Origin of the sequence: Culturomica massiliensis, from assembly GCF_900091655.1 — a bacterium.
GTDB lineage: Bacteria > Bacteroidota > Bacteroidia > Bacteroidales > Marinifilaceae > Culturomica > Culturomica massiliensis.
The window spans coordinates 3,077,247-3,307,932 of sequence record NZ_LT594621.1 but is presented as its reverse complement, the minus strand read 5'-3'; the positions used below and the strand labels follow the sequence as shown (position 1 = coordinate 3,307,932).

Genomic DNA, 230,686 nt, shown 5'->3' with positions numbered 1-230,686 from the left:
GCTTAAAAATAATATTCCGGAAGAAAATGCCCGGGCCAATCAAAATATTGCCCCCAAAAATCAGCGGTTAGCCGATCGTAAATCACAATATTATATTATCGTGGCAAGCTATCCTTTAGCCGACCGTCCCAAAGCAGAAAAACTGACAAACGGGCTGAAAGACAAAGGATACCCCGCAGAAATTATTGAAGCAAAAGGCAGATTACGGGTAAGTATCGAAAGTTTCAGTACATTGGAAGAAGCCCAGATACAAAGGGACAAATACCGGGAAATTACCGATCGTCAGGACATCTGGATTCTATATCCCGGCAACTCCGGCCAATAACGATACAATAGACAGATACCGCAAGGATATTTAAAGTTTAATAGAGGATACAAACCACAAATACCAATCCGAAGAAAAATCCGGCATAAATTTGTGCCGGATTATGTTTTTTCAAATATAGCCGGCAAGTAGCCAATGCACCTGAAACAAATAAGGTCAGCATCAATAACGGTCGTACATCCCCCAAATACTTCAATCCCAATACAGAGACAAACCCGCAAACGGCTCCGGCAGCCGTCATATGCATACTGATCTTCCAGCGCATAGTAATAATTGAAAAAGCCGAAAGCATAATAATCAACACCAGATACAACTGCTGCACGATATTCGTATAAGGCACCATTCCGATCAGATAGAACCCCAGAAAAGCCGAAAAAATCGTAACCAGCACCGGATAAATACGTTCCTGCTTCAATTCCAAATCAAAACTAGTGATTAATTTAAATTTCTTAAACACCAGCATACTTAATAAAGGCACAAGGAATAAAGTAATAAACGTCATACCGTAGCAATAAAGACGAACTTTCTCCGGTATCAAAGAAAATACAGAATTCGAATTAAAAATCAGAAACAACCCGTAAAGAGGAATCAACAAAGGATGAAAAAGATAAGAGATACCTTGTGCTATTATTTTCATAAACGGGTCACTATTAATTTATATTTCACGTCTTAAACGGGCTACCGGGATATCGAGCATCTGCCTGTATTTAGCTATTGTGCGCCGGGCTATCTGATAGCCTCTTTCGTTCATCATATCGACCAATTCGTCATCTGTCAAAGGTTTCCTTTTATCCTCCTGGTCAATAATACTTTTCAACACATTTTTCAGTTCTCCGGTACTTACTTCTTCTCCGCTCTCCATCTGCATACTCCCGGTAAAAAAATCTTTCAGGGCATATATACCGAACCACGTTTGTACATACTTCGAATTGGAAACCCGCGATATCGTAGAGACATCCAGGCCTGTCACATCAGCTATATCCCGCAGGATCATCGGCTTCAATAAACTTTCATCTCCGGTAAGAAAAAAAGGCCGCTGAAACTGAATAATTGCCGTCATTGTCAACATCAAAGTATTATTCCGCTGTTCCACAGCATCGATAAACGATTTTGCAGAGTTCAATTTATACTTTACAAAATTGACAACATCTTTCTTATCTTTAGAACTTTGCCCTTTTTGATAGTCATCCAATATATCCAAATAAGAACGATTGATCCGCAATTCGGGCAAATGGCCGGTATTCAAGCTCAGCTGCAACTCTCCATCCACTAAATCCAGTGTAAAATCAGGAATGACCTTATCTGCATTCCGCTCGAAAGAAGAATCGGCTCCGTTAGTTCCCCCGGGTTTCGGATTTAATTTGAGAATTTCTTCTATCGCTTCTTTCAATTCCGTTTCCGGAAGACGCAACCGGCGTTGTATTTTCTCATAATGTTTGCGGGAAAATTCTTCAAAACATTCCTCCAAAATTTTCTCCGCATTCTGTATAACTCTATTTTCCGGATTTTCCTGCAACTTATGACGGATTTGCAACAGCAGGCACTCCTGCAAATCCCGGGCTCCCACTCCAACAGGTTCAAACTCCTGGATTATTTTCAGCAAATTCCCGACTTCTTTTTCCGAAACTTCAATTCCGGCACCAAAAGCCAGATCATCCACAATATTCTCGACATCACGTCGCAAATAACCGTCATCGTCGATATTACCGATAATATATTCGGCGACTTTCCGCTGCAATTCAGACAGGCTCCGTACCCCTAGCTGATCGATAAGGCTTTCCCGAAAAGTTGTTCCCTGGGAAAATATGAAGTCTTTGGCATCTTCGTCTTTCGATGCGTTCGAAACATTCAGCTTATAATCCGGGGTATCGTCATCGTCCGACAAGTAATCTTCCAAAGTAAAATCATCGTCATTATCCTCCTGGCCCTCCTCCTGACTTTCAAATTCATTCTCGGTCTCGGCATATTCCAGTTCCGGCTCTTCTCCCCCTTCTTCCAGCAAAGGATTCGACTCCAATTCCTCTTTAATACGTTGTTCCAACTGAAAGGTAGGCAGTTCCAGCAGTTTTATCAACTGAATCTGAAGCGGATTTATCTTCAACCCCAGCTTTTGTTGTAAATTCTGCTTTAATGCCATAGTATTTAAAATATAAACAGAAGATAAAAGAGGTTTCTCTTTTATCTTCTCTCAATTTACATTAAAATTCAGCGTTTTTCGGAGTACGCGGAAAAGGTATCACATCCCGGATATTTCCCATTCCTGTCACAAACAGTAAAAGACGCTCAAAGCCCAATCCGAAGCCACTGTGTACGGCCGATCCGAAACGGCGGGTATCCAGATAGTAAGACATACTGTCAACCGGGATGTCCACTTCCTGCATACGGGCAACCAATTTATCGTAATTTTCTTCCCGTTGAGAACCACCGATAATCTCTCCGATTCCCGGGAACAAAACATCCATGGCAGCAACCGTCTTTCCATCCGGATTCTGTTTCATATAGAATGCTTTTATCTCTTTGGGATAACCGGTCAAAATAACCGGCTTCTTAAAATGTTTCTCCACCAGATAGCGTTCATGCTCACTCTGTAAATCAACACCCCATCCCTCAACCGGATATTGGAATTTACCATTCTTATTCGGCTTACTGTTTTTCAGAATATCAATGGCATCCGTATAGGTAACCCGTTCAAAATCATGAGTCAGAACAAAATTCAGTTTTTCAATCAATTCCATCGAACGCTCTTCTGCTTTCTTATCCTTTTCTTCATCCTGCTGACGGGCACTCAAAAATTTCAAATCGTCCATACAATGCTCGAGCGCATAACGGATCAGATATTTCAGGAAATCTTCAGCCAGATCCATATTGTCTGTCAAATCATAAAAAGCCATTTCCGGCTCAATCATCCAAAATTCAGACAAATGACGCGTCGTATTGGAATTTTCAGCCCGGAATGTCGGACCGAATGTATAAATCTTGCCCAATGCCATAGCCCCCAACTCGCCTTCCAATTGACCGCTCACAGTCAGGTTCGTTGATTTACCGAAAAAATCCTGCTTAAAATCGATTTCCCCATCTTCTCTTAAAGGCGGATTTTTCAAATCCAACGTAGTTACACGAAACATTTCTCCGGCACCCTCACAATCCGATGCCGTAATCAACGGCGTATGCAAATAATAAAAACCGTGATCATTGAAATACTGATGAATCGCAAAAGCCATGGCATGACGAATACGAAAAACGGCTCCGAAAATATTCGTGCGGAATCTCAAATGAGCAACCTCGCGCAGAAATTCCAAAGAATGTTTTTTCGGTTGTATCGGGAATTTTTCAGGATCGGCTTCCCCTAAAACCGTCAACTCTTCAGCCTGAATCTCATGAGCTTGTCCGGCCCCTGCACTCTCCACCAACAACCCTCTCACACATATAGCTGCTCCCGTAGTCACTTTTTTCATAAGTTCCTCCGGGAAACGATTCATATCAACAACAATCTGTATATTATTAATCGTGGAACCGTCATTCAACGCGATAAAATTCACCTGTTTATTACCCCGTTTAGTTCTTACCCATCCCTTAATCTCAACTTCTTTGTTGCACTCTCCGGACTGCAACAATTCTTTTACAGACGTTTTTTTTGTTTCCATTTCATTTCAAGTTACAACCATCACAACACAACTAGTCCTGACAGTCTCTGTTAAAACCCAACTATTTTATTAAGTAATTGTTCAAAATTAATTATGCATTTCAACACTTCAAGTATCTGTACACAAAGAATCTACGAAAAATCAAATAAGTCAACGGACTTATGAACTTGCAAAAGTAAAGAAAAACAGCCAAAACGACAAAAAAACAATCCATTTAAACATTAAACGACAAATAAATCGCTAAAAACAGAGTCGGACAACAACCAACCGTCTTCCGTCAGCATCAATTTTCCCCGCTCTTTCCTCATAAGTCCCTTTTGAATATAATCCTCTACCTTCCCCTGTTGCAAAGCCCAATAAATGCCATACACGTTTTCCAGCAAACAAAGGTCCGCACCCCACATTGTCCGCAAGCTGGTCATAATATATTCATTATACAAATCAACTTTATTTAATTCCTCTCGTTCAAAGTTTAAACAATTATTATTTAAACTTTCTATATAAGATTTCACATGAGCAATATTCCATTGTCGAGAAGTCAGATCGTAAGAATGAGCCGCAGGCCCGAAACCGATGTAGGGTTTTTGCTGCCAATAATTCATATTGTGCACGGCATATTTCTGCTTTCGGGCAAAATTGGATATTTCATAATGTTCAAATCCATTGTCCCTCAATATCTGGACAGCCATCCGGTAATATCCGGCTAACAGATCGTCAGAAGCTCCGGCAAATCCGCCTTTGGCCAACTGCTTTTCAAAAACGGACCCCGGGTCGACACTCAACATATAAACCGACAGATGAGTAACCGGCAGTTCAACGGCTCTCCGCAGATCACGTTCCAGGTCTTCCGGACCACAGCCCGGCAAGCCGAGAATCAGATCAATACTTACATTACTGAAACCGGCCTTCAGGGCATTTTCCACACTTTCAACCGCCATTTTTGCCGTATGTGTACGATTTATCCGTTTCAAAGCATCCTCCCGGAAAGTCTGAACACCTATACTCAACCGGTTAAAGCCGAGTTGACGCAAACCTTTCAATTTGTCGGGACCGGCATCTTCCGGATTTATTTCAATCGTCCGCTCTGCTTCCGGATGAAAAGAATAATGACCCGACAATTTTTCCACGATTTTCTCCAAATCGGCCAATGCCAGATAAGAAGGTGTCCCTCCTCCGAAATAAAGCGTACGTATCTCCTTTCGCGGTAAATAATTTGTCCTCAAGCCGATTTCCCGGCACAATGCACTTAGATAAGCTTCCTTGAAATTCAACGAAGCCACAGAGTAAAAACCACAATAAAAACATTTACTCCTGCAAAACGGGACGTGTATATAAATACTCATAACAAAACCGGAAATCAAAAAATAAAGATCAGCCTTTCGATTTTTTCAATATGTATATATTCCGGCAATACACGATCAGTCCGGTAGATTGCCCCAAAATCAACACCGGATCACGCCGGTAAAGAGCATAGGCGACAATGATTAAAGAACCGCTCAGGCTGATCAGCCAGAATCCCAACGGCAGCATCGACTCATTTTTCCGCCGGGAATACAGCCATTGATAAACAAAACGCAGTGTAAAAATAATCTGTCCCATCGAGCCGAAAATCAATACTCCCAAAGGGATATCTTCATTTCTGAAAAATTGATCGACAAAAGCCGGAATATCTTTTACCATATAAAAAAGAGCGGCAACCGGAGTAAGTAAAATAATATAACGGATTCCAAAAGGTACTTTCCGCCAGCTCTCTTTTTTATCCAGGTTCCAGATATAGATATAATAAGAGATCAACTGCCCGAGAATGATCGCAAAATCATCCCGCAGCCATCCGTAAATAAATAACAGCCAGGCTCCGATCAGGCTCAGTTTCCAAAAAATAGAAGGAGAAACGACTTTTTTAGCCCTTTCAGACATAATCCATTGCAGCAACAAACGCGCCGAAAACAGGAGTTGTGCCAAAAAACCGATGATATATATCATAAAAAGACTAATTCAGATTGGAATCGGCGACAATATAGTTAATATAACGTTTTTTCATCCAACGGTAGGCGAAACAATCTTTGAACGGACCGGCCAGACGATTCCAAAGGTGATATTTGGATTTTCCGGCAATACGCGGGAAATGTCTCACCGGTACCTGTTTAACACGCCCGTGTTGCAGTTGGATAAGGGCAGGTAAAAAACGATGCATCCCGGTAAAAAAAGGAATGCGTTTGGCATAATCCGTCTTCAGGATCTTCAAAGGGCATCCCGTATCTTCGACACCGTCATGAGTCATCGCCCTCCGGAAACCGTTGGCAATTCTGGAAGACATATTCTTTACAAAACTGTCCTTCCTGCCGGTCCGGATACCCATCACCATCTCATACGCTCCGAGATGGTCGATTAAAAGATTAAAATCCTCGGGAGAAGTTTGCAAATCGGCATCGATATAACCGACATAATCGGAATAAGTATTGTCGATTCCAGCCTTCATCGCAGCACTCAATCCTCCGTTCTTTTCAAGATTCAAAAAGAAAAAATCCTTATTTTTTGTACAAACCTGCTCCATCAAAGATTTACTTCCATCGGTTGAACCGTCGTTTACAAAAAGGACACAAGCCGGAATCTTGGAAATCTGTAAAAAATGAGTCAACTCCGCTTCCAAACGCCTTATATTTCCTTCCTCATTATAGACCGGTACAATAATGGTCAATTTATAATTTGCAGATTTATTCATATTTAAAATTTACATTCATTTCGTCAAAGAATAACACAAAATTAATTAGCTTTGCTCTGCTTTTATCCAACTCACTAAATTTTAGCGAAGATCAGGAGCAATAAAGAAGTTATTTTACAAAATAAAGTACAAAGATATGAAATATAAACGTATTTTATTAAAGCTAAGCGGTGAATCTTTAATGGGCAACCAAAAATACGGAATTGACGTAAAATGTGTTGAAAGTTATGCACGCCAGATCAAAGAAATTGCTGATATGGGCGTACAAATCGGGATCGTGATCGGAGGTGGAAATATTTTCAGGGGATTAAGCGGTTCAAAAAAAGGATTCGACCGGGTAAAAGGAGACAGCATGGGTATGTTAGCTACGGTAATCAATGCGCTGGCACTTAGCTCCGCGTTGGACAACGAAGGTTGTAAAAACCGGGTGTTGACAGCCATTCGTATGGAACCCATCGGAGAGTTTTATGCGAAAAGTAAAGCAGTGGAATACCTCGAACAGGGTTATGTCACCCTGTTCAGCGCCGGTACGGGAAATCCTTATTTTACAACAGACACCGGAAGCAGTCTGCGGGCGATCGAAATCGAAGCCGACGCCATGTTGAAAGGGACCCGTGTAGACGGTATTTATACGGCAGACCCGGAAAAAGATCCGACAGCTGTAAAATTTGACCGGATCACCTATGATGAAATATACAACAAAGGTTTAAAAGTTATGGATTTAACGGCTACGACAATGTGTAAGGAAAATCACCTTCCGATCGTCGTTTTCAATATGGATGTCGAAGGCAACCTGAAAAAACTGATGGATGGGGAAGAAATAGGCACTGTAGTATATGAAGGGTAGGACTTTCCGATTTTTTTCTTTTTGATTACGATTGTTATGCCTACTGAAGGTTATGGATATACTGGATAAAATAAACACACCCGAAGACCTGAAAAAAGTACCGGAGGATGCTCTCATTCAATTATGTAATGAAATCCGCCGGAAGATTATAGACGATTGTGCGGAAAATCCGGGACATTTAGGAGCCAGCCTTGGGGTCGTAGAACTAACAGTCGCTTTACACTACGTTTTGAATACGCCCTACGACAATCTGATCTGGGATGTCGGACATCAGTCTTACGCCCATAAAATCCTTACCGGCAGAAAAGAACAATTCAAAAACAAGCGTCAACTGGGAGGGATCAGCGGATTTCCCAAGATGTCCGAAAGCGAATACGATTCTTTTGGAACAGGGCATTCTTCAACTTCCATTTCCGCGGCTTTAGGAATGGCCATAGCGGCAGATCTCAACGGAGAAGAAGGCCGCCAATCCGTAGCTGTGATCGGAGACGGATCAATGACAGGCGGAATGGCTTTCGAAGCATTGAATAACGCAGGGGTTCACAAAAACAACCTATTGATTATCCTCAATGACAACAATATGGCCATCGACCCGAATGTCGGAGGCTTAAACGACTATCTGCTGGATGTTGCCACGTCCAAAACCTACAATAAACTCAAAAACGACGTATGGCATATACTGGGAAAATTCAACCGGATCAGTCCGGGAATGCGTCGTTTCATACAAAACATCGATAACAGTATAAAGTCCATCCTGCTGAAACAGAGTAATCTGTTTGAAGCCATGGGACTCCGGTATTTCGGTCCGGTAGACGGACACGATGTCAACCATCTGGTAAAAATATTACGGGATCTCCAAAAAATAAAAGGCCCCAAACTCTTACATTGTATCACAGTCAAAGGAAAGGGCTTTCAACAGGCAGAAGCAGACAAAACAACCTGGCACGCTCCCGGAAAATACAACAAACTGACCGGAGAACTGATACATGAGAATCCGCCTTTGACACCTAAATTTCAGGATGTTTTCGGACATACCTTACTGGAACTTGCCCGTAAAAATCCAAAAATCGTAGGAATCACCCCTGCAATGCCTACCGGTTGCTCTCTGAATATCATGATGAAAGAAATGCCGGACCGTTGCTTTGATGTCGGTATAGCGGAACAACATGCCGTGACATTTTCAGCCGGATTGGCAGCGAAGGGCTTGATTCCCTATTGTAACATTTACTCTTCTTTCATGCAAAGAGCTTACGATCAAGTTATTCATGACGTAGCTCTTCAGGGGTTGAATGTTGTCCTCTGTCTGGACCGTGGCGGACTTGTAGGCTCGGACGGAGCTACCCACCACGGCGCATTTGACCTGGCTTATTTCCGTTGTGTACCCGGAATAACGATAGCCGCACCCCGTAACGAACAGGAGTTGCGCAACATGATGTATACGGCCCAATTACCGGACAAAGGTCCTTTTGTTATCCGGTATCCAAGAGGAAACGGCTCCATGCAGCACTGGCAGACTCCCCTGGAAGAAGTGGAAATAGGTAAAGGAAGCTGCCTCATCGAAGGCAATCAAATAGCGGTTATAACCATCGGAACCGCAGCAATTGCAGCAGAAAAAGCCATCGGCAAATGTCCGGAAAACAGCATTGCTTTATACGATATCCGTTTCCTGAAACCATTGGATGAAGAATTGTTACATACGATATTCCGGAAATTTACAAAAGTAATGACTATTGAGGACGGAACCGTTACAGGCGGTCTGGGAAGTGCCGTACTCGAATTTATGGCGGACCATCATTACCATGCACAAGTAAGCAGATTGGGTATACCCGACCAATTCATCGAACACGGCAGTCAACAACAACTTCGTAAACTATGCGGTTATGACGAAGAAAGTATCTATGACAGACTTCAAAAGATGTTAAATTAAAATATCCGACAGACAACACGCACAATGAAAGATGAAATAAGATTACCGGATCAACAAGAGTGCCGCGAAAAATTCAGCCGGACATTTAGAAATCTTTCCCAAGACGAGTTGAACTTACTGTTCAGCGACGAGTTTGTGCAATTTTATAAAAAAGGAAGTATCGTTTACTCGGAAGGAGCCCGGATGAAAGGCTGTTATTTCGTCTATAACGGAATCATCAAAATTTTTCAAACCGGATATGAAGGAAAAGAACAAATCATCAAATTTGAAAAAGAAGGTGATTTTTTCGGCTTCCGCTCAGTCATCCTCAAAGAGAAAGCATGTACTTCCGTTAAAGTTCTTTCAGACGCAATTCTTTATTTTATTCCAGAAAATACACTTTTACAACTCATCAAGACCAATTCCGATTTTGCATACGAACTCATGCAAATCGCTTGTAAAGAACTCGGAGAATCCAACCGTTATATCAAAGACATTGCCCAAAAATCCGTCAAAGAACGGTTGGCAGAAATATTACTCATGATGGCAAACGACTTCGGGATAGAAGAAGACGGAACCCTCAAATTAAATATTTCCCGGGAAGACCTGGGTAATTTTGTCGGGACGGCAACCGAAACCGTCATACGACTTTTATCGGAATATAGAAACGAAGGTTTGGTCGATGCCAAAAAACGAAAAATAAAACTTCTTGATATTCCTAAACTGAAAAATAAGGCCGGCATGTAGTGCGAATAATATTTTATAATTTTAAATAATATTAACTGCGCAATTGTATTTAAAGGGATATTTAATATTTCTATCATTTTTCTTCATTTCACGAATTTTTATTATATCTTGACACCACTTTTAACGTCTAACTATAATAAACCTAACAAAATGCCACAAATTTCAGAAATGGGTAAAGTGATACCCGCTTCACCAATCCGTAAGTTGGTCCCCTATGCCGATCAGGCTAAAAACAAAGGAATCAAAGTATATCACTTGAATATCGGACAACCGGATATCGAAACCCCTCCTATCGCCTTACAAGCCGTAAGAGAAATGAAATTATCCGTTATCGAGTACACGCCTTCCGGAGGCAATCCTTCGCTTAAAGTAAAATTAGCCGGCTATTATCAGCATTTAGGGATCCACATCCATGAAGAAGATATACTGATCACGACCGGCGGATCGGAAGCCATTTTATTTGCTTTTATGAGTACCCTCAATCCCGGAGACGAAATTATCATTCCGGAACCCTTTTACGCAAACTACACGGCTTTTGCCATTATGTGCGGGGTAAAAGTGAAAACAGTGACTTCCACCATAGAAAACGGATTTGCTCTGCCTCCGATCAGTGAAATAGAAAAACAAATAACGCCTAAAACAAAAGGAATCGTTATCATTAACCCCAACAACCCAACTGGTTATTTATATACCCAGGAAGAGCTGGAAGAACTGGCGAAGATTGTTAAAAAATATGATTTATATTTGTATTCGGACGAAGTATACCGCCGGTATTGCTACGACGGATTAAAACATTTTTCAGTCATGAACTTAAAAGGGATCGAACAAAATACGATTCTTTTCGATTCCATGTCCAAGCGTTACAGCGAATGCGGTATTCGTGTCGGGGCTATCATTACCCGCAATCATGAAATTTTGTCAATCGCCCTTAAATTCGGAATGGCACGTCTATGTCCTCCCGCACTGGGGCAAATTGCTGCAGAAGCTTCATTAGATACAACCGATGAATATTTCGCAAACGTTTACAATGAGTATATTGAAAGACGAAACTTCATGGTAAACGCATTGAATAAGATACCGGGCGTTATTTGCCCGACTCCCAAAGGCGCATTCTATTCCATTGTACGTCTGCCCGTAGACGATGCAGAAAAATTTGCTCAATGGCTGTTGGAAGACTTCAGCTATAACGGGCAAACGGTTATGCTTGCGCCGGCTGACGGATTTTATCACACTCCGGGTTTAGGAAAAGATGAAGTCAGAATCGCTTATGTTTTAAAAATCAGTGATCTGAAAAAAGCGATGGAAACGCTGGCTGTCGCTTTGAAAGAATATCCGGGCGCAAAAAAAGCATAACGGATTATTTTTCTATCTTTGCAGCAAAATTAAGCTGTCATTTTTAGATAACAAAATATGATAACGGATTTGGAATTTGATACAATCAGACCTTATACAGGTAATGAGATTACAGCTGCTACTGAACGATTAAGTAATTCTGAAGAATTTCTGGCAGTATTCAGTGGATTGACAAAAATCAAGCCGGAAACAATTATTGCATTTCTCCGGAGTATACACACTCCTGAAGAATTTCAAAGCAAATTTTTTGGACCGGCTATTCAAGCCGTTATTAACAATACTTCAGACGGAGTTACAGTTACCGGGCTGGAAAACCTCCAGCCCGATACATCTTACCTGTTTATATCCAATCACCGGGATATCATCCTCGACTCAGCTATTTTAAACCTGATTCTGCGGAATAAGGGCTTAAAATACACACAAGCTGCCATCGGGAGTAATCTATTGGTAAATGAATGGGTTACAGACCTTGTCAAGCTGAATTCCTGCTTTATCATCGAAAGAGATATTCCGGTCAGAGAAATGATAGTCAGCTCTGCCCTGCGTTCCAAATATATCCGGGGTACGATTCTGGAAGGGAAAAATTCCATCTGGATTGCCCAACGGGAAGGACGCACCAAAAACGGCGACGACAAAACCCAGCCGAGCCTGCTGAAAATGTTTAAAATGAGCGGCCCGAAGGATTTTGTAGAAAATTTCAAAGAATTGAGAATCGTTCCGGTTTCCATCTCATACGAATGGGAACCTTGCGACGACTTGAAAACGAACGAATTGTATACCAAAACGGTGAGTGAGTACGTTAAAACACCGGAAGAAGATATGCGCAGTATGCAGACAGGACTCGGGGTTTATAAAGGCAGAATCAATTTTGGTATTGACAAACCGATCACGACAGAACTGGAAACAATAGCCGGTCTTCCTTCAAACGGTGAACGCTTAAACGCACTGGCCCAATTGATAAATACCAAAATCTATAAGAATTTCAAACTGTGGCCGAATAATTACATCGCTTACGATTTACTTCACTCGGTAAATAAGTACACCCGGTTTTATAACGAAAAAGAGAAAGAAAATTTCATCCGGATCATGACTCAAAAAGTCGATCGGATCGAAGGAAACCGCTCTTTGCTCAACAATATTTTTCTGGAAATATATGCCACCCCGGTCAGGAATTGCATGGAAAATACCGGAGAATAACGGCGACGAGCGTTAATTTAAATTATTTTCAAACACATTCGCCACATTTAAACACTTAAAATCATGAAAACAGTACGCTTACTCATCATATTAGCCGCCTTCCTAATTATGATTTCCAGTGCATTTACGCTACTGGCTACAACCGACCGCACTGCGGTATACATCAATATCTTTGCTATGTTAAGTCTGGCTGTAGCAGTAACGATTATGAATTTCAAAAACACCGGAAAGCGTCAGGACAAATAAATTTTCGATACGATGTACAAAGTAAAACGAACGATATATCTCGGTAAAGATTCTGTTGACATTTGGATAGGTCTGGTCAGTAAAACCAAAAACGGAAAAAACGGGAAATATACCGTCTATTTACTGACAGACGATCCCGACAAGCCATTTAACCACGCCGAACCGATTCTCAGCGGTATTCAATCCAAAGATACAGCTATCCGTAAAGCCATCGAATACGCTAAAGACCTGTTCCAAAACATTTTGAAAAATCAAAAAACAAATACACAAGATATTCCCGAAAATCCGGAAATCTGAAAACTTATATTCAAACACAAAATCATAATGGAAAGAAAAGTCAGAGTCAGATTCGCCCCCAGCCCAACCGGGGCTCTCCATCTAGGCGGAGTCAGAACAGCTCTTTTTAACTATCTGTTTGCACGTCATAACGGAGGAGATTTCTTGCTCCGTATAGAAGATACGGATCAAACCCGTTATGTTCCGGGTGCGGAAGAATACATCATAAAATCGTTGGAATGGTGCGGTCTCAAAATTGACGAAGGGGTCAGTGTAGGCGGTGAATACGGTCCGTACCGTCAAAGTGAAAGAAAGGCACTTTACAAACAGTATGCACTTCAGTTAGTCGAGTCCGGAAATGCCTATTATTCTTTCGACACACCGGAGGAACTGGAAGCCTGCCGCAAAGCCTGCGAAACAAAAGGAGAAACCTTTATTTACAACGCCCAGAGCAGAAAAAATCTCCGTAATTCTTTAAACATGGAAACCGGAGAAGTTCAAAAATTACTGGAATCCGGCATGCCTTATGTTATCCGGTTCAAAATGCCGGATCATGAAGAATTGCATTTAAAAGACATCATCCGGGGCGAAGTAAAATTCAATACCTCCCTACTCGATGACAAAGTATTGTTCAAATCGGACGGAATGCCGACTTATCATCTGGCAAACGTCGTCGACGACTATTTAATGAAAATAACCCACGTTATCCGGGGTGAAGAATGGCTTCCTTCCCTTCCCTTGCATGTACTTTTATACCGTAGTTTCGGTTGGGAAAACGTCATGCCGGAATTTGCGCATTTACCGCTGATTCTGAAACCGGTCGGAAACGGAAAACTAAGCAAAAGAGACGGAAATAAAATGGGCTTCCCCGTATTTCCGATGCAATTTACAGACCCGGAAACCGGAGAGATATGGCACGGTTACAAAGAAGACGGTTATTTCCCCGAAGCTTTTATCAACATGTTGGCCCTTCTCGGCTGGAATGACGGAACCGATCAGGAAATTTTCTCTATGGAAGAACTATGTCAGGCTTTTTCTCTGGAAAGAGTTCACAAAGCCGGTTCCCGTTTTGACCCGGAAAAAGCCAAATGGTTCAATCACAAATATCTGATCACCAAATCCGATTCCGAGTTAGCCGGAATTTTAAATGAAATCCTGCAAAACCACGGAATCCAGGCAGAACAGCCCAAAATAGAAAGAATATGCGGACTGATGAAAGAACGGGCCAATTTCGTTACAGACATATACAACGACAGCTTGTTTTTTTTCAAAGCCCCTGAGAGCTACAATGAAAAAGACGCCAAAAAATACTGGAAAGAAGAATCGGTTCCGTTAATGCAGGAATTATACGCCATTCTTGAAAAAATCGACGATTATTCTTTCTCCAATACGGAAAAAATCATTTCGGAATGGATTACCTCCCGGGAACTGGGATTCGGTAAAGTAATGAACCCGTTCCGGGTAGCAATCGTAGGTGCAGCCAAAGGTCCCCATATGTTCGACATCATCGAAGTTATCGGCAAAGAGGAGACTTTAAGACGATTGAAAAAAGCTTTGGAAACCCTATAATCATCAAAAATAATTCAAATTATGGAAATCAACACACCTACAAGCGAAGAGAGACAATATGCCATGTTTATCCATTTGTCTCAATTAGCCGGTATAATTATTCCCGGTTTGGGATGGATATTGCCTCTCGTTCTCTGGTTAACGCGCAAAGACACTTCCGCTTACATCGATGCCAATGGGAAAGTCGTAATGAATTGGATTATTTCCAGTCTGATATATTGCATCGGAGCGGGAATCCTTATTCTGCTTCTGATCGGAATTCCTTTACTATTTGCCATAGGAATCTGTAGCCTTATTTTTATCATACTCGGTGCTATCAAAGCAAACGAAGGCACAACCTGGCAATATCCCTTAAGCATCAGATTTTTTAACTGATATGCAATAAATGTATTTTGCCGCACAACCGTGCGGCAAAATATTTACATACCTCCTGTAACTTTTCCTTTATTCTCTTCGTCATTTGAGAAAATAACCTGAAATTTTATGAAAAAGATCATTATTTTCTTCGCTCTCGTATTTCCGTTCATTTCTGCGGCTCAGAGTAAAAATTACCGCCTTTACGGACATGTATATACGGTTGATAATTTAACCTATACAGGATATATTACATGGGGAAAAAGCAATATGTACTGGATCGACCTGTTCCGGGCCGACAAACCCAATAATCCTTATACCCATTACTTCAAATCGGAAGAACGATTGATATTCCGCAATAACGGCCAGGATTCTCCGATTCCGCCAACACATCTGTTTTCATGTCGGTTCGGAAATATAAAATCCATACAGCCCCTTTCCAATTCAAAAGCCGAACTGGAAATAAAAGACGGTAACACCATCCAATTGAACCGGGGCAACTATAACGACATCGGAACAGCCATCGGAATATACTCTCCGGACAATACCTATGCTACAATCAGGTGGGATAAAATCACAAAAGTTGAATTTTGTTCTCCGGACAACGACAGTATTGCCCCCGAAAAAAATCAACCCATCTGCGGTATTATAAAAACAGACCAGGGCATTTATAAAGGCTTTATAACCTGGGATAAGGATGAAAAAACGGCAGAAGCGACATTAGACGGACAATCGCAGAACGGGTACCGTAACTTACCGTTCGAAGTGATACAAAAGATCACCAAAAACGGTAACGGTTGTAAAGTCGTTCTAAAAAACGGAAAAGAATACGATATGTGGGGTACGAACGATGTAAACACCGCAAACAGAGGCATTATTGTAAATATGCCCAATATCGGACGGGTCACAATTCCGTGGAAAAATTTCGAAATATTCGAAGCTACGGATATTCAGGATATCAATATCCTTTCTTACGAAGACTTCGGGCAACCCCAGCGGATTTACGGAGAAGTAACAACCCGTAAAGGTGAAACCTACAACGGATATATGGCCTATGATTTGGACGAAGCCATGAATTTCGAAATATTAGACGGCAACAACGACAACATCATTTATGAAATACCATTCAAATTTGTCAGCTCTATCGAGCCCAAAAATTACAAATATTCATTCGTCACGTTGACCAAAGGAGGAAGTTTAAGTTTAGGCGACTCTCCCGATGTCAACAACGAAAACAGCGGTATGCTGGTCTTCCCGGACACAGGAATACCCACCTATATTCCCTGGAAAGAGATAAAATTGATTACGTTCAAAGAGAAATAAAAACCGAGGAGAGAGATCAGCTACCGTATCTCTCTCCGATTTCATCGAAAATTCTCCATAATTCTTCTATAGAGTCAGCTTTCAGCATTTCGATCCGCAAGTCCCGGAAATGAGAAAGTCCCTTAAACATAGCCGCCATATGCCGGCGCATATGTAAAATTCCACGTATCTCATCTATCCAGTCGACAGCGAGTAAAATCTGTTCCTTGATAATAGCGATCTGTTCCTGCACAGATAAGTCGGGCAATACTTCCCCGGTTTCAAAATAATGACGAATTTGTTTGAAAATCCAAGGACGGCCTATTGTCGCCCGTCCGATCATCACAGCATCGACACCATACTTATCAAATGCTTCTGCAGCCTTTTGGGGAGTCGTAATATCTCCGTTACCGATAATCGGTATCCGAATACGGGGATTATTCTTAACCCGCGCTATGGGTTCCCAATTCGCTTCTCCCGTATACATCTGAGCCCGTGTACGCCCGTGTATCGCTAAAGCCCGGATGCCGGCATCCTGCAATCGTTCCGCAATATCTTCGATGATAATATGTTCGCTGTCCCAACCCAAACGGGTTTTTGCTGTCACAGGTATCCGGACAGCCTTTACGATCTTTTCCGCCATTTCGATCATCAACGGAATATCCCGCAATAACCCGGCACCGGCACCCTTCTGGGCCACCCGTTTCACCGGACAACCGAAATTCAGATCGATAAAATCGGGATGTACTTCCTCGACAATCTTTGCCGCTTCCACCATAGAATCGACATAACGTCCATATATCTGAATCGTCACGGGACGTTCGCTTTCATCTATCGTCAGCTTTTTTATCGTCTTATGAACAGAACGCACCAAAGCATCGGCAGAAACGAATTCAGAATACAGCCAATCTGCACCGAAATTTTTACAGAACTTCCGGAAAGGAGGATTGGTAATATCTTCCATCGGAGCCAGAATCAAAGGCCTGTCACCTATTTCTTTACCTGCAATTTGCATATCATTACCCTAAATTATATCCTGGAATAAAATGTTAAAGCATCATAAAATCAACTATTTCCGGCTCTCTTCACTTTGATGCCAGACGATTATTCCATAAGTTTGCCGCAAAAATAACATTTAAACTCGTATCCAAGCTATGCTGATTATAAAATTAATGCTGCTTCTGGCAACCCTATTGCCACAAAATAACGGCTGGCAACGTATCCAGACCAAGCAACACATCTCGTTTCTTTTTCCCAACAAGGCCCAGCATATAAAGAACACGACCAAAGGAATTCCGTCCGATATCTATCAAACGAAAGACCTTGCCTGCGTATTCGGTGTCGTTTGCTCCGATTTCTCCAACCAACCCGTTGAAATGAACCAAACCAATGCCGTTGCCTTATACGAACAGCTGAGAAACGGTTCGGTAGACATGGAATCTGCCATCTTAAAAAACGAACAAACCATCCCTTATGAAAATATGCTCATCAAGGAAATTGAATATTCAATAATTAAAGATAAATATGAAATGACATATTTCAAACGTTTTATTTTTAGGGATAAAATGGTATATCAAATTACAATAGGAGGAAAAACACGCCTCCTGGATATTTTAAAAAAGGAGCGGGAAATATTTTTTAATTCAATCTACTTTCCGGAAGACAATCCCACACCAAATTAAAAATAAAAGTAACTTTTCGTTATCTTCGTTCGTCACATTAACGAGATGACACGAACAGAATACAACAATAGTGTAGACAATTTCTCAGACGACGTGTACCGCTTTATTTTTAAAGCCTGCCGTAACAAGGAATTAGCCGAAGATATCGTTCAGGACAGCTACCTGACGTTATGGGAACATGTCCGGGATATAACGTACGAAAAAGCAAAAGCGTTTCTGTTTACCACATCCTATCGCAAAATGATCGATATTTTCCGAAAAGAAAAAAAGAACGGGGACATCGAAAACATCTGTACCGGCCAATATACTTATGAAGAAGAAACACCGGATTTACAGCAGATACTGGAAAAAGCCCTGGATCGCCTGTCTCCGGTCCAAAAAACAGTTGTATTGCTGAGAGACTACGAAGATTATTCCTACAAAGAAATAGCAGAAATTACCAATTTGACCGAAAGTCAGGTAAAAGTATACATTTTCAGAGCACGCAATTTTATGAAAGAATTTATCCGTACCCCGGATTTAGTGATATAAAACCATGATTACCCGCAAAAATTACGAAATATATTTCATTGAATACCTCGACGGTACGCTCTCCGAAGCAAAAGCAGCAGAATTAAAAACATTCCTGCTGCTCAATCCGGATTTGAGTGCATTGCTGGAAGACACAGACAAGGCAAAACTGAAAGCCCCGGTTCTGATTTACCGGAAAAAAAACGTATTGAAAAAAACCGAGATACAGGAATGTCCCGATTACTACGCAATTGCAACAGCCGAAACAGTACTGACACCGGAAGAAAACCAACAACTGGGAAAAAGGAAATCCGATCAGAATTTTCAAAAGCTGGTAAATACCTATCGCCAGTTCAAAGTAAAACCGGACAAAAACATTCGCTTTGAGAAAAAGAAAGCCCTTTACCATAAACCGGCATACGGTAAACTCATCATCCGCATCTCGGCTGCCGCAGCCATTGTAATGCTTATGATTTCAATGGGACGTTTCCTGATTCATCCCCGGCCGGATCAGGAAACCGTTCTTCCCATAGCCGGCAACGCAGTGAAAATAGAGCCGGCAGAGATTATCCGGCATACCCCTGCTCCGTTACCGGTAAAAACAATTGTCTTACCGGTCAGGCTCAGGCCAATATCCCCTTCCGTTTATCAGCAAAAAGAAACCGTCAATCCCGTCTCTTTATCGCCTTCCTTACTGACAAGCGTCAATATAAACGAGCTGCAAAATGAAGAGACACAAACTCCGCAGACTCCGGTTTTAGGCTCGTCCGAAATTGTATTGAACGAATCGGCACAGGAATGGAAAGCTTCGTCTACAAATTTCGAAACAAGAAATATAATTACATCCGTAATTTCAACCGGGAGAAACCTGGCCGAAAGGACAAATAAAAACATCTTGCCTTAAAACAAGCTGTAACAAATCGTTTTGCTCATCCGTCATAGGAAAAAGAATTAACATTAGAAATACAAACAGTATGAAAACTTTTTTATTACTTCTGATCGTGCTATTTGCTCTTGAAAGTTTTGCAGAACCGGCAAGAGACACCGTTATCATTAAAGATTTATGGCAGAAAAAAGATACCACGAAACTGAAAGAAACGCTACGGGAAAATTTACCGGAAGACAACGAAATGAAATTACTGGAAACCAATTCGTCTTCCCCCAAAAACGTTAAAGTCAGAATCGTCCGTAATAAAAATAACACGGTCACCACCGTATACAGCGAATCGGACGAGGAAATCCGGATCCTGGGAAAAAACAGATTTAAACGCAACAACCGCAGTTACAACCGCTATCATCGCAGTTTTAGCGGTCACTGGTGTGGCTTCAATTTCGGCTTCGTCAATTTCGCCGATGCGGATTATTCAAATTATGCAGCCTCGGAAGATGGATTTATGGACTTGGACTATATGAATTCTTTTGTTATGCAATTCAATGTGTTCCAACAGAGTATCAACTTAGTTCCCCGTAACAATTTCGGTATTGTCGTCGGCTTAGGTTTGGAATACCAACGTCTTCGCTTTGACAATAAAAAATGGACCGTAACCGTAAATGACGACAACATACTGGTTCCCCAGGAAATCAACCCGGAATGGAAAGTAAAAAAGAACTCATTTAAAACCCTCTACCTCACCATACCGTTATTGATGGAAGTGCAATTTCCGGCTTTACACAGGAATAAGATGTACGTATCGGCAGGAGTCATGGGTGGCATAAGACTGCATTCCAAAACCAAGATCGTTTATAACAACAGCAATGGAAATAAGAAAAAAGAAAAAGTATCGGACGACTTCAACCTGTTGCCGGTGAAAGCAGATGTAGTGGCGCGTATCGGATACAGAGGCGTTAATGTATGGGGCAGCTACACCCTGACCAATATGTTTAAAGCCGATAAAGGCCCTAAATTACATCCATACAGCGTTGGCCTGGGGATCACATTCTGATGGATTTGCCAATATAAAAGTCACAGGCCCGATCGTCTCCCGACCTTCGACCTGTGACTTTTAATTTACAATTTAAGAAGCTTATTCAGCATTCATAATATCGGTTTGTTTATCGATAGAAGCCTGGTGAATGGCTTTGAATATTTTCTCCATAAAATCATTGTTCAATCCTTTTTCTTCTCCTTTCCGGAATACTTTTTCCAGAATCTTATCCCAACGTCCGGTCTGCAAAATAGCAATGTTATTTTGTTTTTTATAATGTCCGATCTCTTCTGACACCTTCATACGACGGCCAAGAATCTCGATCAATTCATCGTCCAACTCATCTATACGAGCCCGTAATTCATCTATATTCTCTCTGTAATTCATATTTTCCGAATCCGGATCACGAATAATCAGACTGGAGATAATTTCAGTCAGAGCAGCCGGCGTGACCTGCTGGGCGGCATCACTCAATGCGATCTCAGGACAAATATGAGATTCTACGATCAAACCGTCAAATCCTAAATCCATCGCTTGCTGAGAAACCTCACGGATGTATTCCCTTTTTCCGGAAATATGACTCGGGTCACAAATCATCAAAATATCTTTGAAACGACGCTTGATCTCAATGGGTAGCTGCCATTGAGGCATATTCCTATATTTTACTTTATTGTATGTAGAAAATCCCCGGTGAATCACCCCTATCTTTTTCAACCCGGCCATATTCAAGCGCTCCAAGGCACCGATCCACAATTCGACGTCGGGATTGACCGGATTTTTCACCAACACCGGGATATCCGTACCCTTCAATGCATCGGCAATCTCCTGCATAGCAAAAGGATTAGCCGTCGTACGTGCCCCGATCCACAACATATCCACACCAGCTTTCAAAGCTTCGTACACATGTTTTACATTTGCCACTTCCGTCGAAGTTTTCATGCCCAATTCACGTTGTATCCGCCTCATCCACATCAAACCGTCTGCCCCGACTCCTTCAAAACAATTCGGACGGGTCCGGGGCTTCCATATCCCGGCACGTAAAACTTCTATTCCGGCATTTTTTAACGCCTTAGCCGTCTCGAACAATTGTTGTTCACTCTCCGCACTACAAGGTCCGGCAATGATCAACGGTTTTTTCACATCCGAGAAGATACCCCACTCATCTGCCTTGATTAAATCTAATTTAGTTACCATAAATTTTATGTTATTGTGTTTGTTATTTTTACCCCTTAGCGAATAATCCGCTTTATCTTGTTTGCATTGTAAATCAAATTCTTCACGCCTTCCTCATCGTATTCACCGATGTGTTTTTTAAATTCCTGCAATTTCTCAATATAAGTATCCAATACCGTAAGTACATTCTCTTTATTTTGAGAAAATATCGGCGCCCACATATCCGCATTACTCTTTGCCAACCGGACAGTCGAAGAAAAGCCCCCCGATGCCAAATCGAATATATTTTTCTCATTCTTTTCCTTTTCCAACACCGTCAATGCCAAGGCAAAAGAAGATATATGGGAAATATGGGAAACATAAGCCGTATGTACATCATGGTGAGCAGCTCTCATATAGATGATCCGCATATTCAGACAATCGTACATGCTTTTAATCAACTCAACAGCCCTGAAGTCGGAGTCCTCTGCATTACAAATAATACCGGCTCTGCCGTCGAAAAGACCGGGAAGCGCCGCCCAAGGCCCGGAATACTCCGTTCCTGCCATCGGATGGGCCGCCACAAAATTTTTCCGGTTGGGATGATAATGAATGATCTCGTTGATCTTTTCTTTCGTCGAACACACATCCGTCACCACCTGCCTATCCACTTTATCCAGTATCCGGGGAATTAAACGAATGGCAGCACTTACCGGAGTGGCCACAACAATAATATCACTTCCTGAAATACATTCCTCCAAAGAAACAATTTCATCTACCAAACCGATCTCCAAAGCAGCAGTCGCGTGCAAATGATCGTTCTCTACACCGACAATCCGGTCTGCAAATTTTCGTTTTTTCAAGTCAATCGCCATCGACCCTCCGATCAATCCGATTCCAATAATACCTACCTGCATTTTTCTTTTATTTTATAACCGTCAACACCAGGAACCATGGCACAAACCACCAATTCCCAAACTTTTCTTTATCCGTCCGGCCGCTTCTCTTAAAACCGGTTGCTTCGCACAAAGCGATATCCGGATATAACGATCTCCATTACTTCCGAAAATAAATCCGGGAGTAATAAATACCCGGGCCCTTTTCAAAATAAAATCGCTCAATTCCTCTCCGTTTTTCCAGGTATCGCTGACTTTTCCCCACAAAAACATTCCCCCACTGCTTTTATCATAGCTGACCTCCAGCATATCAAAAATATCACCGGCCAGTTTTTTCCGCTCCTGATATTCCTTATTCAACGTAATATACCAACTTGCCGGTTGGGCCAATGCTTTTACTGCAGCCAACTGCAAAGGCTTAAACATACCGGAATCCATATTGCTTTTTACCTTCAATACATTCGCAATCACATCCGCAGCACCGGCAATCATACCGATACGCCAGCCGGCCATATTATGAGCTTTACTCAACGAATTCAATTCGATACAACATTCTTTAGCCCGGTCGACACTCAAAATACTCAAATGTTCCTCATTCAGAATAAAACTGTAAGGATTGTCATTGCAAATCAAAATACGATGCTTCAATCCGAAATCCACCAATTTCCGGTAAAGTTGCAGGTTTGCACGGGCACCGGTCGGCATATTCGGATAATTGACCCACATCATTTTCACTCCGGAAAGATCGCTTTTCTCCAAAGCATCAAAATCAGGCATCCATCCGTTTTCCTCTTTCAAATCAAACGGAACGACTTCCGCTTCAGTCAGTAATGTAGCCGAAGAATATGTCGGATAGCCCGGATCAGGAACCAACACCTTATCTCCTTTATTTAAAAATGCCAAAGAAAGTAATAATATCCCTTCCTTAGAACCTGTAAGCGGCTGAATCTCATGATCCGCATCCAATTCCACCTGATAATACTTCCGGTACCAGTCAGCAAAAGCCATCCGCATATCCCGAAGCCCTTTATAGCTTTGATAGGCATGATTATCCGGATTCTGAGCACCATGAACAAGCGCATCAACGACATCCGCAGCCGGAGCCATATCCGGAGAGCCTATACCCAGATTAATTACTTTTTCCCCCTGACGATTCATTTCGTCAATTTCCTGAAGCTTACGCGAAAAATAGTATTCATTTACACTATTAGTTCTATTTGCTGGCTGAATAATCATATGGATTTATTTTTAATTTTTATACGTATCGGACATCAACAACAACTCTTATATTCGCCCATAATCTTTACATCTTCTACCAAGGGATTTACAGCATTCATTGCTTCCCGGTAATGTGCATAATCGTCGAATTTGAGATCGACATAAAAGAAATACTGCCACTCTTTTCCCGGAATAGGCAAAGACTGTATTTTAGTCAGATTCAGATCATAAAAGGCAAAAATGGAAAGAATCTGAGACAAACGCCCTTTTTTGTGGGGGATTGTAAAACAAATGGACGATTTATTGATATCATTTTCAACAACTTCAATACGATCATCCACTATCAGGAAACGAGTGAAATTTTGCTTGTGGGTTTCGATACTTTCCTGCAACACTTCCAGTCCGAATAATTCCGCTGCCAAAACAGAAGCTATCGCTCCCGTATGCATCCGGCCTTCCCGGGCGATATCCGCAGCACTCTTAGCCGTATCTTCGGATTCTATCAGGCGGATATGCGGAAATTGCTTAAAAAACTCCCGGGTTTGGGCTATGGCCATATAATGCGAATGTACTTCCCGGATATCTTCTATCCGCTGTCCGGGCAATGCCATCAGATTCTGCTGAATCCGGAGAAACACCTCCCCCTTGATTTGCTTTCCGTATTTATGCAACAAAGCATAATTAGGCAAAAGTCCGCCGGCAACCGTATTTTCGATCGCCATAACAGCCCCCTCAGCCTCCTTTCTTTCCAACCCCACGAACAAATCTTCAAAATTCAGACATTCCAATACATCTATATCATCTCCGTAATACAAGCGGGCTGCCTGCTCGTGAAAACATCCGTGTACCCCCTGGATAGCAATTTTCTTTTTCATTCTTAAGTAATTATTCAAAATTAATTGTACATTTCAAGACTTTAAGTATCTGTATACAAATAGTCAACGAAAATATTAAATTAAGTCAACGGACTTATTTACTGTTTTATGCGTGTTCCAAATAAAAACCCCCGGTGTTCTGCCGGGGGTCATATAAATTTTATTCCATGAGTTGAAGACAAATATATACGCCTACCGGCTACTCTTGATACAATAAAAGTAGAAATAATAATACCGGTTGCTAAATCGAAAAAAATTCATCTCAAAACTGAATTAAAAAAGCCCTGAATCATCAGGGCTCCGTTATATTTTATTCAAAAAAAAAATCCATACCAAAGCCCTTTACCTTCTGCTAAAAAAGTAATAATAAAAATAATATGCAAAAGAAAAAGACTTCATACTTCTCTGTTCATTACAGGCACAAATATACAAACAAATCTTTTCCCTCCCAGATTTTCCCCCATTATTTTTACAAATAATATAATTTCAAACAAAATAAACAGTCTTCGTTGAAAATAAAACATCACTTAAACCACATTTGACTGAAATAAGTACCTTGATTTCCACCTCCGACAGAACCATCTGTAGTAAAATAACTTTTATACATAGCATTACTCCAATTTCTATTAATGGTAACCGTTACATCCCCCCAGTTTCCACCTCCCTTACTACCACAAGGTAAACCTGTAATACAAGCATTGTTGTAATTCATAAAATAATAGGCATCGCAACAACTCTCCGAGGTCCCCTGGACACTAGTTATTTTCTGATAAGTACTTACGGATGCCAAAGCGACAAAGCGAGCGTAGTCAGTTACCCGGTTTTTATAATGACGGGCATTATGTCCCGGGAATCCGTGCCACCCGGCAGAAATCTGATCAAACCGGGTCCACCCCCCGTTTGCCATATCACAATAAGCAACATAGGGCTGAATTCCACCGAAGCCATCCGGATCTATCAAATAATTTCCATTCGTCCGCATGCCGGAATCATAATAATCTTTGCAAGAACGACATAAATATTTAGCCCGTTTCATATAGACTCTATCCGGAAACTCCTCGCAAATCAAACTCGCCGTAAAATGACATTCTACCAGATCATTCTCGGCTACAATGTCCTTAAACGTAATCTTTCCTGTCTTCTCATCAATTGCTATTCTCTCACATTCGTCCTCGACTAAATGCCACTCCTGCGGATCATCTCCGGTCCAACGATGAGCCAATACATAAGCATTTTCCATAAACATGTAACTTTCCGAAATACCCTCAAAAGGATCTATTGTTTGCGGAAGTGCTAAAATTTCAAGTCGTCTCGACCAATTACATTGTTTATTTTGAGATTCAACCGACAAATCGACATAATAAATTCCATTGGGCCAATTATCTCCGACTTTTAAATCAGAAGTCACAACTTTATAGCTGCTATGAAAATCATCTTCCTCATTGGGCATCTTCGTACTGTCCGTATCGATAATTTTCCATTTGAAATAAGAAGGTAATGGCGTAGTTGCCACAAAACCTTTAATTTCCTGACAGGGGATCAAAGTATCCTGTAAACGATTCATTTTAAAACCATGTCCTACGACCAACGCGACAACACCACTCTCTCCGCTACCTGTCGGAGTTGCCAGGCAACGCTTATACCGGTATTCCATTGCGGTTCCAAAAGGTACATTTAAAGTCAGCCCGACCAAGGTCAGATCTTTATGAGATTCACCCTTTATCCGCTCCCAGGTTTTACCGTAATCCTTGCTGCAATACCAACTGTAAAGATTATTAAAACGGGTCTCACTAACACTACCTGTTATAGTATATTCTGTCGCACTACAAACCGTATCACGAATAATCACACTCCCGGAAGAAAGACCATTTTCAAGAGTTAAAGAAGAAGATTCCGCTTCCGGCAATCTACCTAATCCCAGTCGAATCCCAACAGTCGGCTTCCGATCCGCCAATGAAGAAAAGTATCCGATAGCATTACGTCGATCAGAAACAGCAAGTTCTTCTATTCCGGCATAACTACCTCCCCTTACACCGAAAGCCATAGAATCCTGTGGCCAATAATACAAAGGGACATCTGTATTTCCATCAATATCCAAACCGCCATCACCTTGTTTTCGTCCATCCAACTGACGTCCGTATATGTCACAGTTATAATAAATTTCAGCAAGATTACCGCTCAAATCCTCTACTCCCCAATAACTGATTCCACACTCTGTACGATCTCTGGTATTCCGTAAAAATGAACCGGAACGGACAGGACCTTCTATCAAATTTTCAGCATTTACATTGCCGCTATTTAAGTATTCAGAGACTTTACCCGCATTTTTCAATCCTGTTCCCCCCGTGATATTTGTTCCTCCTGTTGCAATTTCGCCTGCCTTAGGGACATAAGGATAAGGAGCACGAGCCATTTTTTCGTATTCCAATTCACTCAGCGGACGTAACCCACACCAATCTGCATAGGCAAGCATATCCGCAGGAGTAAGAAAGTTACAAGCGATTGTTTGTCCGTCGTCATCGCTATTAGGTAAATTTAACGGATTGAGATCACAGGCAAAAACATACGAATCGTCAGATTTTTCTCTTTGTTTATATAAAATAATGCCGTTACGACAGGAAGGTCGAGTACGATCGGTTCCGAAAATATAATCTCCCTCTTTCAAAGCGTCTAAAATTCCCCCAATCGTCCGTGCATACTGGGAAGAACAGTCCAACTTATTCAAAAAAGATACATATTGTTCTTGTGTCAACTCATATTTCATAACAAAAAAACCCCGATATCCATTTGGATAATTTTCTGGAAGATTATGCTCCGTTTCATCGATTAACACCGGCCCCGGATCATCTAAAACCATTTCCGACATTGCGACATTATTTATCCGGATCATATTGTCAACAACCGCACTTTCAGCCTCAGGTATCCGAATTCTATAATACCGGTAAGCAGCAGGTTCTTCGATCTTAATAGCTCCTGCAATGGGATAAGATTGGGAAGCTGTACCCCAAAATGCCGACCCGCCACTCCAAAGCTCTGTCCAAGTCAGAGCATCAGAAGAAGCTTCCAAATACCATATTCCATCAGGAACCGCTCGTCCTTTATCCAATAACCGATATTCCCCGGATACACCGAAATAACAAATTTTACGGGCTGTTTTAAAATCGACCTGCCATACTGCCGGTGCGATTCCAGACCAAGCGATTTTATCCGGTTGCAGTGCGATATTCTTACGGTCAGCAGCATTCACCGCCAAATTAGAATTTGACGATGCAGTATAAGTAAAACCACTATTACTCCCGATAATATCATCTTCAGCAGGAATTCCACCCAAACTAGTAGAATTAAACGTATTTACAGAATATCTATCCCCCAAATAGAATGGAGCAGTAGGTATATACACCATCTCAATTCCTTCAAAAGCAAAAAAAATCTGTTGAGAATGGAACATCTCCTCCGTCAATAATTTCTCCGAATTTCCATTCAGTTTCCAGCGTAAACGCAATTTCACATTTGTATCACCTTGCCCCTCTTTATTCCGGTATACAAAAAAACCGACAGAGCGGATATCTGCATCATACCCCTCATTTTCAATCACAACACTATTTTCTTCTAAATAAATGCTATTCCACTTTCCTTCATCTTTCAATTTAAATTTACCAAAAACATATACGGCATCATAATTAAAAACATTACACCACGAATTCTCCCACAACAAATTCAACTCAACGGTCGCTGTAACCCCATCAACAGAAAGGATAACGGCATCACTCTTAACTCTTAAATTACTGGCGAATAATACAGACGGATATATAATAACAATACTAAATAACAGGATTACTTTTTTCATAATTACCACTACAATAATACACAGAGCAAAAGTAAGTTATATTTGACCATTTTCATTGTACGTCTTCATATAATTCATATCGAATCTTTTTTCAGGTATGTCATTTTCACGGTTCTCTCCTTTTTATTTTCTAACTTTGTCCAGTAATCCAAAAATATAAATTTCATGCCTGACAAAAATGTACTTTTTCTTTTAGATGCTTACGCATTGATATACAGATCCTATTACGCCTTTATCAACAATCCACGGATTACGACAAGCGGCATAAATACTTCAGCGACTTTCGGTTTTTGTAATTTCTTATTGGAATTGCTTGAACAAGAAAAGCCGACACATATTGCCGTTGTTTTCGATCCGGAAGGTCCGACATTTCGCCATGAAATGTATCCGCAGTATAAGGCCCAACGCCCAAAAATGCCGGAAGATCTGAAAAAATCAATTCCTTATATCAAAAATATCATCAAAGGATTAGGGATCAAATGCGTCGAAGTTCCGGGTTTTGAAGCTGACGATGTCATCGGTACTCTGGCTTGCAAAGGAGAAAAAGAAGGATATACAGTGTATATGATCACCCCGGATAAAGACTATGCACAATTAGTCAGTGAAAAAATATTCATGTATAAGCCCGGCCGTTCAGGCAATAAATCGGAAGTATGGGGGATCCCGGAGGTATTGGATCATTTCGGAATAGAAAAAGTATGTCAGGTTGTCGATATTCTGGGCTTAATGGGAGATACAGCCGACAATGTTCCGGGATGTTCGGGCATCGGTCCCAAAAGCGCAGCTTCTTTGGTCTATAAATACGGCGATATAGACGGTATTTATGCGCATATCGACGAATTGAAAGGCAAGCAGAGGGAGAATCTCCTCAATTGCCAACCGACAGTACATTTGTCCAGAACCCTTGTTACAATCAATTCCGAGGTTCCTACCGACTATTCTGCCAGCGATCTGGAGAAAGAACATATCGACACTCAAATTCTGGAACCGATATTCAAAGAACTGGAATTGTTCTCTCTTTCGCGACGACTTTTTGCGACAGAAATGGCTGAAGACGAAGCAACGGAAAAACTGACGGACGTAGAGACAGAATACCGAAACCGGACAGCGGATATAGACGAATTATTAAGCGAATTGCAACAAGCCCCGGAATTTGTATTTCATGCCGTTTTCCAAACAGGCAACATATACACTTCCTATCCGGCATGGCTTTGTTTTTCGACAAAAACACATTGTGTAAATTTCATCAAATTACCGGTCAATTTCTCTGAAACCGAAAAAATCCTGAAAAAATTCTGCCCATTACTGGAAGACAACAGCAAAATTTTAATATCCCCGGATGTAAAAGACGACATAATCTGGCTGAAGCGGGCAGGCATAACACTGAAAAACCAGATATTCGACATAAAAATCGCTCATTACGTCCTGCATCCCGACATGTCACACGATCTGGCACGTATAGCCTTACAATACCTGAACTATACATTGACGGAAGCAAAGCCCGAAAACCAACAGCTCAGCCTGTTTTTCGAAGACGAAGCCAAAGAAGACCGGAATTTTGCTGAAAAAGCGGACGTATTATTCCAGTTAAAAGAAAAACTGAATACGGCATTAATGGAAACGGGACTCATCCGTCTGTTTAATGAAATCGAAATGCCGCTGGTGTCTGTATTGGCGGACATGGAATTTGAAGGGGTAAGCATCGATACGCAAGCTTTACAGGAAATATCGACCGACTTAAAACAACGGATCGATATTGTCGAAAAAGAAATATACGACCTGGCAGGACATCCTTTTAACATCAGCTCGCCCAAACAACTGGGCGAAGTACTTTTCGACGAAATGAACGTCGACGGAGGCAATAAAAAAACCAAAACCGGTCAATACAGCACTTCCGAACAAGTGCTTGCCAAATTGGAAAACGAACATCCGATCGTTTCCAAAATACTCGATTACAGAGGCCTGAAGAAACTTTTAACGACCTATGCCGAAGCCTTACCGACATACATTGATCCCGGAACCGGCAAAATACATACTCATTTCAATCAGGCAGAAGCTGCAACAGGCAGGCTAAGCAGTTTAAACCCCAATCTGCAAAACATTCCGATACGTACCGAAGAAGGACGTAAAATCCGGAAAGCCTTCGTCACCGGAAATCCGGACTATCTGTTTTTTTCTGCCGACTATTCCCAGGTCGAATTACGCCTGATGGCACATCTTAGCCAGACGCAGGAACTGATAGATGCCTTCCGGCACAACGAAGACGTTCACACGGCCACTGCCGCAAAAATCTTCCACGTTCCGGTAAACGAAGTCACACCCGAAATGAGAAGAAGAGCTAAAACGGCTAATTTCGGCATTATTTACGGGATTTCTGCCTGGGGACTCGCCGAACGTTTGCACATCAGCCGAAAAGAAGGGAAAGAATTAATCGACGGCTATTTCGAACTTTATCCGGGAGTCAAAAAATACATGGAAGAATCGGTAGAAAAAGCACGTAAAAAAGAATACGTCGAAACAATCATGGGCAGAAGACGGTATTTACGGGACATCAACTCGAGAAATGCCGTCATCCGGGGTATGGCCGAACGCAATGCCGTAAACGCACCGATACAGGGTTCTGCGGCAGACATTATTAAACTCGCCATGATCCATATTCAAGCCCAATTACAAAAAAGAGGGATGAAATCCAAAATGATTCTTCAGGTACACGACGAATTGAACTTCAAATGTCACAAAGACGAACAGGAAGCCTTGAAAAACCTGGTCAGGGAATGTATGGAAAACGTAGTGCAACTCTCCGTACCCCTGACCGTCAGTTGCGGATTCGGGAACAACTGGTACGAAGCCCACTAAAAGAAAAGGGAAATGTCTGCTTGGCATTTCCCTTTTCTTCTACCGGATAAGCATCACACTGCCTTCCGTCTTACCTCCGTCATTATTCCAGACGGAACCGTCAATAAAGGTTGCACTCACCTTCCAGGTGTAATTTCCCTTCGGGACAGGAGCACCGTTAAAGGTTCCGTCCCAGTATTCGGCCGGATGGCCGTTTTCCACTTTATCGGAACTCCATACACATCCACCCCAGGCATCGTATATCTGAATCTTATAGGTATGCAATCCGACACCCTTAGGCTGAAAACGGGCTATTCCCCTGTAATCTCCGCCTTCTCCCATATTGTCGTCGGGCATCCCCGGTGCAAATGCCGTCGGAATAAACAATCCTTTTACGGCCGATACGGAAATCCGATCCGAAACACTATCCACGCAACCATATTGAGTAATCCCTTTCAACACCACCTCATACACCCCGTTATTCCGGAAACGATGATACGGGGATTCCTGTGTCACAACAGCCGAATTATCTCCGAAATCCCAGACATAACGCAATGAATCGCCCCATGTTTTCGGGAAAACATCCGATAAATTCGTAAACCGGACCCCTCCGTTATCTATTTCAGGCAATTCCGTATTTCCGGGAATATCTCCCGGCACAGAATTATCCTTATCCCAGGAAAAATCAACAGTCGGCAAAGGATAAACCGTTACGGTCTCCGTTTTTTCAGATACACAACCTTCCGCATTATTAGCTACAATCCTTATCGTATATACTCCCTCACCTTCATAAAGATAGTCAAAACTGCTTTCTGTCATGATATTTCCATCTCCCATATCCCATCTTGCGCCTTCTCCGTACAAAGACGTACTTTCAAAATGTACCGGAGTTGCATCACAGATTTCATGAGGCGTAACACTGAAATCGGCTTTTACCAGACGGGAAGATACGACATCTTTGACAAAGACATCCGGACAACGGGTCGCATTGTTATAAGCCGTCAATTTTATCTGTATTTTCCCGAATTCAGGAGCAGGTGTCAATATTTCCGGCTGAAACAATCTTGAAAACAAAGTGCCGTTATAGGACCACTCGAAAGAATTCTTTTCCGGTTCCGGGGTACGGTTATCCAAACCAATTTGAATCACACCGTCATCCGTACAGAACAACGTATCGGATACAATAAATCCGGCAACCGGCGTTTCCAATGTCATTACCGATACAGAATCCGAACCCACACATCCCGCGCCGGAAGTAACCTTCAGCAATACCTTATATTCTCCCGGCAATTCAAACACAACCCCATCCACATCATTACTTGCAGCGGTGACTCCGTTACGGAAATCCCAATATACCTGTTCGGCAGGATCGTTTGTTTCTTCTCCCTGAAACACCCGGATAAAACGAACCGTATCCGGGGCACATCCCCGGGCAGCCGGTTCCACACGAATTCCAGCCCCAGGCGTTTTATGGATCACGACAGAACTTACTTTTTCTACCGGACAATATCCTTCCGATAAAGCATTCGCTTTTAATGTCACCCGATACGAGCCGGCATTTTTAAACACATGAACAACGGAATCCTTGTTCGTAATAATCGGACTACCATCCCCAAAATCCCAACGGAATCCTGAAAAATGCTCCCGCCACTCCGGTTTTACACTCAATGCAGTCTCCCTGTCGGAACACAATACATCTCCGGGAATGCTGAAATCCAGTTTATCATTTCCCAAAACCGTAATTACCTGGGATATTGAATCCGAATTACATTTATCTTTTACCGTTAACGTTATTTTATATTCTCCCGGCTTTGTAAACCGATGCTCCACCAGCGAATCCGAAATGGAATTCGATTGATAAGCCACACCCGGCTCCAACGTCCACAAAGCCTCATACCGGGCATTTCCAAACCCGAACGAACGGTTCAAGAATCCCCAATTTTGTCCGAAACATTTAGCATAGGCCGGATCATCACTGATTCCTATCCGGGCTTTAACCTGTAAAGGATATACTTTCAAATCGGTATATGCCGTGTCTTCCTGACAGGCATTCCCGACAATCAACCGGATCGGATAAGTCAATACCACCGTCGAATCATTGGTAAAACGATGTCCGATAATTTCAGGATTCCCTTCCTCTATATTCTGCCATTCATCCGAATCCCCCCAATTGATCTTTGCATAAGTCCAAACCCCTTCCGTCGTATTTTCAACATAACGAACAATCTGACGGCAATCTTCCGTTTCGGGCACAATATTCAAGCCGGCTTTCAGCAAAGCCCCCACAACCACATTTTCCCTCCTGGAGCGAACGCATCCGTTAGCATAATGAGAAGTCAGCATCACCGGATAAATACCGGCTTTTTCATAACGATGGGTAAGCATTGCTCCGCTTTCCGGCAAAGAACCGTCAGCAAAATCCCAGACATAATTTCCGGCAGGCACATCCGTTGAAAATACCAATTCCATACCGGGACACCGCGGTTCGGAAACCGTAAATAATCCCGGCACCGGAGCCGGACGGATTTGAACAACAACCTCCTCCGTCCTGGTGATATGACAGCCATACTTAGCACCGGCAACAATCTGCAAACGCACCTCTCCGTTTCCCTCTCCGGGAAGATAATACTCATCTGTCAACCGGCCATCCCCCGAAACGACATGCCAGGAAACCACTTCACTATCGGTACCCACAGCTATCTGTTCCAGTCTCACAGAATCTCCCTGACATACAAAAGGCACAGACTCCAAAATATCAATTTCCGGAACCTCTCTGAAAGAAATGTTTACAGAATCACCGGTAGGCTCGTCCGCACAAACACCGGGGGCATATACTTCTGCAACAATACCAAAGTCATTCCGGCTTACATCGGCAGCCGTCAAAGTATAAACGATACTTTCAGTCTCTTTATCCGTCGTCAGAAAAGGAGTTGCAGTTCCGAAAATTTTCCAGTCGATACGATCGATATTTTCCCGCATTTTCAAAAAAGCAACAGGAATCGTTATTTCCATGCCGGCTTCAGGACATAACACCTGATCTGCCAAAGCGATTTCAGGCAAAACTGTCCTGGTAAATGCTCTGGTCAACACTTCTTCAGGACATCCCTCGGAAGCTTTTACCGTAAGGGTTACACTACCGGAAACAAAATCTTCTTTCCCCTGAATACGAGGCATAAGATTACCGTCTACAATCGAAATATCTGCACCGACAGCGCTCCATTCCAAACCGGAATAATCGACCAAATTCAATGTATGCCGGTCGATATCGGTCCAACGTTCTCCGCAAAGTCCGGGAATTGCAAATTCACCGGTAATCATTTGTCTTTGCTTATACAACACAACCGTATCTTTTACCTGCCAATCCATATACCGGCAAGCGCCTAAATCCACGGAAACAAGGACAGTATCCGACTCTCCCGCATTTTTATTGAAATGATAAATCTGAGACGGCAATAAATTCCGGTCGTTAAAATACAAATGCCCCGTCATGTATTCCGGTCGTTGCAAACGAACTCCCCAATGGTCAATAATATTTTCAACCTGCACTTCTGCCGGGCATAATGTATCCTGTTTCCGCTCTATCGAAAGGCCCGGGTTATGATAGGTCTTGAAATAATCGGAAACCAGACTCTCTTTTCTGAAATCGGCACCGGCAACCGTACCGTCGTAAAAAGTACAAGTTTTACGGGTAACGATTTTCAAGCGATGATCGCCTCCGTTACCGGAAACATAATAATAAGATGAATCCCCGTTAAAACTACCGTCAACACCTTCTTTTTCCCATTCAAAAACGGTATAGCGATCGGCGACTTCATAATTGAACATTGAGGTCGTTTCAACCGAATCTCCCGCACAAAGATTCATCATCGTTCTGGCATGAGGCTGTACGTTTACCAGATCGATCATCTCTATATTTCCCGAATATGCATCCGGACAACCGGGTAAACCGATCATCTTAATTCTGGTCTTTACCTGAAAATTACGTCCGAAATCCAAATCCCACATACCGAAATTGAGGATGGAATCCCTTTCGACAAAAGCATCGTTACTCAATCCGGTTTTTTCAATGACCAACCGCTGATAATTATCACAGGTAAAGAAATCCGGAGCGATCCGGTTGACATTGATCTGACGCTCCTTTGCAATTAAAGTATCTCTATTGAGCGCCCATGTCAAAGCCGCATTTATCTTCAGATAAACCGTATCTTTCAACATACCGTCGGCATAATCCAGTTCAATTTTTACCGTATCTCCGCTCCCGACTCTTTTCCCCGGTTCCGGCGTATAAACCACACCAAATCCCCGGTCCGGCTCGATACGTCCCCAGCCCTCCCCGGTATTCAACAACTTCCATTTCAGATTCGTCTCCTCGATAAAATAGCCGTATGCTTTCCCCCATAAAGGGCAGGGAGAATCGTCACAAACAGCCCATTTTCCCCCGTATATTTTCGGTAAAGAACTATAAACAATCAGAGAGTCTCTCAATATCTCACCTCCGCAATAAGAGGAACTGACTTGAGCTTCCAGATAAAATACCAAAGAATCTGCCTTCAGGTCCTCTCCGGACAAAACAAAACTGTTTCCGTCAAAATGCCCTGTCAAATCAGCCCGTTTACTCCATACAAAAGTAGCCTCATCCACATATTTCGAATCGATATAACCATCCATTCGGGTAAAATCATACCTACCGGGAGCAGTATCATCCAGGGTATCTGTTTTCATAATACGCAAATAGGGCTTCTGTAATATAAGCTTACGGGAAAGTTCCAGTACACAGCTATTCTCCACATCCGTTTCCGAATGATAAGCCCGATACGTCATTTTTAAGGAATCCGGGAAATCCGTCGTCACCACCAACTGATAATCGCTCGGAATATCTTTTTTATCCAGAAGGAAGGAAGACGCATCCGCATTCGCCGAGCCGACCTTTAAATCCACTTTCACCCCGGGTTCTGCCGGAAAAGTCATAGCAAGCGGATCCCACACAGGATAGTTTCCCGTACCGATCACACAAAATGTATCCCGCTCTTTTAAAACGGAGAAAACAGGTTCCGCCTTCGGAATAAAAATCAACGAATCTCTTATATAACACCCTTTCGACAGACTCAACTTCACATACAACGTATCGTTCATTCCGGGAGTAAAAGTCAGGGCAGACGGTAAAGCCGACGCTTTCTGCCAATCCGGATCCGACTGCCGCCATTGCCATTCGGCCCAACGATAACCGGTAGCGGCCTCACTGAACAAATCTGACACCGTTACTTCCGTCTGACGATCACAATAGCGAAGACTATCGGCAAATTTAAAGCCATCGGGAGACAAGCCGATATAGACAGTATCTATCAATATCTGCATGCAACCGTCGGGAGACAGGCCGTGCCGAAGTATAATCTTTTCTTCCGCAATACCCACAAAATCCCAGCGACGGGTCCATGACAAATGCTCCTGTGTTTCTTCTACAGGCCGGTCTATTGGTCTGAAATCCTGATTCAACCTCGTATAAATCGTCTCGATATAATAAGACTCCGGAATGGTTCCGGCTAATTTATATTCATAATCTGTTCCGGAACAAAGCGTATCGTTATCCTCCAGTCCGTTGCGCAACAACCGGACATCCGGCTTGATAAACGTATAAAAACCGAGAGACTGACTATCGCTCCAACCACAATAATTCCGGGCTTTTACTTCGATATAATTGAGATTTTCCGTCACACTGTCAAAACGGTAAATCTGTAAATCGCCCTCCCGAAAAATCATCGTATCCAAAGGCCCGAGTCCTTTCTTAAACACAAAAGCAATAGAATCGACCGACAAATTATTGGAATCGATAGCTGCCTGAAAATCCTGTAAAACATAACTGAACGTATCACAACGGGATGCACGTCCTCCGCGGAACACAATATCGTAAGAACTGATCAGACTATCGACCAGGGCACCTCCGGCCAAAGTCGGGATACCTCCCTGACAAACCGTAAATACGTCCTGTGAAGTCCCGCACACGTTATGCTCCCGGGTAAATTTGATTTCAAAAACCCCGGCTTCTCTGATCTTCAGATTCACTTTAGACGAATCACAAGCTTCCGGATAGCTCACCTCAGCGTCTGCTTTAAACATCTGTTGCGAAACCAGTTCATAACCCACCGGTTCGGACACATCGTCTGTCCCGGACCGGGTAACTTCAATCTTATATTCCGGCCATCTTTCAAATTTTATTCGCCGGGCGGGGTCCGACAAAGTAATTACCGGATTGTCTTTTATACAAAGCTGATCCGTTACACAGGCCAAAGGCAGGTCCAGCCCATTTTCATACACTTCGATCGGCCGTTTTTGCATACTTTCAAATACAGAATCCGTTTCTAAAGTATCCCGGCCGCAAAAATTCTCCGCAATAATTTTTATTTTATAATATCCCGGAGCATTAAAAATCAATCTTGCAGAATCGACGACCGTCTTATCGTGGGTGACCGGAATCTCTTCCCACACCGGATTTACCGGTTCTTCCGCCCTGTAAAAGGTAAACTTCATCTGCGCCCCGACCATATAAGAAGGAAAGCCCTGCCAGTCCATATACATGTTATTGTATATCTTATCACATACAAACGCCTCGTTTCCCGTACAAATCCTTATCGGCTCCTCGGCCTCGTAATCGTAATTAAAAATTTCCGACAATTTGGGTTTGTCGTATATATACAAAGGGGTAAAATCTGTATTGTTAAACAAGAAATAAGCGGAAAACTGATCCGAACAAACCATGCGGAACCCCACCGATAAATCATACTGCCCTACAGGCTTTCTCATAATCAGCATCCAGACATCGGGCATATTCGTCGTATCGGCAACAAACAGGGTATCTTTTCTAGCTGCAGCCGCACTTACCAATTCGGAAGAAATATTGCAAGTCAGTGTATACTTTGTATGCGGAGGATTTGCCTCCGTACCTTTCAGCTTTATCCAAAACGTATCCTGCTCATACTCCATACAACGATTCTTCGGCTCCCTGTTCAATACCTCAACCTCACATTTCTGTAAATCCTGATTAAATTCTTTCTGGTAAAAAGTAAGCGGAGGATAGGCCAATGAAGAAGTCAACGTCACTTTCAAATCGAAAATTCCGGCACGACCATACGTATGCTCCACTTGCAGATCGTCCCCGTTAAAAACAAGTATTCCGGAAGAAGTAGCGTCTCCCCAATCTATCTCCAACTGGTCGTAACCCAACGGCATATCTGCCTGTAAAAATTTAAACACTAACTCATGCTGTGTCGTAACCCCTTCCCAATAATGGTAATTGACGAACCAAACGGTGTCGTCTTTCTCACTCCACCGGGCCTGCCATTGCTGATAACCGATCGTATCCGTCCATACTTCTTCAGCCACACGTTGCCCCCAGGCAAAATTCAAGCATACAAACACACAGAGCACACAGAAAAGTCCCCTTTTCATTATTACATTTTTATACATACATATACCTTACCCAATATAAAGTAGGGTAAAAGTACATATTATTCTAAAAAAATATTAAATATTGCTGTTTTTTTTCTATCATTGCAGCAATTTAGGTTGTATGGCATGAAAGGGACCTGGGAAAACAAAATAATATGCTTCTGTATTTTCTTTTTTGGGTCAGGATTTTCTCTCCTGGCACAAGATTATAATTTCTCCCAATTTTGGGAAAACCGGACATATTACAATCCGGCTTATGTCGGATTGCATGAAGGGGAATTAAACAGCTTGCTGACTTACCGGAAACTTTGGCCGAAATTTGACGGGAACTTTTCTACCGTTTTCTTTTCCGCCGATCTGAAAACATACAACAACTATGGTTTCGGTCTGACATTTATTTCCGGGGATGAAGGCGGAGGATTTATAAAATCGACATCGGCAGGACTTTCATACTCCTGGAGAGGCTATTTCAACAAAGAAAAAAATATCTTTTTCCAATTGGGAATTCGCGGAAGTTATAACCATGAAAAACTGAATTTCAACAAATACATCTTTTCCGGACAGTTACACGAAATATATGGAAATATATTTCCTCAACCGGATTTACAAGGCATAGAAAAAAAGCAAAATTACTGGGATTTCAGTACAGGAGCCCTGGTTTGTATCCCCTGGCAACGCCACTACCAGGAATTCATGACCAATTACATCGGATTTTCCGTAAGCCACTTCACCCGCCCAAAAGACAATTTCATTGAAGACGATTATAAACTCCCCATAAAAGTCAGTTTCCAATGGAACGGATTCCTTCGTACTTCCTTACGCAGCCTCGATAAAAAAAGCTATTTGTATCTTTGTCCGGGATTAATATTCGAAAATCAGGGCGATAAGTTGTTATCTTCCTCTTCTTTCAATAATTTTGTCGTCGGAAGTGACCTGACAACCGACCCGTTATTTGCGGGAATATGGTATAGTTCCCAATTGTTAAACAACTCGGATGAAAACTATAAAGCTCTGATTTTCAAATTCGGAGTAAAATTGAATTCCGAAAAGAAGAACTTTCAATATCGTTTGGCCTACACCTACGATATGTCCTTGGGAAACCTGACAAAGAATACGGAAGGGTCACATGAAATCAGTATAAATGTCGTATACAGGTTTAATGCGAAATACAGATACAACATATATTCATTCTGACCCTGCATTTGCAGAGGCAAATCCCTGTCAGATCATTCAGGAAAAAAAAGACTCGGTAGAATATATCCCTCTGAAATCTTACAACCCCATCATCCCGTTAAACAATACCCGCCACACAACGGGATGTTTGATTTATACCATTCTGTTTCTGATCGTTTTCGCTTTTTTGCGAATCCGCGGAAAAGGGTTGCTTTCCTTACTATTTCAGGTCATATTGAAAAAAAAGAAATACGAAATCATTCTGAATGACGGCATTATACCTAATTTGGTTTATTATATACTGGCATTGGTATTGTCTTTTTCAGCAATAGCAATCGGAGTCACATACATCATAAATCAGGAAGTCGATTTCGAGTATGCCTTCTATATTTTCGGTATACTGCTTTTTTACCACATCGGCATACTCTGCATCGTACGATTTATTTCCTGGACATTCAATGCACATTATGCAGGAGAAGAAGTCATTGTCAATTTATGGGTGTATCACATATGGGCGGGTTTTTTGATCTCGCCGTTCATTATTGCACTCTTTTTCGTCAAAATTTTTGCTATCCCCTTATTATTAAAAATCATTACAATCTGTTTAGCATTGTTTTATCTTGTTAAATTTATCCGGTGGGTCGAAATATTATTTGTCTACAGGGTTTCAATTTTCTATATGATTTTGTACCTTTGTGCCCTTGAAGTTATACCTGTGCTTATCCTGTATAAGTTATTGGCGTATTAACACAAGTGAGTATTAATATTTAAAACTTACAGCTTTGAAGATCAAAAAAGTACTCGTTTCACAACCTAAACCGACCACTGAAAAATCTCCTTATTTTGATTTAGCAGAAAAATACAACCTGAAACTGGAATTCAGGCCTTTTATAAAAATCGAAGGAGTAACAGCTAAAGAGTTCAGACAGGAAAAAATCAATATTCTGGACCATACAGCCATTATATTCACAAGCCGGACCGCAATCGATCACTTTTTCAGAATTTGCGGAGAATTACGTATCACGGTTCCAGATACGATGAAATACTTTTGTATATCAGAAGCCACAGCATTTTATTTACAAAAATACATTGTTTACCGGAAACGGAAAATCTTCTACGGGGATAAAAAAGTAGATGATATGACCAAAATTCTGTTGAAACACAAGACAGAAAATTTCCTGGTCCCTCTCTCTGATATTCATAAAGAAAATATTCCGGGACTTCTCGATCAGTTGCACCTGAAATACACAAAAGCAATTTTATACAAAACGGTCGCAAGTGATTTAAGTGATATTAAAGATCTCAAAGAATACGACATTGTTGCATTCTACACTCCGGCCGGAATTAATTCTTTGTTTCAAAATTTTCCGGATTTCGTGCAGGATACGACGATTATTGCAGCATTCGGTCCGGCAACGGCAGAAGCTGTTGAAGCAGCAGGCTTGCGTCTCGATATTCAGGCCCCTACCATCAAATGCCCTTCTATGACAATGGCAATAGAAGAGTTCATCAAGAAATACAACAAGGAAAACAAAATAAAATAAAGGAAGCCGGATAAACCCGGCCTCCTTTTATTTCTATGAATACATTCTGCAAATCTGAACGTTTATGCAATAAAATTCTGTTTGAAGAATTATTGACTTCAGATTTCAGTTTTGTAAGTTATCCTTTCCGGGTAATCGCTAAAAAATCCTCTCAACCGGGAGAAATTCCGGCACGCATAGCCATCAGTATCAGTAAAAAGAAATTCAAACGGGCTGTCAAAAGAAACCGGCTGAAACGACTGACCCGGGAGGCCTATCGTCTGCATAAAACCTCCGCTTTCGAAAACCGGCTTTTTCCTACGCTGGATATTCTTTTTATTTACCTGGACCATACGGAATGGAAATATACAAAAATTGAAAAAGCGATCCGGAATTCATTGCAAAAAATCACACAGCATTTCGACAATGCTTCCTGCCATGAATGAAATTTATAAATATATCAGGCATTTTGTCATATATTTATTGTTGATACCCATTCGTTTCTATCAACATTGCATTTCTCCGCTAAAACCACCGACCTGCCGCTACACCCCTACCTGCTCCCAATATGCCATTGAAGCTTTACGCAAACACGGTCCGATAAAAGGCTTATGGCTGGCGTTGAAAAGAATACTTTCGTGTCATCCGTGGGGAGGAAGCGGTTATGACCCTGTCCCCTGACAGAAAAATAAAAAACTTCTTTAAAACATCTAATTCAGAGGATTCATAACGCGATTATTTTCTATTTTCCGGTGAAAACTGTATCTTCGCTTGATTAACTGAACATACATTAATCCACAACGGATTGTCAATCTGTAAATATGCATTAATATAAAAATAATGAAAACGAGAAAATTTCTAATTGTAACTTTCGGACTTATCTTGCTATCGCTGGGAATCATTTCCTTAAAAAGCGATGACCGGAACTTTGAAATTAGCAAACAATTGAATATTTACGCAACCCTTTTCAGGGACGTCAATATGTTCTACGTCGATGAAACCAATCCCGGAGACCTGGTAACGGAAAGTATAAACTCGATGCTTAAATCTCTGGATCCGTATACGGTATATTATCCCGAATCCCAAATGGAGGATGTCAAATTGATGACGACGGGAGAATATGCAGGTATCGGTTCCATCATCAGCCAGAAAGGAGAAAACGTCATTATCCGGGAACCGTATAAAAATTCTCCGGCGGATAAGGCAGGACTCCTTCCGGGAGATATCATTCTCGCCATCGACGGAAATTCCATAAAAGGAAAAACGACGGCCGATGTCAGTGAGATACTGAAAGGACAACCGGGTAAAGAAATTGTTATAAAAATCCGCAGGGAAGGAGACGCAAAACCGTTAGAGAAAAAGGCAATACGCGAAAAAATACAGCTTCCGAGTGTACCGTACTACGGTATGACCGATCACAAAATCGGTTATATTTACCTGAACAGTTTCACGGACAAAGCCGCTGCGGACGTTCGCAAAGCCATTATCGAACTGAAAAACCAAGGTGCCGAATCCTTGATTTTCGATTTGAGAGGCAATAGCGGAGGTTTATTGGATCAAGCCGTTGAAATCTGCAATTTTTTCCTCCCGAAAGATTCCAAAATCGTAGATACCCGAGGCAAAGTCAAACAATGGGACAAAGAGTATATCGCGGCCAAAAATCCCATTGTACCGGATATGCCGCTGGTTGTTCTGATCGACAGAGGTTCGGCATCTGCTGCAGAAATCGTATCAGGGGCACTGCAAGATTATGACAGAGCCGTTCTCGTGGGCGAACGCTCTTTCGGCAAAGGACTCGTACAGACAGTGAGAGATCTGGCTTATAATACAAAAGTAAAAATAACGACGGCCAAATATTATATTCCGAGCGGCAGATGTATCCAGGCACTGGATTATTCCCACCGTAATCCGGACGGCAGTGTCGGAAAAGTTCCCGATTCCCTTATCACAGAATATGCCACAAAAGCAGGACGTAAGGTATATGACGGAGGTGGAATAACACCGGATGTAAAAATCGAGCCCAAAGAATTTGCCCGGATTACACAGGAGTTAGTACTCCGGGACATTTGTTTTGATTTTGTAAATTCTTATGCCATCAAAAATCCGGCTATAGCTCCTATCCAAAACTTTGTAATTACGGATGACATTTACAACCAGTTTATCAATTACCTGAAAGAGAAAAATTTCTCATACGAAACAGAATCCCAACAAATATTGGAAAAACTGATCAAAACGGCTAAAGCGGAGAAATTCTACGATATGGCGAAATCCCAACTGGACAGCTTGCAACAGGATTTTACGCATTCCATTGACAGAGACATGCAGATTTTCAAAGATGAAATAACTTCTTTCCTGGCGGAACAATTCATGCAAAGATATTATTACATGGAAGGTGTTATCGAGTACAAAGTATCGCGTGACCCGGAAGTCAAGAAAGCAATTGAAATCCTTACCGACAGCGAAAATTATAAAAAAATCCTATCCAATAGGTAATCAGTTAAATCAAATGCGGAGAACATCGGTTTCTCCGCATTTTTTTTAATAAATAACAAACACCTTCGCTCCCCCCGAAAAATATATCAATAGCCATACTTGCAGAAAAAACATAAGAATCACGGTCGAATCGTCTTTTTCATTTCTTCATCGAATATTTTTTCAAATTCCTCATATTTAAAGTTTAGCCGTAATTTACGATCATCTGCGATATTGTCTTTCAAAGCTTTTAAAACCTCCATACGGTTCAATTCTATCGCTACATGAATTTGATAGCGTTCTCCCGGTCCTCTGACTATTTTTTCACAAATCACATCCATTTTATTCAATATCCGATGAACAACTTCATAACTCAGAGCCCAAAAACGTCCTTCATCCTCTTGCCGCACACCGATTTCATAGGAAGAGAAATAACGAGCGGAAACAGCTTTTACTATAGCCTGAATATCAGCAGCCAATATAACACGGGCAGATGTAATTGTTTTCTGACGGACAATTTCTTCATCTCCCCCTAATGCCAACGCAGATACACGAAAATAATCGGAATCGGATACATATTCGGGACCGGAACAAGGTCCGGTAACCTCACTCCCGTCCGTTGCGAGAGTCGGTTTCACCGTCTGCTTTTGACTATTACAACCAAAAATCAAAAGGACAAAGACTCCGAATAAATAACACCTATGTTTCATAACTTACTATTTTTTAATCGATATTAAATAATTCTCTATTCCCGACACCGTTCCATACCTTGACCGGTATCAGAAATATTTTCAACCGGGAAAAACTGTATTTACCTGATATTTACAAATTGAATAGGATATGATAAATTATATAAAATATTTCACGGCGATTTTATATACCAAATAAATCGTTCATTTCATTTTGATATCCTGATTCTGATTTGCAACAAATTTATATATAATTTTACATATATAACTTGTTCATACACTAAACTTTACTGATTTTTTTGATTTGAATGTTTTTTAATTCTTACAACTAATGAAATGGAACGATTAATTTATATTTCAACATACTAAATATCAACATATTAATCATACAAACATCCATATTTAAATTCCATAATCAATTGTAAGTAATCAAATACCTGCAACCATGGCATAACAGAATTTACCATGAAAATAGAAATGAAAATCTCTGATCCGAATTGGGGCCTACAATCAACAGAACTTCTGTAACAATGCTGAATTATATAGTACTTTCAATTGCAAATTTCCAATTGAAATCTACCTGAAAAAACTTATAAATGAATAAATTCAATTAATATTTGCTTTTATGCAAATGAATGTTGAAATTCGTAAATTCAGAGTAATTTAATCCTTCAACATATGAAAAGATTTGTTCTTCTATTTGTTCTATGCAGTAGTATACAGCTAATTGCACAAGAATACCACCCCGAAGAAGCCTATTACGGCAGTGCATTCTGGGAACCGGATTCCTTGGGTAATCACCGGATTATCGTACGGATAAATGAAAAAACGGATATCGCACGGGCAGTTCTCCCTTGGAGAAGAAGAGATTCGGAACCGGAGAAAAAAGGCATGATCATTGTGGATGCAAATACAGGCAAAAAAATCGATAACTTTTACAGGGAAAATATCAATTCCGAATGCGGTACGATTTTATTCCAACCGCAGACTGTTCCCGGAGAATATTACATTTACTACATGCCTTACCACTCTTCCGGGGGACCTTATCCCCGGGTAAATTATCCCCGGGAAATAAACCGGGCGGCATCAGCCTGGGTTGCTAAGGCACAAAAAGCCATCGAAAGCAAACAGGCTATCCCGGAAACAAAACTGATACAGTTTCAATCCCGAGGGACATTCAACAGTTTTTATCCCATGGAAATTGTCGCTACTGAAGCAGAAAAAGAAAAACTGCTTCAAAACTATCCGGATAAAAATTACCTGATATTTCCGGAAGACCGGCAACATCCGATAAAAATGTACAAACAAATACCTTTCCGCTGGACAATACAAGGAGCCCGGGAATCATTCTGGGCAGAAGCCGATCAAAACGAATACTTCGTTTTTCAATTGGGCATATGGGCCTTGCATAAAAATATGGAAAACGTAAAGGTCGAATTTACTTCTTTACAAGGCAATGGCAACAATATCCCCGCATCTGCGTTTACTTGCTTTAATACCTCCGGAACGGATTGGTTACAAAGACCTATGGACATCAGTTACCGGATACCGGAAAATGAAGTGCGTCCGCTGTGGATCGGGTTACAAATACCTACAGGTATAAAACCCGGAGTCTACAAGGGAAAAATTACCGTTTCAGCAGTTGGGACCGAATCACAATCCGTAAATATCAATATCCGGATTTCAGACCGTATTTTAACCGACCACGGCGACAGCGATATCAACCGTTTATCGCGTCTGCGCTGGCTGAATTCGGAACTGGCCTGCAATAACGATATCGTGCGCCCTTTTATTCCTTTATCCGTCAACGAGCGCACCATACGTTGCTTAGGACGTTCCGTAAAATTAAACGAATACGGCCTTCCGGAGGCAATATCCAGCTACTACACGGAAGAAATGACGGCAATCGGTTCGAAAGCGACACCTATACTTCAAGCCCCTTTTCGTTTTATCCTGGAACAAAACCGTAAAATCATTCCGTGGCAAAACAAATCATTCCGTTTCGTTCAAAAAGAACAAGGGAAAACAAGCTGGGAATCTCTCAATAAGGCCGGAAATATCGGGATAAAATGCGAGGCGAATATGGAATTCGATGGATTCATGGAATATAAAATAACCCTCAAAGCCGAAGAAACGACCGCATTGAACGATATCCGGCTTGAAATTCCGATGAATGCTCAAATTGCAGAATACTGGCTCGGCATGGGACATATCGGATCAGTCGTTCCCAACCGGTACGAATGGAAATGGGATGTCCGGAAAAACCAGGAAGGTTTCTGGATCGGGACAACGAATGCAGGATTACATTGTGTATTCCGGGATGAAAATTACATCCGCCCATTAAATACGAATTTTTACCATTCCAAACCGCTGATTATTCCGGAATGTTGGAATAATCGAGGAAAAGGCGGTATTAAATTTGTACGTAAAGGAAAAGAAATGCTGGTCCAGACCTATAGCGGCAACCGCACTTTAAAAAAGGGAGAAGAAATAACGTTTATCTTCCTGACTTCCGTAACCCCGTTTAAACCGATCGACACGGAAAAACAATGGCATGACCGGTATTTACATAGTTACGAGCCGATCAGTCGTGTTGTAAACGAAGGCGCTAATACGATCAATATCCATCACGGGACAGCCATTAACCCTCACATCAATTATCCGTTTTTCCGCCCGGATTATATGAAAGCATATATAGACGAAGCACACGGGAAAGGATGTAAAGTGAAAATATATTACACCGTACGGGAATTAACAAACCGGGCGCCGGAAATCTGGGCCCTGCGCTCATTAGGCCATGAAATATTCTCTGCAGGTCCGGGCAACGGCTATTCCTGGTTACAGGAACATTTGGGAGAGGACTATATCGCTGCCTGGTTTGTCGAGAAATACAAAGACGCTGCCATTGTTAACTCGGGTGTATCCCGCTGGCATAATTTCTATGTAGAAGGCTTAAACTGGCTCGTTAAAAACGTAGGAATAGACGGCTTGTATATCGATGACCTGGCTTTCGACCGGACCACGATGAAACGCATCCGCAAAATTCTGGATGCCGGTTGTCCTGAACCCCGTATCGATTTACATTCTGCAAACCAATTCAATGAAAAAGACGGCTATATCAACAGTGCCTGCTTATACATGGAACATATGCCCTACCTCGACCGCCTGTGGCTGGGTGAATACTTCGACTATAACGCCGGACCGGACTACTGGCTTACAGAAGTCTCCGGCATACCTTTCGGAATGATGGGTGAAATGCTACAGGACTGCGGAAATCCGTGGAGAGGAATGATATACGGCATGACGTCCCGCCTCCATTGGGAAGGATGCGAGATTGCCCGGCACATCTGGAAAGCATGGGATAATTTCGGCATAAAAGGAAGCCGCATGGTGGGTTATTGGGTTTCTTCAAATCCGGTAAAAACAAATAAAAAAGATATTTTAGCAACCACATACATAAAAGACGGGAAAGCCATGATCGCAATTGCAAGCTGGGCAAAGAAAGACTGTGAAGTAAAACTGGATATCGACTGGAAAAAATTAGGTCTGAATGCCCAAACGACAAAACTGTATGCCCCTGAAATTCCCCAATTTCAGCCGGCAGCCGATTTTGATCCGAACAAACCGATACAGATTCCCGAAGGCAAAGGCTATTTACTGATACTTGAAACAAATAACAACAAATAAAACCGATATGCATTACCTATCCATTCTCATTCTCACATTGTTCTTCTTTTCCGGATTACACGGACAAGATTGGAAACCTTATGACAATCAAAGTAAGAAACAAAAAAACCTGGAAAAGTACGACTACATTTATTTGCTGGACAGCACCGGTGTAAATGTTACGGAAAACGGTTCAGGCTCGTTTGCCATCCGGCAAGTCATTAAAATTCAAACACCGGCAGGGGCTCTGAAAAACCGGATCATACGCTATGACTACGATCCCCTCACCGCTTATGCAGAATTTAAAAGCGTAAAGATATACAAGCCCGATGGACGGGTCATCGAACTGGATCCGGCAAAATCATATGATTATGCGGCTCCGGCAAGGGCTATTTATTGGGGAGCCAGACAAATTATGATTGAACCGGGACGTTTGGATTGCGGAGATATCATCGATTATGAAATATCCAAAAAAGGTTTCACTTACGCTCTTTTAGCTGCAAATGACGACGAAGAACGATTTATTCCGCCGATGCGCGGACAATTCTACGACATCGTCCCTTTCTGGAGCAATCAACCGGCAATACACAAAGTCTATAGAGTAAGTATTCCCCAGGAAAAGGAAATGCAATACGAATTTTACCAGGGGAAATGCACTTCTTCCGCCAGAATCGAAGGAGACCGTAAAATTTTCACCTTCGTTTCCGACAACATACTGCCTTTCCCTAAAGAGCCCAACATGCTGGACCTTTACGACGTCGCTCCGAAATTAATGATGTCAACAACAGCCGATTGGAAAGCCAAATCGCGATGGTTCTATAAAGTCAATGAAGACTACGGGAGTTTCGAAGCTACCCCGGAAGCACAAGCAAAAGTAAATACATTGATTAAAAATTGCCGTTCTGAAATGGAAAAAATTGCCGTTCTGACCCATTGGGTCGCCGATAATATGCGTTATTCGGGTATTTCTATGGGCAAAGGGGAAGGCTATACATTACACAATACACAAATGAATTTCACTGACCGCTGCGGCGTATGTAAAGACAAAGCCGCATTGCTCATTTCCATGCTGCGCATGGCCGGATTTGAAGCTTATCCGGCCATGACAATGGCAGGCTCCCGGGTAGAATCCATCCCGGCAGACCATTTCAACCACAGTGTAGCCGTAGTAAAACTTTCAAACGGGACATATATGCCGCTGGACCCCACATGGGTACCATTTTTAAGAGAATTATGGTCCAGTGCGGAACAACAGCAAAATTACCTGCCCGGTTTGCCGGAAGGCTCCGATTTACTGATTACGCCGGTGTCCGATCCCGAAAACCATTATTTCAAATTAAATATTACGTCAAATCTGGACAGTAAAGGGACTCTGACCGGAGAATTTACAGTGGAAGCCGAGGGACAATCCGACGGAAGTATACGCCGGATATTTACCGGAAGATTTATGAGCGAATGGAAAAACTACCTCGAAAAAGAATTGCTGAATGTTTCTCCCCGTGCCTCCTTACTGAGTGTGGATTACGGCAAAGACCCCAAAAATTATACGGCTGCCCCGATCAAAATCAAAATGAAATTTTCAATTCCCAACTATGCAATAACCGGAAAAGACATTCTGATATTCAAACCTATGGCTCTGAATAATTTATACAACAGTGTACGTTCTTACTTGCGTATCAATACCCAATTGGAAGAACGCAAATACGGTTTTAAAGATGCCTGCTCCCGGCAAATCCTACTGAATGAAAAAATAAACCTGCCGGAAGGATACAGAATGATTCAAAATAAAAAAGAAGACCATTTCACAAGTCCCGCAGCCGATTTTTCAGGCTATTTAAAACAGGAAAATAATTCTATCTTATTAAATAACAACCTGAAACTCAAGAAAAGAGTTTATGAAGCAGAAGATTGGGACGGTTTCAGAACAGCTGTCAATACGCATAAATCATACGGAAAAGAGTTGATTTTAGAAAAAATAAAATAAGTATATAGATTATACTTAAAATAAATGGATTACAATTAATAATATAATGTGATGAAAAAAATAAAATATACTATATTACTGATTATTTGTATTCTTTCCATATCCACAGTCAGCAAAGCACTTCCGGAAGCTGAATTTACAAAATTGTTGAAGGAATATACATATAAACTCGACGGAAGCCTTGAATTACATTACAGTAAAATATTGAAAATCAATTCTCATATTGCATTCAATAATTTATATGGAGAGACATTCGTCGTATACAATCCGGCTTTTCAGGAATTGAAAATCAACGAATCCTATACGAAGCAAGCCGGAGGAAACATTGTAAAAACACCTCAAAATGCATTTAATGAAGTACTTCCCCGTGCCGCAAGCGGAGCTCCATACTATAATCATTTGAAAGAGATGGTTATAACCCATACAGGACTTGAAATAGGAGCGACTATTTATTTGGATTATACGCTATTCAGCAAACCAGTATCCTATAACTGTATTGATATAGATGAAATCTTACAGGAAGCATGTCCGATAAAAGAATATACCGTCATTCTCAATATTCCCGCCGATCAGGAATTAAACTACACTTTGTGCAATCTATCGGCAAAACCGAAAATAACAACCCAAAACGGTATCAAGCAATATCGCTGGACATTCAAAAATATTCCCGCTGCATCTCAGGAAGCTTTTCAACCGGTCAACCGGGAAAATAAACCGAGATTTATCGCCTCCGGAAATAAATCCTGTAAAGAAGCCCTGGAGATATTAAAGAGTAAAATCCAACCGGTATTATCTCCCGAAAACACGGCCTTTGCCCAAAAATTGGCTGAAAAAGCAGAAAATGAAAGAGAAAAAGTATTTTGCATTCAAAACTATATGGTCAATCAGGTAAATACAATTGACCTGTCGTTGGAAAACACAGCCTATACTTTACGTACTCCGGATGAAGTACTCCAAACTTCCTACGGTACAAAAGCAGAGAAAACGGCATTATTTGCAGCCCTGCTGAAAGCCAACGGGCTCACACCCGAGCCGGTAGCCGTTTATCCCGGGAATTTAAAAAACAAGTCCAAAGGAATCAATACCATACAAGAACTTAAAATAAAAGTCAATGCCGACAAACATCCTCTATTCCTTTCTGCTATGTATCAACCGGCAGAATCATTGGAATTAAGAGGTGGTAAAGACGAAATCTGGCTATTGTCGGATTCCGGTATACGGCCCTTGACGGTAATACAAAGCGAAGGGCAAATCCGCTGTCAGGCAGATATCATTTTAAAACCCACAGAAACGACTGCTAAAGGTATTATAGACATCCAGGGCGGTCTCCTGCCTATGGCATCAAAAAACAGCCTGGAAAAGCATATAAAAGCTTTTTCAGAGCCATTCGGTCAAACAACGGAATCACAAATCAGTTCCGAATCGGCGGTCAACTATCGTTTGAGCTTTAAAGCCAACTCACCTTTGGTATCTCAGGACGGATACATCGTATACAATCTACCGGAAACGGAACAAGGCATAAAAAGTTGGGAAATGTCCCGGCTCAACACCGACAGAAAATCGACATTGGAAATTCCATACCTAATCACAGAAACTTATGATTATCTCCTTTCTATTGAACCCGGGATCGAATTTAAAAGCAATCCTGTAGAAATCAAAAAACAAAACAAAATCGGATCTGTAAATATCCGAATCCGTCAAATCAATAACACAATTCAGGTTCATAAAGAAATCCAACTGTCCAAAAATACAATCACTCCGGCAGAATATGGAGATTTCAGAGCATTATTGACAGAATGGCAAAATCCGCTGGGACAAAAATTAATCTTTAAGAAAAACGATATAAATAAATAAATCGGATAAAATACGGCATGGAATTCAGATTCCATGCCTAATCAATACCCCACAGATCTTGCGGATATCTGAATTCCAAAAGGCTGTGGGGTATTGATTTTTATAATTAAAGAAAAACATCATATATAATATCTTATCCATCTGTAATATAATTCGTTTCATTCAAAATGCTGAAAATCGCCCGATCTTTTAAATTAAAAAATTGATTTACAAACAGTTATACCATTCACCCTATCTTATAAAATACAATACTTATATTTGAATTCAAGATTTTTCCCACACTCCGCAAAAGCCCTTTATCAGCCTCACAAACCGAACGCCTGTATTACAGGTTGAACCCATCGAATGAAAAATTTAAGTAGCAAGATACCTTACCACCATTGAAAAGAAGAATACAGAGCCTTTCCCGGCTGAAATTTGAAGGAATAATAAATACTGTTTCATACTTAAAAGAACGATTAAAATCCCTTTAAAAACGGCTCCATACAGAATATTAAAAACCGAAATCCAACAGTATCGGTCAACTTATCAGGGAAGTATCGGGATGGAAATAAACATATACCATTTCAGCTTTTTTTATGCCGACCACAGTAGCCAATTCTGCAATAGAGGCTTTCTTTATGTTCTCTACGGATTTAAAATGCCGGACCAACTGTTCCTCGCTTTTGCCACCGATTCCTTTAATAGAATTTAATTCACTCTTAGTCAGCGGTTTCTCTCTTAATTGACGATGAAAAGTAATGCCGAAACGATGAGCTTCATCCCGGATATGCATCAATGTCTTCAAAGCGATTGAATTTTTAGCCAGCAAATAAGGATCTTTATCTCCCGGATAATAAACCTCCTCCATCCTTTTGGCCAAACCGATGACCGGAACCTTACCGTACAAATCCAGTTTTTTCAAGCTATTTACAGCCGAATGCAACTGTCCTTTCCCTCCGTCGATAACAATCAGATCCGGTAACTCGCGGCCTTCATCCAACACACGTTTATAACGTCTGAAAATAATTTCTTCCATAGAAGCAAAATCGTCCGGTCCCTCAACTGTTTTCACGTGGAACTTACGATATTCCCTTTTAGCCGGTTTCCCGTCTATAAAAACCACACAGGAAGCCACTGGATTGGTCCCTTGTGTATTCGAATTATCGAAACATTCCATCCGGTGAGGAATTGCCGGCAATTTCAATTCAGTTTTAATCGTTTTCAAAATGTTGAATTTTGAATCTTCCTTCACAACTGCCCGTTGGCGATCTTTGTCCAGCTTAAAATAAGCCACATTTCGTTCCGAAAGCTCCAAAAGTTGTTTCTTATCTCCTATTTTAGGTATAACATATTGTAAACCAGATAATTGAATATCCGGAAGAAAAGGAACAATGATTTCTTTAGATTCACTGCGCATCAATTGACGGATCTCATAGATAGCAAAAGAAAACAAAGCCTCTTTATCCTCGTCCATCTTCTTCTCCAATGCTATAGTATGAACCTGATTGATGGCCCCATGCACAATCCGTAAATAATTTATATAAGCATAGCGCTCGTCTTCCAAATAAGAAAAAACATCGATATTATTCAGAGATGTACTGACAATCGTTGATTTAGACTGATAATTACGCAAAGCTTCTACAGACTCTTTCATAAACTGGGCCTTCTCAAACTGCATGTCAGTGGCATACTTTTTCATACGGCCCGTCATAAATTCGATCACCTGGGAAACATTTCCTTTTAAGATATTCCGGATATTGACAATAAATTCGTTATACTCTTCTTCCGAAACATTACCGACACAAGGCCCCAGGCAATTTCCGATATGATACTCCAAGCAAACCCGGAATTTACCGGCAGCAATAGTTGCAGGAGACAATTGCAAATTACAATTGCGCAGTTTATACAATGAATTGATCAGAGACATCAGCATATGAGCAAAGCGACCAGAAGTATAAGGTCCGAAATATTCAGATCCGTCCCTCACCAAACGCCTGGTAATAAATACCCGCGGGAAATACTCTTTTTTTATACAAATCCAGGGATAAGTCTTATCATCTTTGAGTAAAATATTATAGCGGGGCTTGTATTTTTTAATCAGATTGTTTTCAAGTAATAAAGCATCCTGCTCCGTATCAACGACAATATAACGTAAATCATTGATTTTACGAACCAATAATAACGTCTTATTAGATTGATTTGTTTTATTAAGATAAGATAATACTCTGTTCTTTAAATTTTTAGCCTTACCTATATAAATAATATTACCCGAAGCATCAAAATATTGATAAACTCCGGGTTGTGCCGGTAATTTACTGATCTTTTCCCGTAAAGCGTCATCATACAAAGCCATACCTTGTCCAATTAATCATTTATATGAATTGCCGTTATAGCGTTAATCGGCAATAAAATCAAACTTATTAAAATCGAACAAACCCTTTTCTCCGATCTTCAATTCAGGAATTACCAAAAGAGACATAAAAGCAAGAGTCATAAACGGAGATTTTAAGATACAACCTGATCTTTTCAATTCTTCATTTAAAAAATTATAACGTTCTGCGACATGCTCCGCAGGTTGATCCGTCATTATTCCGGCTATCGGCAAAGACAATACATGTATGCCGTTTTGATTCTTCACAGCTAAACCACCTTTCAATCCGATAACCCGATTGATCACCTCTGCCAAATCCGCATCAGTTACTCCTACGGCCAAGAGATTATGAGAATCATGAGCGATTGTTGTTGCAAACGCTCCTTCTTTCAACCCGAATCCCCGAATAAATGCAATCTGAGGTTTTCGATTTGCATAACGATTCAAATAAACAATTTTCAATATATCCTGAGAAAGATCTGATTCCAGGTTATTGAGCGGAACCGAAGGAAGATTATATTCGTACTTTGCCGTTACAATTTCATTTTCCTTAATTTGTATGACAGGTATATGCTCCATAGTCACCGGCTTTTGCAAATCCGTAAATGAAATCAAATCGTGTTGAAAACAATTCAACCCCTCATAATTCAACCGATTTTGATTCGACAGATCGGGAAAAACCGTCAAATTATACTTTTCGATACCATCAATATAAGTAGACAATATACGGAATGACTCCAAATTTTCGACTATTACGAAATCTGCATCATCGCCTTTTCGAAGCATACCGACAGGTAAATGATAATGTTCTATCGCATTTATTGAAGCAATTTTCAAAACATCAAACAAATCATACCCCAAACGAATAGATTCTTTCACCAACCTATCGATTTCACCATTACGCAGAATATCGTCCGGATGAGCATCATCTACACAGAACATCAAACGATCGGGATACATTTGAATCAATGGATGCAGATTTTGAAAATTTTGAGCAGCACTTCCTTCCCGAATGATAATTTTCATTCCTGAAGCAATTTTTTCCAATGCCTCCTCCAAACTCACACACTCATGATCCGTAGAAATACCGGCTTCAGCATAGGCTTTCAATTCATACTTATTTAAACCAGGTGCATGTCCGTCAACCGGCAATTTCCGGTTCCGGGCAATTTCTAATTTCCGTATCACCTCCGCATCCTTTTGCAATACCCCAGGAACATTCATCATCTCTGACAAAGCCACAAACTGATCATGTCCAGACAAAGCCAATATATCGTCAGAGGTTAATTCACTCCCGGCAGAATCAAATGGAGTTGCCGGTACACAGGAAGGAATTCCGAAAAATATTTTAATCTCAGCTTTCGTTGCATTTTCCAACATAAACCGCACACCGGCTATTCCCATCACATTGGCAATTTCATGCGGATCGTTTACGACAGCTACGGTTCCTCTCCGAATAACCATCTTTGAAAATTCGACAGGGATCAGCATAGAGCTTTCAATATGCACATGAGCATCGACAAAACCGGGAAGAATGAAACAATCATATTTCTTATTCGTAGGCAGAATTTCTGAAATTTTTCCATCGGGAGAAATTAAAATTTCTCCCGGATAAATCCGCCGTTCAAAAACATCTACAATATTTCCTTCTACTTTCTTCATAATACATCAAAGAAAAAAAAATGTTTCACGTGGAACATTCAAAAAAGGTGCGACTACCTGCCCATCAAAATTAACAATACATTGATATCAGCCGGAGAAACACCGCTGATCCGGGAAGCTTGCCCAATGGTACGAGGCTGAATCTTCGATAACTTTTGCCGGGCCTCAATTGACAAATTTGTCAGTTCATCGTAATTAAATTTTCCTGCAATAACCAAATTTTCCAAACGAGCCAATTTATCAGCAATCATTTTCTCTCTTTCAATATAACCGGAATATTTAATCAAAATCTCCGCCGCTTCCAAAATTTCATCCCGGATAGAATGCTCGGATACAAATTCTTTCAAAGGACTAAAATGATTCAATAAATCAAAAAGAGAAACCTGAGGACGTCCGAGTACATCCGTCAATTTAACACTTTGCCGCAAAGAAGCCGATCCGATCGAAACCAAATAATCATTGATCACATCCGGTTTAACACTAGAATTTCGAATAAAATCAATCAAAATGTCTCTTTTATTCAATTTATCAATAAAAATATTATATCTATCTTGATTAACTAATCCTAGGGCATAGCCTTTAGGCGTCAAACGGACATCGGCATCATCCTGACGCAACAAAATACGATACTCAGCCCGGGAAGTAAACATCCGGTATGGCTCATCCACTCCTTTAGTCACCAAATCATCAATCAAAACACCGATATAGGCTTCGTCACGCTGGAGAACAAACTCCTGGTCCGAATGCAAAGACAAATGTGCATTAATACCGGCCATCAATCCCTGAGCTGCCGCTTCTTCATATCCTGTCGTTCCGTTTATCTGACCGGCAAAATAAAGTCCTGCCATTCGTTTCGTCTCCAAAGTATGATAAAGCTGAAGCGGCGGAAAATAATCATATTCGATAGCATAACCGGGACGATAAATCCTCACATGCTCAAAACCTTCTACCAGACGAAGCCCTTTCAACTGCACATCCCAGGGTAAAGAAGAAGAAAAACCGTTCAAATAAAATTCAGTCGTCGTTTCCCCCTCCGGCTCCAAAAAAAGATGATGACTGTTGCGGTCCGAAAAAGTATTTAATTTAGTCTCTATACTCGGACAATAACGCGGTCCGATACTCTGAATGGTTCCATTGAATAAAGGACTGTCTTCAAAACCTTCCCGAAGGGCATGATGAACACATTCGTTCGTATAAGCCATGTAACAAGACCTTTGAACCAAAGTATTCACATAATCAAAATTCAAATAAGAAAAACGGTGGAAATCGTTATCTCCGCTTTGTTCAGTCAATTTTGAAAAATCAACACTCCGGCCATCGATCCGGACAGGAGTCCCTGTTTTCATACGCCCCGTCTCAAATCCCAATTCCTTTAACTGGGCTGTAAGCCCATAAGAAGAAGGTTCCCCAATTCTTCCACCGGGAAAACTCACATTTCCGACATGCATCAAACCATTTAAAAACGTCCCGTTTGTCAAAATAACCCGCTCTGCCCTAAAATCGACCCCCAAAGCAGTCTTCACGCCTATAACCCTGTTTTCCTGCGTCAACAAACCTATTACATCATCCTGCCATAAATCAAGATTATCCGTATTTTCCACAATAGAACGCCAGGTAGCCGAAAATTTCATCCGGTCACATTGAGCACGCGGACTCCACATTGCCGGTCCTTTCGACCGGTTTAATATCCGAAACTGAATAGAACTCCGATCCGTAACTATAGCCGTCATTCCGCCCAATGCATCTATTTCCCTGACTATCTGACCTTTAGCTATACCACCAATGGCAGGGTTACAGGACATTTGAGCTATCTTATTCATATCCAATGTAATAAGTAGTGTCTTCGATCCCAGATGTGCAGCGGCACAAGCCGCTTCACATCCTGCATGACCCGCCCCTACGACAATAACATCATAATCGGGTAACAAATTTGCCATTTTAAAGCGTTTTAAGAAGTTCTAAGCAAATATTTTCATTCAGACGCATAATTTTACTATCTGCATCTGTTTTATCTTTATAGCCTATTAAATGAAGCACAGAGTGACAAATCACCCGATGAAACTCATTTTCAAATCCGGATTGAAACTGAAGAGAATTAGAATAAACAGTATCGAGGCTAATAAAAACATCCCCGGAAAGAAGGTCTCCCTCACAATAATCAAAAGTAATTACATCCGTGTAATAATCGTGGGATAAATAGTTACGATTAACATCCAGGATATAATCATCAGAACAAAAAATAAAAGACAATGCACCTATCTTTTTCGAATAATAAACAGCTATTGAATCAAGCCATTTATTAATCAGAGCTTCTGAAAAAAAAACAGGATATTCTACACCCTCTTTAAAAAACAAAACCTCCCTCATCAGAATAAGGATTACAAATTGAAAACCAAAGTCACTTTCGAACCGTCGTTTTCAAATACGAGTTCGTCAGTCAGGGTTTTCATCAAATAAAGTCCCCGTCCGGCATCTTTTGTCAGATTATCGGGCAAAGTAGGATCAGGAATATGCGTATAATCAAAACCTTCACCTTCATCAGCCACAGAGACATAAAATTTCTCCGGATCCATCCAGGCTTCAAGAGTCACCAGTTTGTCCGCCGACAGTTTATTTCCGGATAAAATAGCATTATTCACTGCTTCAATCACAGACAAACTAATCTTTCCAAAAAGTTCAGGCTGCAAATTGAAAGTTTCCGTAAAACTTTCAATAAAATTCTCAACTTTGATAATATTTCCGATTTCAGACGGAATAGATAATTCTGCTTTATTCATCACCAAGCTTGATATAATAATTATTGTACAAACTCTTAAAATAAGGATTCAATTTCATATCCGATTTATTTAGATCAGTTTTCACCATACGAATACGACGTTCTGCCGATTTAAAATATGCTTCCGGTCGTTTATATTTCATCTCTGTAGCCGTCACTGACTTTCTTTTCTCTTCATATTCTTCCCTTTCCTTAGAAGCTTTTTCAGAAAGAAGTAATTTATTATAAACCTGATTATTTCTATACATCAAATTATCCGAAATCGAATAATTAGACAAATCCCGGATATTATCATCCAGAAGTTGATTGATTTCGTTCAATAATTGCCTTTCAGCCGGAGAAAGAGTAGCAGCTTGTGACATAAAATCATTCAGACTTTTTCTAAAAAGTTCATTTTCCCGAATCATATTACTGACACCTTGCTGTAAAGGTTTACCTTTTTCCCCGTTTTTCATTTGAGAAATTAAATTTTCCAATTGTTTTTTCAAACCACTCTGAATTTTTTTCATCCCTTCATACCCCTCTTTTCCACTTCCCTGACCTTCCCCGTTTCCTTTCTTCCCCTTCTGATCAGAACCCTTACCGGAACCTTTACCCTCTGATTGACTCTTTTGCAAAGCATCACTCAACGCCAAAGCCATATCATTCAAATAGCTGATAATATACTGCTGTTCTCTGGACAACTCGCTACGCTTATTATTTTGAATATAACCAGGCAACAAACCGAATTTAATTTCTATATCGTAAAATTTATCACTCAATACCGAAGCTAACATCAAATTACTTTTCGCCAAAAGAGACAAACTGTCTTTGACAATCTTATATTCCATTTTTTTCAAATCCTGCAACCGACCTAATTCATTATAACGCGCGCTTTGAGCAGGAGTTTCCGAGAACTGTTTTAACAACTCTTCCTGAGATAACGAAATTACTAAAATATTTTGAATAATCAATTCAATATCATTCTCAGGAATTGACATTTTCGTAAAATTTTGTTGCCGTTGCTCTTCCAACTCTTTGGAAATTTCCCCGGATTTTTCCTTTATATCTTCAGATGTCTTTGAATTGTCTTTCTTATTCGAAATATTATCTTTTTGTTTATCAATCATTTGTGACAATTCACTAAAATCATCACTCATTTTTTTCAAATCAAAAGGTTTTGATAACTGCTGATTATCATTCAACATTCGATCATAATTATTCCTGATATTTTCTAACTTATTTTTTAATTCATTATTTATTTTATTCAAGGAATCCCTACTCAAATCGTTCGATTTCAACGCTTCCTCCAAATTTTTCTGAGACTGTTTAAAGCCATCGAATTGTTGGGAAAGCATGTGATGCTGTTCTTCTACCTGATAACGTTTCAATAATTCAATATTCCGATCCAACTCTTCACTCATTTGATCAAAACTAAGCTTCATCTTTTCATCCAAATCCTGAAACTTATCTTTGGAAAATTCATCGGATAACCTGGAAAATTCATCCATCAGTTTTTTCATCTCGTCATCCATAATTTTATCCAAAAGCTCCTGAATCTTTTCCTGCTTAGATATCAGAATACTGTCCTGACTGGTAAAACTATTATTAAGAGCCGATTTCTTCAAATGGTCTTCCTGAACTTTGTGCAGAAGTTTGTCAAGTTTTTCTTTTTTCTCAACAATATCTTTCGCTAATTGTTGTTTCTCCCAATTATCAACGGAATTATCCAGCATTTTTTTCTGAAGATCCTTAACTCCCGAAACAATGTCTTTTGCCAATTTCTCAGCTTCATTCAAAGAATTGTTTACCTGAGCATTTACTTCTGCATTATAATCAAATATCGCATTCAAATCCGGAATCAGGTATTCTTTTGAATCCGAACGGGTACTCTTGGGACCGGAAATGCAATCATTATCAAAAACCTCAAAAAAGTAATCAATTTTTGTCTTATCCATACCCGCAAACTCCGCAAAATCAAATTCAAAATAAAACTCCTGCGTATTCGTATTCTTTAAAATATTGACAGGTACAACCGTATTTGTTTTTCCATTCATTGAATAATTGAAACGCAAAGCTGAAAAACCGTAATCATCGGTAATGATACCATAATAATAAAAAACGGAATTCTTTAATGAGTCCTGCACAACAGATAATTGAATACCCGGATACAGATCGGGTATACAGGTCACGTTAAAAGTAATTAATTTTTTTCGGCTAAAATAACGATTGGAACCGTATAACACATACTCAGCAGAACTTCTGATGTCCTTTGAAAAAACAACATTCGAATTATTTTTCAACTTTAAAGGCATCAATTGTCCCCCTGTTTGTCCTATAAAAAGAGAGTCGACAGAAGACAAATGGACATCAAATTTCAAGACAGAACCGAAAAGAACCCTGAAATCTGCAATATTTTTCAATAATTCCGGCTTAAGTCCTGTATAAGCCGGAGAAATCAGATTAACCTGATAATCCGTTATCTCCGGAGAAGGCAATACATTGATCTGAAAAGAACGACTTTCAACACCCGATGTTTTAAAAGAAAAACGTATATCGTTATTCACGACATCAAAATCGTAAACAAACACGGAATCCTTCCTATTCATGTAAAATTCACCCCCGCCAAAACAAACGAATACATTATCATCCGGCAAATATTCGTTTTTTACCAGCAACTGCAATTGAAACGGTTTCCCATATTCCACATTTAAAGATTCATTCAATAAATGAAAATCGATATTCATTCCGGGAACCGATACTTCCTGATAATTTGAGAAATCTGCGTAAATACGCAAAAAAAATTTATGACTACCAAACAATACAAAAATCAGAAACAAAGTACTCACGATAAACCGGAAACATTTTTTCCGAAAAGGTACGAAAACAACAGACCTTTCCGCAATAAGCGATTCATATTTCTGTACAAAAGCAGCTTTCTTCAAATCCGGGTCTCCGGGTACTGCATCAAAACGAAAAGCCAAATGGAATAGAGTAATAAAAATATCCCGCGGTACTTTTACCTCCCGCAAAAATTTTTTTAACAGAAACGACCTCTTAAAATTCCGGGAAATAAAAAACAAAACTACCGGATAGATAAAACAATAAAAAATACCTGTAAATACCCCTGTCCAAAAGAGATAATAGAGAAATGATTTAAAACCGACAGTCAAAAAGGAGCAACGGAATAGAACCCAATACAATAATAAATAGACCAGAATATAGACTAAAAAAATAACAACACCTTTCAACAGATTAAAACCTAACAATTCTAATCCGAAACGATTTAAAAGACGTTTTAAGTTATTTCTTAAACCTTCATATCTATTAATCATCTTCCTTCTCTACACTACCGCAAATATAATAAAGTCTCTAACAATTACTCATAAAAAAGAATATCTTATCGGGCCAACCATATTTCAGGATTTTGTTTATCGGGATCTTGTTTAGTTTTAATAATCCATAACTGAAAATTTAAAATACTCCCTTTTTCAGTATCATAAGCTACTTTTCCGATCGTTTGCTTAGTCGATACTTTTTGTCCCTTTTTTACAACAATATTCACCAAATTAGCATATACCGTAAGAAAATTTCCGTGCCGGACAATTACAGTGTTGTTAAATCCCGGAATCAGTATAATTTCTGAAACCACTCCATTAAAAACAGCCCTTACATCAGCATCCCTCAAAGTTGTTATATTGATACCGTTGTTCGGCATTTTAATCTGTTTATATACAGGATCCGAATTGATTCCGAACTTTTCTGAAATGATTCCCTGATTTACCGGCCAAGGCAATTTACCCTTATTTTTAGCAAAATCATCCGATATCAGTTTTTCTTCCGGAGTCATTTTATAACTACCCGAAGAACCACCGGACTTTTTAGCTTGTTCAGCAATAAGCTTATTTAATTCCCGGGTCAATCGCTCTCTTTTCTTCTGCTCATTCCGTAATTTTCCCGTAATCTCTTTCTCCTTTTTCCGAAAATCCCCGATTATTTGATTTTCATTTTGCTGCTGCTGTGAAAGGTCTTTATTTTTAGCATTGATATCATCCAAAGCTGCATTTTTCTGAAGTATATATTTCTTTAATCTATCATTCCGGATATAAAGTGAATCATTGATCCTCGAAATTTGAGACAGTTGCCGCCGGGAATAATTTTGAATCTGCTCAAAATATTTATAACGGTTATATGCCTGATTAAAATCGGAAGAAGAAAAAATAAACATCAAACGATCCGTCTTATTTCTTTTTTTCCACAAACCGTAAATCAATTTACCGTATAAATCCAGCATAGATTCCCTGTCGGCAATCAACTCTGAAATTCTTTTTTCATTACTCTGAATCTGACCTTCAAAATAACGGACTTCCTGATTTAAAGAATTAATTATGCGCTTACTCTGCACTATTTTCTGTTGAATAAGATTCAGTCTTTCCAAAGAAAACGATTTACTGTTCTGTGTTTCCTTCAACAATTTATTCAAATAAGAAATCTGCTTTTCACTTTGTTCTTTTTCCTTTTTAATCTGATTGATAGATTGAGCAGTAAGCGATCCGCATAAAAACAGAAATAAAATCAATAATATGCCATTATATGGAAGTTTCATAAGCATAAATTTACTACTCTGTGGAACTGATTAATTGTTTATATTTCGCAGGTACCCGAAAAGTAGGTGTTACATTTACATCAAATTCCAAACGGGAAAGTTTCAACACAACTTTTATTCTATTCTCATCGAAATTTGAACTAAAAATCATTTTTTCCGGAAAAATTTTTCCGTTAATATCTTTAAAATCAATGTATACAGCAGTTATACCCATATCTTCTTCCAAATCTTCCAAAGTCAATTTATACGGACGAAAATACTCCGGATCGATATGTATTTTTTGCAATACCAATGCAAAATCCTTATTCTTTCTTTTCTTTTTAAAAAATTTCTTGATCTTTCGGTTTATCGCTCTTTTCTGGATATTCGAAAGCACATAATCATTGTCTGTCCGCTCAAATTTAAACTTATCATTCCTGGATTCACTACTGCTACAATCCTCTAAATTGAAATATACATTAGTCAATATCTTCTGAATGCACGAAAAACTGATACTTATACCAAATCTATCATAAAAGAATCCGTAATCTGTCAACAGATATTTCTTGTTGTAAGAATCTAAAAATTTTACACTGTCAGGCGTCAGATATATTCTGGCTACTTCAATTCCTAAAGGAGCAGTTACAGACATCCATATAAAACTGTCCCTTCGAATCCTCAGCATACCTTTGAGACTGTTTTCTTTCCCGTTTATATCGACTGAAAGTTCTACTTTTTTAGAATATAATGTATTATAATTTAATTCACTATTCTCTATATTTTTAAACAGTTTAACTTCACCGATATTACTGGTTTCCTTATAAATAACTGCTTTTTTCATCGGACTGCAAGAAAACAGCAAACATGAAAACAACAGAAAGAAAAAAAATCTGTTCATTTGATACCCACTTTCAACGTTCCAAAGAAATTAAAATTTATGTTCTCCGGAAATTTTAGCCGGAAGATCACTGCTTGTCTCGTCTCCTGCTTCCATAGCCTTCTTCCACATCTCCACAGCTTTCTCCTTATCTCCGTTCATATACAATATATCACCGTAATGCTCATATAATACACCGGAAACCTCTTTTGAATATTGCATAGCTAACTTCATATAATACAAAGCTTGAGAATAATCTTTCCGCATATACAAAACCCAGGCATAAGTATCGAGATAAGTTCCGTTCTCAGACTCCAAAGTAACAGCCTGGGAACTCATTCTTTCGGCTTTACTCAGATTCTCACCCAAAAGTGAAAGATAATAAGCGTAATTATTCAAAACCATCGCATCGTTCGGATTAATATTCAATACGTTGTCAAACATACGGAACGCTTCCTGAACACTGTCCAGATTATAATAACAATCTCCGAGATACGAATAAAACTGAGCCTTTAAATGTATATTTTCATCAGTAAGCTTTAATCCGTCTTTAAAGAAATCAACGGCATCCTTATAATTCTTCTCCATCATTAAAGAAATACCCGCTAAAACATAAGGCAAAGGTTGCTCCGGAAAATATTTAATAGCTTCAACACTTTTTGTATACATACAGGCCGTATCCGTCATTTCATTGCACAACAGCAATAATTCCTGCCAGATAGCGAAATTATTTTTATCCTGAGAAAGAATATATTCCAATTCACCTCTCGCTTCATTCAATTTATTTTCTTTTTTCAGAAAATCAGAATGCAAAGCCCGGATCGAAAGATCGTCCCTGTACTTATTAACTAATAAATCCACATAAGCATTCAATTGACTGTCAGAAACTTTAATTGTATCACCACTTAAAACCAATTTCAAAATATACTGTACCTTAAAAGAATTATCAAGTTCATCACTCAACAATGCCTTCCTTACATGTTTATCAGCATTTTCCAATTGATTTTTATCCCTGTAATAATCAGAAAGATATAAATGGACGAAACCGTTATCCGGATCTGCAGCCAACAACTTATTCAATATTTGCAATCCTTTCTTATCCTGGTTATAATTAAAATAAAGCTCGGCCAGCAAACTCAAATATTCATTTTTCTCCGGATATTTCCGAATCAATTTCAAAAGTTCATTAGAAGCTCCTTTTAAATTATTAAGTTTTGTATAAAGCTTTATTTTTTCTATCGTAACAGGCTCCGTTATGCCATTCTGTTTTTCATAGCGGTCGTATACATCTATTGCCTGTTGCCATTTTTCGACAGAAGTGTACAAATTCGCTTCTATCAAATAAAACTCTTCCTTATCCGGATATTTTGCTATGATATCGGCATATACATTACAAGCTTCTTCAATCATAGCTTTTTTCTGCAATACATTAGCCAATAATAATTTATACCATAAATTTCCCGGATTACCGGCTACAGCTTCACGGGCCAATTGCAAAGCACCGTTATAATCTTCCGTCAATACAAGAATATTGGCTATTTCATACTTAACAACAGGACTTTCCGGATATATTTTCAAACAATTATCATACCATCCCAAAGCCGTTTGTAAATCACCCGTAATTTTAGACCGGATACCTTCCATAAAGGAATAATCAAATTCCAGTTTTGATTTTTCATCCAAACTCTCATAACCGTCCACTTTCTTTTTATCGTCAGCAAAAACACTGATATTCAAAAGAAAAATAAGAAAAAAAACAAATCCTATCTTCATATTCCTTTATTCAGTTAATCTGTTAGATTTAATTTTTACCGGTATGCCCGAATCCGCCGGATCCTCTTTCTGTCGCATTCAATTCGTTTACTTCAATCAATTCAGCCTGCTCAACCTTATTGATCACCATCTGGCATATCCGTTCTCCGTCCTTAATACTGATTACATTATTCGACAGATTTACGACAATAACTCCTATTTCTCCCCGATAATCTGCATCTATCGTACCCGGACTATTCAATAACCCCAATCCTTCATTTAAAGCCAAACCGCTGCGCGGACGTATCTGAGCTTCATATCCTTCCGGTAATTCTATATACAAACCCGTAGGTATCAGTTTTCTTTCCAACGGTTGCAAAACAATTGTGTCTTCAATATTTGCTCTAAGATCCATACCCGCTGAAAAACGAGTTTTGTATTCAGGCAGCGGATGCTTCGATTTGTTTACGATACTTATTTGCATTTTTCCAACTTTAAATCAACTTTATTTGCATTTATTTATTGAAGAGCAAAGATACTACTTTTTGCGAAACATCTTATAAATAAAATCTTTACTAAATATAAACTTCATTTCCCGATATAAAAATAACAGTATAAAAATAAATAACAAAGGCATTCTGGCTATACAGGTAAGCCAGGCATTTTCAAACCTGATATATTTTCCGATAAAATAAAAGACTAATGCCACCGAAAAATAAAAAGCAATTTTTTTCAAATCATAACTGATCTTATAAAACTTCTTTCCCCAGATTAAAGATAAAATACACATCACCAGAAAACAACAGAAAACGGCATATGCCGATCCCATATACCCGATTCGGGGCAATAGTATAAAATTCATAGAAACAGTAATAATACAGCCTATTACAGACATATAAGCACCGTACATTGTTTTATCCGTCAGTTTATACCATAACGAAAGCGAATAATACATTCCCTGAAATAAATTAGCCATCAACACCCAGGGAACAATAATAATACCTGAATAATATTCCGGAGTACGCACAAAATATTTGATAATATCTATCCAATACATAATCCCTAAAAATATAATCAGCCCGAATCCTGTAAAATATAAAAATACGTCCTGATAGACCTTTTTGGAATCTTCGTGTTTGGAATAACTGAAAAAGAAAGGTTCGAAAGCATATTTAAACCCTTGGGTAAAAATATACATAATCAAAGCCAGTTTATAGTTAGCACCGTATATTCCGGTCATTGCCATAGCTTCCTGCGAACTCATCACCTGCCCGAGTACTTTAGGCATCCAGGATTGTGCCCCTTGCAAATTGATCATGCCGGCCAGACTGACAATAAAAATAGGAAATGAATACTTCATAATGTCTTTCAGTAATCCCCAGGAAAAATAAAACCGGAATTTAGACATATAAGGAACCAGCATCAGAAATGTCACTACAGAAGCTATCAAATAGGCAATAAAAATATAGATAATCCCCCCTGCCGGATCATAGAACGGTATATGAATTCCGTTTTTTTCCAGATAAGGACACAATACAAGAAAAAATAAATTGAGAGCAATATTCACCCCGACATTGACCAATTTAACGACACCGAAACGTATCGGTCTGCCTTGAAGTCGCAACAAAGCGAAAGGTATGGAACTAATAGCGTCTATACCAATAGTCAGTATCAGCAAAGTAAGGTAATTCTTATGATCCGGTATCTCTAAAAAATCAGCAATGCCGGGAAGAAAAGAAAAAGCAACGATAAAAAACAGGAGAGTCGTACCTGTCAGTGAAAACATCAAAGTAGAAAATACTTTATTGCTGTTATCTTTTGTACTGAATCGGAAAAATCCTGTTTCAGTACCGTAAGTAAGTATTACCATTAACAAAGCAATGTACGACATTAAATTGGTTACTATACCGTATTCACTGGCAGGAAAAATCCCTGCATACAAAGGAACCAGTAACCAATTGACAAAACGTCCCAGAATCGTTGTGAAACCATAAATAATGGTATCACCGGCCAGTTTTTTTAAAGGATTCATAATTCGCTGTATTTTCCCATATTGGTGGCAAAGGTAACGAATGGACGTTTTAAACGAACATATTATTATTATTATATTTCTATTTTTTAAAAATTATTATGAATATGAATATAGGATGTTAGTATATGGAAAAACTCTTGATTAAAATTGTTGTTTATTTCGTTATTAAAAATCAGATATACGGTTATAAACAATAGAATAAAATTGAATCTATTGAAAATTAAATAGATAGAGTAGTTATTAACAAATGTTAGTATCGAGAACAGATAGAAAAAAATAGTTATTTATTTTAAAAAATATGTTGGTAATTTGTATAAAGATTTTCGGTTAAATCTGTTTTCTATTTTTTGAAATTTCCGGAAAAAACATAATGAATTTCAAAATCCGAATTATCAAATTTTTTTTTCATTTTCAGTTCATTTTTTACTAACATTCAATCGACAGTTCGTAACAACTTTTTAACAGGCGGTAATGTACTTCCGATTTGTTTTTTAGCCGGGATAAATTATGGAATATACTTTTTGTAACTATACTTTGTACTGGTTATCAGTTATTTGATTGAATTGTATATTTTGATGGATACATTACGTTATTTTAAGATATTGAAAAAAGAAAAGCTACCGCCTTTTGAACGGTAGCCTTATTTTTTTGAGATGTTTTTATCAGATCAACTGATTAGTGGTTGTATCTGGAAATACAAGAGTAGGTTTGTGTTGTTTTGCTTCTTCGAAATCCATAGAAGCATAAGAAATAATGATAACGATGTCTCCGACTGCACATTTTCTGGCTGCCGGACCGTTAAGGCAAACTACTCCTGAATTTCTTTCTCCTTTGATAACGTAAGTTTCTATTCTTTCTCCGTTATTCACATTGACGATTTGTACTTTTTCGTTTTCAATGATGTTCGCGGCTTCCATCAAAGCCACATCAATCGTAACACTGCCTACATATTGCAGGTTTGCTTCGGTTACTGTTACTTTGTGAATTTTTGATTTTACAACTTCAATGAACATATCGGTTATTTTAGATTGTAAATTTTAAGTTCAAGATCAGAGTATAATATTGTCAATCAAACGAATTTTTCCGGCATAAACCGCTACACACACAACTTTCGTTCCCTTTTCATTCCAGTTTTCAATAACTTTAAGTGTAGTATCATCGACGATTTCAACATATTCGGTTTCCAGATAGGGATTGTTGTTGATTTCTTCTGTGATCCATTTTTTCAGATCGGCTACACTCATTTCGGCGACTAAGTTACGTGCTTTTTTTAAGGTAGCGTATATATGAGGAGCATTTTTTTTATGTTCTTCCTCCAGTAAGGCATTTCGGGAACTGAGTGCTAAACCGCTTTCTTCACGGACAATGGGACAGGGAATGATTTCGATGTTGTATTTCAATTGATTTACCATATTTTTAATGATAGCAACCTGTTGAAAATCTTTCATTCCGAAAAATGCTTTGTGCGGTTGAACGATATCGAATAAACGGCTTACTACCTGACCTACACCATTGAAATGTCCCGGTCTTTTAGCTCCTTCCATAACAGTTTCCAGATAACCGAAATCAAATTTTCGGGTATCTTTTTCCGGATAAATTTCTTCTACGGAAGGCATAAATACAAGATCGCACCCGGCTGTTTTCAATAATTCAGCATCTTTTTCCGGAGTACGTGGGTAACGTTTTAAATCTTCTGGATCATTGAATTGAGTCGGGTTGACAAAAACACTTGTCACGGCTATATCACAACTGTTTTTACATGCTTTTACGAGAGAAAGATGTCCGTTGTGCAAAGCACCCATAGTGGGTACGAAACCAACACATTTACCTTCTTTTTTATAGCCTTCAATGAGGCTAAACAGTTCATTTTTAGTATAAATAACTTTCATGATACTTGTTTAAAATCCGGGGTGCAAGTTTACAAACTATTTTCGAGATAAGAGCACAAATAATTTATAAAGTTTGTTTTATTCGGATTTTGAAGCGTATTTATGCCGGTTGATTATATTGTTTTTTGAATTGCAGTTATTTGTATAACGATCGCATGTCCGGATGAACGGAGGTGAGTACTTCTACCAGCTGGCTCCGGCTGACACCTTCTCTCATAACGATAACAATAGTATCTTCTCCGGCAATTGTACCTAATATTTCAAAATAATTTTCGCTGTCAATCAATACAGTAACAGCATTGGCATAACCCGGTAATGTTTTTATAACGGCGATATTACCGGAAAAATCAATACCTAAAATAGCATCCGTAATAATGGAAGATATTTTCTCTTCCCGTTGTTCATTTACACTTTCAGGTACTATATATATATATCCTTTTTCTTTATGAGGTATTTTAGCAACCTTCATGAATTTAAGATCCCGTGAGAGAGTACTTTGGGTAGCTTCTACACCTAATTCTTTTAAGCGGAATAACAACTCCTCCTGGGAAGAGATCAGTTCAGATTCAATTAATTTCCGGATAGTCAAAAGTCTTTTGGTCTTGTTTCTCATAATGAAGCTTATTTTAGTGGAACAAAAATAATAAACCCCTTCGATATATAATAGTGAATGCTTTATATTTTTAAAACGTCTTAAATGCATAAATATCAAAAAATATTACATATTCATTCCTTGCAAAAGCAAAAAACAATAGCTACCTTTGTCCCAATTTGGACATAAGGTATTTAATGAATATGCAAAATCTGAAAAAAGCACAACTGGTTCTGGAAGACGGAACCATTTTTGAAGGGACCTCTTTCGGATACGAACAGTCAGTATCGGGAGAGGTCGTTTTTTATACGGCAATGACGGGATATCCCGAAAGTTTGACTGACCCGTCCTACAAGGGACAGATTTTAGTACCCACTTATCCGATGATTGGTAATTACGGAGTACCTGTCGATACCAAGCAAGATGATTTGCCGGCTTTTTTTGAATCGGATAAAATTCACTGTACGGCGTTAATTATTTCCGATTATTCATTTGAATACAGTCATTGGAATTCTCAAAAAAGTCTCGGGCAATGGTTAAAAGATCAGAAGGTACCGGGACTTTTTGGTATAGATACCCGGGCTTTGACGAAAAAATTACGCGAACACGGAGCTATGTTGGGCAAAATCGTTTTTGCCGGACAGGATGTCGATTTTTATGATCCCAATAAAGAAAATATAGTAGCACAGGTATCTACCTCTGAAGTGAAAGAATATGGAAATGGGAAATACGAGGTGGTATTGGTAGATTGTGGAGTGAAGTATAATATCATCCGTTGTCTTTTAAAACGGGGAGTAAAGGTGAAACGGGTGCCCTGGGATTATGATTTTACCAGTGAAGAATGCGACGGCATTTTCCTGTCAAACGGTCCCGGTGATCCGGCCCAATGTGAAAAAACGATTGAAAATATTCGGAAAGTCCTTGATAAGAACGTACCTATTATGGGTATTTGTTTGGGAAATCAATTGATGGCCAGAGCTGCGGGGGCAGAAACCTACAAATTGAAATACGGTCATCGCAGTCATAACCAGCCGGTTGTCGAGCCGGGTAAAAATCGTTGTTACATTACTTCTCAAAATCATGGCTTTGCTATTGACGATAAAACTTTGCCTGTCGATTGGGAACCGCTTTTTGTCAATGTAAATGACGGAACGAATGAAGGTATACGTCATAAAAACAAACCGTTTTTTTCCGCCCAATTTCATCCGGAAGCATCCAGCGGACCGGTAGATACCGAATACCTGTTCGACGAGTTTATTAAAAATATAGAAGTGAGTAAAAATCGGTAAGATTATAGGTGAAAAATAAGGTAGAAAGTTATAATCTGTAATTTGCATTTGAAAATGAAGGAAATAAATAAAATATTATTACTGGGGTCCGGAGCATTGAAAATCGGGGAAGCCGGAGAATTTGATTATTCCGGTTCTCAGGCATTGAAAGCCATCCGGGAAGAAGGAAAATACAGTGTGCTGATTAATCCGAATATTGCGACAGTACAAACTTCAGAAGGAGTTGCCGATAAAATTTATTATTTGCCGGTTACTCCGGAATTTGTAGAAAAAGTAATTGAAAAGGAAAGACCAGACGGTATACTTCTTTCTTTTGGAGGACAGACGGCTTTGAATTGTGGGGTGGCTCTGTATAAAAGCGGGGTATTGGAGAAATACGGAGTAGAAGTATTGGGTACGCCGATTCAGGCGATTATTGATACCGAAGACCGGGAAATCTTTGCCGGAAAATTACACGAGATCGATGTAAAAACACCCCGCAGTATTGCTGCCAATAATATGGACGAAGCCTTAAAAGCTGCTGAAGTATTGGGATTCCCTTTGATTATCAGGGCTGCATATACTTTGGGAGGTCTTGGTTCCGGTTTTTGTTCGGATATAGAGGAATTGAAAAAATTGGCCGGAAGTGCTTTTTCATATTCTCCTCAGGTGTTAGTGGAAGAATCTCTGAAAGGTTGGAAAGAGATTGAATATGAAGTAGTGCGTGACCAGTATGATAATTGTATTACGGTATGTAATATGGAAAACTTTGATCCGTTGGGTATACATACGGGAGAAAGTATTGTAGTAGCGCCTTCACAGACATTGAGCAACAGCGAATATCATAAATTGCGGGAAATAGCTATTAAAATTATCCGTCATATCGGTATTGTAGGTGAATGTAATGTACAATATACATTGGACCCGAACTCAGAAGATTACCGTGTGATCGAAGTAAACGCCCGTCTGTCCCGTTCCAGTGCATTGGCATCTAAGGCTACAGGATATCCTTTGGCCTTTGTAGCGGCTAAATTGGCTATGGGATACGGTTTACATGAAATCAAGAATTCCGTTACCAAAGTTACGACGGCTTGTTTTGAGCCGGCATTGGATTATATCGTTTGTAAAATTCCCCGCTGGGATTTGAACAAATTCGAAGGGGTGTCTAAATTGATCGGCTCTTCCATGAAAAGTGTAGGAGAAATCATGGCTATCGGACGTACTTTTGAAGAAGTAATTCAGAAAGGACTTCGTATGGTCGGTCAGGGAATGCACGGTTTTGTTGGAAATAAAAAAGAAGTAAAAGATATCGACGAAGAGTTGATGAATCCGACGGATAACCGGATTTTTGCTATAGCAGCAGCTTTCGATAAGGGATATTCTGTAGATAAGATCCACAATATGACTAAAATCGACAAATGGTTTTTGGTGCGTTTGGAAAATATCCACAGGATGAAAGAAGAGCTGAGTAAATATACGACAGTGCGGGGAGTGATGCCTGCTACCTTGAAGAAAGCGAAACAGATGGGATTTTCCGATTTTCAGATCGGCCGCCTGACAATAAAGGACGATGCTCTTACCGCACATCAGAAAATGTTGAAGGTAAGGGAATACCGTAAAGAATTGGAAATTACACCCTGTATTAAACAGATTGATACATTGGCGGGAGAATATCCGGCGAAAACCAATTACCTGTACGCTACTTATAACGGAGCAGAAACGGATATAACCTACGAGCATGACGGAAAATCGGTTATTGTACTGGGTTCCGGCGCTTATCGGATCGGGAGTAGTGTGGAATTCGACTGGTGTTGTGTAAGTGCTGTCAATGCAATTAAAAAAGCCGGCTATCGTTCGGTAATGATTAATTATAATCCCGAAACGGTAAGTACGGACTATGATACCTGTGACCGTCTTTATTTTGACGAGCTTTCTTTCGAGCGGGTAATGGATATTGTGGATTTGGAAGAGCCGAAAGGGGTCATTGTGTCTACCGGCGGACAAATACCGAACAATTTGGCTATGCGTTTGTATGGGCAGCATGTCAATATCCTGGGTACTTCGGCTTTGTCTATTGACAGGGCGGAAGATCGTCAGAAATTTTCCACCATGTGCGACCAACTGGGAATCGATCAGCCGAGATGGCGGGAATTGACCAGTATTGAAGACATATATAAATTTATAGATGAAGTGGGATTTCCTTTGTTGATACGTCCTTCTTACGTTCTTTCCGGTGCTGCTATGAATGTGGTTTCAAATCGGGAAGAATTGTTACATTTTCTGGAATTGGCAGCAGAAGTATCGAAAGACCATCCGGTAGTTGTAACCGAGTTTGTACAACAGGCTAAAGAAGTGGAAATCGATGCTGTTGCGCAGGATGGAGTTGTAAAGGCCTACGCAATCAGTGAGCATGTCGAATTTGCAGGAGTACATTCTGGAGATGCGACCATTGTCTTTCCGGCTCAAAAATTGTATATCGAAACCATTCGCCGGATCAAGAAAATAGCCCGGTCGATTGCGAAAGAATTGAATATTTCGGGTCCTTTCAATATGCAGTTTCTGGCAAAAGACAACGATATCAAAGTGATTGAATGTAATCTGCGGGCTTCCCGGAGTTTCCCCTTCGTATCCAAAGTATTGAAGTACAATTTTGTGGAGATGGCTACCCGGATAATGCTGGGAGAACAGGTAGAAGAATTGCATAAATCGGTATTTGATTTGGATTATGTCGGAGTGAAAGCCTCTCAATTCTCGTTTGCCCGGTTATTGAAGGCGGACCCTGTATTGGGAGTTGATATGTCTTCTACCGGAGAAGTGGGTTGTATAGGTGAAAACTACTATGAGGCGATCTTGAAAAGTATGTTGTCTGTAGGGCACCGGATTCCCGAAAAAAACATTTTGATTTCATCCGGCCCGGCCCGTTCGAAAGTAGAACTGCTTGAATCAACCAAAATGTTGATAAATAAAGGTTATAATATTTTTGCTACTGCGGGTACAGCTAAATTTCTGGCGGAAAACGGAATTGACGTTACAATATTGTATTGGCCGGATGAAGCAAAAGAACCCAATATTATGGATTACCTGAAAAATAAGAAAATCGATATGGTAATCAATATTCCGAAAAACCTGACCAAACGGGAATTGGACAACGGATATAAGATTCGCCGGGCTGCTGTCGATTACAATATTCCGTTACTGACGAATGCCCGTTTAGCAAGTGCTTTTATTTATGCGATTTGTAAAGTAGATCGTAAGGATATAGCAATTAAAAGCTGGGATGAGTACAGATAGGATGAGTATTTTGTAGATTGACGTAAAAAAGAACAATCGTCAATCAATATTGAATTGTGAACAGAGAATATGGGGGCAGATTGCTCCCATATTTTTTAACCTTGTTAAACTCTTCTTTTCTTCTTTTTTTAATTTATTTTTCTTCTATTTTTATCACGTGTTAATGATGTGAACGAATAGTTGAGTGTGTATGCGATATGATAGACGTGTGGGAATATTGTGCGTGTGTGTGTGGTGTATATGGTGTGGGATTTGTAAGGGAGAATTGCCGGATGGCTTGGTTTTGATAACCGGACAGGATGAGTCTGAACGGGTTTGTCATAGGATATTACAGGATGACGAGTCTTTAAAAACTTTATTCGATCCGGAGGAACGTAGTTTTTACGTCAATGAGCCTTTACAAATCCGGTTGGTAAAAAAACGGGAGCTTTTGCTGCGTTTTTATTCTCCCCGTAGTGTCCGGAATGTGATATTATGGGCAAGGCTATCCTCCTCCGGAGAGCAGTTTAAATTGGCGGAATTTTCTTATATTCCGGCTTTTGCCGAATATCGGATTCCTTTGTCTTTTCTAAAAAGCCGGTGTAAATATCATACACGTTCGGGTAGGGAAATCCCGCTTGAAAAAAAAGATTTTGATAAAGAGACATTTAAGTTGGAAATTGAAAGTTCAGATGCCTATTACCGGCAATTGACAGCGACAGATTGCCGGTGGAAAATTTCTTTTGGAGATTATACCGGTGAGCATTGGAGACCTTTGCAACCTGCACATGCGCGGGAAGCTGTAGCCGTGGCTCTTAATATGGCTTATCTTTTTTCTACGAATGAATTTAGGCAAATGCTGAAGACCTGTCAGGGTAAATTCTTTAAAGATAACCAAGGGACGGAAATAGACATAAAAGAATTATACAATCGTATTTTTAACTTGCCGGCATTGGTATACGGACGTGTTTCTGGCGTAAACGGATTGGGTGGAGGAACTATTTTCGGATTGGCGGAGTGGTGTTATTTGGAGCATTATGCAGATGCAGGATGTATCACACACACACTGTTTCATGAATTCGCCCACTGTCTCGGATATACACATGAGGGAAACATGACCTATGAAAATAATTTGGGACGAGGATGGGTGAGTTTCTGTGGTGAACTTTACCGTAAGTTAGGCATGGAAAAGAAATTACCCGTATATTCCTGCCGTTTTTTGGATACGCGAAACAGTGGTATTGCCATAAAGCGATAAAATTTAAATAGACGGATAAATCAATTTATTATTGAATGGGTTTAAAATTTGGAATTTGGAATCGTTGGTATAACTTTAGGGCTGTTTAGTCGTAAAACTTTAAAAATTTTAATTATTGTACTATGCCTTTTTTGAGATTTCATTCCACTGATGCAGGAAAATTGTCGGAAATAAGTCGGAAAATGACCGATTTGATTCAGGAAACTTTACAATGTCCCCGGGAACATATTGTATTGGAAGTAATACATTCTGAAATAGTTTGTGATGGAGCAATAAATTGTGGAGATTGGCCTTTTGTCGAAATCTCGTATTTTCAAAGAAGCCGGGATTTACAGGATAAAGTGGCTCAAATCGTGTCTTCCTGTTTGCAGGAAATCGGATATACCGATTCGGATGTGTATTTTCTTTATCTGGATCCGCGGAATTATTATGAGAACGGTCGGTCGATGTGATCGATTTATTAAAATAAAAAATGTCCGTAAAGACGGACGTAAAAAATGAAAATCGGACTTTTTTAGATAATACTTTACGCTGTTATAAAATTCGGATAAAACTTATGACAGAGTAGGGGGTTGTCTAAAAGGTATTTGGTACCCTCGATGTATTAGTTCCCTATCGGAGAGTGAAATTAAATATCCGATTCTATAGGGGATGTTTTTACTTTTTCGGTAGCCTTATTTTCTTTTCTTTTTTGCCCTTTATCATATCTCTTTTTACTTTTTAATCCTTTTCGATTTTTCCGGCTTTTAAATTGATTATCTTTGTGGTTTGGAAATCAATACGAATAGGGATGTTTAAAAAGTATAAGAAATTATTCGTCATTTTTTGGTGTGTGTTTTTAACCGGATTACTGTTGGCAGTTCTGTTTTTCTGGTTGATAGCCGAAGGTAAACTTGGTTTTATGCCCACTTTTGAAGAATTGGAGAATCCTAATAATAAATTCGCTTCCGAAGTTTATTTTGAGGATGGTCCGATGATCAGCCGTTATTTTCAGGGGAGTGAAAACAGGCGTTATACGGAATATAAGGATATACCGGAATCGGTAAAAGATGCTTTGGTTGCTACGGAGGATGTTCGTTTTTACGACCACAGTGGAATCGATGTCATCGGGCTTTTCCGTGTAGCTAAAGGATTGCTGACGGGAAGTTCTTCTTCCGGTGGAGGAAGTACGATTACGCAGCAGTTGGCTAAAATGCTTTTTCCGCGTGATCCGGACCAGAATTTTATGGAACTGGCTGTTCGGAAATTCCGGGAATGGGTAATTGCTGTACGTTTGGAAAGGAGTTATACAAAGGAGGAAATCATGACGATGTATCTCAATAAATTTGATTTTCTGAATTTAGCGGTAGGTGTAAATTCTGCGGCAGAGGTATATTTTCAGAAACCTTTGGATTCTTTGAGGATAGAAGAAGCGGCAATGTTGGTGGGTATGGCGAAAAATCCGGCATTATTTAACCCTGTACGTCGTCCTGAAAAAACCTTGGGACGTAGAAATGTGGTTTTGGGACAGATGCAGAAATATGGAAAAATTACAAAAGCACAATACGATTCCTTGAAAATGCTTCCTTTAGGTCTGTGCTTTAAAAAAGAAGATCACAAAGAGGGATATGCGACTTATTTCCGTGAATATCTTCGGATTTATATGACAGCAGGTAAGCCGGAAAAAAGTAATTACCGTTGGAATCCGGAGCAATATTACCAGGATTCTTTGGCTTGGGAGCGCAATCCGTTGTATGGATGGTGTAAAAAAAACTTAAAATTAGATGGTACACAATATGATATCTATTCTGACGGATTAAAAATTTATACGACATTGAATTCCCGGATGCAGCGCTATGCAGAGGAAGCCGTTGTAGAACATTTGGGAAATGATCTGCAACCTTTATTCAGCCGGGAGAAAATCGAAAAACAAAATCCTCCTTTTTCCAATGATTTGACAGCGGAAGAAGTGCGGGATATCCTTGACCGTTCGATTAAACGTACGGAACGTTACCGGATATTGAAAAATGCCGGAGTTGCTTTTGAAGAAGTACGTAAAATTTTCAATAAACCGGTTGAAATGCAGATTTTTACCTGGAAAGGAATACGGGATACGGTCATGTCTCCTTTGGATTCGATTAAACATTACAAATCGTTTTTCAGGGCAGGATTTATGGTTATGGAACCTCAAACGGGGAATATCCGGGCCTATGTCGGAGGTCCCGACTATCGTTATTTTATGTACGATATGGTCAGTGTCGGTAAACGCCAGGTAGGTTCTACCATTAAACCGATTCTTTATACTCTGGCTATGCAGGAAGGATTGGGGCCTTGCGATAAAGTTCCCAATATTCCGCAGACGTTTATTTTGCCTGACGGAACACCTTGGACAGCCAGGGGAGGAGGTAAGCGGCCCGGAGAGATGGTTACTCTTCGTTGGGGATTGGCGAATTCGGAGAATAATATTTCCGGTTGGGTATTGAAACAGTTTACACCTTTAGCGGTTGCTCAAATGGCCCATAAGATGGGAATCCACAGCTTTATTGATCCGGTGCCTTCTGTATTTTTAGGTACGGCTGAAATTTCAGTAAAGGAAATGACGGCAGCTTATTCTATTTTTGCAAATAAAGGGGTGTATAACACCCCGATGATGGTGTCCCGGATTGAAGATAAATACGGCAATGTATTGGCCGAATTCAGACCGGAATCCCGGGAAGTAATTACGGCCCAAACGGCCTATCTGATGTGTAATCTGCTGGAAGGGGTTGTAAATAGCGGAACCGGAATCCGGTTGCGTTACAGATATGGTTTTACGAATCCGATGGGAGGAAAAACGGGAACGACACAGCAACATTCGGATGGTTGGTTTATGGCAGTAACTCCTGGTTTGGTCGGGGGAGTATGGGTTGGAGCAGAAGACCGGTCTATTCATTTTCAGAATATAACGAATGGGCAGGGAGCTAGTATGGCTTTGCCCATATGGGCTAAATTTTTGGGAAAAGTAATCAAGGATCCGAAATTGAAATTTGATACCCTGCCTTTCGAGAAACCCGCAGGAGTAAGTAAAAATTTGGATTGTCAGGATGACGCAGAAGATCAGGCAACGGAGGTAGAGTCAGATTATCAGGAAGATAACGAGGAGTTCTATTAGTAGGAAAAGACAAAGCATTATGAAATCGAAAACAGTATATGTTTGCCAGAATTGCGGTGCGAAAGAATCAAAATGGGTCGGGCGCTGTCCGATGTGTGGCGAATGGAATAGCTTCGAGGAAGAAGTCGAGATAAAAGTTGCGAAAGGCAAAGCAAATGCTGTGATGGGACAGCCGATGTCCAAAGCCCTCCGGTTGTCGGAAATAAAAGTAAATGCCGATACTCGTATCGATACCGGTGACAGCGAATTAAACCGGGTGTTGGGTGGTGGTTTGGTGCCGGGTTCCATGATATTGCTGGGAGGAGAGCCAGGCATCGGGAAATCGACTTTGGTATTGCAGTTTGCACTTCACAATAAATGCGGTAAAGTGTTATATGTATCCGGGGAGGAGAGTATTGCCCAGATCAAAATGAGGGCGCAACGCTTGGGTGCGGAAAATGACGATTGCCTGTTTTTGTCCGGTAATTCCCTGGAGATGGTCCTCGAACATTCCCGTACGATACAGCCGGATTTATTGATTATCGATTCCATACAGACCCTGGCGACAGAGACTGTAGATTCTATTCCGGGAAGTCTTTCGCAGATCCGGGAATGTACGAACACTTTGTTGCGTTATTCCAAAGAAAATACGATTTCTACGATTTTAATCGGTCATATTACAAAAGATGGCCAACTGGCCGGGCCGAAAATATTGGAGCATATGGTCGATACGGTATTGCATTTCGAAGGCGATCAGCAATATATGTATCGTATATTGCGTTCGATGAAAAACCGTTTCGGTTCGACTTCGGAAATCGGTATTTACGAAATGTTACAATCCGGTTTACGGCAAGTATCCAATCCTTCGGAATTGTTATTATCCAATCATGGTCAGGATTTGAGTGGAATAGCCGTTTCTGCTACAGTAGAAGGGGTAAGGCCGATTCTGTTGGAAGTACAGGCATTGGTTTCCACTGCTGCTTATGGTGTCCCGCAGCGTTCCGCTACGGGATTCGATTCAAGGCGGTTGAATATGTTATTGGCTGTATTGGAAAAAAGGGTCGGTTTCCGTCTGGCTGCGAAGGATGTTTTTTTGAATATTGCAGGAGGTATTCGGGTAAGCGATCCGGCTCTTGATCTGGCTGTGGTTATGGCTGTATTGTCTTCGAACATCGATGGAGCTTTGCCTCATGATACGGTTTTTGCCGGAGAAGTCGGATTATCGGGTGAGATCCGGGCGGTCAGTCGTATCGAACAACGTATTTCGGAAGCGGAAAAGCTGGGATTCCGCCAGATTTTTGTACCCTTGGGAAATAAAAAAGGCTCAACAAAAGTTCCACAACATCTGGAAGTGAAATTTGTCTCTAAAATTTCTGACATTTGCCGGGCGTTGTTTGGTTGAGAGTGATAGCACCCGGGGACGGGGGTAAAGTGCTATGATTTTGTGTTTTACATTTTTTTTCATAAATTTGGTATATGTCTAATACATTTGAACATGTCCAGGCAGGCGCGTCAACGGTCGATTACGGATATATATCATGTTATTCAACGTGGTATAGACCGAATGGTGATTTTCCGGGATGATGATGACCGTCAGATGTTTTTAAATCTTTTGCGGTTACAGGTCTGTGAATCTTTTAAAATCTATTGTTATTGCCTGATGGACAATCATATCCATCTCTTGGTAAAAAGTGACCGTCTTAGTTTTCATATCCATCATATAGCTTCGATTTATGCAATGTGGTTTAATCATAAATATAATCGTAGAGGTTATCTTTTTCAGGATCGTTTTAAAAGTGAAGTAATAGAAGATGAAGGATATTTGCTGAGATGTTTCCGGTATATTCTGAGGAATCCTGTAAAAGCAGGTATATGTGAGAAGATTGAAATTTACGGGTGGAGTAGTTACCATTTGTGTTTTGGTGGAGATGGTTCTTTTGTTGTTGTGGATTTTCTACCTTGCTTTTTTGAAACGAAGAAAGATTTTCAGACTTATTTGCAAGGAGAGGATTTCGAGGAATTTATAGATGTTGATCAGGATAATCGACTGACTGATAGTGAAGTGATTGAATTGTTAAAGCAACAATTGGGCGGTAAGAGTTTAGAAGAATTTTCTTCTGAAGAACAAAAACGGATTTTGAAGACAATGAAACAAAGTCCCGGAGTGAAAAACAGGCAACTTGCCAGGATAACTGGGGTCGGTTTCAATATAATCAGGCGTTTATGAGATCATTATTGTAATTGTAGCACTTTACCCTCGTCCCTGAGTTTTCTTTAGCTTTTCGTTCATTTCTATTATTTTGCGGTACACTCCTGTTTTATATTTGTAGAGTGTAAAGCCGGACAGCATCGGATAAAAACAGAAAAATGCTCCCATAAGGCTGAAAGCAGTTGCTGCATCGTAATCCCTTACTGCATAAAATCGCGAATAAGCATAATATGCAATTCCTCCGCATAACAGAAGACCTGCCAAAAGCACAAAAACGCTTCCGCTTGTAGAAAATTTTTCAACGATGGCACTGCCCGCGGAATAATTGGCAGCAAAAAGTCCCAAGATAAATACCACCGCAAAAGTAATGATTGAACTTATTTCGCCATACTTAGAATATTCTATGGTAAATAATACGCCTGCAGCTGCAGTAACTACCATTGCCCCTATACACAAGATTCCCAACCGTCTTTGTCGTTTTAACATGGAAATAATTTCCGGTTTCAATTCTGTCATATACTTTTTATTTTCTTATTAAACAATTATTTTCTTTTCTGTTGTATCTGCCTGATAGCACTTTAGCCCCGTCCCCGGGTGCTATGGAAGTTTAAAGCTAATTGGCAAAACATATCTTGTTGCAACTTTTTTTCCTTTATTTTCGCCCGGAATCCAATTAGGCATTAATCCTACTATTCGTTCCGCTTCTTTTGCCAAGACTAAAGACGCAGAAGAACATTTATTAAATCGGCAACGTACTACACCGAATATATCAGAAATTTCTCCCGTTGGGGATACAATAAATTGTACCATTACATTCCCTTCTTCTTTATATTTTATTGATTCGGCAGGATATTGCATATTATCTGAGATAAATTTTTGCATCGCACTTATTCCGCCGGGAAATTGAGGCATCTTGTCTGCAATAGTAAGAACTTCGCCTTGGTACTGTTCTTTCTGTCGTGGAGGCAAAGGATATAATTTAAGTTTGCCATTTTCCGACTTATAAGTACCACCGAGTAAATAAGTAGTCCGTACTATTTCTCCGTTGGCACGTTTACCGGGGCTCCATTTGGTCATGGTTTTTGCTACACGCAGTACTTCAGCATCCAAAGCTGGGTAACTTCCGGCATATAGGCTAAAATTATTCAGAGAGCCATCTTTTTCTACTATAAAATGTACGATAACACTATTATCACTTCTGTTTAATGTTGTTTCTGCCGGAAAACGCACATTATCATTGATATATTGCCATACGTCACCTGCTAAATATTCTGGCAAGGTTCCGCCTTCTCTGACAATATGAACATCTTTAGCCAGTTCTTCCTCTTTCTGCTTAAGATTCTTATTGGTTTCTGTTGCATTTAATGCAGTGACTATAAATAAGAAACTAAATAAGATAATCGATTTTTTCATAACTGTATATTTTAATAAAGCGTCACAGGATAACAGCTGAATACTTAAATTGAGTAAATATACGATATTTTTTTAGTAAAAAGCAAGTATTATATTAACCTAAATTTTATTCAGAAAAAAATACGTTAAAAGCAGAAAAAGGATGACTGGGATAGCACTTTAGCCCCGTCCCTGAGTGCTAGGAAAATAGGAACAAAAAGAAAACCACTTACTTTCGTAAGTGGTTTCATTTCCGTGACCTCGGTGGGACTCGAACCCACGGCCCATTGATTAAGAGTCAATTGCTCTACCAGCTGAGCTACGAAGTCATCTTTGATTTGCATGACGGGCAATGCCCATTTTGCGGGTGCAAATATGCAATAATATTTTTAATTCTGCAAGAATAGCCGGATTAATCTTCTTTGATGTTGTGATAAACGTTTGTTACATCATCGTCTTCATCCAGTTTATCCAGAATTTTATCAACTTCGGCTCTTTGTTCCGGCGTTAATTCTTTGGTATCGGTCGGGATACGGGTAAATTCTCCGCTGACGATGTCGTATTTGTTTTCTTCCAGGTATTTCTGAATATTACCATAGGCTTCAAAAGAACCGTACAAATTGATAATACCGTCTTCGTCTTCAAAGATTTCGTCAACTCCGTAATCGATCATTTCCAGTTCGAATTCTTCCGGATCGAAGTTTTCGGGTTTATTGATTTTGAAAACACTTTTCCGGTCGAACATGAAATCGAGTGAGCCTGTTGTTCCCAAAGAACCGCCGAATTTCGTAAAAGCGTGACGTACATTGGCTACCGTCCGGGTATTGTTATCTGTAGCTGCTTCGACGAGGATGGCGATGCCGTGAGGCGCATATCCTTCATAAGTAATTTCCTTGTAGTCGGAAGTATCTTTGGAGATCGCCCGTTTGATGGCCCGTTCCACATTTTCCTTCGGCATGTTTTCAGCTTTCGCATTCTGGATCAGGATACGAAGGCGGGTGTTGTTAGCTGGATCCGGTCCACCGGCTTTAACTGCAATATCGATTTCTTTTCCGATTCTGGTGAAAACGCGGGCCATATTGCCCCATCTTTTCAATTTCCGTGCTTTGCGGTATTCAAACGCTCTTCCCATATATTGTATTCTTTATTAAAGTTAAAGGATTGAGGCGCAAAGTTATATATTTTAATGGAAAATTGAAATCTGAAACCTGAAAATGGACGATATTTTAATTTCCCAGTGTATAAGTGTATGGATATTTTTTGAGGTTTAAAGTTATTGTATATTCTCCTTCCTGCGGTACGACGATCTGATTGCCGTTATCCATGAGTTGATTACCGAAGTAAGTTCCCAATATCCGGTTGCCGGCTCCCGTTTCTTTAAAGACGAACTCACCGGACGTCAGGTGTGCATTTGTTTTCAGGGTCCGGTCAGACTCGTTATAGGTCAGGGGGATTGCCGTATTTGAGGTGGCGCTTCCTGAAATGCTCCAACTGACAGGCGTTACCGAATAAGTTAATTTGTTGATGTCAGCAATCACTTTGTATAGGCCGGCTGTGCTGTTATTAACTGAGATGTCTCCGCCGTTTTTTTGTAGTTTACCGGCTCCGCCGCTTCCCCATTGCAACGGATTCCAGTCCGGCTGTCCTGTGATTTTAAAGTTTGTGTTCGGGGTAAAATAAAGGTAGCCTTCATATACATCGTCTGCTTTCGGAGAAGTGAGTATTGTTGCCGAGTCACCGGGATTCCACTCCTGGTAACTACCCGGGGCGAAAAGAATGGGATAGGTTACTTCAACATTGTAGGCCGTCATTGTCACCTGGACGGCTTTGGAGCGTAGTGTCTGTAAATTTTCATTGACCATGGCATTTACACGTAGTTCGATCTCTCCCGGAGTTTCCGGTACCAGTCCTGCAATCAGGATGCTGTTGTTCAGGGTCGCATAGTCTACTTTGACCTGTTTTTCCTGGGTTTCCGCGATTTTAACGGCCGATTCGAAATAAGTACCTGCTTTGGCTATCTGAACGGTGTAGAGGGTGGCGGCAGGGAAACCGAATTCGGCAGTTGTCCAGGCTACAGTCAGAGAATCGTTGGCTGTAGCTTCGGTAAGGATAAAATCGTTTCCGTTTTCCGGCGTTTTGACTTCCGGATTGATAAAGTCTCCGGCATAGTACTTTTTATTTTCAGTTTCACAGCCGGTTAATATGAATGACAGGCTTGTAAAAACGATCCAACATATCTGTTTCATAGGTATTTCCATTTTTCAGTTTCAGTTTTAATATCCGGGATTCTGTTTCAGGTTCGGATTTGCTCCTAAATCGGAAGACGGTATCGGGAATAAATTGTAATTAGAGTTTGTGCTTCTGCCTCCTATGACACCGCCTTTCCAGGGCCAGGTATAGTTTGTCTCACTGAAGCGTTTGAAGCGGATTAAGTCTGTCCGGCGATGTCCTTCCCAATATAGTTCGCGGGCCCGCTCTTCCAGGATAAAGTCGAGGGTGAGCTGGGAAGCGGAAATCTGTCCGGAATTATCGCCATAAGCGCGGTAGCGTAAATCGTTGATATAACCTAAAGCCGTATTCAGGTCGCCTCCCGTTCCGCCCCGTAAAATGGCTTCGGCATACATCAGATAAATATCTGCAATCCGGTACATCGGAAAGTCGGTATCTACGAAACTCAGATTGGAACCGGTGCCGCCGGTCGATTTCATATTTGAGAATTTCGTGACGATTACTCCTTGTTTAAAGTCGCTTTGTTGATTGACTTCAATGCTGGTTTGGCCTTTCGTGAAAAATTGGGCCCTTCGGTCACCCGGATCGAATTTAGCCATGAATTCAGCCGTCGTTCGGTTGCCTGCCCATCCGGAGTTAACACCGTAATTCTGCGGGACGATACTGTCTCCCCCTATGGCTGCAAAAATGAGAAAGGTGGTTCCTCCGTAGGTTTGGGTATGTTGTCCGTCAAAAGCAATCGGGAAGATAATACCTTTGGCCGTGTGGTTATCGGCCATAAACAGATGCTGATAATTGTCGTCCGGTTGGTAATGCGGAATAATTTTATTACAGTAGGTTATAGCGTCCGTATAGCGGGATGTTCCGGTATAAACTTCTGCATTCAGGTATAATTTGGCCAGGATTGTCCAGGCGAGAGCCTGATCGGCACGACCGTATTCGTTGGTATGCGGGTCTTTCAACTGAGGAATGATTTCGATCAGGTCGTTTTCAAGCCAGGTAAAAAGGTCTTTACGTGAAATCTGCTGTGGATTGAAAGTGCCGACTCCGTCTTTTTCTTCGACAAAAGGTACATTGCCGTAGAGGTCTAAAGCCTGATAATAAGCCAGGTCTCTAATCAGGCGGGCTTCGGCCCGGTAATAGCCGATTTGGGTGCGTAAATCGCCGGTAACTCCGCGGCTGTCCAGCTTACTGTCAGTCGTTGCTCTTAAGTATTCGTTAGCAATGGATATCTGATAAAATATCCGGTCGTAGGTGATGGTGATATAATCGTTTGCGGCCGACCAGCTTTGATTGTGGAGGTCGGGGAGTCCGGCATTATTCCAGGCACAGATGGCTTCGTCGGTAGTTAATTCCTGCATATTCCAGAGTTGCCGGAGATAATTGGAGGAGCCTTCATCATTGGTCGCTAAGTCCGGGTTTCCGTCCGGCCCGACTTGTCCGCTGAGTGCAAATACGGCATATATTTTGGCCAGTACCTGTTTGTAAGCAGCGGGATCTTTGTAGGCATCGTCTGCGGTCGTGATATTTTTATCGATGGGTTTTGTGTTCAAATCATCGATACAGGCTGTCATTCCCAGGGCTAAAAGTAGCCAGAGGCTGTATAACCGGATTTTCGGATAGTGGAAGTATGTTTTCATAATTTTGATGTTACGTGTTACAATGATTAGAATCCGAGGTTTACACCGAAAACAAAGTTCCGGGGACGGGGGTAGAAATTGTTATCGATACCGTTGAATATTTCCGGATCCAGACCTTTGTATTTTGTGATGGTGAATACATTCTGTACGATGGCATACAAACGCAGGTCGATACGGTTGTGCCAAAGTTTCTTGAAATTATACCCTAGTGTAATATTGTCCAGTTTCATGAAAGAAGCGTTCTGGACATAATAGTCCGAGAAATATTGCGGGTTTCTGAAATTGGTTTTGGAGACGTCCGAGGGGATGTTACTATAGAAACCGGTATTGTCGTACATCCGGGAATAGATGGCTCCGTTGGACTGTATGTTGTTATAAACATAGTTTCCGAAGCTAAAACGGCCGGCGATGTTCAAATCCCAGTTTTTGTAAGTCAGGTAAGAGGAAAAACCTGCCAGCCATTTGGGAGCCGGGCCTTTGTAGCGATACAGGTCCGATTGGTTGATAATGCCGTCTTTGTTCAGGTCGGCATATACACCTTCAATCGGTTTTCCTGCTTTATCGTATACTTGCCGGTATACGTAAAATGCATTGGATTCATGTCCTTCACTGTGTATTTGTATTGTACTGCCGGTACCTCCAGAGATACCTCCGGTAAGGACTCCCATGTAATTTGGATCTTTGTTCCGGATCAGTTTGATGATTTTATTTTTGTTGTAGGATAAATTGACATTGAATTCCCAATGCCATTTGTCGTTGTCGACCGGGACGGTGTTCAGGACAAATTCGAAACCCTGGTTGGACAAGTCTCCTACATTCGTTACGATTTTATTGGTCAGGTTCGAGCCGGCTGCAATCGGAATTTCGTTTAACAGGTCTTTGGTTTTACGATAGTAATAGTCGATAGAACCGTTGATCCGGTTATTGAAAAAACCGTAATCCAAAGCGACGTTCCAGGTTGTCGTTTCTTCCCATTTGATGTTGGCATCGTAACCGTTAGGCCGGAGTGTGTATATAAAGTCGTTCCCGAACTGATACTGGGCTTTATCGTTACTTATGGTATAGTTGGCCAGATAAGGGTAGTCATTTCCGATGATGTCCTGTTGTCCGGTGACACCGTAACCAAGCCGCAGTTTTAAAGAGGATAGTTTTTCAAAGCTTTTCATAAAGTCTTCCTGGTCGATACGCCAGGCCAGGGCGAGGGACGGGAAAGTTCCCCAACGTTGTTTTTTGGAAAAACGGGATGAACCGTCTCCCCGGATGGTAAATGTAAGCAGGTATTTGTCCATAAAGGTGTAATTCAAACGACCGAAGAAAGAAAGCAGGTAGTTTTCTGAAGCACTTTCGATGTCTTCTTTGACATAGGTACCGGAGGTATTGGTGGCATAAGAAGAACTGCTCTTTTTAAAGTGTTGCCAGGAATAACCACCGATGACATCGATGACACTGTATATGTTGTCGATCTGTTTGTTGTAGTTCAGGTAAAATTCCAGTAATTCGTTGTATTTTTTTTCACCGAATTTTTTATGATATCCGCTTCCGTACTTTTCATCGTAAGTCCAGGCTGCATTTTCAGGTTCTATGACTTTTCCGTCGCTTTTTGAGTAGTCATAGGCCAGGTTTAAGTTGGCCCGTAAGTCCGGGAAAAAATGTAACCGGTAATCGAATTGGATATTGCCGATGAAACGTTTCACATCGGCTTTATCACGGTGTTGTTCCAAATGGGCGACGGGGTTTATTGTAGCAATCTTATTGGGATCGCCGGTTGCCGATTGTGTCCAGGTAAAATACCCGCCGTAACGTTCGTTGCCGTCTCTGACGGGCCGGGTGGGATCGAATAGTACGGCTTCACCTATAGAACTGGTATTACCGAAATTATTTTTAATATACATTCCTTTGGCCTGAAGGTTGATTTTCAGGTAGTCGTCAAAAAAGGAAGGATTGAGATTCAGTGCTCCGGTGTACCGTTGCAGGCTGCTCGTTTTTAAGATTCCCTGTTGATCTGTAAAACCGAAGGAGATCCGGAAGGGGGTATCAAATTTATAACCGGAAAAATCGATTGTATGGTCATTGCTGACGGCTGTCTGGTAGATTTCATCCTGCCAGTCTGTATTTGCGTTCCCCATATTGTCGATAATACTGGTGTTACCGGCAAATTGTTTCCGGATGGTTTCGCGGTATTCGTCGGCATTGAGGACGTCGACTTTGCCTTCCCGCCAGCCGATACTAAGCTGGCCGGAATAATTGACCCGGAAAGGTTGTCCTTTTTTTCCCTTTTTGGTGGTAATCAGAATAACGCCGTTGGATGCTCTGGCTCCGTAAATGGCTGTAGAGGAGGCGTCTTTTAAAACGGTAAATGTTTCGATATCGGCCGGGTTGATGCTATTCAGCGGATTACGCATACCGGATATGCCGGAATTGTCCAGGGGAACACCGTCGACAACGATCAGGGGGTCGTTACTGGCTTTCATTGAAGAGCCTCCCCGGATACGAATGGTTGCACCTTCTCCCGGTGCTCCGCCTCCGGTTGTGATCTGTACACCCGGGGTTTTCCCGATCAGTAAATCCTGGGGTGAAGACATGACTCCGGGGTTAAAATCATTGGCTCCGATAGAGATAACCGAACCGGTAGCGTCATTTTTTCTTACTTGTCCGTATCCGATGACAACAACTTCCTGAAGTTGCTGTGTATCTTCCTCTAAGGCTACGTTTAACGTATTTTGGCCGGTTATGTTAAAACTTTTAGTTTTGTAGCCGACGAAAGAAAATTCAACCACATCTCCGCGATTTACTTTTAGCGAGTAGTCACCGTCGACATTGGTTGCCGTTCCGGTAAATGTACCTTTGATGATAACACTCACTCCCGGCAAAGGTTCTCCGTTGGCAGCGTCGGTTACTTTTCCCGTTAGGTTTATTTCCTGTGCCCAGCTATTTAGGGAAAAAAGCAGAAAGCATAACAAAATAGGAAAAGAAGTTAAGCTTAGTTTGTTTCGTTTCATAATTGTACGATTTAGCGTAAAGGTTCTCTTAAAAGTATGGAAACATACTTTTTATCTTTTGACTTTACGCGGTATACGAATACAATTAAGGACGATGTTTACTTTTTTTGGCTAAAAGATGTAAATTCGGTCAATGCCATCCCTTATCCTGAAGAATTTGTGCCTGTTGTTTTGAAACACCGGGATTCATAGAAAAATAGAGAGTTGCGTAATCTGTGGCTTTTTTTTCAGGAAGACTTTCGATGAGGCGGTCTAAAACGGAGGTAGGAAGAAAATTATGACTGATGTTCAGATTGTTAATGGAGTGGCAATCACTTAAATCTAATTCATACAAATGACAGTGGGAGCAGTATAAACGTTGTAAAGAATGTGCGTTTTTTAAAACCAGTACACTTAGCGAATTGTGAGACAGGTTTAGGTAGTTCAGATGATTGTGTAATGGAAGCTCGAATTCGGTCAGGTTATTGGAATTACAATGTAATTCTTCAAGACGGGGGCAGTTACTGAGATTCAACTCTGTCAGTTCGTTGCCTTCACAATGTAAATATTCTAAAGAAGGGCAATTGGATAGAAGCAGGTTGACCACCCGTTGATTGGTTAAAGAGAGAAAGCTGATTTTGCTGCCGAATATCTTGATTCGGTGTACTTCTTCCGTTCTATAAGCATGTTGCAGGTTAAAATAGATATTTTGGGGATCGTATGAGAGGCATTTACCATCTCCCCAATCTATGAAGAGCTTTTCTGCGTATAAAGTCATTTGAAAGGGGACAGAAGGAGCGCTGATAAATTCGAGAATGATAAATTCGCTGGATATCTGGGCATTCATTACAATCAGTTTTAAAAAAAGTGTAGGGCTGAAGATTTTGTTTGACAGGAGGCACCGCCAAGCACCCAAAGGACAAACAATAAATACAACAGCCTACACTTATGCGCAGACGTCACACTTATTCCTGTCCTTTTTGAAAAATTGGCGGTTTTCCTGTCAAGAATAATATTAACGATCAATATCTTAAATTTTAGCTAAATCTGACACTTCGTTAAAAATCAGCTACAAACATACTAAAAAATAAGATATAAAAATCGAATGTGACCTTCTTTTTACGCAAGAGGTAGGCTGTCGATGGGATATTTTTTATTTTATTTTCGTGATAGTGTTATTTCTATTTTGTATTATCTTATTCTCCCGTTCACATCCAATAATTTATATTATGTAATAAAAATTTGATATACAAACCAAAGGGGCATTAAAGTCCTTGGAGTCCGGATATCGGATTTTAAATTCACAGTTTTCATATTTATATTGTAAAATACTGTAGGCATCGGACTGTCTTATTTAAATCAGGCTAAGGTTGTAATGCTCTCCCGATTGAAAATTTAAATTATTCAGCCCTTTTAAATTACGAACTGTAAAGCTATTCGATAATATTTGTTTGTATGCTAATTTAGGTAAAATAAAGAAGAAAAGAAACAGAAATCGATTTCTGTTTAGGATTCGTTTGGATGCAACTTAATAAAAATGCAGCCGTTTAACGTGAAAACAGAATTCAGAATATATGCAGGTAACCCTAAAAGAGTTGGCCGAAAGATTGAAACTTGCTCCTTCAACTGTATCCAGGGCTTTAAAAGGGCATCCTGATATCAGTGAGGAGACACAATTACGTGTGCGTAGATTAGCCGAGGAGTTACATTATGCACCTAATGTCATGGCAACGAATCTTCGTTGTCAGAAATCGAATTTCATTGCCGTTGTAGTTCCGGAGATCCGTCGTGATTTTTATGCTGCTTTTGTAAACGGAGCAGAAAAAATTTTCCGGGAAAACGGTTATTTTCCGGTCCTGTTTCAAAGTTGTGAAGATTTCCGGCAAGAGGAAGCGATATGTCGCAGTATCGGCGTTTCCCGGATGGGAGGGGTATTAGTATCAGTGGCGCAGACGACACATTTTTTTCAACATTTTTATAGTTTGCAGGAACAGGGGATTCCGCTTTTGTTTTTCGATCGTATAGCAGGGGAATTGGATACTGATAGAGTGATTACGGACGATTTTATGGGGGCTTATGAAGTTGTACGGCATTTGATCGTTCAGGGATACCGTAAAATAGTCCATTATGCAGGAGTACAGCATTTGCAGGTAGCACAAAAAAGGCGGTTGGGATATTTACAGGCTTTGCAGGATTTTCATATCCCTGTGGAAGAGGATATGATTGTATATTGCAATACGGCGGCTGATGTCAGCTTATATACTCCGCAGTTGATGCAGAGTTTGGCTCCGGATGCTCTGTTCGCAGTGGATGATGATATGGCCGTAGAGGTATTGTCGGTATTGAAAGAAATGGGATATCGTATTCCGGATGACCTTGCCGTGTGTGGATTTTCGGGCGATAATATCACGAAGGTGACAGAACCCGGCTTGACTTCGGTAGACCGGCATGCTGAAGACATGGGAGAAATTTCGGCCCGTTTATTGCTGGAAAGGATACAAATGCCCCACAAGTTCCCTACGGTGACGAAAATGATAAAACCTGCTTTAGTGGTCAGAAAAAGTACCGAGCGACCTGTGAGGCCTTTGGAGTAATACCGGTTTTGTAGTTTTACAAAGTTTGTATTATCTTTAATGTTTCCGTAAACAATAAAAATAGATAATTATGCCGAGATGTGTGATTTTGCTAGCATGGATTTTTTTAGTTTATGCCTGTCGTGAAGATATACGTTTGCCTGAGCACCCGGCGATTTACGATTTAGCGACACCGATCCGTTTAAGTGGCGATACGACCCGGGTATATCTTACTGATTACTTTTTGGAACCGGCGAAAATAAAGAAGATAACTTCTTCTGAAGATCTGAAGCCGGTATGGAAAAAAGGGAGAAATGAAATTCTGTTGTTGCCTGAAATATCGGCGAAACCTATGGGAAATATCCGGGTTAAGACTGAAGGGTATACGTACGACATACCCGTACTGAAATCTATGGGGAATGATCATACGGGGAAAGCTCCTGTAATTTTCACGGATAGGATAAAAGGGGATACGGTCTGTCTGTTGAACCGGAATCCGGTGGAGGAATGGGCGGTGTATGTAGAGAATCAAAAATTGAAGAAAAGCTGTCTTTTTCCGGACAGTAATGGTATACGGATTGTCATTCCTCCGGTGACAAAGGAATTCGGGCGAATAGAATTGAGGGTTTGGGCCTTGAACGAATCCGGAGTCTCTAACGATATTTTTATTCCTTTGGAAAAGGGGAAAGTGATTATGGACGCCGGTTTGTTGAATCGGTTCGATAAACGGGCTTCGACTCTTTATTTTTTGATGATCGATCGTTTTAAAGATTCATTACCCGGTAATAATCATCCGTTGAATACCAAAGAAGTGTTGCCTATTGCCGATTATATGGGAGGAGACATTGCCGGTGTGGCCCAAAAACTGAAAGAAGGGTATTTTGATTCGTTGGGTATCAATACAATATGGCTGTCGCCGATCACTCAAAATCCCGAAGGTGCGTATGGTTTGTGGAAGAATCCGAAGACTAAATTCTCAGGTTATCACGGATATTGGCCGGTATCTTCTTCTCGTATAGACTATCGTTATGGAACACCGGAAGAGTTGAAAGAACTTATTACAGAGGCACATAAACGGAATATAAATGTGATTTTGGATTATGTTGCCAATCACGTACATGAGGAACATCCGTTGTATCAGCAGCATAAAGATTGGGCGACAAATTTACACCTTCCGGACGGTAGCCTGAATACGGAACGTTGGGATGACCATCGTCTGACAACCTGGTTCGATACGTTTTTGCCCACATTGGACCTGGAGAGGGCAGAGGTGTATGAGCCGATGACGGATTCGGCTTTGTATTGGATAAAAGAATACGATCTGGACGGTTTCCGTCACGATGCGACAAAGCATATTCCGGAGGTATTTTGGCGGACACTGACTTATAAACTCAAGAAAAATATTGTATTTCCGCGAAATATAACCGTTTATCAGGTTGGGGAAACGTATGGCAGCCGGGAGCTGATAGCTTCCTATATAGGTTCCGGGTTACTGGACGGACAATTTGATTTCAATGTGTATGATGATGCTGTGGCTGTTTTTGCACGGCCGGAGATCGGGTTTCAGCGTTTGAACCGTTCTCTGGAAGAGAGTTTCCATTGTTATGGAGTACATAATCTGATGTCTTATATTTCCGGTAATCAGGATAGGGCTCGCTTTATTTCATATGCTGCCGGAGATATCCGTTTTACAGAAGACAGCAAAGTTGCCGGATGGACCCGTAAGATTGGGGAACGGAAACCGTCGGATGAGAAGGCTTATGATAAATTGATACAATTGATCGCTTTCAATGCGACAATACCGGGGATACCTGTTATTTATTACGGGGATGAAATCGGTATGACAGGCGGGAACGATCCGGATAATCGCCGGATGATGCGCTTTGATGGATTGAGTGAAGAGGAACAGAGGGTGAAGGAGAAGACGGCAAAACTGAATAAGTTCAGACGCAATAGTATGGCATTGATGTATGGAGATTTTGTGCCTTTACGGGTGGAAGATAAAGTATATGCTTACCTGCGTTCTTATTTTGGGGAGGATGTCGTTGTGATTTTCAATAAGCATGAAGAAGAGATAACTTTGAAGCTTGATCTGCCCCAGCGGGATCGGAGAGGTACATTTAAGTCCATGTTCGGCAGTCGTTTCAGTTATGATAATTCGAAATTAATCGTCGATGTTCCGGGAAATGGGGTGGAGGTATTTTACAACGAAATAAGAAGTTTGTGATTTAGGATAAAAAACTCCCTGAAGCTTTATTTTCAGGGAGTTTTTGAAAGTCAGACGGTATTACATTTCGATAATAATGCTTGAGTAAGCCGGCATATAAATCAGGTATTCATTGTCACTGATTTTTTTCAGGCCTGTGCCTTTGGTATCGGCTATCGGCTGTTTGATGGCTTTTTTCAGAGTATAAGTCTTCAAGGTATTGGAGACATTGTGGATTACCAGTAATTTTTCTCCTTCGGCTTCCCGATAGAATACCATAAAATTTTTGTCGCTGTCTTCTGCGTCGTTAAATGCTTCGGTTAGTGTCATTTTTCCGGTTGCTAAAGCAGGATAGGCATTACGCAATTTTATGAAATAACGGTAGATATTGTAAATGGAGTTCACTTTTTCGGCTTGTCCGGCTACTGTTCCGACGGTTGCTTCGGTGGAATAAACGGATGTACGCCAGGTTGTGCGGTAATTATCCTGTGCCCGCACGTCCCATAGCATCGGATCGCGTACGTTTTCGTCGCCGTTGGTTTTCATACCCAACATACCGATTTCTTCACCATAGTAGATATAGGGACTTCCTACCGATGTCATAAGAATGGCTGCTGCCATTTTGGCCCTTTCCAGACTCAGATTGCTGCTGCCACCCAATACTGAACGGGCACGGTCCTCGTCGTGATTGGAGAGTTTCGTCGCATCGATAAAATCGCTCCGGTAAGCGGCATATTCATCCTGGTAGCTGATCATGTCTTTGGGGAACCATTTGGCGTGGCTGTTCTGGATGGCATACATCATCCGGTACCAACTGCTGAAATCAAATAGGGCCGGAAGTCCTTCGTAATAAGGAGCTACCGTATTATGTTCGGCCAAAGCTTCCCCGACCATATAAAGATCGGCTTTGGTTTTGGCCAGTTCCGTATAGAATTTTTTCAGGAATGTGGGATTTTCATCTGAGTTTTCATCCTGGTAGATGTGTTTTACGGCATCCAGCCGGAAACCGTCAACTCCTTTACTCAGCCAAAAACGGCCCGCATCGCAAATGGCTTTAAAAGCCGGCGAATTTTCACATTCGTTTACTGCTCCGTAATTAATTTCAGGCATCCAGTCGGAAAACATACCCATGTATTTGTATTCGGTGGTACCGGTAGCTACGGAATGCCATTGTCCGGCATTGTAAGTTTTCGTCATTGGAATAAGGCCGGCAGCAATGTCTGCCTGCGGATCTTTGGAAAAGAGGAAATAATCCCGGTAAGGACTGTTTTCGTTGCTGCATGCGTCGGTAAACCAGGGATGAGTTTTGGATGTGTGGTTGATGACAAAGTCCAGGATCACTTTGATGCCGAGACTGTGTGCTTTATTTACTAATTCTTCGAAATCGGCCATCGTACCGTATTCCGGTTTGATGGAAGAGTAGTCGTCCACATCATAGCCGTGGTAGGAAGGACTCGGATTAATCGGGGTCAGCCAGATGCCGGCAACTCCGAGTTCATTCAGATAATCCATTTTAGCTGTAATTCCTTTGAGATCACCGATTCCATCGCCGTCACTATCGGCAAAAGAGCGGACAAATATTTCATAGAAAATTCCGGCCCGTTTTATTCCGTCCCATGTTTTGGATTGGTATTGGGAGATGGATGTCATCTGGTCCGGGTCGACAGGCTCGAAAGGACGGGCTTCGAATTGCATTTGTCCCAATAGCCATTGCCGGCTGTTTTGTTGCAGATATACTTTTTGCAGGTCGTAGACTGAGGGGGTTGTAAAGCTGATGTTGTAATCGGTAAATTTAAAGTTCGTAGCAGGAATGTAAGCACCTGTATCTGCGGCCGAACGGAAAGCTATAACGCTGGATTCAGTAAAGCCGTAACCTCCGATAGAAATTGTCTGTCCCGGTTTATAAATGGCCGTAGCCGACGGCATCGATAAATTGACAATCGGCATTTCGTCCGGGTCAGGGGGCGGAGTTCCGTTATCGTCGTCGCTGCAAGCACCGAGTAAGCAGACAAAAGCCCAGAGTAGACAGAATATTTTGTGTTTTAGTATCATGTTGTATTTCGTATTAAATGTATAAATAATCGATGAGGATAGGACGTAATTTTTCTATGCGATAGAAAGGATCTCCTGCCAGCGTATGGATATTATGCAGGAGATCCTTCTTATTTCGGGAACGGTATATCCGGATGATTATTTCTTTGTAATGGTCAATTTATAAGGCTTGGTAAGGATATTCAGTACAAGGTCGTAGTTCCCTGCTTCGGCTACCGTCATATTGCTTCCGTTATCCGTTGTCAGGTCTGCCGGATCACCGCCCAGACTCAGATCCCATCCACCGTTAAAGCGTATTTTGAATCCGTCGCCTCCGGCAGGCAAGGCGAGCGCGTTCAATACCCAGGTCCCGTCGGTTTCATTGTACGTGAAAGCTGCGTCACCTGCCCAGTCATTGAAGGCACCTATCAAACCGACCTGTGTAACCGGAGTAAGCGTGAACGTCTGTTCGGCCAGATTTACCTTGACATAATAGTAGGCTGAAGGGACAGAGATATTGGAGGTTCCGCCGGTTTCTCCGCTATTGGTGGACGAATCGAAACTACCTCCGAAATCGTTGTTATTCCAGTCCTGATCAGGATTGAATTTGAATTCGCAGTTTTCTTTTCCTTCCTTATCCTTTAACATCAGGAAGCCTTCATAAATACCTTCTCCATTGCCTTTCAGACCGGGTGCTGTTGAGGGCGACCAGCCCTGATGAGAACCGACTATATACAGATAATCGGAGAAAGCGGTGTTGATTAATTTTATCTGATAAGGATATACTCCCGTATTCACAATAATCTTGTATTCGCCCTCGGTATTGGCAAATGTGAAATTGCCGCCGTTCTCGAATTGACCGTTATCGCCGATGGAATAGGTCCAGTTGTTGTTCATGCGGAATTTGTATTCACCGCCAATCAAATTTGTTGTCAATGACCAGCTATTGGCTGCGGGATCGTATGTCATTTCCGTATCGCCATCCCAGCCGGCCGGAGTGGCAGAACCGATAATACCGACTCTTTCGATTTTTAATGCTGTGAAAGTTTTGGTTTTATAGTTTACCCGGATACGGTAGATTCCGCTTGGCAATACCAGATTTCCGGCTGATAGATCGGTATTAAGGGCATAATCGGTAATCACTAAATTTCCGTCAGCATCTGTAGTCGGAGTAATATCGCCGGATTTACCGAGGTTGGTGCCATCCCAGTCCGGCTGACTGGCAAATTTGAATTCTGTGTCAGCACCGTCGGCTGTTGTCAGGTTGACAAAACATTCGTAAATACCTTTCACATCAGTCATCGGCATTGATGGGGCAGAAGCCGGGGTCCATCCCTGATGAGAACCGACAACGTACAGTTTTTCCGGATAGCTTACGGAATAGGTCGTTACCAGAATATTGACACTGGCCGATTCCAGGCCTTCGGGAATTTCAGCAGAATAAGCTTTGATATAGAGGGTAATTTTGCTTTGTTGTCCTTCCGGAGCACCCGCTTTTACGATAAGCTCGTTAAAAGCTTCCTGTGTCATGGAAAAAGCGGTTTCCGTTGTCCGTACAAGTTCGACAGCTTCGTCGGGGATTGCCCGGCTACCTGGTCCTGCGGGAGCATTGAAATAAGCAAATACGGCATATTCAATTTCTGCTCCGACTTCCAGGCTGGCGGGTTCCCATGCAAAAGACAGGTTCTGGTCCCAGGTTGCGGAACTCAGTTCAAATTTCTGACCTTCTTCCAGGCCGGTAAATTCCGGTTCGATCAGGTCGCCCTGGCTTTGGATATTTACGGTTATTGTATTGGAATTGACAGAAGTATTGTCGTAATATGCTTTTACGAAGAAGGTCATTTCAAACAGTTGGTTTGCCGGAGCACCCGCACTTAATACCGTTTCATTGAAAACTTCTTTAGCAATGGTCAATGAAAGACCGGAAGCAGAACCGAAGCTGACTTCGGCTCCTTCTTCTCCGTATTTACCGAAAAGTTCATAATTCACCGTTGTTTTGTATCCCGGTCGAAGTGCATTCCAGGCAAAAGTTACGTTTTCTACTTTGGAAGAAGGAGTGACCAGAATCATTCCGTGGGTTTTCAATACCGGAGCGACGACCGAAGTCTGACGGAATTCTTCCGGATCTTCGGAGCAGGCAACTGCCAGCAGGCTGACGGCTATGAGAGCCAGAATATATTTGAAGTATTTCATAATTCTTTCGTTTTTAGGAGAGGGAACTTTTTTGAAAATTGTTCCCTCTCGTGTTCTATATTACTGTTTTTCGTAACTCAGACAATATTTGTAAGTCTCATAGTTATAGAAGAATTTCACAAGATAAGTTCCGGCTTCTTCAATGACAATATTACCGCCGCCTTCTGTCAGATCGTTGATATCGCCTCCGAAATTGTAATCCCAATTGCCGTTGAAACGTATTTTGAATTCTCCGTTAGCTTCTACCGTGATCGTAGCCGAATAGATTTTACTAGCCCAATCGTATGTCATCGGCAGATCTTCGGCCCAGTCGTTGAAGCTACCCATCAATCCTACTGTTTCCATCTTCGTAAGTTCAGCTTTCATATTGACCAGGTCTAATTTTGCCTTATAGAATCCGGAAGCAGTTGTCAGGTTGCCTGCACCTCCGTCATTATCGATTGCATCCAAAGAACCTCCGTAGTTTGTACCGTTCCAGTCGGGCTGAGAAGTAAATTTGAATTCTGCGTCAGAGCCGTCTTCTGTATTCAGGTCGAGATAGCCGATATAAACATCTGTTTCCGCCGATTCGAAAATCATTTGAGCAGCATCCGGAGCCCAGCCTTGGTGTGAGCCGGGAACATACAAGCCTTTGGCTTTTACGACAGCCTGGGCTGTTGTTACCTTGGATGTTATATTTTCTGCCGAGCGTACGACAGTGTAGTCGGTGCCTATCGTAGCGGTAACATAAAATCCGACGGTAACCGTAGCATATTCGGCGATGCCCAATCCGCCTTCTTCTACGGCAGTACAGAATTTCACATTCAGTACATCCTTGGTCGTAGCATAAGAAGTTTCGTTGATTCCGGAGAATAGCAGGATGTCATGTTCTCCGTTTTCATCGGTGTAAACGGCATGGATACCGTAGTCGATCATTGCCTGGTAGCCGAAATCAGCCGCGCTCCAGGTAAAAGTCACTTCTTCTTCCTTGTTACTGTCTTTGATCGAGATATCGCCCAGGGGATTCAAAACCGGGATGCGAATATCTTCTCCGTCAACAGCGTTCGTTTTATCCAGTTCATCGCAACTTGCGAAGCCTAGTGCTATCACCAAAAGGGATAAAATATATCTGGTAAATTTCATATTATTTGGGTTTTAAAATGATTAATATCCCGGATTTTGTACCAATTTTGTGTTCGCAGCCAGTTCTGAAGACGGGATTGCGAATATTTTCTTATAATCGGGGAATGTTTGTCCGTCATAGCTTCCGCCTTTGTATCTCCATACAAAAGATCCGGATGTAAATTTGTTCCAACGGATCAGGTCGGTACGACGATGACCTTCCCACATCAGTTCACGGGCCCGTTCTGCTATCAGGTAATCCTGATTGAAATTATCGATTGTGCCTAAACCGGCGCGTTGACGCAAGTCGTTCAAATAACCTACGGCTGTAGCATCGTTTCCACTTCCCATATTCAGTACGGCTTCTGCATAGATCAAATAGATTTCACCCAAGCGGATACAAGGGAAATCGATATTGGAGTAAGCACATTGCTGGGCTTCGGATTCATATTCAGCGCCTGTTTTGTCGTGCGGAATATTGTTGTATTTGAATAACGACCAGCCACTGTTAAAATCGTCGATATTTTCCATCGTTTCTTTCCGGCCTTTGATATAAAATAACTGACCGCGCTTATCGCTACATTTGTATGTGCCGTTTTCATAATCCGGATCGGATACGTTGAAATAATCGCGTGCATATTCGTACGGTACGCGGATACCTCCCCAGCCGTTGTTGATACCCAGTAAGGTCGTATATTTATCTGTTGCGGCAATAGAGGCAAAAGCCAGGTAGGAAGTACCTCCGTAAGATTGTGTTTTGAAAGCTTCGTAGTCGATGGTGAACATCAATTCCTGCCGGGCTTCCGGGTTCTGTCCGTTATCTCCCCGGAACAGGTCTGCATAGCTGGGGCAAAGATCGTATCCCAGGGCAAACACTTCTTCACAGGCTTTTTTGGCATCGGCCCAACGGGCTGTTCCTGTGTATACTTCAGCGTTCAGGTAAAGGCGTGCCAGTAATCCCCATACAGCCCCGATGTCTGCTCTCGGATAATTGGAACGGGCTGCCGGCATTTTGGCTTCGGCTTTTGTCAGATCGAGCAATTCGGATTCGATGTATTCAAAAACTTCTTTCCGGGGTTTTTGTGCGGGCGAATAAGCCCCGAACGGACTATCTTCCGTTACAAAAGGTACATCCCCGAAAATATCCATAGCCATCCAGTATAGATAAGCTCTTAGAAAACGGGCTTCAGAGCGGTAGCTATGGATTTTTTCCACATCGGCGCCTCCGATACCTCTGTCGGACAAACGGCTGTCGGTACTTTGGCGTAAAAATTCATTTACATAGGTAATGCCGTGTAAGCTACGGGCGTATACGGCGTAAGTGGCAGCATTGTCGGCATCACTCCAGTTGTTGTTATTGATGTCGTTTACCCAACTGTCGTTTGCCCAGGCACATTTACAGCCGTCACTGGATATTTCCTGTAAAGTCCAGAAAGCCCGGATCACTTCCGAAGCTCCGCCGTCTTCTACAGCCAAATCTTCCGTGTTGGCAAAGTTGTAATAGATTTTAGACAGTCCGGACAAATAGCTTTCCGGAGTAGAGTAGGCATCTTCCGATGTAAAGTCGGATTCGTTCAACGGCAACGTGTCCAGATCACCGATACAGGAATTCAGGGACAGGCAAGCTGCGGCGAACAATAATGAAATATATCTTTTTTTCATATCAATATTCTCCTTTTAGATTAGAAATTAACATTCAGACGCAATGAATAGGTTCTCGGACGCGGCCAAATATTGTTATCGATACCGCCTACACCTGTGCCTTCCGGATCCATACCGCTGTAGTCGGTAATCACAAATACATTTTGTACGGAAGCTGCGACCCGGATATTGAAGCCTTCCCGTTTGGCGATGTTCCGGAACGTATAACCCAGATTCACATCATCCAGACGGAAGAAACTGGCATTTTCCAGGAACATATCCGAATACCATTGTTCGGTTACGTTGGCCTGTGTAAAACCGGTTTTCTTTACCGTAGTTGCATAATTGGAAAGCGTATTCGAAGCAAAGTCTATATTTGCCGTCGAGTTGGAAGAATAAAAGTCATTGAACATCCAGTTACCGACAGAACCGTGTCCGTTAAAGCCGAAATCCCAGTTTTTATAGGAGAGTTTCAGGTTTATACCGTAGAAGAAATCCGGATTCGGTGATTTGTTTGTCATATAACGGTCAGCAGAAGTGATCACACCGTCACCGTCACGGTCGACAAGAGCGTTCTGTATGGCATGTCCTCTGCTGTCATAAGCTTGCTGATACAGGTAGAATGTATAAGGAGCCGAACCTACCATGTGACGTTGCAGATAACCGCCGGTTCCCTTGCTGATACTTCCGATACCTACGTAGTAATTCGGATCGTTGCTACCGGTCAGTTTTGTAAATTCGATTTTTTGGAAAGTACCGTTCAAACCGACACTTAAATTCCAATCTTTCGTTTGTACCGGGATAAAATTCAACGCGATTTCCACACCTTTATTTTCCATATTACCCACATTGGTCAATACCGTATTGGAGAAGTTAGAGCCCATAGGTACGGTTACCGTATTCAACAGGTCGGATGTTTTCCGTTTGTACAGGTCGACACTGGCTGTAATACGATTGTTAAAAAAGCCCAGGTCTAAACCGGCGTTCCAGGTTTCTGTCGTTTCCCATTTGATATTCGGATCGTAGGCCTGCGGGGTCAATTTGTAAATATATCCGGCATTTCCCATGTTATACATATGGTACTGGTCAGTAGATAAAGAATAACGGGCCAGATAAGGATAGTCTCCGGAATTGATTTCCTGTTGTCCGGTTTTACCCCAGCCGACACGTAGTTTAGCTGAAGAAATCGGATCTATGTTTTTGATGAAATCTTCTTCGCTCAAATTCCAGGCTATGGCTGCCGACGGGAACAAACCCCAACGGTTGTCTTCAGAGAAGCGGGAAGAGGCGTCGTCACGTAAAGTGAATGTAAACAGGTATTTCCCCATCAATGAATAATTTAGACGTCCGAAGAACGAAATCAGATAATGTTCCGTCCGATTGAACGGATAGTTATAATCGTCTCCTTTTTGTTCGTGCGTTTCGTTGAAATAACTTACCGAATGATCGGAAGAATAAAAATGCTGCCAGGAATAACCGGCCATCAGATCGATACGGTGTACTCCGAATTCTTTATTGAAATTCAGGTAGAATTCCAACAATTGATTCCGGCGGAAATTGGTGTATTTGCTGTACTGTCCGATACCCAGGTTTTCCGAATCCTTCCAGGCTTGCATAGAACCGGGGCGTGCCCCTTTCTTACCGTCGGTAGAGGTAATGTCCATTCCGATATTTAAATTTGCCCTTAACGCTTCGAAACCGTGAACTTTATAATCCAGTTGGGCATTTCCGATAAAACGATGTACCGTATTGGTATTGCTGTAGTCATACAATTGTGAAAGCGGACTGACTGTGGCTAAAGCATTCGGAGAAATGACCGGATCGATGCTGTTCATCCAGTTCCAGTAACCATTTGTCAGGTTTTTGTTGATACTTCCGTCTTCGTTGTAAAAATAAGCCGGTTGTGTCGGATTGAAGAATGCTGCTGCATTTACGGCACCGCCGTCAGCAAAACGGTTTTTAATGACCACCCCTTTGGCATTCAGATTAAGAGTCAAATGTTCGTCGAGTAATTTGGGCGAAACACTGATATCAAATGTTCCGCGTTCGTATTTGGATGTCTCTAAAGTTCCTTCTTCATTGGTATAACCGATAGAAGCCCGGTAAGGTAATATGTTATTCACATTACCATAGGCACTGATATTGTGGTCGTGTGCAAAAGCATTACGGAAAATTAAGTCCTGCCAGTCCGTTTTTGCTGTTCCGAGTAAATTGGTAATCTTATCTCCGTTTGTCGTTCCTGCCGGATATATTCCGGTTATAAATTCCCGGAATTCATCGGCTCCCATTACCGGCACGGTTTCACTATTGGTAACAATGCTAAAACTACCGTTGTAGCTTAAGTTGATCTTATTTCCTTTTCCTTTTTTTGTGGTGATAATGATCACACCGTTGGATGCTCTTGAACCGTAAATTGCTGTTGCTGATGCATCCTTTAATACAGTAAACGATTCGATATCGTTCGGATTAATGGTAGACAATGCATTGGCCATTCCCGGTGCTGCATCGTTGGATACGGGGACACCGTCGATAACAATAAGCGGATCGTTGGAAGCTGTCAAAGAAGCTGCTCCACGGATACGGATAGTTGCTCCCGAACCGGGGCCTCCGTCGCCGGGGATGATCTGAACACCCGTTACTTTCCCTTGTAACATTTGTTGCGGAGAAGTTACCGCAGCCCGGTTTAATTCATCGGCTTTAATCGCTACGACCGAACCGGTAGCATCATTCTTTTTTACAGTACCGTAGCCGATGACAACGACTTCGTCCAATTGTTCTACATCTTCTTGTAATACAATGTTTAAGGTCGTTTGGCCGGCAATTGTAATCGTTTGTGTCTTGTAGCCGATAAAAGAAAATTCCAGAATATTACCTGTCTGGACTTTTAGGTTGTAATTACCTTCAAAATCCGTTGCCGTACCGGTGGAAGTTCCTTTGATTATAATACTTACACCCGGTATAGGCTCACCTTGCTTGTCAGTGACTCTACCGGTCAATACTCTTTGTTGGGCAAACGCACTAACGGATAGCAGCATGCACAAAACAAAGAGTAAGTTTCTCATTGTGTTTCCGTACTTCATAATGATAGAATTGTTTTTTTACATTAATTTTAAAGTTTGGCTTGATTTTTCAGATCGCTTTCGGGCATATTCAAATTTTAGTATTCTTATTATAAATTTTCCTGCTTAAAAAATGAACGTTTATATTGGCATTTCCGAAAAAGCCAGACTAAAAGAATAAATTCGGGATAATTGCATATTGTATTGATTTACAATACAATAAATGACAAATAATACGTGTGTGAAAATTAAATTCAGAGACTGTTTTAAACTAAAAACGTCATTTATTACTCAAAAAATGAATAAATGCAAACGTTAAAGCTGAAATGTTAAAAATTCAAACGTTTGCGATAACGGTTTCGGCAATTTTTTACCAAAAAAACAAACGTTTCCAATATATAAAATATTCAAAAGGTCTACATTTGAGTTGTTAAAATAAACAAAAAGTGCCTGAAAATTTGAATTTTTCAACTTTTTGGAAGATGACAGAAAATTAGATTATCCAATATAAACGTTCGTTTTTATTGGGTAGGAACCGGAAAGAAAAAATAAAGGAACGGAAGGGATTTTAATCCCTCTGTTCCTCACTTAATAAAACGAACATTAAATATAATAATATGAATTAAAGTACGCAAACGTTAAAAAGAAAAACGATTTTCTAAGCCCAGATCTATTAAAAATCAATTCAACAATTATGAAGTACGTAAATATGAAAGTAAAATTACTTTTTGTTTTGTGCATGCTGCTATCCGTTAGTGCGTTTGCCCAACAAAGAGTATTGACCGGTAAAGTTACGGACACCAAAGGAGAGACCTTGCCCGGTGTCAGTATTTTGATTAAAGGGACTTCCACCGGTACGGCAACGGATTTTGAAGGAAACTTTTCTTTAAATGTCGAAAACGGTAACGTTTTAGAATTTTCTTTTGTGGGGTATAAACCTCAGGCTGTAACAATCACGGATCAGAAAACCTTACATGTCGTGATGCAGGAAGATGTGGAACAATTGGACGAAGTCGTTGTCATCGGTTATGGAACTCAGAATAAGCGGGAAGTGACCGGATCTGTTTCTAAAATCGGAGGAGATGAGGTGTTGAAAATACCGACTTCTTCATTCGATGCTACTTTACAAGGCCGTGCTTCCGGTGTGCAAGTCGTTCAGACTTCCGGTATGGCCGGAGCCGGTGCAGCTATTCGTGTACGCGGTATCGCTTCCATTACTGCCGGAGGTGATCCGTTGTATGTGATCGACGGTATGCCTATCCAGCAGAATTCCGGAGAGCGTATCGGAGCATCGAATACCAATCCGCTGGCCACTATCAACCCGAATGATATTGAGAGTATCGATATTTTGAAAGATGCTTCTGCAACAGCTATTTACGGTTCCCGCGGTGCAAATGGGGTCGTATTGATCACGACGAAAAGAGGTAAAAAGGGGAAACCTGTATTTAATGTAAATTACCGGACCAGTTTATCTACGATTACAAAGAAGCTGGATATGCTGAATACCAGAGAGTATCTGGGTTTGTTGCTGGAAGGTTATGAAAACGATGCCATTTACGGTGGTCAGGAGTATAACGGACGTCCTTCTTTGTTGGGAGGTCTGAGCTGGGAACAGGCGATGCAAAACGATACCGATTGGCAAGACGCTCTTTTGCGGACAGGATGGTCCAATTTTGTGGATTTTTCCGTTCAGCAGGGAAATGATAGATTAAAAACTTATTTCGGCCTTTCGGCAAGTAATGAAAACTCATTTATTAAAGAAAATAGCTTCAAACGCTTGAGTTCCCGTTTGAATCTGGATTATAACGTAACCAAAAAATTTACGACAGGTATCAATGCGTCTTATACGTATACGGATGAAACGTATGTACCGGTGGGTTGGGACGGAGGTATAGGAACTGCCTGGTCCAAAGCTTTACCCTATTTCCCGATATACAACGAGGATGGAACTTATTTTAAATTCCCCGACGGAACGAATCCGGTGGCGGAAATCCATAACCGTCAATCAAAAACCCGTACATCCAGAGTGATGGGTAGCCTTTATCTGAATTATGAGATATTGGAAGGCTTGTCTATACGTGCCGAAGGAAATATCGATTTTTCCGAACGTAACAGATATGCTTTGACGACATCCGTGTTGACGACAACGCCTTCTTCAAATAAGAATTACGACCGGAACATGAATTGGAATGCTAAAGCTTTGGCCAATTACAGTTTTGATTTGGGCGAAGCTCATCGTTTTAAGGTAATGGTCGGTACTGAATTTATGAAATCCGAAACCGATTACAGGTATCACAATGTGACATTCGAACCGGGTAAGGAAGACTGGTTGTATAAAGATCCGACTTTACCGACAGAGAGTTCGGCAAATAAAAAGGGAACGAGTCCTACCCAGGCCTATTCGTTCGTGTCTTTCTTCGGCCGTTTGAATTATACGCTTCTGGATCGTTACCTGTTAACGGCCACTTATCGTCGGGACGGTTCTTCCCGTTTCGGTGCCAACAATAAGTTCGGTGATTTTCCGGCAGCTTCGGTAGGTTGGATTATCAGTGAGGAAAATTTTATGAATCCGGTGAAAGACGTATTGAGTTTGTTAAAGTTGAAAGTGGGTTATGGTATGACCGGTAATGCCGAGATTCCGAACTATGCACAATGGGGTACGACGAGTATCGATCCGAATCAGATGTATTACATTGTGAATAACGATAAACTGAATCCGGGTAATTTTAATCTGTGGTATATCAGCGGACTGGCGAATCCGGATTTGAAATGGGAAAAAACAAATACATTCGATGTAGGGTTGGAGTTCGGTTTCTTAAACAACCGGATTACCGGAGAGATCGGTTATTACAACAAACAATCCAAGGATTTGTTCCTGAATGTCCGGACGTCCACGTCTTCGGGTTGGGGAAGTATATTGAAAAATCTGGGAAAAGTAGAAAATAAAGGTTTCGAATTCAATATCAAATCCCGGAATATTATAAAGAAAGATTTTACATGGACGACAGATTTCAACATTGCACACAATGTCAATAAAGTAAAGGATATCGGAAATGCCGGTCCGGATGCTTTGGCCGGAAACGGGGATACCCGTGTTATGGTCGGCAAGCCTATCGGAGTCAACTATTTGGTGAAGACTTTGGGTATCGATCCGGCAGACGGAATGCCGATGTATCAGATGTTGGATGAAAGCGGCAAGGCTATCGGAGTAACCAAAGAATATAATGCCGACCGCGACCGTCAGGCTGTAGGACACCCTTATCCGGATTATATCGGTGGATTGGATAACAATTTCACGTATAAAAACTGGGATTTCGGATTCTTGTTTACCTTCCAGATCGGCGGTAATATTTACGATGATGCCGAAAAATTCCAGATGAACAATCTCGGTGCCTGGAATCTGAAGACAAAAGCTTTGGATCGTTGGCAGAAACCGGGTGACCGCACTGATGTGAACCGGGCGACAATCAAAGGATCGATAGAGGCTTCCCGGAATACGACGGAATATTTGTACGATGCTTCTTTCCTGCGCCTGAAATCCGTTTCTTTGGGTTACAATCTTCCGCAGTCTTTGGTTAAACGGATGCATTTGCAGAATGTACGTCTTTCTTTTTCCGGAACGAACCTGTTCTGTTGGACAAAATATAAAGGCTTGGATCCTGAAATTTTCCGGGATATGGAAAATCAACAGCAGAGAAACCTCAGTATGAACGTCACTTATCTGACGGTTCCGCAAGCCCGCAATTTTACGTTTAACCTGAGTATAACGTTCTAATACTGAAAATGATGAAATTTACAAAACTATTTATAATAGCATTGGGAGCCAGCATGTCGTTTACGGCTTGTGACAACATGGGGTTTCTGGAAATCAAACCGGATAATTTGGTTTTAACCAAAGATACGGTGACTTCACCGGAACATCTTCAGAAATTTATGGTGGATGCTTATAGCTCTGTCCGGTCCACCGGTTTTATGGGGGGAGAGATGTTTGTGGCTCAGGATGTATTGGCCGGAGACGGAGCAACGCTGAAAGGAGAGTTCAACTGGTCACAGATTTTGAGTTATAGTATGAACTTGTTTAATGAAGTCGGACGTCATGCCTGGGATGAAACATATAGTTGTATTAATAAAGCCAATTTTGCGGCATTCAGCAGTACGGCCGATGGTATATTGGCAAAAGCCGATCCGGCAGTAAAGACACAATTGGAAGCCGATGCTTGTTTTATTCGGGGATTGGGATTTTTCCATCTGGTACGGATTTTCGGATTACCTTATGACGAAACGACAAAAGATGTGGATCAGATGGGTATTCCCTTACGGAAAAGAGGTACGGCCAGCATGAACGATGCTTTTGTGACCGTTCAGCGTTCCAGTGTCGGGGTTACTTACGAACAGATTGTCTCGGACCTGAAGTTTGCTGCGGCTAATTTACCGGCAAACCGGACCTGGGATTGCGGTTTCGCTACCCGTGATATCGCTAATGCCGTATTGGCCAAGGTGTATTTCTTTATGGGGAATATGGAAGAGGCTGAAAAAGCGGCAGCTCTGGTCATCGATAAATATGATTTGGATACCGATCCTACGGCTAAGTTTGCCCGGGCTTCCAAAGGCACGGCTACGCAGGAAGTTATATTTATGATTCCGAGTACGGGGAAAAGCAATGACTCCTGGGGAGCGATCAAAGGTATGTATCGTACCGACGATCCAGCCAAAGGAGATGCTCAATGGATGGCTTCCAACGATTTGTTCGAGCAGTTTGCCGCCGATGATAAGCGTGGGGAGATATTTTATATGACAAAAGACGGAATACATTATACGACGAAGTTCGATTATGATAATATGGATTGTATTATCATGGGCGAGAATGAATTATTGTTGATTTATGCTGAGGCTGCCGCTAAGATTAATTTGTCGAAAGCTATTGCTTCTTTGCAGAAAATTGAGCAACGGGCATACGGTAGCGTGAAGACGTCTAATCAGGCTACTGCCGCTACGGTGATTGCCAATGCGCAAAAGGAAAGAAGACTGGAACTGGCCTTGCAGGGAGAGCGTTTGCATGAAATGAAACGCTTGCATATGAAAGTGAAGAGTTACGATTGGAATTCCAACCGTTTGTTATTCCAGATTCCGGATTCAGAGCAGAACGGTAACCCCGACATTAAGTTGAATTGATAAATTCCGAAAGACATGAAAAAACTCAATTATATATTGATGGTATTGTTTGCAGGCCTGGTATTTACGGCTTGCGATGATGACGATTACAGTTTGGGTGCTCCTTCCGATAAGACTAAAGCTCTTATCGGTACCTGGAATGTAAAATCCGTAACACTGACCGATGAGGCCGGTACGAAGAAAGAAATGGATATTACGCCTTATTTTAATTTCGACAGTTATAAAGTAACATTCAATGAGGATAAAAGTTTTTCTATCGAAAGCAGCAGTATGACGCCCAATTTTGTCGGTCTTTTATCCGGCACCTGGAGTTATGATGATGCAGAGGCTCCTTTGTTGATTAATCTGACGGAAGGAACTGTCAGCTCACAGTTTACATTGGCGGCACCTCCCAGAGAAGGGACGAATTTGAGAATAAAGTTTATCCGTAAATCCGAGGATAAAGCCATTGTCAGTTATCGTTATGAGCTGACTAAAAATTGACCATTAAAGATTAATGACCTATGAAAAAATATAGTTTGATTCTGATCATGCTGGCTTTTGCAGTTGGTGCATGGGCACAGAAACCACGGGTTACCACATTCCCGGCAGCATTTACCCTTACGGAAGACGTAACTTTGACGATCGATGTAACGGGAACGGCATTGGAGGGTATGAGCGAAGACCTTTATTTGTGGGCCTGGAGTAATAACGGCGATAACCTGAATAACGGTTCCTGGGATAATTCAGGAGCTAAAAACCGGCTTACCAAAGTCGGGGATAATGTGTATACCCTCACATTTAAATGTAGTGAAGTATATGCGAATCCGGTTACCCAGATACAGGGATTGGTGAAAACTCAATCGGGTAGTGCTAAAACCGATGATTCCGATCCGATTTTGTTGTATGATTTCAGCCAGATGGATGGACTGACCGGGGCTGTATATCCGAATCTTTTCGGTGTAAACACGCCGATTTCCATTATGGTAAATTTGAACAATTGTGGAAATATTACGGATAAGGAAAATGGTCCGGTACATATGCACGGAGCTTTGAACGAGTGGGGATTATACCAGATCGATTTCAATTACGACCTCAACAGGACGGCTTTGAAGCCGGTAGAGGGGCATCCGGGTTTATGGAAATTGGATCTGATTCCGGGAGAGTATTTTTCAAAAGAAAACGCTCCTGTGCCGGAAGATTTGAAAGTGACCGGAATCTGGGCTGTATTCAATAACGGGACCTGGGATCAGAAAGCCGATGACAATGGTTCGGACTTCCATTTTGTTTCTGCCGTTCCGGTGGAAAAGGTACAACCGGCGGAGTTTTTCCTGAGTAAATTTACTGCGGAAGATGTGCTTCCGGTTATTATAAAGACATCTGCTTTTGAGGCTGGGAGCGAAGAAACAGAAGCCGATCCTTTATACAACTATAATGATGAAGCGATGAGTTGCGCTGTGACTTTAACGACGGATAACGGTAAAGAAACCTTGAATATCGCTGCCGTGAAAACGGCCGATTATACTTATCGGTTGGTGCTGTTGCCTGCCCGTCAATTCCAGGGTGGTCGTTCGGCTACTGCGATTGAGATTTCGTTCTCTGCCGGAGTATTGAAGTCGGAAACCGTTTTAAAAGGCTCGTTTGTCAAATAATTTAAAGAAACGAATATGAAGAAGATATTATTTTTTCTGGCGTTGGTTGTCTCCGTAAGCTTTCTGACAGCTTGTGACGATGATAACGAATACCTGTTGGGAGATCCGGAAAGTATTACGCCTAAAATTGAAGTTCCGGCCGGTTCTATGCTGATTCAGACGGAGCAAGGAGCAGAAATCGAAATTAAAGCGGATTTGGCCAATCCGTCCGGGTTGGAATCGGTTCATATAGCCTGTACTGCTTTGGGTATGGATGATCTGATTGTTATAGACGGTAAAACATATGCTTTGGCAAAGAAATACACGGTTCCTGCCAATGTGCAGAAAGGAATGTATTTTGTTACGGTTACATTGAATAGTGCGAATAAATTGACGGTTAGCAGTGACATTAAGGTGATGGTCGGAATGAAAGACACTGAAAAGCCGGCACTCCTGTTACATACAGACCTGACCGCGACTTATCCTGCAGAATTCGATTTTGAGGCGACATTGAGTGATAATATCGGCTTGGCGAAAGTAGAATTGATTTGTGAGGCTGAGACATCGGTAAATTATACCGAAGAATTATCCGGAGTCAGCCGGTTCGATTTTGTCCGTAAAATTCAGTTGCCATACAGCTTTCCTTCAAAGCAGGTGGTATTGCAATTGCGATTGACCGATTTGGCGGGTTTGGTAACGGAAGAAAACTTTACTGTAAAAGTCAATGTTTATCCAAATACCTTATATATTGTCGGAGATGCTTCGGATGCCGGTTGGACGACAAAAGACGGCATTGCTTTAACAAAAGTTTCCGACGGTGTATTTGCCGGAATTGTGAAGTTAAAGGCAACCGGCGGTTGGAAATTTATAGCTAATAACGGTGTGGATACCTGGAATCCGGCTTGGGGAATCGGAGATGCTTCGGATGCTACCGGTGGGCAATTGAACGGTGACGGCGGTGCCGGTAATATTCCGGCTCCGGCAGAAGAAGGTTTCTATACGGTGACAGCCGATTTTACGACGATGACTTATAAGGTTGAAAAATTGGAAGCGCTGGAGAAAATCGGAAATCTTTATCTCGTTGGAAATATGAACGGCTGGGATAATACCGATAAAGGTTTTATGGCTTACCGGGACGACAATGAGTTGACAAACGGGGTTTATACCTATACCGGTTTCTTTAAAAAGCAGGATGGAGGAGAAGGTTGTTATTTTAAGTTCTGCCCGGAAGAATATCTCGGTTCATGGGATCATATGTACTATGCCGGAGCTGACGGAGAGTTGAAAAACGGTAACGGAGACCCCGCATTTTTTGTACCGGTTGAAGGATATTATACCGTTACGATCGATTTACTGAATATGACATGGACGCTTGAGGCTTTGACCGAAACACCGACCGAGTATACCAAAATCGGTCTGATGGGCGCTTATAACAGTTGGGATGTGGCTCGGGAGGCTTTTATGACTCAAAGTGCTTATGATAAGCATATGTGGACGACCGAATTGGAATTGCCTGCCGGAGAAATTAAATTCCGTGCCGATAGTAATTGGGATATTGCCTGGGGGAATGGTCCGGTGCCTTACGGTAAAGGAGATATGACACCTGCAACTCCGAATATTAATATTCCGGAAGCCGGAACTTATCAAATCCGTTTTAACGATATAACAGGCCATTACGTTTTCTTGAAGAAATAAGCTTATAAAACAATGAAACTGAAGCCGGAAGTTTATGGACATTAAAGTATTTCAGGTTCACAAACTTTCCGGCTTCTGCCTTTGGCACATCTAAATTGTAGATTTTAGATTGTAAATTTTAAATTGTCTGGCAGACTGATTTGTTGTCAGATTCATTGGGTCTGCAATCGCAATTTGCAGGTAAATGTATTTTATTCCGTATGTCGTTGTTTCTGGGACAAAGTATCAAATGTAAATTGAAGCCGATCTTTACCTGGACGATAAGAATGAAATAGAAAATATAATTTAATGAGTCGGTGGACTTAAATTTGGAATGAATATGAAATATCTAGTTTTATTCGGATGGGTGCTTGCTTTATTTTTTGCTTGCAGCGATGATAAAGAAAATGATCCGATTGTTCCCCCCGGACCGGATGAGCCGGAAACTCCCGATACATCTATACCGGCCGGATTACGGGACGGGATCAATCAGTTGTCCGATGATTCGCTGGCGTTTGTTTTGTTTGCACCGAAAAAAAGTCAGGTATATCTGATCGGAGATTTTAACGATTGGAGTATATCCAATGCCTATAAGATGCAAAAAGACGGGGATCGTTTCTGGCTTAAAATCGGAGGACTGCAAAAGGGAAAAGAATATATATGTCAATATCTGATCGATGGATCTATCCGGGTTGCCGATCCTTATGCCGATAAGATTTCCGATCCTTGGAATGATGCCTCTATTCCCGCATCGGCGTATCCGGACCTGATTGCTTATCCTTCAGGAAAAACCACCGAGATTGCCATGGTGGTATCGACGGGCCGGACGGAATATCCCTGGAGTGTGGCTAATTTCCGTATCGACGATGTGAAGGATATGGTTATCTATGAAATTTTACTGCGTGATTTTACTTCTGCCGGGACAATCAAAGCTGCCCGTGAAAAAATACCGTATCTGAAAGAGCTCGGTGTAAATGCGGTTGAATTGATGCCTTTTAATGAATTTGAAGGGAACGATAGCTGGGGATATAATCCTTCTTTCTATTTTGCCCCGGATAAGGCTTATGGAACGGCAGACGATTATAAGGCGTTTATCGACGAATGCCACCGGAACGGGATGGCCGTTATTATGGATATGGTACTGAATCATAGCTATGGACAGAGTCCGCTGGTACGAATGTATCAGGATGGGGTAGCCAAACCTTCTGCCGATAACCCGTGGTATAATCAGAAATCTAATTTTGCCAATCCCGATGCACAATGGGGGGCCGATTTTAACCATGAAAGCCAATATACGAAGAAATTAGTGGACAGTATATGTGCGCATTGGATGAAATACTATAAAGTCGACGGTTTCCGATTCGACTTTACGAAAGGCTTTTCCAATACCCCGTATCCGGCCAGTGGAAATGATTCGTGGGGAAATCCCTATGATGCCGCCCGTATTAGAAATCTGAAACGGATTTACGATGAGATAAAACGGCGGAATCCGGATGCCTTGATGATTTGCGAACATTTGTCGGATAACGATGAAGAAAAAGAATTGGCTGATTACGGTTTGCTGCTGTGGGGAAATATCAATTACAACTTCAATGAAGCCACAATGGGATTTCATGAGTTTGAAAACGGCAGACGTAAGTCGGATATCCATTGGGCTTCCTATAAAGAAAGGGGATGGAGTAAGCCTAATCTGATTGCCTATATGGAGAGCCATGATGAGGAACGGATTATGTATAAGAATCTGACGTATGGGAATGTTGCGGGCAATTATAATGTAAAGCAACTGAATACAAGCCTGGAACGTGTAGGGGCTGCAGCTGTGATGTTGATGAGTTTTCCCGGGCCGAAGATGATCTGGCAATTCGGAGAGCTTGGTTACGATTATCAGTTGAACGACGACCGGTTGGCCAAAAAGCCGGTGCGCTGGGATTATTATAATGTACCTGAACGAAAAGCATTGTATGACGTTTTTGCGGCAATGAACCGACTGCGGCATTCTTATCCGGCTTTTTCGACTTCCGATTATACGATCAGTGTCGGGGAACCTGTCAAGCAAATTTTGTTGAAATCATCCGGAGGTGATGCCTGTGTAATTGCGAATTTCGATGTCGTACCGGTCAATGCTAACATAAACTTTAGTAAAACGGGGACCTGGAAGGAGTATTTTACCAATCATACGTTTACCGTGACGGCGGCATCGATGTCAATGGAACTACAACCGGGAGAATATAGAGTGTACCTGAATGATTGACACCGGAAAATTCAATGTGCCGGCCTTTAAAACAAAGGTCGGCACATTTGTTTTATATTTTTATGAGGTGACGGGGGAAAATATCGGTTTAATATTTTACATTTGTAAACAAGTATATTTGTCTTTCCGCATAAACGTATATTATGGCAACACAAGTCACCATAAAAGATATCGCAAAGATATTGGGCATATCTGTTTCAACTGTATCCAGGGCGTTGAAAGATCATCCCGATATCAGTGTGGATACAAAACGTGAAGTACAGGCATTGGCAAAAAAACTGAATTATTCTCCCAATGTGATCGCATTGAGTTTACGGAATAAAAAGACATTTCTGATCGGCGTTATTATTCCTGAAATTATTCATCATTTCTTTTCATGTGTGATTAGTGGTATTGAGCAGGTCGCCAATCAGCACGGTTATAATATCGTTATTTTTCAGAGTAATGAACAGTATGAGCGGGAAAAGTCGATTTGTCAGTCGATTATCAATTCCCGGATAGACGGGGTATTGATATCAATGGCCAAGACAACACAGCGGGTGGATCATTTTAAAGAGTTGCAGCAGGCCGGTATACCTCTGGTGTTTTTCGACCGTATTTGTGGGGATATCGATACGGATCGGGTCGTGGTTGACGATTTTAACGGAGCGTATGCCGCCGTTCAGCATTTAATATCCGTCGGTTGCCATCGCATCGCTCATTTATCAGCGCCTCAAACGATGCAGATCGCTCAAAAGAGGCAAATGGGATATATACAGGCTTTAAAAGATGCTCGTCTACCGATAGACGAAAGCCTGATTATTCAATGCGATAATCAGGCCGATGCGATGATTATCGGCGAACAATTGATGAAACGGACAGATAGGCCGGACGGCATATTTGCCGTGAATGACCTTACGGCAGCCGGCGCAATGTATGCCATTAAACATATGGGATACCGTGTTCCCGAAGATGTTGCCATTTGCGGGTTTACCGATGGTTTGGTCTCTACGCTGACCGATCCGACATTGACGACGGTGGAGCAACATGGGGATAGAATGGGAGAAATTGCAACCGATTTGTTACTGCGGCGTATCAATTCCGAAGACGAACTGATCCCTACAACGACGAAAGTCATTAAAACCAATCTTATTGCCCGGGGCTCGACCCGGAGGTAAAACCGACGGGAATTTTAAATTCAGTTTTCCTGTAGATTTAATTGTTCGGGATTTGTAATTCTGTTTCAGTTTGATTCATTTTTATTTTGGCTTAAAATTTTCTATAGAGACTGGTGACGTTGTGGCTCCGGCCGATCGAAAATATCCTCCGTCATTTGCCTTTAAACGTTTGTTTTTTCTTTATATTGTTTAGAATAAATCTAAATTAAGAAGAATTATGCATTTTTTCGTACCGTTTTCCGCAACCGATTGAAATGCCGGAAGAGGCTTTGTTTTCTTAGGATCGTTGCGGCTTTTCACGATTTTAAACGTTTGCGGAGAAGAAGAATAGTCGTATATTTGAATCGGCTTAGAATTTCAGATTTCTTTTCAACGCATACGGAGACTCTCCGTATAAGTGGGTGTATCACCCTGGGTTATCCTTATGGATTTTTGGTAATGGTTCCGGATGGAACGTAATAAATTGAATTATGGCAGAAAGTAAAATTTTAAAGAGTAAACCCCGTTTAGGCTTTTGGACTTTATGGAACATCAGTTTCGGTTTTTTCGGAGTCCAGATCGCCTATGCTTTGCAAAGTGCTAATGTCAGCCGCATTTTTGCAACTTTGGGGGCTGACCCTCATACATTAAGCTATTTTTGGATATTGCCTCCTTTGGCCGGAATCATTGTGCAGCCGATTGTGGGGTCTATGAGCGACCGGACCTGGACCCGATTCGGACGTCGGATTCCCTATCTGTTCGTCGGTTCTTTAGTTGCTGTCATCGTAATGTGTCTGATGCCGAATGCCGGCAGTTTTACGCATTATATGAATGCAATGCTGTTCGGCGTCATTTCGTTGATGTTGCTGGATACGTCAGTCAATATGGCGATGCAGCCTTATAAAATGTTAGTGGGTGATATGGTGAACGAGGAACAAAAAGGATTGGCGTATTCGATTCAGAGTTTTTTGTGTAATGCCGGTAGTCTGGTTGGATATCTTTTCCCGTTTTTATTTGCTATGTGGGGCATACAAAATACGGCGGCCCCGGGAATTGTTCCCGATACGGTGATTTACTCGTTTTACATCGGGGCGGTTATTTTAATCCTTTGCGGGATTTATACCGTGGTTAAAGTAAAGGAAATGCCTCCGAAACAATTTGAGGAATTCCACGGTATTACGGCAGAAGAAAAGAAGGAAAAAAGCGATTTTATTTCTTTATTGCTCCATGCTCCGAAAGTGTTCTGGACAGTCGGTCTGGTACAATTTTTTTCCTGGGCGGCATTTATGTACATGTGGACCTATACAAACGGTGCGATTGCCCACAATGTATGGGGTACGGGTGATACATCGTCTGCGGGTTATCAGGAAGCCGGTAACTGGGTGGGCGTTTTATTTGCCGTACAGGCGATCGGTTCTGTATGCTGGGCGTTGTTGTTGCCTATGTTCAAATCGCGCAAAGTGGGTTATTCGTTGAGTTTAGTATTGGGAGGTGTCGGTTTTATCTCTACATTTTTTATTCATGACCAATATCTGCTTTTTGTTTCGTATGTTTTGATCGGATTTGCCTGGGCGGCAATGCTGGCAATGCCTTTTACGATTTTGACTAATTCCGTTTCCGGGAAAAATATGGGGGCTTATCTGGGACTTTTCAACGGGACGATTTGTATACCGCAGATCGTGGCTGCACTGGTCGGTGGTTCGTTATTACGCCTGATCGGTGGGAATCAGGCCGGCATGCTGGTGTTGGCCGGTATTTTCCTGATTGTCGGAGCGTTTTGCGTATTTATTATTAAAGAAACTTATTCACATCACAATGAAGGATAAAAAGAAAGGATATGAAAGGATGTATATTTGATTTAGATGGGGTGATTGTAGATACGGCAAAATACCATTACCTGGCTTGGAAAAAAATAGCGGATGAATTTGGTTTTGTTTTTACGGAAAAAGATAACGAGCGTTTGAAAGGGATCAGCCGGATGGCATCGTTGGATATATTATTGAGTATCGGAGGAGTACATTTAAGTGAGGGGGAGAAGCTGCAGGTTGCAGACAAAAAGAATGAAATATATCTCGGGTATATTTTGAAAATGACTCCGGACGAAGTTTTGCCGGGAGTTCTTACTTTTCTGAAAACCTTACGCGATCAGGGTATAAAAATTTCCTTGGGTTCGGCCAGTAAGAATGCAAAGACGATTTTGCACCAGGTCGGCATTGAAAATTTGTTCGATGCCGTTGCCGACGGGACGAATGTAAGTAAAGCTAAACCAGACCCGGAAGTTTTTTTGAAAGGCGCGGAGCTATTGAATCTTTCTCCTGCGGATTGCGTAGTCTTTGAAGATGCCCGGGCCGGTATTGAGGCAGCTCACCGGGCCGGCATGAAATGTGTCGGGATCGGAGACTCTGTAACACTCCGGGAAGCTGATACCGTTGTCGGAGGATTCCTTGATTTAAGTATAGAAAAAGGAAAACTGAAAATAATAAACAATGGAGAAATATTGAACTTTTGATTTTAGATTAAAACTGTATTGTCATGAATAAATATTTGAAAGCAGATGAATGGTGTATCATTGAAGAAGGATTTGATCCGAAGAATCATCGTTCATCAGAGAGTATTTTCAGCCTTGGTAACGGAAGAATGGGACAACGGGCGAATTTTGAAGAAAAATATTCCGGTAATACTTTACAGGGGACCTATATCGGGGGCGTGTATTATACGGATAAAACCCGTGTCGGCTGGTGGAAAAACGGTTATCCGGAGTATTTTGCGAAGGTATTGAATGCACCGTATTGGAATGGTATTCATGTTGAAATTAACGGAGAGCAACTCGATCTGGCGAAGTGTAAAGTAAAGGATTTTGTCCGGATATTGAATATGAAGGAAGGGTATCTGGAACGTTCTTTTGTGGCAGTTCTGCCGAACGGGGATGAAGTTAAAGTAAATACCCGCCGTTTTATCAGTATGGCGAATAAGGAGATTGCAGCTATACGTTATGCTGTTACTCCTTTGAATTTTAGCGGGGATATCGTGTTTACCTCTTACATCGACGGTGATATAAAAAATCAGGATGCCAATTATGATGAGAAATTCTGGGATATTATTGAAACCGATTCGCAGAAAGGGGAAGCTTATCTGCGTTCGCAAACCAAGAAAACCAATTTTCAGGTAGGCATCGGAATCAAGTATGCTATTACCGTCGGAGGGAACGATTATGAGACGACAGACGATGATACGATTGTAGACCTGAAATATGTGGCCAATAAAGTATCCGTATTTGCCGAAAAAGGGAAGCAGATTTGTTTCTATAAATATGCGGCGGTATTGAGTTCGATGAATCACGGCGTGGAGGATTTGTTGCCGAATGCCCGTATTCTGGTGAATGATGCCTGTCGTAAAGGTTTTGATACTTTATTGGAAGAGCATCGTTTGGTGTGGAAAAACATTTGGGAACATTCTGATATTGTGATAGAGGGTGATGTGGAGGCACAACAGGGAATTCGTTTTAATATTTTCCAGTTGAAACAGACGTATACCGGGGACGATGCCCGTTTGAATATCGGGCCGAAAGGGTTTACCGGGGAAAAATATGGCGGCAGTACCTATTGGGATACAGAAGCGTACTGTGTGCCTTTCTATCTGGCAACGGCTGATTCGGAAGTTACCCGTAATTTGTTGATATATCGCTACAAGCAACTTGACCGGGCTATTGAGAACGGAGAAAAGCTGGGCTTTACCGATGGCGCTGCGCTCTATCCGATGGTGACGATGAATGGAGAGGAATGCCACAATGAATGGGAGATTACTTTTGAGGAAATTCACCGTAATGGGGCTATTGCCTATGCTATTTACCGGTACATCAATTATACCGGGGACGATCATTATCTGGAAGAATACGGATTGGAAGTATTGACCGGGATTGCCCGTTTCTGGGCACAACGGGCCACATTCTCGGGAGAAAAGAAAAAATACGTGATCCTCGGGGTAACCGGTCCGAATGAATACGAAAACAACATCAATAACAATTGGTATACCAATAAGATTGCCGTATGGTGTATGAAGTACGCCATTGAATGCCTGGAGAAAGTAAAGGGGCGCAATTTGGCTCGTTTTAAGGAATTGATCGGGAAGATGAAAATGGATTACCAGGGAGAAACGGCGAAATGGAAAGATATGATTGAAAATATGCATTTTCCCGAAAGTAAAGAACTGGGAGTTTTCTTGCAACAGGACGGTTATATGGATAAGGAACAGATTCTTGCTGCCGACCTGGATCCGGCTATCCGGCCCTTGAATCAGCATTGGTCCTGGGACCGTATTTTGAGAAGTTGTTTTATCAAACAGGCGGACGTGCTACAGGGTATTTATTTTTTCGAAAATGAATTCGATATGGATTGCATCAAACGGAATTTTGAATTTTATGAATCCCGTTGTGTGCACGAGTCTTCTTTGTCGCCTTGCGTACATTCTATTTTGGCAGCCAAGATCGGAGATATGCCGAAAGCATACAGCCTTTATTTGCGTACGGCCCGTTTGGATTTGGACGACTATAACAAGGAAGCTCACGAAGGCTTGCATATTACCTCTATGGCAGGGACCTGGATGTCAATTGTGGAAGGCTTTGGCGGTATGCGTATACAGGACGGTTTATTATCGTTCCGGCCTGCAATACCTGAAAGCTGGAAAGCTTTTTCGTTCAAAGTGATGCATCGTGGTAATATTTTGAATGTGACAGTTCAGCATTGCCGGACCATAATCTTTAACGAGGAGGGGGAAGATGCTGAGGTCTTGGTAGACGGGAAAAAATATACGATTGTGAAAGATTCCAAATTGGAAATTTGACGATAAGTTGAAAGCCGGAGTGTTGTAAATAAACTTCGGGTTAGGTTCGCAGGGTTTTATAGAGATGAGAACTATAACTCTTTGGCTTTCGGCAAAATCTATGTACAATAAATTTTACTGGAAATGAAATTAGTAGGAATAATGATTTTATTGCTTGTTGCCGGAGGATATCAGCCCATGGCTGCACAGGCTAAAAAGAGTACGGCTAATCCGATCGAGCGGATGGAACCGATGAATTGGTGGGTTGGGATGAAAAATCCTTCTCTTCAGCTGCTGGTATATGGGAAGGATATAGCCGCTTACCGGCCGGAAATCAGTTATCCGGGCGTGGAAATAGAAAAAGTGGTTACGACGACAAATCCGAATTATCAATTTATCTATTTGAATATCGGGAAGGACACCCGGCCCGGCGAGATGGATATTGTTTTTAAAAAAGGTAATAAAACGGCATGTGCCTGGAAATATCCGTTACTGGCCCGGGAGGAAAATTCAGCGGCCCGGGAAGGGTTCAATAATTCGGATGTCGTTTATTTGCTGATGCCTGATCGTTTTGCTAACGGAAATCCGGCAAATGACAGTCACCCGGACGTAATAGAAAAAGCCGACCGGAAATCTTTGAACGGACGTCACGGAGGCGATATTCAGGGGATAATCGATCACCTGGATTATCTGAATGATCTGGGAATTACTGCCCTATGGAGTACGCCGCTCATGGAAGACAATATGCCGACGACATCATATCATACGTATGCCATTTCGGATTACTATAAAATCGATCCCCGCTACGGAACGAACGAGGACTATAAACGTCTTTCCGCAGAGGCGAAAAAGCGGGGGATTAAATTGATTATGGATGTGGTGACCAATCATAGCGGATCGGCTCATTGGTGGATGAAAGATCTGCCGTCTGCCGATTGGATTCATCAGTTCGATCAGTTTACCCGTTCCAATTACCGGATCGGGACGGTTACCGATCCTTATGCATCGGAGGCAGACCGGACCTTGAATACGAAAGGATGGTTCGACACGTCTATGCCTGACTTGAATCAGAACAACCCTTTGTTGATGGATTATTTGATACAGAATGCGATTTGGTGGATCGAATATGCCGATTTGGGAGGATTACGTATCGATACATATCCTTACAATCATAGAAAACCGATGTCGGAATTCAACCGCAGGGTTATGGAAGAATATCCCGATTTCAATATTGTGGGAGAAACCTGGGTACATGAACCGATAGAAGTGGCTTACTGGCAGAAAGATGCGTTGAATCCGGACGGTTATAACTCAGAGTTGCCGGCTGTGATGGATTTCCCGTTGTTGGACGCATTGACGGTATTTACAAAGGAAAAACAAGGATGGGATACCGGTATTATGCGCCCGTATGTCAATTTTTCCCGGGATTACGTTTACCCTTATCCGTATAATTTGCTGATTTTTGCAGATAATCATGATACGGAAAGAATCTGGGAGGTGCTCGACGGTAAAATTCCGGATTTCAAGTTGATTTTTACCCTATTATCGACAACCCGGGGTATTCCGCAGATTTATTACGGTACAGAGATTATGATGAGGGGTAAAAAACAGAAGGGAGACGGAGATATCCGCCGTGATTTCCCCGGAGGCTGGCCCGGTGATAAAGTCAATGCATTTACAGCCGAAGGTCGCACGGCAGAACAGAATGAAGTATATGATTTTATGAAAAAGCTACTCGATTGGCGGAAAGAAAATCCGGTGATTCATACCGGGGGACTGAAACATTTTGTACCCGAGGATGAAGTGTATGTTTATTTCCGTTATAACGACGATAAAACGGTTATGGTGGTATTGAACAATTCAGATGAGGATGCCAGGACGATTGATACGAAGCGTTTTTCGGAAATGCTGAATGGGTTTACTGCCGGGAAAGATGTGATCAGCGGAAAAGAAATCCGGAATATACAGGATTCTTTGACAATACCGGCAAAAACGGCCATGGTAATAGAGTTAGAATAATGGGAATATGGATCGGGAAACTTGAATCGTATCTTCTGTTCGGGTTTCCCCGTCCCTGAATTTTCAAATGATAAGCGTATGTCTAAATTTATCTTATTTATAGCGATGACAGTGTTGGCGATGTCGTGTGTGCAACAGAAAAAAGCAGAGGAACAAGCTCCTCAGGTTGCAAAATGGGCAGAAGATGCCTCTATTTACGAAGTGAATATCCGGCAGTATACACCGGAAGGAACATTTAAAGCTTTCGAGCAGCATTTACCCCGCTTGAAAGAACTGGGAGTAGATATATTGTGGTTTATGCCGATCACTCCGATTTCGGAGAAAGGCCGTAAGGGTTCCTTGGGAAGTTATTACGCCGTGCAGGACTACCGCAAAGTAAATCCGGAATACGGAACGTTGGAGGATTTTAAATCGCTTGTCAATAAGGCACATGAACTTGGTTTCAAAGTGATACTCGATTGGGTGGCCAATCATACGGGATGGGATAATCCTTTGATAGAAGAGCATCCGGATTGGTATACGCAAAAAGACGGAAAGATCGTGAGTCCGGTTGAGGATTGGAGCGATGTAGCCGATCTGAATTACGACAACCGGGATATGCGTCGTTATATGATTGAGAGTTTACAGTATTGGATTCAGGAATGTGACATCGACGGATACCGTTGTGATATGGCCGCTATGGTGCCGACCGATTTCTGGGAAGAAGCGCGTCCGGCATTGGATAGCATTAAGCCGGTATTTATGTTGGCAGAAGCCTGGGAACCTGAATTGACACAGAAAGCATTCGATGCATGTTATGGCTGGGATTTACATCATTTGATGAACGATTTGGCCCAAGGCAAAAAGGACGGTTATGCCTTACCCGAATATTTTCAGAAGGTGGATACCCTCTACCCGAAACGGGCAATTATTATGAATTTTATCGATAATCACGATGAGAATTCCTGGCAGGGAAGCATAGAGGAACGTATGGGTGAAGCTTTCCCTGTTTATGCTGTCATGACTTATACCGTACCTGGAATGCCTTTGCTTTATACAGGACAGGAAGCAGGATTGAATAAACGGCTTTCGTTTTTTGAAAAAGATTCTGTCGATTGGAATCTGCGTCCGGATTTGGCGGGCTTTTATCAAAAGCTGAATGATCTGAAACATAAACACCCGGCACTGAAGGCTGGGGAGAATGAAGGTACTTTCCGTATTCTAGGGCAGGATAATGTAAAGAATACCTTTGCTTTTGAGCGGACTGCCGGAACAGATGTTTTGGTTGTTGTATTAAACCTTACCGGAAGCGATCAGAAAGTGAATTTGGATGAAATCGTGTCCGGAAATTTTACGGAATATTTTTCTGACGAAAAGCGGAAAGATATACAAGAGATTGTTTTACCGGGGAATGGGTTTAAAGTGTTCATCCGGGAATAAACACTCTTGTTTTTGATTTACAATTTTGATGGATACACCGGGTTAAAGCGAATTATTTTTACACACTGGGACGGACTCATTGTGTAATTTCTGCCTCAAATAGACACAGGCCGGTCGTATTGATTCAGAGTTGTAAATCAAAATCCGGATTATTTTGATTTTTTCAAATTCAGCACTTATTCTTACTTTTGTGTCGTTTAATGACGAAAGTAAAACAATATGAAAAAATATCAGTTTGAATTGGAAATGAAGGTGCGTGATTACGAATGTGATCTGCAATGCATTGTCAATAACGCCAATTACCAGCATTATATGGAACATGCCCGGCATGAATTTCTGGAAGTTGCCGGAGCAAATTTCGGAGAACTTCACAAACGGGGAATCGATGCCGTTGTGGCTCATGTGGAAATTGATTATAAGGTATCGTTGACAAGCGGTGACCGGTTTGTCGTTAAGCTGAATATTGCTAGGGAAGGGGTTAAACTGGTATTTTTCGAAGACATTTTCCGCTTGCCGGATATGAAGTTATGTGCACACGGACGGGTAGAATCGGTGTGTGTCGATAACGGACGTCTTACCCGGGGAGAGTTATTCGATGAAATTTTTGCAGATTATTTGAAAAAGGATTGAGTGTACACTCGGAGTTGTAGTTGTAAAATTGGGGATGCTTCCGGTGAACGGATGGAGGCAAGTGAAATGTTGGATGAAATCTTTTTTTAGTAATCACTTCCAAAAAAAAGTTTAAAATTTTGGCGGAAAGAAAAAAAGCACTACATTTGTACCCGCAATCAGAACAGACTGCACGGGTTCTTAGCTCAGTTGGTTCAGAGCATCTGGTTTACACCCAGAGGGTCGGGGGTTCGAATCCCTCAGGACCCACCTAGGAGAGAGGCTTTAAAGCCTCTCTTTTTTATTGTACGGGTTCGAGGTAAAAGACATTTTGTACTGTCTGAAACTTGAATCCCGGATAGATTTATCTATCCGGGATTCAGATACTTATTTTTTATACTTCATGTTCGACTTCGACAACGGCCGGACAATGGTCGGAATGTTTTATCGCCGGTAGTATATAGGCATCCTTTAATAGGGGTACAACTGCCGGAGTGGCCATACAATAATCGATTCGCCAGCCTTTATTGTTGTTACGGGCATTTGCGCGGAAACTCCACCAGGTGTATTGATGGGCTTCTTCGGGGTGAAAATAGCGGAAGGTATCTGTGAATCCGCTGTCGAGGAACTGACTCATCCACTCTCTTTCTTCGGGTAAAAATCCGCTGTTTGTGGCGTTGCGTACCGGATCGTGAATGTCGATGGGACGATGGCAGATATTGTAGTCCCCGCAAAGAAGTAATTTCGGCCGGCTTTTGCTGAGTTCCTGTACATACACCTGGAAATCTTCCAGCCAAACCATTTTAAAAGCTTGCCTTTCGTCCCCGCTGGTCCCCGAAGGATGGTAAACGCTTACGACGGATAAATCCCCGAAGTCGGCCCGTAAAAACCGGCCTTCATCATCGTAACGGGGAATACCCATGCCATATTCGACATGGTCCGGGAGCTGTTTGGTCAGAATCGCGACACCGCTGTATCCTTTTTTTTGGGCAGAGAAGAAGTAGGACCGATAGCCCAGCATCTCAAATTCAAGGGTAGGGATTTGATCGGGTTGAGCCTTGGTTTCCTGTAAGCATACGACATCCGGCTGCTCTGCTTCGAGCCACCCTGTGAAATTTTTCGAAAGAGCACTGCGCAGGCCGTTTACATTGTAAGTGATGATTTTCATAAGGTGTTATTGTTTCAGGAGTTCACCTTTGAAGCCGGCTTTTTGCAATGCTTCCAAAATTACATTATCCGGACAGTCGGAAGTTACTGTCAGTATTTTATCCGGTGTAGAAAGGTCGATGGACCATTGGTCTTGTGTCATGATTTCGTTCAGGAAGGGAGCGATTTTAGCAACGCATCCCTGGCATTTTGCCGTAGTTTTATATTTTCTCATTTCCATTGTTTTTAATTTTATGTAGTAAAGATATAAAAGATTCAGGACATACCGGACTTTGGATTTATGATTTTTAATTAGGCATATAGGTCAATTCCACGATAAACTTGAATAATTGATGATAATTACGTCGCGACAAAATCCTGAATCATAAATAAACCTGTGAAATCTGTGGGCACAATAAAATCCTGTAATTAATTTATATCTTTATGGTTCTATATAGAGTATAACATAAAAGATTACAGTTATGAAGGAGGTTATTATGCTATATTGTATGTTGACGGCATTTGCCGCCCAGGGATTGGGTTTTGAACAGGACCGGTTTAAAACTCCGGAAGGTAAAGATTTGGTCATTACTTTTGTAAAACACGGGAGTTTGATGCTCGAATACGACGGACACGTTCTTTTGGTGGACCCTGTGTCCGACTATGCCGATTACAGTAAATTTCCGAAAGCAGATTTGATTTTAATAACGCATGAACATCACGATCACCTTGATCCGAAGGCCATTGCCGCAACGGAGAAGGAGTCGACTTTAATTATTGTCAATCCGGCTTCGCAAGAGAAATTGGGCAAAGGAATTGCAATGAAGAATGGGGATCGGCGAAGTCCGGTGTCCTATTTGAATGTTGAGGCTGTACCGGCATACAATACGACACCGGGGAGAGACCAGTTTCATCCCCGGGGCCGGGATAACGGTTACATTTTGACGTTGGGCGGGATGAGGGTTTATATCGCCGGAGATACGGAGGATATACCGGAAATGAAGCAATTGAAAAATATAGATATTGCTTTTTTACCGGTGAACCAGCCTTATACGATGACTCCGGTTCAGGCTGCCCATGCTGCTGAGATGATAAAGCCCTGGATTTTGTATCCGTATCATTATGGAGAAACCAAGATTCAGGATTTGAAGGATTTATTGAAGAAGGATAAGCATATTGATGTTCGCATCCGGCAATTGCAGTAAATGAGAAACCGGGAGAAGTTTTTAAATTTCTCCCGGTTTTGTTTTTTGGCTTATATGTTGTAAAATGCCGTAAAGGCCTTGATGACATAATGGTGATCCATTGTGCCTCCGGTTTCGCGTACCGAATGCATGGCCCACATCGGGTTACCGATATCTACACCCCGCATTTCCATTTGGGAAAGCAGAATGTTACCTAAAGTGGATCCCCCTGCCATATCCGAATGATTGACAAACGTCTGATAAGGTACCCCTGCCAATTGACAAATGGTCTGGAATACGGCAGCCGAATCTCCGTCGGTGATGTATTTTTGATTGGCATTGATTTTGATGACCGGCCCGCCGTTCATAACCGGATGATTGGTCGGATCGTGTTTTTCGGTATAATTCGGATGCAGGGCATGAGCCATATCTGCCGAAATCATAAATGAGTTGTGGATGGCCCTGTAAAGGTCTTCTGTCTGGCCGCCCATACCGAAAACGATACGTTCGATAATCGTCCGGAGGATGGGAGATCCTGCACCTTGTTTTGTTCCGCTGCCTACTTCTTCGTTATCGAAGATGGCCAATACTTTTGTTTTACGGCATTCTTTGGAATCGATCAAAGCTTTCAAACCGGCATGTGCCATAGCCAGGTCGTCTAATTTTCCACAGGAGATAAATTCTTCATTCAATCCCGTCAGGCAACCTTTTTCAAAATTATACAGCGTCAAATCGAAATCCAGGATATTTTCCGCCGGGATTTGCATTTCTTCAGCTATCAGTTTCAACAGGAAATTTTCTTTTTCGAAATGTTCGTTAATCATCGCCAATACCGGAAGCATATCTTTTTGCTTACTCAGCGGGTTGCCCTGATCATTGACTGCCCGGTTGAAATGGATGGCCAAATGTGGTATTGTAAGCAAGGGACGTTTAAAATTGATAAACTGGATAATCGGTTTCAGGGGATTGTCGCTTTTGATCAATACTCTGCCTGCCATAGATAACGGACGGTCGAACCAGGTGTACATGATCGGTCCGCCGTAAACTTCTGTATTAAGTTTCAGGTATTTTCCTTCAACCGGTATTTCTGCATGCGGTTTGATACGAAAAGTCGGGGAATCACTATGGGCGCAGATCAGTTTGAAACCGTTTTCGGCAATGTCGCCTGTTCCCGGGATAAAAGCATACAAAGAAGAATGATTTTTCGTAACGAAATATTTTTTTCCTCTTTCAATTTGCCAGCTTTCACCGGAAAACAATTGGGTAAATCCATGGGCGATCAATTCCTTTTTAATATTGAGTATCGCGTGAAAGTTCGTCGGACTTTCGTTGATAAAGTCAATTAATTCTAGAGCTGCCTGTTTTTCCATAAATATATTATTTGTGATGAATAAATATTTCGTTCCCTTCTTCGATTTGTTCCCGGATTTTTTTATTGAACATGATAAAAGGTGGATTTTCCATGTTCTTCTTGTTGTATACGATGTTCGAATAGTCGGTCGGATTGACAACCAAACCGCCGGAAGTTTCCACGATGATCTGACCCGCAGCCGAATCCCATTCGTAGCAACGTCCGAACTTGGGGTAAATGTCCGCTTCACCTTTTGCTATTGCACAATGTTTGGCAGAAGCTCCTAAAGGGATAAGTTCGAGATTATATCCTTTTGACTGCAGGTAATCGATGTATTCGAACTCAGCTTCTGTCATATTAAAACGACTGACGACCATTTTTAAATTCGTCCCTTCGTTGGAGACCGGTGTCAGTTCGGAGATTTGGTTTTCTTTTTTAATATAGCATTTATCATCTTTAAACGCCCAGATGATTTCTTTATCCCGGATGTTGTTGATTATTCCGAATATGGGTTGCGTTCCGCAAATTAAAGCAATATTGATACAGAAGCGTCCGTTTTTATATATGAATTCTTTTGTACCGTCCAGAGGATCCACCAACCAACAATATTTCCACGATTCCCGGAGGTGATAATCCGGAATGTTCGATTCTTCACTGATGATGGGGATGTCCGGGAATAAAGCTTTTAGTTCTTTGCGTAATAAGGTATTGGATAACTTGTCCGCTTCTGTTACCGGAGTCGCATCCGGTTTCATGGAAATGTCCAAATCTTGTTTTTTGTAAAGTTCCAAAAGGGCATCTCCCGCCTTCTCAATGAGCGCGATGACTTGATCCAACTTCTCTTTTATCATCATGGGTTTAGTGCTTTCTTATTTCATAGGATAAAGTAACTAATAAAAATCGGAATTTGAAAATTAAATATTATACTTTTGATAAGTTGTAAATATTTTGTACATCTCTGTCAATTATTTGGACATATCAGTCTGATGTGTGTTGTTTAATTTGTTGATAAACAGTGGTTTATTGTGTTGGCATATTTGTTGATAGAATAGTGAATATCAAAAAAAAGAGTAGATATATTAAAATATTTAAATATGAGTGCTTCTAATTTGAAAGTTTTTTTACGCACATTGGTTCGAGATAAACTTTATACCGGGATTACGGTATTTGGTTTTGCCTTATCGTTGACGTTCGTCATTTTATTGAGCATATACATCCAGCAAGAATTATCGGTTGATCAGTTTCATCGGAATAAAGACCGCATTTTTAGGGCTGTTAATGAGGATCGCTCCAGTTTCGGTACTTTAATCGGCGGAGAGTTACAAAGTAAATACCCGGAAATAGAATGCTATACCCGTTTATTTCAAAATTCTACGTTTATTGAAAACAATCAGAAAGAGAAGGTAAATTTCAATTTTCTGTTGGCAGATTCTACTTTTTTCAAAATGTTTTCTTTTCGTTTACTGGAAGGAATGCCCGGGGAAGTACTGAAGACACGTAATTCAGTCGTATTGACCCGTTCTTATGCCCGGAAATTATTCGGGAGTGAAGATATCATGGGAAAGGCGATCACTTGTGAAGGTGATTTGAAATTGGTGGTAACGGGAATTATGGAAGATATACCTGAAAATACACATTTCAACACATGTGATGGTGTATTGCAATTTCCGTTTTTAGCCGATCTTTGGGGGTATCCTGATTTGTTAACGAATAATAACAACAGTTCTTTCGGACTTTATGTTATGGCAAAAGAAGGAACGGACCTGTCTTCGAAAGCACCTTTGGTCTTAGAAGATTTTAAGGCAAATTATTGGATGTTTAAAAGAGGATATGTTAAGGAATTCAGTTTCGAACCTTTGACAGAAATATATTTCGGCGGGAAAGACGGGCAAGGAATACACGGTAACAGTAGGACTTTGGTTGTTGTTTTATCTGCGATTGCCTTCGTTATTCTGGTATTGGCATTGATCAACTATAATAATTTATCGATAGCCCAGGCCGGTTTCCGGGCAAAAGAAGCGGCTGTAAAAAAATTGTTGGGAACCGATAGCGCTTCTCTTTTCCGGCAGTTTATCTGGGAGTCGGAGGCTCTTTGTTTTATTTCTTTTATTTTGGCCTTAGGCTTTAGCTTTTTATTTCAGCCTATCTTCAATCAGTTGCTGAGTACACATGTTTCAGTAGCAACTCATTTGAATATAGGCACCATCGGTATTGCTGTGTTGGCATTGGCATTATTAGGCTTGGTGGCCGGTTTGGCGCCTGCATTCCTGATTACCCGTTTTAATCCGATAGATGTTGTAAAAGGAGCTTTCCGGAAAAAAACAAAGGGTGTATATAGTAAAGCATTGATTTGTTTTCAATATACGGTGGCGATTGCATTGGTCGTTTGTACTGCGGTCATTTGGCGGCAAACGGATTTTATGCGGAATTACAATCTGGGATTCGATAAGGAAAATATAATTTGGATGGAGAACCAGGTAAGTGGGGCACAAAAAATGGCATTACGGAGTGAGTTCGAAAAAATACCGGGTGTAGTGGGTGTTTCTTTTGTGTGTGGGAGTCCTGTCGATGGAGGAAATAACAATTCGTTTTCCTATAAAGATAAAGCTTTGAGTTTTCAGGAATTTAAAGTGGATACCGCTTTTTTTTCTTTGTTGGGAATAGAAGTCATGAAAAATGATGTGGCAATTTCTAAAAACGGATTGTGGTTAAATGAAGCTGCTGTCAAAGCATTGGAATTGCCTGATCGGCCTGTCGAATGTAATCCATATGGAGGTGAGGCTATTCCGGTGTTCGGAGTGGTTAAAAATTTTCATTTCCGGGATCTTACCCGGGAAGTGGGGCCGGCCTGGATCAAGCCGTTAAATGATGAAGAATGGCCTTGGAGTATTCTGGTAAAAATCAATACGACGAATCCGGGGAAAGTGTTCCGGCAGGTACAGGCTACCTACAAGGAATTTATAGGTGGTGTTCCGGTCGAGGCGATGTTTATGGATCAGGAGATCAGCCAATGGTATGAAAGCAGTGAACGGACAGCCCGGTTGATCGGTTATTTCTCGGCCTTGGCTATTGTGCTGTCGATGATGGGAATCTTGGCCATGGCCACTTATTTTATACAGCAACGGGTGAAAGAAATCGGAATCCGCAGAGTGAATGGAGCGACTGTAGCGGAAGTGTTGCGTATGCTTGTGGCTAGTTTTATGAAATGGATTGCATTAGCATTTGTGCTGGCTTGTCCGATAGCCTGGTATGCTATGTCCAACTGGCTCGACGGCTTTGCTTATCGTACTGATTTGAATTGGTGGATTTTCGGTATGGCCGGTTGTTTTGCCGGTTGTATCGCCTTGTTAATGGTAGGATGGCAAAGTGTAAAGGCTGCGATGGTCAATCCGGTAAAATCTTTAAAGAGTGAGTAAAAATTCTTATATATTGGATTATGTTGATAAAGTATGTTCAGATAAAGATGATTTTTCGGGGATGGGCCAGAAATAAAGTGTATACTTTCATTTCTCTTTTGAGTCTGGTCAGTGGCTTGACGTGTAGTGTGCTATTGATTGCTTTCGTTATGCGGGAATACCGGATTGCGGATTCGGTACCGGACAGTGAGTGTACTTATATCATTGAGAGTGAGAATTCTCAGTATAATCATGTGAAAATGTTTTCGGTAGAATCGGAACTGCCGGTACGTTTGCAGGAAACCTTCCCGGATATCCGGGACATCTGTGTATTCAAAGGTGAGGATGCAGCTATAGTACAGGATAAGGGACTTTTGTATACCGAAAAATATTTTTCCGTATTACCTGAATTTCTCGATTTTTTTAAACCGGAAGTCGTATCGGGAGATTTGGAGCGGGTATTGTCCGGGACAACGGAACTGGCTGTTTCGGAATCTTACGGCCGAAAACTGTTCGGAGAGGAAAATCCTTTGGGGAAGGTACTTACGATGGAAATACGGAAATATATGCCCGTGGAGAAAGGTTACGGTTATTGGGTCGACGCCAGGCAAGAATATACAGTTGCGGCAGTGTTCAAAGACATGAAGAACAGTATTCTGTGTTGTAATATGCTTCAGGGATTGTCTCGGGAAATTTTGACCAGGGAGGAAACTCAGGGATTGGAATTTTACGCTTTTGTGAAATTAAATCCGAAGGCTGACCGGTTTGTTCTGGAAAAGAAAATCGATCAAAATGCCGGGTTGATGGAATTGGCAGATGGTAAAGTGAGGCTCTTGCCGGCAGATCAGATTTATTTTAATCCTACGGAGTATTGTTCTCTGTTAAGAGGGCGTGATAAATCGTTATTGTATATTAGTTTAAGTATTGCTTTGGCGATATTGCTCATCGCTTGTTTTAACTATGTTAACATCAGTATGACCCGGAATATGCAGCGGTTGCGGAATACAGGTCAGCAAATGGTGTGCGGGGCTTTGGTCGGGAGTATGCGCTTACAGTTAATCACCGAAACTTTTATACAGGTTGTGCTGTCTTTTGGAATAGCAGTGTGGCTGATTTATGAAATATTACCGGTGTTCAACGCCTTTTTAGGTGCAGACCTGTCGCTTTCTGCCGTATTTTACGGTCCGGCCCGGATTGTATTTTTACTTCTGATCGTCGTTTTGTCCGTAGGTCCTTCTTTTTATATTTTTTCCCGTTTGGGGAAAATACAGTTGAGTGCGGTATTGAAAAATGAAACTCAGCGTAAATCGGAATTGATTAAAGGTATGGTTGTCGCTCAATTTGTCGTTTCCGCTGTTTTGGTGGCTGTCGTGTTGAATATTCACCGGCAGATGGAATACATCGCACACAGCCGTCCGGATTCCGACCGGATCGTTGCAGTGAATCCTACCTCTGGAAATTTTGATGAGAAAACCTGGGACGCCTTCCGGAATCAACTGCGGACGTTGCCGGAAATTGAGGCGGTGACGACGACTAAAATGACCCAGAATATGAGCGGACAGACCGGAGATATCAATTATTGCGTTTTCGATTGTGATGATTCCTATTTTGATGTATATGGCGTAAAAATTTTGATGGGGAACGGTTTTTCATCTCTTTCTGCAAAATCGGATCAGGTATTGGTGAATGAAACTTTCGCTTCTCTGGTCGGGAAGTCCGCAATTCTCGGTTACACATTCGATTATTGGGATAAAAGCCGGAAGACGGTCGTTGGAGTAGTAAATGATTTTCAGGTGGATCGTTTTTCCATGAGGATTCCTCCGATGGTGCTGCATCCCGATCCCTCCGGAGCAGGGCGTTTGGTTGTTAAAGCAGGGGAAAATACCTCTTATGCCGATTTGAAGATGAAGATAAATACATTGTGGTACGAAACGGCTCCGGGAAATACCGGTTTGTCCTGCTTGACCATGGCAGATATATATAAAGGTTTTCACCGGGATGAGTTGAGACTGATGAAAACGGTATGGATATTCATGTGGGTCAGTTTATTGTTGACAGGAGTGGGATTGTTCGGACTGGCTTGGTATACTGTGGAAAGCCGGAAAAAAGAGATCGGTGTCCGGAAAATCAACGGTGCCAGCGGAAATCAGGTGATGTTGTTGATTTGCAGACAATTTATGATATGGATCGGAGTCGCTTTTTTGATCGCTTTGCCCTTGGCTTTTTATTTTACCGAAGAGTGGATGAAACAATTTCTGTATAAGGCAGATTTTACGCTGTGGACTTACTTGTTGGCAGGCGGCTTTATTTTTTCCGTCGGTTTTCTGACTGTCATCTGGCAATCCAGGGCTGCAGCCGGATTGAATCCGGTAGAAATGTTCAAAAATGAAATCTAAGGAAGAACAGGCAAGCTAGGAAGGATTGTCTAATATTTAGACTGTTTTGTCTAATTATTAGACAACCTGAATTTATGGATTAAATAATAACTTGTTGTTATCCTGTGTCTTATAAAAAATGGTATACCTTTTGGTGTATCAATGACAATATTCGAATAAATAATTAAAAATAACAGTCATGATCGAATTAAGAAAGGTAGATAAGTATTATAAATCCCGTTTTCAACGTACGTTTATTTTGAAAAATATTGATTTCACGGTAAATGAGGGAGAATTTGTAAGTATTATGGGACCGAGCGGAGCGGGGAAATCAACGTTGTTGAATATTGTCGGGATGTTGGACGAACCTTCGGAGGGAGAATATTATTTTATGGGAAATCCGGTGCATAAAATGAGTGAGAAAGATAAAAATCTTTGTCATCGGAATTATATCGGTTTTATTTTTCAGGCTTACCATTTGTTGGAAGATATGAATGTATACGAGAATATCGAGATGCCGTTGGTATATAAAGGGGTGAAGGGTAAAGAACGGAAAGCGATAGTTGCAGATATTCTGGATCGTTTCAATATTGTAGCCAAGCAGGATTTGTTTCCGGAACAATTATCGGGAGGTCAGCAGCAATTGGTCGGGATAGCCCGGGCTATCGTGGCTAAGCCTAAATTATTGCTTGCCGATGAGCCGACCGGTAATTTGCATTCCGAGCAGGGAAAACAAATTATGGAATTGTTGAAAAAATTGAATCAGGAGGAAGGAATGACGATTATTCAGGTCACTCACTCCGAGCAAAATGCCAGATACGGTACCCGTATTGTAAATATTATGGACGGATACCTTAAGGAAGGCACGGTCCAGATCGATGGGGGATTGAAACTTTGAGGTTTACATATCAATTGGGACGTATCGTTTTGATCTTACAAAATATAGAGGGTAAGATTAGGTAGAATTTTATTGGGTCTTGAATATGAATATGTTTAGGAATTTTTTCCGGACTTTTAAGGGGAATCGACAGTCTTATCTGATCAATATGTTGGGCTTAGTGACGGGGTTGGCTTGTTGTTTATTGATTATGATGTGGGTAGTCGGTCAATTGCAAACCGATCGCGGTTTTAAGAATATAGACCGGATCGTGTCTTTACAGGGATATCATGAGGGAAGTCAGCCATTCGGAGGGATGGCTCCTGCCGTGATGCCGGCTTTAAAAATGGAACGTCCTGAAGTAGAAGCCGGTGTTCGCTTAAATTTCGCAGCCCGTACTGTAAAGTGTGGAGCGGAAAACTTCGGAGTAACGGCTTATGATGCAGATAATGACCTTTTTAAAATATTTTCTTTGGATTTTATCGAAGGTGTTCCTTATGAGTCCGGAGAAAAAGAACGTTGTGTGTTGACCCGTTCTGCCGCGTTGATGATTTTCGGAGATCATTCTTCGCTTGGTCAGTCTTTGCAATTTGAATTCGGCACATTTATCGTTTGTGGGGTAGTGGAAGACATGCCGCGTCGTCGGACGGTAGCTACTGCCGGTTCTGAAAGCATCGTTTTTCTGCCGATAGAACGGGAAGGGGAGGGTTTGACAGCCTGGTACAATAACAGTTATGAAACTTATGTGCTGCTGCGGGATATGTCGGCTTTTGACGAATTTGCCCGGGTGGCTAAAGACCGGGCGATAAAAGCAGTGCCGGAATATCAGTTGTATGTGAAAGCAGCTCCATTGAAAGACCGTTATCTGTACGATTGGGGACAGATGAAGGAGGTGCGGCTGATGGGGGTTATTGCACTGGTAATATTGCTGATAGCATGTATTAATTTTATCAATCTTTCGACTGCGGCTTTTGCCCGTTCCGCAGTTCAGACAAGCGTCCGGAAGCTCGTCGGAGCAACCCGCTGGCATTTGGTTGTTATCCATTTATCGAATACGTTTTTGTTGGTGGCCTGTTCTTTTGTATTGGCCTTTCTGTTGGCTTATGCCATTGTCCCTGTGTTCGGAAGGATTATTGGAAGTTCATTTCAAATGGCTGATTTGCTGAATCCTTCGGTATTGTGGGTAAGTAGCGGATTGGTTTTTCTGACGACTTTATTGGCAGGATTATATCCTTCTTTTTATTTGGCTTCATTCTCGCCGGTGAAAGTGTTAAAAGGCGGAAGGTCGGGAGGTACATGGAGTGGCCGCTTGCGTAAAACGCTGGTGGTGGTTCAGTTTGTCGTATCAATAACCCTTATTATATGTACCTTGGTGATCGGGCGTCAGATTCGGATGTATCAGAAAATGGACTTGGGATATACCTGGGACGAGGTGTTGCAGGTTTCTCTGCGCAATGAATCCCAGCAACAAAAAGCTTATGTATTGAAGGAAGAATTACAACATCTGTCGGGAATTAAAGCGGTAAGTGCTTCGACCTCTATCCCGGCCCGGATTTTCTGGAACGGATTGGGTTTTGAATGGGAAGGAAAAGATCCTGCTTTTAATCCTTTGGTATATTTTACCTGGGCAGATGCCGATTGGGCGAATGTATACGATGTCCGGCCGGAAGAAGGTGAATTTTTTACGGATAATTACGAAGGAATTGTCATTAACCGGAAAATGGCGGATCTAATGGGTGGAGAAAAACCGATAGGCAAATACCTTAGCCGGAACAGTCAGAATATGAAAATTGTAGGGGTACTGGATAATTTTAAATTCAATGATTTCAAAGCTGTAGCCCAACCCTTTGTTATTTTTCCGATGAAACCGGAGAATCGGGACAATTATACGAAGCAATTGAGTGTCCGGATTTCCGGGACTGATTTGGCTGCTTTATATGAAACCGTGCGGCAACAAGCAGCAAAAGTATTCGGAGAAGAGCCGGTTGTCCGTTTTTTGGATGATAACGTACAATCGTGGTTGATGACAGAGAAACAATCGGCCCGGATGGTATCGTTTTTCACTTTATTGGCGATTATTATTTCATGTCTGGGTTTATTCGGTCTGGCGACTTTTATGATCGAGCAAAAACGGAAAGAGATCGGCGTACGCCGCGTCAATGGGGCGAAAGTAACGGAGATCGTGTGGTTATTGAATATCGGTTTTATGAAACCGATTTTGATGGGATTTGTCGTAGCCTGCCCTTTGGCTTATTATTTTATGAACCGTTGGTTGGAATCCTATTTGCAACGGACGGAAATGAGTTGGTGGATTTTTATTTTTTCGGGAGTGCTGACCCTCTTGGTTGCTTTGTCCGCTCTTCTGTGGCGAACAGTCCGGGCTGCTATGGAGAATCCGGTCCATTCCCTGCGTTCAGAATAATTTAGATCGAAATATTAAAATAAAAGTTATGCGTATTGCCAGAGAATTTGTTCAGAATTTCAAACGCTTTAAGACAGCGGGGATATTGAATGTTGTCGGATTATCGGTAGCCTTTGCTGCCTTTGCTGTGATTGTCATTCAGTTGTCATTTCAGGAAGGATACGACCGTTTCCATAAAAATGCCGACCGGATTTTCCGGATGGAGTTGTTGTTTCCCATGAATTTGCAGTATGCGGCTTTCGGACCCACTCCTATCGGTGGTTTATTGAAAGATCAGAGTCCGTTGGTAGATGATTATTTTATCATCGCCAATTCCCATCAAAGTGTTTTTCTGAAAAAGAAAGCGGATGGGACAACCGATAAATTCAAAGCGCCTATAAATTCGGCTACCGCTTCTTTTGCGGACATGTTGGGAATAAACGTATTGGAAGGGGATGCTCGTCAAGCCTTGACAGAGCCGGATATGTTGATGTTGCCTCAAAGTTTTGCCCGTACCTGGTTTGAGGACGGTTCCGCTGTCGGAAAACAGATAAGTAGCGGGGGAAAGGTATATACCGTTGCTGCCGTATATGAAGATATGCCGCTGAATTCGATTTTTAAAAATACGTGTTATACCCGTTTTGTAGAACAGGAAGAGTGGGGAAATTGGGATGGGCAGATTTTTGTTCTGGCGGCTAATTCCGATCGGGATGCCTTGCAGCAGCAAGTGAATAATCTTAAAATCGAGACATTGGATCAGATTTTTGAAGGGTTGCATAAGAAAGAACAGATGGAACAGGAAGGGAAATCCTATTTACGGGTATCGCCTCTCACGGATATTTTTTATGACAATACGGTAATTTATGACACATCGGATAAGGGGAACCGTAGAAACGCCGCCGTTATGCTGGCTGTTGGCATTTTAATCATATTGATTGCCGGTATCAATTTTGTGAATTTTTCGATGTCTCTGGCGCCTACCCGGATGAAAAGCATCAATACCCAAAAAGTGCTGGGCGCTACCGTAATGACTTTACGGTTGCGATTGTTAGGAGAAGCTGTGGTCTATACCTGTGTAGCGTTTTTATTGTCTTTGGGCATATTACAGTTGTTTTCAATGTCCGGATTGTCCGGACTGTTTTCGATGTCTTTGGCTCCGGCCAATCATGGGTTACTTTTAGGAGGTGTGGCTGGACTGGCTGTTTTGTTGGGAATTATAGCCGGGATATACCCCGCATTTTATGTAACTTCATTTGAGCCGGCTGTTGTGTTGAAAGGAAGTTTTGTTATGACACCCAAAGGTATCCGCTTGCGGAATGGACTGATGGCCTTCCAGTTTGTAATTTCAATTGTGCTCATAACATGTACGCTGATTATGGGAAACCAGTATCGGTTTATGCAACACTATTCGTTGGGTTATCAGACGGAAAATATAGCCTGGATGATCCTGGACGATAAGATTGAAAAGAATCAGGAGGCTTTGATTTCGGAAGTAACCGCGATACCGGGAGTGTTGGATTATACGTTTTCCGATTATGTTCCCGGAAATGACTTCGTTTCCAGCAGTGGAACAGAGCTGGACGGAGAGGCTATACAACTCGACAGAATAGGGGTTTATAAGAATTTTTTGGATTTTTTCGGGATGACATTGGTAAAAGGAGATAATTTCTCTGCTTCGAACTTATCCGGTTACCAACTTATTATGAATGAAACGGCTATTCAGAAACAACCGGTACTCGACCGTTATTTCGGGCGGAATATACCTCAGGATATTGTGGGGAATGGTCAGTTTATCGGTGTTGTGAACGATATTCATTATATGTCTTTACGCAAACCGGTAGCTCCCTTGGTTTTACTTTGCAGTGCCGGACAGGAATATTCCTATATGTTTTTTAAAATAGCAGGAGGAGATGTGTCCAAAACGATACAGCAAATTCGTCATGTATATGAACATTTAGCCCCGGAGGGGATATTCGAGCTTCATTTTTTGGACGATTCTTTACAGCAGAAGTATGAGAGTGAAAAGCGGTTGATGCAAGTCGTGTCTTTGATGGGCGGAATTGCAATTGTACTGGCTCTGGTCGGAGTGTATGGATTGATTATATTCAATGCCCAATATAGGCGGAAAGAAATCGGTATACGCAAGGTTAACGGAGCGACGGAAAGTCAGATTATGTTTTTGCTGAATAAAAGTTTTTTCCGTTTGCTGTTTTTCTCTTTTATCGTAGCCTGTCCGGTGGCCTGGTATGCTATGAGTCGCTGGCTGGAAGGGTTCAGTTACAAAACACCGATATATTGGTGGATATTTTTGGTAGCGGGAGTGATTACTTTGATTATTGCATTATTTACAATCAGTTGGCAGAGTTGGAAAGCCGCTACGGAGAATCCCGTAAAAGCATTAAAAACAGAATAATGAGATATTATAACTCTTTTTATTATTTTTGCAAAAGATAATAAAGCCGGACGTAAAGCCAAATTTCTTTGAGTAGTTTGTCTTTGTCTGATATAATAAGCAGAGTATTATGAGAAAGTGGAGAAAGTTTACAAGTTGGAGAATAGGTGATTATGTTTTGCAGTTGTCTGTTGTTGTTTTAGGTATTATCGTCACTTTTGCCGGGAGTAGCGCTATCAGCAGGTATAGCGAATCAAAACAAGTCGCTAATACCATGCAATTGATCAAAAGTGAATTGAAACTCAACCGGGAAAGGGTAGAGGATATACATAAACATTTGAATTTTGAAAGAAGAGCGTGTAATTACATATTGCAGTATCGGAATAATCTTGAAAATGCTTCGGAGGATTCTTTACTCATGTATGCCAATATTCCTTTTCAGGTCGATTTGTTTATTTATGTTACTGATGCGCTGGAAATGCTGAAGATGTCGTCTTTATCACAGCGAATTCAGGATAAAGAATTGATTTTGCAAATTGTGAAAGCATACAATGAACTGAAGAGAATGCAGGAAGTGGTAAATTGGTTTTATGGTTTGAAATCAAAATATGCTGAACTTATTTTTACGGATGTAGAGTTTCAGAAAGGAGGAAAAAAGTGGGAAGGAAATGAAAAAGAAAATATTCGTAATATCTGCCGTTATCATTTAGATAATCTTCAATTTGTTAATATCCTGGAATTTACTTCAACAGGAGTCAATTATGAGTCCTCGTACCTGGATTCTAAGGAGGCTTTGGATCAGGCTATCGCAATGATCGAAAAGAAATACAGCCATAAATAACCGAATTTACACACTGGGACGGACTCATTGTGTAATTTCAGAAGCAAAAATAAGGGATAATGTGCTTTAAATCAGAGTTTTAGTTGGATACTAAATCTTGTTATAAATATCGGATGACACCGATACTCATTCCTGTAATCAGGGAAAGTAGACGTAAGCTGGCACGGGTTTCTTTTTTTAATTCTTTGACGATTTGTCTGGATTCTGTTTTAGATAAATCCGTTATTTTTCGCCCCTTTAGTTTGTGTTTAAAAATTTTGCGGATCAGGTCATACGACATTTTTGTGTTGTCTTCGATATCAATACATTTTATAGAACATTCGGTTGCAATATAGGTTTCAAAGTCTTTTGGAGTTGTAAAAAACAGATTTAAAAAATTTGTGTAAACGAAAGTGTTGGCGGAAGAAAAATAGCTATTGTAACTACTCCATTGATATTCATGCGCATTGTCGCATACACCTGCTTTTATGGGATTTTGTAAGATATAACGGAAGCATTGTAGTAGATAAGATTCGTTTTCTATAGCTTCGCTTTTAAAACGGTCCTGATATAAGTAGCCCCGGCGTGCATATTTGTGATTGAACCATAAGGCATATCCTGTTGCAAGATGGTGCATGTATTTACTGAGTTTTTGACTTTCAAGTATAAGGTGTATATGATTTGTCATGAGACAGTAACAGTAGATTTTAAATTCCGGTGATGCCTGTTGTCTGAGTAAATTTAGAAACATTTGCCTGTCGTCGTTTTCTAAGAATATTACGGTTCGGTCTATACCACGTAACATAACGTGGTATATGTCGGTTATAGATCGTTGTCGGGCATGTCTCGGCATATTCGGTTAAGGATTAACACACATACCAAATTTACAAAATATTAAAATGTATTTCAATACCTGTTCGTTTTAATAAAAGATCTATAATCTCGGTAAGGAGTGATAAAAAACAGATTCTATTTCTGTAATCTTTTATGATTCCTGGTGTAGCTCCTTATTATCCGGGAGCTTTCTATTTTAAAATTACACAATGAGTCCGTCCCAGTGTGTAATTTTGGGTGTAAAAAGATGGTAAATTATTTGACAAGGGTGTCAATAATTTAGACATCCGGGAGAGGTGTGTTTGTTTGTTATGTATTAGTTATCAATTATTTATATTGTTTGGCACAGGGATTGATTATTATAATCTGATTGTTTGATTTTAATTAAAAATAGATATGAATAGTTTAAAAGTGTTTTCCCGGAATTTGCAGAAGCAGAAAACCGTAGGCATATTGAGTATCGGCAGTCTGGCTGTGGCGGTTGCCGTTGTGATACTGATAGGGTTATGGGCTGCAAATGAATTTAGTTTTGATAAATTTCAGAAGGACGGAAATAAAATATACCGGGTTTACGGTTCTTTGATGATGAACAATACCCTGACTCAGATAGGTGCTACTTACAAACAATTGGGGGCGGATGCTGTGCGTAAGTTTCCAGAGATAGAAAGTATGTGCCGGGTGAACCCGCAGAACGGGGAATTGAAGGTGAATGACGTGCTTTATCCGGACAATGACATGGCAATGGCAGATTCCAATTTTTTTACTTTTTTCACTTTTCCGCTGAAAGCCGGAGACCCGAAAACCTGTCTTTCGGCTCCGGATGGAATAGTGATCGATGAATATGCTGCCAATCGTTATTTCCCGGGAGAAGATCCGTTGGGTAAAATTATGAATATCAGGGGGAAAGATTATACCGTGACGGCTTTGATGTTTAACATGCCGGAAAATTCTCATTTAAAAGCCAATATTGTGACTCCGTTTATCGGATTTTGGGCGAATGATTTGTCATACGGGTCAAGCGATAGTTTTATTACTTATTTTAAAATTGCGGATGCAACTGCGCTTCCTGAACTTGAAAAAGAGATGACCCGGATGATATATTCGGTAGTCCCTATGTTTAAACAGATTAATTTTGAGTATAAATTACAGCCGTTGTACGATATTCATTTTAACGATTCGTTTAAATTCGATTCTGTAATACATGGAAACAGAAGTTTGGTGATGGTGTTTGTACTGACGGCTTTTGTGATTTTGCTGATTGCCTGCATTAATTTTATCAATCTGTTTGTTTCCACTTCTTTTTTGAGGGCAAAATCGATAGGTGTTAAAAAGACTCATGGAGCAGAGAAAGGAATGTTGGTCAGAGAATTTTATAAGGAAACGTTTTATTATGTGATAATGTCGGTGATTGTGGGTTTGGTGCTGGCAGTAATTGCTTTGCCCTTGTTTAACCGCTTGGCTGATTATCATTTAGCCATTAGTTTTCTGAATCCTTTTTTATATGTTTTTTTAGTTTTGGTTATTTTGTTCGTTATGCTGACGGCCGGTACGTTTCCTGCTTTGTATATGACTAAATTCAATGCTGTAGCGACTTTGAAAGGGCAATTTAAAGGTAAGAATCTCTCTTTTTTACAAAAAGGATTGATTATCGCTCAATTTACGGCGGCGATTGTGATCCTGACCTCTGTATTTTTTATTAATAAACAAGTAAATTATATGATCGGTAAAGACCTGGGGTTTGATAAGGATAATGTGGTGTATGTGTATGACCGGGGCGGATTTGTGAAGAATTACCAGGCCTTTCGTAATGAGATGAGAAATGAGCCGGGTATTGTCGATGTAACGTTGAAAGATATCGATCCGGCAGGTTGGTGTCGTGGTAATACGGTGAGGAATCCCGGAGACGAACAGGATTATCTGATGGAGTTTTGTCAGATTGAGCCGAACTATTTCGATATGATGGGCATGAAGATGGTTATGGGAAGAGAGTTTGCCGAGGAGACGGGAGATTCGTTGCATTATTGTATTTTAAATGAAACGGCGGCTCGTGTACTGGGTTTTTCCGAACCTGTCGGCGAAAGAATTTATACGGATGGGGAATATCATATCGTGCGTGGAGTCGTTAAGGATGCACAGACCAAATCGTTGCATCAGGGGGTAGACCCGCAGATTTATTTTGAATTTTCCAAGGGAGGGGTCGGAACGCCGACCGTACTTTTTAAAGTGCAGGGTAATCCGGGAGAAGCCGTTCGGGTGATACAATCTAAGTGGAATGAATTGAATCCGGGTACACCTTTTGAATATCATTTCCTGGATGATACCTATGCCCGGTTGTATAAGGCGGAAACGAATGCCGGGCAGATTCTGGCCGCTGCGATGGGAATAACGTTGCTGATCAGTATCGCCGGATTATTTGCTATGGCTTATTATACGACGCAACGCCGATTGAAAGAAATCGGGGTACGGAAGGTAAACGGGGCGTCTGTGCCGGAATTGTTAGTAATTCTGAATCGTAGTTTCTTTGTCTGGATCGGAATATCTTTTGTTCTGGCCTGTCCGTTGGCTTATATTTTTATATCCCGTTGGTTGGAAAGTTTTACAGACCGGACGGAAATGTCCTGGTGGGTATTCATTGCAGTCGGAATAATTACGTTTATCGTTACGTTACTGACTGTAAGCTACCAAACCTGGAAGGCTGCCAATGTCAATCCGGTAAGGGTTTTGAAAATGGAATAAATTTCAATTTCAGATGTATGATTTTAAATTGAAATACAAGGTTGAAAAGAATTTACGATTGAAAATAAAGCAGAACCGTAGGTTCTCTTAACAGGGATGTACAGCGAAGTATAATCCGTGTAAGTGAAACGAATATTCGTCAGTGAACGGGAGTCGTCATTAATCCGGCAGAAAGGATTGTTTGTTAAGGAGTTGATTTTTAAATAGTTGATGTTATGAATAGTTTGAATGTATTTATCCGGAATTTACAGAAACAAAAAACGGTTGGAATCCTGAGTATTGCTTGTTTGGGCATCAGTATTGCAGTGGCATTGCTGATCGGACTTTGGGCGATGAACGAATTGAGTTTCGACAATTTTCATAAGGATAGGGATAAGATATACCGTCTGACGATTAATTCGTTTAAAAATAACGAATCTGTGGTATTTGGGTCAACTTTCAAACCGTTTGCCGAAGAAGCGAAGGATAAGTTTCCGGAGATTGAATCGGCTTGCCGGGTAACACCATGGAGTCTGGGTGAAATTTGGATCGGTAATGTAATTCATAAAGAAAGTAAGGTTATCGTTGCGGATTCGAATTTTTTTACGTTTTTCTCTTTTCCGTTAAAGGTAGGGAATACGGTTACGATTTTAAATTCACCCGACAATATGGTGATTGATGAGGCGGCAGCCCGTAAATATTTTCCGGGTGAAGATCCGATTGGTAAATCCGTTCGTTATGGTGGGGTGAATTTTACGATTGCCGGAATAATGTATGATCTGCCGGCCAATTCGCATTTGCAGGGGCATTTCGTCGTACCGTTTTTCGGTTGGTATGCCCGGGATGTATGGGGAGGTTCAGATATATACCTGACTTATCTGAAATTGGGGGAAAATACCGACTTCCAGAAATTGCAGACCGGTTTGACCGATATTCTGACTTCCAATATGGAGAGTTTCCGGGATCGTAAATCAAACGTTTACCTGGAACCTTTAAAAGATATCCATTTTTCGAGATCCGATTTCAACTCGCCGATATTGAAAGGAAGTAAACCTTTGGTGATGGTTTTTATGTTGACGGCGTTGGTTGTATTACTGATTGCCTGTATCAATTTTATCAATCTGTTTATTTCAACTTCTTTTTTACGGGCCAAATTCATCGGTGTGAAGAAAACACATGGAGCTGATAAGAAATTATTGATGAGGGAGTTTTTTACGGAGACGTTTTATTATGTCATTGCGGCTGTTATTTTCGGGTTGATGTTGGCCTGGATGTGCATACCCTATTTCAATCGGTTGGCTAATTCGGCTATAACCATCGATCCGGCTTCTCCGTGGTTGTATGTTTTTGTCGGAAGTCTGATATTGTTTACCGTATTTGTAGCCGGGATGTTTCCGGCATTTTATATGACGAAGTTCGGAATTGTGGAAACGATGCGGGGGCAATTCAAAGGGAAGAAACTGTCTGTATTGCAAAAAGGCTTGATTGTGGCTCAGTTTACGGCTTCGATTGTCTTTTTGATATCCGTTTTTTTTATCGATAAGCAGGTACATTTTATGGTGAGTACGGATTTGGGGTTTGATAAGGAAAATGTTTTGTATGTAGAAAGCCGGGATGGGTTTATCAAGTCTTACAAAGCCTTGCGTGAGGAGTGGCTGCAATGTCCGGCCATAAAAGATGTCACCCGGAAAAATTGTCTGCCGACGGAATGGGTGCAGGGGTGGACGATCGGGAAACCCGGAGCCGACGATACGTATCTGATGGAAATGTGCCGGGTAGACTATAATTATTTCGACGTGATGGGATTGGATATCGTTGAGGGAGAGAATCCTTTTGAATATGCACACGATTCATTGCGTTATTGTATGATTAACGAACGGGCGGCCCAATTGTTGGAGATGGAACAGCCGGTAGGGCAAAATCTCTTGATTTACGGACGTTATTATCCGATCAAAGGAGTGGTAAAAAATGCACAGACCAAATCGTTTCATCAGGGAGTAGACCCACAGGTTTATGTGAAGCTGGATAATATGTGGGCGAATCAGGGTGTGCCTTATCTTTTCAAGATAAAAGGCGATCCTCAGCTGGCGATCCGGGAAATAGAAACGACATGGAAAGAGTTGGTACCGAATGTGCCTTTTGAATACGGCTTTTTGAATCAGACTTATGAAAGTCTGTACAAGGCCGAGACAAATGCCGGAAAGATTTTATCTTCCGCCATGCTGGTTACTTTTTTAATCAGTGTTGTCGGTTTATTTGCGATGGCTTTTTATGCAACACAGCGACGGGTCAAAGAGATCGGGGTGCGGAAAGTAAATGGTGCGACCGTCGGGGAGATATTGGTTATACTGAACCGTGATTTTCTGGCTTGGGTGTTGCTGTCGTTTCTTTTGGCCTGCCCGATTGCATATATTTTTGTAAATAGCTGGTTGCAGGGATTCCGGGTACGGACGGAAATGAGCTGGTGGGTATTTGCCGGAGTCGGAGTGATTGTAGTGCTGGTGGCATTGATTACAGTCAGTTACCAGACCTGGAAGGCTGCTACGGTGAATCCGGTAAAGGCATTGAAGACGGATTGATAAATTGAAAAGGATATGGAATATGTTAAGTTAATTATCCGCAGGTTTGCCCGCAACCGGGTTTATACGATAATTAATATCGGAGGATTGGCCATAGCTTTGACGGTAGCCTTATTGATATACAGCCATGTGGTGAAGGAATGGCAAACCGATCGTTTTCATGTGGGTGGGGAGCATATTTACCGAGTGACCTGCCAACATCCGGGATACGACTATTGGTCGACGGAGTTTTGTAGTCCTATGGCAGAAAATGCCGGGAAAGAGATTCCCGGAGTAAAGGATTATGTACGGCTTGTTGCTCCTCAGTCGTTTCTGGTAAAAAATGAACAGACCGGTGAATTCTTTCCCGAAGATCGGTGTATTTATACCGATCCGCAGTTTTTCAGCGTTTTGAGTTTTCCTTTGATTGCAGGAACGGTTGATTCCGCGACTGGTCCGGCCTGGGCCGTATTGTCGGAACGAATTGCCCGGAAATATTTCGGGAATGAACCGGCCGTGGGCCAAACACTTACTCTTCGTTATCCGGAGGGTCCGGAAGAGATGAATTATCAGGTAGTGGCAGTGATGAAGGATATGCCGGATCGTTCTTCTATCCAGGCAGACATCTTATTGGACTTTAGGCAGATTGAGGAATTGTATTTATATGGTGCCGGAAACGCTCTTACAACTTTGTTGGAATTGGAACCGCAGGCAGATATCACTGTTATAGAAAATGAAATTCCTGTGATGGAAGGACGTTATTCCGAATATGAAAAAGAGCAGAAGAAAATCGTTCGTTTACAACCCTTACGGGATATTTATCTGTATTCGGGACACATCCGGGATTATGAGGATGTTTTCAGTTACGGTTCTTTCCGTTTTGATTATGTCTTGGGAGGAATCGCTTTATTGATTCTTATACTGGCTTCCTGTAATTACCTGATGATTAAAATGGCTCAATTGCATAAAAACGGTGCTGTATTCGCGATACAGCGTTGCTTTGGAGCCGGAGACCGCACTATAAGACGGCAGGTTTTTATGGAAATTGCCATGCATACCGGTTTGGCATTGGGGATAGCCATCGGATTGTTTTTTACCCTGCATCCCTATTTTGTCGGAATCGTTTCTCCACAGCATGTTTATGCTTTGACTCTGACCAAGGAAGAATGGGTTTTATTCGGAATGTTGATCATTGTGTTTGTGCTCGGACTGGGATATCTGTTATCGCTCTGGCTGTTGAAACGTTTGGACAGGAACGGCATCAAACGTAGTATAAAACCGGTTTCCGGCGTCTTTGACCTGAAACAAGGATTGTTGGTCGGACAGATGTGTATTTTTTGCGGACTTTTATTTGCTTCTGTGGTATTGGTAAAACAAATGAATTTTGTCCGGCATAAACCGATCGGATTTGATAACCGGAATGTGTTATGTGTAGAATGGCCCGGTGATGAGGACATTATTTATCCGGTAAAGGAAGCGTTGTTGAATCATCCGGATATTTCGGCAGTCACTAACGGCCGTCCTTTACCGATCGGAAACTGGGTGATGTACGATGTGTATGATGTCGAAAAACCCGATAGAAAGATAAGGTCTTCTGCCTTGCTGGGAGATACGTCCTATCTGCAAACCTATCGGATGCGCTTGTTGGAAGGGCGTAATTACCGGAAGAAATGGGGTAATTATTTCGGTGTTGTTCAACAGGGAGAGGTTGTCATTAACCGGAAAATGGTACAGGAACTGGGATTGAAAAATCCGGTCGGTACGGTTCTGAATTATGGTCCTTCGACACTGACGGTTGTCGGAGTCGTGGAAGATTTTCATTATCAGTCGTTGTATCAATCGGTCAATCCGGTACTTATCGGTGCCGATCTGGTCGGTTATGACAGTAATTTAAACATTCGTTACCGGGAGGGGAAGAGGCAGGCGGTACTCGATTACCTCCGGAATTATTTCAAAGAAAATTATACCGGTATTATGATGCAATATACGGAATACAGTTATTCTGATCTGTATGCCCGGGATATTGCTTTGGTGAAAATGATCCATATTCTGACTGTATTGGCGATTTTAATTTCCGGTATGGGAATTTTTGCTTTTTCGATGTTTGTAGCAGAGAGCCGGACAAAAGAAATTGCGATGCGGAAAATCAGTGGTGCGACAGAAATGCAGGTAATCGGATTGCTGAACCAGAGTTTTATTTCTAAAATGGTAGTGGCTTGTCTGGCCGGCATCCCTGTTGCTTATTATGCCATGCATTTCTGGTTGCAGGGATTCGCTTACCGGACGACAGTCAATTGGTGGTTATTTGCGGTTGATGTAGGTGTCAGTATCGCATTGGTCGTATCGATTTCTTCCTGGCAGAGTTGGCGGGCGGCTTCGGTCAATCCGGTAGATGCCTTAAAAGATGAATAGTATATTCCAGGCGGGGCTGTACTATTGGTAAAAAAATAGACAACGGTGTCAAGAAATTATACATATATTTCCAATGAAGTGGTGGTTATGTTTTTGGTAGTGAGAGTATTATGGTATTTGGTATAAGGATTGTATAAAACAGAAAGTGTATTGCAATAATTTTACGTTGAATGCGATGAACCATTTAAAACTTTTTTACGGAATTGGTTATATACCGTTATTACGATAGGAGGTTTTGTCATATCGCTGACTTTTGTGATTTTATTGAGTATCTATATTCGTCGGGAATTATCGGTGAACGGGTTTCAGGTAAACAAGGAGCGGGGGTGGCGGCTTTTATTGTAGCGGCTTTAATGGTCGGTTGGCAGAGTGTGAAAGTAGCTTCCGGGAATCCGGTAAAAATATTGAAAAACGATTAGTGATGAGGAATTATCTGAGACTGATTATTCGGAATTTTGTAGATGTATTGCGGCGTTCCCGAAGTGCAGCCTTATTGAATATTGCAGGACTGTCGGTAGCTTTTGCCGTGTTTACGGTGATTCTGATACGGGTAAGCCAGGAATATTCTTACAATACTTGTTTCCGGAATGCAGACCGGATATATCGTTTGGAGTTTTGGTACGAAGGATATGATGCCGGGGTACCGGTACCGATGGCGGGAATGATCAGCCGGTCTGTGCCTGAGTTGAGTAAAGTAGGGGTCATCCAGTATTACGGGAGTGAAGCGGAATTTACCCTGCAGGGAGAAGACGGAGAAAGGCTGTTTTATAAAGAAGAAGTGGCTTATGCCGATACGGGTATTGTAGAGATTTTTGATATCCCGATTGTGGCGGGGGATGCACATGCCGCATTGACGGAAAAGCACCGGCTTTTATTACCTCTGCGTATTGCCCGGAAATGGTTCGGCAATGAAAACGCCGTCGGGAAAAATGTGAGGTGTAGGGATGTGGAGATGACAGTGGCTGCCGTGTATCAGGATTTACCGGAAAACTCATCGATAAAAAACAAGGTATATTCCTATGATTTTAATTCCGGCTTGCGGATGAATAATTGGAATTATGTGCAGTTTTATGAAATATCGCCGGGGACGGATGTGCAGGCATTGGGACGAAAAATTTTAACGGTACCTGAATTTAAGGAAGAATTTCAACGGGAATACGATGAAGTCAGGAAAGCAGGTAAAGAATTGGTACAATTCCGACCTTTGAAAGAGATATATTTTACCGAGGAAGGAGGAAATACGGATGGAGGGAACCGGGCGTTTACTTTATTGCTGTTGGTTGTAGGCGGTTTGATTTTATCTGTGGCATTGGTAAATTTTGTCAATTTTTCGATTGCGTTGTCTCCGGTGAGGATGCAGGCATTGAATACGCAACGGACTTTCGGAGCGTCGCGGACTTTTTTAAGGCTTTGCATCGTTTCGGAAGCCGTATTGTTTTCATTTTTTGCTTTTGTGATCGGACTCTTATATTGTTACTTCCTGAATACGATCGGTTTATCCGATTTGATAAAGGTTTCCGTATATCCGGCCAAACATATCGGGATATGTTTTCTGGTAGCGGGGATCAGTATATTGACCGGGTTGCTGGCTGGTATTTATCCGGCTTTTTATATGACGGCTTTTTCTCCTGCTTTGGTTCTGAAAGGGTCCCGGGCTTTGTCTCCGCATGGGGTGTATCTGAGGAAAACGCTTATGGTGTTCCAGTTTGTCGTTTCGCTGGGATTGCTTATTTCTGTCATATTCATTTATAAACAATTGAATATGATGAAAATGCGGGGATGGGGAATTGATAAGGACAATGTTGTCTATTTGAAAACGAATAAGGAACTTTCCAGTCAGCGTTCTGCTTTTTTTACTGAATTGCGGAGGGCTCCTTTTATCCGGGATATTACGTATGCTTCGAGTCGTTTTGGTGAAGAAAGTTCTATGGATTCTTGGAACTCTGCGGCCTGGATCGGTGAAAATAAGACTTGGCTGACTGTCCGGATGGAATTCGTAGCTCCGAATTTTCTTTCTTTTTGGGGAATCCGGATAAAAGAGGGGGAAGGCTTTAAGGATACGACTTCTTATCGTGCTTTGGTAAATGAAACATTTATGAAGGAGTATGGTTTGAAAGATCCTTTTTCCGTCAATTATTCAGGACATCGGGTAAAAGGCGTAATGTACGATTTCAACTATTTTACAGCACAATATGCCATACAACCTTTGATTTTGTCGGTTATGGAAAACAGATCGGATGTTTATTATTACATTCGGATAGAACCTTCTGCCCGGGAAGAAGCCTTGAATTATATCCGGGAAAACATACAACATTTCGCGCATAGCCATTCGGGAGAAATTCTGTTTTTGGACGATCGTTTGCAAATGATGTACGAGGAGGAGAACCGTCTGGGATGGCTGATTTCCCTTTTCGGCGGAGTGACTATTCTCATCGCTCTGATGGGTGTTTACGGGCTGGTGTTGTTTAATACGCGTTTCAGAGCCAAAGAAATCGGAATCCGGAAAGTAAATGGAGCGACGATTTCTGAAATTGTCCGGATGTTGAACGGGGAATCTTTACGATTGATCTGGATCGCTTTTGTAATAGCCTGTCCGGTCGCCTGGTTTTTTATGAATTATTATTTGCAGAATTTTGCTTACCGAACGGGTTTATCGGCGTGGGTATTCCTCTTATCGGGTATTATCATGTTGCTGATTGTCGTATTGACCACAGTCTGGCAAAGCTGGAAGGCGGCCAATGCTAATCCGGTAGATGTGCTGAAAAACGAATAGATGAATTTATAATTTCGATTAATATGTGAAAATTGAGAAGTCACAAAGAAGATTGTGAGTCAAAAAATAAAAACGAATATGTAGTGGTCGAATCGTAAATCATAAATAGTTAAAGAGATTTATTAAATAGAGAACTTATGAGAACAGCGGATGTGAAACTTTTTGTCAGAAATCTTTTCCGGAATAAATTGTATTCGGGGATTACGGTGTTGGGCTTTGCAATGGCTCTGACATTTGTCGTTTTATTGACGGTATATATCCGGCAAGAGTTGTCGGTAGATGTTTTTCATGCCCATAAAGACCGGATTGTACGTTTGGCCAGTGAGAAGGGAAGCGGTTATTCCGGACCAATGGCGGCGATGTTGAAGGAACAGTTTCCGGAAGTAGAAGATTACTGTTTGTTTATGACCAATAAAGACGGTCTTGCAGCTGTTTCACCTACGGAGAAAATTCGTTATACCTATGCCTATGTAAGTCCGTCTTTCTTTCAGATGTTTTCTTTTCCGTTGGTACAGGGAAATCCGGATGAGGTGTTGCAAGGGCGTCACAGTATGGTTATTTCTCAGGCACTGGCGCATAAACTGTATGGAAATGAATCGCCTGTCGGTAAAGAAATCAAGATTGCCGGAGTAACGGTACCTATTACCGGAATTATGGCCGATATGCCTGAAAATACCCATTTCCCGGATTTCGATGCCGCCGTAAATATAAAAGGATTGACAGATTATTGGGGATGGCCGGATGGCGATGTATTGGAAAGTATGGGGATAGCTACTTTCAGTTTGTACGTATTGGAAAAACCGGGAGCCGATTTGAAAGCCAGGGAACAGGATATTTTAAGTAGCTTTCAGAAAAACGGTTCCTATTATGGAGAAGAAGACGGTCCGAAAAAAGTCGTGGTGGAGCCTTTGGAACAGATTTATTTCAGTCCTTATGGCGGAGGAAATAGAAAATACAACAGTAAAGGATTGGTAGGGGTATTGATCGCTGTTGGGGGTGTTATTCTTATGCTGGCGATTATCAATTATATCAATTTATCGATAGCTCAGGGCGGCATGCGGGCGAAGGAGATGTCTGTAAAGAAACTTTTAGGGAGTTCGCGTAAGATGTTGTTTATGCAATATATTACCGAGTCGGTGATCATGTGTTTATTGGCTTTTGTTATTGCTTGCGGATTAAGCATTTTAGCAGAGCCGCTATTCAATCAATTGATGAATACGCATATCGAAGTAATGCCGTTGTTTTTTTCCTGGATGTTTTTAGCGGTATTGGCGGTGATTGTGTTTATCGGTGTTATTTCCGGTCTCGTGCCGGCTTGGATTGTCACTCGTTTTAATGCCATAGAAGTGATGAAAGGAGCTTTCCGGAAAAAGACAAAAGGGGTTTACAGCAAAGTATTGATCAGTTTTCAATATGTAGTAGCTATTGCGTTGACAATCTGTACAATCGTATTAGTTAAGCAGACACATTTTATGGAGTATTACGATATGGGTTTCAAGCAGGAAAATATTGCCCGTTTTTCTTATGTGTTGGATGCTGCAAAAAAAGAAACATTACGGAATGAAGTTTTGAAGTTGGCCGGCGTGAGAGATGTAGCCTTCGTTCAGGGGGATCCGCTGGATGGCGGGAATAATTATTCGTTTGATTATGAAGGACGGCATTTGAGTTTTCAGACGTTTAATGTAGATACTTCTTTTTTCCGGATGTTGGGATTGCAGGTGACGCCTACAGGAATATCCAATGTGGAAGGAAGGGAGTATATGAGATGGACAATGAGAAACGGTCAAACGGAGAGGGTTGTGTTAAGAGAGCAGAGCGTATGGCTGAATAAGGAGGCTTTGAGGCAATTGGGCCTGGAAGGTTTGCCTGTGGAATTTAAGGTTGGTAATCATACGACATCGGTCCGCGGCATTGTCAATGATTTTCATATCCGCGACCTTTCGCAGAAGTTGGAACCTGTCATGATTGCTCCTTTACAGGGGCCGGAGACACCCTGGACTATGCTGGTGCAATTGCAGGGGGATCGTCAGTTTGCTACGTTTGATGAAATAAAGAAAGTATACAATCAATTGAGCGAAGGGACTCCTTTTGAAGCGACGTTTATGGATGATGCTATCCGGCAATGGTATAGCCGGACAAAACGGGTTTCGGGCATGATCGGTTATTTGTGTGGGTTGGCCGTATTACTTTCTGCTATGGGTATTCTGGCTATGGCAACTTATTTCATTCAGCAGCGGATAAAAGAGATCGGTATACGGCGGGTGAACGGGGCGACGATAGGTGAAGTATTGGAAATGTTGATGAACAGTTTTATAAAATGGATTGTTATTGCTTTCGTTATTGCTTGTCCGTTAGGTTATTATGCGATGAACCGGTGGCTGATGAGTTTTGCCTACCGGACGACGATAGATTGGTGGGTTTTTGCTTTAGCGGGAATATTGGCTCTGTGTATAGCCGGCATTATGATCTGTTGGCAGAGTTGGAAGGCTGCGAATACTAATCCGGTTGAAGTGTTGAAAAGCGAATAAAATAATTTGAAGTTATGATACGTATTTATCGAAATTTTCTGAATGTATTGCAACGTTCCCGTAGTGCCAGTATTTTAAACATTATGGGCTTGTCTGTGGCGTTTGCCGTTTTTATTGCGATATTGATACAGGTGAATTACGAGTACAGTTATAATAGCAGCTTTCCGAAAGCCGACCGTATTTATCGCTTGGAATTGCGGCATTCGTCGGAAGCGATTTATCAGGCTTTGCTTCCTTTGCCGGGGTTTGAGATTATCCGTGCTGAAATCCCTGAGCTTTCAGTATCGTGCCTTGTGGATAAACCGTGGAGATCGGCTAATTTTACCGTTGTAAAACCGGACGGGAACATGGATTTTTTTGAGGAAGGACCGGCCTATGCCGATACAAATGTAGTCCGGGTATTCGATTTGGAGGTGGTGGCCGGCGATTATCGTCAGGCATTGACGATGCCCGGCCAGTTGTTTATACCTTTGAGTGTGGCGCAGAAGTTTTTCGGAGAAACGGATGTTATCGGGCGAACAGTATTGTTTAACGGCGCCCGGGAAATGACTGTGGCGGCCGTGTACCGGGATGTCCCTCAAAATTCGACTTTTCAGAATGTTCTTTATTCGGCCTCTTTCAGTAGCGGAACACAATGGGCGCAGTGGAATTATGAATCGTATTATGTGATTCCGGAAGGGACCGATATGGAAATGTTAGTGGATAAACTTCGCGGTTTGGATAAGATTGTGGCCGGAAAAAATTCAGGAGAGAAAATGTTCGCAGATCATGATTTGATGTTTTTGCCTCTGAAAGATATCTATTTTGCTGATGTTCAGCATTTGCATGAACCTGCCGGCAACCGGATGATGACTCATATACTTTTGTTGATCGGAATTCTGGTACTGGTTGTGGCTATCGTTAACTTCGTTAATTTTTCGATGGCATTGGCACCTTCCCGGATAAAGAGTCTGAATACCCAAAAAACATTCGGTGCTGGTAATCGTTTTTTGCGTTGGTGCGTTATTTCCGAAGCAATGATCTTTTCTTTTCTGGCCTTTCTTTTGGGCGTATTCTGGTGTTATCTACTGGGCCAGACCTTTGTGCAGGAGGTGATGTATACCTCTTTGAATCCTTTTGTTCATTCCGGACTATTGGCAGGAGTAGGCTCTGTCAGCTTAATCGTGGGGGTGTTGGCGGGATGTTATCCGGCTTTTTATATGACCTCTTTCTCTCCGGCTTTGGTTTTGAAAGGTTCACAGGCTTTATCTCCCCGGGGAATTTTTTTACGGAATACACTAATGGTATTTCAGTATACGGTTGCCGTTGCTTTGATTATCGGTATTCTGTTTATCGGAAGGCAACTGGAGATGGTAAAGAATCGTCCCTGGGGCATAGAGAAGGAACATATTGTTTATCTGAAAAGCAATAAGGACATGGTTCAAAAGCGTACTGCATTTGTGAATGAATTGCGACAGAATCCGGCTGTCACCGACGTTACATTTGCTTCCGAATTGATCGGGGATACCGGAATGCAGCACTGGTTTTTCGATGATATGATCGACGGGGAACAAAAACGAATAGAGTGCGATGTGAGTATGATTGCGCCTAATTACCTGAATTTTTTCGGAATAGAAGTGATCGAAGGGGACCGTTTCGTATCTACTCAGGACAGTATGGTGATGGTGAATGAAACTTTCAAAAAGACGTATCATTTCGATCCTATGGGAAAGGAAATGGCCGGTATGAGAGTGGGAAGGATTCTGAAAGATTTCAATATATTGCCCTTGCAGCAAAGTATTCGGCCCTTGTTGTTGGCTGTGAATGAAGAATGGGCCGGGAACTATTTTTATATTAAAATCAACGGAGCGGCCCGGAATAAAGCTTTGACGCATATACGTAAGACAATTCGTGAGTTATCACCCACGTATGGGGGAGATGTACGTTTTCTCAACGATCATCTGAACAGTTTGTATAAAGGAGAAGAAAGATTGGGTACGCTGGTGAATATTTTCGGTTTGGCGACAATTTTATTGGCCTTGATGGGGGTGTACGGCCTGGTGTTGTTTAATTCGAAATATAAGGCGAAAGAGATCGGTGTCAGAAAAGTAAACGGGGCCACAAACTGGCAAATGATTATTTTCCTTAACCGGGATTTTATCCGGATGGTGGTATTGTCTTTTGTATTAGCTTGTCCTCTGTCCTGGTATGCTATATCTGTTTGGTTGTCCGGCTTTGCATATAAAACATCTCTTTCGGTATGGGTATTTCTGTTGGCCGGTGTGATTGTATTGTCGATTACTTTGCTGACGATCAGTTGGCAGAGTTGGAAGGCGGCCAATGCGAATCCGGTGGAAGTGCTTAAAAACGAATGAGTTTCAATTTTAGATTTATGATTTTAAATTGAAATACAGGCAATGAGTTACAGAGTTGCAGAGTTTTGGAGCCATAAAAAGAACGTTTTGATTTACGATTTTGATTGGAGACACAAGTTAGCCCGTTGTAAATAACGAATCAAGTTGCGACAGAGTCGTAAATCTAAAATCGTAAATCAAAAATATTTATTGGGGTTCATGCATCAGCTATTGGAGGGAACGTCAACCGTAAATCAAAGATAGGGTATGGCGTTCAATAAACTCTGTGTTTTGTCGGGCTATTGAGCCGAATCGGTCGATGTATTGCTGTCGTATGACAGTCCAGGGAAGGGGATTTGCCTTGGAATCAAAGTGTTTTATGACGGCTGCTTTTAAGGAGCTGGCATATTGTCTGCGGGAATCGTCCAGCCATTTTTGTAAACATTGCCGGGCCCAACGAAGACTTTTTTTATATTCCAATGAAGTCCGGTAAGTACCGTATTCGTTTTCTATCGTTTCGGAGAATTTACGGATCAGAGTCACGGAGTCTTTTTGAAAATCATAGAAAGGACGGGAAATGTCGATACCAGGAGTAATTTCAGCGTTTTTCAATAAAGAATCGATTTTCAGATAACAATTGTAATAGATATCCTGAATATTTTTACTTTCCGGTTGTTGTTTTGGGGAGATGGAAATGAAATAACCGGAAGAAACCAGGATAAGAAATGCAAGGCAGATTGTAAAAACGATAGAAAAGTATGGTTTTCTTTCCAGCTTTTTTTTCAGGTGTTCTGTCGAAATATGGCGTTTCTCAGCGGAGGGGGCTGTTGCTTTCCGGGCAACCCGGTTATATGTTTTGGGGAGCTTTGCATTGTGGGCCAGTTCCTTGATGATAATACCGATGGAATAGATATCGCTTTGGGGAGAAGACCGGCCTTTTTCCAAAAGTTCGGGGGCTGCATAATGTTTACTGCCGACACCTCCCGGCCCCGGTTTGTAAGAGTCGTTGTTGGCGAGTCCGAAATCGATGAGCTTTAGATGATTTCCTTGATGTGTAACAATTATATTTTCCGGTTTGATATCCCGGTGTATCACCTGATGCCGGTGCAGATAAGTGGTGACATCAATTAATTCCCGGATTAATTTTACTGCAATGTTTGTTGTGATTCGGTTTTGCAGCAACATATCCCTCAACGATAAGCCGTCTATAAATTCCAGGACAATGCAAGGGCCGGTCTTTTCGATATTCTCAAAGGCGATTGCTTTATAAAGGGAAGGATGATCCAAAGGATATGCGATTTCATATTCTTTGCGTAACAGCGTAATGTAAACCGGGTTGTTTTGGTAGGCAGGTTTCAGGCCTTTCAGGATAAACATACGGCCTTCTTTGTGTGCCGAGTATAGTAAGGCATACCCTCCGGAAGAATTCTGAAATTCCCGAATATCGCAAAAAGTGTCGGAAAAACGGAGGTAATTTCCGGTGATAAATTCCGATGATGTATCCGTATCAGGTGTCATATATTCAAATGCGGTTTAACAATGTCAATCCTCCCTTCTTGCCGGCAATAAACATGTGTTGATCAAGACCTTCCCGCTCTAGATCGTGCAAAAAAAGAGGCATTCCCAAAATAAATTCGGAAGCACAAAATACGTCTTCAATCTGAATTTGGGAATTCCGGCTTTCTGTCACCCGGAAACGGGAATTTCCCAGGTGCAGCAGTTTGAGATACCGATTGGGAGCCCAGGCTATTTCCAAGGATTGACCGGTTGCTAATTCACAACTCTGTATGTTGTCCGAAGTAAAAAAATGGGATTGATTGAAATTTTCTTTTTTCAACTTTTCACAGAATGAGTCAAAATTCCGTTCTCCAATGTACCGGGCGAGTACATTCAATGTCGCTATCCGGGGTGAAGAAGAATAGGGTACGTATCCGTATATTCTTTTGAGAGTGGAGAAACTGATATTTGCTTTTACTTTCTGTTTGATATCCGAATATAAGCAGAAATAGTCGCTGGAAGTACTTAATTTTTCTCCGTATGTTTTTTCTACTTTTTGCAATAGTTCCTGTATTTCCGGGTAACGGCCGTTCATTGTTTTTTAATTTGTGTAAATAAAATAATAAATTTATAAAAATATTTCTATTTTTGTTCAAAACAAGCTTATTTATTTAATGGTAAAGTCACTTTTGACGTTTTGTATAGTCAGTTTTTTACTTTGTGCCGTATGGGGACAGGGCAAGCCTTATATTACGGTGACGGATTTGGAGGATGAGACTTTGAGCTTGCGGATGAGTATAACGGCGTCTATTTTTGTGAACCAGATAAATAATGCTTATTCCAATGCTGTTTCACCTTCTTTTCCGGAGGAGTGTATTACTCCGGAGGCAGAAGAAAAGGTACTGGAAATTTGGAAGAACTCTCCCTTTTATTTTCAAAAAGGTTACGGGGGATTCAAAGGGATAATTACGGCTGTCGGTTATCAGATCCGGGGAATTCCGGTTGTGATGCAGGAAGGCGGACTGTTGCAGAACGGTGTAATAAACTTCAATCCGGACGGTCAAATTATCAATTTTCATTTTTCCGTGGACGAAACGGTTTATCATACGATTCTGACACAGAATAATTCTTTGCAGGATGTACAGAGAAAACGGTCTATCCTCGATTTTGTGGAAGATTTCCGGACAGCTTATAACCGCAAGGATTTGAATTTGATTTCCCAGGTGTATGGGGACGATGTTTTGATTATTACAGGTTATGTATATCGGGGGACCGGAGAGAGGTCGAAGTTGACGGGGTTAAGCGAGGAAAAAGTCAGGTATAACCTGTATAATAAGAATGAGTATTTGGAACAGTTGAAAGGTGTATTTGCCAAAAACCGTTTTGTCAATTTATTTTTTGAAGATATTGTCATAGTCCAACACCCTGCTTTACGGAATTTATATGGGGTAACTTTGTTACAAAAATGGCGTTCTACGACTTATAACGATGACGGCTGGCTTTTTATGGCCGTGGAGTTCCGGAGCGACACCGAAATGTTGATTCATATCCGCACGTGGCAGCCTTATTTGCTGAATCAAAAGGTATTCCCGAGGGAAGAAGTGTATCAGTTAGGTAATTTTGAATTCAGATAATTACATGGGAAAATCGTATGTACTCTTTTTTCTTTGTTTTTTACCTTCTTTTTTGTTTGCCCAAAGGCAGTTGAGAGTAGAGGGTGGTTTGGACAGTAACAGCGTTTCTACCCGGATGATTGACGGTAAGGCCAGTGCCCGTATTATTTTTGAATCCGGAGTCCGGCTGAATTATTTTACAAATATGGAATTGACGATTCCTGCTGCTAACAGAGGGCATATGCGGAAAAAAGGAGTTTTTGTCGATACCCTTTATTTTTTAACGACGCCTTTCGAAAATGTCCGGATCGTTTATTTGGAAGCCCGGGGGTATTTTAAAAATAAAATCGGTCCGATCCGGTTATTGCCTAAGAGTACTTATCGTTATTTGGTATATGATCCCGGGAAGGTACAAAAAAGTAAATGGCGGCAAGTGGTGTCTTTTACGTTTTCCGGCGGAGTGAATATGTTGATGGACTATGCGTCTGTCGGTATGTATGCCGGAGCAGATATTCATATTTTGTTGTTGCATCGGTTTTCATTGGTGCCGGCGTTGCGCTACAATAGTCTTTGGATTTGGCCCGAAGGGAGCGGTCGGTTGCGCCGGGATTTTGTGGAAACAAATTTGTATTTGCAGTATACGATCAGCAATAGGGTTGGGGTATATGCCGGATATGCCCAGGCTTATGTCGATTATAGCGGGAAGGGATTCAGCTTTATGGCCGATTTGCGGCTGAATGAACGGCTTTATCTCCGGGGGAATTACAATTATTATACCAATTTCGAAAATTCAATAGTGGGTTTGGGAGTAGGCATACATTTATAAATGAAGGATTATGAGATATAACTATCTGATATTATTGTTTTTATTAATGGCTGGGGCGTGTAAAGACTCGAATCCATTGGTGTATAAGGCGAGTGTGGATACGAATGAGGTCCGTTTGTCTTTTGAGCAGGATACGGCAACAATTCTGCTCAAAACGAACTACAAATGGTCTGTTACGAACATCCCCCAATGGTTGACAGTATCTCCGGATAAGGGAGAAGAGGGGACCGAACGGATTTCTTTGTCTTGTACCTATAATATGTCGGATGAGGAGAGGACAGCCGAGTTGTATCTACAGGCGGGTGAAGCCGGACAGCCTATTTCGGTCATTCAGATGAGAAAGGGGATATTGGCGTTTCGTGTTCCGGATACCATTGTTCATGAACAGGCTTCCACGATTTATGTCTCTGTTAATTCGAATCTGGAGTATGATCTTGTTTATCCTGCGGAATGCAAATGGATAACGCCGGAACGGATTTCGCCGGATAATTGGGCCATACGGATTTCCTCTATGACAGATGAAGATATCCGGGACGTTCCTTTGGTATTATATGCGGAAGGGTGTAAGCTGTCCGATACGCTTTATCTTACGCAAATGACAAAATTGCGGCATACGCGGCAAATTTTAAAACATTTTTATTATGCCATGAACGGCGACGAGTGGTATAATAATACCAACTGGTTGAGTGATTTGCCTTTTAAGGATTGGTATGGGCTGTACGATGCAGATGGTGATCTGGTGCAAGTATTCTTGACGGATAATAATTTGACTGGAGAAATCCCGGATGATTTTTATGATTTAATGGATTTGGAGAGATTGGTCATCCGTAATAACCCGCTATCCGGAACCATCAGTCCGAAAATCAGAAATTTCCGGAATTTAACGGAGCTGGACTTGGGTTATAACGGGTTGTCCGGTGAACTTCCCGATGAGATCTGGTCGCTTTCCGGACTTGAATCTTTAGTTTTGGCTGAAAATTCGTTTCAACCTGTTACAATCGATTATTCGAATCTGGGGAATCTGAAAATTCTCGATATGGCGTCCTTGTATGTAACGAATCCGTTGTCGCCGGGAATAAAAAATTTGCAAAATCTGGAATGGTTGCGTTTCTCGAATCTTCAGGCCTATGATACTTTATCTTGGGAGTTGTTCGAACTGAAAAAGTTGCACTCACTGATGATGTATGAATGTAACTTTACCGGGCCGATTCCTTTGCAGATAGGCAACCTAAAAGAGTTGACATTTTTAAATATCTCGGGGAATTTGTTGACAGGAGAAGTGCCTGAAGAGATCGGTTTATTGAAAAAACTGACAGGACTTTATATCAGTAGCAATTATCTGACGGGAGAAATTCCGGCAGCTCTTCTTTTGCTGCCGCATTGGAACCAATTTGATTTGAGAGCGATATTGCCTCAAAGGGAAGGTAAGAGTTTAACCCTCCCGAATCAACCGCCGGAATTATGAAATTGTACGATGTATTTATAATCTTAATCTGTCTGACGGCTTGCAGTGATCCGACCCCATTGGTGTATGAAATCGAAACGGAACGGGAAACGGTTGAATTTTCGTTTGAAAAAGACGAAGCACGGTTTGTCGTTTCGGCCAATTGTAAGTGGAAGATTATGGATATTCCCGGATGGCTTACTGCCAGTCCGGTATACGGGAGTAAAGGGAAGACGGAGGTGAAATTGGTTTGTCAGCCTAATCCGGTTGAAGAAATCAGAAAGGCAAACCTGAAAATCGTATCGGACGAAAAGGAGACAGAACTGGTGGTTGTCCAAAAACCCAAAGGGGTGTTGCGGTTTTACAATGACGATACGATTTTATATACTTTCCCGGTGGAAATTATTTTACCGGTAAAAGCCAATATTGCTTATCATTGGGTGTTGCCTGAAGACTACGATTGGTTGGATGTCCGTGGAGTTGACGGAGCGATATTTTTGAATATTCAAGGATTGGAAAAGTTGGATTCGCGTTCGGCTTCTGTTATTGTAAAGGCCGACGATTATGAATTAGGCGATACGTTTAGAATTTGGCAAATGACAAAGGAATGTCATATCCGGAAAATCCTGACGGAATTTTATAATTCGTTGAACGGTCCGGAATGGAACAGGCAGAAAAACTGGCTGTCGGATAAACTTGTCGGGGAATGGGAAGGAATAGAATTTGCCGATGATAAATTATCGATAGTGTTGCCCATGAATAACCTGAAAGGCCGGTTGCCTGACAATATATATAGTTTACCTGATTTAGCGGAGCTCCGGCTTTCGTCCAATCAGATAGAAGGAACAATCAGTCCGGATATCCGGAAGTGGAGCCGATTGAAGTATCTGGATTTAATCGATAATCGATTTTCCGGAAATATACCCGATGAATTATGGACATTACCGGAGTTACAAGTGTTGTTTTTAGGGAAATGTTCTTTTGAACCTGCAGCTATTCATTTTTCCGGATTGCGTAGGATAAGGCTTTTGCATTTGGAGGAAATGCAACTGACGAAGGGACTCTCACCGGAAATGGGTTTGTGGACGGAGTTGGAACGTCTGACAATAGCGCACTGTTCTGTTTCGGATTTTTTGCCCGGGGAGATTTTTACAGACCGCTTGAGGTATCTCAATCTGAGCTATAATAAAATCAAGGGAAATATTCCTCCGGAAATAAAAAACGCAAAGAATCTGGAACAATTGTATCTGGACAATAATGAGCTGACCGGAAAAATGCCGGAGGAAATGGGAGGATTGCTTTTATTAAAAGAGTTGACGTTGTCAAGTAATTATTTAACCGGAAAAATTCCCCAAAGTGTGTTGAATCTTCCTAACTGGCATTTGTTTCATTTGCCTCTTATTTTGCCCCAAAAGAACGGATATTTGATGTTAGAATAGATAATTCGGGAACAAATAAATTTTCCTTGGGGAAAGGATTTTCTGCTAAATGTTATAAATTATTCAGAACCTTTTTTAAGCAAAACAGGTATGGTAAAAATTTTACAAATAACACCTGATTATATATAAAATTTGGTTTTTTAACAACTATACTATATCTTGCGACTTTGAAAATCAAACGAATGATTGGGTTGGAGGGCTTTGCCGTTATTGTTAAAATAGGAATTCGGTGTTTTCGAGTGTGAGATTTATAAAAACGAATGATATACTAATTTTTGATTTACGGTTAAAAGTCACGAAGAAAATTGTAAATCATAATAGACCGTCGGGATCACCGGAATTTACATTTTTATGATTCTGCGGTTTTATAAACCAGTTTGGAATTCACAAACAGTTATTTTTATTTATCAGGCTATTTAATCTTTTGATGTTAATTATGGATAAAATGAACTATTTTCTGCCTTTGGTCGGATTGGCGACATTAAACGGATGTGGAAATACGGCAAAAAAGGCGGAACAGAAAAAACCGTTGAACATTGTGTATATCATGACCGATGACCATGCTCAGCAAACAATGAGTTGTTATGATAAACGGTTTATGCATACACCGAATCTCGACCGGATTGCTGCGGAAGGTGTACGTTTTACCAATAGTTTTGTGTGTAACTCTTTGTCCGGTCCCAGCCGGGCTGCTTTGCTGACGGGAAAACACAGCCATAAAAACGGTTATACGGACAATTCCCATGGAGCAATGTTTGACGGAGAACAGCAAACGGTTCAGCAGTTGTTGCAGGAAGGAGGTTACCAAACGGCTATGATCGGAAAATGGCATCTTGGAAGTACACCGACTCATTTCGATTTCTGGACCATATTACCCGGTCAGGGAGATTATTATAATCCGGATTTTATTACACCGGAAGGAACGATTCACAAAGAGGGATATGTTACGAATATTATCACAGACCTGAGTATTGACTGGTTACGTCACAAAAGGGATACGGCGAAGCCTTTCTGCCTGTTTGTCCATCACAAGGCGATCCACCGGAATTGGATGGCGGATACCTGTGATCTGGCTTTATTCGAAGATCGGAATTTCGAATTGCCGGAGACGTTTTGGGATGATTATCAGGGACGGCTTGCTGCCGGAAAGCAGGAAATGAATATCGCGAAAGACATGACCCTGATATACGATCTGAAAATGTTGGATGAGGAGATAGACGATCATTACCGTTCTTATTATGTGCGGAATGAAGGAGCCGGAGGTACTTACGGACGAATGAATGTTGCACAAAAAGCAGCATGGGATAAACATTACCAACCGATCATCGATCAGTTTAAGAAAGCAAAACCGACCGGCAAAGCTTTGGCTGAATGGAAATACCAGCGTTATATGCGTGATTACCTGAAAACGGTAAAGTCTCTGGATGATAATGTGGGGCACTTGCTGGAAGAACTGCAACAGGAAGGTTTGCTCGAAAATACGGTGGTCATTTATGCTTCGGATCAGGGATTTTATATGGGTGAACACGGTTGGTTCGACAAACGCTTTATGTATGAGGAGTCTATGCGGACCCCGTTGATTATGCGCCTGCCAGAAGGATTCGGAAAACGCGGGGATATCGGTAATCTGGTACAGAATATCGATTATGCTCCGACATTTTTAGAATTGGCGGGATTACCGGTACCTTCCGACATACAAGGCGTTTCGTTGGTACCTTTACTGAAAGGAGAAAATCCTGCGGATTGGCGGAAATCGCTTTATTATCATTTCTATGAATATCCGGCAGAACATTCTGTTTGCCGTCATTACGGGGTAAGGACTGAACGTTATAAATTGATGCATTTTTACAATGATATTGATACCTGGGAATTGTATGATTTACAACAAGATCCGGTTGAAATGCACAATCTGTTCGGGCAACCCGGTATGGAAAAGATAACGGAAGAACTGAAAGCGGAGTTGGAACGTCTGCAGATTTTCTATGACGACCCGATCCGGAATTTGAATTGACTTTACACACTGGGACGGACTCATTGTGTAATTTTAAAATAGTAATAACAAGTTATGAATAAAAAAATCAGATTATTGCAAAATTTAGTGTGGATTGTTTTATTGGCGGTGTCCTGTCGTCAGTCGGAGCAATTGTATGTAAAGGAGGTGGTTTTTCCGGAAGGAGCTACTCCGGAACAGAAAATAGAAATGGCATCCCGTTTGGTACCGACGGAAGGGCAATATGCCTGGCAACAGATGGAGCTGACGGCTTTTGTGCATTTTGGGATAAATACCTTTACAAACCGCGAATGGGGGGATGGCAAGGAAGATCCGGCTTTGTTTAATCCTACGTCATTGGATTGCGAACAATGGGTAAAAACATTGCAGAAAGGTGGTTTTAAAATGATCATATTGACGGCGAAGCATCACGACGGTTTTTGTTTATGGCCGACGAAAACCACCCGGCATTCGGTCGCCTCTTCTCCCTGGAAGGACGGGAAGGGAGATGTTGTGCGGGAGTTGAAGGATGCCTGTGATAAATATGGAATGAAATTCGGGGTATATTTGTCTCCTTGGGACCGGAATGCAGAGTGTTACGGCGATAGTCCCCGGTATAACCGGATGTTCGCCGAACAATTGACGGAATTACTTACGAATTACGGTACGATACATGAAATCTGGTTTGACGGTGCGAATGCGGAAGGGCCTAACGGACGAAAACAGGAATACGACTGGCAATTGTTTTGCGGTGTGATGGATAGTTTACAGCCCCATGCTGTACGTGCCATTATGGGAGACGATGTACGCTGGGTAGGTAATGAACAGGGACTGGGGCGTGAAACCGAGTGGAGTGCAACGGCTTTTATGCCGGAGACTTATCCGGGTGCTCAGGTTGAAAATCAAAAGCTGGGGATACATGCGCAGGCGAAAGATTTGGGAAGCCGGGATCTGATAGCCAAAGCTTCCCGTTTGTTCTGGTATCCGTCGGAAGTCGACGTATCGATACGTCCGGGTTGGTTTTATCACGCTTCTCAGGATCACCAGGTGAAATCTTTGCAAAAGCTGGTGGATATCTATTTCGAGTCTGTCGGGTACAATTCGGTGCTTTTATTGAATGTTCCGCCTGATACCCGGGGGTTGATTCATGAAAACGATGCGGCTCGTTTGCAGGAATTCGGAGAATATCTGCGGACCGTTTTTCAGGAAAACCGTCTTTTAAAAGGGGAAGCTTTTGAAATGGAGCAAGGCGATAGTCGTGAATTTCAAGTGAAACCGGGAGTTACCATTAATACTTTTCTGCTGGGCGAGGATATCCGTCAGGGACAGCGGATAGAACATTTTACATTAGAGGCTCAGATTGAAGGACAATGGCAATCTTTGGCTCAGGGAACAACAGCCGGATACAAGCGTTTGCTGCGTTTCCCGGATTGCCGGCCGGAGGCTTTGCGCTTAACCGTTGATCAGAGCCGTGGAAGGGTATATGTCCGTGAAGCCGGTGCATATTATGCCCCGGTGATTGATGGGCAGCAAGTGGATTTCCGGCCCGGCGATATTCCTGTTACGGATTGGAAAATTGTTGGCAAAGTAAATGAAATATCTGCACAGCCGGCGCGGCAGGCCATTGATAACGATCCGAAGACTTTTTGGCAGACAGAGGGGACGGAGAGTATCGGAAATTTGACGGTGGATATGGGGAAAGTTTATGATATAGCGGGATTTACGTATATGCCTGTAGCCGGAGGAGATAATGCAGGGATTGTTTTTCTGTATGCATTTTATGTGAGTGAGGACGGACAAAAATGGGTAAAATGCGAATGCCCCGGAGAATTCAGTAATATCATGTACAATCCGATACCTCAAACTGTTTCTTTCGGACGTACTTATCCGGCTCGTTATTTCCGTTTTGAGCCTTTACAGGAAATCAAAGGGCGTCCTTTTGTCAAAGTCGGTGAAATCGGAATCTTAAAAAAATAGAACAATAAAAAAGCCTGCAATCGCAGGCTTTTTCTTTACTTTTTATCTGTTGTTTTTCCTTCTTTACAACATTTTTTTTCGCTTTTGGTGCATTCGCCTTTTTTAGCATCTTTGCAGCATCCGCTTTTCTTTGCATCCTTGCAGCAAGAACTTTTTCCATCTGCATTTTTTTGTCCTTCTTTGCAGCATTTTCCGTCTTTCTTACATTCTCCGGTGCATTTAGCGTCTTTTTTGTTTTTACAACATTCGCTCTTCTGGCAATCTTTTTTGTCCACACACTCTTTTTTCGTTTCTTTTTTCGTTTCTTTGGTTGTTTTGTTACTTTGAGCAGAAGCAACGCTCACTGTAAATACCAATGCTAATGCGATTAATAAAGCTTTCATTTTTTCAATTTTAAAGGTTTATATTAAGGTTCACAAATATTGTGCTTATGTTGGTGCAGACAATTTTTCTGTCCGCATTTGTCCGGTCCCTGACAACAAGAGGTCTGGAACAACGGAGTAAAATAACGTTGCAGCTTTTTTTGTTGATCTGTGTTGCATAATGTCTTTACCGATAGATAAAAACGGCCTGTTTCGTCTTTCAATGCCTGATGCAGATCTCCGATATCCCGGGCAATGCGATGTAGTTTCAGGGTATCCGAATAGCTTTGTCCCAGTTCATAAAACATCTCTTTTTTCTGTGCGTTGAGTTGTGTAATAATATGACAGACACGTTGGCGGAATTGATGATTTATGATTCTGAAATCACTTCGTTGTTGTTTGCTGAAGTCCATATTTTTGACAAAACATTGTCCGTTGATCGGTGTTGCCTCTTCGTCAATAACAATCGTATCCCGGGCGGCAGAGGAACACTGGCGGGTAATAAGAATACTGCCGATCGTGGAAATGTTTAAAACGATCAGTATCAGGATAAGCCAGTTTTTCCAGTATTTTTTAATAATATTATTCATGTTCCACTTCGTATAGAGCCAGATTTTCAATCTGTGCGTCGTTGATGTTCCAACCGTCGAAAGTCGCTTTCGGATAACTTTTTCCGATTTGGATACCCAGCATAACGGTTATAACTACACTTGCCGCAATGGCTGTTGCCTGAATCCACCACATCTTATTCCGGGTACAGATATGGTTTTCTGTGTCCAATACATCGGCCATAATCCGCTCGGTTAATGAAACCGACGGTTTTACGGATATTTCCTGATGTATAAATTCCTCTACTGATAACTTTCTCTTCATTTCAGACGCAATTACATATTATTAGATACGCTTCGGAGAAAAATCCTATGGCTGTTTTAATTTTTTTTGCAAATTTATTTTAGCCCGTTGGAGCAATTGTTCGACAGCTCCTTCGCTGATTTCCATAATCCGGGCAATTTCTTTCTGGGGGATTTCATCGTATTTGCTCAATGTAAAAGCAATGTGCTGTTTTTCCGGAAGACTGTCGATGGCATTGCGGATTAATTCTTCCGATTGTTTGGAAATAACTGTTTCTTCCGGATTTTTATCTTCACTGCAAATGTATAATGCCCGTTGTAATAAATCTTCCGTTCGTTGTAGCAAATTTTTCTTTTGCGCCCGTTTGATCTGACGCAGACAGCAATTGACCGCAATTCGGTAGAGCCAGGTCGAGAATTCCGATTCGCCCCGGAAATTGTGAAGAGAACGGTAGGCACAGATAAAAGTTTCCTGACTGATGTCTTCTGCGTCTTCCCGGTCATGTACGAAGCCCATGGCTGTACGGAAAACCGTTTCCTGGTACTTTTCTACCAGAAACCGGAAATCCTGCGGGTATCCGTTAAGAATCCGATCGATTATTTCTTTATCGCACATCTTCCAGCGTTGTTCTCTATTAGACGGCTAAAGATGGAAATTCTTGCGGAAAGAAACAAATTCATAAAGAATTTTAGATTTGGGATTCAGTTGTCCCGCAGATTTCATTATTTATGATTGTGTCGTAATTCGATCCGTTATTTACAGAGGACCGGTTTTGTGCGTTCATAATCATAAACATGAAATCTGCAGGCGTACTAAAAAGCATAAGCCGATCTATTCACTTTTCAAGGTTTCTGCCGGTCGTGCACGGATGCCTCGTTGGCTTTTTAAAAGTACAGTGAGAAGGATAACGATAAAAGTTAAAGCAGCTCCTCCCAAAAATATCCATATACTTAACGGTAACCGGTAAATAAATTCTTCCAGCCACAGGCTTCCGATAAAATAAGCTCCTGTTAAGGCAAAAGGGATGGACAGCAGAGCCAGTAAGCTGATGTTCCGCAGCAAGAGCAAGGTAATGGAAGTGACGGAAGCGCCGTTTACTTTGCGAATGGCTATTTCTTTGGTTCGCCGCGACACCTCGTCGCCTGTAAAGCCGAACAAGCCCAATATGGCAATGATGATGGCCATAGAGGAAAAGATCAGTACGCTCGTACACATATCCTTATCGCTTTCGTAACCGGCCCGGAATACATGAGGATAATAGTAAAGATTAAGATCGGGTTGATTGCTTATTTTCCGGATTCTGGTCATCAATTCTTTCATTTGCTGGCGGTCAGCTTGTTCCATTCTCATCAGGAGATAATAACTGCGGGTTGTGTCCGGTTCCTGAAGACGGAAAATCGTCAGGGGTTCTTGGTAGGCGTAGAGGGAAAGTACGTGAAAGTTCCGACAGGTTCCGCAAGGGGTAATGGGCCGTTTTCCCACGACTAATCCGGTAGCATTTGTCCCGGCAATTTCCAGTTTTTCCCGGAATTTTTCATTTACCCAAACGTTGTCTTTCCCTCCTGTAAAAGCTATCGAATCACCATCCAGTATGGGGATTTGTAATGTGGAAAAAAAATCTTCGTCGGTATGGATAACACAACTTTGGAACAGGCCCTGGCCGTTCGGGTCGGAAACTGTCGCACTGACAGGCCAGAGAGGAAGGTTGCTTGAAAATGTGACGTTGCTGATAAAAGGAAGACGTTTCACTTCGTCTTTGACGGAGGCGAGGGAAGGGTATGGGGAACCGCAATACATTTGGGTGTAATAGAGATTTTCCATTGTATATCCCATGTCTTTATTCATCATTGTTTTGTATTGACCGTTGAAGATGATGAGTAAGGTGAGTAGCAGGCAGGCGGAGAAAAATTGTATCCAAAGCAGAATGTATTTCCAGAAACGACGTCCGTGTGATACTTGCCGAAAGATTTGCAGGACGGGGACGGAAGCAAATAAACGGGCAGGCAATACTCCTGTGAGGATAATCATAAAGACAAAGAAGAAGGCGACAGTGATCAGTACCCGGGTATTGAACAGGCTGGCATATTCGTTATACATGATGTTTTCGAAAAACGGCTTGAAAGCAATCAGTTCTCCCAGAGCCAATAGTCCTGAGATAATGATCAGAATGACGGTTTCCATGAAAAACATCGTGAAAATATTCGATGTACTGGCTCCGTTGATTTTATGGATGCCGATCTCTTTGGTTTTTTGAATCAGGGATGAAACGGAAATCAGAATATAATTGAGAGCCGATATCAGTACGATGATGGAACCCATGATTCCGACCAGGGTAATGTAGGTATATCCCCAGCCGTATTTCAGATGAAGGTCTCGTAGCGGCTGCAATGTGTAGGAGTAATGATGTTCTTCCGACTGATGGGGATCGGCAATGGCCTGGATTTGCCGGGTGACCTTATCCGGGTCGGTTCCCGGGGTCAGAAGGATATAGCCCTTATATTCGGGTTTGTCTGTCCATTGGTTATCATTCGTTTGGATGAGCGGATGAATGGCATGTATGTTCATCAGGTGGCCGTTACGGGGAAAGTTTTCAAATATGCCGGCTACGGTAATCAGTTTGTTACCGTATTTTACTTCTTTACCTAACGGATCTTCGTTTCCGAAGATGATTGCAGCTAGTTTGTCGGAGATAAAAAATTTGTCGGCATATTGGAGGTCTCTCGGATCGCCTGATAGTAAACGGTAAGAAAAGAGCCGGAAAAACGATGTATCGGCTCGCAGGGCATCACCTCCCTGAAAGCGCTGTTTTTTATATATATAATTGGGGTAAATGCGTTCTTGTATGCAGGTCGTCAATTCTATTTCCGGTATTTCCCGTTTAGCTTCGTTGGCGAGTGTAAGCGGAATATTTGTATTTCCTTCTGTAGTACCTATCCGATATATCCGGTCGGCATAACGGTGAAAACTGTCGTAATCCGTTTCGAAAGCACAATAGCTGAAAGACAGGATACCGACCGATAAACCGATGGCCAGCGAAATAATTTTCGTAAACGTATTTCCTTTAAACCGGAGTAAGTCACGTAAGATATAAGAAAGTTTTTTCATGTCTTTGGATATTTAGAAGCTTGTAATTTTTATTTCGGTTTATTGCGTAAACGGGTTATTGACGGCGGTTTGTCTTTATTTATGCCATCGGGATAAAAGTAAGGTATAAAGAGAAGAAATACTATAGGACATCCGGACATAGAGTCAGGACAGGTTATTTTGACTGTAATGATAATCAGTGTATTATGTAGCGTAAATCCGGACAGGAGGGTTTTCGGTTAAAACAATCCGGTATTCAGCAACGTTTTTTCCGGAGTTCGGTAATCAGGCTGTCGAAGAATTTTTTTATATCCTGCGTTTTGGCCAATCCCAGTTTTTGCCGGAGGCGGGTACGCCGTTTGTAAATGGAATCGTTGTTGATGTCCCAAAGGATTGCCAGCTCATCGGTTTCGAATCCGGCACATATCAAGGCACAGTAACGAAGATTTTCTTCGGTCAGTTCCGGGTAAGTTTTTTGTAGATGATCGATGATACCGTTTCCCATGATGTTTACTCCTTCTTTCAATAAGATCCAGTCGGCAGGGGAAAAAGAGTCCGTAGAAACCATCCGGGAAAATTTGTCCTTGAGTTTTTCCAGATTATTTCCGTATTTCCGGGAGAGTTCGACAAATTCTTTGATCATTTCTACCCGGAGGCGGAAAAATTCTTTCAGTTTGTTGTCTTTTTCATCCAGTTCCCGGAGCAGTTTTTCTTTCAGTTCTTCTTCTGCCCTTTGCAATCGTTCGATGAACAACTGGCTTTCAAACAATTCCCTGCGTCGGCGGTTGGTACGATGACGGGCTAATCCCAAAATGAACAGGAGAAGAAAAACAGATCCGACACAGAAGAAGCGCCATACGTTTAATTGTTTTTGTAAGCGTATATTTTTATTGCGTATGTTTTCATAGCGATATTTCCATTGCCATTCTTCTGTCTTGTTTTTTCCCAATAAGGCATATAATTGGAATTGTTTTTGATCTAATTTATCCCGGAGAAAAGAGTCGTCCTCGCACGGGAGGGCATCTCCCGCATACGTATAAGCCAGTAATGCTTTTTGAAATAGCTTTTTATCTTCGTAGTAAAGTCCCAGGTAGTAATAAGTACGGGCCAGTTCCGGAGAGATTTCGTCGTTTTTGTAATAACGGAGTGCTGTTTGGATAAGAGTGTCGGAAAGAAATGTTTTTTGGGTCAGATATTGGTTGTCGGCTTTGCTTAAGGCTTCTTTTGCCGGTCTTTTCCGGTTAAACCGATCTACCATTATTTGTAATGAGGATTTTTTTTTAATATGTTGTTCGTTTCCGATATCTTCGGGCTGTACACAACCGAAAAGCAAAAGTCCGAGAAGCAGGGAAATGATAATTTTCATTCGTGGAAATTGTTTTTTACAAATTCAATTTTAGCACTCAACAAAAATATTTAAAAAAGTATAGAATTAAAATGAAGACAGCGAATTTCGCAAGAAACGATGTTGACGACGTAAAAGAATTTAAAAATAGGTTGTCTATATTTTAGACATAGTTGTCTATATTTTAGACACTTTAACACTGGGGTTTTTAAGTAATTTATTGATTATAAGTAGGTTATTCCGACGGCATGTTTTTTGATTTAATGATCTTGATAAATAAAGGAATCCGTTTGACTTCTAACAAATCCGGAAATGAAAGTGATCCAATTGAAAATGATGTTTCGCGGGTGGATGCGGAATAAAGTGTACACCGTGATTTCTATTTTGAGTTTGACGGTAGGACTGGTATGTAGTGTATTGATGGCCGGTTTGGTAACAAACGAGTATCGGATTGCAAATGTCATTTCGGATAATGACCAATGGTATTCCTTTAAGTCGAAGAGCGAGTTTTACGGAGACAGCGAGCGTGAAATTTTTGGATCTATCGGGACCGGAAGTGTCGGCGGACTTTTACAGAGTCGTTTTCCGGAAGTGACCGATTTTTGTGTATTTCACAGTTGTGTTGCCAAAATAAATAAGGAAGGACGTACGGTTTCGGTGAACGGTTTTTTCGAAGTGACGGCCAATATGGAAAAACTATGTAAACCCCGCTTGTTGGGAGGGGATTTACGCCAGACTTTATCCAGGCCGGGAGAGATTGCAGTGACCCGTTCATTTGCCTTGGGTATTTTCGGCCGGGATAACGTAATCGGAGAGCGACTTCGTTTTGATATATCAAAAGCCGTGCGTGTCGCTAACGGATTGTATACTGAATTTTTTGATGAGACTTATACGATAACAGCTGTCATTGACGATTCGGAAAGAGGATTTTTTAATTATAAAATATTAAAGGGATTGCCGGAAAAGGAAATCGATGTAAATTTAAAAAGTTGGCAGGGTTTTTATTATACGTTTGTTCAGTTGGACAAGGATGTGACGGGAAAGGCTTTTGAAAAAAAGATGCGGGCTGATTCTGCTTTTCATGAATTGAGCTTAGTACCTTTAAAAGAGATTTATTTTACTCCGGGTTCAGGTAATGACGATGATCTGACATTGAGTCGGAGTCCGATGCTGATGTATGTCGGAATCAGTATAGCACTGGCTGTATTGATTATTGCCTGTTTTAATTATATTAATCTCGGAATGACGCGGACTTTGCAGCGTTTACGTAATACCGGGCAACAGATGATATTCGGGGCATCGAAGCAACAAATGCGGATGCATCTGATGACAGAGACGGGAGTACAGGTTTTTCTGGCATTGGGCATAGCTTTACTGCTGATTTGGAAATTATTGCCCCGGTTCAATGCTCTGTTTGAGTCCCGTTTGATTATGCCGGATTTTTTTTCCGGGATTACGCTTTGGTTATTGTTGGTTATCCTGCTTTTCATGATTTTATTTCCTTCGTTGTATATTTTTTCGCGTTTGGGAGAAGAGCACCTAAGTCGGATACTGAAACAGGAATACAGCCGTAGGCCGCGTTTGGTGACGAGTATGGTGGTTGCCCAGTTTGCCGTATCGATTGTATTGTTGTTATTTGTCGTAAATGTTCACCGGCAAATGGATTTTATTGCACATAATCGTCCGGGAGCGGAAAGTATTTTATTATTGGATGAGGGAGAAAGTGCAGATGAGCAGGCGTGGAACGTATTCTGTGAAAAACTGAATACGATTCCTGAAATAGAGAAAATGACCAAAGGATCGGGTTTGGCGGAAGGGGCTGTTTCCAATAACGACTGGTTTGTAAGTATAATTAATTGTGATGAGAATTATTTCGATTTTTATAATCTGCAGTTTATAGCAGGTGGCCCTTTTACAGCTCATTCTCCTAAAGGTTCGGTTGTTGTGAACGAGATGTTTGTAAAAAAATGGAATTTAAAAGAACCGGTAGGTTATAATTTTGATTTCAACGGAGAAAATCGTACGATTTGTGGGGTAGTGCATGATTTCATTATCGAGGATCTTACCCGGGCGATTACTCCTTTAATGATCATTCCGGAGTATGCCTGGATTTCGGTCGTAAAGGTTGCTCCTGAAAATCAGAAAGCTGCTATCGGTAAAATGGTGGCCCTTTGGAAAGAAGTGGCTCCGGACCAACCTTTATTTAGCTGGGAAACAATGTCGGATGCTTATCTGGCTTTTCATCGTGACGAACAGAAGATGATGCAGATGGTATCGGTTTTTGCCTGGATCAGTTTGATTTTGACTTGTCTGGGACTGTTCGGATTGGCCTGGTACTCGGTGGAAAACCGGATGAAAGAAATTGCTTTACGTAAAGTAAGCGGAGCGACCGAGTCGCAGGTGGTCGGTTTGTTGTGCAATCGCTTTATGAAATGGATTATGATTGCTTTTTTAATTGCTTTACCTATCGCGTTTTATTTTACGCAGGAATGGATCAAACATTTTATTTACCGGCAGGAAGCAACAGTGTGGCATTACATAGGAGTAGGTGTTTTTGCTCTGGGAATAGGAGTCTTGACTGTGATCTGGCAATCCTGGCGGGCAGCGGTACGTAATCCTGTGGATACCTTAAAAAGGGAGTGACGGAACTAAACAAGCCATTCTGTTTTATCAGGATGAAATTTGAACAGGGACCGGTATAGGCGGGGACTTAGAATAAAATGAGTTTAGTTGTTTTTAATAGAATAAAATATGTTTCGGGAATTTTTAGCAACGTTAAAACGGAATAAGATGGCGTTTGTACTGAATGTCGTCGGTTTGTCCGTTGCTTTTACGGTATTGACTGTAATTGCTTTTCAGGTGATTTACGAGTTTAGTTACGACGGTTCTTATAAGGACAAAGAACGGATTTTTCTTCTGGAGTACTACGACAAGGTGGCAACTGATTACAGTGCCAATATTTGCGTGCCCGTTGTAGAGAGTATCGGAAAGAATATTCCCGGTATTGAGGCTTATTGTGCTACCTGGCAGGGATGGGATCAGGCCGTGAGTGTGGAAGATGCTCAGGGAAATAAAGTGGAGTATCAGGAGCCTTTTTGCCAGGTGACGCCCGGTTTCTTCGATGTGTTCTCTCCGGAGATTATAGCAGGAGATCCGAAGACCTGTCTGGAAGGAGATTATTCCATTGCTTTGTCGGAAAGTGTCGCAAAGAAATTTTTCGGGAAGGAATCGGCTTTGGGAAAAACAATGAATATAGGGAAGACTCCGGTTACCGTGACCTTGGTATATAAAGATTTTCCCAAAAACAGTTCGGTGAAAAACGGTGTTTTATATCGCTTGAAAGACGAAACATGGTCTGAATGGTCCTATGTCCCTTATTTTAAGTTGACATCAGGTGTTTCGGCCGAAGATGTAGCTGAAAAGATAAGTAAACTGGATATGCCCGGGATGGATAAGGAAGATTTGGTGGAATTTCAGGAGCGAATGGATTTTTATCTGACTCCGGTAAAAGATATTTACTTTAAATCCAAATCCGACGGTAGTTTTGCTAAAGGGAACCTGAATACGACTTTATGCCTGATTGCCATTGCCCTTTTGATTATCGGGATTGCCTATGTGAATTTTATTAATTTCTCGACGGCTTTAGCCCCTATCCGTATTAAACGGATCAATACCCAGAAGGTAATGGGGGCAATGCCCGGACAATTGCGGCGGGGAATCGCATTTGAGTCTATATTGCTTTCCTGTCTGGCTTTCGGATTATCGTTTATCTGGACGATTTTATTTATCGCTTCTCCGGCTGCGGATTTTTTCACCGCAGACCTGGCTTTGGGGGCGAATGTGGGTATTTTGCTGACGATTGCCGGAGTCGCGATTTTGCTGGGGCTTTTGGCGGGACTTTATCCGGCATTTTATATGACGTCTTTTCCTCCGGCTCTCGTATTAAAAGGAACTTTTGCACTGACACCTAAAGGGATCCGGTTGAGGAATTCCCTATTGCTGTTTCAGTTTATTACGACTGTCGTTTTGATTACGGTGGCTATCTTTATCAAATTGCAGCACACCTATATGCAAAATATGAATCTGGGTTTTGACCGGGAAAATATCGTATATGTGCCTTTGAACGGAGAGTTGAAGAAGCAGTTGAATGCTTTTGAGAATGAATTGAAAACCCGTCCGGAGATTATAGATTATACGACCACCCGTTTCCTGCCCGGACAGGTCGGTATGGGATGGGGCCGGGAATTTAACGGACAGCGGGTTCAATTTTATGCCTGGCCGGTGGCTCATAATTTTCTCCGTTTTTTCAATATCAAGATTGCTGACGGAGTCGATTTCTTTGCCCACAATGAAAAAGGGATGAATAAAATCATCTTTAACCGGAAATTTGTGGATAAATTCGAAATGAAAGATATTATTGGAAAAGAAATAGGTTGTTTTAAAAATATGGGGCAGGTTGTCGGCGTAGCTGAAAATATTAATTTCAGGTCCGTACGGGAGGAGATCGAACCGATGGCCTTTGTTTGCGGAGATGATCAGGGAATCGAATATGCTTTGATCAAGGTGAGTGGTACTTATTTGCCGGCGACAATGGATTATATCCGGAAAACGTATCGTCAGTTTTCAGCGGCCGACGGAGATGTTAAATTTTTGGATGAAAAGATGAATCAGCTCTATCAGAAGGAAGAGAATCTGGCGAAGCTGATTTCCATATTCGGCTCGATTACAATTCTTATTTCTTTAATGGGGATATACGGTTTGATTTTATTCAATGCCCGTTTTAAAATGAAAGAGATCGGTATTCGTAAAGTAAACGGTGCTACGGAGGGGGAAATGATTATTTTCCTGAATAAAAGCTTTTTGAAGTTGATTGTCGCAGCCTTTGTTGTGGCAGTACCGATTGCCTGGTATATCGTGCGGGAATGGCTGGCCGGATTTCCTTACCGGACGACTATTTATTGGTGGGTGTTTCTGGTGGCAGGGCTGGCGACTCTGTTGATAACGATACTGACGGTTAGCTATCAGAGTTGGAAAGCTGCCATTGTTAATCCTGTCGAGACTTTGAAAAACGAATAAGTTTTAATTTTAGATTTACGATTGAGATACAGGCAATGACTTACAGAGTCATGAAGTTACAAAAAGAATATTTTGGTTTATGATTTTTGGCTGGAAATTGAATCCACAAGGTTGGATTGAAAGGTATGGTGGACTTACGTTTGTGATTTTTGACGGGGTATTTTAGCCGGATCATAAAATGGATTTTAGATTTTAAATTGAATGAGATACATCAGACCGGATTTCTTGTGGTAAGTTTGTTGACTTATTTTATATTTTCGGAGACTCTTTGAGTGCAGGTGGTTAAAGTATTAAAGGTATAATTAATTTTGAACAGTTACTTATACAAGGTTCGGATTACAGGATTATCCGGCGGGAAAAAGATGCAGGAGCAGGCTAAATAATACGGAAGCGGTGATGCAGAATATCAGAATGACGAAGGTGTTTTGTTGCATTTTGAGTCTGGTGTTCTTGTTCTGTGGTTTGCTGTATTATTATTCCCGTTTTTCAGGCGGGATATCCGGATTTTGTCGCCATAAACGGGGTCTTTGTCTATTTTTCCCGGACATGATTTATCGTTTCCGGTGTTTGCCGTGTATTTTCCGGCATTCTTTATCCCGGTGTATCCTGTCGGAAACAGGGTCTGCCAAGTTCATGGTGTTTCTTCGGGTAATAAATATTCTTATTTAAAAATCAAACAATGAAATGATTCCTTTGTCCGGAATGTTTAAAAATATGTCGTAGCGGACGTTTTTTGTGAAAGGATGGTATAAAGTTTTCTTAAAATTGTATTTGGATAAAAAAAATAAAATAATGTTAGTAATTTAACTCCCATTAATTATTAGAATACTGTCGAGCGATGAAAAAGATTTTTATATGTATTGCATTTTTATGGACCGGGTTGTTTGGGGGAATGGCCCAGCAATGTTTACCGGAATTAACAGCTTTTAAAATTAAAAATGAAGCCTTCCGGAATTCACAATTGGAGGACATGGCCGTGTGGATGACCGATTTTATGGGGCCTCGTTTGGTTGCTTCTAAATTATATGATCGGGCGGTGAAACTGACGATGGAAAAAATGAAGGCGTTGGGACTGGAGAATGTCCGGGTTGAAGTAGCAATGGATTTTTTAAAGGGAGGCTGGGATAATCAAAGGACTTATGCGGCGATGACAACGCCCTATTATTGTAATTTTGCTGCCAATCCGAAGGCCTGGACGGGGAGTACTCCGGGGCCCGTAAAAGGAGAAGTGGTATTACTGCAAGTCAAAAAACCGAAAGACATTGAAAATTACAGGGGAAAACTAGCCGGGAAAATTGTGTTGATGCCGATTGTAAAGGAATATAAATTAACATTCGAACCGACAGCCAAACGTTATACGGAAGAAGAGTTGAAAACTTTGGAACAAGATCCCCGTCCGCAATCCCGGCGTAGAGTTACGCAGTTGACGACCGGAGGAACGAATTTGCTGGAGTTGATGGCAAAATTACTGAAAACGGAAAAACCTGCCGTCATTGTACATGGGGCAGGTAATTTGAATGTTCCTCATTCTTTGGGAATCGGTTATAAATCGGGAGAGCCGGAACCGACGCCGGAATTGGTGTTGCCTGTAGAGGCACACAGTCGTATGGTCCGTCTGGTGGAACGGGGAACGCCGGTGGAAATGGAAATTGATATTCAGAATGAGTTCAATAATCACCTGACGGTAGATAATGTGATTGCTGAAATTCCGGGTAAGGATCCGGAATTGAAAAATGAAATCGTATTGATCGGCGGACATTTGGATTCCTGGCATGCCGGGACAGGAGCAGCAGATAATGCTTCGGGCTGTATGGTAATGCTCGAGGCTCTGCGGATTCTGAAAGCGTTGGATGTTCAGCCCAGGCGTACGATACGGGTTGCTTTGTGGGGAGGAGAGGAACAGGGAATGATGGGTTCGCGGGGATATGTTCAGAAATACATTTACGATGTCAAAGCTAAAGAGAAAAAAGACGAATTCGATCGTTTGGTTCTTTACTTGAATATGGATAACGGCTCCGGTCGGTTCCGGGGAATTTATTTGCAGGAAAACGATATGGCTGCGCCTTATTTTGCTGCCTGGATGAAGCCGGTGGAAGCTTTGGGATTCACGACGCTTTCTCCCCGTAATAATTATGGTACGGATCATACTTCTTTTGACCGGTTCGGTATACCGGCATTCCAGTTTATTCAGGACGGACTTGATTATTCAACCGGGTATCACCGGCCGACAGATACTTATGAGCGTTTGGTTATAGATGATTTGAAATACAATGCTGCTATGATAGCTTGGTTTACCTTGTGTGCCGCTATGGATGATACGAGAATTCCGTCTAAGCCGGTGGAATTGAGATAGGTAGATCTGCTTCCGGGAGGTAAATAAGGAGGTGTCTGTAGGGTATTTCTGACTTTTAGTTTGACATGAATAATCAGGGTAAGCTGAATAGATGTATTTTAAATTTTAACGATGTCTGTTCAGGATAGATTGTAAAATATGAACTTCTGTAAGTCAATGAATTTAGAGGGTAATAAATCGTTCAAATCCATTTTATGAAAAATGTATTTTGGAACTTGTTCGGCTGTTTGCTTCTGGTCGGTTGTACTCAGGTATCGTCCGATTTAGCCGTTCCCGGAGTGAGTAAAAAATTGGCAGAACACCGGAAAATTACGGTATCTGATTTAAAATATGATCTAAAATTTGTAATTCCGGGGCATAGAAATAATTCGGTAGAGGGAGAAGTCGGAATTTCTTTCAGACTGCCTCAAAAGGAAGATGTGATCCTGGATTTTCGGGAAGATGCGGAGAAGATTCGTGAAGTAAAGGTAAACGGTGTCTCTTCGGCTTATCGTTTTGAAAACGAACATTTACTTATTCCGGCACAGGAAACGGTTGCCGGAGAGAATCGGTTTTCGATAATTTTTAGAGCCGGCGATCAATCGCTGAACCGCAATGAAGATTACCTGTATACGCTTTTGGTGCCCGATCGGGCACGGACGTTGTTTCCTTGTTTTGATCAACCGGATTTAAAGGCCCGATTTACGTTGTCCTTGGAGGTTCCGTCCGGCTGGGAGGCAGTTTCTAATGCCCCGCTTAAGGAGAGCATGGAGAAAAATGGACGGATGAAAATCGTCTTTGCAGAGACGGAACCTTTAAGTACGTATCTGTTTTCTTTTGTTACCGGAAATTTTCAGCGGGAATCTTTTGCGGAAGAAGGGCGCCATATTTCGGTATATCACCGGGAGACGGAACTTCAAAAGCAGAAACAATTACCGGAAATTGCCCGGCAGGTGTTTGCAGCTTTAAAATGGATGGAAGCCTATACTGCTATTCCTTATCCTTTTGCAAAATACGATTTGGTTATTTTGCCGGGTTTTCAATTCGGAGGAATGGAACATACCGGTGCCACATTGTATAATGATAAGCGTATGTTTTTACCGGAACACCCTACTGTGAACGAAGAATTGGGACGTGCCGAGCTGATTGCCCACGAAACGGCTCATATGTGGTTCGGGGATTATGTGACGATGAAATGGTTCGACGATGTCTGGACGAAAGAAGTATTTGCTAATTATTTTGCCGCCCGGATGGTAGAACCACTTTTCCCTGCTGTTAATCATAAATTGAGTGCTTTGAAAGGGTTTTATCCGGCGGCTTATTCCGAAGATCGGACAGCCGGAAGTAATGCCATTAAGCAAGAACTCGGTAATCTGAATAATGCCGGATTGATTTACGGACAAATCGTTTATAATAAGGCCCCGGTTGTGATGCAAATGTTGGTTGAACGGATGGGAGAAGAACGGTTTCGGGAAGGAATAAGGAATTATTTGAAGTCTTATGCTTATTCCAACGCTGATTGGGGAAATCTGATTCAGATTCTGGACCGTTATACGCCGGAAGATCTGACAACCTGGAGCCGTGTGTGGGTGAATGAAAAAGGAATGCCGGAAATAGCCGTAAAACGTGAAAAAGAACAAGTTTGGTTGATGCAAAAAGATCCTTTCGGACGGGATATATGTTGGCCGCAACATGTCGGAATTTTGTTGGTGAAAGGGGATTCTTCCCGGATTCTGGACGTGAATCTGAATGAGCGGATGACAAAACTTTCCGGTGTAGATGATGTGGATTATATTCTTCCCGGCTATGCGGGGAAAGGCTACGGTTATTTTAGGCCGGATACAGCGAGCTTAAAATGGTGTCTGGGTCATATCAGGGAGTTTACCGATCCGCTAGTCCGTATGTCGGCGGTCATGATTCTGAACGAGAATAGGATTCAGGGACAGGTGCAGCCTGCTGATTTTCTCAATGCTCTTTTGACCTGTTTGCCGTTTGAAGAGAATCCGTTATTGTATTCTTCTTTGGTATCCTATGTCGTTTCTACTGTCCGGAATTCTGTCGTGTCTGAAAAAGATATAAGGCGGACGGAGGAGGTGTTGCTGGGATTGAGTCGGAAAGGAGAGCAGGGGGAACAGCGATTGGGAGCATTCCGGGCTTTGTTGAATATTTTCCGGACTCCGGAATGTACGGCAGAAGTGTACAGAATATGGGAAAAACAAAAGCCTTTCGAAGCTTTATTGTTGAGTGAGGCGGATTATCGGAAAATGGCTTATGAATTGGCCGTGCGTTTGCCTGAAAAAGCAAGAGAAATTATTGCCGTACAGGAAAATCGTATCACAAATCCCGATCGGCAAAGAGAGTTTCAATACATCGCCCGGGCTGTGAATCCCGAAGAAACGGTCCGGGATTCCTTATTCCGTTCACTACTGAAAGCGGAGAATAGAAGAATAGAGCCGTGGACTTGTTCTGTCCTTCGTTATTTGAATCATCCTTTACGCCAAAAGCAAGCCTTGAAGTATATTCGTCCTTCTTTGGAAATTTTACAGGAGATACAACGAACCGGAGATATTTTCTTTCCGAAAAACTGGGTATCTTCTTGTTTGGATGGGCATAGGTCCATACAGGCAGCGGATTCCGTCAGAATATTTTTGGAAGAGCATCCGGATTATCCTTCTCTTTTGAAAAATAAGATTTTACAAAGTGCCGATCCGCTCTTCCGGTTTGCTAATAGGCAGGCGAATTGATGTTACGGCTGCAAATGTAGAGGATTTACGATTTTTGATTTTTGATTTTTGATTTACGATTTACGGTTGAGGGTACAGGTTGCCCTTTGAAAGATTTATGATTTTTGATTCATCATGCAAATCAGCCTGTTGCGAATGACGGATGACGTTGCGGTAGGATTGTAAAGCATTAAATGGGTGGAATGATATAAGGTTGCAGATCAATTATTTTTAAAGTCCGGTTGAGAAAAAATAGGGCTTTATTTTTCCATACATCGACATAACTATCTATACTTCAATGGTTATAGTATAAATTGATCATATTGTAAACATTATTGATTTGATTTATATGCAAACTTGGTTTATATTTGTATCAGAAAAATAAAAAGAATATAAACCAATAAAAACAGAATATTATGAAGACAATAGATGTAATCGGATTGAATGCACAGAAATCTCAACAGGTAGCGGAAAGTTTAAATCAGTTGTTGGCCAATTTCCAGGTATATTATCAGAATTTGAGAGGTTTCCATTGGAATGTAAAAGGAAACCGTTTTTTCGTTCTCCATGCGAAATTTGAAGAATTGTACAACGATGCAGTAGAAAAAGTAGACGAGCTGGCAGAAAGAATATTGACGCTGGGCCATACCCCTTTGCATTCTTATGCAGCATATGCCCGGGTAGCTTCTTTGAAGGCCGTTGAAAATGTATCGGATGGAGATGCTTGTTTGCAGGCTGTATTGAATGACCTGGCTGTATTGATCAGGCAAGAACGTGAGATTATCGCTTTGGCATCAGAAGCCGGTGACGATGGTACGCAGGATCTTTTAACTCCTTATATTTCGCAGCAGGAAAAGTTAGTATGGATGCTCTGTGCTTATTTAAACAAATAAGTAATAACAAAAGGGTTAGAGTAGAACCGGGGAGATCAATTCTTCCCGGTTTCTTTTTCTATATCTGCTTTGGATTTACTTTGGGTAACCAGATATACACCGATAAATACCAGTATGGCTGCGGCGGGTTTGTCCCAACTGAAAACATCCTGTCCTATGATAATTGCGACCGTAGACGCAATCAACGGCTGGGCGTTGTTATACATGCTGACGGTTGTCGGACGGATGCGTTTTAAAGCAAGGGGTACCAGGAAATAAGCAATTCCCGTTGCCATAATGGCGATATAGGCAAGCCGCCAAAGGACATCGTTGGGTGCTGCTGCAGTAAAGGCCGGGGCATTTATCAGGTTTTGAAAACCCAGTGGCAGGGATATCAGAGCGGAGAAAAGAAACATCCATTTCATCAACGTAATGGGCTTGTAACGTAAAGAGACTGTGCGGGTAATGATCAGATAGAGCGCATATGTGATGACATTGACAACAGCCAGTAGATTTCCGAGCATATTATTGGATCCGTTGTTTGCCGGGGAGGAATGTAAGATAATCAGTAAGGCTCCGGCAGCACCGATAAAAACGCCCGCTGCCTTTTTGAACGTGATGGGTTCCTTTAGCCAGAAAGCAGCCATTATCATGACAGCGACCGGAGTCATGGCAGCAATCAGTGAGATATTTACCGGGGAGGTATATTGCAGGGCAACGGCGAAAGAAAGCTGTGCACCGACTAAACCGAATAAGGCACCGAAAAAGATGACAACCAAATCTTTTTTGGAAACTTTTTCCTGCTTGAAAAACGAAGCGATGATCCAGAAAATAACAGTTGCAAACGACATGCGTAAACAGGTCAGAGCTGTTGGCGATATCCATGTCGGGACAAGACTTTTGGCCGTCGGCGTATTCAGACCGAATATCAGGTTGGTGCAAAGGATAGCGATATGTCCTTGCCACTTTTCTTTTGTCATAGGGATCGTTTTTATGCCCGGACTCGATAGCCGGACTCCATATTGCAAAAATAGAACTTTAATTTGAAATGCAGGGATATAAGAAGGGGAGATATTGAATTGTGGATTTTAGATGGGGAGTATAAGGCGGGGATGGAGGGTATTTTTAATTTACGATTTACGATTTATGATTTATGATTTTTGATTGGACAGGGTGGTCCTGCTGCAAATTCATGGCGGCAGAATGATGAATTGTATAATGTGATTTGAAATCAATTTAAAAGGTTCCGGAACATAAACTGTAAAAAAAGCAGACAATATATGTCTATTTTTTTTACAGTTTGCTATAAAATGATTGTGTTTATATTGTTGATAACCAGTGTTTTGTTATTTTGGCACGGAAATAGCTATACCTTTTGCGGAGAGATGTAAAAAACTTTAAAGAATAAATATATGTTACGAATAGAAAATCTGAGTAAAGTCTTCCGTACAGAGGAAGTTGAAACGACGGCTTTGAATAGTGTTTCATTACATATCAAAGAAGGTGAATTTGTCGCTATTATGGGCCCATCCGGATGCGGTAAATCAACTTTATTGAATATTATCGGCTTGTTGGACAACCCGACTTCCGGACAATATTATTTTGACGGAAAAGAGGTCGGAGCTTTAAAGGAAAGACAACGTACGATGGTGCGTAAAGGAAATATCGGTTTTGTGTTCCAAAGCTTTAACCTGATTGATGAATTGAATGTATATGAAAATATTGAATTGCCTTTGATTTACCTCAAACTGAAAGCTTCCGAAAGGAAAGAGAAAGTAAATCAGATTCTGGATCGGATGAAAATCAGCCATCGGGCAAAACATTTCCCGCAGCAATTATCCGGAGGTCAGCAACAGCGTGTCGCTATTGCCCGTGCAGTGGTGGCCGGACCGAAATTAATTCTGGCGGATGAGCCGACCGGTAATCTGGACTCCAAGAACGGTATGGAAGTAATGAATTTGTTGACGGAGTTAAATAAAGAGGGAACAACCATCGTGATGGTGACCCACTCCCAGCATGACGCTTCTTTCACTCACAGGGTGATCAATCTGTTCGACGGACAGGTCGTAACTGAAAAACCTAACCTATAAACAAGTTTCTCATAATTTTGACTGGAAAGAGCCGCTCTTGAAAAGGGCGGCTTTTTTGTCGGGCTAACGGTTTATGTTGTTTGTAATTTTTGATTCAGGATTCTGGCGTAGTTTGTTTTATATTAATGTTTTACTTACGATTTTCCTTGTAACTTCTCGTCTGTCCATTAAAAATTTTTTGTGGACAGACCTGTACGATTAATCAAAACCCCTAACCCCTAAATCATTAAATCGTAAATCATAAATCATAAATCGTAAATCATAAATACCCTCCATCCCCACCTTATGCTCCCAATCTAAAATTTAAAATCTGCAATTTGAATCAGAGCCTTGTTACGCTTTTTCTTTCTTATATATCCGGTTTACGATAACTGCGATTGCACCGTCGCCGGTGACGTTGGTGGCTGTGCCGAAACTATCCATGGCGATATATAGGGCGATCATTAACCCCTGGGCGGTTTCGTCAAAACCGAGCATGGATTGAAGTACTCCCAAAGCAGCCATAATTGCACCTCCTGGAACACCGGGAGCAGCAACCATAGCGATGCCCAGCATCATGATAAATCCGGCGAATTGGCCGAAATGAATATCCATCCCCGAAACCAACATGATGGCCATGGCACAGGCAACAATTTTCATGGTGCTACCGGATAAGTGGATGGTGGCACACAGGGGAATGACAAAACCTGCTAATTCGGGACGTACTCCGTTTTTGATGGTTTGCTCCAAGGTAACGGGAATCGTTGCTGCGGAAGATTGTGTACCCAAAGCCGTCATGTATGCCGGCAACATGTTCCGGAACAAACGGAAAGGATTGGTTTTTCCTACCGATCCTGCGATGAAGAATTGCAGGAAGAGCAGAATAACGGTCATGACAAAAATGACAATGATAATCTTTACAAATACGCCCATGATTCCGGCTACCTGTCCGGAGGTCGTCATATTCAGAAATATACCGAAAATGTACAGGGGCAAAAGAGGGATGATTATCGAACTGATCACGATATTGATGATGTCTTTGAAATCTTCCATGACATTTTTCAGGCGGTTACCCGGAATGACAGACATACCCAAACCCAGCGTAAATGCTAAAATCAGGGAGGTCATCACTTGCATCAACGGGGGCATATCGATGGTGAAATAAGGGGCGATGGTTTTGACGGCTTCTCCTTCCAGGGGTGTCAATTGTTGGGTTGTATCCAGTAACCAGGGATAAGCCAGACTACAGGAAAAGTATGTGAAAAAACCGGAAAACAGGGTAAAGCAGTATGCAAGCAGTGCCGTAATCAGCAACAACTTACCCGCTCCTTTCCCCAAGTCGGCAATGCCCGGAGCAACTAAACCTAAAATCAATAGCGGGATGATAAATCCCAGAAAATTTCCGAACAAAGAATTTATAGTAACGAAAATGGCCGTCAGCCAATCCGGAAAAAACAGCCCGCATACGATTCCGAGAGCGATAGCAATAATAATCCTCGGAAGTAAACCCAATTTAATCCTCTTCATAAGTTTTTTTTAGGTGAAACGATTAAAGCACCACAATGTTACAATTGTTTTTTCATTTATACAAAGAGAAAATAAGGGTTGTTGGGAAATATTTTTGATATGTAAAAAAAAATATTTTAATTTGCATACCGAAAAGTATAAAGACATGGCTGATTTGAAGGATGAAATAGTAAATAAATCTTTTTTTCAATTTCTGAACAGAGGATATAAAGCCTGTTCTCTCAAGGATTTGGAACATGCAACCGGTTTAACGAAAGGTGCATTCTACTATTATTTCCGGAATAAGGGAGAGATACTGAAAGCGGGCATTGAAAAATATTTATCTGTCAGCGGGGAGTTGGATGAGGCTGAGTTATTACGGATTGGGTCTTTACGGGAATACATCGACATGATCGTAGAGAGGAAAGAACAGAAAGCAGCCAAACTTCAGAAGTTGTTTGATTTCTTTATTATCGAAGTGGCTTTTTTTCAGTTGGTGCTGGAAGTCGGAGGGATATTTCCGGACTATCGGAAGCAAATCGGGGAATTGAACAAAAAGCGCTTATCGCAGTGGGAGTATATGATCTTAAGGGCCAAGCAGCAGGGAGAGATCAAAGCGACCCCGGATACTTCGGTATTGGCGCGTAACCTGATGTCGGTGGCAACCAGTATGCTGAATATCGAATTGGGAACTGAAAATATGCGTTTCGTTTTTTCGGATATGCGTATGCAGTTTGAACAGTATTATATGTTGATAAAACAATGACAAATACCAGGCAACAGATCATAGAGACAGCGTTTCTGTTGTTTCTGAAAAAAGGGTTTAAAGCAGTACGGCTGAATGATATTGAGCGGGCAGCCAGGATCACCCGGGGAACGTTTTATTACCATTTTACCAATAAAGAAGAGGTACTGAAAGAAGGGTTGAATGCTTATTATGCCTTGTTAAATACACAGCGGACGGAAGAATTCGATCGTATTTCTACTTTGCGGGAATATGTTGATCTGACCATCCGGAAACTGACGGAAATAGACAATTATTCTGCCCGTACTTTTAGCAGTGAGATACCGGAAATACTCTGTTTGTCTTTGATTGTAGAGGTGATCGCTCTGTATCCCGAATTGAAGAAGGTTGTACTGGCGGCAAAGATATTGCGTTTATCGAAATTGGAACAATTGATTTTGAATGCCAAGCGGGCAGGGGAATTGAGGGACGATATCGATACGTCGATTTTGGCAAAAAATTTGCTGAATATCAGTGTCGGAGTAATCAATTATCTGATTATGCATCAGGATGTGTCTTATGCCTTGTCGGCAGTACGCTCACAATACGAGCAACTGTATGCGCTGGTTTCTGTAAATTGATTTATTTTACCTTGAACATACCGTAAAGTATAAAAAATAAAGAAACGGGAATATTTAAAAGACGTAAAACAGAGTTAATCCCGCTAAGGCGGTTGAGAGAGTCGGATTCGGGTGGAAAATATAATAAGTAAAAACGGAAAAAATGATAAAAGCAGTTCTCTGTATTTTTTTAGGAGTATTATTTCATAGTTTATCGGCTCAGCAGGTTTTGAATTTGCAGGATTGCCGGAATTTGGCGATAGAGAATAATAAAAAGCTTAAAATTGCCGGAAAAGAACTTGAAGCCAGCCGGGCACAAAAAGCAGAAGCTTTTACAAAATACCTGCCGTCTATCGATGGGGCGGGTATTTACATACGCAATCAGAAAGAGATCAATTTGTTGGAGCATGATGCCTATTTGCCGGTAGGAACGATAAAGGCTGACGGGAGTTGGGGATTACGGGGAGACCAGATACAAATTGTAAATGGAAAGCCGGTACCGAAAGATTATGCCCTTTTACCCAGGGAAGCGATGACTGTCGATGCCCGGAATACGGCATTGTTGCAACTGGGATTGACCCAGCCGGTGTATATGGGAGGGAAAATCAGGGCTTATAACCAATTGGCCGGTTTATCGGAACAGCTTTCCGAGAGTAAATTGGAACAGGAAATGCAAAATGTCATTCAGATGACGGATGAAGCGTATTGGCAGGTCGTTTCTCTCGTTAACCGCAAAAAACTGGCCGATAAATATGTCGAATCATTGCAGAAGTTTACCCGTGATATCGAGGTGATGTATACTACCGGGGTTACGACGAAAGCCGATGTCCTGTCGGTCAAGGTAAAGCTCAACGAGGCGGAGATGCTTCGTTTAAGAGTGGAGGACGGTGTGAGTTTATCCCGTATGCATCTGAATCAGATTTGTGGTTTGCCGACCGATACGGTTTATACGCTGCGGGAAGAAAATATGGAGTTGCAGCCGGATGTTGTGATTCCTGCATTGACACTGGAACAGGTGTATGCCCGGCGGCCTGAGGTTGCCGGTTTGGAGTTGGCGGCCCGTATCTATAAGAAAAAAGAGAAGATCGCTTTGTCGGATTACCTCCCGACGGTAGCGTTAACGGCAAATTACCTGACGATGGCGCCCTCGTTTTTCGACGGTATCAGTACGAAGATGGATGGTATGTGGAGTGTGGGAATCGGGGTAAAGGCACCGATCTTTCATTGGGGTGCTTCCCGGAAAAGTTTACGGAATGCCCGGGCGCAAACGGGAATTATGGAATATAGACTGCAAGAGGCAAAGGAGCAGATCGAGTTACAGGTAAGCCAGGCGGAATTTAAGAGACGGGAGGTAGCCAAGAAGCTGGAAATGGCGGAACATAACCGGCAACGGGCAGAAGAAAACCTGAAGCTTGCCGAAGTGGGATTCAGGGAAGGAACAATTCCGGTGTTGAATGTGCTTGAGGCTCAAACGGCTTGGTTATCTGCTCAATCTGACCGGATTGATGCACAGATCGAAATGAAATTGTGTGAGGTATATTTGTTAAAGGCTTATGGTGTATTGGGAAAGTAGAGCGTACGAAATAGAAAATTACAGAATCGGTAAATATTTAAGCATAAGATACAATGGAAAAACAAGAAAGAAACAAAGTGATCGTGTTGGGTGGGATCGTCGGGTTGATTTTGCTGGTAGCGATTTTCGGCTTTATTTTTTGGGAACCTCAACCGGAGATTATTCAAGGAGAGGCTGAAGCGACAGAAGTGCGTATATCAGGGAAAGTCCCCGGGCGTATCGAGCGTTTTATGGCTTCGGAAGGAGATCGGGTTCAGAAGGGGGATACGCTGGTGATCCTGTGGAGTCCGGATGTACAGGCTAAATTCGAACAGGCCCGGGCTGTAGAAGCGGCAGCTCTGGCGATGAATAAAAAAGTGGACAACGGTTCCCGTTCAGAACAGTTGGCAATGGCTTATCAGAATTGGCAGAAGGCTTTGGCAGCTTTGGATATTGCACAGAAATCGTACGAACGTGTACAGGTTTTGTTTGAAAATGAAGTTGTGTCGGCTCAAAAAAAAGATGAGGCAGAAGCCAACTATAAAGCAATGAAGGCGACGGAACAGGCTGCTCATGCTCAGTATGAAATGGTGAGAAACGGCGCACAGCAGGAAGATAAATTAGCAGCAGAGGCGCAATTGAACCGGGCTAAAGGTGCGGTTGCAGAAGTGGAGTCCTATCTCAACGAGACATTCCTCGTATCTCCTGTTGACGGGGAAATTTCGGAACGTTACCCGAATGTCGGGGAGCTGGTGGGAACCGGAGCTCCGATTATGGACGTTATGGATCCCGACGATATGTGGGTGTCTTTCAATATCCGGGAAGACTTGTTGGGAGATATCCGGATGGGAGAGACGTTTACGGCTGTAATACCGGCTTTGAAAAATAAAGAAATCACCTTAAAAGTGACCTATATGAAAGACCGGGGAAGTTATGCCGCCTGGAGAGCGACCAAAACGACCGGACAGTTTGACGCTAAGACATTCGAAGTAAAGGCTGTTCCTACCGAAAAAGTGGAAGGGCTTCGGCCGGGGATGAGTGTACTGAAAAGTGGAAGTAAACGATAAGCTAAAAATCAGGCGGAATGGTATTGTGGACAATTATGAAACGGGAAATGGTAAGGCTGGCATCGCGCCGGATATACCTCTTTATGATGGTAATCGCTCCGGTATGTTGTTTCCTGTTTTTTGCCGATCTTTTTAAAGAAGGAGTCCCTACGAATTTGCCGATAGCCGTTGTAGACAAAGACAATACTTCGACTTCCCGTTCCTTAACCCGTTCCCTGGATGCTTTCGGACAGACGGAGATTGTGATGCGTACCGGAGATTTTTCAGAAGCCCGGAAGGCGATGCAAAAAGGAGAAATATACGGTATATTTTATATTCCCGAAAATTTCCGGCAGGAAGCTTCTTCCGGAAAAGAGCCGGTATTGTCGTTTTATACCAACGATTCTTATATTCTTCCCGGTTCTCTGATATACAAAGATATGCGTTTACAGGCTGCACTGGCTAACGGAGCCGTACAGAAAGCTTTGCTGGAAGCAAAAGGAGATACAGATCCCCGGTTGTCGGCCCGTTTGAATCCGGTGGTCGTGGATACCCATCCGCTGAATAATCCCTGGTTGAGTTATGCCGTATATCTTTCGAATATATTGTTACCTGCGTTTTTGGGTATGTTTGCCATGTTTGTGGTTACCTATAGCTTTGGAGAAGAATTGAAAAAAGGGACAGCCCGGGAATTGATGGCATTGAGTCATGATTCGGTGTTGACGGCCGTTACCGGAAAGCTACTTCCGCAGTTGTTGATCTTTATGGTAATCGGTTGCTTTTGTCTGGCTTTATTGTACAGGTTTCTGCATTTTCCTTTAAATAGCGGATTTTTTCCGATGTTTCTGGTGATGTTGTGTCTGATATTGGCATCGCAGGGATTTGCTTTACTGATGACGGGGATTTATAGCCGGAACCGGATCGCATTGAGTACCTGTGCTTTGTGGTCGGTATTGTCGTTTTCTGTCAGCGGCTTTACTTTTCCCGTCCGTTCCATGCCGGAACCGATGCAATATTTTGTTCCTCTTTTTCCGATGCGGCATTATTATCTGATATATGTCGATCAGGCTCTTAACGGAATTCCGCTGACCTATTCCTGGCAGCCCTATATGGCTCTTGTACTTTTTATGCTTTTGCCGTTGCTTGTTATGCCGCGTTTGAAAGCCCGGTTGTTGAAAAATGAGTATTTGCCTTAAGAGGATGCAAAAATGAGAAAAATGTGGTATAACATAGGGTATATTTTTCGAAAAGAATTAAAAGCCGTTTTCGGTGACAGTGCGGTGTTGACCTTTTTTATCGCATTGACATTGGTATATCCGGTGGTGTATACTTATATTTACAGTAACGAGACGGTTTTCGACGTCCCTGTCGCAGTGGTAGACCGGGCAAATGGCTATGAAAGCCGGGAGTTTATCCGGGCGTGGGATGCCTCTTCCGGTGTTGCTGTGGTGGCGAAATGCAGGGATATGGAAGAGGCCCGGCAGTTGTTGTATGAGAAGAAAATATACGGTATTCTGGAAATACCTGCGGATTTCGACCGGGATTTAGTACAGGGCAGACAAGCTCATGTGTCTTTGTATTGTGATATGGGGGCTTTGCTTAATTACAAAGCTTTGTTGCAGGCAGCCAGCAGTGTCGCTATCGGAATGGGGAAGGCCATACAGGTAGAAGGCCTGCCTTATGCTTCGGTCAAACAACAGGAGTTGACAGCTTCTCCGGTGCGGATGGAAGAAGTAAAAATTTTCAATCCCCAAAGTGGGTATGCTACTTTTATCATCCCGGCTATTTTGATTTTGGTTATACAACAATCCCTTTTACTGGGAGTCGGCACTTTGGCTGGGACGGCCCGGGAGCGCAACCGTTTCGGGCGTGTAACACCGTCGAATGGGCATTATGCTGATCCGGTAGCGGTGGTTGTAGGAAAAGCTTTGGCTTATTTACCGGTTTATATTTTGATGTCCGTATGGATATTTGTGGTGGTACCTGGTATTTTTAACCTGACCCGGATTGGGGATAAATGGGAATTGTTTCTTTTTCTGACTCCCTTTTTGCTGGCCTGCGTTTTTTTGGCAATGGCCTTATCGTTTTTGTGCCGGCAGCGGGAAACACCTTTCCTGATATTCGTGTTTACATCGGTTCCTTTGATGTTTATGTCGGGTATATCCTGGCCTTCATCCGCGATTCCGGACTATTGGGTGTTTTTTTCAAAGCTTTTCCCTTCGACATACGGTATTGAAGGATATGTGAAAATAAATAGTTTAGGAGCTTCTTTCGGAGATGTCCGGGGAGAGTTTCTGAGCCTTTGGATATTGGTTGCGGTTTATTTCGTTTTGGCTTGTTTTTTGTATTATTGTGAGGGGCGTAGAATCCGGAAAACGTTTTCCGGTCTTTAGCTCTTTGCTGTTTTTATTGTATGGGATAACGTCGCTTGCCGTAGTGGGGAAATGAAGATCGCCGGGGTGAAAAACAGGAGAGAAAACCGCGGTAAAGGCTTGTGCAATTGATAATAAGGAGGATTGGAACGGAGTGGTTTGTGGTAAATTTTGCGTGTGTATCAGGTGTAATTTTAGATATTGGAATATGAAACGTAACTTTGGAATTATCCTTTTGGGGATATTTTTGGTATTGTGTGCTTGCCGGCATAATACGCCCGAAAAAGAAATGTTGCCGACAGTAAAAACAGATACTGTCAGGTGTTTTCAAAATGAATTGCATATCACTTATCCGGGGAAGGTAAAAGCTGCCTCGGATGTTGATCTGGCTTTTCGGATTGCCGGTCCGATTCTGAGGATGCCGGCGGAATCCGGAGCTTTTGTGCGTAAGGGGGAGTTGGTCGCTGAAATTGATCCGAGAGATTATGAAGTGCAGCTGTCAGCAACGGAAGCTGAGTATAAGCAAATCAAAGCGGAAGCAGAACGGGTAATCGAGCTTTACCGCCGTAACAGCGTACCGGTGAATGATTATGACAAAGCCGTATCCGGGCTTCAGCAGATTACAGCGAAATACAATGCTCATAAAAATGCATTGAAAGATACCCGTTTGCTGGCACCTTTTGACGGTTATATCCAGAAAAAATATTTCGAGAAGCATGAGACTGTGGGGGCCGGGATACCCGTGGTTTCTATGATTAATCTCGGTTACTTTGAGGTCGGGATTGATATTCCGTCGAGTGATTACGTGCGTCGGGAGCATTTCAAGTCGTTTGCCTGTACATTCGATGTTTTCCCGGACCGGGAATTTCCGTTGGAACTGGTCGAGATCACGCGGAAAGCAAACTTAAATCAGTTGTATCGGGTGAGATTGCGCTTGAAAGCCGATAAAGAGTCGGCTATTGCGGCAGGTATGAGTGTCAATGTAACGATAGAATACGAACCGGAATCCGTTGTTTTGACGAGTGTGCCGGCTACCGCCTTATGTGAGGAAGATGGGAAAGCTTCGGTTTGGGTGTATGATCCTGTATTGCAGAATGTAAAGCAACGTCCCGTAAAGATGGTCAAATTGCTGAAAGACGGGCAAGCTGTTGTATACGACGGCTTAAAAGCCGGTGATATAGTGGTATCGGCAGGTGTGCATCGTTTGAAAGAAGGGATGAAAGTGAAGGTGCTGAAATCAGTAAGTCCGACAAATGTCGGAGGTTTGTTGTAATGCCGTTTGTTGGTTTAAAGTAGAAGTTATGAGTATAACTGAATATGCCTTGAATAATAGGGCTTTGATGAAGTTTTTTATTGCCGTGCTGGTGGGTGGGGGAATTTTCGCTTTTCTTTCCATGAGTAAGTTGGAAGATCCGGAAATCAAGGTAAAACAGGCAATGGTAGTTACTGTTTATCCGGGGGCTTCGGCTCATAAAGTCGAGTTGGAGGTAACGGATGTGTTGGAAAGATCGATACGCTCGATGGGAGAAATCGATAATATCCAGTCGAAGTCTTTAGCGGATGTTTCACAAATCACCGTCGAGATGAAGAGTACGGTTGCTCCGGATGAGTTGGAGCAGGTGTGGGACATGTTGAGACGGAAGGTTGCCAATGCTCAGGCCGGTTTACCTGAGGGAGCGCGTCCGTCGCTGGTGATGGACGATTTCGGAGATGTGTACGGTATGTTTTATGCCATGACGACGGACGGCATCCCGGATGAGGAATTGATGGATTATGCCCGGTTGGTGAAACGGGAGTTGCAGGATGTGGAGGGAGTACGTCGTGTAGAAATCTACGGAGACCGTAAGCCATGTATCAATATCGAGATCATTCAGGACAAGATGGCCAATCTCGGCGTTCATCCTTTAGAGGTGTTGTCGACATTGACCAATCAGAATAAAACCGTGTACCCGGGGTATTTCAATAGCGGGGATATCCGGGTTCGGGTAACTATAAACGACGATTACCAATCGATAGAAGACATCAGGAATCTGATTATTCAGGGGCATGAACAGGACCAATTACGTTTGGGGAACATCGCTTCTGTGACACGGGGATATGATACGCCTTCCCGTAATGAAATGAGGTATGACGGGCAACGGGCTTTGGGGATTTCTCTGTCAATGGAAAAAGGAGGGAATATAGTCGAACTGGGAAAGGTCGTTGACCGGAAACTGGAACAACTGAAAGAAGCCCGTATTCCCCTGGGAGTGGAGTTTCACAAAGTATTTTTCCAGCCGGAGCAAGTACGGAATGCAATCAATGTATTTATGATTAATTTGTTGGAATCCGTACTTGTCGTAATTTTAATATTGATGTTTACGATGGGATTCCGAAGCGGTGCAATTATTGGGGCCGGGTTGGTTATTATTGTTCTGGGTTCTTTTGTCGTTTTGTATTTTTTTGACGGGACGTTACAGCGGGTGTCTTTGGGAGCTTTGATTGTGGCGATGGGGATGTTGGTCGACAATGCCATTGTCATTATCGACGGTATACAGGTCGATCTGGAACGTGGAATAAAGAAACCGGCAGCATTGACCAATATTGTGAAAAAAACGGCCATGCCTTTGCTGGGGGCTACTTTGATCGCTATTCTTGCGTTTTTGCCGATTTTTCTTTCTCCGGATACGACCGGGGAATATGTGCGGGATTTGTTTATTGTTCTGGCCGTATCTTTGCTGTTGAGTTGGATACTGGCTCTCACCCAGATTCCGGTGCATGCCGATCGTTTTCTGAAGGTGAAGCCCAGACAGGCAGAAAAGTTATACGATAGTAAGATATACCGCCTTTTCCGTCATTTTTTAAGTTATATGCTCTGGCATAAAAAACTGGCCGTCGGGGTTACGTTGGTGTTGTTGGGGGTGAGTATATGGCTTTATCGGTATATTCCCCAGGGATTTTTTCCGGATTTGAGTTATAGCCAATTGTATATAGAATTCAGTATGCCGGAGGGTACCCGGATTGAACGGGTACAGAAAGATATGGCTTCGATTGAGGATTACTTGTTGTCGCGCCCGGATATCACCCATGTGACGACGAGTTTCGGAGGAACGCCTTCCCGTTATAACCTGGTGCGTTCGATTGCCGAGCCGTCGATGTCGTACGGAGAGTTGATTGTCGATTTTACGGGGCCGGACGAATTGAAAACATCGATTCCCGAATTGCAGAAATATTTGACAGAAAATTATCCGGACGCTTATGCCAGGATTAAGCGATATAACCTGATGTATGAGAAATTTCCGGTAGAACTGATGTTTACCGGACCGGATCCGGCTGTATTGAAACAGTTGGCTGAAAAGACGGAACAAATAATGAGAAATGAACCTTCGGCTATGTTGGTGAGGAACGATTGGGAACCGATGATGCCTGTTCTGACCGTTGATTATTATCAACCGGTTGCCCGGACGGCAGGCTTGTCCCGTTCGGATATCGGGATTTCGATGCTCTCGGCTACGGACGGCTTACCGGTAGGTTCTTATTATGAAGGCACACATTCATTGCCGCTTTATATTAAAAGTGTCGATACGAAAGGGGAGAAGCCGGGTACTTTGAATACGGTACCGGTGTGGAGCATGATGCCTTCGACGGCCGTATTGAACAGCGAATCGGTCAAGGGGTTATTGATGGGGACGCTGAAAACCGAGGATTTACTGGAAGAAACTATCGGTTCCATTCCTTTGAGTCAGGCTACCCGGGGGATAGATGTGCGCTGGGAAGATCCCGTGGTGAGGCGGTATAACGGACAGCGTGCGATCAAGGCACAATGTAATAATGCTCCCGGTTATACGGCGGCAGATGTCAGGAGCGCCTTGTTGCAAAAGGTAGATACGATGACGCTACCGGAAGGCTATGCGATGAAGTGGCTGGGCGAATATCGTGCCAGTAGCCAATCGACAAAATATTTGTTCCGGAATTTACCTTGGGCCGGTATTCTGATGATCGGTATTCTGATTATGTTGTTCCGGGATTTTCGGAAACCGGCGATTATTCTTCTTTGTTTGCCTTTAGCTGCTATAGGTATCGTCATCGGGATTCTGATAAGCGGTAAAGATTTCGGTTTTGTAGCGATTGTGGGAGCACTTGGGTTGATCGGTATGATGATTAAGAACGGGGTTGTATTGCTGGACGAAATAACCTTGCAAATCGGTTCGGGTAAAGAGCCTGTTACGGCATTACTCGATTCTTCCTCTTCCCGCTTCCGGCCGGTGATGATGGCTTCAATGACGACGGTTGTGGGGATGTTACCGTTGCTGACGGACGATCTTTTCGGTTCTTTAGCTGTGACTATTATGTCCGGTTTGTTGGTCGGAACAGTGATTACCCTGGTTTTTATTCCGGTGTTATATGCTTTGTTGTTCGGGATAAAAGGAGAAAATAGAAAGAAGTTATGAAAATGTGGATAACCTTAGCGGGGCTTTTAATAGCCTGTGCCTTGCCGGCACAAGAAAAGCTGGATTTGCCGAAATGCCGGCAGATGGCGTTGGAAAACAGTAAGAAGCTGGGGATTGCCGGGCGGCAGTCAGCAAAAGCGACACTTGATAAAAAGGTTTACCGGGCCAATTTTTTCCCGAAGATTTCCGGGATGGGAATGTATGCCTATATGCAAAAGGATTATTCTTTTACGATTGACGGAGGATATTTACCGACTTATGTGCCCGATGCGTCCGGTAAATTGTTGCCTAATTTATTGCTTGATGCTGCCAATAGGCCGGTAATCGGTCCGGACGGGAATTATGTGTTCAGGCAATATGCTTTTCTACCGGATATTAATTTGTCTCTGGGCTTGGATAATGCATATACGGTCGGTGGTGTCGTAGAACAGCCGGTATATATGGGGGGAAAAATCCGTTCGGCTTTCCGGATGGCTTCTATCGGCGTGGAAATGGCTGAATTGAATTTAAAATCAGTCCGTGCGGAGGTAATAACAGAGACTGACGAAGCATACTGGCAGTTTTTGCGATTGAAAGAATTGGTCGTTTCTGCCGGAAAATACAAAGATGTGGTTGCTGAATTGGTGCGGAGTCTGACGGATGCTTACCAAACAGGTATGGCTTCTCAAAACGATTTATTAAAAGCACAGGTCAAGCTCAATGAGGCAGAATTGTTGCTGCAAAAAGCACAAAACGGGGAAAAACTGGCGGAAATGAATTTGTGCCGGGTAATCGGAGTGGATTTGGGGACATTGTTACAGGTAAAGGATTCGTTGTATGATGGGATTACTCCCGGTGTTTTATCGGTTGACGGATCCGGGGTGACAGCCCGCCCGGAGTATGGTATGCTGGACAGGAATATAGAATTGAAAAAGAATCAGACGAAACTGACCCGTGCGGATTTTTTGCCGCAGTTGGGCGTATCCGCTTCCTATGCCTGGACCGACGGTATTTCGGTAAACGGAGAAGCCGACGGTATGGCTTCTTTTATGGCGATGGCTTCTTTGAAAGTTCCGGTATTTCATTGGGGCGAAGGACGTAATAAGACAAAAGCAATGAAGGCTGAAGAAGAGATGAGTGAGTTGCAAAAAGAGGATATGGTGCGTCTTATGCAGCTTGAGGAAGCGAAAACCCGTTTTAATGTAGAAGATGCTGCTGCACGGGTGAGGCTGACGGCCAAATCTTTATTGCAGGCGAAAGAAAATCTGATGGTCAGTAAAAACCGTTATGAAGTAGGAATGGAAAGTCTGACGAATTACATGGAGGCACAGGCACAATGGCAGAAAGCCTGGAGTGACTGGATCGATGCCAAAGCCGAATTGCGTGTGAGTGAAACGCATTACCTCCGGGCGACCGGCAGATTGGAGTGAAAACAGGAGCATTTTCTCTCCTGTTTCCACTTGTTTGTCTTGAGTTCAACTTATAAATGCAACTTTTTGGGTGCGGATAATAAGCAATAAAAACATTTATTTTTCAGAGAGGAAAGAGAGACAATGTCCCCCTTTCTCTCACTCTGAATGGATAAAGTTTGCTATCTTTGCTTTAATTGTCCGTCCAAAGAAAAAAAAGTTGCAGATGAGCAAACATATAACCGAGGAACAAAGGTATGCAATTTCTATGATGTTGCAAATACCGATGAGCAAAAAAGCAATAGCGGAAGCTATCGGAGTAGATAAAAGCACTGTTTACAGGGAGATAAAGCGCAATTGCGACGCCCGAAGTGGTAGCTATAGCATGGAGCTTGCCCAGCGAAAAGCAGACAGGCGCAAGCAGCAAAAACATCGCAAGGAAGTGCTTACACCGGCAATGAGAAAACGGATAATAAAGCTGTTGAAGAAAGGATTCAGCCCGGAGCAGATTGTCGGCAGGAGCCGCTTGGAGGGAATTGCGATGGTATCTCACGAAACGATATATCGCTGGATTTGGGAGGATAAGCGGCGGGGTGGCAAACTGCACAAATATCTTCGCAGACAAGGTCGCAGGTATGCCAAACGTGGTTCTAAAAATGCAGGGCGAGGATTTATCCCAGGCAGGGTGGATATTGATGAGCGTCCCGAGATAGTGGAACTGAAGGAGAGATTTGGTGATTTAGAGATAGATACAATTATTGGTAAGAACCACAAAGGTGCCATTCTTACCATTAACGACAGAGCAACAAGCAGGGTCTGGATACGCAAGTTGTCGGGAAAAGAAGCCATCCCGGTAGCTAAGATTGCAGTATGGGCACTGCGGAAAGTGAAAAACTTAATACACACAATTACGGCTGACAATGGAAAGGAGTTTGCAAAGCACGAGGAAATTGCGCAAAAATTGGAAATAAAATTCTATTTTTGCAAACCATACCACTCATGGGAACGTGGTGCCAATGAAAACACCAACGGGCTTATCAGGCAGTATATCCCAAAGGGTAAGGACTTTAGTGAAGTAACCAACAAACAGATTAAGTGGATTGAAAATAAACTCAATAATCGACCTCGTAAAAGACTTGGATACCTCACGCCAAACGAAAAATTTAAACAAATTATTAATCAGAATTCTGTTGCATTTGCAAGTTGAATTCAGCTGTTTTATTCTTTTTCACTGACGGCTACGGCTTTTTGGTTTTTCCGGATAAGCATGCGTAAATAAAATAACCTGACGGTTTCCGGTGATACCTTGTATCGTTTCGCAATTTTTTGAAAAGAAAGCCCTTCGGTCCTTAATCTGCATATCTCATCTCTGTATTCATGTAGTTTTCCACAACTGAAACTACCTTTTGGACGTCCCAGTTTCATACCGGCTGCCCGACGGCGGGCCAATGCTTCGCGTGTACGTTGAGAAATCAGCGTACGTTCGATTTCTGCACAGAGTCCGAAAGCAAAGGCAAGCACCTGGCTGTTGATCGAAGTGTCGAATTTGTACCCTTCTTTGATGCTGTGGATGGTGATGCCCTTTTCGATGGATTGATGAATGATGTTCATGATATTCATCATTTTACGGCTGAGACGGGATACTTCCGTGATAATCAGAATATCCCCCCGCTGCAGGCGTTTGAGTAAAGAACCTAATTCCCGTTCGTTTTCTTTTTTGGTTCCGCTGACAGTTTCTGTACACCAGGTCGTTATTTCCAGGTCATGTTTCTTACAGAAATTCAGTACTTCGCTTTTTTGATTTAAGATTGTTTGTTTGTCTGTGCTTACACGTAGATAAGCTGCTACGATTTGTTTTCGTTCCATTTTTCGTTTTTTTCCCAATGTTGATAATAATATATAGACTAAGGCAGACTGACGGTTACGAACGGTTTCCCAATCCCGGTCGTATCGGTATGTGTCTGCTTAGGTGTTAAGAGTCAGTGCAAAAGGCTGTAGAAGGTGAAAAAGAGTAGTAAGCAGGGGTACATACGCTGTTTTTTCTCTGTGATCGATATAACGAGATATCTAGCATATTTTACCATTTTAGACAATTTTACGACAAATATAAAAAGTTTTAATTAAAACTTGGCTTATATCCGTCTATAGACGTTTTAATGTATTTGTTTTTTCTTTTTTTGGTTAAAATGAAACAATCCTTTTTCGAATGAGTATATAGAAGAGTACTTTTTAATTGTAGATTTATGATTTACGATTTTAGATTAATGGATCTGATAATGAATCAGTTTTCGAATGATTTACAATTGACGATCTGAAATTTACAATTTATATGTAGGTTTTAAGTTTACGATTATAGATAGAGCTTTCAATTTCCGTTTTGTTAAAAAAATGAAAATTGTAATTTTTTCAAAATATATTTATGAAAACAATATTTTTTTTAAGGAATATACTCGTTATGACGGGAATTGCCGTGATCGTATTTTCTTGTCGTCAGAAAACGGAATCTTTATCGATAGCGCAATTGGTAAAAACAGCGGAAGTGAAAACCCGGGAAGGTTTACTGACGGTTACTTATCCCGGTCGCTTACAGGCAGCTTCGGATGTAAAACTGTCTTTCCGGGTGGCCGGACCGATACAGAAAATTTTTGTTTCAGAAGGAGAATATGTTAAAAAAGGGCAGCTTTTAGCTCGCCTGGATCCCCGGGATTATCAACTGCAATATGATGCGGCACATGCTGAGTATATCCAGGTAAAAGGGGAATCGGAACGGGTGATGGAACTTTATAAGCGGAAGAGCGTACCGGTAAACGAATACGATAAGGCTGTTGCGGCTCTCAAGCGGGTGACGGCTGCTTACCATGCACAGAAAAATGCGTTGGAAGATACCCGTTTAAAGGCGCCTTTCGACGGGTATGTACAGACAAAGTATTTCGATGCTTTCGAGATCGTCAGTCAGGGGACTCCTGTCGTATCGATGATCAATAACGATTATCTGGATGTCGATGTGGAGGTTCCTTCCAGTGATTATATCCGGCGGGAAGATTTCAGGACCTTTTACTGTACAGCGGATGTTTATCCGGATCAGGAATTGCCATTGGAGTTACTGGACATCACCCGGAAAGCTAATTTTAACCAGTTATTTAAGGTCAGGTTTCGTTTAAAGCGGGACAATAATCTGAATCTGGCACCCGGAATGAGTGTCAGCGTTACAATAGATTATGCCCCTACGGCAGAACATCTGGCAGTCGTTCCGGTATCGGCTCTGTTTCAACAAGAAGGCCGTTCCTATGTGTGGTTGTTGGATACAGATAAACAAACCATAAAAATGTTTCCGGTAAAAGTGAGACAGGTGACGAAAAGCGGGGAGGCTATTGTAGAATCCGAACTCCGTCCGGGAGAACAGATTGTTTCTGCCGGAGTAAATAGCCTCAAAGACGGACAGAAAGTACGGATATTGCCCGCTCCTTCTTCTTCCAATGTCGGTCAGCTTTTGTGATCTCTGTTATTTCGACTTTTAGATATAAAAACTATGAATTTTACAGAATATGCATTAAAAAATAAGGCGTTGGTTTACTTCTTTGTGGTGGTACTGATTGTCGGGGGGATTTATTCGTTTATAACGATGAGTAAGTTGGAAGACCCTGCAATTACAGTGAAGCAAGCTATGGTGGTGACGGCTTATCCGGGCGCTTCTGCTTATCAGGTGGAATTGGAAGTGACCGATGTACTCGAGAAATCGATTCGTTCGATGGGTGATCTGGATCACGTAGAGTCGCGTTCGATGGATGATGTTTCCGAGATATTGGTGGAATTGAGCAGTACGGTACCTTTGGCTGAATTACAACAAAATTGGGATATTTTACGCCGGAAAGTGGTAAATGTACAGGCACAGTTGCCGGAAGGGGCGCAGACTTCTGTCGTTATGGATGATTTCGGCGATGTGTACGGTATGTTTTATGCTATGGTATCGGATGGTTTCGGTTACCAGGAAATGATGGATTATGCTCAGTTGGTAAGACGTACCGTATTGGATATTGACGGGGTGAGTAGTGTCGACATTTATGGGGAAAGAGAACCTTGTATCGACGTTCGCATACTGGAAGATAAAATGGCGAATCTGGGGGTACACCCTGCAGAAATAATCCTGACATTGAACAGTCAGAATAAAACGGTGTATTCAGGCTATTATAACAGCGGGGAAAAACGTATCCGGGTCGGGGTAAACGGGAATTTTAAAGAGATAGAAGACATCCGGAATCTGTTGATCCGGGGGCATGAGGAAGATGAGTTGAAACTGGGCGATGTGGCCGAAATTAGTAAAGGTTATGTCGAGCCTGCCCGGGAAGGCTTGTGGTATGATACGATTCCGGCTATAGCTATTTCTATTGCGATGCAGGAAGGCGGAAATATTATAGATTTGGGAAAAGTCGTCGATAAAAAGCTGGATGAACTGAAACAGGAAATTATCCCGGCGGGGATTGACTTTAAAAAAGTGTTTTTTCAGCCCACCCGGGTAAAAGAAGCAATCAATGTTTTTATGGTCAACCTGATCGAATCGGTTCTGATTGTGATTCTGGTCGTCATGTTGTCGATGGGATTGCGCAGCGGATATATCATTGGGGTTGGCCTGGTAATTGTGGTTTTAGGTTCTTTGGTCGTTTTACATATGATGCACGGTACGTTGCAACGGGTATCCCTGGCTTCGTTTATTATAGCGATGGGGATGCTGGTAGACAATGCGATCGTGATTGTCGACGGAATAATGGTCGATTTGCAGCGGGGAGTGCAAAAACCGGCTGCATTGGTCAATATTACGAAAAAAACAGCCTGGCCTTTGCTGGGGGCTACTACAATCGGAATTTTAACGTTCTTACCGATCTATTTGTCTCCGGATACGACGGGAGAGTATGTTCGTGACCTCTTTATCGTATTGGCGGTTTCTCTTTGGCTGAGCTGGATACTGGCATTGGCTTATGTACCGATACAGGCTGGCCGTATCTTAAAGCCGAAAGGCAAACCGGTCAGCGAGGCAGTGATGTATGAGCGGCCGGTATACCGGTTCTACCGGAGAATATTGCAGTTCTCCGTACACTATCGCTGGATGATAGTTGCGGTTGTCGTCATCTTGCTGGCCATCAGTATGTGGGGATTTCGGTTTATCCGTCAGGGGTTTTTCCCGGATTTGAGTTACAATCAGTTGTATATTGAATATCAAATGCCTTACGGGACAAATCCGGAAACTGTCCGTCAGGATTTGGCATCTATGGAACATTACCTGATGAGCCGGCCTGAAATAACAGCCGTAACGACCAGTCTGGGAGGAACACCTTCCCGTTATAATTTGGTCAGGACAGTGGCAGAACCTGCTTTAAGCTATGGAGAGCTGATCGTGGATTTTACCTCTCCGGCTACCTTGAAAACGAATTTGAATGAGTTGCAGCAATATCTTTCGGAACATTATCCCCAGGGATATGTCCGGATGAAACAATATAACCTGATGTATATGAATTTTCCGGTGCAATTTATGATCTCCGGTCCCGATCCGGCTGTGCTGAAAGATTTGTGCAGACAGGCAGAGAATATCATGCGTCAGGATTCGACGGCTGTTTTGGTGACGAATGACTGGGGGCCGATGACCCCTGTTCTGGATGTAAAGTACCATCAACAAATCGCCCGTATTTCCGGTTTATCGCGTGAGGACGTCAGTCTGGCTTTATTGGCGGCAACGGAGGGTTTACCGATAGGTTCCTATTATGAAGGAGATCATGATTTACCGATTTATATCAAAAGTGTAAACCGTAAGGGAGAACGTCCGGAACAGATTAATAACGTTCCGGTATGGAGTTTGGCCCCTTCGGTAAACGGGTTGAGTATGCAAATGGTCCGGGAGCTGATGACGGGAATGGTGTCTGAAAATGACATCCTGCGGGGAATGATAGGCTCCCGGCCTTTGAACCAGGCTATTAACGGTGTGGATATGAACTGGGAAGTCCCTTTGGTACGCAGGTATAACGGGCAGCGTTCGATCTCCGTACAATGTAATAACGCTCCCGGATTTACGGCGGACGAAACACGTAACAGTTTACTGGCACGTATGGATTCACTTCAGATTCCACCCGGTTATACGACCGAATGGCTTGGAGAATACCTGGCCAGCACCCAGTCGAAGCAATATCTTTTTAAGAACGTTCCTGTAGCTATCGTGTTGGTAATTGCCATCCTGGTCGCGTTGTTTGCGGATTTCCGTAAGCCTTTGATGATATTGCTCTGTTTGCCTTTGGCTATCATCGGAATTGTAGCCGGGATGCTGTTGGCGGGAAAAGATTTCGGTTTTGTCGCAATTGTGGGCGCATTGGGTTTGGTCGGTATGATGATCAAAAACGGGGTTGTCCTCGTTGATGAAGTAAATATACAGATACAGAGCGGCAAAGAGCCGTTTCTGGCTTTGCTCGATGCCTCTTCTTCACGTTTGAGGCCTGTGCTGCTGGCGGCGATGACGACAATTCTCGGAATGATCCCTCTGGTTAATGACGATATGTTCGGAGCATTGGCGGTTACGATTATGGGCGGATTATTTGTGGGCACGATTATTACTTTGGTTATACTGCCCGTGTTGTACGCTCTTTTTTATCGGATACGTTATAAAATACAGGAGAAAAAAGCGGCAGAGTCAAATTAGTTATTGCGTTAAATAATGCCTGTAGCCGTCCGGTGTTTTGAATCCGGATTGATTAAGGAATAGGAAATAAGTCAGGGACTAATAGTTTTAATAAAATGAAGTATTTTGTAATTATAGCTTTGTTGTTTTTTACAGACAATGCCGGTCTTTGGGCGCAGGTCAGGCTGGATCGTCAGCAATGCCGGGAAATGGCACTCGAAAACAGCAAACAGATGGCAATAGCCGGCAAGGAGAAAGAAAAGGCTGTGTATACGCTGAAATCTGTACGGGCCGGTTTTTTCCCGAGATTATCGGCGACCGGTATTGGTTTTTACAATCAGGAAAAATATTCGTACAAGCTGAAAGGCGGTTATCTGCCGACTTATGTTCCTGATGGACAGGGACAGTTACAGCCGAATGTGATGCTTGATCCGGCAACCGGTCGTCCGGTGATCGGTGCGGACGGGAAGCCGGTTTTTAAGGAGTATGCTTTTTTGCCCGATATAGGTATTAAAATCGGAATGCGGGGTGTTTACCTGGCCGGCGTACAATTGGAACAACCGGTTTATATGGGCGGTAAGGTCCGGGCTGCCCATCAGATGGCACGGACGGGAGAGGTGATGGCGGAAGAGAATGTACGGTTCAATCGTTCGGAGATATTATTACAGGTCGACCGGGCGTATTGGCAGATGCTAAGGGTACAGGAACAAGTGGGGGCAGCTAAAGCTTACCGGGAAGTGGTAAAGGCTTTGTTGCAGGATCTTCGTAATTCACAGGAAGTCGGCATGGTCAGCAACAACGACGTATTGAAGGTGGAAGTGAAATACAATGAAGCTCAGTTGATGTTGCAAAAAGCGACAAACGGGTTGATACTTTCACAAATGGATCTTTGCCGCTTGATCGGTTTGGACCTAAATACCCGATTACATTTGAGCGATACCCTGCCGGAAGCGACTTCGACCGGTTTACCCGATGCCGGTGGGAATGTGGAACAACGCCCCGATTATAAATTACTGAAAGAAGAAATCGGGTTGAAACAGAAAGAAATAAATCTTGCCCGTTCGGAATTTTTACCGCAAATTGGTGTTTCTGTAGGCTATGGTTATGGCGGTGGACTTGAATTGAACGGTGAAACAGATGCCAGTGCTTCGCTGAATGCCATGGCTTCTGTCCGGATCCCTCTGTTTTATTGGGGAGAAGGAAGGAATAAAATAAAGGTTGCTGAGGTAGAGCGCGAGATGAGCCAGTTGAATCTGGAAAAATCTGCTCAACTGATGGAATTGGAGGTTGCCTCTACCCGGTTTAATATTCAGGATGCCCGTACCCGTATTGAGATGTGCCGGAATGCCTTGAAACAGGCAGAAGAAAATTTGCGCATATCGAAGGCGCAATATGATGTCGGTATGGAAAGTCTTTCGAATTTGCTCGAAGCACAGGCACAGTGGCAAGAAGCCTGGAGTCAGTGGGTGGATGCCAAAGCAATGCTGCAACTTAGTGTATCGGAATACCTGAAAGCCGTCGGAGGTCTGGAATAAACGAATGTCCGGGGAGAGCCCCGGACATTCGTATTTAATTCGCTTTCCGGTTTCTATTTTTTGTTTCCGGATTTGTCCGGGAATGCAGGGATAGCCGGTTCTTTCGGTGATTCAGTTTTCAATTTTTCCAGAATGACCTCAATGGCCTTGTTCAATTGTTCGTCTTCACCCATATATTCTTTGTACGGGTCGTTATTGATTTCCATATCCGGGCTGACTCCGGAGCCTTCGATGATAAAACCGCTGCCGTCTGCGGCGAATGGGGCGTAGGAAGGCGTTACGATAGAGCCGCCGTCGACAACGGGAACCGTACCGCTATAACCGACAACACCGCCCCAGGTACGGTGTCCGATAACAGTACCCAGATTGTTGTATTTAAAACGGTAAGGGAACAAATCTCCGTCGGAGGCTGAATAACCGTTTACCAATAATACTTTCGGTCCGATAAATGTACCTACCGGATTGACAGAACCTTCCGTCTGATTGGTATGCATGGTATAAAAAGTAGGAGTACGTAGCAGACGTTCGGTAATCATCGGAGATACGTTACCGCCTCCGTTCCCCCGGTCGTCGATAATCAAAGCCTTTTTGTTCAATTGCGGATAGTAGTGTTTTACAAATTCATTTAAGCCGGCGACTCCCATATCCGGAATGTGAATATAGCCGACTTCTCCGTTGGTGGCTTCATTCACCTTACGGATGTTGTTTTCGACCCAATTGTAGTAGTACAACTGTGATTCGTCGGCTAACGGAGTTACCAGTACCGATCGTGCACCACTGGCTTCGGGCCGGGTGTTGACTTCTATTTCGACGGTTTTACCGGCCTTGTCAATCAGGTATTCGGATAAATTGTCGGTTTCCTTTAATGAACGGCCGTCGATAGAGATCAGATAATCTCCTTCTTTAACGTTTACTCCAGGCATAGTGAGGGGAGAGCGGGTGGCTGCGTTCCAATTGGCTCCCTGAATGATCCTGGCAACCTGGAAATAGCCGGATGCATCTTTCCGGAATTTGGCCCCCAGTAAACCCATCGGAATACGGGTCGGTTCCGGATGTTCTCCGTTGGCGGAATAGGCATGTCCGACACTCAATTCCCCGATCATTTCTCCGATGATGTAAGTAAGGTCTGTACGGTGGTTTACATAAGGAATCAATACTTTGTATTTTTCATATACGGCATTCCAATCCACTCCGTGCATATTTTTTGCATAGAAAAAGTCCCGCATTTGCCGCCAGCTTTCATTATATATCTGCATCCATTCCTGATGGTAGTCAATATTTTTCTTGACGTCTTTCAGGGATATCGGTTTGCTGATATTCACGGCAGAAACGGGAATGTCGATTACTTCCATTTGTCTGCCGCTCATTGCCAGTGCTTTTTTGTAGCCGGGACCAAAGCCGATACGGGCATTCAAAGCCGTTTCCTGCCGTTTGTCGAGATCGTAGAAATAACCTTGTCCGTGACGGTTGTAATACACCTTATTGCCGATCATTTCGATGCCGTAGTAATTGGCGGCCATAATCGGCAACTCTATGATCCGGTTGCTTAGATTGTCAAAATCATAAACGATTTTGTTGTCATTTTTGACCGGCTTATTGTTTTTCGATTCTTTAGCCGTACTTTTTTCCGGTTGGGGTTTGTCCTGCTTTACCCGGTCGTTTTCCGGTGCGAATGGGATGTCGGCGTCTTTTGCCAGCGGGAGTATATACACTTTATTCATATTCGTATATACATGATTCCATTCGGTTTGGCTATAGGTCGGATTGAACGTACGGGCGGAACTGAAAACAAGGTATTTACCGTCTGTACTGAAATTGGGAGAACCGGTTTGATACCAACCGTCGGTAATTACTTGCTTTTCTCCGTTTTCGGTATTGTAAACGATAATGTTGTTCATGCCTTTTTCCGGACGGATAAAAGTAAGGTATTTGCTGTCGGGCGACCAGTTGTAGGAATGAATCGGAGCGATCCCAGAAGTTTCGACAACGGTTGTTGTCCCCGATGATACATCGGTGATGTTCAATGTATTACGTTTTTCATTCCAGGCAATTTTTTTACTGTCGGGCGACCATTTCAAATCGAAGATATATGTCTTTAAATCTTGGGTCAGTTGTCGTTCCTTACCGTTGAAAGCATCCCGCAACCAGATATTGAATTCCCCGCTTTTATCGGAGATATAGGCAATTTGTTGGCCGTCGGGCGACCAGCTTCCGGCAAAATCATTGGCATCGGAAGAATTTGTCAGGTTATAGGTCACTCCTTTTTGTGCCGGTACTGAAAATAAATCGCCCCGGGCAGAAATCAGGAGTCTTTCTCCATTGGGAGATATATCGGCGGAAGCGATCTGATTACTGACATCTTTCAGTTCCGGGCGGGAGTATATCTGGTCATTATCGATATTTACATTTACTTTTGTGGCCTGTTTGCTATGGGTGTCGAATTTATAAATATAACCACCCTGCTCGTAAACGATCTGGTCTTTTCCGATAGCCGGGAATTTGATATCGTAATCTTTGTAAAATGTGAGCTGCCGGGTTGACTGATCACTCAGGTTGTATGCAAACAGATTCATGACGTCGTTGCGGTCGGAAATGAAATAGATCTCTTTTCCGTCGGCAGACCACATCGGAATAATATCCTGCCGTTTGTTATCGGTGATTTTTTCCGATTTTTTTGTGTCGAAGTCAAAAATACGAATATCATCGGCCATACCTCCTTCATATCTTTTCCAGGTCCGGAATTCCCGGAAAACGTGGTTATAAGCCAGTTTTTTCCCGTCGGGAGAATAGGAAGCGAAACCGCCGTCACTCAAAGGAATTTCTGCCGGCATACCGCCTTCTACCGGTACGGTAAACAGTTGGCCCGTAAAATCGTTAAATGTATAACAGCGGGACCGGTAAAGGATTTGCTTGCTGTCGGGAGTCCATCCGATAACGATATTGTTGGGACCCATACGGTCGCCCAAATCATCGCGTCCCAAAGTGGCTGTAAAGGTTAATCGCCTGGGTTCTCCTCCCTCTGCCGGGATGACAAAAACCTCGGTGTTACCGTCGTATTGCCCTGTAAAAGCAATGTATTTTCCGTCGGGAGAAAATCTGGGAAACATTTCGTAGCCGATATGAGATGTCAGGCGGCGGGCTGTACCTCCGTCAGCATCTACCGTGTACAAATCTCCGGCATACGAGAATACGATTTTATCTCCGTTTATGTGCGGGAAACGTAATAGCCTCCCTTCTTCGCCATAAGAAAAAATCACTGAAGCCAATAGGCCGAGTGTCAGTAAAATGTTTTTCATATTCGATGTATTTATGATTATAAAGCTGTTATAATTAATATTAGATGTATTATTGAGATAAAGGTTTATTCCGTACCGCTTATTTTGTAACAATTTTTCGGTTTTGGGATTTCGCAGATTTTGTTGATCCCGGTGATTTTAATTATTACCAATTTTATTTCAACCCGATTTTGTTCCGATTGGGCTTTGTGCTTCCGGTCAAATATAGCGTTCTTTTTTCAATTTAAATATGAACATAATCAAAAAAACGGGAAAGGAAAGTATAAAAAAACTGCACAAACAATCCTTTCTCAAACAAGCTTGGTAAATGTATGAAATCGGTTGTTTGTGCAGAAAACAGATCAGAATGACTTGGGATCAAAGAACCTCTCTGTTTTTTTTCCATTTTTAAGAGTCTCTCGCACATTAAGAAGGTTGCCATGCCCCGACTTGGGAAAGGAGCACGGCAACACGAAAAATTGACTTATTATCAACTTGGGATATCTTTATTCAAAAACTTGAAATTGTGCTACTTGAGCTGTTTCACTCGAAATGAAACAATAAATTTTGTAATTGCCCGGAGCAAGTGAACTGATATCAATTGTTGCACTTCCCCCTGTAAAGGCTATCGCTTCTTTGGTAATAAGCGCCTGGTTATTCATGTCCGTTACCTGGAACACAACTCTGCCCATATTTTCAAAGAACGTATTTACTATAGTCTTTTTATCCGATGATAAAACTCCTTTTATTAATGTCGGCTGTACTGAGGTCGGATATACGATATCTCCCATATCAACGCCTTGGTAAAGCAACTCTTCGTCTGTTATTGAAAATGCAGGAGAGATAATCAAACCAAATAATATAGCTACTAAACTGAATAATTTTATTTTCATGACTTCGATTCGTTTTGGTTATTGAAGCTGTGACAAAGGTAAGGCAAATATTCCCCGGCCTCCAAGTCATTTTCTTGGACATCCCTGGGGACAAAATCATTTTTTTAATTGGATATACGTATTGATTTTAAGTGTATTAATCTAAAATATGCCGGGGACATCCCTGTTTTCACCCTTTTTTCAGCCTATTTTTTTATAATAAATGTATCTTATAACTGACTCAAATATTCTTCCAGTGTGACTTTCGGATTGTCGTTTCCGACCAGTTTGAGTTTTAACCGGTACTTCCTTTTTTTCAGGGCATCGAAGGAAATACGGAAGATCTGTGCGATATCGCTGATGTTCCATTGGTGGCGGAGCATCGATGCCAGCAGGATTTCCTCGATCGAAATATCCGGACATTGCAGCTTAAGCTTTTCAATAAAGCGGTTTTCGATGTTCATCAGGGCGGCAAACAGACGGTCAGAGTAATTGCTTTTCTGGTGGCGGAAAGCGTCCTGAAACTCATCGTACACCTTTGTCGGAATAATATTGACATTTCTGTAAAGAACCCGTTCGATTTCCGTATAGGTGTCGTTATTGTCGTTGATCAGTTCCTTGGATAAGGCAAATCCCCATTGGGTTTTTTTGATCTCTTCGGTTAAACGGGTATTCCGTACTTTTAGTTTGCGATGGTTCCACATAAAATACAAGGCAATGATACAAGCCACCAATGCGATGATAAAGATGACCATGATAATACCGAGACTGCGGTTTTTGGTTGCCAGATTTTCTTTTTCCTGTTTTTCGAGTTTGTATTTATTTTCCAGTTCCTTTAAATCGGCATTTTTATTTTGGGAATGGATTTTATCTTTTACCTCGTTGTATTTTCCTCTTAATTCGCAGGCTGTTTTATAATTGCCCTCCGTTTCTTCCAATTGGAAAAGGATGCTGTAGCCGTTGGCGATATTATATAAATTGCCTTCTTTTTCGGCAGCATTCAGCATTTTCATACAGTACAGCCTGCAACTGTCGGTATTTTCTTTGTACTGATATATTTTAGTAATTAGTAAATAAAGGGGCGATTTTTTGGAAAAATCTCGTTTTTCCATAATAGATATACATTGTTTGCTGAAATTTATGGCTGTATCATAATCTTTGATCTCTTGATGTAGATAACTTTGATAATTCAAAATACTTAAATGGAGGTCTGTGATATTGGTTTTTTGTCCGTCGTCTATTTTCCGGATTATTCGCCTCGCTTCGGACAATTGTTCTTTTGCTTTTCTGAATTCCTTTTGTTTTATATACAAAATGCCGAGTTGCCTGTGTGCATAAGTTACCGATATGGAATCTTTTAGTTTGGAATATAAATTGAGGGCATTATTGCAATAGCTTTCGGCTTCTGAAAGATTGCCTTGTCTGTTTTGAATTTGCCCCAGCCAATAGTAGATTAATCCCAGGATGTGCGGATCGTCTTTACTGCTTTTGTCGTAGTTGATCTCGGCTTGTTTTAGTAAGTCGTAAGCCTTTTCTACATCCTTCCCTTGCAGATATAGGTGTTCACCCAGATAAAATTGGATACGGGCCAGTTTTAGAAAATCGTCTTGATTTTGATAGTATTGATAGGCAAACTGTAAAGTGGAATCGTTTTTCAGCCTTGTTCCGGTTTTATCCCCACTGGCAGCCTCCAGCAAATAGAAGTAGGCCTTTTCTTCTTTATTCAGAAGATCGGGATCGAGATTTTTTAAACTGTCTTTTACAGCGAAAGGGTCTGTTTTCAATAAAAGATCCCATTTTTCCAGTTGTCGGAAATGAGAAGAATTGAAATTACAAGAAATAAAGAGCCCCAAGAAGATAATTAAAGTCAAAGTTATTTTCATCACACACTAATTTTTTGCAAAAATATACTAACTTTAATAATAAATCAATGCTTTCCGCAGACTCTTTTTTTACTGGAAATGTTTTTTTTAACATTTAACTTTTAATTACCTTTCAATTTATCCTTTTTTAATCCTGAATTAAAAAATTGAAATATTTATAAAAATCAGACATAATGTAATTTTATTCTGATAAATCCGGTGTTTTTTATTCTCTTTTTTTAGTTAAAAAATGGCTGTTTTTGCAGTGATAAGGTTTTTGTAAAAAACAGGTCTTATAATCAGTGTGTTATAAGTGTAGTGATAAGGTTTTTGTTTGCCGGCAATTGAATCTTTTTTGCTTTTGTCTTCTAAATTTAACACAGACAATCAAATGCAGCCGTTATGAGCCGTTATGTCAAATCGAAAGCATTTCCTTTGCCTGGGCTATTGGTGGTGTGTTTTAGTATGGCTATTGTATTGCGGTAGTCTCCCGATCCATTGCTTCTCATACCGATGATTGATCGTCTCTTTAGTCGCCATGTACCGGCCGGTATCCGGCCGGGAACGGCGATGTATTTGTTCACTATTAAATTTCATCATCATGAAAAAACTTGTTCTTTATTTAGGATTGTGGGCGATCAGCCTCGGTAGCTCCGGACAAGCGACAGAGTTACCTCAGACCTCGAATTTGAGCGTTATACCTCCGACTCCGGAGGCGGCGGCTTTGATTCGTTTTGTGGAGTATCCCGTATCTTATTATACGGGAGTTCCGGAAATCAGTGTTCCTCTATACACGGTCAAAAGCCGGGAAATCTCTTTTCCGGTAAGTTTAAATTATCATGCTTCCGGGATCAAGGTTGAGGATGTGTCCGGATTTGTGGGATTGGGGTGGAGTCTGAATGCCGGTGGGGTAATCAGCCGTGTAGCTCATGGAAGTTTGAGTGGACAGAGCGTGGATATCCGGGACCGGGATTCAGTGGTGGCAGCCAATGATATCCGGTATTTAAAGTATGTGGCCAATGATATCACCAATGCGAGCCTGGATCGTTATTATTATAATTTTTGCGGTATTTCGGGATCGTTTGTTATTCAGTCGGACGGTACTATCGTTCAGATACCGGAGACGGAAAACCGGATAGAGCGGATATCTGCCCTTTCTCCTTTACCGGGAGTTCCGGATAAGGATTTTAAAATAACGACCCCGGACGGTATGATGTATTATTTCCACAACCGGGAGTATATTGTGTCCAGTGGTGGAGATTATACCGGTTCTTCCTGGTATTTGTCTAAAATTGTTTCATTTAACCGTACCGATACGGTGAGTTTTAATTATTCCACGGAAGAGTCTTGGAGTAAAACGACTCTTGGTACCGCGTTGGCGGCAACAGTTAAATACGTTATACTGGTGCATGAAAACCCCAAACATGCAGACACGAGTTATATGTCTCTTCGATTAGATAAATACACTCGTTATGAAAAATGTCAGCTTTTAACCGATATTCGGTTTAACGGACATAAGATCGTATATTCCTATGCTGCTGACCGTACAGATACAGGTTTAAAAAAAAGACTGAAGGGAATAGACTTGTATGCCAATGACGTATTATTGCAACGGGTGAATTTGGGAAATGAATCGTATTTTCCCGATGGCCGGATGAAATTATCGAAAGTGGAGATGCTTGATAAAAACGGAAATAAAACAGACGCGTATGCCTTTAAATATGTTAATGAATCAACGGCTTTAATCGGTAACGGTTATGCTCAGGATTTATTTGGGTTCTATAATGGGAAAAACAACATGACTCTGAATGTCGTTTTGGATAACGGTACCCGTTCCAGACACAGGGATTATGTTTTTCCGGAAGCTTCTTATTATACCTTAAATGAAATAGGACGGATTGCAGGAGGGTATACCCGTTTTACATACGAACCGGGAATATATGAGAGTGCGGACCGGCAGCTTAAAATAGGGATCCGCGTTGCTAAAATAGAAGATTATGACGGAGGTGTCAGTGCGGTAAAGAGCCGGGTTTATACTTACGAAAATGCAGTCCCGACTTCTATGGTCGATCCGTATGACCTTCGGAATTATCTGATTCAGACGGGTTATAATTCTTTTACATATATAATTCCTGGGAGTCCGGAGCCGGTCAGACAAACCAATACCTATTATTCTTCTTCGCGGATACCGGGAGTTCCGGTGGAAGATACCCGGATTTATTATAGTAAAGTGACGGAAACTGTCACGGGAAACAATAGTCTGGAAGTGTTACGCAATATCTACGAATACGATCCCAATAACCTAAAGAATATAACTCGTATTTTTGGAGCTCAACAAAGTACGGGAACCAGTGAGCACGGAATTTATAGGTATATAGGTTCAGAGGCTCCGAGTGACCGTTTTCGACCGAGATATTTTAGTAGTCATACCCTTGAATCGAACTGGGCAGCGGGTAATCTGTTAAAGAAGACGGTATACAAGCAGGAAAACGGGACGTTTGTTCCGGTAGAGTGTGTGACGAATACGTATCAGAAATATAATGAACGGTATATCCCGGTTTCTCTTTTTTCCCGGAGTATGATTTATCTGCGGGATGAAAATGCGCATCCGTACGATATATTTCCCCATACTCATTTTTCCGATTTTTTCTTTTTTAATGTATATGTGCGTACGGGTTGTTCGCGTTTGAAATCAACCACAACGGAACGGTATTTCGGTAATACATTGATGACAGAGTCTTTGGTTTATGAATACAACAGCCTGGATTATCCGGCCCGTTCCGGCGACAATATGCAGGTGCGTAAACAGACTTATTCGGTTGGAGACAAGAATTATATAAGGCGTTTTTACTATCCGGCGGATTATCCGGCAAACACGTATACCTTTATGTGTGCCCGGAATAATATCCTGCCGGTCGTCAAAGAAGAGCTGGAGGTAAACGGGACAACGGCATCCGTACAGAATACTTACAGTAGTCTGACACTTGGTGGGACTTCCCAGGTAAAACAGACCGGTTCGGTCAGTATGCTGAACGGCGTTGAAACGGGACGTCAGGGCATAAGCTACGATGAACACGGCAATCCGGCTTGCCTGACAAAGCCGGGAGAACCGACGGTTTGTTATCTCTGGGGATACAGCGGGTCTTATCCTGTTGCGGAAATTAAAAATGCCGCTTATTCGGCTGTCGTATCGGCAATGGGAGGAGAAGCTGTTGTAAAGGCAATGGCAAAAGCGATTGTACTTTCTGCTAATGATATCACGAAATTAAATGCTTTGCGTACGGCTTTGCCGCAGGCGGAAGTCTCGGTTTACATCTATAATCCCTTGATCGGGGTGACGAGTGTTACCGATCCTTCCGGCCGGAAAGTGAGTTATGAGTACGACAATGCGGGACGCCTGCAACGGATGACGGACGATGACGGAAATCCGCTACAGAAATACGAGTATATGATTAAAGGACAGTAGCAGGTTGCTGGTTGTAAATTTTAGACTTTAAATTGGAATATGAGTCGGAGAGGATTTGGGATTTATGAGTTATGATTTTTAATTGATACATAAATCCGGATTTTCAATGGTTGATCACGATCCGTCTTTTCCGACGGGATGACGGATCCGGTCTGAAGTTTCCGCAGCATGTATTTTTATATGAACTAATTATTAAATGTTTTGACGATTATGAAAAAGATAATATTGTTGACAGTTCTTTGGTTGTCTTTTCTTTATGGGATGGGGCAATCGGTAGCCGGGGTACAGAGATTTACGGAAACGAAAATGGATGTACCGTCGGGAGGCGGTTTTTTTACTTTGCATTATCAGATACAGCCCGGTTATACAGTTTGGCAGGTATATGATTCTTTTGTAAATCAGTTACAAAATGTGATAGGGTGTAATTGGTTAACAGTAAAGCGACCTACGGACTCTGCAGATTATTATTTTGTGGTGAGTTATACCGCCAATACCACAGGCTCTTCCCGCTCTCTTCGGATACGTTCCGAAAGTAATATGTGCATGGTTACCCAGGAAGCAGCTTTTACCTTACAGGTATATGCGGTCAGCGGAAACACCCAAACCCGTACGGTTTCTTTAAGCGGTTCGCAAACGGGAGTTACGTACCGGTTGAAACGCTCTGGTACAGTTGTGCAGACGAAGCCGGGAACGGGTTTCGGCTTTTCGTTTAACGGGGATGTGCCTCCGGGAACCTACAGTGTGGAGGCCGTCAAAGGGAGTGCCGTGAAAACGATGCAGGGGCAGGTGACTTTTGCTCCTTTTGCGGAAAATAAAATCATCACGACAACTTACCGGGAGCCCGGAGGTTACGGTAATACCCGGGATATTGTGTTTTTCGACGGTTTGGGCCGGATGATACAAGAGAAAAGTATTGCGGCAACTCCTGCCGGGAAAGACCTTGTTACCCCTGTCATACCTGATTTTCTGGGGCGTGATGTGGGCGGCTTGCTGGCTTATCCGGCTTTGTCCTCGGTTTCTTATACGGGAACGGCCCTGAGCGATCAGGCGGGCTATTACAGGTCTTTGTACGGATCGGAAGGGAATTATGCCCGTGTAAGCAAAAAATATGAGTCGTCGGCTTTAAACCGGATACTCGAAGAGAGTAAGCCGGGGGAGGCTTACCGTCCCGGCGGGGGTCATACGATACGGTATGGCTATGGAACCAACGGCAGCGGAGAGGTGAAGCGGTTGGGAACATTGGCCAGTACATTGGTTTCGCTCGGTTATTACGAGGCGGGAACGCTGAAGCGGACAGAAGTGACCGATGAAGCCGGGAAACGCAGTGTGGTATATACCAATGAAGCCGGTAATACAGTGTTGGAACGGCGTTACATCGATGCTTCGAATACGGCCGATACCTATTACATATACGATGCCCTGAACCGTTTGCTGTGTGTGGTGCCTCCGGCCGTGAATACATCGGCAACGGTAAGCAGTGCGGATCTCGACAACTATTGTTACCGCTATACCTATAATGCTAAAGGAGAGCTGAGCAGCCGTAAGCTGCCGGGTGTAGCGGCTGAGACCTATACGTACGATGCGGCCCACCGGATGATTTCAAAAACCTCGGGAGACAAATATACCGCCTATGAATACGATGCGCTGGGACGTTTGATACGGGAAAAATGCCGCTACGGCAGTTCTTCGGCTTTGGTCGTGTTGGCCGAATATGCCTATAAGACCCGTCCTTCCGATGCCGTCCTGAATTTTGCAGCCGTAACGGGCTTCGGTGCTACTGCAGATACCCGTACGGCCGGCTTGAAAGTATATGAGAAATTGCGGATTCTGGACGGTAAAATGCAGGTCCTCCATACCTCTTCGGCCGGTTATATCGAGCGGGCTTTTTATTACGACCGGAAAGGGCGTCTGATACAGACGGTGGAGAAAAACCGGCGGGGCGGCATCAGCCGGTACAGTGTTTCCTACGACTTTGTCGGGAATGTGGTGGCTGTTCAGGAAAGTCATACGGTCAACGGTGTGACGACGACCGTAAAACAGGTAAATACGTACGACAACCGCAACCGCTTGCTCAGTCAGACGGTTTATCTGGGTGGGGAGGAAAAAGCAAAAACCACCTATGTGTATAACGAGTTGGGGCAACTACAGAATGTAACTTACGGTAATAATCTGTATACGGATACCAGGGCTTATAATATCAGGGGCTTGCAGACCCGTCAGTCGGGCACGCAGTTTACGATGAATCTGCGTTATGAGAATCCGACGAAAGGAACGGCCTGTTACAACGGGAATATTTCGGAATGGGACTGTGTTTTTCCTTTGAAAAATACGTCGTTGTATACTTTTACTTACGATAACCTGAACCGGTTTGCGGGCAACGAATATTATGAAAACAATATAAAGCGGATAGCCTATTTCGAACAGGGCATTACCTATGATAAAAACGGCAACTTGCTGACATTAAACCGTCAGAGTACCGGACTGTCGTCAAAGGCATATACGTATCAATATACCGGAAATCGTTTGACAGGCCTGAATGTATCCGGGGTAAACGGAACTTATACTTATGACAACTACGGAAATATGTTGTCCGACAGCCGGAAAGCTTTGAATTTAGAATATAATTTTTTAAATTTGTTATCAGGCGTAATCCTATCGGGCAGCCGTGTAGCGACTTATACGTATGCTTCGGACGGTACGAAGCTTTCGGTTGTCGGGGCCGATGGCCGGGGTTACGAATATTACGGGAGTCTGATTTATCAGATTAACGGCAGTTCTTTGACTTTCGAGAGTGCGGGCTTTAATGAGGGCCGTATTTATTCGGGGGGTGCCTGTTATCATATCAAAGACCACCTGGGCAGTATCCGCCTGGTCATGGATCAGACGGGATCGGTCAAGGAACAGAACGATTACTATCCTTTCGGAATGCGTCAGGAGCGGAGCAATTACGCTTTGTTTGCCGGTAACCGTTTTAAATACAACGGCAAGGAGGAACAGACAACGGGCGGTTTAGGGTATCTGGACTACGGCGCCCGTATGTACGATGCGGAATCGGGGCGTTGGTTCGGGGTGGACCCGTTGCTGGAGAAGTATTACGGTTTGAGTCCGTATGCTTATTGCGGGAATAATCCGCTTATCTATATTGATCCGGATGGTCAGCTTAGTACCCATTATGTAGATAAATATTATAATGTAATATTTCAATCTTCAGATAAGAGTGACGATGTTATAAAAGTTCCTGATGATCGGATTGCTGATTTTTTGGCGCTTTTACAAGCCTCGAGCTGGGATGTCAAATATATTAATTCTTCCGGTTTTAATGATTATTTAAAAGGAGAATATGGGTTGGCTGATTACCAATTTTCGGAAGCTCAACTCAATGCTCTGGATCAATTTTCAACGACTTGGTCGCGTAATAATGCAGCCCGTTATATGTTGAATCCGACAATGGTTAATGCTTTGCGGATGGGATGGAGCGAAGCTTTAAGCCAATGGACTAATCCGGAGTTGGTTGCTACAGGTTTAAGTGCCGGAATCTCCGGATTGCAGGGATTGGCGAGGGGTACTGCTAAGGGGGGAGGAAAAGAATTGTATAATTTTGGCAAAACGGCTGCTCAGCATATGACAGAACCAAGGCGTAAAGTTCCACTTCAATTTATGGATGATGTTCTTAAAACCACGAAGGGATTACCTGACCCCGGAGGTTCTCGTGCGTTGATGCATTATACTCCAATGTGGAAAAATGGAACACAATATAATTTGGAGATACTTTATGACCAAACGACCAATTCTATTTGGCATTTTAAATACACTCAAAAAGCATTAGGTCCATTACCTTTAATTCCATAATGTATGTTTGATAAGAAAGATAAAAGAAGATTATATCAATTAATGGATATGTATGTAGCAGGAACAATTACAGCTTCTGTTTTTTGTGATGAATTTTATTATTGTTATGATTTAGAATTGGATAATACAACTTTAAGCAACTTGGAAAGTCAAGTTTTTGCTGAATTAGGAACTGTAGCTGGTCGATTCTCTCCTTATGAAGAAGACCATTTAGGTTTACCATATGGTTTTTATACAGAAGTGGAACTTCGACAAAAGGTATTTGAAACAAAAGAGAAATTAAAAAAGCAAAGCCCGCTTTAGTTGGGCTTTGGTCCGGCATTCTAAAGATGGCATATTACACTCGCCCATTCCCTAGGGCAGAGGCTGCTTACATAAACGGTAAGCAACCCTAGCCTTAGGGGATAGGCTGCTACAGTTGTATCATCAGGTGTGGGACACAGTAAAATTGTACAGTAGCCTATGGTCTTTCATCCGGAAAACAAATGTTCAAACCAGAACCGTAAGCATTTGGTGGGGGGGTACTCGAAAGAAAAAATACAGGCGATTGCACGTTACTGAAACGATTCAGTTTTATAAAAACAAGCAGGCGAGTGGTGACCCCATGGTGAAAAAATATATAAGTGAAGAATGGATACCGTAAATTGTAATTGATATGAAAACAAGGATTATTTTTTGTATAACATCAATTTTATTAATAAATGGTTGTTTTTTTATAAATGGGGAACGGAACTATTATGATGAGAATGGCAATCTCATTATGACCAGACATTATAAGCACGGCAAATTGCATGGTGAATTCATAGAATATAATAGTCGGGGAGATACAATATTTATTCGCTATTATAAAAATGGACGTCCTGAGGGAATTTCAGTTTCATATTGTAATAATAAGATTAAACTTTATACAGAATGGAAGGATGGTAAGCAGGATGGTTTAAGTAAATCTTATTATGAAAGTGGGAAACTCTACCAAATCGTAAATTTTAAGGATGGTTTTTTTGATGGAGAAGCTATCTCTTATTATGAGAATGGTAATGTAAAACGATTTGGTCAAAGTAAAAGAGGAGTGAACAACGGTATTTGGTATTATATGAATGAGCAGGGTGATACCATTAAAACAGAGGTATACAATATGGGAAAATTAGAGAAAACCATAGTACCTTAAAATTAAACGATAAAATATTTGCTGAATTCAACTTGCAAATGCAACAGAATTCTGATTAATAATTTGTTTAAATTTTTCGTTTGGCGTGAGGTATCCAAGTCTTTTACGAGGTCGATTATTGAGTTTATTTTCAATCCACTTAATCTGTTTGTTGGTTACTTCACTAAAGTCCTTACCCTTTGGGATATACTGCCTGATAAGCCCGTTGGTGTTTTCATTGGCACCACGTTCCCATGAGTGGTATGGTTTGCAAAAATAGAATTTTATTTCCAATTTTTGCGCAATTTCCTCGTGCTTTGCAAACTCCTTTCCATTGTCAGCCGTAATTGTGTGTATTAAGTTTTTCACTTTCCGCAGTGCCCATACTGCAATCTTAGCTACCGGGATGGCTTCTTTTCCCGACAACTTGCGTATCCAGACCCTGCTTGTTGCTCTGTCGTTAATGGTAAGAATGGCACCTTTGTGGTTCTTACCAATAATTGTATCTATCTCTAAATCACCAAATCTCTCCTTCAGTTCCACTATCTCGGGACGCTCATCAATATCCACCCTGCCTGGGATAAATCCTCGCCCTGCATTTTTAGAACCACGTTTGGCATACCTGCGACCTTGTCTGCGAAGATATTTGTGCAGTTTGCCACCCCGCCGCTTATCCTCCCAAATCCAGCGATATATCGTTTCGTGAGATACCATCGCAATTCCCTCCAAGCGGCTCCTGCCGACAATCTGCTCCGGGCTGAATCCTTTCTTCAACAGCTTTATTATCCGTTTTCTCATTGCCGGTGTAAGCACTTCCTTGCGATGTTTTTGCTGCTTGCGCCTGTCTGCTTTTCGCTGGGCAAGCTCCATGCTATAGCTACCACTTCGGGCGTCGCAATTGCGCTTTATCTCCCTGTAAACAGTGCTTTTATCTACTCCGATAGCTTCCGCTATTGCTTTTTTGCTCATCGGTATTTGCAACATCATAGAAATTGCATACCTTTGTTCCTCGGTTATATGTTTGCTCATCTGCAACTTTTTTTTCTTTGGACGGACAATTAAAGCAAAGATAGCAAACTTTATCCATTCAGAGTGAGAGAAAGGGGGACATTGTCTCTCTTTCCTCTCTGAAAAATAAATGTTTTTATTGCTTATTATCCGCACCCAAAAAGTTGCATTTATAAGTTGAACTCAAGTTTATTATTTAGAATAAAGTTCAGCTTAATGCTGGACTTTATTGTTTTACTATACCATAAAAAGGAAATTTTAAAATTATTTTTACAGTTTTGATTGTGTTTTTCTATTTAAGCGATTTAGATGTTGATGGCAAATGTTTATTTTTTGTCATCGGAAAATTAAAAAATGAGATTTTCAATAGGATTTTTAGATATTGATTAAATTAAAAGCCTTAAAGTAATTTGGAACTTATGCTCTTTTGATATGCATATTTTTAAAGGAACGTCGTGCATTTAATGTACAGACTTCCCATGATAGCTATTTAAATACAACAAAACTATATAGGGAAAGAGTAAACACATATATGGGCGAAAAAAATTATATATATCCGTTATCTGTAATTAAATTACCGATAATTGGAGTAAATTAAGATGAATATGGCAAAATATATCGTATTGTTTTATTTGTTTGTATCGGGTAGTACGGTTGGATATACCCAATTGACAATGGTTGTCAAGGATTTGTCTGTATGCAATGTTGTGATTCCGGAAGACGCGGATTCTGACGTGTTTGAAGTTGGTCCAGTATTTCGGGTGACTTGTGTTATAGAAAACAGGACCGATACAATTGTAACTTTGTATTTGAAGCAATTTAAAAGTTATATTGATGATGCATTATTGTATTATCATTTTACTTTTCAAAATAGAGAATATAAAGATAGTGGCAGGTGTAATCCATATTGGAATGGTTTTTCAGGGATATTGGGGAATGATACACTGGATTTACTGCCGCCTTCTGTCATTCTGAATTCGGGAGATTCAGTTACACTATATGATCATGCTTGTATACTTTCAAAGAGTTCTTTGTTGATAAAAGATTATGGAGTGATGGATTATACGGATCGGATTTTGGAAATACTACCTACATTGAAGATATTTTATATAGATTCTCATCTTACCTTAGAAGCATCGAAAATTTTAAATGTCCGTCTGATTGATTCTTGTAGAGAATCTCAGTAGTAATATTTATGTAAATCTATATTAAATAGAAATTATAGGATTGTTTTATAAAACCGGCCGAAAAGGATTTTCTTTCGGTCGGTTTTTTACCGGTATCCCTTTTAATTTTGGATACCAAACGCTCCGTTTCGTTTTGGTATTACTTTTTTTGTTTTAATTTACGTAATAATTTTTTAAATTTGTTATCAGGCATAATCCAATCGGGCAGCCGTGTCGCGGTTTATACGTATGTTTCTGACGGTAGGAAGCTTTTGGGTGTTGGGGATTTTGTTCACGAGGTAACTCATGCTGGACAATTTGAGACAGGAGATATTGCTTTTAATGCAGAGACAGGAGGTACATTGGCCCAAGATATATATGATGAGATTGCGGCGTATCAAGCTCAGTTTGCTTATGACCCGGGATCAATATCGGGGCTGTCTTCTACGCATGTTGCAAATTCTTTTGGTGCAATTACACCCTCTTGGGTACAAGGATTAAAAGATGCAACAGGGGCAATGCCTTATACTGTTGCTAGCTCAGCAAATACGGGATTGATACCTATAAATATTAATTCAACGAGAGATGCATTTATTCAAGCATATCCTTGGAATGTATTATCATTTAGAGGGTTACCGGCTAATTACAATATAAAATCACTTCCCAAAATATATTATAAACGATGAAAAGAATTTTATTATATTCAGTAATTTTAATTTTGTTTGTATCCTGTAAAAGCCAGCAATTAACAGTTGGTTCTTTATGTGGCTCGTTTGACGGATTAGAGGGTAGGAAAAGTCCTTTATCTACTTATGTGTTATTGGAATTGAATAGCGATAATACGTGTTCTTTGGTAAAGTTATTTGATTTGTCAAAAATTGAATGTAAGGGTGAATGGAGTTTGTCAAATGGAAAATTGATAGAGATAATGTGTAACAGAAATCCTGTTTTGAACGATATAGAAAGAGCATTGCAGGGTGGAGGTTATATTGAGGGAAATATCAAAATAACGATTTTGAATAAAAATCAATTAAAACTTGGCAATACCATTTTGAAACGGAAAAAATAAGTAATCAAAGCTCCGTAAAATAGCGGGGCTTTCCTTTTCAAGGGCGGGCGGCTTTGCCGCTAAAAAATCATTTTTAAGGTATTTTTTGCCTATTTCTGTTAAATCTTGGTTGTTCTCGTCTTTTTTCTCTCCCAAAATCGTCCTTTTCAGAAAAAGTGATCAACAATCCCTAATTTTATGCTAACGCTTTTTCGTAACAGTCATTTTTATTTTGTGATAAATGAACGGTATATTCGTATATTAGAACCTAAAAATGTTACGGATACAGTTCAAAGGCTTCAATTAAGAAAGATATGGGATAATGAATCTGATGTTGATGTTATATATTGCTATAATTATAATAACAGAGATTATCGGCTTTCTCATGTTGATATGTTTCCGGGATTATATGTAATTATAAAGGGCAATACTATTTATGATCTACCTGTCAAATATTATTTGGAACCGCATGAAACCATTGAAATTTGTTCGGGAATATCAATATTTCGAACGACTCCTATCTTAAGTGCTGACAAATTCGATTATAGGCATGAATTACTAACAATATTACCAACGTTAAAAGTTATTCTTAAAGGACCCCAAATAAATTTGGAGACTACAGAAATTCAGAAGGTATCCATAAATTATAAATATATACCTTAAAATTAAAATTTATACGTAATAATTCATAATGATTATAGGATGAGTCCGGTAGTATGCCGGACTTATTTTTTATCTGTATTCTTTTGAATTTTAATTATAAGACGAATGAAAAGCGATTCGTATTGTTTGAGTTATGTTTCTATTTGTTTTAATTTACGTAATAATTTTTTAAATTTGTTATCAGGCGTAATCCAATCGGGCCGCCGTGTAGCGACTTATACGTATGCTTCCGACGAGATGAAGCTTTCGGTTGTCGGGGCCGATGGCCGGGGTTACGAATATTACGGGAGTCTGATTTATCAGATTAACGGCAGTTCTTTGACTTTCGAGAGTGCAGGCTTTAATGAGGGCCGTATTTATTCGGGGGTGCCTGTTATCATATCAAAGACCACCTGGGCAGTATCCGCCTGGTCATGGATCAGACGGGATCGGTCAAGGAACAGAACGATTACTATCCTTTCGGAATGCGTCAGGAGCGGAGCAATTACGCTTTGTTTGCCGGTAACCGTTTTAAATACAACGGCAAGGAGGAGCAGACAACGGGCGGTTTAAGGTATCTGGACTACGGCGCCCGTATGTACGATGCGGAATCGGGGCGTTGGTTCGGGGTGGACCCGTTGCTGGAGAAGTATTACGGTTTGAGTCTGTATGCTTATTGCGGGAATAATCCCATAAGATATATTGACCCTGACGGTAGAATAGCGGTTGATTTTGATACAGATTTATATAATACAGCCGGTAAAAAGATTGGAACTGACGGAGTTGATAATGGTGTTAAAATAGTTGTTACTGATAAAATAGAAGCAAGGCAAATTTTAAAAATCAAAGGGAATGTTGATTTGAATAATGTTAAGTCTGGAGTAACTTTACCAAGTGATGTTACTTTAAAAGAAAGCCTAAATGTTTTAGACAGAACTATTGCCAATGGTGGGTTAATGGAAGAGTCTTCAATTGTTATGAAAGACGGAACAGTTATTCAGGGGCAAACAGGCTCTATGCCTACTGTTGTTAATGGAGTTCAAACAGCTACCACAAGTTTACCAAACTTACCAGCAGGAACAACACCTGCAGACGCAGAAGCTACAATCCATTCTCACCCTACAACAGTACAACAAGTAGGTAACCAAATATTTCCGCAATCGGCAAGTATTCCTTCAGCAACAGACAGAGGAACTTTCAGTCAATATAATACAAATATTATGGTCGGACCTTTGGGAACTGTAAAGACTGCTACTATAAACTCTAATGGGATTTTAAATTTTCCCAATAGACCCAATGGGGCGGTTATTTATAATAGGAATACAACGCTACAAGTAGAATTTACGAGAAAAGCTATTCAAAACATAATAAAAAATGAAAATTATGAAAAAGTGTGTGTATTGGATTTTATTCCTATTTATATGTCAAATTTCTATGGCTCAAGAAAATAGAAAAAATTTTGATTTTATAGTCTGTGTTGATGGAGAAATTGCAACCTCATTAACTAAACCTGTAATTATAGTTAAGCAAGGTATGAATGTTTTGAAAAGAATAGATATAAACTACTACGCAGGTAATTTATCATTGAGTTCCGAAGATTATAATCTGATTCTTTCAGAGCAAGAAATTACCTTGTTTCTTCAATTTGATTATTATCAATATTCATCTAAAGGGAAACAGGAAATTTATAATTATGAAATCGAAATAGGAAAGAATTGGTTTGAACAGATATTTGTTATTCTTAAAATTTACAATTTAGACAAAAAGAAGTATAAGAAAAGATTAGCCCCATTATCAAAAGACAAAAAATATACTTTTGATTTAGAAACTTCTGAAGGACAAATGATAAGAGTTAGAAAAAGATAAATTGTTTCCCTTTTGTTTTATGATATTGTTTGGCTGTTGAAGTTCTTTATTCTCTTCGTAAAGAAAGATTGAATGATAAGGAATAAGACTGTTTTACTACTTTCCCGGCAGAATTTCTGCCGGGATTTTTTATCTATTTATTTTTCCTATTCCTTAGAATAAATTTGAATTTTGAATACAGTCTTCTAAATTTGTTACATAATGTCAGGGAAGGTGGTACGATTATAGCTGGTTATGAATACGGTTACGAAGGGGATAAGTTAAAGGTATCGGGCAGGGGCAGCAACGGTTATGCTTATGTGGAAAGTTTAGTGTATTGGCTTAGGGGAAGTTTTTTTGTTTTTGAAAGCGGGCTTTTTGGAGAGGGCGTGGTGAGTGGGATCGGTAAAAGAGCAGAACGATTACTATCCGTTTGGTATGCGTCAGGAGTGTGGTAATCAGGTGTCTTAAACATAAATAAGCCGACCGAAAATTTTATTTTTCAGTCGGCTTCATGTGCCTGAATATGTCTAACTTTATCTTATTTCCGGTGTGTGGCACTTCCGCCGGTAGAAGTTGCTGCGTTAGTAACGCGAGGATCTCCTTTGTATACCAGATTTGCTCCGGTAGTGAGTTTATATTCCAATTTGTCTGTTACATAAATATAGACGTCTCCGCTTGTTGTTGCTCCTACTTCTGCAAAACGGGCTGTCAGTTCTTCGGCCTTTATTTGGGCGGAAGTTGTTGCTTTGATTTCGAGCTTTTCCGTTTTCCCTTTGAGGGTTACGCTGCCTGATGTCGTTGCCTTCACATCTATAGCGACAGCGGTTAAATCAAGGTTGATATTGGCGGATGTAGTTGTGCTGATGTCGAGATCTGTGAATTCCCAGGGGGCTGTTCCTTCGATATTGGCGGATGTTGTCGCTTTTATTTCTTTCAATAAAGGTACAGTTACATATACGTCCATTTGGGTTGCTTTTTCGATATTGACATCCTGTACAATCCGGATTTCCAATGCATTGTCTTTGACAACGGTTTCCAGGTAAGGCTGGATATTGTCGTCGGTTTTTACGACTACAGCTTTGGCCTCCCCTTGGGTAAGAAAAACATGTATACCCCGGCTGGCTTTTATTTCGTTGAAAGAAGTGACATTCCGTTCTTCGGTTTGTACGTTACCCGATCCTTTGATGGATTTCTGGGTTTTCCAGCCGTAGCAGCAGGCTGAAATCATAATTGTCAATAGTAAACAGAAAATAGTCTTCATAGTATAATGTTGTAAAATTTATTGTTTGATGTTATTTATTTGCGTTCGCTGACAGAAGCGGCTGTTGAAACTTCGGCTTTCAGAACACGGGGAGAACCTTTGAAAGTAAGCTTGGAAGCTCCGTTTGCCTCGTATTCAATTTCTTCGGTTACGGTTATTTCAGCATTGGCTGCCCCGGCAACCTCTATGTCGGCTTTACGTACATTCAGATTTTCTGCATTC

At 41.7% G+C, this 230,686-nt stretch carries 158 protein-coding genes and 2 tRNA genes (2 of these 160 only partly in view); 97 read left to right on the top strand and 63 right to left on the bottom strand.

Annotated features, from left to right (window positions below; genetic code table 11):
• Positions 1–325: the 3' portion of an SPOR domain-containing protein gene (locus tag BN8908_RS14800; RefSeq protein WP_021987775.1), read on the top strand. The gene continues 128 nt to the left of window position 1, outside the view; 325 of the gene's 453 nt are visible here — the last part of the coding sequence; its start codon lies off the left edge, out of view; the stop codon is at positions 323–325.
• Positions 326–362: 37 nt separating this feature from the next.
• Here the strand turns inward: BN8908_RS14800 and BN8908_RS14795 are convergent, their stop codons facing one another.
• From BN8908_RS14795 to BN8908_RS14770, 6 genes are all read right to left on the bottom strand, one after another.
• Entirely contained in the window at positions 363–962 is a 600-nt protein-coding gene (locus tag BN8908_RS14795) for a hypothetical protein (RefSeq protein WP_068691420.1), read from the bottom strand.
• Positions 963–980: 18 nt separating this feature from the next.
• Positions 981–2,462, bottom strand: a complete 1,482-nt coding sequence (gene rpoN, locus BN8908_RS14790; protein ID WP_021987773.1) for an RNA polymerase factor sigma-54 — start codon at positions 2,460–2,462, stop codon at positions 981–983.
• 61 nt (positions 2,463–2,523) lie between these two features.
• On the bottom strand, positions 2,524–3,969 hold the full coding sequence (asnS, locus tag BN8908_RS14785) for an asparagine--tRNA ligase (RefSeq protein ID WP_021987772.1): 1,446 nt from the start codon (positions 3,967–3,969) through the stop codon (positions 2,524–2,526).
• Positions 3,970–4,190: 221 nt separating this feature from the next.
• A complete protein-coding gene (gene hemW / locus BN8908_RS14780; protein WP_068692344.1) occupies positions 4,191–5,312 on the bottom strand; it encodes a radical SAM family heme chaperone HemW in 1,122 nt (373 codons plus the stop codon).
• 28 nt (positions 5,313–5,340) lie between these two features.
• Positions 5,341–5,952, bottom strand: a complete 612-nt coding sequence (locus tag BN8908_RS14775; RefSeq protein ID WP_021987770.1) for a lipid-A-disaccharide synthase N-terminal domain-containing protein — start codon at positions 5,950–5,952, stop codon at positions 5,341–5,343.
• Positions 5,953–5,959: 7 nt separating this feature from the next.
• Complete coding sequence (locus tag BN8908_RS14770; protein WP_021987769.1) at positions 5,960–6,691, bottom strand: glycosyltransferase; 732 nt, start codon at positions 6,689–6,691, stop codon at positions 5,960–5,962.
• Positions 6,692–6,827: 136 nt separating this feature from the next.
• Between BN8908_RS14770 and pyrH the strand changes: the two genes are divergently transcribed.
• The 10 genes from pyrH to BN8908_RS14720 all read left to right on the top strand — a co-directional run bounded on the left by pyrH (position 6,828) and on the right by BN8908_RS14720 (position 16,509).
• Positions 6,828–7,538 (top strand): UMP kinase, encoded by a 711-nt coding sequence (gene pyrH, locus BN8908_RS14765; RefSeq protein ID WP_021987768.1) that lies wholly within the window; start codon positions 6,828–6,830, stop codon positions 7,536–7,538.
• Between the two features lie 52 nt (positions 7,539–7,590).
• Positions 7,591–9,465, top strand: a complete 1,875-nt coding sequence (dxs, locus tag BN8908_RS14760) for a 1-deoxy-D-xylulose-5-phosphate synthase (protein WP_068691418.1) — start codon at positions 7,591–7,593, stop codon at positions 9,463–9,465.
• Positions 9,466–9,489: 24 nt separating this feature from the next.
• Positions 9,490–10,191 carry a Crp/Fnr family transcriptional regulator gene (locus BN8908_RS14755; RefSeq protein ID WP_021987766.1) on the top strand — a complete coding sequence of 234 codons (702 nt, stop codon included), beginning with the start codon at positions 9,490–9,492 and terminating at the stop codon, positions 10,189–10,191.
• A gap of 150 nt (positions 10,192–10,341) precedes the next feature.
• Complete coding sequence (locus BN8908_RS14750) at positions 10,342–11,544, top strand: pyridoxal phosphate-dependent aminotransferase (RefSeq protein ID WP_021987765.1); 1,203 nt, start codon at positions 10,342–10,344, stop codon at positions 11,542–11,544.
• A 57-nt stretch (positions 11,545–11,601) separates the two neighbouring features.
• On the top strand, positions 11,602–12,741 hold the full coding sequence (locus tag BN8908_RS14745) for a 1-acyl-sn-glycerol-3-phosphate acyltransferase (protein ID WP_021987764.1): 1,140 nt from the start codon (positions 11,602–11,604) through the stop codon (positions 12,739–12,741).
• A gap of 63 nt (positions 12,742–12,804) precedes the next feature.
• Positions 12,805–12,987 (top strand): hypothetical protein, encoded by a 183-nt coding sequence (locus BN8908_RS14740; protein ID WP_021987763.1) that lies wholly within the window; start codon positions 12,805–12,807, stop codon positions 12,985–12,987.
• Positions 12,988–12,999: 12 nt separating this feature from the next.
• Entirely contained in the window at positions 13,000–13,284 is a 285-nt protein-coding gene (locus BN8908_RS14735; protein WP_021987762.1) for a hypothetical protein, read from the top strand.
• Between the two features lie 27 nt (positions 13,285–13,311).
• On the top strand, positions 13,312–14,832 hold the full coding sequence (gene gltX, locus BN8908_RS14730; protein ID WP_021987761.1) for a glutamate--tRNA ligase: 1,521 nt from the start codon (positions 13,312–13,314) through the stop codon (positions 14,830–14,832).
• A 21-nt stretch (positions 14,833–14,853) separates the two neighbouring features.
• The gene (locus tag BN8908_RS14725) at positions 14,854–15,207 is read left to right on the top strand and encodes a DUF4870 domain-containing protein (protein ID WP_021987760.1); all 354 of its coding nucleotides are present in this window, start codon (positions 14,854–14,856) and stop codon (positions 15,205–15,207) included.
• A gap of 108 nt (positions 15,208–15,315) precedes the next feature.
• Complete coding sequence (locus BN8908_RS14720; RefSeq protein WP_021987759.1) at positions 15,316–16,509, top strand: hypothetical protein; 1,194 nt, start codon at positions 15,316–15,318, stop codon at positions 16,507–16,509.
• 16 nt (positions 16,510–16,525) lie between these two features.
• Here BN8908_RS14720 and dusB read toward each other — a convergent pair whose 3' ends face one another.
• On the bottom strand, positions 16,526–17,503 hold the full coding sequence (gene dusB / locus BN8908_RS14715) for a tRNA dihydrouridine synthase DusB (protein ID WP_021987758.1): 978 nt from the start codon (positions 17,501–17,503) through the stop codon (positions 16,526–16,528).
• Positions 17,504–17,642: 139 nt separating this feature from the next.
• Between dusB and BN8908_RS14710 the strand changes: the two genes are divergently transcribed.
• The 4 genes from BN8908_RS14710 (at position 17,643) to BN8908_RS14695 (ending at position 20,623) form a co-directional block, all read left to right on the top strand.
• The gene (locus BN8908_RS14710) at positions 17,643–18,170 is read left to right on the top strand and encodes a hypothetical protein (protein WP_021987757.1); all 528 of its coding nucleotides are present in this window, start codon (positions 17,643–17,645) and stop codon (positions 18,168–18,170) included.
• Between the two features lie 45 nt (positions 18,171–18,215).
• Positions 18,216–18,701, top strand: a complete 486-nt coding sequence (locus tag BN8908_RS14705) for an RNA polymerase sigma factor (RefSeq protein WP_068691416.1) — start codon at positions 18,216–18,218, stop codon at positions 18,699–18,701.
• A gap of 4 nt (positions 18,702–18,705) precedes the next feature.
• A complete protein-coding gene (locus BN8908_RS14700) occupies positions 18,706–19,584 on the top strand; it encodes a hypothetical protein (protein ID WP_021987755.1) in 879 nt (292 codons plus the stop codon).
• 70 nt (positions 19,585–19,654) lie between these two features.
• Positions 19,655–20,623, top strand: coding sequence for an outer membrane beta-barrel protein (locus tag BN8908_RS14695; RefSeq protein ID WP_021987754.1), 969 nt, complete (start codon positions 19,655–19,657; stop codon positions 20,621–20,623).
• A gap of 81 nt (positions 20,624–20,704) precedes the next feature.
• Here the strand turns inward: BN8908_RS14695 and BN8908_RS14690 are convergent, their stop codons facing one another.
• From BN8908_RS14690 to BN8908_RS14670, 5 genes are all read right to left on the bottom strand, one after another.
• Complete coding sequence (locus BN8908_RS14690; protein ID WP_021987753.1) at positions 20,705–21,799, bottom strand: bifunctional 3-deoxy-7-phosphoheptulonate synthase/chorismate mutase type II; 1,095 nt, start codon at positions 21,797–21,799, stop codon at positions 20,705–20,707.
• A gap of 35 nt (positions 21,800–21,834) precedes the next feature.
• Positions 21,835–22,674: a prephenate dehydrogenase gene (locus BN8908_RS14685; protein WP_021987752.1), complete on the bottom strand. Its 840-nt coding sequence runs from the start codon at positions 22,672–22,674 to the stop codon at positions 21,835–21,837.
• A gap of 21 nt (positions 22,675–22,695) precedes the next feature.
• Positions 22,696–23,889, bottom strand: a complete 1,194-nt coding sequence (locus tag BN8908_RS14680; RefSeq protein ID WP_068691415.1) for a pyridoxal phosphate-dependent aminotransferase — start codon at positions 23,887–23,889, stop codon at positions 22,696–22,698.
• 35 nt (positions 23,890–23,924) lie between these two features.
• Positions 23,925–24,746: a prephenate dehydratase gene (locus BN8908_RS14675; protein WP_021987750.1), complete on the bottom strand. Its 822-nt coding sequence runs from the start codon at positions 24,744–24,746 to the stop codon at positions 23,925–23,927.
• A 523-nt stretch (positions 24,747–25,269) separates the two neighbouring features.
• Positions 25,270–28,593 carry a fibrinogen-like YCDxxxxGGGW domain-containing protein gene (locus tag BN8908_RS14670; RefSeq protein WP_068691413.1) on the bottom strand — a complete coding sequence of 1,108 codons (3,324 nt, stop codon included), beginning with the start codon at positions 28,591–28,593 and terminating at the stop codon, positions 25,270–25,272.
• A 165-nt stretch (positions 28,594–28,758) separates the two neighbouring features.
• Between BN8908_RS14670 and polA the strand changes: the two genes are divergently transcribed.
• Positions 28,759–31,449, top strand: a complete 2,691-nt coding sequence (gene polA, locus BN8908_RS14665; RefSeq protein WP_021987748.1) for a DNA polymerase I — start codon at positions 28,759–28,761, stop codon at positions 31,447–31,449.
• Positions 31,450–31,488: 39 nt separating this feature from the next.
• Here polA and BN8908_RS14660 read toward each other — a convergent pair whose 3' ends face one another.
• Complete coding sequence (locus BN8908_RS14660; protein ID WP_068691411.1) at positions 31,489–38,871, bottom strand: PKD domain-containing protein; 7,383 nt, start codon at positions 38,869–38,871, stop codon at positions 31,489–31,491.
• 126 nt (positions 38,872–38,997) lie between these two features.
• On the opposite strand from BN8908_RS14660, the gene BN8908_RS14655 reads away from it, so the two are divergent.
• The 6 genes from BN8908_RS14655 to BN8908_RS14635 all read left to right on the top strand — a co-directional run bounded on the left by BN8908_RS14655 (position 38,998) and on the right by BN8908_RS14635 (position 44,060).
• Positions 38,998–40,065 (top strand): PorP/SprF family type IX secretion system membrane protein, encoded by a 1,068-nt coding sequence (locus BN8908_RS14655; protein WP_021987746.1) that lies wholly within the window; start codon positions 38,998–39,000, stop codon positions 40,063–40,065.
• Positions 40,031–40,792 carry a DUF4271 domain-containing protein gene (locus BN8908_RS14650; protein ID WP_068691409.1) on the top strand — a complete coding sequence of 254 codons (762 nt, stop codon included), beginning with the start codon at positions 40,031–40,033 and terminating at the stop codon, positions 40,790–40,792. The genes BN8908_RS14655 and BN8908_RS14650 overlap by 35 nt, the downstream gene beginning before the upstream one ends.
• Positions 40,793–40,826: 34 nt before the next feature.
• Positions 40,827–41,588 (top strand): uroporphyrinogen-III synthase, encoded by a 762-nt coding sequence (locus tag BN8908_RS14645; RefSeq protein WP_021987744.1) that lies wholly within the window; start codon positions 40,827–40,829, stop codon positions 41,586–41,588.
• Positions 41,589–41,623: 35 nt separating this feature from the next.
• Positions 41,624–42,013 carry a ribonuclease P protein component gene (rnpA, locus tag BN8908_RS14640; protein ID WP_021987743.1) on the top strand — a complete coding sequence of 130 codons (390 nt, stop codon included), beginning with the start codon at positions 41,624–41,626 and terminating at the stop codon, positions 42,011–42,013.
• A complete protein-coding gene (gene yidD, locus BN8908_RS18280) occupies positions 42,006–42,248 on the top strand; it encodes a membrane protein insertion efficiency factor YidD (protein ID WP_118774012.1) in 243 nt (80 codons plus the stop codon). Before rnpA ends, yidD begins: the two co-directional genes overlap by 8 nt.
• A gap of 159 nt (positions 42,249–42,407) precedes the next feature.
• The gene (locus tag BN8908_RS14635) at positions 42,408–44,060 is read left to right on the top strand and encodes a S41 family peptidase (RefSeq protein ID WP_082989280.1); all 1,653 of its coding nucleotides are present in this window, start codon (positions 42,408–42,410) and stop codon (positions 44,058–44,060) included.
• 119 nt (positions 44,061–44,179) lie between these two features.
• Here the strand turns inward: BN8908_RS14635 and BN8908_RS14630 are convergent, their stop codons facing one another.
• Positions 44,180–44,749, bottom strand: coding sequence for a hypothetical protein (locus BN8908_RS14630; RefSeq protein WP_082989279.1), 570 nt, complete (start codon positions 44,747–44,749; stop codon positions 44,180–44,182).
• 657 nt (positions 44,750–45,406) lie between these two features.
• Here BN8908_RS14630 and BN8908_RS14625 point away from each other — a divergent pair.
• Genes BN8908_RS14625 through BN8908_RS14615 form a run of 3 tightly spaced genes read left to right on the top strand, consistent with a single transcriptional unit; the run spans position 45,407 to position 52,232 of the window.
• Entirely contained in the window at positions 45,407–48,415 is a 3,009-nt protein-coding gene (locus BN8908_RS14625; RefSeq protein ID WP_068691405.1) for a glycoside hydrolase domain-containing protein, read from the top strand.
• Between the two features lie 7 nt (positions 48,416–48,422).
• Positions 48,423–50,378 (top strand): DUF3857 domain-containing transglutaminase family protein, encoded by a 1,956-nt coding sequence (locus BN8908_RS14620; protein ID WP_068691404.1) that lies wholly within the window; start codon positions 48,423–48,425, stop codon positions 50,376–50,378.
• A gap of 51 nt (positions 50,379–50,429) precedes the next feature.
• Positions 50,430–52,232 (top strand): DUF3857 domain-containing protein, encoded by a 1,803-nt coding sequence (locus tag BN8908_RS14615; protein WP_068691402.1) that lies wholly within the window; start codon positions 50,430–50,432, stop codon positions 52,230–52,232.
• A gap of 520 nt (positions 52,233–52,752) precedes the next feature.
• On the opposite strand, the gene uvrC is transcribed toward BN8908_RS14615, so the two are convergent.
• The 14 genes from uvrC to BN8908_RS14545 form a co-directional block, all read right to left on the bottom strand.
• On the bottom strand, positions 52,753–54,567 hold the full coding sequence (gene uvrC / locus BN8908_RS14610; RefSeq protein WP_068691400.1) for an excinuclease ABC subunit UvrC: 1,815 nt from the start codon (positions 54,565–54,567) through the stop codon (positions 52,753–52,755).
• Between the two features lie 42 nt (positions 54,568–54,609).
• Positions 54,610–56,247 (bottom strand): adenine deaminase, encoded by a 1,638-nt coding sequence (ade, locus tag BN8908_RS14605; RefSeq protein WP_068691398.1) that lies wholly within the window; start codon positions 56,245–56,247, stop codon positions 54,610–54,612.
• A 53-nt stretch (positions 56,248–56,300) separates the two neighbouring features.
• Complete coding sequence (mnmG, locus tag BN8908_RS14600; RefSeq protein WP_021987735.1) at positions 56,301–58,184, bottom strand: tRNA uridine-5-carboxymethylaminomethyl(34) synthesis enzyme MnmG; 1,884 nt, start codon at positions 58,182–58,184, stop codon at positions 56,301–56,303.
• Between the two features lies 1 nt (position 58,185).
• Positions 58,186–58,614 (bottom strand): rRNA maturation RNase YbeY, encoded by a 429-nt coding sequence (gene ybeY, locus BN8908_RS14595; RefSeq protein WP_021987734.1) that lies wholly within the window; start codon positions 58,612–58,614, stop codon positions 58,186–58,188.
• A gap of 11 nt (positions 58,615–58,625) precedes the next feature.
• Complete coding sequence (locus BN8908_RS14590; protein ID WP_021987733.1) at positions 58,626–59,024, bottom strand: ATP-binding protein; 399 nt, start codon at positions 59,022–59,024, stop codon at positions 58,626–58,628.
• Positions 59,017–60,855 carry a coiled-coil domain-containing protein gene (locus tag BN8908_RS18620; protein WP_148453366.1) on the bottom strand — a complete coding sequence of 613 codons (1,839 nt, stop codon included), beginning with the start codon at positions 60,853–60,855 and terminating at the stop codon, positions 59,017–59,019. The genes BN8908_RS14590 and BN8908_RS18620 overlap by 8 nt, the downstream gene beginning before the upstream one ends.
• Before the next feature lie 1,547 nt (positions 60,856–62,402).
• Positions 62,403–63,608, bottom strand: coding sequence for a murein hydrolase activator EnvC family protein (locus BN8908_RS14580; RefSeq protein WP_068691394.1), 1,206 nt, complete (start codon positions 63,606–63,608; stop codon positions 62,403–62,405).
• Positions 63,609–63,621: 13 nt separating this feature from the next.
• Complete coding sequence (gene lolB1, locus BN8908_RS14575) at positions 63,622–64,485, bottom strand: lipoprotein insertase outer membrane protein LolB1 (RefSeq protein WP_068691391.1); 864 nt, start codon at positions 64,483–64,485, stop codon at positions 63,622–63,624.
• 30 nt (positions 64,486–64,515) lie between these two features.
• On the bottom strand, positions 64,516–66,237 hold the full coding sequence (locus tag BN8908_RS14570) for a tetratricopeptide repeat protein (protein ID WP_021987729.1): 1,722 nt from the start codon (positions 66,235–66,237) through the stop codon (positions 64,516–64,518).
• A 28-nt stretch (positions 66,238–66,265) separates the two neighbouring features.
• Entirely contained in the window at positions 66,266–66,700 is a 435-nt protein-coding gene (gene dut / locus BN8908_RS14565; RefSeq protein WP_068691389.1) for a dUTP diphosphatase, read from the bottom strand.
• Between the two features lie 54 nt (positions 66,701–66,754).
• Positions 66,755–68,248 carry a lipopolysaccharide biosynthesis protein gene (locus BN8908_RS14560; protein WP_068691387.1) on the bottom strand — a complete coding sequence of 498 codons (1,494 nt, stop codon included), beginning with the start codon at positions 68,246–68,248 and terminating at the stop codon, positions 66,755–66,757.
• 662 nt (positions 68,249–68,910) lie between these two features.
• The gene (gene panD / locus BN8908_RS14555) at positions 68,911–69,261 is read right to left on the bottom strand and encodes an aspartate 1-decarboxylase (RefSeq protein WP_021987726.1); all 351 of its coding nucleotides are present in this window, start codon (positions 69,259–69,261) and stop codon (positions 68,911–68,913) included.
• Between the two features lie 36 nt (positions 69,262–69,297).
• Entirely contained in the window at positions 69,298–70,137 is an 840-nt protein-coding gene (gene panC / locus BN8908_RS14550) for a pantoate--beta-alanine ligase (RefSeq protein WP_068691385.1), read from the bottom strand.
• Positions 70,138–70,273: 136 nt separating this feature from the next.
• A complete protein-coding gene (locus tag BN8908_RS14545; protein WP_021987724.1) occupies positions 70,274–70,750 on the bottom strand; it encodes an arginine repressor in 477 nt (158 codons plus the stop codon).
• 182 nt (positions 70,751–70,932) lie between these two features.
• On the opposite strand from BN8908_RS14545, the gene carA reads away from it, so the two are divergent.
• From carA to BN8908_RS14510, 7 genes are all read left to right on the top strand, one after another.
• Positions 70,933–72,018 (top strand): glutamine-hydrolyzing carbamoyl-phosphate synthase small subunit, encoded by a 1,086-nt coding sequence (gene carA, locus BN8908_RS14540; RefSeq protein ID WP_068691383.1) that lies wholly within the window; start codon positions 70,933–70,935, stop codon positions 72,016–72,018.
• 54 nt (positions 72,019–72,072) lie between these two features.
• The gene (gene carB, locus BN8908_RS14535) at positions 72,073–75,288 is read left to right on the top strand and encodes a carbamoyl-phosphate synthase (glutamine-hydrolyzing) large subunit (RefSeq protein WP_021987722.1); all 3,216 of its coding nucleotides are present in this window, start codon (positions 72,073–72,075) and stop codon (positions 75,286–75,288) included.
• Between the two features lie 190 nt (positions 75,289–75,478).
• Positions 75,479–76,525: a hypothetical protein gene (locus BN8908_RS14530; protein ID WP_148453363.1), complete on the top strand. Its 1,047-nt coding sequence runs from the start codon at positions 75,479–75,481 to the stop codon at positions 76,523–76,525.
• A gap of 122 nt (positions 76,526–76,647) precedes the next feature.
• Positions 76,648–76,977, top strand: coding sequence for a DUF1904 family protein (locus tag BN8908_RS14525; protein WP_021987720.1), 330 nt, complete (start codon positions 76,648–76,650; stop codon positions 76,975–76,977).
• A gap of 338 nt (positions 76,978–77,315) precedes the next feature.
• Positions 77,316–79,655, top strand: a complete 2,340-nt coding sequence (locus BN8908_RS14520) for a transglycosylase domain-containing protein (RefSeq protein WP_068691379.1) — start codon at positions 77,316–77,318, stop codon at positions 79,653–79,655.
• Positions 79,656–79,671: 16 nt separating this feature from the next.
• A complete protein-coding gene (gene radA / locus BN8908_RS14515) occupies positions 79,672–81,036 on the top strand; it encodes a DNA repair protein RadA (RefSeq protein ID WP_068691375.1) in 1,365 nt (454 codons plus the stop codon).
• A 93-nt stretch (positions 81,037–81,129) separates the two neighbouring features.
• The gene (locus BN8908_RS14510) at positions 81,130–81,861 is read left to right on the top strand and encodes a transposase (RefSeq protein ID WP_068691373.1); all 732 of its coding nucleotides are present in this window, start codon (positions 81,130–81,132) and stop codon (positions 81,859–81,861) included.
• A 24-nt stretch (positions 81,862–81,885) separates the two neighbouring features.
• Here BN8908_RS14510 and BN8908_RS14505 read toward each other — a convergent pair whose 3' ends face one another.
• The 8 genes from BN8908_RS14505 to BN8908_RS14470 form a co-directional block, all read right to left on the bottom strand.
• On the bottom strand, positions 81,886–82,359 hold the full coding sequence (locus tag BN8908_RS14505; RefSeq protein WP_068691371.1) for a hypothetical protein: 474 nt from the start codon (positions 82,357–82,359) through the stop codon (positions 81,886–81,888).
• Between the two features lie 81 nt (positions 82,360–82,440).
• On the bottom strand, positions 82,441–83,256 hold the full coding sequence (locus BN8908_RS14500; protein ID WP_021987715.1) for an energy transducer TonB: 816 nt from the start codon (positions 83,254–83,256) through the stop codon (positions 82,441–82,443).
• Positions 83,257–83,491: 235 nt separating this feature from the next.
• Positions 83,492–83,564 (bottom strand) — tRNA-Lys (locus BN8908_RS14495).
• Positions 83,565–83,647: 83 nt separating this feature from the next.
• On the bottom strand, positions 83,648–84,367 hold the full coding sequence (locus BN8908_RS14490; protein ID WP_021988030.1) for a YebC/PmpR family DNA-binding transcriptional regulator: 720 nt from the start codon (positions 84,365–84,367) through the stop codon (positions 83,648–83,650).
• 94 nt (positions 84,368–84,461) lie between these two features.
• The gene (locus BN8908_RS14485) at positions 84,462–85,481 is read right to left on the bottom strand and encodes a SusE domain-containing protein (protein ID WP_161945884.1); all 1,020 of its coding nucleotides are present in this window, start codon (positions 85,479–85,481) and stop codon (positions 84,462–84,464) included.
• Between the two features lie 27 nt (positions 85,482–85,508).
• Complete coding sequence (locus tag BN8908_RS14480) at positions 85,509–87,104, bottom strand: RagB/SusD family nutrient uptake outer membrane protein (protein WP_068691367.1); 1,596 nt, start codon at positions 87,102–87,104, stop codon at positions 85,509–85,511.
• 26 nt (positions 87,105–87,130) lie between these two features.
• A complete protein-coding gene (locus BN8908_RS14475; RefSeq protein WP_068691365.1) occupies positions 87,131–90,103 on the bottom strand; it encodes a SusC/RagA family TonB-linked outer membrane protein in 2,973 nt (990 codons plus the stop codon).
• Positions 90,104–90,233: 130 nt separating this feature from the next.
• Positions 90,234–90,929, bottom strand: coding sequence for a leucine-rich repeat domain-containing protein (locus tag BN8908_RS14470; RefSeq protein WP_021988025.1), 696 nt, complete (start codon positions 90,927–90,929; stop codon positions 90,234–90,236).
• A 727-nt stretch (positions 90,930–91,656) separates the two neighbouring features.
• Here BN8908_RS14470 and BN8908_RS14465 point away from each other — a divergent pair.
• Both BN8908_RS14465 and BN8908_RS14460 read left to right on the top strand, forming a co-directional pair.
• Entirely contained in the window at positions 91,657–92,676 is a 1,020-nt protein-coding gene (locus BN8908_RS14465) for a LacI family DNA-binding transcriptional regulator (protein ID WP_021988024.1), read from the top strand.
• Between the two features lie 70 nt (positions 92,677–92,746).
• On the top strand, positions 92,747–94,882 hold the full coding sequence (locus tag BN8908_RS14460; protein WP_068691363.1) for an alpha-amylase family glycosyl hydrolase: 2,136 nt from the start codon (positions 92,747–92,749) through the stop codon (positions 94,880–94,882).
• A 60-nt stretch (positions 94,883–94,942) separates the two neighbouring features.
• Here BN8908_RS14460 and BN8908_RS14455 read toward each other — a convergent pair whose 3' ends face one another.
• The 5 genes from BN8908_RS14455 to BN8908_RS14435 form a co-directional block, all read right to left on the bottom strand.
• The gene (locus tag BN8908_RS14455) at positions 94,943–96,913 is read right to left on the bottom strand and encodes an alpha-amylase family glycosyl hydrolase (RefSeq protein ID WP_082989278.1); all 1,971 of its coding nucleotides are present in this window, start codon (positions 96,911–96,913) and stop codon (positions 94,943–94,945) included.
• A gap of 138 nt (positions 96,914–97,051) precedes the next feature.
• Positions 97,052–99,085: a SusF/SusE family carbohydrate-binding protein gene (locus tag BN8908_RS14450; RefSeq protein WP_068691362.1), complete on the bottom strand. Its 2,034-nt coding sequence runs from the start codon at positions 99,083–99,085 to the stop codon at positions 97,052–97,054.
• 60 nt (positions 99,086–99,145) lie between these two features.
• Entirely contained in the window at positions 99,146–100,207 is a 1,062-nt protein-coding gene (locus BN8908_RS14445; RefSeq protein WP_021988020.1) for a SusE domain-containing protein, read from the bottom strand.
• 21 nt (positions 100,208–100,228) lie between these two features.
• Positions 100,229–101,848 (bottom strand): RagB/SusD family nutrient uptake outer membrane protein, encoded by a 1,620-nt coding sequence (locus BN8908_RS14440; protein ID WP_068691360.1) that lies wholly within the window; start codon positions 101,846–101,848, stop codon positions 100,229–100,231.
• 20 nt (positions 101,849–101,868) lie between these two features.
• Positions 101,869–104,907, bottom strand: a complete 3,039-nt coding sequence (locus BN8908_RS14435; RefSeq protein WP_082989277.1) for a SusC/RagA family TonB-linked outer membrane protein — start codon at positions 104,905–104,907, stop codon at positions 101,869–101,871.
• 673 nt (positions 104,908–105,580) lie between these two features.
• On the opposite strand from BN8908_RS14435, the gene BN8908_RS14430 reads away from it, so the two are divergent.
• From BN8908_RS14430 to BN8908_RS14365, 14 genes are all read left to right on the top strand, one after another.
• Complete coding sequence (locus BN8908_RS14430; RefSeq protein ID WP_227461950.1) at positions 105,581–108,661, top strand: SusC/RagA family TonB-linked outer membrane protein; 3,081 nt, start codon at positions 105,581–105,583, stop codon at positions 108,659–108,661.
• Positions 108,662–108,672: 11 nt separating this feature from the next.
• Positions 108,673–110,058 (top strand): RagB/SusD family nutrient uptake outer membrane protein, encoded by a 1,386-nt coding sequence (locus BN8908_RS14425; RefSeq protein ID WP_068692334.1) that lies wholly within the window; start codon positions 108,673–108,675, stop codon positions 110,056–110,058.
• Between the two features lie 15 nt (positions 110,059–110,073).
• Positions 110,074–110,541 carry a DUF5004 domain-containing protein gene (locus tag BN8908_RS14420; protein ID WP_021988015.1) on the top strand — a complete coding sequence of 156 codons (468 nt, stop codon included), beginning with the start codon at positions 110,074–110,076 and terminating at the stop codon, positions 110,539–110,541.
• Positions 110,542–110,561: 20 nt separating this feature from the next.
• Entirely contained in the window at positions 110,562–111,689 is a 1,128-nt protein-coding gene (locus BN8908_RS14415; protein WP_068691358.1) for a hypothetical protein, read from the top strand.
• Positions 111,690–111,704: 15 nt separating this feature from the next.
• Positions 111,705–113,363 carry a DUF8037 domain-containing protein gene (locus tag BN8908_RS14410; RefSeq protein ID WP_068691356.1) on the top strand — a complete coding sequence of 553 codons (1,659 nt, stop codon included), beginning with the start codon at positions 111,705–111,707 and terminating at the stop codon, positions 113,361–113,363.
• A gap of 319 nt (positions 113,364–113,682) precedes the next feature.
• On the top strand, positions 113,683–115,593 hold the full coding sequence (locus BN8908_RS14405; RefSeq protein ID WP_082989341.1) for an alpha-amylase family glycosyl hydrolase: 1,911 nt from the start codon (positions 113,683–113,685) through the stop codon (positions 115,591–115,593).
• Between the two features lie 143 nt (positions 115,594–115,736).
• Positions 115,737–116,750, top strand: a complete 1,014-nt coding sequence (locus tag BN8908_RS14400) for a LacI family DNA-binding transcriptional regulator (protein WP_021988011.1) — start codon at positions 115,737–115,739, stop codon at positions 116,748–116,750.
• A gap of 470 nt (positions 116,751–117,220) precedes the next feature.
• Complete coding sequence (locus BN8908_RS14395; protein WP_021988010.1) at positions 117,221–118,555, top strand: SLC45 family MFS transporter; 1,335 nt, start codon at positions 117,221–117,223, stop codon at positions 118,553–118,555.
• A gap of 11 nt (positions 118,556–118,566) precedes the next feature.
• The gene (gene pgmB / locus BN8908_RS14390; RefSeq protein WP_068691352.1) at positions 118,567–119,238 is read left to right on the top strand and encodes a beta-phosphoglucomutase; all 672 of its coding nucleotides are present in this window, start codon (positions 118,567–118,569) and stop codon (positions 119,236–119,238) included.
• A 23-nt stretch (positions 119,239–119,261) separates the two neighbouring features.
• Positions 119,262–121,568 carry a glycoside hydrolase family 65 protein gene (locus tag BN8908_RS14385; protein WP_068691350.1) on the top strand — a complete coding sequence of 769 codons (2,307 nt, stop codon included), beginning with the start codon at positions 119,262–119,264 and terminating at the stop codon, positions 121,566–121,568.
• Between the two features lie 123 nt (positions 121,569–121,691).
• Complete coding sequence (locus BN8908_RS14380; protein ID WP_082989275.1) at positions 121,692–123,566, top strand: glycoside hydrolase family 13 protein; 1,875 nt, start codon at positions 121,692–121,694, stop codon at positions 123,564–123,566.
• 78 nt (positions 123,567–123,644) lie between these two features.
• A complete protein-coding gene (locus tag BN8908_RS14375; RefSeq protein WP_021988006.1) occupies positions 123,645–124,985 on the top strand; it encodes an alpha-amylase family glycosyl hydrolase in 1,341 nt (446 codons plus the stop codon).
• A gap of 219 nt (positions 124,986–125,204) precedes the next feature.
• Positions 125,205–125,615, top strand: a complete 411-nt coding sequence (locus BN8908_RS14370; RefSeq protein WP_068691348.1) for an acyl-CoA thioesterase — start codon at positions 125,205–125,207, stop codon at positions 125,613–125,615.
• A 174-nt stretch (positions 125,616–125,789) separates the two neighbouring features.
• Positions 125,790–125,864 (top strand) — tRNA-Val (locus BN8908_RS14365).
• Between the two features lie 124 nt (positions 125,865–125,988).
• Here the strand turns inward: BN8908_RS14365 and BN8908_RS14360 are convergent.
• Positions 125,989–126,762: an exodeoxyribonuclease III gene (locus BN8908_RS14360; RefSeq protein ID WP_068691346.1), complete on the bottom strand. Its 774-nt coding sequence runs from the start codon at positions 126,760–126,762 to the stop codon at positions 125,989–125,991.
• 6 nt (positions 126,763–126,768) lie between these two features.
• Entirely contained in the window at positions 126,769–126,975 is a 207-nt protein-coding gene (locus BN8908_RS14355; RefSeq protein WP_316245214.1) for a heavy metal transport/detoxification protein, read from the bottom strand.
• Between the two features lie 274 nt (positions 126,976–127,249).
• Here BN8908_RS14355 and BN8908_RS14350 point away from each other — a divergent pair, with 274 nt between their 5' ends.
• Positions 127,250–127,945, top strand: a complete 696-nt coding sequence (locus BN8908_RS14350; protein ID WP_392389387.1) for an MBL fold metallo-hydrolase — start codon at positions 127,250–127,252, stop codon at positions 127,943–127,945.
• A gap of 50 nt (positions 127,946–127,995) precedes the next feature.
• Here BN8908_RS14350 and BN8908_RS14345 read toward each other — a convergent pair whose 3' ends face one another.
• The gene (locus tag BN8908_RS14345) at positions 127,996–129,294 is read right to left on the bottom strand and encodes a M18 family aminopeptidase (protein WP_068691344.1); all 1,299 of its coding nucleotides are present in this window, start codon (positions 129,292–129,294) and stop codon (positions 127,996–127,998) included.
• A 7-nt stretch (positions 129,295–129,301) separates the two neighbouring features.
• Complete coding sequence (locus BN8908_RS14340; protein WP_068691342.1) at positions 129,302–130,129, bottom strand: 3'(2'),5'-bisphosphate nucleotidase CysQ family protein; 828 nt, start codon at positions 130,127–130,129, stop codon at positions 129,302–129,304.
• Positions 130,130–130,369: 240 nt separating this feature from the next.
• Between BN8908_RS14340 and BN8908_RS14335 the strand changes: the two genes are divergently transcribed.
• From BN8908_RS14335 to BN8908_RS14310, 6 genes are all read left to right on the top strand, one after another.
• On the top strand, positions 130,370–132,691 hold the full coding sequence (locus BN8908_RS14335) for an ABC transporter permease (RefSeq protein ID WP_068691340.1): 2,322 nt from the start codon (positions 130,370–130,372) through the stop codon (positions 132,689–132,691).
• A 20-nt stretch (positions 132,692–132,711) separates the two neighbouring features.
• Positions 132,712–135,066, top strand: coding sequence for an ABC transporter permease (locus tag BN8908_RS14330; protein ID WP_021989518.1), 2,355 nt, complete (start codon positions 132,712–132,714; stop codon positions 135,064–135,066).
• Between the two features lie 178 nt (positions 135,067–135,244).
• Entirely contained in the window at positions 135,245–135,943 is a 699-nt protein-coding gene (locus tag BN8908_RS14325; RefSeq protein ID WP_021989517.1) for an ABC transporter ATP-binding protein, read from the top strand.
• A gap of 85 nt (positions 135,944–136,028) precedes the next feature.
• Positions 136,029–138,344 carry an ABC transporter permease gene (locus tag BN8908_RS14320; RefSeq protein WP_068691338.1) on the top strand — a complete coding sequence of 772 codons (2,316 nt, stop codon included), beginning with the start codon at positions 136,029–136,031 and terminating at the stop codon, positions 138,342–138,344.
• 28 nt (positions 138,345–138,372) lie between these two features.
• On the top strand, positions 138,373–140,736 hold the full coding sequence (locus BN8908_RS14315) for an ABC transporter permease (protein WP_068691336.1): 2,364 nt from the start codon (positions 138,373–138,375) through the stop codon (positions 140,734–140,736).
• 109 nt (positions 140,737–140,845) lie between these two features.
• Entirely contained in the window at positions 140,846–141,556 is a 711-nt protein-coding gene (locus tag BN8908_RS14310) for a hypothetical protein (protein ID WP_148453360.1), read from the top strand.
• Between the two features lie 100 nt (positions 141,557–141,656).
• Here the strand turns inward: BN8908_RS14310 and BN8908_RS14305 are convergent, their stop codons facing one another.
• Entirely contained in the window at positions 141,657–142,340 is a 684-nt protein-coding gene (locus BN8908_RS14305; RefSeq protein WP_235837442.1) for a transposase, read from the bottom strand.
• Between the two features lie 425 nt (positions 142,341–142,765).
• On the opposite strand from BN8908_RS14305, the gene BN8908_RS14300 reads away from it, so the two are divergent.
• From BN8908_RS14300 to BN8908_RS14270, 7 genes are all read left to right on the top strand, one after another.
• Positions 142,766–145,105 (top strand): ABC transporter permease, encoded by a 2,340-nt coding sequence (locus BN8908_RS14300; RefSeq protein WP_068691330.1) that lies wholly within the window; start codon positions 142,766–142,768, stop codon positions 145,103–145,105.
• Positions 145,106–145,320: 215 nt separating this feature from the next.
• Positions 145,321–147,663, top strand: a complete 2,343-nt coding sequence (locus BN8908_RS14295) for an ABC transporter permease (RefSeq protein WP_068691328.1) — start codon at positions 145,321–145,323, stop codon at positions 147,661–147,663.
• Positions 147,664–147,678: 15 nt separating this feature from the next.
• Positions 147,679–150,054, top strand: coding sequence for an ABC transporter permease (locus BN8908_RS14290; RefSeq protein ID WP_068691326.1), 2,376 nt, complete (start codon positions 147,679–147,681; stop codon positions 150,052–150,054).
• Between the two features lie 203 nt (positions 150,055–150,257).
• Entirely contained in the window at positions 150,258–150,473 is a 216-nt protein-coding gene (locus BN8908_RS14285; RefSeq protein ID WP_068691324.1) for a hypothetical protein, read from the top strand.
• Between the two features lie 2 nt (positions 150,474–150,475).
• A complete protein-coding gene (locus BN8908_RS14280) occupies positions 150,476–152,827 on the top strand; it encodes an ABC transporter permease (protein WP_068691322.1) in 2,352 nt (783 codons plus the stop codon).
• 137 nt (positions 152,828–152,964) lie between these two features.
• The gene (locus BN8908_RS14275; protein ID WP_068691320.1) at positions 152,965–155,355 is read left to right on the top strand and encodes an ABC transporter permease; all 2,391 of its coding nucleotides are present in this window, start codon (positions 152,965–152,967) and stop codon (positions 155,353–155,355) included.
• Positions 155,356–155,369: 14 nt separating this feature from the next.
• On the top strand, positions 155,370–157,709 hold the full coding sequence (locus tag BN8908_RS14270) for an FtsX-like permease family protein (RefSeq protein ID WP_068691318.1): 2,340 nt from the start codon (positions 155,370–155,372) through the stop codon (positions 157,707–157,709).
• Positions 157,710–157,931: 222 nt separating this feature from the next.
• Here BN8908_RS14270 and BN8908_RS14265 read toward each other — a convergent pair whose 3' ends face one another.
• A complete protein-coding gene (locus BN8908_RS14265) occupies positions 157,932–159,206 on the bottom strand; it encodes a serine/threonine protein kinase (protein WP_068691316.1) in 1,275 nt (424 codons plus the stop codon).
• A 4-nt stretch (positions 159,207–159,210) separates the two neighbouring features.
• Positions 159,211–159,780 (bottom strand): hypothetical protein, encoded by a 570-nt coding sequence (locus BN8908_RS14260; protein ID WP_021989505.1) that lies wholly within the window; start codon positions 159,778–159,780, stop codon positions 159,211–159,213.
• Between the two features lie 94 nt (positions 159,781–159,874).
• Between BN8908_RS14260 and BN8908_RS14255 the strand changes: the two genes are divergently transcribed.
• From BN8908_RS14255 to BN8908_RS14230, 6 genes are all read left to right on the top strand, one after another.
• Positions 159,875–160,819: a hypothetical protein gene (locus tag BN8908_RS14255; protein ID WP_148453357.1), complete on the top strand. Its 945-nt coding sequence runs from the start codon at positions 159,875–159,877 to the stop codon at positions 160,817–160,819.
• Positions 160,820–160,823: 4 nt separating this feature from the next.
• Positions 160,824–161,624, top strand: coding sequence for a porin family protein (locus BN8908_RS14250; protein ID WP_021989503.1), 801 nt, complete (start codon positions 160,824–160,826; stop codon positions 161,622–161,624).
• A gap of 10 nt (positions 161,625–161,634) precedes the next feature.
• Positions 161,635–163,089 (top strand): BACON domain-containing protein, encoded by a 1,455-nt coding sequence (locus BN8908_RS14245; RefSeq protein WP_068691311.1) that lies wholly within the window; start codon positions 161,635–161,637, stop codon positions 163,087–163,089.
• Positions 163,086–164,507, top strand: a complete 1,422-nt coding sequence (locus BN8908_RS14240) for a leucine-rich repeat domain-containing protein (protein WP_068691309.1) — start codon at positions 163,086–163,088, stop codon at positions 164,505–164,507. Before BN8908_RS14245 ends, BN8908_RS14240 begins: the two co-directional genes overlap by 4 nt.
• Positions 164,508–164,943: 436 nt before the next feature.
• Positions 164,944–166,518: a sulfatase family protein gene (locus BN8908_RS14235; protein ID WP_161945883.1), complete on the top strand. Its 1,575-nt coding sequence runs from the start codon at positions 164,944–164,946 to the stop codon at positions 166,516–166,518.
• 54 nt (positions 166,519–166,572) lie between these two features.
• A complete protein-coding gene (locus BN8908_RS14230) occupies positions 166,573–168,474 on the top strand; it encodes an alpha-L-fucosidase (RefSeq protein WP_082989272.1) in 1,902 nt (633 codons plus the stop codon).
• A gap of 35 nt (positions 168,475–168,509) precedes the next feature.
• Here the strand turns inward: BN8908_RS14230 and BN8908_RS14225 are convergent, their stop codons facing one another.
• From BN8908_RS14225 to BN8908_RS14200, 6 genes are all read right to left on the bottom strand, one after another.
• Positions 168,510–168,857: a hypothetical protein gene (locus tag BN8908_RS14225; RefSeq protein ID WP_021989498.1), complete on the bottom strand. Its 348-nt coding sequence runs from the start codon at positions 168,855–168,857 to the stop codon at positions 168,510–168,512.
• Between the two features lie 23 nt (positions 168,858–168,880).
• Complete coding sequence (locus tag BN8908_RS14220) at positions 168,881–169,426, bottom strand: hypothetical protein (RefSeq protein WP_068691305.1); 546 nt, start codon at positions 169,424–169,426, stop codon at positions 168,881–168,883.
• Positions 169,419–169,709: a hypothetical protein gene (locus BN8908_RS14215; RefSeq protein ID WP_021989496.1), complete on the bottom strand. Its 291-nt coding sequence runs from the start codon at positions 169,707–169,709 to the stop codon at positions 169,419–169,421. The genes BN8908_RS14220 and BN8908_RS14215 overlap by 8 nt, the downstream gene beginning before the upstream one ends.
• Before the next feature lie 45 nt (positions 169,710–169,754).
• Positions 169,755–170,303: an RNA polymerase sigma factor gene (locus tag BN8908_RS14210; protein WP_068691303.1), complete on the bottom strand. Its 549-nt coding sequence runs from the start codon at positions 170,301–170,303 to the stop codon at positions 169,755–169,757.
• A 216-nt stretch (positions 170,304–170,519) separates the two neighbouring features.
• Positions 170,520–172,793 (bottom strand): ABC transporter permease, encoded by a 2,274-nt coding sequence (locus BN8908_RS14205; RefSeq protein ID WP_068691301.1) that lies wholly within the window; start codon positions 172,791–172,793, stop codon positions 170,520–170,522.
• A gap of 235 nt (positions 172,794–173,028) precedes the next feature.
• On the bottom strand, positions 173,029–174,138 hold the full coding sequence (locus BN8908_RS14200; RefSeq protein WP_021989493.1) for a hypothetical protein: 1,110 nt from the start codon (positions 174,136–174,138) through the stop codon (positions 173,029–173,031).
• A gap of 291 nt (positions 174,139–174,429) precedes the next feature.
• Between BN8908_RS14200 and BN8908_RS14195 the strand changes: the two genes are divergently transcribed.
• From BN8908_RS14195 to BN8908_RS14175, 5 genes are all read left to right on the top strand, one after another.
• Positions 174,430–176,760, top strand: a complete 2,331-nt coding sequence (locus BN8908_RS14195; RefSeq protein ID WP_082989271.1) for an ABC transporter permease — start codon at positions 174,430–174,432, stop codon at positions 176,758–176,760.
• Between the two features lie 147 nt (positions 176,761–176,907).
• Complete coding sequence (locus BN8908_RS14190) at positions 176,908–179,193, top strand: ABC transporter permease (protein WP_161945882.1); 2,286 nt, start codon at positions 176,908–176,910, stop codon at positions 179,191–179,193.
• Between the two features lie 838 nt (positions 179,194–180,031).
• Entirely contained in the window at positions 180,032–181,546 is a 1,515-nt protein-coding gene (locus BN8908_RS14185; RefSeq protein WP_068691295.1) for a M20/M25/M40 family metallo-hydrolase, read from the top strand.
• Between the two features lie 194 nt (positions 181,547–181,740).
• Positions 181,741–184,269 carry a M1 family metallopeptidase gene (locus BN8908_RS14180; RefSeq protein ID WP_068691293.1) on the top strand — a complete coding sequence of 843 codons (2,529 nt, stop codon included), beginning with the start codon at positions 181,741–181,743 and terminating at the stop codon, positions 184,267–184,269.
• Positions 184,270–184,664: 395 nt separating this feature from the next.
• A complete protein-coding gene (locus BN8908_RS14175) occupies positions 184,665–185,141 on the top strand; it encodes a Dps family protein (RefSeq protein WP_021989488.1) in 477 nt (158 codons plus the stop codon).
• A gap of 35 nt (positions 185,142–185,176) precedes the next feature.
• Here the strand turns inward: BN8908_RS14175 and BN8908_RS14170 are convergent, their stop codons facing one another.
• Positions 185,177–186,100: a DMT family transporter gene (locus BN8908_RS14170; protein ID WP_068691291.1), complete on the bottom strand. Its 924-nt coding sequence runs from the start codon at positions 186,098–186,100 to the stop codon at positions 185,177–185,179.
• 432 nt (positions 186,101–186,532) lie between these two features.
• Between BN8908_RS14170 and BN8908_RS14165 the strand changes: the two genes are divergently transcribed.
• Positions 186,533–187,210, top strand: a complete 678-nt coding sequence (locus BN8908_RS14165) for an ABC transporter ATP-binding protein (RefSeq protein ID WP_021989486.1) — start codon at positions 186,533–186,535, stop codon at positions 187,208–187,210.
• A gap of 333 nt (positions 187,211–187,543) precedes the next feature.
• Here the strand turns inward: BN8908_RS14165 and BN8908_RS14160 are convergent, their stop codons facing one another.
• The gene (locus BN8908_RS14160) at positions 187,544–188,716 is read right to left on the bottom strand and encodes a dicarboxylate/amino acid:cation symporter (protein ID WP_021989485.1); all 1,173 of its coding nucleotides are present in this window, start codon (positions 188,714–188,716) and stop codon (positions 187,544–187,546) included.
• Between the two features lie 145 nt (positions 188,717–188,861).
• On the opposite strand from BN8908_RS14160, the gene BN8908_RS14155 reads away from it, so the two are divergent.
• From BN8908_RS14155 to BN8908_RS14110, 10 genes are all read left to right on the top strand, one after another.
• Complete coding sequence (locus BN8908_RS14155) at positions 188,862–189,461, top strand: TetR/AcrR family transcriptional regulator (protein ID WP_068692327.1); 600 nt, start codon at positions 188,862–188,864, stop codon at positions 189,459–189,461.
• Positions 189,458–190,060 (top strand): TetR/AcrR family transcriptional regulator, encoded by a 603-nt coding sequence (locus BN8908_RS14150; protein ID WP_021989483.1) that lies wholly within the window; start codon positions 189,458–189,460, stop codon positions 190,058–190,060. The genes BN8908_RS14155 and BN8908_RS14150 overlap by 4 nt, the downstream gene beginning before the upstream one ends.
• Before the next feature lie 142 nt (positions 190,061–190,202).
• Positions 190,203–191,612 carry a TolC family protein gene (locus BN8908_RS14145; RefSeq protein WP_068691289.1) on the top strand — a complete coding sequence of 470 codons (1,410 nt, stop codon included), beginning with the start codon at positions 190,203–190,205 and terminating at the stop codon, positions 191,610–191,612.
• A 53-nt stretch (positions 191,613–191,665) separates the two neighbouring features.
• Positions 191,666–192,658: an HlyD family secretion protein gene (locus BN8908_RS14140; RefSeq protein ID WP_068691287.1), complete on the top strand. Its 993-nt coding sequence runs from the start codon at positions 191,666–191,668 to the stop codon at positions 192,656–192,658.
• Between the two features lie 17 nt (positions 192,659–192,675).
• Positions 192,676–193,833 carry an ABC transporter permease gene (locus BN8908_RS14135; RefSeq protein ID WP_068691285.1) on the top strand — a complete coding sequence of 386 codons (1,158 nt, stop codon included), beginning with the start codon at positions 192,676–192,678 and terminating at the stop codon, positions 193,831–193,833.
• 21 nt (positions 193,834–193,854) lie between these two features.
• Positions 193,855–195,030: an ABC transporter permease gene (locus BN8908_RS14130; protein WP_235837441.1), complete on the top strand. Its 1,176-nt coding sequence runs from the start codon at positions 193,855–193,857 to the stop codon at positions 195,028–195,030.
• Between the two features lie 187 nt (positions 195,031–195,217).
• Positions 195,218–196,282, top strand: a complete 1,065-nt coding sequence (locus tag BN8908_RS14125) for an efflux RND transporter periplasmic adaptor subunit (protein WP_068691283.1) — start codon at positions 195,218–195,220, stop codon at positions 196,280–196,282.
• A 28-nt stretch (positions 196,283–196,310) separates the two neighbouring features.
• Positions 196,311–199,439, top strand: coding sequence for an efflux RND transporter permease subunit (locus tag BN8908_RS14120; RefSeq protein ID WP_068692325.1), 3,129 nt, complete (start codon positions 196,311–196,313; stop codon positions 199,437–199,439).
• Entirely contained in the window at positions 199,436–200,848 is a 1,413-nt protein-coding gene (locus tag BN8908_RS14115) for a TolC family protein (protein WP_068691281.1), read from the top strand. Before BN8908_RS14120 ends, BN8908_RS14115 begins: the two co-directional genes overlap by 4 nt.
• Before the next feature lie 205 nt (positions 200,849–201,053).
• Positions 201,054–202,034: an IS30-like element IS4351 family transposase gene (locus tag BN8908_RS14110; protein WP_005794072.1), complete on the top strand. Its 981-nt coding sequence runs from the start codon at positions 201,054–201,056 to the stop codon at positions 202,032–202,034.
• Positions 202,035–202,045: 11 nt separating this feature from the next.
• On the opposite strand, the gene BN8908_RS14105 is transcribed toward BN8908_RS14110, so the two are convergent.
• Positions 202,046–202,693: a recombinase family protein gene (locus BN8908_RS14105; RefSeq protein ID WP_021989475.1), complete on the bottom strand. Its 648-nt coding sequence runs from the start codon at positions 202,691–202,693 to the stop codon at positions 202,046–202,048.
• Between the two features lie 553 nt (positions 202,694–203,246).
• Here BN8908_RS14105 and BN8908_RS14100 point away from each other — a divergent pair.
• From BN8908_RS14100 to BN8908_RS14090, 3 genes are all read left to right on the top strand, one after another.
• The gene (locus BN8908_RS14100) at positions 203,247–204,323 is read left to right on the top strand and encodes an efflux RND transporter periplasmic adaptor subunit (RefSeq protein WP_068691279.1); all 1,077 of its coding nucleotides are present in this window, start codon (positions 203,247–203,249) and stop codon (positions 204,321–204,323) included.
• A 33-nt stretch (positions 204,324–204,356) separates the two neighbouring features.
• On the top strand, positions 204,357–207,506 hold the full coding sequence (locus tag BN8908_RS14095; protein WP_068691277.1) for an efflux RND transporter permease subunit: 3,150 nt from the start codon (positions 204,357–204,359) through the stop codon (positions 207,504–207,506).
• Between the two features lie 95 nt (positions 207,507–207,601).
• Entirely contained in the window at positions 207,602–209,020 is a 1,419-nt protein-coding gene (locus tag BN8908_RS14090) for a TolC family protein (RefSeq protein ID WP_068691276.1), read from the top strand.
• A 53-nt stretch (positions 209,021–209,073) separates the two neighbouring features.
• Here BN8908_RS14090 and BN8908_RS14085 read toward each other — a convergent pair whose 3' ends face one another.
• The 3 genes from BN8908_RS14085 to BN8908_RS14075 all read right to left on the bottom strand — a co-directional run bounded on the left by BN8908_RS14085 (position 209,074) and on the right by BN8908_RS14075 (position 215,050).
• Entirely contained in the window at positions 209,074–212,316 is a 3,243-nt protein-coding gene (locus BN8908_RS14085) for a S41 family peptidase (RefSeq protein WP_068691275.1), read from the bottom strand.
• A gap of 485 nt (positions 212,317–212,801) precedes the next feature.
• Complete coding sequence (locus tag BN8908_RS14080; protein ID WP_068691273.1) at positions 212,802–213,188, bottom strand: hypothetical protein; 387 nt, start codon at positions 213,186–213,188, stop codon at positions 212,802–212,804.
• A 209-nt stretch (positions 213,189–213,397) separates the two neighbouring features.
• Positions 213,398–215,050, bottom strand: coding sequence for a tetratricopeptide repeat protein (locus BN8908_RS14075; protein WP_068691271.1), 1,653 nt, complete (start codon positions 215,048–215,050; stop codon positions 213,398–213,400).
• A gap of 580 nt (positions 215,051–215,630) precedes the next feature.
• On the opposite strand from BN8908_RS14075, the gene BN8908_RS14070 reads away from it, so the two are divergent.
• From BN8908_RS14070 to BN8908_RS14055, 4 genes are all read left to right on the top strand, one after another.
• Positions 215,631–218,495 (top strand): RHS repeat protein, encoded by a 2,865-nt coding sequence (locus BN8908_RS14070; RefSeq protein ID WP_068691269.1) that lies wholly within the window; start codon positions 215,631–215,633, stop codon positions 218,493–218,495.
• A gap of 210 nt (positions 218,496–218,705) precedes the next feature.
• The gene (locus BN8908_RS14065; RefSeq protein ID WP_068691267.1) at positions 218,706–222,344 is read left to right on the top strand and encodes an RHS repeat domain-containing protein; all 3,639 of its coding nucleotides are present in this window, start codon (positions 218,706–218,708) and stop codon (positions 222,342–222,344) included.
• Positions 222,345–222,347: 3 nt separating this feature from the next.
• Positions 222,348–222,647, top strand: coding sequence for a colicin immunity domain-containing protein (locus tag BN8908_RS14060; RefSeq protein WP_068691265.1), 300 nt, complete (start codon positions 222,348–222,350; stop codon positions 222,645–222,647).
• 352 nt (positions 222,648–222,999) lie between these two features.
• Entirely contained in the window at positions 223,000–223,512 is a 513-nt protein-coding gene (locus BN8908_RS14055; protein WP_068691263.1) for a toxin-antitoxin system YwqK family antitoxin, read from the top strand.
• A 27-nt stretch (positions 223,513–223,539) separates the two neighbouring features.
• Here BN8908_RS14055 and BN8908_RS14050 read toward each other — a convergent pair whose 3' ends face one another.
• Positions 223,540–224,520 (bottom strand): IS30-like element IS4351 family transposase, encoded by a 981-nt coding sequence (locus BN8908_RS14050; RefSeq protein WP_005794072.1) that lies wholly within the window; start codon positions 224,518–224,520, stop codon positions 223,540–223,542.
• Positions 224,521–225,104: 584 nt separating this feature from the next.
• Here BN8908_RS14050 and BN8908_RS14045 point away from each other — a divergent pair.
• The 6 genes from BN8908_RS14045 (at position 225,105) to BN8908_RS14010 (ending at position 229,658) form a co-directional block, all read left to right on the top strand.
• Positions 225,105–225,686, top strand: coding sequence for a hypothetical protein (locus BN8908_RS14045; RefSeq protein ID WP_148453351.1), 582 nt, complete (start codon positions 225,105–225,107; stop codon positions 225,684–225,686).
• Between the two features lie 107 nt (positions 225,687–225,793).
• A complete protein-coding gene (locus tag BN8908_RS14040; protein ID WP_148453348.1) occupies positions 225,794–226,351 on the top strand; it encodes a hypothetical protein in 558 nt (185 codons plus the stop codon).
• Positions 226,348–226,734, top strand: coding sequence for a hypothetical protein (locus BN8908_RS14035; RefSeq protein WP_068691256.1), 387 nt, complete (start codon positions 226,348–226,350; stop codon positions 226,732–226,734). The genes BN8908_RS14040 and BN8908_RS14035 overlap by 4 nt, the downstream gene beginning before the upstream one ends.
• Before the next feature lie 1,055 nt (positions 226,735–227,789).
• Entirely contained in the window at positions 227,790–228,806 is a 1,017-nt protein-coding gene (locus BN8908_RS14020) for an RHS repeat-associated core domain-containing protein (protein ID WP_074042471.1), read from the top strand.
• Positions 228,790–229,221, top strand: coding sequence for a hypothetical protein (locus BN8908_RS14015; protein ID WP_068691249.1), 432 nt, complete (start codon positions 228,790–228,792; stop codon positions 229,219–229,221). The genes BN8908_RS14020 and BN8908_RS14015 overlap by 17 nt, the downstream gene beginning before the upstream one ends.
• Before the next feature lie 191 nt (positions 229,222–229,412).
• Positions 229,413–229,658, top strand: a complete 246-nt coding sequence (locus tag BN8908_RS14010; protein ID WP_148453342.1) for a hypothetical protein — start codon at positions 229,413–229,415, stop codon at positions 229,656–229,658.
• An 83-nt stretch (positions 229,659–229,741) separates the two neighbouring features.
• Here the strand turns inward: BN8908_RS14010 and BN8908_RS14005 are convergent, their stop codons facing one another.
• Both BN8908_RS14005 and BN8908_RS14000 read right to left on the bottom strand, forming a co-directional pair.
• Positions 229,742–230,464 (bottom strand): head GIN domain-containing protein, encoded by a 723-nt coding sequence (locus BN8908_RS14005; RefSeq protein ID WP_068691245.1) that lies wholly within the window; start codon positions 230,462–230,464, stop codon positions 229,742–229,744.
• 35 nt (positions 230,465–230,499) lie between these two features.
• Positions 230,500–230,686, bottom strand: the final stretch of a protein-coding gene (locus BN8908_RS14000) for a head GIN domain-containing protein (protein ID WP_068691243.1). It continues 530 nt past the right edge of the window; the window shows 187 of its 717 coding nt (coding positions 531–717); its start codon lies off the right edge, out of view — the gene reads right to left on this strand; the stop codon is at positions 230,500–230,502.

Excerpts from the sequence above, each read along its gene's own strand:
- BN8908_RS14095 (WP_068691277.1), top strand. The coding sequence starts at position 204,357 with ATGAATTTTACAGAATATGCATTAAAAAATAAGGCGTTGGTTTACTTC.
- BN8908_RS14620 (WP_068691404.1), top strand. The coding sequence starts at position 48,423 with ATGCATTACCTATCCATTCTCATTCTCACATTGTTCTTCTTTTCCGGA.
- BN8908_RS14375 (WP_021988006.1), top strand. The coding sequence starts at position 123,645 with ATGTCTAAATTTATCTTATTTATAGCGATGACAGTGTTGGCGATGTCG.
- BN8908_RS14065 (WP_068691267.1), top strand. The coding sequence starts at position 218,706 with ATGAAAAAGATAATATTGTTGACAGTTCTTTGGTTGTCTTTTCTTTAT.
- BN8908_RS14295 (WP_068691328.1), top strand. The coding sequence starts at position 145,321 with ATGAATAGTTTGAATGTATTTATCCGGAATTTACAGAAACAAAAAACG.
- BN8908_RS14590 (WP_021987733.1), bottom strand. The coding sequence starts at position 59,024 with ATGAATAAAGCAGAATTATCTATTCCGTCTGAAATCGGAAATATTATC.
- BN8908_RS14740 (WP_021987763.1), top strand. The coding sequence starts at position 12,805 with ATGAAAACAGTACGCTTACTCATCATATTAGCCGCCTTCCTAATTATG.
- BN8908_RS14500 (WP_021987715.1), bottom strand. The coding sequence starts at position 83,256 with ATGAAAAAATCGATTATCTTATTTAGTTTCTTATTTATAGTCACTGCA.
- BN8908_RS14510 (WP_068691373.1), top strand. The coding sequence starts at position 81,130 with ATGTCCAGGCAGGCGCGTCAACGGTCGATTACGGATATATATCATGTT.
- BN8908_RS14410 (WP_068691356.1), top strand. The coding sequence starts at position 111,705 with ATGAAGAAGATATTATTTTTTCTGGCGTTGGTTGTCTCCGTAAGCTTT.
- BN8908_RS14635 (WP_082989280.1), top strand. The coding sequence starts at position 42,408 with ATGAAAACGAGAAAATTTCTAATTGTAACTTTCGGACTTATCTTGCTA.
- polA (WP_021987748.1), top strand. The coding sequence starts at position 28,759 with ATGCCTGACAAAAATGTACTTTTTCTTTTAGATGCTTACGCATTGATA.
- BN8908_RS14755 (WP_021987766.1), top strand. The coding sequence starts at position 9,490 with ATGAAAGATGAAATAAGATTACCGGATCAACAAGAGTGCCGCGAAAAA.
- BN8908_RS14360 (WP_068691346.1), bottom strand. The coding sequence starts at position 126,762 with ATGAAAATCATCACTTACAATGTAAACGGCCTGCGCAGTGCTCTTTCG.
- rnpA (WP_021987743.1), top strand. The coding sequence starts at position 41,624 with ATGAATACATTCTGCAAATCTGAACGTTTATGCAATAAAATTCTGTTT.
- BN8908_RS14145 (WP_068691289.1), top strand. The coding sequence starts at position 190,203 with ATGATAAAAGCAGTTCTCTGTATTTTTTTAGGAGTATTATTTCATAGT.
- BN8908_RS14075 (WP_068691271.1), bottom strand. The coding sequence starts at position 215,050 with ATGAAAATAACTTTGACTTTAATTATCTTCTTGGGGCTCTTTATTTCT.
- BN8908_RS14370 (WP_068691348.1), top strand. The coding sequence starts at position 125,205 with ATGAAAAAATATCAGTTTGAATTGGAAATGAAGGTGCGTGATTACGAA.
- BN8908_RS14705 (WP_068691416.1), top strand. The coding sequence starts at position 18,216 with ATGACACGAACAGAATACAACAATAGTGTAGACAATTTCTCAGACGAC.
- dut (WP_068691389.1), bottom strand. The coding sequence starts at position 66,700 with ATGCAAATAAGTATCGTAAACAAATCGAAGCATCCGCTGCCTGAATAC.
- panD (WP_021987726.1), bottom strand. The coding sequence starts at position 69,261 with ATGTTCATTGAAGTTGTAAAATCAAAAATTCACAAAGTAACAGTAACC.
- BN8908_RS14690 (WP_021987753.1), bottom strand. The coding sequence starts at position 21,799 with ATGGTAACTAAATTAGATTTAATCAAGGCAGATGAGTGGGGTATCTTC.
- BN8908_RS14545 (WP_021987724.1), bottom strand. The coding sequence starts at position 70,750 with ATGAGAAACAAGACCAAAAGACTTTTGACTATCCGGAAATTAATTGAA.
- pgmB (WP_068691352.1), top strand. The coding sequence starts at position 118,567 with ATGAAAGGATGTATATTTGATTTAGATGGGGTGATTGTAGATACGGCA.
- BN8908_RS14175 (WP_021989488.1), top strand. The coding sequence starts at position 184,665 with ATGAAGACAATAGATGTAATCGGATTGAATGCACAGAAATCTCAACAG.
- BN8908_RS14615 (WP_068691402.1), top strand. The coding sequence starts at position 50,430 with ATGAAAAAAATAAAATATACTATATTACTGATTATTTGTATTCTTTCC.
- BN8908_RS14660 (WP_068691411.1), bottom strand. The coding sequence starts at position 38,871 with ATGAAAAGGGGACTTTTCTGTGTGCTCTGTGTGTTTGTATGCTTGAAT.
- BN8908_RS14655 (WP_021987746.1), top strand. The coding sequence starts at position 38,998 with ATGAAAGGGACCTGGGAAAACAAAATAATATGCTTCTGTATTTTCTTT.
- BN8908_RS14185 (WP_068691295.1), top strand. The coding sequence starts at position 180,032 with ATGAAAAAGATTTTTATATGTATTGCATTTTTATGGACCGGGTTGTTT.
- BN8908_RS14155 (WP_068692327.1), top strand. The coding sequence starts at position 188,862 with ATGGCTGATTTGAAGGATGAAATAGTAAATAAATCTTTTTTTCAATTT.
- BN8908_RS14190 (WP_161945882.1), top strand. The coding sequence starts at position 176,908 with ATGGCGTTTGTACTGAATGTCGTCGGTTTGTCCGTTGCTTTTACGGTA.
- BN8908_RS14280 (WP_068691322.1), top strand. The coding sequence starts at position 150,476 with ATGAGGAATTATCTGAGACTGATTATTCGGAATTTTGTAGATGTATTG.
- BN8908_RS14230 (WP_082989272.1), top strand. The coding sequence starts at position 166,573 with ATGAATAAAAAAATCAGATTATTGCAAAATTTAGTGTGGATTGTTTTA.
- BN8908_RS14045 (WP_148453351.1), top strand. The coding sequence starts at position 225,105 with ATGGCAAAATATATCGTATTGTTTTATTTGTTTGTATCGGGTAGTACG.
- BN8908_RS14475 (WP_068691365.1), bottom strand. The coding sequence starts at position 90,103 with ATGAAACGAAACAAACTAAGCTTAACTTCTTTTCCTATTTTGTTATGC.
- BN8908_RS14015 (WP_068691249.1), top strand. The coding sequence starts at position 228,790 with ATGGCTCAAGAAAATAGAAAAAATTTTGATTTTATAGTCTGTGTTGAT.
- BN8908_RS14350 (WP_392389387.1), top strand. The coding sequence starts at position 127,250 with ATGTTGACGGCATTTGCCGCCCAGGGATTGGGTTTTGAACAGGACCGG.
- BN8908_RS14745 (WP_021987764.1), top strand. The coding sequence starts at position 11,602 with ATGATAACGGATTTGGAATTTGATACAATCAGACCTTATACAGGTAAT.
- BN8908_RS14315 (WP_068691336.1), top strand. The coding sequence starts at position 138,373 with ATGCGTATTGCCAGAGAATTTGTTCAGAATTTCAAACGCTTTAAGACA.
- BN8908_RS14205 (WP_068691301.1), bottom strand. The coding sequence starts at position 172,793 with ATGAAAAAACTTTCTTATATCTTACGTGACTTACTCCGGTTTAAAGGA.
- BN8908_RS14265 (WP_068691316.1), bottom strand. The coding sequence starts at position 159,206 with ATGACACCTGATACGGATACATCATCGGAATTTATCACCGGAAATTAC.
- BN8908_RS14290 (WP_068691326.1), top strand. The coding sequence starts at position 147,679 with ATGGAATATGTTAAGTTAATTATCCGCAGGTTTGCCCGCAACCGGGTT.
- BN8908_RS14380 (WP_082989275.1), top strand. The coding sequence starts at position 121,692 with ATGAAATTAGTAGGAATAATGATTTTATTGCTTGTTGCCGGAGGATAT.
- BN8908_RS14085 (WP_068691275.1), bottom strand. The coding sequence starts at position 212,316 with ATGAAAAACATTTTACTGACACTCGGCCTATTGGCTTCAGTGATTTTT.
- BN8908_RS14520 (WP_068691379.1), top strand. The coding sequence starts at position 77,316 with ATGTTTAAAAAGTATAAGAAATTATTCGTCATTTTTTGGTGTGTGTTT.
- BN8908_RS14580 (WP_068691394.1), bottom strand. The coding sequence starts at position 63,608 with ATGAAACTTCCATATAATGGCATATTATTGATTTTATTTCTGTTTTTA.
- BN8908_RS14770 (WP_021987769.1), bottom strand. The coding sequence starts at position 6,691 with ATGAATAAATCTGCAAATTATAAATTGACCATTATTGTACCGGTCTAT.
- BN8908_RS14345 (WP_068691344.1), bottom strand. The coding sequence starts at position 129,294 with ATGGAAAAACAGGCAGCTCTAGAATTAATTGACTTTATCAACGAAAGT.
- BN8908_RS14710 (WP_021987757.1), top strand. The coding sequence starts at position 17,643 with ATGCTGATTATAAAATTAATGCTGCTTCTGGCAACCCTATTGCCACAA.
- carB (WP_021987722.1), top strand. The coding sequence starts at position 72,073 with ATGAAGGAAATAAATAAAATATTATTACTGGGGTCCGGAGCATTGAAA.
- BN8908_RS14100 (WP_068691279.1), top strand. The coding sequence starts at position 203,247 with ATGAAAACAATATTTTTTTTAAGGAATATACTCGTTATGACGGGAATT.
- mnmG (WP_021987735.1), bottom strand. The coding sequence starts at position 58,184 with ATGGCAAATTTGTTACCCGATTATGATGTTATTGTCGTAGGGGCGGGT.
- ybeY (WP_021987734.1), bottom strand. The coding sequence starts at position 58,614 with ATGAGGGAGGTTTTGTTTTTTAAAGAGGGTGTAGAATATCCTGTTTTT.
- BN8908_RS14090 (WP_068691276.1), top strand. The coding sequence starts at position 207,602 with ATGAAGTATTTTGTAATTATAGCTTTGTTGTTTTTTACAGACAATGCC.
- pyrH (WP_021987768.1), top strand. The coding sequence starts at position 6,828 with ATGAAATATAAACGTATTTTATTAAAGCTAAGCGGTGAATCTTTAATG.
- BN8908_RS14130 (WP_235837441.1), top strand. The coding sequence starts at position 193,855 with ATGTGGTATAACATAGGGTATATTTTTCGAAAAGAATTAAAAGCCGTT.
- BN8908_RS14240 (WP_068691309.1), top strand. The coding sequence starts at position 163,086 with ATGAAATTGTACGATGTATTTATAATCTTAATCTGTCTGACGGCTTGC.
- BN8908_RS14725 (WP_021987760.1), top strand. The coding sequence starts at position 14,854 with ATGGAAATCAACACACCTACAAGCGAAGAGAGACAATATGCCATGTTT.
- BN8908_RS14060 (WP_068691265.1), top strand. The coding sequence starts at position 222,348 with ATGTTTGATAAGAAAGATAAAAGAAGATTATATCAATTAATGGATATG.
- BN8908_RS14180 (WP_068691293.1), top strand. The coding sequence starts at position 181,741 with ATGAAAAATGTATTTTGGAACTTGTTCGGCTGTTTGCTTCTGGTCGGT.
- BN8908_RS14685 (WP_021987752.1), bottom strand. The coding sequence starts at position 22,674 with ATGCAGGTAGGTATTATTGGAATCGGATTGATCGGAGGGTCGATGGCG.
- BN8908_RS14625 (WP_068691405.1), top strand. The coding sequence starts at position 45,407 with ATGAAAAGATTTGTTCTTCTATTTGTTCTATGCAGTAGTATACAGCTA.
- uvrC (WP_068691400.1), bottom strand. The coding sequence starts at position 54,567 with ATGGCTTTGTATGATGACGCTTTACGGGAAAAGATCAGTAAATTACCG.
- lolB1 (WP_068691391.1), bottom strand. The coding sequence starts at position 64,485 with ATGAACAGATTTTTTTTCTTTCTGTTGTTTTCATGTTTGCTGTTTTCT.
- BN8908_RS14460 (WP_068691363.1), top strand. The coding sequence starts at position 92,747 with ATGCCGAGATGTGTGATTTTGCTAGCATGGATTTTTTTAGTTTATGCC.
- BN8908_RS14140 (WP_068691287.1), top strand. The coding sequence starts at position 191,666 with ATGGAAAAACAAGAAAGAAACAAAGTGATCGTGTTGGGTGGGATCGTC.
- BN8908_RS14650 (WP_068691409.1), top strand. The coding sequence starts at position 40,031 with ATGCGAAATACAGATACAACATATATTCATTCTGACCCTGCATTTGCA.
- BN8908_RS14795 (WP_068691420.1), bottom strand. The coding sequence starts at position 962 with ATGAAAATAATAGCACAAGGTATCTCTTATCTTTTTCATCCTTTGTTG.
- BN8908_RS14405 (WP_082989341.1), top strand. The coding sequence starts at position 113,683 with ATGAAATATCTAGTTTTATTCGGATGGGTGCTTGCTTTATTTTTTGCT.
- asnS (WP_021987772.1), bottom strand. The coding sequence starts at position 3,969 with ATGGAAACAAAAAAAACGTCTGTAAAAGAATTGTTGCAGTCCGGAGAG.
- gltX (WP_021987761.1), top strand. The coding sequence starts at position 13,312 with ATGGAAAGAAAAGTCAGAGTCAGATTCGCCCCCAGCCCAACCGGGGCT.
- hemW (WP_068692344.1), bottom strand. The coding sequence starts at position 5,312 with ATGAGTATTTATATACACGTCCCGTTTTGCAGGAGTAAATGTTTTTAT.
- BN8908_RS14310 (WP_148453360.1), top strand. The coding sequence starts at position 140,846 with ATGAGAAAGTGGAGAAAGTTTACAAGTTGGAGAATAGGTGATTATGTT.
- BN8908_RS14270 (WP_068691318.1), top strand. The coding sequence starts at position 155,370 with ATGATACGTATTTATCGAAATTTTCTGAATGTATTGCAACGTTCCCGT.
- BN8908_RS14245 (WP_068691311.1), top strand. The coding sequence starts at position 161,635 with ATGAGATATAACTATCTGATATTATTGTTTTTATTAATGGCTGGGGCG.
- BN8908_RS14680 (WP_068691415.1), bottom strand. The coding sequence starts at position 23,889 with ATGATTATTCAGCCAGCAAATAGAACTAATAGTGTAAATGAATACTAT.
- BN8908_RS14385 (WP_068691350.1), top strand. The coding sequence starts at position 119,262 with ATGAATAAATATTTGAAAGCAGATGAATGGTGTATCATTGAAGAAGGA.
- BN8908_RS14400 (WP_021988011.1), top strand. The coding sequence starts at position 115,737 with ATGGCAACACAAGTCACCATAAAAGATATCGCAAAGATATTGGGCATA.
- yidD (WP_118774012.1), top strand. The coding sequence starts at position 42,006 with ATGAATGAAATTTATAAATATATCAGGCATTTTGTCATATATTTATTG.
- BN8908_RS14430 (WP_227461950.1), top strand. The coding sequence starts at position 105,581 with ATGAAGTACGTAAATATGAAAGTAAAATTACTTTTTGTTTTGTGCATG.
- BN8908_RS14435 (WP_082989277.1), bottom strand. The coding sequence starts at position 104,907 with ATGAAGTACGGAAACACAATGAGAAACTTACTCTTTGTTTTGTGCATG.
- BN8908_RS14120 (WP_068692325.1), top strand. The coding sequence starts at position 196,311 with ATGAGTATAACTGAATATGCCTTGAATAATAGGGCTTTGATGAAGTTT.
- BN8908_RS14050 (WP_005794072.1), bottom strand. The coding sequence starts at position 224,520 with ATGAGCAAACATATAACCGAGGAACAAAGGTATGCAATTTCTATGATG.
- BN8908_RS14105 (WP_021989475.1), bottom strand. The coding sequence starts at position 202,693 with ATGGAACGAAAACAAATCGTAGCAGCTTATCTACGTGTAAGCACAGAC.
- BN8908_RS14135 (WP_068691285.1), top strand. The coding sequence starts at position 192,676 with ATGGTATTGTGGACAATTATGAAACGGGAAATGGTAAGGCTGGCATCG.
- BN8908_RS14735 (WP_021987762.1), top strand. The coding sequence starts at position 13,000 with ATGTACAAAGTAAAACGAACGATATATCTCGGTAAAGATTCTGTTGAC.
- BN8908_RS14425 (WP_068692334.1), top strand. The coding sequence starts at position 108,673 with ATGAAATTTACAAAACTATTTATAATAGCATTGGGAGCCAGCATGTCG.
- BN8908_RS14215 (WP_021989496.1), bottom strand. The coding sequence starts at position 169,709 with ATGAAGAGAAAGTTATCAGTAGAGGAATTTATACATCAGGAAATATCC.
- BN8908_RS14200 (WP_021989493.1), bottom strand. The coding sequence starts at position 174,138 with ATGAAAATTATCATTTCCCTGCTTCTCGGACTTTTGCTTTTCGGTTGT.
- BN8908_RS14195 (WP_082989271.1), top strand. The coding sequence starts at position 174,430 with ATGAAAGTGATCCAATTGAAAATGATGTTTCGCGGGTGGATGCGGAAT.
- BN8908_RS14335 (WP_068691340.1), top strand. The coding sequence starts at position 130,370 with ATGAGTGCTTCTAATTTGAAAGTTTTTTTACGCACATTGGTTCGAGAT.
- BN8908_RS14260 (WP_021989505.1), bottom strand. The coding sequence starts at position 159,780 with ATGAACGGCCGTTACCCGGAAATACAGGAACTATTGCAAAAAGTAGAA.
- BN8908_RS14750 (WP_021987765.1), top strand. The coding sequence starts at position 10,342 with ATGCCACAAATTTCAGAAATGGGTAAAGTGATACCCGCTTCACCAATC.
- BN8908_RS14700 (WP_021987755.1), top strand. The coding sequence starts at position 18,706 with ATGATTACCCGCAAAAATTACGAAATATATTTCATTGAATACCTCGAC.
- BN8908_RS14115 (WP_068691281.1), top strand. The coding sequence starts at position 199,436 with ATGAAAATGTGGATAACCTTAGCGGGGCTTTTAATAGCCTGTGCCTTG.
- BN8908_RS14440 (WP_068691360.1), bottom strand. The coding sequence starts at position 101,848 with ATGAAAAAAAGATATATTTCATTATTGTTCGCCGCAGCTTGCCTGTCC.
- BN8908_RS14630 (WP_082989279.1), bottom strand. The coding sequence starts at position 44,749 with ATGAAACATAGGTGTTATTTATTCGGAGTCTTTGTCCTTTTGATTTTT.
- BN8908_RS14330 (WP_021989518.1), top strand. The coding sequence starts at position 132,712 with ATGTTGATAAAGTATGTTCAGATAAAGATGATTTTTCGGGGATGGGCC.
- BN8908_RS14235 (WP_161945883.1), top strand. The coding sequence starts at position 164,944 with ATGGATAAAATGAACTATTTTCTGCCTTTGGTCGGATTGGCGACATTA.
- panC (WP_068691385.1), bottom strand. The coding sequence starts at position 70,137 with ATGAAAGTTATTTATACTAAAAATGAACTGTTTAGCCTCATTGAAGGC.
- BN8908_RS14275 (WP_068691320.1), top strand. The coding sequence starts at position 152,965 with ATGAGAACAGCGGATGTGAAACTTTTTGTCAGAAATCTTTTCCGGAAT.
- BN8908_RS14005 (WP_068691245.1), bottom strand. The coding sequence starts at position 230,464 with ATGAAGACTATTTTCTGTTTACTATTGACAATTATGATTTCAGCCTGC.
- BN8908_RS14560 (WP_068691387.1), bottom strand. The coding sequence starts at position 68,248 with ATGAATCCTTTAAAAAAACTGGCCGGTGATACCATTATTTATGGTTTC.
- BN8908_RS14490 (WP_021988030.1), bottom strand. The coding sequence starts at position 84,367 with ATGGGAAGAGCGTTTGAATACCGCAAAGCACGGAAATTGAAAAGATGG.
- BN8908_RS14720 (WP_021987759.1), top strand. The coding sequence starts at position 15,316 with ATGAAAAAGATCATTATTTTCTTCGCTCTCGTATTTCCGTTCATTTCT.
- BN8908_RS14055 (WP_068691263.1), top strand. The coding sequence starts at position 223,000 with ATGAAAACAAGGATTATTTTTTGTATAACATCAATTTTATTAATAAAT.
- BN8908_RS14670 (WP_068691413.1), bottom strand. The coding sequence starts at position 28,593 with ATGAAAAAAGTAATCCTGTTATTTAGTATTGTTATTATATATCCGTCT.
- BN8908_RS14450 (WP_068691362.1), bottom strand. The coding sequence starts at position 99,085 with ATGAAATACTTCAAATATATTCTGGCTCTCATAGCCGTCAGCCTGCTG.
- BN8908_RS14695 (WP_021987754.1), top strand. The coding sequence starts at position 19,655 with ATGAAAACTTTTTTATTACTTCTGATCGTGCTATTTGCTCTTGAAAGT.
- BN8908_RS14775 (WP_021987770.1), bottom strand. The coding sequence starts at position 5,952 with ATGATATATATCATCGGTTTTTTGGCACAACTCCTGTTTTCGGCGCGT.
- carA (WP_068691383.1), top strand. The coding sequence starts at position 70,933 with ATGCAAAATCTGAAAAAAGCACAACTGGTTCTGGAAGACGGAACCATT.
- BN8908_RS14250 (WP_021989503.1), top strand. The coding sequence starts at position 160,824 with ATGGGAAAATCGTATGTACTCTTTTTTCTTTGTTTTTTACCTTCTTTT.
- BN8908_RS14485 (WP_161945884.1), bottom strand. The coding sequence starts at position 85,481 with ATGAAACAGATATGTTGGATCGTTTTTACAAGCCTGTCATTCATATTA.
- BN8908_RS14530 (WP_148453363.1), top strand. The coding sequence starts at position 75,479 with ATGCGATATGATAGACGTGTGGGAATATTGTGCGTGTGTGTGTGGTGT.
- BN8908_RS14160 (WP_021989485.1), bottom strand. The coding sequence starts at position 188,716 with ATGAAGAGGATTAAATTGGGTTTACTTCCGAGGATTATTATTGCTATC.
- BN8908_RS14020 (WP_074042471.1), top strand. The coding sequence starts at position 227,790 with ATGGATCAGACGGGATCGGTCAAGGAACAGAACGATTACTATCCTTTC.
- dusB (WP_021987758.1), bottom strand. The coding sequence starts at position 17,503 with ATGCAAATTGCAGGTAAAGAAATAGGTGACAGGCCTTTGATTCTGGCT.
- rpoN (WP_021987773.1), bottom strand. The coding sequence starts at position 2,462 with ATGGCATTAAAGCAGAATTTACAACAAAAGCTGGGGTTGAAGATAAAT.
- BN8908_RS14675 (WP_021987750.1), bottom strand. The coding sequence starts at position 24,746 with ATGAAAAAGAAAATTGCTATCCAGGGGGTACACGGATGTTTTCACGAG.
- BN8908_RS14340 (WP_068691342.1), bottom strand. The coding sequence starts at position 130,129 with ATGATGATAAAAGAGAAGTTGGATCAAGTCATCGCGCTCATTGAGAAG.
- BN8908_RS14170 (WP_068691291.1), bottom strand. The coding sequence starts at position 186,100 with ATGACAAAAGAAAAGTGGCAAGGACATATCGCTATCCTTTGCACCAAC.
- BN8908_RS14570 (WP_021987729.1), bottom strand. The coding sequence starts at position 66,237 with ATGAAGATAGGATTTGTTTTTTTTCTTATTTTTCTTTTGAATATCAGT.
- BN8908_RS14125 (WP_068691283.1), top strand. The coding sequence starts at position 195,218 with ATGAAACGTAACTTTGGAATTATCCTTTTGGGGATATTTTTGGTATTG.
- ade (WP_068691398.1), bottom strand. The coding sequence starts at position 56,247 with ATGAAGAAAGTAGAAGGAAATATTGTAGATGTTTTTGAACGGCGGATT.
- BN8908_RS14415 (WP_068691358.1), top strand. The coding sequence starts at position 110,562 with ATGAAAAAATATAGTTTGATTCTGATCATGCTGGCTTTTGCAGTTGGT.
- BN8908_RS14110 (WP_005794072.1), top strand. The coding sequence starts at position 201,054 with ATGAGCAAACATATAACCGAGGAACAAAGGTATGCAATTTCTATGATG.
- BN8908_RS14035 (WP_068691256.1), top strand. The coding sequence starts at position 226,348 with ATGAAAAGAATTTTATTATATTCAGTAATTTTAATTTTGTTTGTATCC.
- BN8908_RS14505 (WP_068691371.1), bottom strand. The coding sequence starts at position 82,359 with ATGACAGAATTGAAACCGGAAATTATTTCCATGTTAAAACGACAAAGA.
- BN8908_RS14320 (WP_068691338.1), top strand. The coding sequence starts at position 136,029 with ATGAATATGTTTAGGAATTTTTTCCGGACTTTTAAGGGGAATCGACAG.
- BN8908_RS14455 (WP_082989278.1), bottom strand. The coding sequence starts at position 96,913 with ATGATACTAAAACACAAAATATTCTGTCTACTCTGGGCTTTTGTCTGC.
- BN8908_RS14470 (WP_021988025.1), bottom strand. The coding sequence starts at position 90,929 with ATGAATGCCCAGATATCCAGCGAATTTATCATTCTCGAATTTATCAGC.
- BN8908_RS14395 (WP_021988010.1), top strand. The coding sequence starts at position 117,221 with ATGGCAGAAAGTAAAATTTTAAAGAGTAAACCCCGTTTAGGCTTTTGG.
- BN8908_RS14210 (WP_068691303.1), bottom strand. The coding sequence starts at position 170,303 with ATGTGCGATAAAGAAATAATCGATCGGATTCTTAACGGATACCCGCAG.
- dxs (WP_068691418.1), top strand. The coding sequence starts at position 7,591 with ATGGATATACTGGATAAAATAAACACACCCGAAGACCTGAAAAAAGTA.
- BN8908_RS14080 (WP_068691273.1), bottom strand. The coding sequence starts at position 213,188 with ATGAAAATAAAATTATTCAGTTTAGTAGCTATATTATTTGGTTTGATT.
- BN8908_RS14305 (WP_235837442.1), bottom strand. The coding sequence starts at position 142,340 with ATGTTACGTGGTATAGACCGAACCGTAATATTCTTAGAAAACGACGAC.
- BN8908_RS14325 (WP_021989517.1), top strand. The coding sequence starts at position 135,245 with ATGATCGAATTAAGAAAGGTAGATAAGTATTATAAATCCCGTTTTCAA.
- BN8908_RS14480 (WP_068691367.1), bottom strand. The coding sequence starts at position 87,104 with ATGAAAACATACTTCCACTATCCGAAAATCCGGTTATACAGCCTCTGG.
- BN8908_RS14300 (WP_068691330.1), top strand. The coding sequence starts at position 142,766 with ATGAATAGTTTAAAAGTGTTTTCCCGGAATTTGCAGAAGCAGAAAACC.
- BN8908_RS14355 (WP_316245214.1), bottom strand. The coding sequence starts at position 126,975 with ATGAGAAAATATAAAACTACGGCAAAATGCCAGGGATGCGTTGCTAAA.
- BN8908_RS14165 (WP_021989486.1), top strand. The coding sequence starts at position 186,533 with ATGTTACGAATAGAAAATCTGAGTAAAGTCTTCCGTACAGAGGAAGTT.
- BN8908_RS14445 (WP_021988020.1), bottom strand. The coding sequence starts at position 100,207 with ATGAAATTTACCAGATATATTTTATCCCTTTTGGTGATAGCACTAGGC.
- BN8908_RS14225 (WP_021989498.1), bottom strand. The coding sequence starts at position 168,857 with ATGAAAGCTTTATTAATCGCATTAGCATTGGTATTTACAGTGAGCGTT.
- BN8908_RS14420 (WP_021988015.1), top strand. The coding sequence starts at position 110,074 with ATGAAAAAACTCAATTATATATTGATGGTATTGTTTGCAGGCCTGGTA.
- BN8908_RS14465 (WP_021988024.1), top strand. The coding sequence starts at position 91,657 with ATGCAGGTAACCCTAAAAGAGTTGGCCGAAAGATTGAAACTTGCTCCT.
- BN8908_RS14150 (WP_021989483.1), top strand. The coding sequence starts at position 189,458 with ATGACAAATACCAGGCAACAGATCATAGAGACAGCGTTTCTGTTGTTT.
- BN8908_RS14070 (WP_068691269.1), top strand. The coding sequence starts at position 215,631 with ATGAAAAAACTTGTTCTTTATTTAGGATTGTGGGCGATCAGCCTCGGT.
- BN8908_RS14525 (WP_021987720.1), top strand. The coding sequence starts at position 76,648 with ATGCCTTTTTTGAGATTTCATTCCACTGATGCAGGAAAATTGTCGGAA.
- BN8908_RS14220 (WP_068691305.1), bottom strand. The coding sequence starts at position 169,426 with ATGAATAATATTATTAAAAAATACTGGAAAAACTGGCTTATCCTGATA.